We start from the raw sequence: 230,686 nt of genomic DNA, 5'->3' as shown, positions 1-230,686 counted from the left end.
TGTGTGGCGACCGTGGGCTGCCTGATCGCCTTCCACTCCGTCGCGCAAGCCCGGTCTGCATTCGACGGCTCCTGGGACCTCGTTTTCGTGACGCAAAGAGGACCTTGCGATGCGACCTATAATTTCACCGTCAACATCACCGACGGAATAGTTACACATCCGAATTTAGTCAGGTTCAGAGGCTATGTGACGCGTTCCGGCGCAGTCCGGGCGTCGGTGACAGTTCAGGACAAATTCGCCTCCGGCTCAGGCAGGCTCTCGGGCAATTTTGGCCGCGGGACGTGGAGCGGCCATTCAGGAAACGCGCGCTGTTCAGGCTACTGGACCGCACAGCGCAATTGAAGGCGCTGAGCCAAGGCCGGGGGTCGCCCGCAGGGAGCAGAACTCGTTGGATGGGTAGAAGCGAAACCCATCAATTCCCGCCTATGGCGCAGCGTGATGGGCTTCGCAAGGGCTCAACCCATCCTATGGGCTGGATTACTTTAGCGGGCTCATACCTCTAGGGAGAATTAGATCCATTCCCTGGCAGGCAAGCGGCGTGTCCGATTTGCCACTTCGATCTCTAATCTTCCAGGGCCCGCGGCCCACTTTTTCGACCTCGAACTTACTATACCGGTTGATCAAATCGTTCTTCCTCTCAGGCTCCAACTCTGCAAGCACCTCACCGAGTGGCACCACTTCCTCGACTTTGAGTTTGGAACTCGTCTCATAGGCCTGCCACGGTACGGACAAGAGAGCATTTTCAAGGTTTGCCTCGTTCAAATGAGCCTTCGCAAACACCGAAGAAGATATCTCCATCCTGAGTTCACTGTCGAACGACGCTCCCGAAAACCGCGCGCTGACCAAATTCGCGCGTTGTAGCGACCCGCCATAAAAGCGTGCGCAACTGAAGTTGGCACTTCGAAAATCTCCTTCAAAGCTTACCCGATCAAAAATTGTCCCCGTGAAGTTCGCGCCCTCGAACTTCGCGTTCCCGAACTCGAGAGGGCCCAACGTTCGTAAAGACAAGTCAGATTCACTAAAATCGCCTCCAGCCGCGAAGATGCCCGGCAGCCAAACGCGCTGAGCCATAAGAAAGGCCAGGAGTTGCGCGCGCTCTGGACTGGTCTTCTGTTCGCTTAGTCGGATCAACGATCCACGCGCCCCCCAGGACGGGTCCGCAAAGTAAGCAAGCAGGTAGCTCCAAATACCTGGAGCCACTTCACGTCGCGGACGTGTATCGAAATCAACGATTGGGGACGCCCGCGTCACCTGAGACAAGCCGGCAATTCGTAGACGCGTCGGCAGTTCGAGCTGAAAGAATTCGTCGTCGCTGTACCCAGCGGAAAAAGTTCGCCTCTTGATATCGTCCGGCAAATTATCGGAGTATTCGAGCCGTGCATTATGCAGTTGCCTACGGAAGGCGCTGATCCGCTTCTTCAATTCATCCGGAACATCGCGCGGCACTGATCGGAGGGCGTTTTCCAATACGTCAACACCGTTCCCCTGCGAGTACCACTCTGAAAAGTAAGACTCGGACTCCTCCAGACCTTGGAGAGCTATAAACAATCTGTACAAAAACACATCGACAGGACCGCGATCACTCTCGCTTTTGATAAAGATCAAGTCTTTAAGAGCACTTGCGAGCTCCTTCGATTGAGGGACGATACTCTCCTTCAATTTTTGACGCGCCTTTTCCTGTTTCTCCCGCAACGGCGCCAACTCGTTTTTTATCTCTCCCGATATCGCGGAAAACTCTGCTTGAAAGTTCTGAGTTCGCCGTTGCGCGTCCATAACGATCGTCTGTACGTCCATTCGGTCGGTTTGAAGCGACAACAGATAGTTTGCTTGCAGCGTGAGAGACGCTGTCACCACCAATGCAAGCAGTCCTCCACCTGCTGCCGCGGTCGCGGCGGAACGCCCCAAAAAGGCCGACAGCAGACCACCCGCGGCCGCCCATCGAAGATCAGGGTCTTTACGGAACTGATATAAGTTGCGAGCTGCAGAGACGAGCCTATGCTCCTGCCAAAGAAGTGCTTCCTGGCGATCGAGGACTTCCTTCTCGATTGCAGAGGACAGTCTGCTGCGATCTAGGCGCTCCGTCTCCAACGCGACTTCGAGGGCAGCCAATCGTTCGGCAAGTTGTTCATTCGCTGGTGGCATCGAAAAGGCTCAACTGAGGGTACAAAAATATGCTCTGATAGAAGTCGCTTAGGTTGCGTGCCGCATATTGGACGGTTGTTTTGTCGCCTGTCCATAGCCCGTGGCCATCGTCCGCACCGAACGTGTCCCATCCGATAGTGCTCGAAGTCCAACGCGCGGATTTGGACAGTGCGATCACCCAACTTACACTGAAGCTGCTAGCGCTCAGCGACGAATCGCTTTTAAATGAATCTCGTGTTGCGCTCCCGACAACTCATTGCTGAGCTTGCAGATGCCAAAGCCGAGCTCGACGAGCTGGTTAGCGCGCTAGAGCAAATTCGCCGGCAAGACGATGCTTCTTGAATCGCCCTTGCGGACCTCTTTATCCGCTGCGGACTTGCTTCCTAAAATGCACATCCACGTCAGGACCGCTTTCCCAAAGACGAACAGAGGGGCGGCAGCCGCGGGGTCGGCTGTCCGTGGTGGAGCGGACATTGGTCTGTCCTCGGCACGATGGTGCTGAGCCGCTGTTGCGGGCCCAATTCCTCGCGTTACCGTCGGGCAAAACACGCCACATGAAGGTCAAGCGACCCGGCGCGAATTATTCTGATTGACCGAATTCACGCTTTCGGTTAAACCGCAAGGCATCCCAGCCCGGTCAAAGGGACGTTTCGCGATCGTCACGATACGTAGGCCGGGATGCGATGGACGCGGCAGCGCCGGCGCGTGACGAGGTGGCAGGGCGGGCTACGCCTGTGAGCCATCGCGATCCGCGCGATCGACACGGCGCGGTCACAGCGTTTCCTTTCGGCTTCGGGGGCGAGCACGCGCGAGCTTCCGAATGTTTGGGAGGGACGTCCGCGGCGGCAAAAGCGTGTGGTCCTGACGCCCGGGGTCTGTGCGTCAAGGCTTGCGGTGGTGAAGCGGCCCGACCGGGTGCGCGCATCAGTCATCCGCAAGGCGACGGGGGCAATAGTGCATCGCTCCCCGGGGAGAGCGCGCCATAAGCCGTAAAACCATTGCGCAGGGAAGGCCGGGATGTCCCGGCGTCACCTGTGGTCACCCCGCGTGCGTTTCTCGCGTGCGGACCCTGGGTGCCAGCCGGCGCCCGGCCTTCCCTGCGCCCTTTCTTCTCGATGAGGGCGAAACCGACAGCAAAGCTCGGGCGCCTGCGCCGCGAGACCGAGGACGTGTGCACGGCGTTCTGCCGCGCCGCCACCAAGTTCATCTTGTACTGCGGTAGAAAAATATCGCACACTCCTCCGGACCGAGGAGCCAGGGAGCTCTTAAAGGGGAGCGAGCCATGTCCCTCCAGACCATATCATCCGACGCCACTGAGCATCGCCCCAACCGCCCGGAGGACGTCCAGGCGATGGAAGCGGATGCGCGCCTGCGCGATGACATCCGCCTGCTCGGGCGCATCCTGGGCGATACCGTGCGCGACCAGGAGGGCGCCGATGTGTTCGACCTGGTCGAGCGCATCCGCCAAACCTCGATCCGCTTCCATCGCGACGAGGACCGGCTCGCCCGCCGCGAGCTCGAGCAGATCCTCGACGGCATGTCGACCTCCGAGACGGTGCGGATCGTCCGCGCCTTCAGCTATTTCTCCCACCTCGCCAACATCGCCGAGGACCAGAACAACATCCGCCAGATGCGCGCCCGCGGCGCGGGCAAAAACGGCGGCTCCGGCGTGCTGGCGGAAACGCTCGCCCACGCCAAGGCGGCGGGCATCGGCCCCGACGCGCTGCGCACTTTCTTCAAGTCCGCGCTGGTCAGTCCGGTGCTGACCGCGCACCCGACCGAGGTCCGCCGCAAGAGCACCATGGACCGCGAGATGGAGATCGCAGCCCTGCTCGACCGCCGCGAGCGCGTCGCGCTGACCGCGGAGGAGACCGCCGCCAGTGACGAGCAGCTCCGCCGCGAGGTGCTGACGCTGTGGCAGACCAATCTCTTGCGCCGGACCAAGCTCACAGTGCTCGACGAGGTCTCCAACGGCCTGTCGTTCTACGACTACACCTTCCTGCGCGAGGTGCCGCGCCTGGTCAACGCGTTGGAAGACCGGCTGGAGGAGGGCGGCGAGCAGGCGGCAAGCGAGCTCGCCTCGTTCCTGCGCATGGGTAGCTGGATCGGCGGCGATCGCGACGGCAATCCATTCGTCACCGCCGACGTCATGCGCGGCACGCTGCGGCTGCAGTCGAGCCGCGTGATGCAGTTCTACCTCAACGAGCTGCACGTGCTCGGCTCGGAGCTGTCGATCGCCGCGCATCTCGCCGACGTCTCCGAGGAGCTACGCACGCTGGCGGAACGCTCGCCGGACACCTCGCCGCACCGAAGCGGCGAGCCTTATCGCCTCGCGGTCTCCGGCATCTATGCGCGCCTCACCGCGACGGCCGAAAAGCTCGAGGTCGAGATCACCCGCCGGCCGGTCGGCAAGGGCAAGCCTTACGAGAGCGTCAGGGAGCTGCAAGCCGATCTCGACGTGCTGCACCGCTCGCTGATTTCCAACAATGCCCGCGTCATCGCCCGCGGCCGGCTGCGGCGCTTGCGGCGCGCGGTGGACTGCTTCGGCTTCCATCTGGCGCGGCTCGACATCCGTCAGAACTCGGCCGTGCATGAGCGCACCATCGCCGAGCTGATGGACGCGGCAAACCCCGGCATGTCCTATCTCGCGCTCGGCGAGGATGCCCGCATTTCGCTGCTCACCAACGAATTGCGCTCAACGCGCGCGCTGGTCTCGCCCTTCGTCAAGTACAGCGACGAGACGATGGGCGAGCTCAACGTGTTCCATGCCGCCGCCGAAGCGCATGCGAAGTTCGGTTCGGACGCCATCCCCCAATGCATCATCTCGATGTGCAAGGGCATGTCCGACATGCTCGAAGTCGCGGTGCTCTTGAAGGAGGTCGGCCTCGTCCATCCCTCCGGGCGCAGCGCCATCAACATCGTGCCGCTGTTCGAGACCATCGAGGATTTGCAGGCTTCCGCCGGCATCATGGACCGCATGCTGTCGCTGCACGATTACCGCCGGCTCGTCGATAGCCGCGGCAGCGTGCAGGAGGTCATGCTCGGCTATTCCGACAGCAACAAGGATGGCGGCTTCGTCACCTCGGGCTGGGAGCTCTACAAGGCCGAGATCGGGCTCGTCGACGTGTTCGAGCGGCATCACGTACGCCTACGCCTATTCCACGGCCGTGGCGGCTCGGTCGGCCGCGGTGGCGGGCCGAGCTATGACGCGATCATCGCGCAGCCCGGCGGCGCGGTGAACGGCCAGATCCGCATCACCGAGCAGGGCGAGATCATCTCGTCGAAATATTCCAACGCCGAGGTCGGCCGCAACAATCTGGAGATCCTCGCCGCGGCGACGCTGGAGGCGAGTCTCCTGAATCCGCGCCAGAGCGCGCCGCGCCGCGAATATCTGACCGCGATGGACGAATTGTCGAACCTCGCCTTCAGGGCTTATCGCGGCCTCGTCTACGAGACCGACGGCTTCGTCGATTATTTCTGGGCCTCCACCGTCATCAACGAGATCGCAACGCTCAACATCGGCAGCCGCCCGGCCTCGCGCAAGAAGACCCGCGCGATCGAGGATCTGCGCGCAATCCCCTGGGTGTTCTCCTGGGCGCAATGCCGCCTGATGCTGCCGGGCTGGTACGGTTTTGGCAGCGCGGTCGAGCAGTGGATCGCTGATCATCCCGACCAGGGCATGCCGTTCCTGAAAGAGCTCTACAGGGAATGGCCGTTCTTCCGCATGCTGCTCTCGAACATGGACATGGTGCTGGCGAAAAGCTCGATCGCCATCGCCTCGCGCTATGCCGAGCTCGTGCCGGACGAAGCCCTGCGCGAAAAGATTTTTGGCCGCATCCGTCGCGAGTGGCATTCCTGTATCGAGACGTTGCTCGACATCATGGGCCAGGATCGATTGCTTCAGAGCAACCCGCTGCTGGAGCGCTCCGTGCGCCATCGCTTCCCCTATCTCGATCCGCTCAACCATGTGCAGGTCGAGCTGTTGAAGGAGCACCGCGCGCAGAATCCGGACGAGCAGGTGCTGCGTGGGATCCAGCTCACAATCAATGGCATCTCGGCGGGGCTGAGGAATACGGGATAGGGGCGACGCAGCCGCCACACCCTCGCTCGTCATGCCCGGGCTTGACCCGGGCATCCACGTCTTTCCTCACTTGCGGCACTGCGTGGATGGCCGGGACAAGCCCGGCCATGACGCGTGGTGAGAGTGCGGAGCGCATCAACAGAAATGCGCGCCCTGCGTCTCCACATACACCGCATAGAGCGACTGACTCGCGGTCATGAACAGGCGGTTGCGCTTCTTGCCGCCGAAGCAGACATTGGCGCAGGTCTCGGGCAGCAGGATCTGGCCGATGCGCGCACCATCGGTCGGCGCGAACACCTGCACGCCGTCATAGCCGGGTCCGACCCAGCCGGCGCCGACCCAGATGTTGCCTTCGGTGTCGACGCGCAAGCCGTCAGGGAAGCCTGACTTGCTGTCGAGCTTCATGTCGATCAGCTTCTTCGGGTTCGACAGCTTGGCGCCGTCGATGTCGTAGGACCACACCACGTTCTCAGCCTGCGGGTAATGCGTGATGCCGGTGTCGCAGACATAGAGTCTCTTGTAGTCGTGGCTGAAGGCGATGCCGTTCGGCTTGAACGGCTCGTCGGCAACCTTCGCGACCTGCCCAGTCTGCGTGTCCAAGCGATAGACGGCTTCCTTTTGATGAGGTTGCAGCGATCCGGTATTGGCAAGCTTGCCTTCGTAGATGCTGATCGCGCCATAACCGGGATCGGTGAACCAGATCGCCTTGTCGTTGGGATGCACCACCATGTCGTTCGGGCCGTTGAGCGGCTTGCCGCCTGCCTGCTCGGCCAGCGCCGTTACCGAACCGTCGTGTTCGTAGCGGACGAGGCGGGTCCGCTCGGCGCTGATCTGGCGTCCTTCGGTGTCGAACGAGTTGCCGTTGGCTTCGTTCGACGGCTTGTGGAACTGCTCGGAGATGTGACCGTCGTCGTCGAGATAGCGAAGCTGGCGGTTGGCTGGGATGTCGCTCCAGACGAGGTATTGCCCCTGCGCATTCCACGCCGGTCCCTCCGCCCACAGGCAGCCGGTGTAGAGCCGCTTGATCGCGGTGTTGCCGACCTTCGCCTTGAAGCGCTTGGGGTCGATGACGACGATGTCGGGGTCGGGATAGCGCTGCGGCTCGGCATTGGCGCCGAAGTCGCGCGCGTCGGCCCGCGAGGCGAGGACGGCGGAGGCGGCGAGAGCCGCCGTGCCTTTGAGGAGAGTGCGGCGCCCAAGGCCGCCGGTGGCAGAGATGTCGGGGTTGGTCAGTATTCTTGTCATGGTTTCCTCCCAAAGTTTGTTGGGAGGGCACCATCCGCCCGCATTCGGGCGTAAAACGGGGCGATCTCTGGCCGAGGCAGCCAGAGATCGCAGGGCAGGGATGTCGGAAATGCAGCTAGACGGGATCCCAGGTGAAGATGTCGGCGGAACGGTCGAGCTTGTAGAACGAGCCCTTCAGCGCCGGCATGCCGTGTTCCGCGATCGACTGCGGCGTCCAGCCTTCGCTCCGCTGCACCGAGCGGATCGGACGGTTCTGGCTGAACAGGAAGATCTCGTTCATGCGCACGCCAAAGATCTGCCCGGTGACGTCCTTGGCGGGATCTGAGAGCAGATAGCCGCAGAGCGGGGCGATCTTCTCCGGTCCCATCTGCTTGATCTTCTCGACGCGCGCCTTCTCGGCTTCGGTCTCGGTCGGGATGGTGCCGATCATGCGGGTCCAGGCGAACGGCGAGACGCAATTGGAGCGGACGTTGAAGCGGCCCATGTCGAGCGCGATCGATTTGGAAAGCCCGACGATGCCGAGCTTGGCGGCGGCGTAATTGGCTTGTCCAAAGTTGCCGATCAGGCCGGAGGTCGAGGTGAAATGGACGAAGGAGCCCGACTCCTGCTCGCGGAAGATCCGCGCCGCGGCATGCGAGACGTAGAACGAGCCCATCAAATGCACCTTGATGACGGCCTCGAACGCTTCCACGCTCATCTTGTGGAAGATCATGTCGCGCAAGATGCCGGCATTGTTGACGACGCCGTCGAGCCGGCCGAAATGATCGGTCGCGGTCTTCACGATCTTGCTGGCGGGGATCGCTTCGGCCACCGACTCGAAGTTCGCAACCGCAGCGCCGCCGCGCTTCTTGATCTCCTCGACCACTTCTTCCGCGGGCGCCGCGTTCGAGCCGGCGCCGTCGGCGGCACCGCCGGGATCGTTGACGACGACCTTGGCGCCTTCCGCGGCGCACAGCAGCGCGATCTCCCGCCCGATGCCGCGACCTGCGCCGGTGACGATGATGACCTTGTCTTGCAGTGATTTGCTCATGTGAACTACCTCTCGTTCGTAAACACGATCGTGCCGCTCGCCGCGAACATGCCGCCGACGCCATGGCACACCGAAATCTTCGCGTTGGGCACCTGCGCTGGCGCGATGCCGCGCATCTGGCGCACGCTCTCCTGAAGCGCGTACATGCCGTACATGCCGGAGTGCATGTAACTCAATCCGCCGCCATTGGTGTTGAGCGGCAGCTTGGCCCCCGGCCGCGTGTTGCCGTCCGCGATGAACTGTCCGGTCTCCTCATAGGGCATGAAGCCGAGATCGCCGAGGCCGAACAGCGGCAGATGCGCGAACGCATCGTAGATCATGAGATGGTCGACATCCCCGTGAGCGATGCCGGCTTCCTTGAATGCCAGCGGCCCCGCCGTCTTGAACGCGCGCGAGGAGTTGAAGGTCTCCATCTGGCTGACCATCGGTGTTTCCACGCTCTCGCCGGTGCCCATGATGTAGACGGGCTTGCGCGGAAAGTCCCTGGCGCGATCGGCCGAGGTCAGGATCAGCGCGCCGCCGCCATCGGTGACCAGGCAGCATTGGAGCAGGCGGAACGGATACGCGATCATGCGCGAGTTGAGGACATCGGCGACCGTGATCGGGTCCTTCATCATCGCGCGCGGATTCTTCGCCGCCCATTCCCGCTGCACCACTGCGACCGAAGCCAGCTGTTCATGCGTGATGCCGTAGGTCTTCATGAAGCGCAGCACGGGGATCGGGAACATGCTGGGCGGGCCGTAGACACCATAGGGCGCCTCGAACTGGCCGTTGAGGCTGTCTGCCGGTGTCGAGCGCGGCAATTTGCCGATCATCGACTTGCCGCTCTCGGCATGGGTGATCAGCACGGTCTTGCACAGGCCGGCCTCGATCGCCGCCGCGGCATGGCGGACGTGCAGCATGAAGGAGCAGCCACCAACCGAGGTGCCGTCCACCCAGGTCGGCTTGATGCCGAGATAATGGCAGACCTGCTGCGGTGTTTCGACCGCGGTGGCAAAGCCGTCGATGTCGGAGAGTTTCAGCCCGGCATCCGCGATGGCATTGAGCGCCGCGTCGGCGTGAAGCTGGAGCTGCGAGGCGTTGGGGATGATCCCGAGCTCGGTGGTCTCGGCCGCACCGACGACGGCAACCTGGTTCTTGCGCATGGCTTACCCCTTCGCCGGACGGAAGACGGGGAGGGTGATCTTGTCGTCGAGTTTCTCAAAGGCGACCTCGAGCTTCATGTCGAGCTCGAGTGCCTCCGGCGTCTGCGGGCAGTCGATGATGTTGCTCATCATCCGCGGCCCCTCGGCGAGTTCGACCACCGCGATCGCGTAGGGCGGCGTAAAGCCGGGCGCGGCAGGGCGGTGATTGATCACGTAGCTGTAAAGAAAGCCCTTGCCGCTCGCCTTGAACACCGAGACCTTGCGCGAGGCGCAGGAAGGGCAGAACGGGCGCGGCGGGAAGTAGACATGCGCGCAGGCGTCGCATCGCTGCAGGCGCAATTCGCCCGCCTTTGTACCGTCCCAGAAATGCTGGGTTTCCGGCGTTGGTTTCGGTCGCGCGCGCTGCGGTTCGGCCATATCGGCAGCTCCTCCCAAGAGACAGGCTTCGCGCCCGCCTGTTTCGATCTTGATGCGACAATCGACTATAGTGCGTCAACGGTCCAGCAATGCGCATGCATGCCATCATGCGCACAATGCTTGTGTCGAACTGAGCCAGCGCTATAGATTGCGCGCGCCAATATTCCGTGAGACAGACATGCCCGATTTTCCGACGCTGGCGAAGCTCGCCGAAGACCTCGAAAGCGGCCGCACCACCTCCCGCAAGCTGGTCGAGGCGTGCCTTGCCAGGATCGCCGATCCCACCGGTGAGGGCCAGCGCGCCTTCATCCATGTCGATAAGGACGCCGCGCTCGCGGCGGCGGACGCGATGGACGGCTTGCGCAAAGCCAAAGCCGCGCCATCGCGCTATGCCGGTATTCCGATCTCGATCAAGGATCTCTTCGACATCAAGGGGCAGACGACGCGCGCCGGCTCCCGTGCGCTCGACGATTCCGATCCGGCGGAGCACGACGCGGCGGCGGTTGCGCGGCTGCGCGGCGCCGGCTTCGTCGTGATCGGGCGAACCAACATGACCGAGTTCGCCTATTCCGGCATTGGCATCAATCCGCATTACGGCACGCCGAGGGGCGCTTGGAACCGGGCGGAGGGCCACGTGCCCGGCGGCTCGTCCTCGGGCGCGGCAGTGTCCGTGCTCGACGGCATGGCGCATGGCGCGCTCGGCACCGATACCGGCGGTTCCTGTCGGATTCCGGCCGCCTTCAACGGCATCGTCGGCTACAAGCCGACGCAGCGCCGTGTGCCGCTCGACGGCTCGGTGCCGCTGTCGTTCTCGCTCGACAGCATCGGGCCGCTGGCGCGATCGGTCAGCTGCTGTGCCATACTCGATGCGGTGCTCGCCAACGAGCCGATCGTCGCGGTGAAGCCGCGCCCCGTAAAGGGCATGCGGCTCGCCGTTCCGACCACGATCGCGCTCGACGACCTCGACGCAGCCGTCTCTGAAACCTTCGAGCGCGCGCTGAAGGCGCTCGCCGATCACGGCGCCATCATCGAGCGCATCGAGATGGCTGAATTCCACGACATCGGCCCGATGAACGCCAAGGGCGGCTTTGCCGCGGCCGAGAGCTATGCCTGGCACCGTTATCTCATCACGTCCAAGGGCGATGTCTACGATCCACGCGTCGCTGTCCGCATCATGCGCGGCGAGGCGCAGAGCGCGGCCGACTACATCGATCTGCTCAACGAGCGCCGCTCGCTGATCGCCCGCGTCAATGCGCGCATCGCGCCCTATGACGCCCTGGTGCTGCCGACCACCGCCAACACGCCGCCGAAGATTGCCGATCTCGCCGACGACAAGGCGTTCACCACCCAGAACCTGCGTGCCCTGCGCAATTGCACCTTGATCAACATGATCGACGGCTGCGCCATCTCGCTGCCTGCGCATCGTCAGGGCGCCGTTCCCGTCGGTCTGATGCTGGCCGGCGCGGGCGGATCCGACCGCCGTGTCTTCGAACTTGCTGCCGGCATGGAGGCCGTGATCCGTGTTTGACCTGACTTTCACCGTCGACGCCCAGGACACCACGACGCCGCTGACGCTGGCGATCGACCAGGTCGTCATCGCCGGCTGGACCGGCCGCGACCCCGTCGCGCGCGACAAGCACATCGCCGAGCTGCAAGAGATGGGCATCGCCCCGCCAGCCTCGACGCCGATCTACTACCGCGCCTCGGCGCGGCGGCTGACGATGGAAGACCGCATCGAATGTACCGGCGGCGAGTCGTCCGGCGAGGTCGAGTTCGTGCTGATCGGCTGGCAGGGCCGCATCTTCGTCGGCTGCGGCTCCGATCACACCGACCGCAAGGTCGAGGCCTATAGCGTCACGGTCTCAAAGCAGATGTGCGACAAGCCGATCGCCTCCACACTGTGGGAGCTCGAGGACGTCATCGGCCATTGGGATAGAATGATTTTGCGTTCCTACGCCTGGATCAAGGGCGAGCGCGTGCTCTACCAGGAGGGCACGCTCGATGCGATGCTCCCGGTCCCTGACCTCATCACGCGCGGCTTTCCGGGCGGGAAGCTGCCCGACGGCTGCGCCATGTTCGGCGGCACCTTCGCCGCCAAGGGCGGCATCCGCCCCGCCGGCCGGTTCGAATTCGAGCTGGAAGATCCAGTGCTGAAGCGCACGATCAAGCACGGCTATGACGTGGTGACGTTGCCGGTGAGGGGCTGATAGCTCTCCTCCATCGTCATTGCGAGCGAAGCGAAGCAATCCAGACTGGTTCCGCGGAGGGACTCTGGATTGCTTCGTCGCAAGGGCTCCTCGCAATGACGGGGAGATAGTCGGAAATCGGGTGGCGGCGGAGGGCGGCATATTGCGAGAGTCGTAGCCATGACAGCAACAGCACGCAAATCAGCCCCTAAGCTATCCGTCGACATTGCCTCCCACGTCGACATCCTCGGCTGGCCGCAGATCACCGCCGAACTCGACAGCCACGGCTGCGCCGTCCTGAAGAACCTGCTCACGCCGGACCAATGCCGCGGCATCGCCGCGCTCTATCCCGACGACACGCACTTCCGTAGCCGCATCGTCATGGGCCGCCACGGCTTTGGCCGTGGCGAGTACAAATATTTCTCCTATCCACTCCCCGACTTGATCGCGCAGATGCGTCCGGCGCTCTATGCGCATCTTCAGGGTGTCGCCAACCGCTGGAACGAGGCGATGGGGATCGACATCCGCTATCCCACCGCGCACACAGCGTTCCTGAAGCGCTGCCACGAGGCCGGCCAGAGCCGGCCGACGCCGCTGCTGCTGCAATATGAGGCTGGCGACTACAATTGCCTGCATCAGGACCTCTACGGCGAGCACGTGTTCCCGATCCAGGTCGCGATCCTGCTGTCAGAGCCTGGGCGCGATTTCACCGGCGGCGAGTTCGTGCTGACCGAGCAGCGGCCGCGCATGCAGTCCCGCGCCGAGGTGGTGCCGCTGGCGCAGGGCGACGCCGTCGCCTTCGCCGTGCATCACCGACCGGTGCAGGGGACACGCGGCACCTATCGCGTTAATCTCCGCCATGGCGTCAGCCGTATCAGGTCCGGCCAGCGCCACACGCTGGGTATGATCTTTCATGATGCCAAATGAGTGAGGCGATTGACCGCGGATTTGTTCGATAGCGTCGCCGACGCGCAGCCATCGCGCGAGGAGATCGCCGACGGCGCCGTGCTGCTGCGCGGCTTCGTCAAGCCGATCGAGAGCGAGCTGATCGAAGCCGTGCGCGCCATCGTGGCGCAATCGCCGTTCCGGCGCATGACGACGCCCGGCGGCTACCAGATGTCGGTGGCCATGACCAATTGCGGCGAGCGCGGCTGGATCACCGATCACACCGGCTATCGCTATGATCCGATCGATCCGCGAACCGGCGCACCCTGGCCGGCGATGCCGCCCGTGTTTCGGGCTCTCGCCCGCCGCGCGGCGGAGCAGGGCGGGTTCAAAGATTTCGCGCCCGATGCCTGCCTCGTCAACCGCTACGAGCCCGGCACGCGGCTGTCGCTGCATCAGGACAAGGACGAGCTCGACTATTCGGCCCCGATCGTCTCGGTCTCGCTCGGCCTGTCCGCGATCTTCCTGTTCGGCGGCCTGGCGCGTAGCGACAAGCCGCGCCGCTTCCGCCTGGTGCATGGCGACGTCGTGGTCTGGGGCGGCGCTAGCAGGCTCGCTTATCACGGCGTTGCGCCGCTCGCCGATGGCGAACATGCGCTGCTCGGCCGGAAGCGGATCAATCTGACGTTTCGCAGTACGCGCTGACGCTTAGGGCTTCGGCGGGTGAATGAACGCCCACGGACTGACTTCGGAGTCCCGCATCACCTCGACCGAGATCAGATAGGGCCCGCCATGGGCGAGCGCCTTCTCCATCGCCGCCTTGAACTGGTCCGGTGCGGTGACGCGCGCAGCTGCCACGCCAAAGGACTCCGCGAGCTTGACGAAATCCGGATTGACGAGATCAGAGGCCACCACGCGGCCGTCAAAGCGTTCGCGCTGGTCGCGGCGCACATTGCCGTAGGCGTTGTTGTTGAACACCAGCGTCACCACACCGATGTTGAACTGCACGGCGGTCGAGAGCTCCTGCACGCCGAACATGAAGCCGCCGTCGCCGGTGATCGCCACCACCGGCTTGTCGGGGTTGGCGACCTTGGCGCCGAGCGCAGTCGGGAAGCCCGAGCCGAGCGTGCCCTGATAGCCTGAGGTGATGAAGGTGCGCGGCTCATAGACCGGAAAGCCGTACCAGGAGGCGAAGCCGAACTGCGACAATTCATCTGTCACGATCGCGTTTGCCGGCAGCACCTCGCGCAGGATGTTGAGATAGGCCATCTGCGGCTGGATGCGCTGGATTTCCTGTTGCGCGGTTGCGGCGGCCTCGCGGATGTCTCCGCGCCGGCCGCGGCTTCGCGCATAGCCGGCCTTCTTCACAGCTGCGACGAGATCGGCCGTGCCGACCTTCGCGTCGGCGACAATAGCTGTATCGGAAGCGAGCCGGCGCATCTCGGCCGGATCGATGTCGATCCTGACAGATTTCAGTCCCTTCGGCTGATAGGGCCAGCGGAAGCCCGAGGCCGGCAGCTCCGCGCGGGTGCCGATTGCGATCATCAAATCAGTCGTGGGCCACAGCTTGTAGGCGGCAGCCATGGTGAGCCCGAGCTCGTGCGCGTTGGAGACGATGCCGCGGCCGCTGCGGAAGGCAACGACGGGCGCATCAATCATTTCGGCGAGTTCGAGGATCTCCTCGCGCGCCGCAATCGCGCCGCTGCCGACGAAGATCATCGGCGCCTTGCTGCTTTTGATGAGCGCGGCGGCCTGCTTGATCAGGTCTGGATCGGGCTGCGGCGCAGGCAGCGGTTCCAGCACCTGTGCGGCCGCGGTGTCGGCGCGCTGGGTGAAGACGTCCCAGGGCATCTCGACAGAAGCAGGCCCGCGCCGGCCGGAGGTCATCTCCTGAAAGGCGCGCGCGACGACCGTCGGGGCGTTGCCGGGATATTCGATGCGATCGGCCCATTTCACATAGGTGCGCAAGGTCGCGAGCTGGTCCGGCATCTCGTGCAGATGGCCGCGGCCCTTGCCCAAAAATGGCGTCGGCACCTGGCCGGTGACGCAGAGCACCGGTTCGTTGCAGCCGAAGGCGGTGAGCAACGCCGCGCTGGTGTTGAGCACGCCGGGGCCGGGCACCACGCTGAACACACCGGGCCTGCCGCTGGAGCGCGCATAGCCGAACGCCATGTAGCCGCAGGCCTGCTCGTGCCGCGCGCCGATTACCTTGAGCTGGGCCTGATGGAAAGCGTCGAAGAGGCCGTAGACCTGCGCGCCTGGCAGGCCGAATACGGTGTCGACGCCATGGGCGACCAGGCCGCTTACGATCGCTTCGCCGCCGGTGAGGGTGGTCATGGTGCTATTCCACTTCGAGTGTTGTCCAGGCTTCATCGACGACGCAGTTGCGTAAGCTTGCGATGCCCTCGACTTCGACGTCGATCACGTTCCCAAATGCGAGTGTGGCAAAGGTCGAGATGTCGCTGCCAGGGCAGGGAATGGGAACGTCAGCCGGGCTGCGCCTCCGCTTTCAGGGCGTCATGGATGTTGTTGCGCTTCCAGCTCGTGTCCTTGTCGTTGATCTGCATGTCGAACGATAGGGCAAACTTGCTGACCGCAAAGACGGGATCGAGATGTTTTGAGAGCGCCTGGAAGACGTGCTCGCCGGCCTTCTGACGCGTCTTGAGATCGCGGCCCTCGCCGATGCGCAGCACCATGTCGAGGAAACCGTACTCCTGCCGTGCGTCCGCGATCGCATAGTGCTCGCATCTGATCGCGCGAACGCGGATGCCGCCGAGCGGGAAGATGCCGGTTTCGACCGCCGCCTTGCGCACGACTTCGCATACCAAGCCCATGTCGAGGCGGCCATCGAGATTGGCCGAATATTCGATCGTGAAATGCGGCATCGCGGTTTCACTCCCTGTCTTGTTCGCCTAAGCGAAGTAGCAGCTCACCGAGCCGTGGCCGCCATAGTCGGCCTGAATTGTGTCGCCCTTGCGGGTCTCGATCGGGCGGATGAAGGAGCCGGCAAGCACGACCTGTCCGGGCTCCAGCGCTAGCCCAAGCGGCGCGATCTTGTTGGCGAGCCAGGCTACCGCAGTTGCGGGATGGTTGAGCACGCCGGCGGCAAGACCGGTTTCCTCGAGCTGGCCGTTCTTGAAGCAGAGCGCGCCGATCCAGCGCAAATCGGCCTCCAGCGACCGGATCGGCCGTCCACCAAGCACGATGCCGGCATTCGCCGCATTGTCGGCGATGGTGTCGAAAATCTTTCGCGTCGCCTTGGTCTTGGGATCGACGCGCTCGATCCGCGTGTCCAAAATCTCCAGCGCCGGCACCACGAAGTCGGTGGCGTTGAGCGCGTCGAACATCGTGCAGTCGGGTCCTGAAAGGCGCTTGCTCATGACGAAGGCGAGCTCGGCCTCGACGCGCGTCGCGATGAAGCGCTCGGTCGGAATGATCCCGCCGTCGGCAAAGAACATGTCGTCGAGCAGCACGCCGGAATCCGGCTCGTCGATATTGAGTGCGCTCTGCATCGCCTTCGAGGTCAGGCCGATCTTGTGGCCCTTGACGATGCGCCCCTCGGCGGTCTTGACGTCGACCCAGGCCTTCTGAATCGCGTAAGCGTCAGCGATGGTGATGTCAGGGAAATCCTGCGAGAGCTGCCGGATCTGCGTGCGGGTCTTCTCCGCCTGGTGCAGACGCCTCGCGCAAGCTTGGATATCGTCGTTGGAAAGCGCCATTTGTGATCTTACAAATCGTGGTGCCCGGAGATAGTTAACATGTTAAGTGAATGCGTCAAACACAAATTGGGCTTGCTGCACTGCAAACATTTTGCGGCTTGAAAGGGCGTCATGACGAAGAAATCCGCTGATCCCGCCAACGGAAGCGCGCCTGCCGCGCGACAGGTGCCGATGCGCGACTTCTCGCGCTCGCTGCCGATGTCATTGCTACGGGCGCGGGAGGCGGTGATGCGGCAATTCCGCCCTTCGCTGCGCGAGCACGGCTTGACCGAGCAGCAATGGCGCATCCTGCGCGCGCTCGCAGCTATCGAGACGGTCGAGGTCACGGAACTCGCGCGCACCGCGTTCCTGCTCGGGCCGAGCCTGTCACGCATCCTGCGCGATCTCGAGGCCCGCAATCTGATCGAGCGCAAGACCGCCAAAGCGGACCAGCGCCGCAGCATGGTCTCGATCTCGAAAGAGGGCGTGAAGCTGATGGCCTCCGTGGCGCCGACGTCGGAGGCGATCTATGCCGAGATCACGCGACGCTTTGGCGCCCGCAAGCTCGCCGAGTTGCAGGACATGCTCGGCGAGCTCGAGCAGAGTCTCGCAGGCCTCGGCGCCGGCGAGGAGGCAAGTGCCGAGGAGTGAAAGCTGATATGCGCGAGCGCGCGGCAACAGCCATGGACATGGCCGCGTTTTTTCGCTCAAAGTGCCGCCCAAGCCGATCGCTGGAAAGTCGGCGCCGGGACGGATGGCGCCCCTCTTGTCGGATGACATCTTGCGTTATCGCGAGCGTAGCGCGGCGATCGAGTTCGCGGTAATAACGGCATCGCCTTGTCGCGGCACTCGTCATGGTGACGACGGTCCAAACAACAAAGAAGGAAGGCAACGTGGCGAACAAAGTCAAAGAGATCTGGAAGTCGGGCAAGGCCGTGGTCAACGCGTGGCTCGCAATTCCCTCCGGCTTCTCGGCCGAGATGATCGCGCAATGCGGCTTCGACAGCGTCACCGTCGACATGCAACACGGCGTGCAGGACTATCTGTCGATGGTCCAGTGCTTCCAGGCCATGGACAAGCATCCGATCACGCCGATGGTCCGCGTGCCCTGGAACGAGCCCGGCATCATCGGCAAGGTGCTCGACGGCGGCGCCTATGGCGTGATCTGCCCGATGGTCAACACGCCGCAGGAAGCCAGGAACCTCGTCTCCTATTCGAAATATCCGCCGAAGGGCGTTCGCTCCAACGGTCCGATCCGCGCCGGCATGTACGGCACCGCAGGCTCCTACCAGAAGACGGCCAACGACGAGATCGTGCTGCTGCCGATGATGGAGACGAGGACCGCGGTCGAGAACATGGAAGCGATCCTCGACGTCGAAGGCATTGATGGCGTCTATATCGGCCCGTCCGACCTCGGCTTCTCCTACGGCCTCGAGCCGAAGCTCGACCGCAGCGAGCCGGAGATCCTCGCGATCTACGAGAAGATCATCAAGGAGTGCGGCAAGCGCGGCCTCAACCCGGGCATCCATTGCAGCGGCGCCGAAGGCGCGGCGCGCGCCATCAACATGGGCTTCAAGCTGGTGACGCTCTCGAACGAGGTCGGCCTGATGACGACCTACGCCAAGATGCAGGTGAATGCGACCCGCAAGGAGTCAGGCGGCAAGGCCTGATCTCTCTCCTTTCCCTCTCCCCGTTCTTTCGGGAAGAGGGTTAGGGTGAGGGGCCTCTCTCAACACGGACTAATCTAACGATCGAGCGCGCAGCTCGCCCCTCACCCGGATCGCATTGGACGATGCTTCGCATCGCCAAACGCGATCCGACCTCTCCCCGTAAGAGCGGGGAGAGGTGAAGTAAGACCGAAGGAGATACCCATGACCATCAGCCCCGTCATCCGCCTGCATCCCGATGATGGCGTGGTGATCGCGCGCGCGAGCCTGCCGCCCGGAACGGTGGTCGCTGAGGGCGTGACCACGATCGATCGCATTCCCTCCGGCCATAAGGTCGCGATCAAGCCGATCGCGTTGGGCGAACCGGTCAAGCGCTACGGCCAGATCATCGGCTTTGCCACCCAGGCCATCGCGCCGGGCCAGCACGTGCACACGCAGAACTGCGGCATGGGCGACTTCGCCAAGGACTATGCCTATTGCGCCGACGTCAAGCCGACGCCGAATTTCGATCTGCCGGCGACCTTCGAGGGCATCCGCCGCCCCGACGGCCGCGTCGCCACGCGCAACTATATCGGCATCCTGACCTCGGTGAATTGCAGCGCGCATGTCGCCAGCCTCGTCGCCGACGTCTTCAAGAAGAACCCCTTCACCGGCGACAATCCGCTCGCTGACTTCCCCAATGTCGATGGCGTGGTCGCGCTGACCCACAAGACCGGCTGCGGCATGACGCAGAACGAGCCCCTGGCGCTGCTCCGCCGCACGCTCGGCGGCTATGCGCGGCACGTCAATTTCTCTCACGTCATCGTGCTGGGCCTCGGCTGCGAGGTGAACCAGATCGGCGGCCTGATGGAAGAGCAGAAGCTCGCCGGCCGCTTGCGCGCGATGGACATCCAGGAGGTCGGCGGCACCCGCAAGACGGTGGAGGCGGGCATTGCCTTCGTGCGCGAGGCGCTCGGTGATGCCAACAAGGTCAAGCGCGAAACGGTACCGGCAAGCGAGCTCACCGTGGCCCTGCAATGCGGCGGCTCGGACGGTTATTCCGGCGTGTCTGCCAACCCGGCATTGGGTGCGGCGAGCGATCTCATCGTTCGTCACGGCGGCACCGTGATCCTCTCGGAGACGCCCGAGACCTACGGCGCCGAGCATCTGCTCACGCGCCGCGCCGTCAGCCGCGAGGTCGGCAAGAAGCTGGTCGATCTCATGCGCTGGTGGGACGCCTATACCGAGCGCGAAGGCGCCGAGATGAACGCCAATCCAAGCCCCGGCAACAAGGCCGGTGGCCTCACCACCATCCTGGAAAAGTCGCTCGGCGCGATGGCAAAGGCCGGCACCACCAATCTCGTCGAGGTGCTGCGCTACGCCGAGCCCGTCACCAAGAAGGGTTTCGTCTTCATGGACACGCCCGGCTACGATCCGGTCGCAGCGACCGGCCAAGTGGCAGGCGGCGCCAATCTCGTCTGCTTCACCACGGGCCGCGGCAGCGTGTTCGGCTGCAAGCCGGCGCCGTCGATAAAGCTCGCCACCAACACGCCGATGTACAAGCGCATGGAAGAGGACATGGACGTCAATTGCGGCACCATCCTCGAAGGCGAGGAGAGCGTCGAGAGTTGCGGCCAGCGCATCTTCGAACTCATCCTCAAGACCGCCTCGGGACAGCCGACCAAGAGCGAGAGTTTTGATTTCGGCGGCGCCGAGTTCGCGCCGTGGGTGCTCGGCGCGACGATGTAATCTCCTCATCGTGCGCCGGCGGTAGCTAAACACTGCACGGCGACGCACCTAGGTAATGATACGGAGGCGTCAAGTGATCGCGCGGGTTCCCGTGGTCACGCCTGATTAACATCTCTCGCCGTAGTTCTGGAGAGATGCGAGCTCCACTCACTCGGGGCATTCGCCCTTCGTGAGGATTCGTCAACGATGACGCGTGCGATACGGCCGACCGGCGTGGAAAATCTCCTCGGGGAGGAGGAGCTGATCGTATCGAAGACTGATCTCAAGGGCCGCATCACCTACGCCAACGACGTTTTCATCCGCATGGCGAAGTACAGCTATGCCGAGCTGATGGGCGCTCCCCATAGCCTGATCCGCCACCCCGACATGCCGCGCTGCGTCTTCAAGCTGTTGTGGGATACACTCGAGGCCAAGCAGGAAATCTTCGCCTACGTCGTCAATCTCGCCAAAGACGGCAGCCATTATTGGGTGTTTGCTCACGTCACCCCGACGCTGGACGATCGCGGCAATATCATCGGCTACCACTCCAACCGCCGCAAACCCGATCCTGCGCAGATCGAGCGCATCAAGCCGATCTACAAGGCGCTATGCGCCGAAGAGGCGCGCCACGCCAATGCCAAGAACGGCATGCGCGCGAGCTTCGAGATGATGGTCGGCCTGCTCAAGCAAAACGGTGTCGCCTACGATGAATTTGTGCTCTCTCTCTAAGGCGCAAGCCGCTGCTGGCCTTGCCTGCCTGCTCGCCGTCGTTGCCCTCACGTTGTCGATTGCGGGCGCATTGACCGCTGCTCCGGCCGCTGCGCTGCTCGGCGCGATCGTGCTGCTGCTCGGCTACACGCTCTGGAACCAGCGCGGCTCGCTGACTGCGATCGAAGAGGTCGCGGAGGTGTGCCGCAAGGCCGCCCACGGCGACCTCGAAGCGCGCGCGTTCGGCGATCGGCAATCCGGCCGCATCGCAATGATTCAGAAATCGGTCAACGACATGCTCGACGTCACCGATGCCTTCGTCCGCGAAGCTTCGGCGTCGATGGACTATGCGAGCCGCGGCAAGCATTTCCGCAAGATCCTGGCGCGCGGATTGCCCGGCTCGTTCCGCCGTTCGGCTTCCGTGATCAATTCCGGCACCGACAGCCTCGGCCGCCGCGTCGTAGAGATCTCAGAGCTCGCAAAGCAGTTCGGCACGCATCTCGACCAGGTCGCCGGCGGCCTGATGAGCGCCGCGACCGATCTCGAAGCCGACGCCGGCCAGATGGCCGCGGCGGCCGAGACGACCAGCCGCCAGACGTCCGGGATGCGCAGCGCGTCCGATCAAGCCTCGAACAACGTTGCGACGGTGGCGAGCGCGGCGGAACAACTCGCGTCCTCGATCGCCGAGATCAGCCGCCAGGTGGCCGGCTCGACCACGAGCACGGGGCGGGCAGTGAACGAAGCCAATCGCGCCGGCAGCGAGATCCGCACGCTCGCTGACGCGGCGCTGCGGATCGGCGACGTCGTCAAGCTGATCAGCGAGATCGCCGAGCAGACCAACCTCTTGGCGCTCAACGCCACGATCGAGGCGGCGCGGGCGGGCGAAGCCGGCCGCGGCTTCGCTGTGGTGGCGTCCGAGGTGAAAAGCCTCGCCAACCAGACTGCGAGGGCGACCGAGGAGATCAGCGCCAAGGTCGGCGAGATGCAGCAATCGACGACCAACTCGGTCGCGGCGGTCGAGGCGATTGCGCAAACCATCGCAGAGATCGACGGGATCACCGCCAGCATTGCGGCTTCGATCGAGCAGCAGGGGGCCGCGACGCGCGAGATCGCTCGCAACGTCCAGGAGGCCTCGTCCAGCACGACGCAAGTGTCCTCCAACGTGACCGGCATCAACGAAGCCGCCGCCGACACCGGCCGCGTCGCGAGCCGCGTCAACAGCGCCTCCGAACGCGTCCATGGCGAGGTCGAGACGCTCCGGCGCGAGGTGACGCAGTTCCTGCAGCGGCTGACGTCGGCGGCGTAGGGATTTTCGAAGAGGACGTGCTCTCTTTCCCTCTCCCCTTGTGGGAGAGGGTGGCTCGCCGCAAAGCGGCGAGACGGGTGAGGGGTTTCTATCCTCACGAACGGCCTTGCGAGCGGAGACATACCCCTCATCCGGCGCTTCGCGCCACCTTCTCCCACAAGGGGAGAAGGGAAGGCGCCGCCGGCGTACCGAATAGCGCCCCACAAACACTCGCTCCGCACCTTACCTAGGCACGGTCTGCCCGTTGTTAGTGCTTGATCGCATTGACATCAGGTGTTCTGCTCAAAAAAGCTGCTGGAGCACCGCACCCCGTGTCGATCTACCTCGCATTACACCACGTCACGCACTACAAATACGACCGCCCGATCGATCTCGGCCCGCAGACCATCCGCCTGCGCCCGGCGCCGCATACGCGCACGCCGATCCTGAGCTATTCGCTCAAGGTCACGCCATCCAATCATTTCGTGAACTGGCAGCAGGACCCGCAAGGCAATTGGCTCGCCCGCTATGTCTTTCCGGAGAAGACGACCGAGCTGAAATTCGAGGTCGATTTCACGACGCAGATGACCGTGGTCAATCCGTTCGACTTCTTCGTCGAGCCCTATGCCGACAGTTTTCCGTTCGACTATCCGAAGGACCTGAAGACGGAGCTTGCGCCGTATCTCGAGACCATCAAACCCGATCGCCTGTTTGCGAAATATCTCGATACGATCCCGCACGAAGCGCCGAACACCGTCAACTTCCTGGTCGAGCTCAATCGCGAGCTGCAGAAGAAGATCCGCTACATCATCCGCATGGAGCCCGGTGTGCAGACGCCGGAGGAGACGCTCGCCTCCGGCGCCGGCTCGTGCCGCGACTCCGCCTGGCTGTTGATCCAGACGCTCCGCCATCTCGGGCTCGCCGCGCGCTTCGTCTCCGGCTATCTCATTCAGATCCGTCCCGACATCGATCCGATCGAGGGACCGCCGGAGGTGGAGAACGACTTCACCGATCTGCACGCCTGGGCCGAGGTTTACCTGCCGGGCGCGGGCTGGATCGGTTTAGACGCGACCTCCGGCATGCTCGCAGGCGAGGGGCACATCCCGGTTGCGGCGACGCCGCACTATCGCTCGGCGGCGCCGATCTCCGGCGGCGCCGGCTTTGCCGAGGTCGAATTCGCCTTCGACATGAGCGTGAAGCGCATCCGCGAGGCGCCACGCATCACGAAGCCGTTCTCCGACGAAGCCTGGGCGCGGCTCAACGATCTCGGCGAGCAGGTCGACGGCGACCTCGCCGCGCAGGATGTGCGGCTCACCATGGGCGGCGAGCCGACCTTCGTCTCGGTAGACGATCTCGAGGCAGGCGAGTGGAATACGGAAGCCGTCGGCCCCACCAAGCGCGTGCTCGCCGACGATTTGATCCGCCGCCTGCGCACGCGCTTTGCGCCGCGCGGGCTGCTGCATTACGGCCAGGGCAAATGGTATCCGGGCGAGAGCCTGCCGCGCTGGGCCTTTGGTCTGTACTGGCGCAAGGACGGCGTGCCGATCTGGAAGAACGCCGATCTTATCGCGAAGATCGCGAACCCGCGGCGGCCGGAGATCAAGGACGCCGAAGCTTTCATGGAAGGAACGGCGGCGCGGCTCGGGCTCGATCTCGGCTACATCATGCCGGCCTATGAGGACCCCGCCTATTGGCTGCAGAAGGAAGCCGAGCTTCCAATCAACGTCGACCCCACCGATTCCAAATTGTCCGATCCCGAAGCGCGCGCGCGGATGGCGCGCGTGTTCGACCAAGGCCTTACCACGCCGCGCGGCTTCGTGCTGCCGATCCAGCGTTGGAATGCGCCGCCGCGCTGGCGCAGCGAGCGCTGGCCGCTCCGGCGCAATCACCTGTTCCTGTCACCGGGCGATTCACCTTTGGGCCTGCGCCTGCCGATGGGCTCGCTCGGTCACGTCCCGCCGAACCAATATCCTTACATCGTCGAGCAGGACCCGATGGAGCCGCGTGGCAGGCTTCCCGTGTTCACCCGCATGGCGCGACCGCCATCGCCGCCGCGGACCGCCCCCGAGCATCTCAACACGGCGATTCCCGTGCGTACCGCGATGGCCGTGGAAATCCGCGACGGTGTGCTCTGCGCCTTCATGCCGCCGGTCGAGCGCATCGAAGACTATCTCGAATTGATCTCGGCGCTGGAAGACACCGCCGAGGAGATGCAGCTCCAGGTCCATGTCGAAGGCTACCCGCCGCCATTCGATCCGCGCATCGAGGTGATCAAGGTGACGCCAGATCCCGGTGTCGTCGAGATCAACATCCAGCCGGCGAAGAGCTGGCGCGATGCGGTCGAGATCACCACCGGTCTCTACGACGATGCTGCGAAGGTGCGGCTGGGCGCCAACCGCTTCCTGGTCGACGGCCGCCACACCGGCACCGGCGGCGGCAATCACGTCGTGGTCGGCGGCTCCTCACCGCAGGATTCGCCGTTCCTGCGGCGGCCCGATCTCTTGAAGAGCCTCGTGCTGTATTGGCAACGCCATCCGGCGCTGTCCTATTTCTTCTCCGGCCTGTTCATCGGCCCGACCAGCCAGGCGCCGCGCATCGACGAAGCCAGGCACGACAGCATCTACGAGCTCGAGATCGCGCTCTCGCATGTACCGCCGCCGGGCACCCAGACGCCGCTGTGGCTGGTGGACCGGCTGTTCCGGCATCTGCTCGTCGACATCACCGGCAACACCCACCGCGCCGAGATCTGCATCGACAAGCTCTATTCGCCGGAAGGCCCCACCGGCCGCCTCGGCCTCGTCGAATTCCGCGCGCTCGAAATGCCGCCCGATCCGCGCATGTCGCTGGCGCAGCAGCTCCTGATCCGCGCGCTGATCGCAAAATTCTGGCGCGAGCCGCAGGCCGGCAAGTTCGTGCGCTGGGGCACCGCGCTGCATGACCGCTTCATGCTGCCGCATTTCATCTGGGAGGATTTTCAGGACGTGCTCACCGAGCTGAAGCAGTTCGGTTATCCCTTCGAGCCGGAATGGTATCTGGCCCAGCTCGAATTCCGCTTCCCCGCCTTCGGCCGCGTCCATCATGGCGGCGTCACGCTGGAGTTGCGGCAGGCGCTGGAGCCCTGGCACGTGCTCGGCGAGGAGGGCTCGGCCGGCGGCACGGTGCGCTATGTGGACTCGTCGGTCGAGCGGCTTCAGGTCAAGGCCGAGGGATTCATCGAGGGCCGCCACATCGTCACCTGCAACGGCCGCCGGCTGCCGATGACATCGACCGGCCGCTCGACTGAAGCCGTGGCCGGCGTCCGCTTCAAGGCCTGGCAGCCGGCCTCCGGCCTGCACCCGACCATTCCGGTCCACGCACCCCTGACCTTCGACCTGATCGACACCTGGAACGGCCGCTCGCTCGGCGGCTGCGTCTATCACGTCGCCCATCCCGGCGGGCGCAACTACGACACCAAGCCGGTCAACACCTATGAGGCCGAGGCGCGGCGGCTGGCGCGCTTCCAGGACCACGGCCATACGCCGGGCCCGGTCCAGCCGCCGCCGGAGGAACGCACAAATGAGTTTCCGCTGACCCTCGACTTGCGGACCCCGCTCCTGCAATGAGTATGATGGTGGGGCAGGGAGAGGCGCATGGGCGAGGGCGCAGCCGAACAGGACGACCAGGCGGGCAGGGCGCAAGGTCAGCGTGACGGCCAGCGCCGCCTGGCGCAATGGGTCCGCGACTATAGCCGCCTGCCCGGCATTCCCGACGAGTTCTTGGGACCGGACGGCGCCCCGCGCGCGGTCTGGAGCCGCTTCTTCGACGCCTTCGGCGCGCTCGCGCCGGACGAGGTCGAGCGTCGCTTCGGCATGGCCGACCGCCATCTCCGCGAGGCCGGCGTCACCTATCGTGCGCCCGGCGACAGCGCCGACCGGCCGTGGTCGATCAGCCATCTGCCGCTCTTGATCGACGAAGCCGACTGGCAGCAGCTGTCCGCCGGCATCATCCAGCGCGCCGAGCTGCTCGAGCTCGTGCTGCGCGACATCTATGGCGAGGGCCGTCTCGTCGCCGAGGGCGCGCTGCCGGCGGCCGCGATCGCCGGCAGTCCCGAATATCTTCGTCCGGTCTGCGGCGTGCCGCCGCCGGGCGGGCGTTATCTGTCGATCTACGCCGCCGATGTCGGCCGCGGGCCAGATGGACGCTGGTGGGTGCTCGGCGACCGCACCCAGGCGCCCTCGGGCGCGGGCTACGCGCTGGAGAACCGCCTGGTGCTCTCGCGCGCCTTCTCCGACCTCTACAAGTCGATGAACGTGCCGCGCGTCGCGCCGTTCTTCGAGGCGTTTCGCGACAGCTTGCGCGCGCGGGCCGACCGCGACGAGCCTCGCATCGGCGTGCTCACCCCGGGCAGTTTCAGCGAGACCTATTTCGAGCACGCGACGCTGGCGCGCTATCTCGGCTTCCTCCTGGTCGAAGGCGACGATCTCGCCGTCAGCGACGGCCGTATCCACATCCGCACCGTCGCAGGCCTGAAGCGGCTCGACGTGCTGCTCCGCCGCGTCGATTCCAACTCGCTCGATCCGCTCGAGCTTGATGCCTCCTCGCGGTTAGGAGTTCCCGGCCTGATCGACGTGCTGCGCAAGGACGGCGTCGTCGTCGCCAACATGCCGGGCTCGGGCGTGCCGGAAGCGCGGGCGCTGCTCGGCTTCCTGCCGGCGCTGAGCCGCCGCCTGCTCGGCGAGGAGCTGAAGATGCCGCACATCGCCACCTGGTGGTGCGGCCAGCGCGCGGCGCGCGATGAGGTGCTGGCGCGGCTCGACGAGGTTGCGATCGAGGGCGCCTACCGGCGCGGCGTTCCCGGCTTCGACAGCACGGGGCCGGTGCTCGCGAGCGAGTTGGATGCAAGCGACCGCCAACGCCTGGTCGATGCCATCATCGCGCGCGGCATGGACTATGTCGGCCAGGAGGTGGTGCGGCTTTCGACGATGCCGGTGTGGGAGCACGGGCAGCTCACGCCGCGGCCCTTCGTGCTGCGCGTGTTCGCCGCCGCCACGCCCGATGGCTGGGTGATCATGCCAGGCGGCTTCTGCCGGATCGCCGAGCAGCCCGATGCGCGCGCGGTGTCGATGGGCGACGGCGCCCGCGCCGCCGACGTCTGGGTCGTCTCGGACAAGCAGGTCCCGACAGCGACACTGCTGCCGGCGATCGACAAGGTGCGCATCCGCCGCATCGCCGGCGTGCTGCCGAGCCGCGCCGCCGACAATCTGTTCTGGCTCGGCCGTTATCTGGAACGCGCCGAGGCGACCCTGCGCCTGGTGCGCGCGCTGGGCTCGCCGAGCGGGCCCAACAAGGGCACCGCGGCCTCGCTGCAATCGTCCGAACGCATCCAGCGCCTGCTGGTGGCCTGGGGCGCGATCTCGCAGACCTCGCGCGCGGCGCCCGGACCTATCGTCGCCGAAGCGTTGCAGAGCCCGGAGGGTCTCGGCTCGGCACTGTCGCTGGTCCGCGCGGCGCAGCGCACCGCGACCTCCTTGCGCGAGCGCCTGTCGCCCGATGCCTGGCAGGTCATCACCGAGATGACCGAGCGTCTCGCCTACGAGGTCGAGGACGACGACAGCGTCTTGAGCGCCGCCGAGCTGACCTTGCAGGAGCTTGCGAGCTTTGCAGGCCTCGCGCAGGAGAACATGAACCGCGCCGCCGGCTGGCGCTTCCTCGACGTCGGCCGCCGCGTCGAGCGCGCCATCAACACCACGCGCTTCACGCGCCAATTCGCCTATGACGAGGCCGGCGACGAGGATCTCGATATCCTGCTGACGCTGGTGGATTGCCAGATCACCTATCGCTCGCGCTATCTGCTGGCGCCGATCCTGGCCCCGGTGCGCGACCTCGCCGTGCTCGATCCCTACAATCCGCGTTCGGTGGCGTTCCATGTGGCGGCGCTGAACGAGCACATCGCCGCGCTGCCAAGCCTGAAGGAGCACGGCCTGATCGAGCAGCCGCAGCGGCTTGCGGTCGCGATGCAGGCCATGCTTGCGACCGCGGAGGCCGAGAAGCTCGAGGTCAAGATGCTGTTTGCGCTGGAGCAGGATCTGCTCAGCCTCGCCGAGGCGTTCGGGCAGCATTACTTCCCGCATGGCCCCAATGCCAGCCGGCCGGAAAAGCTGACGGGGCTGGCGTGATCTACGACATCCGTCACGTCACGACTTACGAATATGAGAATCCGGTCAGCTTCGCCCGCTGCACGCTGCGGCTGGAGCCGAGAAGCGGCAATGGCCAGGAGCTGATCTCGCACAGCGTCGAGATCCGACCGCGTCCGGCCGAGCGCAATGTCCGCCGCGATTTCTTCGGCACGCTCACCGAGAGCGTGGTGATCGAAACTGCGCACCGCAACTTAAGGATCGATTCACGTTCGCGTGTGTCCGTCTCGCGACAGCCGCCGGCGCGCGATGCCGCTAGCCCTCCCTGGGAGACCATTCGCGACGTTGCCTTCGAGGCGACGAGCCTCGGGCCATCCTCGCCGGTCGGCTATGTCTTCGCGAGCCCGCTGGTGCCGGTGCTGCGTCCGGTCGGCGCCTATGCGGCGGTGAGCTTTGCGCCCGGCGCGGGCATCCTCAAAGGCGCAGTTGATCTCATGCATCGCATCCGCAGCGAATTTCGCTACGATCCCAAGGCGACGGTAATTTCGACGCCGCTCGGCGAGGTCTTCGATAAGCGTCACGGCGTTTGCCAGGATTTTGCCCATGTGATGATCGCGGGGCTGCGCGGGCTCGGTCTGCCCGCGGCTTATGTCAGCGGCTACTTACGTACCACTCCGCCGCCGGGCCAGCCGCGCCTGCAAGGGGCGGACGCCACCCACGCCTGGGTGTCGCTGTGGTGCGGGGCTGAGCTCGGCTGGGTCGATTTCGATCCGACCAACGATCTCCTGATCGCCAACGACCACATCGTGCTCGCGGTCGGACGCGACTTTTCCGACGTCTCGCCTGTCGATGGCGTCATCGTCGGCTCGCCGAAACAGAAGCTCGGCGTCGCCGTCGACGTGCTGCCGGTCGAATGACCTCAATCTTGTCTGGACGCTGGCCCCTTTAGGATGTGTCGCCCCATCGCTGCAACCGCGATATGGCGGAGCGCAACTGCAATATATTTTCGCGTTCTCGTTCCGGGATTTGGTCCCTCGGCCCAAGATGGGCTATGCTGACTGGTGCGCCGAGGACAAGAAACGTCGGGAGTTGGCGTGGAATACCATCGACAGACGGGGCTGCATCCATGATGACGTTACCGCGACTGGCGGCCGAGACCCTGGAGAAGTTGCTCGGTAGGTTCATGCGCCGCCGGTACGATGAGACGTCTGCCAGTATCGTCGAGAGCGCCACTCGCACCGCGATGGAATGCATCGGCAACAGCGATGCGCTCTACCACAATATCGAGCATACGATGCTGGTGACGCTGGCAGCCCAGGCGATCCTCAGCGGCCGAAGTCTTCATACCCACCTGTCGGCCGAAGATTACGTCCATGTCCTGGTCGCCTGCCTCGCCCACGACATCGGCTATGTGCGAGGCCTGTTCGAGGAGGATGACGGCGACGGATTCGTGATCGATGCGGCCGACACCAAGATCTCCCTGCCGCGCGGTGCATCTGACGCCAGCTTGATGATGTATCACGTCGATCGGTCGAAGCTTTATGTGACGCGCCGGCTGCGACATATTCCCGGAGTCGACCCTGACCGCATCGCCCGCGCCATCGAGGGCACGCGCTTTCCGGCCCGCGAGGGCCAGGAGTACGACGACGAAGCCTCGATCCTGCGCGCCGCCGATTTCATCGGCCAGCTCGGCGATCCCAACTATCTGCGCAAGGCCAACGCGCTCTATTACGAGTTCGAAGAGGTCGGCATCAACCGCCAGCTCGGCTACGACTCGCCCGCCGACATCGTCAACCGCTATCCGCAGTTCTACTGGAACAGCGTCGCACCGCATATCCAGACCGAGATCGGCTATCTCAACAAGACCGAGATCGGCCGGCAGTGGATCGCCAATCTCTATAGCAACGTGTTCCGCGCCGAACGCGACATCTCGCTGTCCGGTCCGCAGAGATAGATCGGCTCATCGTCTCTTGTAACCCGCATGGAGCGAAGCGGAATGCGGGATGCCTGCGTCCACGAATCCCGTATTCCGCTGCGCTCCATAGTGGCTACGACATCGCGTCAATCGGTGAGCAAATCATGCAACAAAAAACCATCACCACCGATGTCCTCGACATCGCCTATCTCGACTACGGCTCGCCCGATGGCTGGCCCTGCATCATGGGCCACGGCTTTCCCTACGATGTGAACGCCTACGCCGAGACCGCACCGATCATTGCACAAGCCGGCGCACGGGTGCTGGTGCCCTGGCTGCGCGGCTACGGACCGACGCGGTTTCGTGCGGCCGAGACGCTACGCTCCGGCGAGCAGGCGGCGCTTGGCGCCGATCTGCTGGCCTTCATGGACGCACTTGGCATCAAGCGCGCGGTCGTCGGCGGCTATGACTGGGGCGGACGCGCCGCCTGCGTGGTATCAGCGCTCTATCCGGAGCGCGTGATCGCCCTCGTCTCCGGCAATTCCTACAACATCCAGAACATCGCCCGTGCGATGGAGCCGGCCTCGCCGCCGGAGGAGGCTGCGCTCTGGTATCAATATCTGTTCCACAACGAGCGTGGCCGCCGCGCGCTGGAGCGCAACCGGCGCGGCTTTGCGCGTCAGCTCTGGTCGATGTGGTCACCGAAATGGACGTTCGACGACGCCACGTTCGAGAAGAGCGCCGCGGCGTTCGACAATCCCGATTTCGTCGACGTCGTGATCCACTCCTATCGCCACCGCTACGCGCTGGTGGAAGGCGATCCGGCCTATGCGGCAATCGAGGCGAAGCTTGCGGGCCAGCCGCAGATCCGCGTCCCGACCATTGCGATCGACGGCGATAGCGACGGCATCAATCCCGGCACTGCCCATCACGCCCGCAAGTTCGAGGGATTTTTCGAGCGCCGCGTCTTCACCGATGCCGGTCATAATCTGCCGCAGGAGCGGCCGGCCGAATGGGCGCAGGCCGTGCTCGACGTCCGGATAGCGGCCTCATAGAGCCCGTTTCTGGTCTCGCGGCTGGCTTGTCTGTCGTCCTTCCGATTTTTCCTGATCCTGGGAACCTTTTGCGATTGCAGCCGTCCAAGCTGTGGGGCCGCGTCCGTGCTGCGGCTCGTTGCAGGGAGGATCTAGATGAAGTCACAAGTGCGCAAGCTGGAACGTGTCGCGGTGGCGCAGAGGCCAAGCGAACGGCCTGATCGGGCGGAGGTCGAGCAGGCGGTCCGGACCATGATCCGCTGGGCGGGCGATGATCCCGCGCGCGATGGTCTGCGCGACACGCCGGATCGGGTTACGCGTGCCTTCGAAGAATATTTTTCCGGCTATGCGCTGGATCCGACCGAAATCCTGCAAAAGACCTTCGAGGAGATCGAAGGCTATGACGAGATGATCGTCCTGCGCGGGGTTCGCTTCGAAAGCCATTGCGAGCACCATATTGCGCCGATCGTCGGTCGCGCCTGGGTCGCCTATATCCCGCAAGGGCGCGTGGTCGGCATCTCCAAGCTGGCGCGGGTCGTGGACATCTATGCCAAGCGCCTCCAGATCCAGGAGAAGATGACTGCGCAGATCGCCAACACCATCAACGATGTGCTGGAGCCTCAAGGCGTCGGCGTCATCATCAAGGCGACGCATCACTGCATGACCACGCGCGGCGCGTACAAGCCCGGGACCGATCTCGTCACCAGTCGCATGCTGGGGGTGTTCCGTGACAATGCGCTGACACGACAGGAGTTGTTGGGGTTAGCCAATTCGGACACGTGAGCCACGCGGCGCGAGCCAAGGAGACGGTGCCATGACCGAGGACAACAAGCCGAGCGGACCCGATCTGACCAGGGGCGTGTCGCCTGCCGATTTCAAGGACGGCAAATTGCTCGGCCATGTCGGCGAGGAAGACGTCCTGCTGGTGCAGGCCGGCAGCGAGATCTTTGCGATCGAGCCGGCCTGCAGCCACTACCACGGCCCGCTCGCCGAGGGCCTGGTGGTCGGCGACACGATCCGCTGTCCCTGGCATCACGCCTGTTTCTCCCTGCGCACAGGCGAAGCCACCCGCCCGCCGGCGCTGAACGCGCTGGCGGTGTGGGAGGTCACGCGCGATCGGGACAACATCGTCGTTCGGCGCAAGCGCGAGGCACCGAAACCGTCGGCAGCACACCGCAGCGCGCCGACGCCGGAGAAATTCGTGATCGTCGGCGGCGGCGCCGCCGGCTTTGCTGCCGCCGAGACGCTCCGACGCGAGGGCTTTGCCGGCGCCATCACCATGCTGAGCAGTGACGGCGCGATGCCGGTCGACCGGCCGAACCTCTCCAAAGACTATCTTGCCGGCAACGCGCCGGAGGACTGGCTGCCGTTACGGCCCGAGGATTACTATCGGGACGCCGGTATCGATCTCAGGCTCAACACGAATGTTTCTGCGATCGATCCCAAATCTCGCAGCGTCACGCTGGGCAATGGCGACAGGCTGCCGTTCGACCGGCTTCTGCTTGCGACCGGGGCCGAGCCGGTGAAGCTCCAGATCCCCGGAGCCGACCAGCCGCATGTCCACACCTTGCGATCCGTCGCCGACAGCCGCGCCATCATCACGGCGGCGGGCAGCGCAAAACGCGCGCTCGTGATCGGCGCGAGCTTCATTGGTCTCGAGGTCGCGGCTTCCTTGCGCGCGCGCAAGCTGGAAGTCCATGTGGTCGCGCCGGAAGAGCGGCCGATGCAGAAGGTGCTCGGCGCCGAGATGGGCGATTTCGTCCGGTCACTGCATGAAGAGAACGGCGTGATCTTCCACTTGAAGGATACGGTGGAAAAGCTCGATGGCAAGCGCGCGACGCTGAAGAGCGGCGCGGTGATCGAGGCCGATCTCGTCGTGGTCGGCATCGGCGTCAAGCCGCGCCTCGCGCTCGCCGAGCAGGCGGGCCTTGCCGCCGATCGCGGTGTGAGCGTGAGCGAATATCTCGAAACCAGCGTGTCCGGGATTTTCGCCGCCGGCGACATCGCGCGCTGGCCCGATCCGCATTCCCGGCAAACCATCCGCGTCGAGCATTGGGTGGTGGCCGAGCGCCAGGGCCAGACCGCGGCGCGCAACATGCTCGGCAGGCGCGAACGCTTCGATGCCGTGCCGTTCTTCTGGTCCCAGCACTACGACGTGCCGATCAACTATGTCGGTCACGCCGAGAACTTCGACGACGTCGCGATCGACGGCAGCATACCCGGCAAGGACTGCCTGCTGAAATACCGCAGGGGCGGCCGGGTGCTCGCGGTCGCTTCGATCTACCGCGACCTCGACAACCTCAAGGCCGAGCTCGAGATGGAGCGGTCGCGCGCCTGACGCGCCGCATTCGATCTTGATTTGCGTCAATGTTGTTGCCGTCAGCGGCTGCTCTGCTGGCTGTCGTCCCGGATCGACCTGTGCTATCCTGGCGAGTGTCTCCGGGCTTCGCATGCAGGAGTGGCGTCATGACAAGTGCATCGGATACCTCCCATCGTCTTGGCCTTGGCTCGGGCATCGCGACGCTACATGCCAAATGGGGCTGGATCGTCGCCCTCGGTGTCATCTACCTCGTCGCCGGCTTCGTCGCGCTCGGCAGCGTGGTGATGGCGACGGTGGCGAGCGTGATCGTGGTCGGCGCTATGATGATCGTCGCCGGCGCGGCCGAGATCATCGGCGCATTTCAGATGAAGAGCTGGGGCAAGTTTTTGATCTGGGCCTTGCTCGGCGTGCTCTATGTCATCGCGGGCTTCCTGACCTTCGAGAACCCGCTGTTCGCGGCAGTCCTGCTGACGCTGTTCCTGGGCGCCTCGCTGGTCGCCTCGGGCGTCGTCCGGCTGTTTCTCGCCTTCAGCATGAAGCGCGAAAGCCCGTGGGTTTGGGTAGCGCTGTCGGGTGCCATCACGCTGCTGCTCGGCCTCTTGATCGTGGCGCGCTGGCCGGTGAACAGCGTCTACATCCTCGGCCTGTTCCTCGGCATCGACCTGATCATGGCGGGGGCCGGCTGGATCAGCCTCGGCTTCAGCTTGAAGCGGCGCCGCTAGGGGTGGAAGAGGCCATCAGCAACTCGACGCAAGACCATCTTGCGGAACTCCGCTGAGCTGGCGCGCTGACAAGAAGCAGCGCGCCGCGTGACCGCCTCGCGCGGACGAAAGATCACCGGGAGAAACCATGAAAGCCGCTTTGGTCTTGGCCGCAGCGCTGGCTGCCGCCTGTCTGTCCACGCCCGCTGCCGCGCAAAAATCCTACGGTCCCGGCGTCACTGACACCGAGATCAAGATCGGCAACACCATGCCCTATAGCGGGCCGGCTTCTCCGCTCAGCATCACCGGCAGGGTGATCGCGGCCTATTTCGATGAGGTCAACGAGAAGGGCGGTGTCAACGGACGTAAGCTCAATCTCGTCTCGCTCGATGATGCGTTCTCGCCGCCGAAGACCATGGAAGCGGCGCGGCGGCTGGTCGAGGGCGAGGGCGTCGCCTTCATCTTCGCGACCATGGGCACCGCGCCGAGCTCGGCGATCGCAAAATACCTGAACAGCAACAAGGTGCCGCAGCTGTTCTTGATCAGTTCGGCCTCGAAGTGGAACGATCCCGCCAACATGCCCTGGTCGATGGCGCTGCCCTGGGCGCCGAACTACACCAGCGAAGCCGCGATCGATGTCGCCTATGCCCGCGCCAAGAACCCGAATGCGCGCTTTGCGGTGCTCTATCAGAACGACGACGCCGGGAAGGAATATCTGCGCGGCGTCAAGGAAGCGCTCGGTGCCGATGCCGACAAGGCGATCGCGATGGCCTCGAGCTTCGAGGTCGCCGATCCCACCGTCGATTCCCAGGTGCTGACGCTCGCCAATACCAAGGCCGATGTCTTCATGATCTATTCGGTGACGCCGCGCGCCTGCGCGCAGGCAATCCGCAAGGCCCATGAGGTCGGCTGGCAGCCGACGCGCTTCCTCGCCTCCGGCTGCGCCAACAAGGCGACCGTGATGGTGCCGGCGGGCGTCGATGCCGGCAAGGGCGTGCTGTCGCTCGGCGCGCTCAAGCCTTTCGTCGAGCAGCCGAAGGACGATCCGGCGATGTCCGCCTATATCGATTTCATGAAGAAACGCCTGCCCAATGCCGACGTCAACAACGTCGCCGGCCTTTACGGCTACACCGTCGCCGAGGCGCTGGTGGTGCTGCTGAAGCAGTGCAAGGACAATCTGACGCGCGAGAACATCATGGCGCAGGCATCGCACATGAAGAACGTGCCGCTGTCGCTGCTGATGCCCGGCATCACCCTCAACACCACGCCGCAGGATTTCCGCCCGATCAAGGACGGCTACATGCTCCAGTTCGACGGCAACGACTGGGTCGTGGCAAGCGAGCTGCTGCGCGGCACGTGAGCGGTGGCGAACGCCACAGAGACGGTGCACCCTCTGAGAGGGTGGATCGCCGCGAAGCGGCGAGCCGGGTGAGGGGTATGTCTCCGCGGGTCCAACTCTTATTTGGACGCAAGGAGAGATACCCCTCATACGGCGCCATAGCCGATGCGGAGCATCGGCGTTCTCAAGGACGGCGGCCGAAGGCCGCCTATGCCACCTTCTCCCGCAAGGGGAGAAGGGAAGAGGAGGCCACCATGGACTTTCAATACTCTCCACGTTCGCTCGAGCTCCAAGACCGCGTCCGCCAATTCATGCGGACGCATGTCGAGCCCGTCGAGGAGCTCTATTACGAGCAGGTCAAGCCGGAGGCCGCGCGCTACAAGACGCCGCCTGTGCTTCAGGACCTGAAGCGGCTGGCGCGGGAGCAGGGGCTCTGGAACCTGTTTCTCTCGGGCGAGCACGGCCCAGATCTTCCCAACTCAAGCCTTACCAATCTCGAATATGCCCCCGTGAAGGAGATCATGGGCCGCATCCTCTGGGCGCCCGAGGTTTTCAACTGCTCGGCCCCTGATGTCGGCAACATGGAGGTGCTGGCGAACTACGGCACGCCGGCGCAGCAGGAGCGCTGGCTGAAGCCGCTCCTGGAGGGGCGCATCCGCTCCGGCTTCTCGATGACGGAGCCGCAGGTTGCCTCCAGCGATGCCACCAACATCCAGTGCGAGATCAGGCGCGACGGCGGCGACTACGTCATCAACGGACGGAAGTGGTTCACGTCAGGCGCGATGAACGAGGATTGCGAGATCCTGATCGTGATGGGCAAGACCGCGCCCGACCATCCCGATCGTCATCGCCAGCAATCCATGATCCTGGTGCCGAAGGCAACGCCCGGCGTGCGTATCGTCCGCGACATGCTGACCTACGGCTACGACGACGCGCCGGTCGGCCATCCCGAGATCGTCTACGACAACGTCCGTGTGCCCGCCGAGAACATCCTGCTCGGCGAGGGTCGCGGCTTCGAGATTGCGCAAGGTCGGCTCGGGCCCGGCCGCATCCACCATTGCATGCGGCTGATTGGCTGCGCCCAGCGTGCGCTGGAACTGATGTGCCAGCGCGCGGTTTCCCGCACAGCCTTCGGCAAGCCGCTGGCCGAGCAGGGCTCGGTGCGCGAGGACATCGCGCGCTCCTTCTGCGAGATCGCGCAGGCGCGGCTGCTCACGCTGCAAGCCGCCGACAAGATGGACCGTGACGGCAACAAGATAGCGCGCGACCTGATCGCGGCCGCCAAGATCGTGGTGCCCAGCATGGCCGCCCGCGTCATCGACCGCGCCATCCAGATCCACGGCGCGGCCGGCGTCTCGCAGGACACGTTCCTCGCCCGCGCTTACGTCTACGCCCGCTTCATCCGCATCGGCGACGGGCCGGACCAGGTGCATCTGGCGGCGGTTGGCAAGGAACTGATCCGGCGGGGCGGGGTGATGGCGGGGTAGGGCTGTTACCCTCTTTTAGGGCGCGTACGCTAAAGACGCAGATGCCCGATGGATACGGATGTCCGCTTAAGGCTCCACGGGCTGCTCTGAAAGAGAAGGTACGCCGTGGGTCTGTTAGATGACAAATTCAGCGCAAGACGACGTTGGATTGTCGTGGCTGCGATCCTCCTGGCGGCGCTGGTCATTCAAATCCCGCTCGTTCTCAACGCGGATTTGGGCTGGCTCCTGACTGCAAACGAAAAAATCCTGGATGGCCGGAAGCTTGGGATCGACCTCTTCGAGTCCAACCCGCCTTTGTCGGTCTACATGTACATGCCGGCGGTAATGCTGTCGCGAATGACCGGCGTTGCACCCGAATTCATCGTGATCGTCCTCGTGATTGTCGAGATCGCCGGTGCGCTTCTGATGATGGACCGAGCAGCCGCGGCCGCAAAGCTGGGAGCCCGGGAGCGAAGTATTTCAACGTGGTCGTTTGCGCTCCTGCTCGCAATTCTACCGGGTGCCATATTCGGACAACGTGAACACATCGCGGTCATCGCACTGACCCCGTTCGTCGCCATCACCGCACTGCGCTGGCGTGGGCTCGATCCCGGATGGGTCGCGATCGTCGCCGGAGCGGGGGCGGGGCTGGCCATGAGTATCAAGCCCTTCTTTGCTCTGGTGGCAGGCCTCCCGATCCTCCTGGGCGCGCTCCGCCAGCGTTCTTTAAGGCCCTTGTTCACCTCGGAGGCATGCACGGCCGGCGCTGTCGTCATCGGCTACGGGGCGGTGGTGGTAGCCCTCTTCCCCGCCTATCTCTCCACCTATGCCCCGATGGTCGCCGAGGCCTATCTGCCGATCAGAAGGGAATTTGGCAGCCTGCTCCCCATTCCAATTGCCGTGATAGGCGCTTCCATCGGCTTCCTGTGGCTGTTTGGCCGTGAAACGCTCGAAATGCGGAGCGGTGCAATCCCTTGGCTGGGCGCAGCGATCGGCGGAGCCGCGGGTTTCCTTGTTCAGGGCAAGGGTTGGCCATATACGGCTTTCGCACTTTGCCTGTTTGCGATTGCGGCGCCGTTGCTGCAGGTTTGCACGAAGACGGTGCGAATGCCCATCGTGATCGGTGGCCTCGCTACCATTGTGGCTCTCGGGCTCTATTTGTCCTCACCGGCTCCGGGGTTTCCGCCGCTGCAGGAGCGTGTCCAGGCCGTCGTGAAGCAGCCGCGGCTGCTTACGATCACCGACCACATTGGTCTGGGGCATCCACTCGTCCGTCAGATCGGCGGCACTTGGGTGGGCAGCTCGTGTGCACAGCTTTTGGCGGCCGGCGCAATACTGCGCGAGAACGGCTCGCACCCGACCGAAGAGGAGCGGGCAAAACTGGACAGCATCATCAATTTCGAACGACGGCATTTGCTGGCGGATCTGCGAAACGGCCGCCCAAATGTCATTCTCGTGGATACCTATTTGCTGAGCACGTTCGAGTTTGACTGGTTGGCCTGGGCCAATTCGGATCCCGAGCTGCAAAAGGAGCTCAGTCGCTACCGCGAGGTCGGGGACGTCGGCCGCGTTCGCATCTTCGTCGATCAATCAAGCCTGGAACGATAGGCCGCTCTCGTTTTCGACTATTTCGAGAATAGGCCTTGCCGTTCGTTCACCCGGCCCTGGCGATACGGCTGTCCGCTGCGCCCGAGCGCAGGTTCTGGAAGAATTTCTCCACCTCGCGCGACAGCGTGTCCGCCGTCTCCGTCAGGCTGCTCGCCGCCGTCAGCACGGAGGCTGCCGCCGTGTCGGTCTCGCCGATGGCGTCGCGTAGCGAGGTGATGTTGGCCACCAGGGTCTCGTTGCCCTGCGCGGCGCTTTGCGCGTTGGAGGAGATCTCGCGCGTGGCGGCGTCCTGCTGGCCGATGGCGCCGGCGATCGCCGAGGTGACCTCATTGATCTCGCGCACCGCCCCGCCGATTTCGCGGACGGCGTCGACCGCATTGCGCGTGGAGGCCTGGATCATCGAGACGTTCTCGCCGATCTCGGCGGTGGCCTTCGCGGTCTGGCCCGCGAGCGCCTTTACCTCATGGGCGACGACGGCAAAGCCGCGGCCGGCATCGCCGGCGCGAGCGGCCTCGATGGTGGCGTTGAGCGCGAGCAGATTGGTCTGCTCGGCGATCGCCTGGATCAGGTTGAGCACGCCGTCGATGCGTTGCGTGGCGGCGGCGAGGCTCTCGATCTCGGAGATCGACTTCTCGGTGCGCTGGCCGGTCTGCTCGACCGCGCCGGCGGATTGCCGCACCTGGCGGCCGATCTCTTCCACCGAGGCCGACAGCTCCTCGGCGGCACTCGCCACCGCCGAGACGTTGTGCGAAGCCTGCTCGGTGGCGTTCGCCGCCGTGCCGGCGCGACTATTCGCATCCGCAGTGACGCGCGTGATGGTCTGCGCGGTCTCGCGCATGGTGGAGGCATTGTCGCTGAGGCCGCGCATGATGGCGCCGATCGCTTCGCGAAATGCCTCGACGGATCTTTCGATATGGCGGGCGCGCTCCTCGCGCGCGGCGGAGTCGTGCGAGACCTGGGAGGCGAGATTGCGGTTGCGGCCCATCGCCTCCTGGAAGACCTCGATCGCGCGTGCCAGCGCGCCGATCTCGTCGGCGCGGCGGCTATAGGGCACCGCGACGTTCTCGGTCCCGTCTGCGACCTGCTTGATGGTCGCGGTGATGGCCGAGAGGGGCCGTGCGATCGAGCGGGCGATGATGACGATGCCGATCACGACCAGGGCCAGCGCCACGCCGCCGAGGCAGGTCAGGACGAAAGACAGCGTACGATTGGTCTCGGTCTGCTGGGCGATTTGCCTGGCGCGTTCGGCATAGACCTTGGAGAGCGCCTCGAGGTCCTTGTTCAGCGCCGAGCGGACACTGCGATTGGCGTCGTTGTCGCCCCATTCGCGGCCCGCGGCCGCATTGATCTCGATGCCGCGGCGCACCAGCTCCTTGCGGAATTCGACGAACTGCTCGATGCGCTTCTTGAAGGTGGAAAACTGCTCGGCATCGTCGGCCTTGACGATGGTCTCCCAGCGCTTCACGACGTCGAGGATCTGCGCGTTGAACTTGAGCAGGCCCTCGCCGTATTTCTTCACCACGGCGGGCTCGGTCGACATGTAGACGCCGCGCGATTCCATCACGACCGCATAGACCAGCGAGTTGACGCGCTCGACGTTCTGCGCGGCGGCGTTGGCCGTCTCGATCGCGCTCGTCAGCTCCGCGCTGCGGCGGCTGTTGTAGTCGGACAGCATCGCGATCGCCGCCGTGAGCAGCGCAAACAGCGCGAAGATCGCGTAGAGCTTGGTGGCAAGCGTGAAACGGCCGGCGAGCCCGGCGGCATTCCCAGATCGGTCTGATATCATGGTGTTCAAGAAGCCCGAGATGGCCTGGAGCGGCCGGTGAGCGCGGTCGTTTGAATTTGATGCAAAATTATGCAGAACGAAGATGGATGCGGCGTTAACGCCGCAGCCCCATGGAGAGCCGGCCGGTCGGCGGAAATACGAAATGTTTCAGCTGGTTGGGGATGCCTCATCGATCTCCGGCAGATCGCGCCCGGGGGTCCGGCGCGACGCCCCCAAAAACATCGGCGTGCACTGGGGCTGCCAAGAGCGTATTCCCTGACGTCGGATCGCGCTCGAGATTGAGTTTGGACTCGGCCACTGGCCGATGACCCCTGGAGAGGCCCTTGGTCTACCGCCACACCATCGACGCCACGACCTACACATTCCCGGACCTGCGCGACCTCCTCGCCAAGGCGACGCCGCCCCGCTCCGGCGACCGGCTGGCCGGGATCGCCGCCGCCAGTGCCGAGCAGATGATCGCGGCGCGGATGGCGCTCGCCGATGTCCCGCTCGGACAGTTCCTCCAGGAAGCCGTCATCCCCTATGAGGCCGACGAGGTCACCCGCCTCGTCATCGACGGCCACGACGCAAGGGCCTTTGCGCCGGTAGCCTCGCTCACGGTCGGAGCTTTCCGCGACTGGCTGCTGTCGGACGCCGCCACGCCCGAGGCATTGAAAATGCTCGCGCCCGGCATCACGCCGGAAATGGCGGCCGCGGTCTCGAAGCTGATGCGCAACCAGGACCTGATCCTGGCGGCGCGGAAATGCGAGGTCACCACCGCCTTCCGCAATACCATCGGGCTGAAGGGCCGGATGAGCACGCGGCTCCAGCCCAACCATCCGTTCGACGATGCCAGGGGCATCACCGCCTCGATCCTCGACGGCATCCTGTTAGGGGCCGGCGATGCCTGTATCGGCATCAACCCGGCGAGCGACGATCCCGCCGTCATCGCCCAATTGCTGCGCCTGCTCGACGAGATCATCGCGCGACTGAAGATCCCGACGCAGGGCTGCGTGCTCACCCATGTCACGACGACGCTGTCGCTGATCGGGCAGGGCGTGCCGGTCGATCTCGTCTTCCAGTCGGTTGCCGGCACCGAAGCTGCCAATCGCAGCTTTGGCGTCGACCTCGCGCTCCTGAAGGAGGCACAGGAGGCCGGGCTGTCGCTGAAGCGCGGCACGGTGGGGCAGAACGTGATGTATTTCGAGACCGGGCAGGGCTCGGCATTGTCGGCGGGCACCCATCACGGCGTCGACCAGCAGACCTGCGAGGCGCGCGCCTATGCGGTCGCCCGCGCCTTCGCCCCGCTGCTGGTCAACAGCGTGGTCGGCTTCATCGGCCCGGAATATCTCTACGACGGCAAGGAAATCATCCGGGCCGGGCTGGAGGATCATTTTTGCGGCAAGCTGCTCGGCCTGCCGCTCGGGGTCGACATCTGCTACACTAACCACGCGGAGGCGGACCAGGACGACATGGACAATCTCCTGACGCTGCTCGCCGCCGCCGGCGTCACCTTCATCATGGGCGTCCCCGGCGCCGATGACGTCATGCTGAACTATCAGTCGACGTCCTTTCATGACGCGCTCTATGTCCGTGACGTCTTCTCCCTGCGCCGCGCGCCGGAATTCGACGATTGGCTGGTGCAGGCCGGTATTGCGGGTGCCGACTTCCGCCTTGCCGGCGATGCAGGCCTATTGCCCGATTTTGCCTCACGGCTGATCGCGTGAGGCGGCGGAAACGCCAGCTCCCCAGGAAACTATTGGCGGCCCTCGCGAATTGAGTGGGTGCCACAATATTGAGAAATTCCGGCAGCCGCATTACGGTATGTGTCTGGCTGGCAATTTCCGCACCATCGGTCGAGCGTGGCGGGGGAGCATAGATGCGAGCTGAAAGTAACGGAACGTCCCGGCGGATTCTCTGTGTGTTTCCGCGTTACACCTCCTCATTCGGGACGTTCGAATATTCCTATCCCCTGACCGACGGCGTTCGCGCCTTCATGCCGCCGCAGGGGCTGCTGCTGATTTCCGCCTATCTTCCGAAAGAGTGGCAGGTCAAATTCGTCGACGAGAACCTTCGCAGCACGACCAGGGAAGAGTTCGAATGGGCGGAAGTGGTCTTCGTCAGCGGCATGCACATCCAGCGCCAGCAGATGAACGACATCTGCCGCCGCGCCCATGAATTCGATCTGCCTGTCGCGCTCGGCGGTCCCTCGGTCAGCGCCTGCCCGGACTATTACCCGACCTTCGATTATCTCCATGTCGGCGAGCTCGGCGACGCCACCAATCAGCTGATCGAGATTCTGTCGCGCGACACGTCGCGGCCCGAGCAGCAGGTGGTGCTCGCCACCAACGACCGCGTGCCGATGACGGAGTTTCCGATCCCGGCCTACGAGCTCGCCGACGTGAAGAAGTACTTCCTCGGCAGCATCCAATATTCCAGCGGTTGTCCCTATCAGTGCGAGTTCTGCGACATCCCCGGCCTCTACGGGCGCAATCCGCGCATCAAGACGCCGGAGCAGATCATCGCCGAGCTCGACCGCCTGCGCGAATGCGGCATGACCGACACGGTCTATTTCGTCGACGACAATTTCATCGGCAACCGCAAGGCCGCGATGGATCTCTTGCCGCATCTGATTGAATGGCAGAAGCGGACCGGCTACGTGGTGCGGCTCGCCTGCGAGGCGACGCTCAACATCGCCAAGCGCCCCGAGATCCTGGAGAAGATGCGCGAGGCCTTTTTCATCACCATCTTCTGCGGCATCGAGACGCCCGATCCGGATGCATTGCATGCGATGCACAAGGACCACAACATGATGGTCCCGATCCTGGAGGGCGTGCGCACCATCAATTCCTACGGCATGGAGGTCGTGTCCGGCATCATCATGGGGCTGGACACCGACAAGCCGAACACGTCGGACGCACTGCTCGCTTTCGTCGAGGAATCGCAGATTCCGCTGCTCACCATCAACCTGCTCCAGGCGCTGCCGAAGACGCCGCTGTGGGACCGGCTGGAGCGCGAGGGCCGTCTGGTCCACGATGAGGGCCGCGATTCCAACGTCGAATTCCTGCTGCCTTATGACGAGGTCGTCTCGTCCTGGAAGCATTGCATGGAGGTCGCCTACGCGCCCGAGAAGGTCTATGCGCGCTATCAGCATCAGTGCGATTACACCTATGCCAACCGCCTCAACGTGCCGGTGGCACCGGAGATGAAGACCTGGCCCAACATCAAGCGCGGCCTGATCATGCTGCGCAACATCTTCTGGCAGATCGGGGTACTCGGCGACTACAGGCGCGTGTTCTGGAAGTTCGCCTTGGGGCGAATCCGGCGCGGCGATCTCGAAGGCCTGATTGGCTGCGCCACGATCGCGCATCACCTCATCACCTTCGCGCGCGCGGCTTCGAGCGGCAAGCAGAACGCCTCGAACTACTCGATCCGCTTGCGCGAGGCCGCCGTTCCCGCCGAATGATGCGACATGTCTGATCCGGCCCCGCCGCGCCGTCCGACGCTCGATCTGCGGGCGTTCACCCCCGCGCGCGTTGCGCTGGGCCGCAGCGGCGCAAGCGTGCCGACAAGAGCGCTGCTCGACTTCACGCTGGACCATGCCCGCGCCCGCGATGCCGTGCATGCCGCCTTCGATGTGCCGGCTCTGGTCGCCGATCTCAGTGCGCTTGGCCCGGTCGTGACCGAGGTGAGGAGCCGGGCGGTCGAGCGCAGCGACTATCTGCGGCGGCCGGACCTCGGACGACAGCTTGATGCCGGATCAGCGGAGCTTCTAGCACGAGGTGCGTCGGCGTCGTGCCAGCTGGCGGTCGTGATCGGCGACGGCCTGTCGGCAGCAGCGGTCCGCGCCCATGCGGTGGCGCTGCTGACACGTCTGCTGCCGCTGCTCGCGGCCGACGGCGCCGTCGCGATCGGCCATGTCGTTGTCGCCTCAGGCGCGCGCGTCGCGCTCGGCGACGAGATCGGGGCGATTCTCGGCGCGCGTATGGTCGCGATGCTGATCGGCGAGCGGCCGGGCCTGTCGGCGCCCGACAGTCTCGGCGCCTATCTGACCTTCGCGCCGAAGCCCGGGCGCACCGATGCCGAGCGCAATTGCGTGTCCAACATCCACCACGCTGGGTTGAGCTATGACGAGGCCGCCTTTAAGATCGCCTGGCTGGTGCGCGAGGGGCTTGCACGAAAGGTTACCGGCGTGGCGCTGAAGGACGAGAGCGCGGACCGTGCGCCACGTCGAATTGGCACGGCTTGGCCCGAATGACGGGCGTTCCGGCAAAATCGCCGCATCTTGATCGATTTGGCCACATTTGGCCGGCTTGCGAGAGGGGTGATTGACCTGCTAAACCCTCGCGGCGATTTTCCGCGCATTTTCAACGGGCAAGCCTCCCATTGGTATGGCGTTTTCAAGCCGTTCGCGGCGCGCAATAAGCTCTCAAGACCGAGCCGATTTAGGACGATTTAGGAACTGGACAAGGCATGCTCGAAAAGCACAGCGAGAATGAGGTTCACGTCGACAAGGTCGAGCAGGGACCTGCGTCCTCGATCGCCTTCGGGCTGGAGCGGCTCGGGCTGATCGCCGTCCGGACCCCGATCGTTTCCTGTATCGTCCTGCTCGCGCTGATCGTCGGCGCCGTGTTCGGCATCCAGCGGATCAAGATCGACGATTCCCTGTCGCAGCTGTTCCGCTCCAACACCCGCGAATTCCGCCAATACGAAGAGGTGACCAAGAAGTTCCCGGCCGAGGAGTTCGACGTTCTCGTCGTGGTTGAGGGCAAGAATCTGCTGGCGCGGGACAACCTTGAGAAGCTGCGCGACTTCATCACCGACATGCAGCTCGTCGAAGGCACCCGCGGACTGGTTTCGCTGTTCTCGGCGCGCCAGGCGCCGGCGCCGGGCAAGCTGCCGGCGGCACTGTTCCCGCGCGAGCTGCCCGAGGGCGCGGCCTATGACAAGTTCATCGAGACCGTCAAGAACAACGAGATCATCCGCGGCAAGCTGTTGTCGGAGGACGGGACACTTGCGTTGGTTGTGCTGTCGCTGGATCCGGAAGTGGTCGCCTCCAGCAAGCTGAGCAAGACCGTCGCCGACATCCGTGCCCTGATGAAGGAGGATCTCGGCGACACCGGGCTCAATGTGCAGCTCTCCGGCGTGCCGGTGATGCAGCTCGAGATCCGCAACGCGGTCGAGCGCGACGGGCTCACCTACAACGTCCTCGGCATCCTCGCCGGCTGTATCATCGCCATCATCTTTTTCCGCAAGATCTCGTTCATGGTCGCGGCGGCATTCCCGCCGATGATCGCGATCCTGCTGGCGCTCGGTGTGCTCGGCTGGGCCAATTTCAATCTCAACATGTTCCTGAACGTGATGACGCCGCTCATCATGGTCATCAGCTTCTCGGACTCGATGCAGCTGACCTTCGCCGCGCGCGACCGGCTGATCGCGGGCCAGGACAAGTTCACCGCATTCAAGAACGCGGTGCTGGTGGTGGGCCCGGCCTGCGTGCTGACGCACGGCACCGCCGGGATTTCCTTCATCGCCCTGCAATTCTCCGACTCCGACCTGATCCGCAAGTTCGGCGAGGCCGGTCTTGCCGCCACTATCATCGCGCTGGTCGCGGTGCTGTCGCTGGTGCCGGTGTTCGGCGTGCTGTTCGTGCGCAATGAGAGGGTCTTTGCGGTCAAGTTCCAGGGCGCCGATGCCGGCGTCCAGGCGCTGCGCAATTTCTGCTACTGGATCGCGGTGCGCATGGTCGGCCGGCCCGGTCTGTTCAGCCTGATCGCGGTGCTGTTCGTCGGCGGCCTCGGCGTCGTCTACGCCAATCTGGAGCCGCGCTACCGCCTTGCCGACCAGGTGCCGGACAAGCGCCAGGCGGTCGCCGCCAGCGATCGGCTCGACGCCAAGCTGACCGGCGCCAATCCGGTCAACGTTCTGATCGCGTTCCCCAAGGGCGAATCGCTCTACTCGCCGGAGACGCTCCAGACCATCGCCGACGTGCATGCGACCGTGGAGAAGGCGGCCGGTGTCGGCAACGTCTGGTCGCTCGAGACCCTGCGCCGCTGGCTGGCGGAAAAGGCCGGCAGCGCCGACGTCGCGACGCTCAAGGAATATGTCAACGTCATCCCCGAGCATCTGGTGCGGCGCTTCATCGACGCCGAGCAGGACGCGGTCGTGGTGGCCGGCCGCGTGCCGGACAAGGATTCCAGCCAGCTCCTGCCAATCGTCGACAAGCTCGATACCGAGCTCGACACCATCCGCAAGAAGCATCCCGGCTACGAGATTGCGGTGACGGGCCTCGCTGCGATTGCCGCGCGTAACTCGGCCAGCATGATCGAGAAGCTGAACCGTGGTCTCACCGTCGAATTCGCGCTGGTCGCGATCTTCATCGGCCTCGCCTTCCGCTCCTGGGTGGTGATGTTCGCCTGCATCCTGCCGGGCATCTTCCCGGTGGTGATGTCGGGCACGGTGCTGTGGGCGATGGGCGAGGGCCTGCAATTCGCCAGCGTCGTCGCGCTCACCGTCTCGTTCGGTCTGGGCTTGAGCGCCACCATCCACTTCCTCAACCGCCTCAGGCTCGAGAGCAAGCCGGGCGTCGGCTCGGGGCTGGCGGTGGAGCGGGCGACCGTGCTGGTCGGTCCGGCGCTGATCCTGACCACGGTGGTGCTGGCCTGCGGCCTCGTCGTCACCGTGTTCTCCGACCTGCCGTCGCTGCGGCTGTTCGGCTGGCTCAGCGCCTTCTCGATGGTCATGGCCCTCGTCGCCGACCTCTTCATCCTGCGCCCGACCGCGATGTGGCTGATCAATCTGCACGCCAGGCTTCAGGGACCCGACAAGCCGGCGATCTGAGCGCGCAGGGAGCGCTACAGCAAAAAGCCCCCGGCTCGCGAGAGCCGGGGGCTTTGTTGTTCTTGAGCAGGAAGGGCGTCAGCCCTTCGTCATCGTGATGTTGACGCCGCGGATCTCGCCCTTGGAAGAGATCTGCACCGTCTGCTTGGTGCCGTTGGTGCGCAGCGACAAATTGGCGGCAAAGCCGTTGGCCTCGACGAACACCTCGATCTGGCCGCCGCCGGCGGTGCCCTGGAGGTTGCCGAAGATGTTGCGGCTGGCCTCGCTCCAGTTGCCGGAGATGCGGTCGCCCTGGCTCGTCACGTCGCTGGTGAGGTCGAACTTGTAGCTGTCGGACGCGCAGTGCAGCGCCTGCTTGAGGCTGAGGCCGCTGCCGGCGACCTTGTAATCGGCCTTGCAGCGGATGCGCTCGGTGGAGCCGTCGGACAGCGACACCGTCCCGGTGCCGGTCCACGCGCCGTCGAAACCGGCAAATGGTCCGGACGATTGAGCATGGCTTGCCGACACTGAGAAGAGCAGCGCAGCCCCGATGCCCGCCGCCTTGATTGCCAGTCCAGATCGCCCAAAGAATGTCATCTCAAATATCCCGTTTTGGAACGACGTCCGCTTACGATTGAGAACGTCTCGCCACATCGAAAGTTTAGTGTTCCCAGCCCCTGTCAGGTTCAACGCCTGACCGCCTGAGATAGCGGTCCCACCCGGTCCTCGCACCATGGTCCGACCCTGCAATTTCCTGTGTTTCGGTGTGTTTCTGGCTGAAACGGCGGGCAGAGAGATGCAGCTCTGCAACAGCCGTGCAGTAAAATGCGGCGTTCCTGAATTATGACGTAGTATCAAGCTCTTACATCTGCCAATGAAGGCGCGGGGAAGTCCTGATTTGGTGGGTGTGGCGCCAATTTGGCCGCATTTGCCAGTGCTTGTGCCTTCTCTGAGGCCGCACCTCCCGCGGCGACTTGCCATCAGAACAATCCGTTCCGGCCATCCGCCCTGTGCAGCCCGGGATCGGTGCGATTCTGTCGTCAGAATGAAGGAATACAATGCGTAAGCTTCTCGTCGCTCTCACCCTGCTGTCGGCCTCCCTTTCGACGGCTGCGCTCGCTCAGCAAGGGCGTGGCACGGACGCCGAGCAGAAGGCCTGCACGCGCGATGTGCAGAAGTTCTGCCGTCCGGTCATCGACCAGGGCGATTTCACCGTCCTGGCCTGCCTCAAGGAGAACCGGGCCAAGATCTCGCAGGCCTGCGACCAGGTCCTGAAGAACCACAATCAGTAAGCTCGGCCGCTGGCCCACAAAGGCGGCTCCCGGGCCGCCTTTTGGGTGCGATCCACGAAGGGCAGCCATCGAGAGACAGGATTGGTTTTGCGGCCGTATTCCCCTATATGGGGGCCGCGGCGGCACTGCCGGCATGAGCCCGCGCGAGTGAAAAAGCCCTTCCTGTCCAAACGATTGTAAACCAGCCCTCGATGACCTCTGCGAGCGAATTGCGATCCGGCAAAGGTGACCGCGACGAGAATTTTCCCGTCGCGTCCTGGATCATTCATCCGCGTCATCGCGCGCTGATCCTGGCGTACTACAATTTCGTCCGCACCGCCGACGACATCGCCGACCACGCGACGCTGCCGCCCGACCAGAAGCTCGCTTATCTCGACCTGCTCGAGGCGGAACTGCTCGGCAAGGGCGACACCCAGACTGAGGCCGTCACCCTGCGCCGTGCGCTGGCCGAGCGCGGCATGGCGCCGCGCCATGCGCTCGACGTGCTCATCGCCTTCCGCATGGACGTGACCAAGCTCCGCTACGAGAATTGGGACGAAGTCATCCACTATTGCCGCTACTCGGCGATGCCGGTGGGTCGTTTCATGCTCGATGTCCATGGCGAGAGCACATCGACCTGGGCTGCCTCGGATGCGCTTTGCGCGGCGCTCCAGATCAACAATCACCTCCAGGATTGCGGCAAGGATTTTCGCGAGCTCAACCGCGTCTATCTGCCGCGCGATGCACTGGCCGCAAGCGGCGCCTCGGTCGAGCAGCTCGGGCTGACGCAGTCGCCGCCGGCGATGCTGGCCTGCCTTCAGGCGCTCGCCGTGCGCAACGAAGCGCTACTGAACGAGAGCAAGTCGCTCAGCGCGGAGGTGAGGGACTTCCGTCTCGGCGTCGACATTTCGGTGATCCAGGCCTATGCCGATCGCATCGTGCGCCTGCTCAAGGTGCGCGATCCCCTGCGCGAGCGCGTGCATCTGAACAAGCTCGAGCTGCTCACCTTCAGCCTCGCCGGCATGATCGGCGAAGTCGGCCGCCGCGCGATCGGACGCAAGGCCATTTCCAGACCGGGGACTGCACATGACGCTTGAGGCGACCTCGCCCGGCGCCAATTATGGCTCGACCGCATCCGGCAGCTCGTTCTACGCCGCGATGCGCATCCTGCCGCATGACCAGCGCGAAGCCATGTTCCAGATCTACAGCTTCTGCCGCCAGGTCGACGACATCGCCGATTCCGACGGCCCGCGCGAGGAGCGGCTCGCCGCACTTCAGCAGTGGCGCAACGACATCGATGCGCTCTATCAGGGCAATCCCCCGCCGCGGCTGAAGGACTACGTCGCGTCGGTGAAGACCTTCGGGCTGAAGCGCGAGGATTTCCTTGCCATCGTCGACGGCATGGAGATGGACGTGCCGCAGGACATTCGCGCGCCCGACATGGCGACGCTCGATCTCTACTGCGATCGCGTCGCCAGTGCCGTGGGGCGCCTGTCGGTGCGGGTGTTCGGCCTGCCGGAAGAAGACGGCATCCTGCTCGCTCATCATCTCGGTCGCGCGCTCCAGCTCACCAACATCCTGCGCGACATCGACGAGGACGCCGGCCTCGGGCGGCTCTATCTGCCGCGCGAGGCGCTGCTGCATGCCGGCATCACCTCCAACGATCCCAGCCGCGTCATCACCGAGCGCGCGCTGCCGAAGGTCTGTCTGCCGCTGACGCAGCGTGCGAAATCGCATTTCGAGAAGTCGGACGAGATCATGAACCGCAACAAGCGCCGCACCGTGCGCGCGCCGCGGATCATGTCGAAATATTATCATTCCATTCTGGACCTCCTGATCGCGCGCGGCTTCAACGCGCCGCGCGAGCCGGTGCGTGTGTCGAAGATCACACGCATCCTGATCCTGCTCCGTTACGCTTTCATCTGATGCAAAAGACAGCTCACATCATCGGTGCTGGAATTTCCGGCCTTTCCGCCGCCGTGCGGCTCGCCAATGCCGGCTTCAAGGTTGCCGTGCACGAGGCGACACATCAGGCCGGCGGCCGCTGCCGGTCCTATTTCGACGGCGCCACCAATCTCACCATCGACAATGGCAATCATCTGCTGCTGTCGGGCAACAGCCATGCGCGCGCCTATGCGCGCGCGATTGGCACCGAGGCCGGCCTTGTCGGCCCCGAGCGCGCGCAGTTTCCCTTCGTCGACATCAAGACCGGGCAGCGCTGGCAGATCGACCTCGGCGATGGCCGGCTGCCGACCTGGGTTCTCGACGAAAGCCGCCGTGTGCCCGATACCGGGCTCACCGATTATCTCAAGCTGGCGCCGCTGGTCTGGGCGTCGGAGGAGACGCTGGTCGGCGAGTCGATTCCTTGCGAGGGCATCCTCTATCAGCGTTTGGTGCAGCCGCTGCTGCTCGCGGCGCTCAATGTCGATCCGCCTGAGGGCTCGGCCGGGCTCGCCGGCGCGATCGTGCGCGAGACGCTGCTCGCGGGCGGACAGGCCTGCCGTCCCCTGATCGCGCGCGACGGCCTCAGCGCCGTGCTGATCGAGCCTGCCGTGAAATTCTTGGCTGAGCGCGGCCACACGGTTCAGCTCGGCCATGAGCTGCGTTCGTTTGCGACCAGTGACGGCAAGGTCGGTGCGCTGAATTTCGGCGGCGAGGACGTGATCCAGCTCAGCGAGGGCGACGTCATCGTGATGGCGGTGCCGCCGCGCGCCGCCGCGAGCCTGCTGCCCGGTCTGAAGACGCCGACCGAATTCCGCGCCATCGTGAACGCGCATTTCCGCTTTGAGCCGCCGCCGGGCTCTGCGCCGATCCTCGGCGTGATCGGCGGCGTGGTGGAATGGCTGTTCGCGTTTCCGAACCGGCTTTCCGTCACCATCAGCAATGGCGACCGCCTGGTCGACATGCCGCGCGAGGAGCTCGCGCAGGCGATCTGGGACGACGTCTGCAAGGCCGGCGGCGTGTCCGGCGATCTGCCTCCGTGGCAGATCGTGCGTGAGCGCCGCGCCACTTTTGCCGCGACGCCGGCGCAGAATGCCTTGCGTCCGGCGCCGGTCACTGCGCTGAAAAACCTGTTCCTTGCCGGGGATTGGACTGCTACGGGATTGCCGGCAACCATCGAGGGATCGGTCCGATCGGGCGATCGCGCCGCCGATCTGATTCTCGCCGCACAGCGGCCCTGACGGGCAAATGTCCCGGTCAATTTCAATCGACTATCGGAGCAATCGAGCGACATGGATTCCGTGAACGCGACCAGCCGCGAAGCCCTGGATCCGAGCAGCTTGGAATCGAGCATTGCATCGGCAACGCAAGGTGTCCTCGGCTTCCAGCAATCGGACGGCCATTGGGTGTTCGAGCTCGAGGCCGACTGCACGATTCCGGCCGAGTACATCCTGCTGCGCCATTATCTCGCCGAGCCCGTCGACACGGTGCTCGAGGCCAAGATCGGCAACTATCTGCGCCGCGTCCAGGGCGCCCATGGCGGCTGGCCGCTGGTGCATGACGGCGAGTTCGACATGAGCGCCAGCGTGAAGGCCTATTTCGCGCTGAAGATGATCGGCGATTCCATCGATGCCCCGCACATGGCGCGTGCGCGCGAGGCCATTCATGCCCGCGGCGGTGCGATTCATAGCAACGTCTTCACCCGCTTCCTGCTCGCGACATTCGGCGTGGTGACTTGGAGCGCGGTGCCGGTGCTGCCGATCGAGATCGTGCTGCTGCCGTTCTGGTCGCCGTTCCACCTCAACAAGATCTCCTATTGGGCGCGCACCACCATGGTGCCGCTGATGGTGATCGCCGCGCTGAAGCCGCGCGCGAAGAATCCGAAAGGGATCGGCATCGACGAGCTATTCCTGCAGGATCCGCGTTCGATCGGCATGACCGCGAAGGCGCCGCACCAGAGCATGGCCTGGTTCCTGCTCTTTCGCTCGCTCGATGCGATTCTGCGCGTGATCGAGCCGATGTTTCCCAAGAGCCTGCGCAAGCGCGCGATCGATGCGGCGCTCGCCTTCATCGAGGAGCGGCTCAACGGCGAGGACGGCATGGGCGCGATCTATCCGCCCATGGCCAACATCGTGATGATGTATGACGCGCTCGGTAAGGACGAGAATTATCCGCCGCGCGCGATCACGCGCCGGGGCATCGACAAGCTGCTCGTGATCAGAGACGACGAAGCCTATTGCCAGCCCTGCGTCTCGCCGGTGTGGGATACGACGCTGACTGCGCATGCGCTGCTGGAAGCTGGCAACGCGCAAGCCGTGCCGGCCGCCAAGCGTGGCCTCGACTGGCTGATCCCGAAGCAGGAGCTCGAGGTAAAGGGCGACTGGGCGGAGAAGCGGCCCGACGTGCGTCCGGGCGGCTGGGCCTTCCAGTACAACAATGCCCATTATCCCGATCTCGACGACACCGCTGTCGTGGTGATGTCGATGGACCGCATGCGCCGGGAGCACGGGTTGACCGGCTATGACGCCGCGATCGACCGCGGCCGGGAGTGGATCGAGGGCATGCAGAGCGACGACGGCGGCTGGGCCGCCTTCGACGTCAACAACCTCGAATATTACCTGAACAACATTCCGTTCTCCGACCACGGCGCGCTGCTCGACCCGCCGACCGAGGACGTCACCGCGCGCTGCATCTCGATGCTGGCCCAGCTCGGCGAGACCGAGAAGACCAGCAGGCACGTGGCCGATGGCGTTGCCTATCTCCGCAAGACCCAGCACCCGGAAGGCTCCTGGTACGGCCGCTGGGGCATGAACTTCATCTATGGAACCTGGTCGGTGCTCTGTGCCCTCAACATGGCCGGCGTCGACCACAAGGACCCCATGATTCGCAAAGCCGCGGCCTGGCTGGCCTCGATCCAGAACGAGGACGGCGGCTGGGGCGAGGACGCCGTCAGCTACCGCCTGGATTACAAGGGCTGGGAGGCCGCGCCCTCGACCGCCTCGCAAACGGCATGGGCTTTGCTTGCCCTGATGGCGGCAGGCGAGGTTGATCACCCGGCCGTCGCCCGCGGGGTGGAGTACCTGATTGCAACACAAGACAAAAAAGGACTGTGGGACGAGCAGCGGTACACCGCCACAGGCTTCCCCCGCGTGTTCTATCTACGGTATCATGGTTACCCAAAGTTCTTCCCGCTGTGGGCGCTGGCGCGGTATCGGAACTTGCGGGACACCAACAGCAGGGTGGTAGGGGTCGGAATGTGACTTTGGGGACGGGGGACTATTTTACCGCGGGTAATGCCATCGACCCGCGGCCGATACTGATCGTGACTGGACTGGTTCAGGAGGCCCGCATTGCAGCCGGGCCGGGAATGGCGGTCATCTGTTCATCCAGCAGCCCGACCCAGTTGCGGGCGCTGCTGACGGTGGTGGATCCCGAGACGATTCGCGGCGTGATCTCCTTCGGTGTGGCCGGCGGGCTCGACCCGACGCTGCGCTCCGGCGACGTCGTGCTGGCGACCGAGGTGCTGTCCGGCGACACCCGCTGGGCCGCCGGGCTGTCGCTCGGCGACGACCTGATCGATCGCCTGACCTCGGGACGCCGCCGTGTGGTGCGCGGCAGCCTCGCCGGTGCCGAGGAAGTGGTCACCGGGCGCTCCTGCAAGGCGGCGCTGCATTCGGAGACGGGGGCAGCGGCCGTCGACATGGAAAGCCACATCGCGGCCGCCTATGCCGCCGAGGCCGGGCTGCCATTTGCCGCGGTCCGCGTCATCAGCGACCCCGCCCATCGCGCGCTGCCGGCACTCGCCCGCGCCGCGATCAAGCCGAACGGCCAGATCGACCTTGCGGCCGTGCTGCGCGGCATCGTGCGCAACCCGGCGACGCTGCATGCGCTGGTCTCGACCGGCCTCGACTTCAACCGCGCCCTGCGTAGCTTGCGCGGCTGCCGCGACTACCTGATCGGCACCGAGCTGGTCGGCAGCGAGGTGCTGGTGTCAGAGGCGGCCTGAGCGGTCTATTCGATCTGACAAAGAAAAAGGCCCGGTCGGATGACCGGGCCTTTTAGCCTTCCGATCGCCTAAGCAGCTAACCGCACTGCGCGACCAAGCTCAACGTGTCCGGAATTTCTTCCGCGCATCCCTTACCGATCCCCTGATCGGGTATTCTTCTCCTTCGAAAGCCTTGGTCTGAGATCCAACCCTCTCGCCATCAGCCTTACGGTGCCGCCGAGGCCATTTGCCAGCCGCTCAGCCTCGTCGTTAAGAACAGCGATCAACTGCTCGAAACTTAGGCGCTCGCCCGTCCTTGGATGTTCCCACTGACGATGTCTTGCGATGGTTACGAGTAGACAACCCGCACGGCACTCATCTGCTGCCATGTATTTGGTCAGGAGCTGATCGTGAACCGTGTTGAACAAGTCCATGCCGGAGCGCTCATCGCCCAGTTTGAGTTCAATAACCCCCTGCTGGCCCGAACCGGTCGACCGAAAACGGATATCGGTCTCCTTCTCGTCCGCGGTTACGCTTTCCTGATCGATAGTGTAGCTCTGTCGGGCGGCATCTCGCAGCACGAGTGCCAGTGCTCGCCGCATCACATGCTCGTCATTGATGCTGGCCCATAGTTCTCGCGGCGAAACGTCCTGGAGTAAGAGATCATCAATGTCTTCGAGACGATCCCGCATCAGCGCAAACATCGCGTCCCTTGTCTTGGGTGGAGTCTCACCGTGCCGTTCGAGAGCTGCGAACTCAGCCTCGGTGAGCGCGACGTCGTCCGCTTCTTCTGCAGCCTTCTCGTCTGCCACAGCAATAGCGCGATCCTTGAGATGAGCAAACAGCGGATCGTTGGCCATTTCGATCTTGATGGTCCAGGCTTCGGGGCCGGGCGCCGCAAATAGCGCACTCAAGATCGCATTCCGTCCGCGTTCGGCATAGTCCCGCGTGTCCGGTGTATATGAGCCCTCATGATGGTTGTCGTCATCGGGCCGGACCTGGCGGTAGGCGAGACGGAGAAGGCGCAGCAGGAGTGCAGGACCAAATCGGGAGCTGCCAAGGTCGAAACCCAGGCCTCCGTGGCCGTTGTTGAAGAGATTTGCGAAGATTTGTACGGCCGGGCTCGTCTTGCCGATCGTCATGCCGGCCATTCCCTTCTCGAGCGTGTCAACGCCAGCCTCAGGATCGCGATTCAGGAGTGCCGGCAGCCACACCTTTGCGATAGGGGCCGCAATATCGTCGCCAAGATGCTGCTTCGCTGTTTCGCGGATGAACCTGCGATCATCATCATTCCCGGTCTTCACAAGCAATTCGATCGCTTGCCGTAGATTTTGTTCATAGCGAAAATCGGTTGAACCGCTGTTCCCTACAATCTCAGTCACCCAGGCTCGAATGCGGGGAACGAAGAGGGCCGCGACGATGGCCGGAGCGTGACCGATGTGCTGGAGGAATATCGAGTAGGTGCCAGCGTTCGTTATCTCTTCCAAGGCCAAGCTCAACTCCTGGCCAAGGATGCGATCAACAGCTTGGGGGTATTCAACCGTCAAGCTTTCCAGCCACGACGGAAGCGCATTCATCTCAACCGGCGCGAAACGACAGGCAAGTTCGGCTTCCTGTTCCGTCAGTTTTTGGGCCCAATTTGGGTCTTCAGCCTCTGCCGCAATACAGGCAAGACCGAACTGCCATCGAACCAGAAACGTATCCTTGTTGTTTTCGGCGCGTTCGCTGCGGAGCGTCGGTCTTTCCTTTCGCCACGCTGCCATCATGGTCTCGCGGAGCCGGTCGGCGACGCTCATGCCAAACTGCGCCTCGATGAAACGGCGGTTCCAACCGGAGGCCCGGCTTTTCTCGCCGGAACGTTCGATCGCGCGCCATAGGTCCCAAGCCGTGCCTTCCGCGCGATTGCCTGAAAAGACGGCGCCCGGATTTTGCGCGACTTCGCGCCAAAACGTCACCCAACTTGCATGGTCCTTGGCCTCGCGTCGCTGGGCCTGTTTCGTCCGCTTTGCATTTTCCACTTCCATGCGACGAATTTCGGCCGAGATCTCCTGCGGTTTCATGCGATTATCGATGATCGCCGTGAGGTCCGGGGAGTCAACAACGAGCGGCTTAAGCCCCTCAAGAACTTCGCGGTAATTCGTTGCTCCGCGATTTAGCAAGTTTAATTCGGCGTAGAGCATCATCTCGCGGTGATCGATCGGAGCTTGCTGATCGACGAGACATTGGCGAATCCAGGCATCGTCTTTGTCGTTTAACTGGATGCCGCCATGATAGGAGAGGTCAAAAATGCGTTCCCATGCGCTCTTAACCTTGTGAAGACTCGCGACAAAACCACTTTCTGCCCAGAACGCCCGTTCGCGTGCATCGAGTGGAAGCCGATCGAGCGCACGGCGCAATGAGGCAAGAGCGTCTCTCTCCGTGCTGTACTCCTCTTTTGAAAGCCGGATCGCAAGTAGGCTCGACGCGATCCACGCATCACTTCTTACGCCTCCGATCTCTTGCCGCCGGCAGGCTGCATTGAGCGCGGGTACCAGATCGTATCGTTTCGTTCGAATATGTGGGAACTTATTCTGGTCCCATGTGATCCCATCAAGGATCAGAGTGGTGAGTGATTGCCGCAGTGCGTCGAGGTACTCCGACTTCAGATCGGCGGTCTCAATTTCGTGCGGCAGACGATGGGTAAGTTCGCCAATGCTGCGGGGATGCTCATGTATCCGTCCGAGTATGTTCGACAACTGGTCAACTGATACATGCCCGGGGAATAGTTCTATGAGAGCCCGGCGCGCCATGACATTGGGCCATCGGTCTGACTCCATCTCGAGTGAAGTCACCAGCCGCTCAAGTCGTTCGTCGCTAAGCTGTACCATGGCCTCGATGGCGAGGGTGCGTTCACGGATGTCTCTGGCCGCGTCCATTGCGACAGCGTGGACAATGTCCGCACACTCCTTCAGCTTGCCGATGGCAATGACCCGAAGCAGAAAGGTCCGCACTTCAGGATTCTCGATCTCACCTTCCCAGAAGCGCTTCACGCTGGCGGCAAGTTCGGGGCAAGTGAAACGGTGTGCCTGAATCTCAGGGATACTGAGGCCTCGCCAGCCGCCGCGGCCGTAACGGTCCACATACGCTTTGAGGGCCCTGATCCGCTTTACCGGGCTCAATGACTGCGGATCGCCATGGTTGAGAATGACAGCGGGATCGAGCAACAATATATCGTCAAAAATGGTGCTGTGCCAAAGAGCAAGCCACGCTGCTACCGGTCGCATTGTCGGTCGAACTGTTCGTGTCCCCTGCGCTGTCTCCACGAACAGGAGCCTCTTGATGGATTTGATGGGCACGCCGCAGGCCAAAAGCGCATCGAGCCGCCTTGCGGCAAGAAATTCGAGCACGGATCGGTGGTGAAAGCGAACGCGGCCGTAGCTCGCGAAGCCGAACAGAGCGCGCTCCAAAAGAACGGATTGGGCTTCCGCACCCCAGTCGAGCAAGACCTTGGAGACGTCCAACGCTGCTTCGCTGGCGTGGATGCTGTCAGCGTCGGCGGAGTGTCGCAAGGTGAGCTTCCGGGTCAACAGGCGCGGCGAGCGCAAGGCGGCTTGCTCCCTCGATTGCCACCTCATGCGAAAGTTCGACCCTCTCTTTGGGCTCGGTCCTCGGCTTCAGTTTGGTGGCGACATTCGACTCGACCTGTTCGCGGTGCGACCGGATACGATGGTGCTCTCGCCAGTCCGAGCACAGTTCGATCAGATCCTGAGGACGTTCCGCGAACTCCTGCGCGTCGCGTTCGCGGATATCCGCCAACAGCGCGTCAGGGTCGGTCAACCCTTGAAGAACGGCGAACTCCCGCATTTGCTCGGCCGACAGAGGCATCAAGCTGACATTGCGCCACGGTTTAGGTCCGTTCCCGTCGGAGGGCTTGTTTTGGTTCCGCTCCATCATCATGTCGGCGAACGCCTCGGCCGTCGGCGTTGCCTCCCGCGACAGCGGAATGGGCAGATGTTCCCTGAAAAGTTCACGATCGATCGGCACCGGCCGCGTTGTGACGATAATGCGCGAACGGCTCAACTGGCCGGCTAGCGCCTTGTTGAGCCGCTTGAGTGCCTGCTCGAAGCTACCAAGCGTAAGCTTCAGCTCATCGTAGGAATCGAGGAAGAACGTCGCTGTTTCGGATTGAGATCGTAGCCACGCGTCGAAGCGCAACTCCTCCTCATGGCTGAGCATGTCGCGGACCGAGCTTCCTGACAGGGTCGCAAGTTCCAGAAAGAACGCAGGCTCTCCGGCGCTCCAGAGCCTGGCCTGCTGTGTCTGGCACTCGTACGTCTTTCCCGCCCCAGCCTCCGAGACCATGATGACGCGCTGCGAGAGCAAGAGCTCGTCCCAGCCGAAACTGCTGCGCCAACCAATTCGAGCAAGTATCGAGGCTCTTTCGATATCGGCGACCTCGATGTCCGACAGGTCTCGAAAAGAACGCTGGATGGCTGGTGGAGTGACGGAAGAATCTGTTCTTTGGGGCATCGCGTTGCCACGCATAAGCTGATGAAAGTGGGAGCTTGATTCGCTATCAGCAGGTTAGCAGCACGTGGCGATCATGGAATTGCGGTGACAGTGCTGGACTGCACCCCTTAAGTGAGACACGATAATTACAGTGACAGGCATTTCGGGGATGACTTGTGGCACGACAAGGAAAGAACCGTCAGTTTCCGACAGCTCTTAATCGCGTCGCGTCTGAGGACCAGTTGGTGCCGCTTTCGAACGGGGCCAGCATGCCATAGTGCCACTGTTTTGCCCGACGGGTCAAACGATATTCGTAAAATTCGAAATCCGCGCTGGCCTTGAATTGTAATTCCTGAGCGATTTCTGCGCGTTGGTTCAATTGGCCATCGTCTGTCGTTGCTTTTGCGAAGATCGCTCCTCGTCGCAGACGCCGCGATCTTCGTTCCTTTGCTGCTGATTTCCTCGGCGCGGCAACAGTTTAACCGAATGCGCGATGTGCCGTTCGCCGGCCGCGTTTCTACTGTGCATGGGGTTGTTTTTCACTTTTTTGCAGGAGGGATCCCGGGCCGACCAAGTGACGAGGAGAGGGAGCGCAGCCTACGCACCGCGCTGCTCCTTCCCTGGCGCCCGAGCAAAAGAAAAGGCCCGGTCGCGATTCGCGCCGGGCCTTTTTCGTTCGTGCCGACCAGCGCGCTTACGCGGCGGTCGAAGCCTTCTGCGCGGCCTTTGCCTGCGCGGCAGCAGCCTCGTCCTTGCGGATCTCGGAGAGCTTCTTCTGGACCTGCTCCGAGAAGATGTACTGCGCCGGGCGCTGCTTGGACATGTCGATCTCCGGCGCCATGGGACCAGAGGTCTTGATGCCGCGCAGCGACACCCACATCGCCTTCAGCGGGTTGTGGAGGGCAGCGGTGGCCGCGGTCGGCTCGTAGCCGCAATGGGCCATACAGTCGGCGCACTTCTCGTATTTGCCGGTGCCGTAGCTGTCCCAGTCGGTGGTGTCCATCAGCTCCTTGAAGGTTTTCGCGTAGCCTTCACCGAGCAGGTAGCAGGGCTTCTGCCAGCCGAAGATGTTGCGCGCGGGCATGCCCCAGGGCGTGCACTCGTATTCCTGGTTGCCGGCGAGGAAGTCCAGGAACAGGCCGGAGTGCATGAAATTCCACTTCTTGCCCTTGCCCATCGCGAAGACGTCGCGGAACAGCTTCTTGGTCTTGGTGCGGTTGAGGAAGTGCTCCTGGTCCGGCGCGCGCTCATAGGCGTAGCCCGGCGACATCGAGACGCCGACGCCGAGCTCGACGGTGAGGTCGAGGAATTTCGCGATCTCCTCGGCCGGATGGCCGTCGAAGATGGTGGCGTTGACGTTGACGGTGAAGCCGCGCGCCTTGGCCGCCTTGATCGCGGAGACGGCGCGGTCGAACACGCCCTTCTGCGACACCGCCTTGTCGTGGTGATCGCGCAGGCCGTCGAGATGCACCGAGAAGAACAAATAGGGCGAGGGTTCGAACAGATCGAGCTTCTTCTCGAGCAGCAGCGCGTTGGTGCAGAGCGAGACGAACTTCTTGCGCGCGACGAGGCCGCGCACGATCTCGCCGATCTCCTTGTGGATCAGCGGCTCGCCGCCGGGAATCGCGACCATCGGCGCGCCGCATTCGTCGGCGGCGTCCCAGCACTCCTGCGCCGTCATGCGGCGGTTGAGGATCGCGTCGGGATAATCGATCTTGCCGCAGCCGACGCAGGCGAGGTTGCAGCGAAACAGCGGCTCCAGCATCAGCACGAGCGGATAGCGTTTGCGGCCAAGCAGTTTCTGCTTGAGCAAATAGCCGCCGATACGCATTTCCTTGAAGAACGGGATAGCCATTACAAGTTTCTTTCTGGGCTTTGAATTCGGGTGAGTCAGCTCGCAGCCAATTGGGCCGGAAGCCGGAATTCGATGTTTTCCTCGCGGCCCGGTAACACCGAGACCTTCACTGGTCCGATCCGCCGCATCGCTTCAATCACGTCATCCACGAGTACCTCGGGCGCCGAAGCGCCGGCCGTGACGCCGACGGTCCTGGCATCCTTCAACCACGCCGGATTGAGCTCGCTGCCGTCGGCAATCAAATAACTCGCGACGCCGGCTTCGGTGCCGATTTCGCGGAGCCGGTTCGAGTTCGAACTGTTGGCAGCGCCCACCACCAGGATCACGTCGACCAGCTTGCTCAAATCCCTTACCGCAGTTTGGCGGTTCTGTGTCGCATAGCAGATATCCCGGATATCCGGACCTTGAATATCTGTAAAGCGGGCCTGGAGGGCAGCGATGATGTCCTTGGTGTCGTCGACCGACAGGGTGGTCTGGGTGATGTAGGCCATTGGCGTATCCGCCGGCAGCGTCAGGGCGTTAACCTCTTCAACGCTTTGAACAAGCTGCACTGGCCCCGGGACCTGGCCCATCGTGCCCTCGACCTCGGGGTGGCCGGCATGGCCGATCAGAATCAGCGTGCGGCCCTTGGTGATGTAGCGCTTCCCCTGATTGTGAACTTTCGTGACCAGGGGGCAGGTGGCGTTCAGCACCGGAAGATCGCGCGCGGCGGCCTCTTCCTCGACGCTGCGGGCGACGCCATGGGCGCTGAAAACGGTCACCGCCTTCGGCGGCACTTCGGACAATTCCTCGACGAAGATCGCGCCCTTGTTCTTCAGGCTCTCGACCACGTATTTGTTGTGCACGATCTCATGGCGCACGTAGACGGGCGGGCCGTACTTCTCCAGCGCCCGTTCCACGATCTCGATCGCACGCACCACGCCCGCGCAGAAGCCGCGTGGCTGCGCCAGATAAACTTCCATTGGACGCCCATCACGCAAGTTGCACCAATCCGCTTCAAAGTTCCCGGCAGCACCTCGATACTGACCAATGAAGTGCAATATCCGCACCATTGGTCTCGCGCAGCGGTAGCTGCCCACCCCCGTTGGGCTCCGGCGCATGGAGGCGCAATACTTTGTGTCAAAAAATCGGCAGCAAGGGAAGTCGAACGCTCCTTGGGTTCCCAGACAAAGGCAGTTCGATGGTATTTGAGTAGGTCATTTCCGGTGAGCAACATGGCGACATTTGGCTCACTCTTTCGTCACTTTCCCGCCTCAACTCCCCGGCTATACCGACCGCCCCGCATGATTTTGCCATGGGTCCTCCGCCGTTTACCTCGAACCTTGTCGCGGCGAGAACCACTCAAACAGCAATAGGTTTCGCCCGGGAACTCCGATAAACAGCGGGCGTTTCCGGCAAGCTGTTAACCGCAGAAAGAAAAGAAGTGCTGCAAAGCGTCGTTGTTGCCATCGTCAGGGCCTGTACCCGGTTTGCCTCCCTCGTCGTCATTTTCGGGCTCCTGCTGTCGGTGGGAGCGGGCTATTACGCTGCGCGCCACTTCGCCATCAACACCGACATCAATTCGCTGATTGCCCAGAATTTGGACTGGCGCCAGCGCGACCAGCAGTTCGACCGCGCCTTCGACCGCGACGCGACCATCACGGCGGTCGTCGAGGCCAAAACGCCCGAGATGGCGAGCGCGGCAGCGGACGCGCTCTTTGCCAAGCTCAAGGACGACAAGACCAACTTCCAATCGATGCAGCAGCTCGGCAGCGGCGAGTTCTTCGAGAAGAACGGCCTGTTGTTCCTGCCGACCGAGGAGGTCGGCAAGATTACCGGTCAATTCGAATCGGCAGCGCCCCTGATCGAGATCATGGCGGGCGACCCCTCGATCCGCGGCCTGACCGGCGCGCTCGAGACCGGACTTGCCGGCGTCAAGCGCGGCCAGGTCAAGCTCGACAACACGGAGCGGCCTTTCAACCTGATCGCGCAGACGGTCGAGACCGTGCTCAACAAGGGCAATGCCAGCTTCTCCTGGCGCGAGCTCGTCAGCGACGAGCCGCTGAAGGATTCGGACAAGCGCGCCTTCATCGAGTTCAAGCCGGTCCTCGACTACAACGCGCTGGAGCCGGGCAAGGGCGCCACCGACGCGATCCGCAAGGCCGCAGCCGATCTGGATTTTCCGACCAAATACCAGGCGCGGGTGCGGCTGACCGGCCCAGTCCCGATCGCCAACGAGGAATACGCGACCGTCCAGGAAGGCGCGGTCGTCAACGGCATCGGCACGGTTCTCGTCGTGCTGCTGATCCTGTGGCTGGCGCTGCATTCGGCGAAGATCATCTTCGCGGTCTTCGTCAATCTCTTCGTGGGTCTTGCGATCACGACCGCGGCCGGTCTGATGATGGTCGGCTCGCTCAATTTGCTGTCGATCGCGTTTGCGGTGCTGTTCGTCGGCCTCGGCGTCGATTTCGGCATCCAGTACAGCGTCCGCTACCGCTCCGAGCGCTACAAGCACGACGATCTCTCGGGCGCGCTGGTGCTGGCGGCGAAGCGCTCGGCGGTGCCGCTGTCGCTCGCGGCGATGGCAACGGCCGCCGGCTTCCTCTGCTTCATGCCGACCGACTACAAGGGAATCTCCGAGCTCGGCCAGATCGCCGGCGTCGGCATGCTGGTCGCGTTCCTCTCGTCGATCACCGTGCTGCCGGCGCTATTGAAGCTGTTGAACCCGCCCGGCGAGCCGGAGCCCGTCGGTTACGCCTTCCTGGCGCCGCTCGATCACTTCCTTGAAAAGTACCGCGTGCTGATCGTCGGCGGCACGCTGCTGCTGGCGCTCGGCGGCCTGCCGCTGCTCTACTTCATGAAGTTCGACTTCAACCCGATGAACCTGCGCAATCCGCATGCCGAATCGATCGCGACCTTCCTCGACCTGCGCAAGGATCCCAACACCGGCGCCAATGCCATCAACGTGATGACGACGTCGGAAGAGCAGGCAAAGCAGGTCGAGGCGAAGCTGGAGAAGGTGCCCGAGGTATTGCGGGTGATGTCACTCGACAGCTTCGTGCCGCAGGACCAGCCGCCGAAGCTGAAGCTGCTCGCGCAGGGCGCTAAGGTCTTGAATCCCGCGCTCAATCCCGACCAGATCGACGCGGCGCCGTCGGACCAGGAAAACGTCGAAGCGCTGAAATCTTCGGTCGACAATCTGCGCCGGACCGCGGGCGATGCGAAGGGACCGGGTGCGCTCGCCTCGCGCCGGCTGGCCGACGCGCTCGAGAAGCTCGCTAATTCCGACGAGGCCACGCGCAACAAGGCGCAGGACGTGTTCGTCACACCGATGAAGATCGTGTTCGACCAGCTCAAAAACGCGCTGCAGGCCGAGCCGGTGACCTTGAAGTCACTGCCGCCGGATCTCGTCAGCGCCTGGAAGAGCAAGGACGGCGTCATCCGCGTCGAGGCGCTGCCCAAGGGCGATCCCAATGACAACGACACGCTGCGCAAGTTTGCCGCGGCCGTGCTCGCGGCTGAGCCGACCGCGATCGGCGGGCCGGTCTCGATCCTGAAATCCGGGGACACCGTAGTGAAGGCGTTCATCCATGCCGGCGTCTATGCACTGCTGGTGATCGGCCTGCTCCTGTGGATCACGTTGCGGCGGTTCGTCGACGTGCTGATGACGCTGGTGCCGCTCCTGGTTGCCGGCGCGGTGACGCTCGAGATCTGCGTGTTGGTCGGCCTGCCGCTCAACTTCGCCAACATCGTCGCGTTTCCGCTGCTGCTCGGCGTCGGCGTCGCCTTCAAGATCTATTATGTCGTGGCGTGGCGCTCGGGCAGGACGAATCTGCTCCAGACCAGCCTGACACGCGCGATCTTTTTCAGCGCGCTGACGACGGCGACTGCGTTCGGCAGCCTGTGGCTGTCCAGCCATCCCGGCACGTCCAGCATGGGCAAGTTGCTCGCACTCTCGCTGGTGACGACGCTTGCCGCCGTGCTGCTGTTCCAGCCGGCCCTAATGGGCAAACCCCGCAATCTCAGGGAGTAGGCAGATGTCGCCGACCGGGTCGGCGGCGCCCTTCTGACCGGGCTTGGCCGCGCCGGCGGCCTTCGGGGCTGCCGGGGCAGCTGCTGTGGCGCCCGTCGTGCCCTGGGCTTTCGGTGCCGCGCCGGTGGACTTCGGCGCGCTCTTGGCCATGGCGTTGGCGGAGCTCAAGGGGATCGGCGGACCCACCCGGGTCCAGGTCTCGCCCCCGCAGAGAAAGCCCATCACACAGCCCTTGATTTCGAGCTGGTCAGTCCCGGCCGGCGTGATGGTCGCGCTGTAGAGCTGGCCGTCCTTGGCGTTGTAGACCTGTCCTTCCCACTGATCGGCGCCGGGCTTCTTCTTCATGTCGATCAGGGTCGGCATGCCCAGCGTCGGCCTGTTCTTTTTTGACACATCCGGGTTATTCTCGTCGCGGCCTCCGGGCTGCTTTTCCCAGGAGACGGCACCCCACATGCTGCCACTGCATTGGGCGACACGGATGTTGGCGACGCCGTCGGCGACCCGCCAGTCGCCGGTCGGGTCTGTGGCGAGCGCGGGGGTCAGACAGGTGTAACCGCCAGCCAGTATTATTCCGGTGTAAAGGGCTAAACGCATGATAGTTCCTTGGCAGTGCAACATGGTTTAAAGCTGTGCTTGCGAAGATGGTCCGAAAAAGGGCAAAAGGCCGCACAGACCGTTTCGATAGCGGTCCGTTTTCAGTTGACTAGACGGCCCTCAACCGAAGTATGTAGCGGATGCACAGTCCAAATCCAGACATGTCTGAGCTCTTCGCGGACCGTCAGGCCCAGCGCAGCGCCCTGCATAATCGGTATCTGAACGAGCAGTTCGTTCGGGTTCTCAAGACCATCGGCTACGATGTCGGCTTCCAGAAGGGGCAGGGGCAATACCTCTACGACCGCGAGGGCGCGCGCTATCTCGACCTGTTGTCCGGATTCGGCGTGTTTGCGATCGGGCGAAATCATCCCGTTATGCGCGAGGCGCTCAAGAGCGTACTCGATGCCGACCTGCCGAACCTCGTCCAGTTCGATGTCTCGACGCTCGCCGGCGTGCTCGCCGAGCGCCTTCTGAAATACGTCCCCTATCTCGACAAGGCGTTCTTCGCCAATTCCGGCGCTGAATGCGTCGAGGCAGCGATCAAATTCGCGCGCGGCGCGACCGGCCGTCCCGGCATCGTCTATTGCGCCCACGGCTATCACGGTCTGACCTATGGTGCGCTGTCGCTCACGGGCGATTCGAACTTCCGCACCGGTTTCGAGCCGTTGCTGCCGGGCTGCACCCCGATCCCGTTCAACGATCTGGCCGCGTTGGAAAAGGCGCTGGCCTCACGCGAGGTCGCGGCCTTCGTCGTCGAGCCGATCCAGGGCAAGGGCGTCAACATGCCCACCGACGAGTTCCTGCCCGGCGCGGCAGCGCTCTGCAAGAAATACGGCACGCTGTTCGTCGCCGACGAGATCCAGACCGGTATGGGCCGCACCGGCCGCTTCCTTGCGGTCGAGCACTGGAACGTCGAGCCCGACATTGTGCTGCTGTCGAAGTCGCTGTCCGGCGGCCACGTGCCGGTTGGCGCGGTGCTGACGCGCAAGGCCATCTTCGACAAGATCTTCAACCAGATGGACCGTGCGGTGGTGCACGGCTCCACCTTCTCCAAGAATGACCTCGCGATGGCTGCGGGCATCGCCACGCTCGACGTCATGGAGTCCGAGAAGCTGATCGAGTCCGCCGCCAAGCGCGGCGCCGAGCTGCGCCTGGCGCTGACGCGCATGGTGCCCGGCTACGAACTGTTGAAGGAAGTCCGCGGCAAGGGTCTGATGATCGGCATCGAGTTCGGCCCGCCGAAGTCGCTGCGCCTGCGCGCCTCCTGGAACGTGCTGGAGACCGCCAACAAGGGCCTGTTCTGCCAGCTCATCACGGTGCCGCTGTTCAAAGATCACAAGATCCTGACCCAGGTCGCCGGCCACGGCAGTCACACCATCAAGCTGCTGCCGCCGCTCACCATCACCGAGGAAGACTGCAGCTGGATCGAGCGCGCCTTCGACGACGTCATCGCCGGCAGCCACAAGGTCCCCGGCGCGATCTGGTCGCTCGGCAAGACCCTGGTGGACAACGCGGTGAGACGGTCGGCGTAGTTCGCCGATCCGTCTCAACGCTCGTCATTGCGAGCGAAGCGAAGCAATCCAGGCTATCTCGGCGGAGGCAGTCTGGATTGCTTCGCCGCTTCGCTCCTCGCAATGACGGTGCGGGGTGAATCTACCCCTCCGCATTCGCCTTCATCGCCGCCTCGAACTTGTCGACGAACTCGGCGAGCTCGTCGGCGGCGATATCGCTGACGGCCCAGAAATTCAGGCCGCGATTGCCCCAGCGGCGGCAGTTGAAGCCTTGCATGGTCTCGGTCTTCGGCGCGCGATATTCCACGTTCGATGTCTGCGATACGAACAGGTTGATGACGTGCTGCCGGCGCCGGTAGACGACCGCGCCGATGGCGCGCGCGTCGATGTAGTCGAGCCGGCCGCCGACCAGCGTAAAACCCTGCGCGGTGAGATCGATCACGGGCGGGGCGACGTCGAGCTTGCCGTTGAACCACGGCTTGACCGTGTGCTGGTCGGTCGAAATCACGTCGGTGAGGTGGCCAGCCTGGAGCGAGCGCAGATGCGCGGAGACGACCTCCGACAGGATGCGCTGCTGGTCGTCCTGGCGCAGCACCACGGCGACGACGCCTGAGGCGGCGAGCGCGGAGACGGCTGAGCCCATCGCAAAGCCGCGCAGCAAGGAGCGGCGAGTCGGTTGGTGCTGTGCTTGCGGCAGTGACGCCTCGATCCGAGCGCGGAGGCTCGCGGGCGCGGTGTAGCGCAAATCGGTGTCGGCGAGCACGCGCTGCATCTCGCGCTGCGCGGCGAGCTCGGCGGCGCAGGCCGGGCAGCTGGCGATATGCGCTTCGACCTCGCGCGCATGGCCGGCATCGAGTTCATTGTCGAGCAGCGCGTGAAGCAGGATTCTTGCTTCGTCGCAGATCATCTTGCTTGCTCCTCTTCCGCCGTCCAGGCCGCCCGCAGCATGGCGCGCGCGCGGGCGAGGCGGGACATCACGGTGCCGATGGGCGCGCCGACCGTCTCGGCGATTTCACGATAGGACAGGTTGTTGATCTCCCGCAGCACGAAGGTCTCCTTGAACGGTTCGGCGAGCGTGTCGATCAGCTTGCGGATCGCGCCGGCATCGCGGCTGCGCAGCACTTCGGCTTCCGGGCTTGCCTCGCTCTCCTGCCAGATCGGTGTCTGCTCGGCGGCGCCGGGTGTATCCTCGATCGCGCTGGGCCTGTGCGCCCGCCGCGCATATTCGGCGTTGCAGACGTTGCGCAGGATCGCGAACAGCCAGGGTTTCATCGCCGGCCCGCGATAACTGTCAAAGTGCTTCAGCGCGCGCAGATAGCACTCCTGCACCGCATCCTCGGCGTCGGAAGCATCGCGTAGGAGGTAGCGCGCGAGCGTGTAGACGTCGTCGAGATGGGGCAGTGCCGCTTCGCGGAAGCGCTGCGCCTTCTGCAAATCGTCGGTGGCGGGCATCGCTCCTCGCTTTGCCTCTTGCTTTGCTTCGTCTCTTGCCTTGATCGAAGACGTCCGAGCCCGGCCGGCGTGGGACCACCGGCCGGGCAAGACGTTGATGTCTCGGCTCGAGATGTTACTCAACCTTGATCATCCCCGTCATGTGCGGATGCAACGAACAAAAATATTTGTAATCGCCCGCATTGGTGAAGGTGAACGAGAACTTGTCGTCGGTGTCCAGGGTCTTGGACCTGAACTTGCCGGCCGACACGATGGTGTGCGGAATGTCGTCCCGGTTGGTCCAGGTCACGGTGGTGCCGGCCTTGATCTTGAGCTCGGCCGGCTGGAAGACGAAATTGTCGATATGCACCTCCGTCTCGTCGGCGCGGGCAGCCGTTGCGGGCAACAGGATGGCCGCGACCAAAGCGAGACCGAAGTCGATACCGAAGTCGCGGCGATTAAGTGTCTTCATGATCAGCCCTTCTCTCAGCCCTGGAGCGGCGTGTCGATGATGGCGAGGCGCTGCTCGTTCTGCTTGAAGTTGATGCTGGCAACGCCGAGCATGGACCGGAGTCTAGCGTCCTCGACCCTCATCGGCCCGGGCGAGGGAGCGGCCCCCGGCGCCGGCTGCGGGAAGGCGGTCGAGCGCGCAGTGTGGAAGGTGACGTTGCCCTCGGCCTTCTGCATCACCTGATGGATGTGCCCGTTAAGCACGGTGACCGAGCCAAAACCCTTGACATATTCCAGTGCGCGGCCACCATCCTCGGTGCCCCAGCCCCATTGCGGGTAGACGGTCCAAAGCGGGATATGGGCGAACAGCACGATCGGCGTCGATTTCGACTTGCCGCGCAGATCGTCTTCGAGCCAGGCGAGCTGCTCGGCGCCGAGATTGCCAAGGCCGCCTGCTTTGAGGTCGACGACGTTGACGAGGCCGATGAAGTGCACGCCGCCGGCGTCGAAGGAATACCAGCCGTGCCCCTTGGTGCCGCGGCCGTAGCGTTCGCGATAGAGCTTTACCTCCTCGTCGATGAAGTCGTGCTCACCCGGCACGTAGTGCACGTCGAGCTTGGTCTGCGAGATGATGCGCTCTGCGTCATCGAACTCGGTGACCTTCGACAAATGGGTGATGTCGCCGGTGTGGATCATGAAGGACGGCTTGATCGGCATCGCGTTGATCTTGCCTACGGCTTCCTCCAGCGTGCCGAGCGCGTTGGGATTGGCCGGCTTGTCGAATCCGACATGGCTGTCGCTGATCTGGAGGAAGGTCATGCCGGGCGCAGCCGCGGCTTGCGCGGTATCGATGATGCCCAGCGAGCGCGGCACCCCGCCGGTGATGGTCCAGAGCACCCCGGTGCCGGCCCAGGTCATGCATTCCAGCACCTTGCGGCGGCTGACGCCGTCTTCGCCATGGTCGTGTCCGCTCATCACGCATCTCCTCTGGCCCGAAATTGGGCTTGCCGGGAGGTGATCGGGAGAGGGGCGGGTTTATTCCCGGACTCCAGATAAAATGGATCGGGACCGGCTAATCACGTTTCCGAGAACCGGTTTACCCCGAAACAGGTGGTCTCCGCACCGCGGGACGCCAATGGTGGCGCAGCCGAGCAACCATCTCGCGCTGTGGAAGCCGTTGCCGGGCCGTCGTTTCTTGGTGCTTACGCAACGATCAGGATGCAGCGTTCAGTCGCAGCAATCATCCGCGAATCGACGAGACTGACTTCGGTGTCAGAAACTAACTCGTTCGAAGGTGAGCTCGCATCGAGAGAATAGGAACAGCTGGAGATCAACTGCATTCAAGGTTCGCCAATGACGCAGGCTGCCGAGTTTGACGCCTTGGCGAACGCAACTGAAGAGGAGTTGATGATGATGAGAACACTTGCGATCCTTGCGGCAGGCGCATCACTGCTCGCAGTCTCTTGCCCGAGCTATGCAGCAGACCATCTGTTCACTGCCGTGGCTGCGGGCGGACTGTCGAACACCCCCGGCCAAGAAAGCCAACCATTCCTGAATGGACTCAACAATCCGGGTCGACCGGGTGACGAAGTCCCAGGTCAAGGCAGCGTATTTCAGGGCGAGGACCATACCGTCCCGGCAACGGATACGACGACCGGGGTGAAGATGCTTAAAACGCCTCCGCCAGCGCAGAGCGGGACGAAGACTGTGCCGACGGGCAGCCCTTCGGTGCCCTAATCCAGCCACTGCGATCGCTTCGGGGCGGGCCAGAAGCGGCGCGTTCAGTCTCAGCTCTTCTGGTCTGATCACGCCGCCTGCGGCATCGTCAACGAGGGGGCAACGTTCAGCGTGGAGCGCCGCAAGAGCTAATGCGGCGAAATTATCATTCGCACGGATAATCAATTGACATCGCCCCGAAGCCTTCTGATGCGCGCAGCATTGGGGGGCTGCGTGGTTGCCGCTGCCTATCCATTGTGGGCTCCGGACAGCTCGCTCACAGCTGCCGGCGGCGACCATGATGATCTGCGCTATGTTAGCATTGCCCGCGACAACGTCATTCAGAACATCACCGCTGCCGGAACGCTCGAAGCCGTTGATACCGTCGAGGTCAGCTCGCAGCTTTCGGGGCAGGTCGCCAAGCTGATGGCCGACCACAATTCCATCGTTCGGGCCGGCCAGCCCCTTGCTGCACTCGACAGCGCCACTTTCGAAGTCTTGGTCAAGGAAGCAGAAGCCGCGCTCACCATCGCGCTCGCACAACACGAGGAGGCCAAGGCAGCCGTCGATGGCGCGCAGGCGCACTACGATGACGCGTTGCGCGATCTTCAGGTCAAGAGCTCACTCAGCAAGAACGGCAGTGTTTCCCAACGCGACGCCGAGCGAGCGCAGATGACGGCTCGCTCGCTCGGCGCTGAATTGTCTGCGGCGCAGGCGCGCGTGCAGGTACGCGCGGCCGGTGTGATGGTTGCGCGTGCCTCCCTCGAACGGGCTCGACTTGATCTCGAACGAAGCATCGTCAAGTCGCCGATCGATGGAATAGTCATCCGGCGCAGCGTCGAGCTTGGCCAGACAGTGGCTGCAAGCCTCCAGGCGCCGACCCTCTTCACCATCGCGCGGGATCTGTCGGACATGCGCGTCAGTGCGTCCGTCAGCGAGGCCGACATCGGCGCGGTGCGAACCGGCCAGCGTGCGCTGTTCAGTGTCGATTCCTATCCGGGACGGACCTTCGAGGGCCGCGTACTCGAGATCCGGAAGGCAGCACGGATGGTACAAAACGTGGTGACCTACACCGTGATGATTTCGGCGCCCAATCCAGAAGATCTGCTGCTTCCCGGGATGACGGCCGATGTTCGCATCGTAGTTCAAGAGCAACACGATGTGATGGTTGTTCCCAATGCCGCACTCAGTTTTCGCCCGGTGCGGGACGGCGCAACCGATCGCGCCCCCGGACAGGGAGTGATCTGGATCCGCACGAAGTCCGGCCATCTGGACCCAGCCTCGGTCTCATTGGGCGCCACCAGCGACTCTCTGACCCAGATCCTGTCGGAGGACGTCCAAATCGGTCAGCGGGTCGCCATCGGTTATCGTAGCAAGCCATGACATCGCTCGTCGTCCTGGAGCATATCCACAAGCGGCACCGGCTCGGCAGCCAAAGCGTTCACGCGCTGTCGGACATAACCATGCAAATCGATCCGGGAGAGTTCGTTGCCGTCGTGGGCCCATCCGGATCAGGAAAATCCACCTTGCTTTCGATCATAGGCTGCCTCGATCGACCCTCCTCCGGAGGCTACTTTCTTCACGGTCAGGATGTACTTGCGCAGTCAAGGCGCCGATTGAGCGAACTGCGAAACCGGCGCTTCGGTTTTGTGTTTCAGAACTTCAATCTGTTGCCACGCCTGACCGCACTCGAGAATGTAGGGTTGCCCTTATTCTATCGGCGTGACGGGCTGCGCAATCCGATCGCAAGGGCACGCGTTGCGCTCGAGCGGGTCGGTCTCGGCAGTAGGATGCAGCATATGCCTGGCCAGCTCTCGGGCGGTGAGCAGCAGCGAGTCGCCGTCGCGCGTGCGATCGTCAACGAACCCGACCTTCTCTTGGCCGACGAGCCGACCGGGGCACTCGATACGAGCACACGCGATACCATCCTCTCGATACTTGCCGAACTCCGGCGTGGCGGCCTCACGGTCATGCTTGTAACCCACGACGCCGAAGTCGCGGGGCGCGCGCAGCGCACGATCAGGCTCCGGGACGGCGCAATCGTCGGCGACTCGATATCTCTCGGCACGTCCTCAACTTCGACCATCGCGGAGGTTTGATGCGATCGCTCGGCTACGTCCATCTGGCGCTTCAGTCGATACGTGCGCACATATTGCGCTCTGTTCTCGCGATAACGGGCATTGTCATCGGCATTGCCGCCGTGCTGATCGTGGTCGCCGTGGCGGAAGGGGCGCGTGCCGAGATTTCGAGACAGATCAATTCGCTTGGATCGAATCTATTGCTGGTGCAGCCCGGTGCGCAAAACGCGCAAGGCGTGCGACAGCAGGCGGGCACCGTCCTGTCGCTTACGACAACCGATGCGCTCGCTGTTGCTCGCGAAGTGCCCGACGTTGTCATTGCGGCGCCATTCGTGGGCGGGCAAAAGACGGTCATCGCGAGAGACTTGAACTGGTCAACCCTTGTTGCCGGGGTGACCCCGGAGTTTTTTGAAGCCCGTGGGTGGCGAATAGGGGACGGGCAGCTATTCAATCAGGATCAGGTTGCATCAGTCGCAAAGATCGCGGTGATCGGACGTACGATCGCGCGCGAACTGTTCCGCGACAGCGATCCGCTCGGCCGCTTCATCCGTATCGACCGCACTTCATATGTCGTGATCGGGGTGCTTGCCGAGAAGGGGCAGGACTTCACCGGCCGCGACCAGGACGACGTCATCTTCATTCCCCTGTCGTCCGCAAGAATCTTCGCCACCGGACGAAGTCAGGCCAATCCGGATGCCGTGCATACGATTCTGGTGAAGACCGATTCCACCCAGTCAATGACAGCGGTGGGAGGTGCGATTGCCCGCGTCCTGCGGCAGCGTCACAAGATCATGGGACATAAGGACGACGATTTCCGGATTCAGAACCTCATCCAGATCGCCCAGACGCGCGATCGGACCTATCGCCAGTTCACGTTGCTGGTGTCCGCGCTTGCGGGAATCTCGCTCCTGGTCGGCGGCATCGGCGTGATGAACATCATGCTCGTATCGGTGACCGAACGGTTCAATGAGATCGGCATTCGCCTTGCGTTTGGCGCCCGGCCACAAGATATTCGGAAACAATTTCTGATGGAAGCGGTGCTCCTCTGCACCATCGGCGGCCTGTCGGGTCTCGTTGTCGGCTATGCCTGCACGCGCGTTGTGCCCTCCGCGTTGGGCTGGCCCGTCGAGTTCAACGCAGGGATGGCGCTGGTCGCCGTCGCCTGCTCCAGTCTCATCGGCATTGTCTTCGGTCTTCTGCCGGCCGAGCGGGCTGCGCGCTTGGATCCGGCGGCGTTACTAAGGTCCGGTTAGAAGGACGAGTTTCCTCGTCCCTCTTGGCGGGCTGGTGCGATGGGGATCTCGTCCGGGTTATTCGGGTCGGCTGTCAAACTCCAGCCAATCTTCATGGCATAGAAAATCTAAGTCAACGCGTCAGAAGATCTGGTTTGATCCGGGGATGGCGGCGTGAAACAAGCTCCCACCGAACCATGAAACAGGTGAGCGACAATGGTTGATGCGAGCGAAGTTGCTATCAGTCACCTGCAGCGCCGGAAGATCGAAGGGCGCGTGCTGATCCCGTTCATTCAGGTATTGCGTGACCGGTTCGGTCAAAGCGCAATGCGCGAAGTCGTTGACGAAACGATACGCAGGCTCGCCGCCGAGGACGGCGCGAGATGGGCGGCAACCTACGGCAAGACGACTGCGTCGCTGCGAACCGTGGCGCAGGAGCTCTGGGCGGGCGGCGGCAGCATGGACGTCGAGGTGGTCTCGGAGTCCGACGATCACCTCGATTTCAATGTTACGCGCTGCCAATACGCCGCGTTCTACAAGGAGCTGGGTCTCGCTGATCTCGGCATTCGCGTCCACTGCAATCGTGATCATGCCATGCTGGCCGGCTTCAACGACAAACTCGAACTGTCCCGAAGCCAGACGATCATGGAGGGCGGAGCCTGCTGCGATTTCAGGTTTCGCAAGCGGTCGTAGGGCTACGCCGAAAACTCCCGCACGGCCTGCACCACGACGGCCGGCGCTTCCTGCGCAACGCAGTGGCCGATGCCGGCGAAGGCTTGCGTGCTGACGCGCGGAATGAGTGACGCGGCGCGCAAGGCCATCTCCTTGTAGATCGCGCCCGAGGTCGCGGCGGTCGTCACGCGCACTGGGCAATCGATCTCGATGAGCCACGCGAACGGATTTCCGCGGGCGTCGCCGGTGTAGATCTGGTCCATTGCCTCGAAGATCGGCCGCAGGATCGCTGACTCGATCTCTGGCGTGCAGCAGAGCCGCACCCGGCCATTCTCCAGAGGCGCGAAGCCGTGCTTCACATAGGCCCACAGCGAGGTCTCGGTCCAATCCGCGAACGCCGGCGCGGCGCGGTAGCGCTTGAAGACCGCCTCAAAACTGTCGAACTCGGCCTGGCGCCGCAGCACGCCTTGCACGCCGGCGGTGGCCCATTCGCTCAATCCCGACGACGCATCGCGTGCCTTGCGCGGATCCATCACGGTCGGCTCCATCACGAACAGGCGCGTGAAACGGCCGGGCCGAAGTTTCGCTGCGAGCAATAAATCCGTCGCACCCGCGCTGTGGCCGATGCCGTAGATGTCGCGCAGCTCCAGCGCATCGATCACCCGGCAGACGTCGTCGGCGTAATCGAGGAAGTGATATGCGCCGGGCTTGTGGCTGGCGCCGTGGCCGCGGCGGTCGAGCGCATAGACGGTGTAGGTCGATGCAAGCTCACGCGCGACCTCGTCCCAGACGTCGGCGACGAAACCGGTGCCGTGCAGGAGCAGGGCGGGCGGTTTGCCGCGCTCGCCCCACTGCAGCATGGCGATCTCGGAGCCGGCTGGGCCGATGGAAAAGCGGTGCGGATCGATCATTATGGCAAGATGCTACTTCGCATCCTCCAAGATCATCGTCGCGCCTTTCTCGGCGATCATCGCGGTCGGCGTGTTGGTGTTACCCGAGGTGATGGTCGGCATGATCGAGGCATCGACGATGCGAAGACCGCCGAGGCCGTAGAAGCGCAGGCGCTCGTCGACCACCGCCGTCGGATCGTTCGCCGCGCCCATCTTCGCGGTGCCGACGGGATGGAAGATGGTGGTGCCGATGTCACCGGCGGCCTTCGCGAGCGAGGCATCGTCGTTGCCGACCGAGGGACCTGGCAGATATTCGCGCGGGCGGTACTTTGCCAATGCCTTCTGCTGCATCAGGCGGCGGGTGGTGCGGATTGCGTCGGCGGCGACCTGGCGGTCGTCATCGGTCGACAGATAGTTCGGCGCGATGATCGGTTTCTCGTCCGGGCTCGCCGAACGGAGGCGCACGGTGCCGCGCGAGGTCGGCTGGAGATTGCACGCGCTCACCGTGATCGCGGGAAAGCGGTGCAGCGGATCGCCGAACTTGTCGAGCGATAGCGGCTGCACGTGGAACTGAATGTTGGCGCGTGCGCGCGTTGCATCCGAGCGCGTGAAGATGCCGAGCTGTGACGGCGCCATGGTCAGCGGACCGCGGCGGCGGAAGGCGTAGTCGAGCCCCATCAGGCCGCGGCGGAATAGGTTATAATAGGTCTCGTTCAGCGTGCGCACGCCCTCGACCTTGTAGATCGCGCGCTGCTGCAGATGGTCCTGTAAGTTGCGCCCCAGACCGGGCTTGTCCATGACGACGTCGATGCCGAGCGGCGACAGCCAGTCGGCGGGGCCGATGCCGGAGCGATGCAGCACTTGCACCGAGCCGATCGAGCCGGCCGAGAGGATCACCTCGCGCTTAGCCCGTGCCTCGATGATCTCGCCGTTCTGGATGAAGCGCACGCCCACCGCGCGGCCCTGCTCGATGATCAGGCGGTCGACCAGCACATGCTTCTCGAGCCGCAGATTGGGGCGGTTCAGCGCGGGCTTGAGGAAGCCGCGCGCCGACGACCAGCGCCGGCCACGCTTCTGGTTGACGTGGAAATAGCTGGTGCCTTCGTTGTCGCCGGTGTTGAAATCCGGGATGCGCTTGATGCCCATCTCCTCGGCGGCGTCGCCCACTGCATCGAGAACGTCCCACGACAGCCGCGGCGCCTCGATGCGCCAGCCGCCGCCGGCGCCGTGGTGCTCGCTCGCGCCCAGGAAGTGATCCTCCAGCCGCTTGAACAGCGGCAGCACGTCGTCATAGCCCCAGCCGGTCATGCCGAGCTGGCGCCAATGGTCGTAGTCGGCGGCCTGTCCGCGCATCGAGATCATGGCGTTGATCGACGAGCAGCCGCCGATCACCTTGCCGCGGGGATAGGCGAGCGCGCGGCCGTTCAGGCCCGGCTCAGCCTCGGTCTTGAACATCCAGTCCGAGCGCGGATTGCCGATGGCAAAGAGATAACCGACCGGGATGTGGAACCAGATCCAGTTGTCGTCGCCGCCGGCCTCGAGAATGAGGACACGGTTCTTCGGATCGGCCGAGAGCCGGTTCGCGAGGATACAGCCCGCCGTGCCGGCCCCGACGACAATGTAGTCAAACTCACCTTCGAGCCGTCTTGGCATTCTGCGTCCACCCAAACAGGCGTCATGCCCGGGGCTTGTCCCGGGGCTCCAGCGCTTTCTGTCCTAATAGTCGGACGTGGATGGCGAAGACAAGCTCGCTACAAGCCCGGCCATGACGAGAGGACAGGGCTACCCTCGATCCGCGGCAGTTAGGTGGACCGGCGCTTGCATGGTAGACAGCCCTGTATTCCCAACAAAGCTTGAGACCCTCCATGCCCATCGTGAACCGCGTCGCCGACCTCCAACCCGATATTCAGGCCTGGCGCCGGGACATCCATCAGCATCCGGAGCTGCTATATGACGTTCACCGCACCGCAGCATTCGTTGCGGAGCGTTTGCGCGAGTTCGGCTGCGATGAGGTCGTGACTGGCCTTGGCCAGACCGGCGTGGTCGGCGTAATCAAGGGCAGCAAGCCGGCCGGCGAGGGGCTCAAGGTGATCGGCCTGCGCGCCGACATGGACGCGCTGCCCGTCGAGGAGCAGACCAACCTGCCTTACGCCTCCAAGACCCCGGGCAAGATGCACGCCTGCGGCCATGACGGCCACACCGCGATGCTGCTGGGCGCGGCGCGCTACCTCGCCGAGACCCGCAATTTCGCCGGCGATGCCGTGGTGATCTTCCAGCCGGCCGAGGAGGGCGGCGCGGGCGGTGCGGCTATGGTCAAGGACGGGCTGATGGAGCGCTTCGGCATCGAGCAGGTCTACGGCATGCATAACGGCCCGGGCATCCCGATCGGCTCGTTTGCGATCCGGCCGGGGCCGATCATGGCGGCGACCGACGAGGTCGACATCATGATCGAGGGCGTCGGCGGCCATGCCGCGCGTCCGCACAAATGCGTGGACTCCGTGCTGGTCGGCGCGCAGGTGATCACCGCCTTGCAGTCGATCGTCGCGCGCAGCGTCGATCCCTTGGAATCGGCGGTGATCTCGATCTGCGAATTCCACGCCGGCAATGCCCGCAACGTCATTCCGCAAACGGCGACGCTGAGGGGCACCATCCGCACGCTGTCGCCGGAGGTGCGCAAGCTGGTCGAGAAGCGCGTGCACGAGGTTGTGGCAGGAGTGGCGCAGATCACGGGTGCCAAGATCGATCTGCGCTACAAGCGCAACTATCCGGTGGTGAACAACCACGCTGCGGAGACCGAGGTGGCAAGGCGCATCGCCAAGCAGGTCGCAGGGGACGCCAACGTGCACGAGATGCCGCCGCTGATGGGTGGCGAGGATTTCGCCTACATGCTGGAAGCGCGGCCCGGCGCCTTCATCTTCTGTGGCAATGGCGACAGCGCCGGCCTGCATCACCCCGCTTATAATTTCAACGACGAGGCGATTGTCTACGGCACGTCCTATTGGGTCAAGCTGGTCGAGGAATCGCTGGCTGCGTCGTAGTTCACCTCGCCCGCTCTTGTCCGCCGAAGCCTCGGCGAAGGCGGATGCGGGGAGAGGTCGGAATGCGCGCTTAGCGCGGATTCCGGGTGAGGGGGACTCTCCGCGAGTCCGTCTCTCACCGTGATCGCGGAAGCAGCCCCTCACCCCAACCCTCTCCCCGTAAGAACGGGGAGAGGGAGCGGACAGGTACTCAGAACATCCGCGAGAAGATCACGTAGAGCGTGGCCGACAGCATGATCGCGCAGGGCAGGGTCAGCACCCAGGCCATCAGCAGGTTGCGGATCGTCGACCATTGCAGGCCCGAACCGTTCGCCGCCATGGTACCGGCGACGCCGGACGACAGCACGTGGGTGGTCGAGACCGGCAGGCCGAACACGTCGGCGGCACCGATCGTGGCGGCAGCCACGAGCTCGGCCGAGGCGCCCTGCGCGTAGGTGAGATGGCTCTTGCCGATCTTCTCGCCCACGGTGATGACGATGCGCTTCCAGCCGATCATGGTGCCGAGGCCGAGCGCGATGGCGACCGCGATCTTCACCCAGTTCGGGATGAACTTCGTGGCGGCATCGAGCGAGCCCTTGTAGGTGTTGAGCACCGCGATCTCATCCTTGTTGAGATCGTTCGCCTTGTCCTTCATCAGGAAGCGGATCGCTTCCGAGGTCAGGTACATGTCATTGCGGGTGTTGCCGACGGCTTCGGCGGGTACCTTGCTCAGCGTGCCGTATCGGGCAACCTGATCGCCAACGTCCTTCACCAGCACGGCGAGCGAGGGATAGGTACCGTCGTTGAGCTCGTGCAGGGCGATGTACTGCGTCACCGCCGGACGAGGATCGCCGATAATGCTGTGGCCGGCGCCTTTGGCCGAGATCACCTTGGAGGCGGCCTCGGAGGTCTTCTGGAACTGGGCGACCTGGGATTCCGGCAGCGCGCGGTTGAGGGCGTAAGCCGTCGGCACGGTGCCGATCAGGATCAGCATGATCAGGCCCATGCCCTTTTGGCCGTCGTTCGAGCCGTGGGCGAAGCTGACGCCGGTGCAGGTTGCGATCAGCAGGCCGCGGATCCACAGCGGCGGCGCCTTGTTGCCTTCGGGCGCGGCATAAAGCGCCGGGTTGCGCACGACGAACTTGAGCAGCAGCAACAGCACGGCGGCGCAGATGAATCCGAACAGCGGCGACAACAGCAGCGCGTAGCCGATCTCGGTCGCCTTGCTCCAATCCACGCCCGAGGTGCCGTCGCGGCCGCGCATGACGGCGTTGGCGACGCCGACGCCGATGATCGAGCCGATCAGCGTGTGCGAGGAGGAGGCCGGCAGGCCGAAGAACCAGGTGCCGAGATTCCACAGGATCGCGGCGATCAGGAGCGCGAACACCATGGCGAAGCCGGCGCTGGAGCCGACCTGGAGGATCAGCTCGACCGGCAGCAGCGAGACGATGCCGAACGCGACCGCGCCGGAGGACAAGAGCACGCCGAGGAAGTTGAAGAAGCCCGACCACATCACCGCGACTTCGGCCGGCAGCGAATGGGTGTAGATCACGGTCGCCACCGCATTGGCGGTATCGTGGAAGCCGTTGACGAATTCGAAGCCGAGCGCGATCAGGAGCGCGACGAACAGGAGGATGTAGGGCAGGTAGGTCGTCACCCGCGTGCCGGTCGCGTTGATGTCGACATAGATGCTGTAGGCGACGAACAGCAGGCCGGCGGCGAGGATGCCGAAGAACAGGATCAACGTCAGCGGATTGAAGCCCTTGTCGAGATTTGGCCGCGAGGCCGGCTGGACGGGCGCGGGATCTGTTACCGCGCGGTCGAATGCAACATCGGTCATGTCTGGACGCCCCTTAACTTTCAAGTAAGGGTATTGTCCGCGATGGATTTGAAGGCCGGATGACAACTAAGGCGTGAAGGCCGCTTTTGCTGCCAGTATTAGGCAGCCCGTGCAGCCTTCTTCTGCAAGCCGGCCGCGATCTTCAAATCGTCGACAAAGCGCTGATATTCCAGCACCTTGGTTTCCGGATCGGGCAGCCGCAGCAGATAAGACGGATGCACCGTCACCAAAGCCTTGCGCCCGTCGGGTAGTTCGATCAGCCGGCCTCGGTTTTTGCCGATTGGGGTGATCTTGCCGAACACGCTTTGCGCGGCGGTGGCGCCCATCGCCACGATGAGATCGGGCTGGATTGCCGAAACTTCCCGCTCATACCATTGCCGGCACGCCCGGATCTCCGGCGTATTCGGCTTCTGGTGCAGGCGGACCTTTCCGCGTGGCACGAATTTGAAGTGTTTGACCGCGTTGGTGACATAGACCTTCTTGCGATCGACGCCGGCCTCCTCCAGCGCGCGGTCGAGCATCTGGCCGGCCGGGCCGACGAAGGGATGGCCGGCAAGGTCTTCCTTGTCGCCCGGCTGCTCGCCGACCAGCATGATGTTGGCGGACTTCGGGCCTTCGCCGAACACGGTCTGGGTTGCGTCCTTGTAGAGATGGCAGGCGCGGCAATGCGCGGCCTCCTTACGGAGCGCGTCGAGATCATCGGCAGCTAGCTTGCGTTTCATCGGAGCCTCCGGCCGCGGGGTGATCCACCCGCCGGTCCAGCGTTCGGCATCGGCGAGCAGCGGTTCAAGTATCGAGGCTTTCGACAGGTTCCTGTGACTCTTCTTCGGCGCTTCCGGCGTGATCGGGTGGTCTGGAAAGTGGCGGCGCCAGGTTTCCTCCAACCGGTTGGGGGCGGGCATCTCCGTCTGGCTGATGCCCGGGGTGAATGAGATCGCGTGGCCGTCCCAATGGGCGCAAATGTCGGGCGTGAGGATCGACCAGGGCATGTCGGCGTAGCGGCGCGCGAAGAAGGGGGCGGTGAATTCGACGATGTGATGCTCCGGCACGAACCAGGCCGCGTAATGTGCGTTGTGCTCGCGTCCGATTTCGCGGAAGCGAATGACATCGCGCATCCGCTGCATGTCGCGATGCACGCTGACGGCCATCGCTGTCGCCTGCGCGACGTCCGGATCGGCTCTGGTCTCGAGCAGATCGTGGTCGGTCCGCAACCGCCACAGCAGGCGATAGAGCAGTGCAAAGCGTTCACCGTCGCGGTGCAGGGCCGCGATGCGGGCGAGTTCGATGAAATTGGCCGGCACGCTGAAGGTGCCGTCGGTTTCGATCGGCGGAATGCCTGGCGCTTCGCATAGACCGGCCGGCGCCGCCTCTTTCGCGCGGCCCTGCACGCTCCAGGTCACGTCGGCCGGCGCGATCTGATGCAGTGCGAGCGCGCGGGCGGTTTTGCGCCAGCTCTCGAAATCGGTCTGGCTGTCGAGAGTGATGAGGTACATGGCACTTGAATCCTCTTGATTCTGCTCATGAATCCGACTGAGCGCCAATTCGATTGACTCGCGGGGCGCTGTTAGCTTTATATTAGAACATATCATGAACAAATGAGCCAGCCGTTGGTTCTTCTTTTGAGGACCACGGCATCAATCTCTGAAGGAGCGGCGAGCATGAGCGGCGCACGCATCAGCGCGCTTGCGACCTTGCGCAGCCAAATCGAGCGCATCGAGACAGCGGAGGTCGTGCATCATCGCGATCGCGTCGCGCTCGGCCACAGCGAGGCTGACAGCGCGCTGAAGGGCGGGCTCGCGCGCGCGGCGATCCACGAGGTGTTTTGTGAGGGCCGGCAGGGGACAGCCGCGACGGGCTTCGTCATGGGGCTTGCGGGCCGCGTGACGGCACGCAAACCGCTATTGTGGGTGCGGCAGGATTTTTCGGAGCTCGAAACCGGCGCGCTGTCGATGAGCGGGCTTGCCGAACTCGGCCTCGACCCGCGCCGCGTGGTGATGGTGCGCGCCGCCGATGTCGAGAGCGCACTGCGCACCTCGGCCGACGCGCTCGCTTGCGATGCGCTGGGGGCCGTGGTGCTCGAGCTCTGGGGCGAGATCAGGCAGTTCGATCTCGTGGCGAGCCGCAAGCTGACGCTGGCCGCGCAATCTTCCGGCGTCACCGGGCTCTTGCTGCGCATGGCCGCGCAACCGATGCCCTCGACCGCGGAAACACGATGGATGCTGCGCGCGGCGCATTCACCGCCGGGCCCGGTGTGGAGTGCCTGGGGGGCGCCGCGCTTCGATGCCGAGCTCTTGCGCAATCGTCATGGCCCATGTGGCCGGTGGATCATGGAATGGAAATGTGATGAGTGCCAGTTCAGTGAGCCGTCGACGTGTCCTCAGCCTGTGGCTGCCGCGCCTGCCAATCGACCGGATTCAGCGGTTCTTTGGCAACGTCGGACTGCATAAGAGCAATGATCCAAGCATCGTCGTCATCAAGGACAACAATGCGCTGGTGATCCATGCGCTGGACGAGGCAGCCGAGCGCCTCGGCCTGTATATCGGTCAGCCGCTGGCGAATGCGCGGGCGATGTGCCCGGACTTACGTGTGTTCGACGCCGATGTCGTGGCCGATGCGAAGACGCTCAGCGATGTCGCGGACTGGTGCGACCGCTTCACGCCGCTGGTGGCGCTCGATCCGCCGCACGGGCTGTTCCTCGACATCACCGGCTGCGCGCATCTGTTTGGCGGTGAAGCCGCGTTGTTGCGGACGTTGGTCCGCGCATTGGCCCGGCAGGGGTTTGCCGTCAGCGCGGCGATCGCCGGCACCTCGGTCTGCGCGCGCACGCTGACGCGGCAGGCCACGGGCACCATCGTGGCCGATGGCGAGGAGGCGGAGGCGATCAGCCGGTTGCCGATATCCGCGCTCGGCGCAGGCGAGATCATCACCAACGGCCTGCGCCGCGCGGGGCTGAAGACCATCGGCGATGTCGCCGCGCGCACGCCGAGCGAGATCACGGCGCGGTTCGGCGCACGGTTCTCCACGCTGCTGGCACATGCACTGGGGCAGGGCGATGCGCCGATCAACCCGCGCAAGCCGCTGCCCGACTACATCGTGGAAAAGCGCTTTGCCGAGCCGATCGCGACCGACACCATGATCGCGATGACGCTGTCGCGGCTCGCCGACACGTTGATCGCGTCCATGGAGAAGCAAGGCAAGGGCGCGCGGCGCCTGGAGGCTGCCTTCTTCCGCACCGACGGCGTGGTGCGCGCGATCACGGTCGAGACCGGACGTCCGGTGACGCGAAGCGCGGTCATTGACCGCCTGTTTCGCGAGCGCCTCGACGCACTCGCCGATCCGCTCGATCCCGGCTTCGGCTTCGACATGGTGCGGCTGTCGGCGAGCCGCACCGAGATCGTGGTGCAGGAGCAGCGCGATCTCGACGCTCATGTCCACGACAATGACGAGCTCGCCGCGCTGATCGACCGCATTGCCGCGCGCATCGGCGGCAAGCGGGTCGTCGTGCACCTGCCGCAGGATACCCATATCCCTGAATGCGCGGTGCTGGCCGCGCCGGCGCAGCATCATCTCGCCGCTGCCATGCAGGCCGAATGGCCGGCACGTGCCGAGAGCGAGCCGCCGCTGCGCCCCTTGCGGCTGTTCGACAAGCCGGAGCCGATCAAGGTGCCGTTCGCGACCGTGCCAGACGGTCCGCCACATCAGTTCACCTGGCGCCGTGCGCTACATGCGGTGGTGCGGGTGGAGGGACCCGAGCGCATCGCCATGGAATGGTGGCGGCAGGACGGCAAGCAGCTCACGCGGGATTATTTCCGTATCGAGGATGCCGAAGGCCTGCGCTTCTGGATCTTTCGCGACGGTCTTTATGAGGGGGAGTGCTTCGATCACGACGGCAAGCCCGTTCCTCCCAGCTGGTATGTGCACGGTCTCTTCGCATGAACACGCCTGCCTATGCCGAGATTGGCATCACCACCAATTTTTCCTTCCTGCGCGGCGGCTCGGATCCGCGCGCCTATGTGCATCAGGCCAGCATCCTCGGCATCCCCGCGATCGGCATCGCCGATCACAACACGCTGGCCGGCGTGGTGCGCGCCTACAAGGAGCTCGACAATGCCGAGGTGCTGCACAAGCCGAAACTCCTGATCGGCGCGCGCATCGTCTTCGTCGACGGCACGCCGGATATTCTGGTCTATCCGCGCGACCGCGCGGCCTATGGCCGGCTGTGCCAGCTTCTCACCAAAGGTAAGCGCGGCGACGACATCACGCGGATCGAGAAGGGGGAATGCCGTCTCACCTTCGCCGATCTCCTTGAGTTTTCGGAAGGTCAGCTCCTGGTCCTGACGCTGCCGCATCGTTTCGAACCCGCGCAGGCGCTGGATGTTCTTGCGAAACTTAGGGACAGCCGCGCCGAGGGCGTGTGGCTGGCGGCGAGCCTGATCTATCGTGGCGACGACCGGCGCCGGCTGGCGCGGCTCGATGATCTCGCGGCAGAAGCACGAGTGCCGCTGCTCGCGACCAACGAGGTGCTCTATCATCATCCGGCGCGCCGTCCCTTGCAGGACGTGCTGACCTGCATCCGGGAAAAGACCACGATCGAGTCGGTCGGACGGAAGCTGGAAGCCAATGCCGAGCGGTTCTTGAAGGCGCCCAGGGAGATGTCGCGGCTGTTCCGCGATTTCCCCGAGGCGATCACGGAGACCATGCGCTTTGCAGACGCAATCGACTTCTCGCTCGATCAGCTCAAATACCAATATCCGGACGAGCCGGTGCCACCGGGCAAGACCGCGCAAGGGCATCTGGAGGACCTGACCTGGGCGGGTGTCGACAAATATTTCGGCGGCAAGATCGACGACAAGTTGCGCGCGACCCTGAACAAGGAGCTCGCGCTGATCGCCGAGCTGAAATACGCGCATTATTTCCTCACCGTGCACGACATCGTGCGCTACGCGCGCAGCCAGAATATCCTGTGCCAGGGGCGGGGATCGGCGGCGAACTCGGCCGTGTGTTACGTGCTCGGCATCACCTCGGTCGATCCGACCAAGGTCGATCTGTTGTTCGAGCGCTTCATCTCCAAGGAGCGACTGGAGCCGCCTGACATCGACGTCGATTTCGAGCATTCGCGGCGCGAGGAGGTGATGCAATATGTCTATCGCCGCTACGGCCGCCACCGCGCCGCGATCATCGCTACCGTCATCCATTACCGCCCGCGCAGCGCCATCCGCGACGTCGGCAAGGCGCTGGGCCTGACCGAGGACGTCACTGCCGCGCTCGCCGATACCGTCTGGGGAAGCTGGGGCAAGGGCCTCAACGACATGCAGGTCAGGCAGGCCGGGCTCGATCCCAACAATCCCATGATCAACCTCGCGGTCGAGCTCGCAACCGAGCTGATCGAATTCCCGCGCCACCTCTCCCAGCATGTCGGCGGCTATGTGCTGACGCAGGACCGGCTCGACACCTATGTGCCGATCGGCAACGCCGCGATGGACGATCGTACTTTCATCGAATGGGACAAGGATGACGTCGATGCGCTCAGCATGATGAAGGTCGACGTGCTGGCGCTGGGCATGCTGACCTGCATCCGCAAATGTTTCGATTTGATCGCGGAGCACAAGGGCGAGCGCTGGGTGCTGGCGAGCGTTCCGCAGGACGATCCCAAAGTCTATGACATGCTTTGCGACGGGGAATCGCTCGGCGTGTTCCAGGTCGAGAGCCGCGCGCAGATGAACATGCTGCCGCGCCTGAAGCCGCGGACGTTCTACGATCTCGTCATCGAAGTCGCGATCGTACGTCCGGGGCCGATCCAGGGCGATATGGTGCATCCCTACTTACGGCGACGGAACGGTCAGGAGGAGGTGCGTTATCCCTCGCCGTCGCCCGAGCATGGTCCTGCGGACGAGCTCTACAAGGTGCTGCACAAGACCAAGGGCGTGCCTCTGTTCCAGGAGCAGGCGATGCGGATCGCGATCGAGGCGGCAAAATTCACCTCCGAGGAGGCCAATGGCCTGCGCCGCTCGATGGCGACCTTCCGCAATGTCGGCACCATCGGCAAATATGAGGACAAGCTGATCGGCAACATGGTCGCGCGCGGCTATGATGCCGACTTCGCCAGAAGCTGCTTCGACCAGATCAAGGGCTTTGGCTCCTACGGTTTCCCCGAGAGCCACGCCGCGAGCTTCGCGCAGCTCGTCTATATCTCTTCATGGCTAAAGCATTACCATCCCGACGCCTTCTGCTGCGGCCTCTTGAACTCGCAGCCGATGGGCTTTTATGCCCCGGCACAGATCGTCGGCGATGCCCGCAAGAACGGCGTCGAGGTGCGTAACATCGACGTGTCCTACAGCTTTGCGCAGAACACGCTGGAGCAGGGGAAAGACAAATATTGCGCCGTGCGCCTCGGTTTCCGCCAGATCGATGGCTTCCACTGGCTGGACGAGGATGAGGAACGCCTGAAGCGCTCCCAGCTGTCATTCCGGGGCGCACGGCTTGTCCGCCGAAGCTCTGAGAGCGAAGGCGGAAGCGCGAACCCGGAATCCATCGCGCCGCATATGCCTGGAGGAGGAATGGATTCCGGGCTCGCGCCAAGTGGCGCGCTCCGGAATGACGATGGGGAGGCAGCTCAGAACAATACGGAGAGAGCCCAGGACTGGGCCGACCGCATCGTCGCCGCCCGCAACCGCCGTCCCTTCACCTCGCTGGAAGATTTTGCGCGCGATACCGGCCTGCCCAAGCGCGCGCTGATCCTGCTGGCGGATGCCGACGCGTTCCGCTCGCTCGGGCTCGACCGCCGCGAGGCGCTATGGCAGGTGCGGCGGCTGCCTGACGACGTGCCGCTGCCACTGTTCGAGGCGGCCACCGCGCGCGAGCAGCCGGACGAGCACGCAAAGCCGTTGCCGGTGATGCCGCGCGCCGAGCAGGTGGTCGCCGACTATCAGACCATCCGCCTGTCGCTGAAGGGACATCCGATGGAGTTCCTCCGCGAGATGTTCTCGCGTGAGCGCGTCATCGCCTGCAAGGATGTCAGCCATGAGAACGAGCGGCGCCGCGTCCGCTGCGCCGGCGTGGTGCTGGTGCGGCAGCGGCCGGGCAGCGCCAGCGGCGTCGTGTTCATGACGCTGGAGGACGAAACCGGCATCGCCAATGTCGTGGTATGGCCCAAGATCATGGAGCAATACCGCAAGGAGGTGATGGGCGCGCGCCTCATCCTGGTCGAAGGCTATATCCAGAGCAGCCCCGAAAAGGTGACGCATCTCATCGCCCAGCGCATGATCGATCGCTCGCACGATCTGATCGGTCTCGCCAACGATGCCTTAAGCCGCAAGCATCCGGTGCCATCAGGCGCCGATCTGATCGAGCCGCTCAACGACGGCCCCCGCGCTCACGCCGATACCCCCGCGCAAAAAATCCGCCATCCCCGCAACGTCCGCATCCTGCCGCCGTCGCGGGATTTTCATTGAGGTTTTGTTCAGCTCGCGCAATCTCTCACCGTCACCCTGAGGCGGCCGCTTCTTCAGCGGCCCTCGAAGGGCGACGGCCCGGCTGCATCGTGGCCGTTCATCCTTCGAGGCTCAGCCTGCGATGCTTTGCATCGCAAGCTTCGCACCTCAGGATGACGGGGCGGTTACGAACCTTGTCGCCCCTAAAAATTCACCCGGTTCGAAATCGCGCCGTCCACGACGAGATTGGACCCGGTCGTGAACGATGACACCGGGCTCGCCAAGAACACCGCCGCGCTCGCGATTTCCTGCGGCGTGGCCATGCGGCCGGTCGGATTGCGGCTTATCGCATCCTTGTAGCGCTCGGGCATGTTCTGCTCGATCATGTTCCAGACGCCGCCCTTGAAATAGACGGTGCCGGGCGACACCACGTTGACGCGGATCTTCTTCTTCGCATATTGCCGCGCCAGTCCCTTGGCCATGTGGATCAGCGCCGCCTTGATCGGGCCGTAGGAGCTGGCGAGGTCAGCCTGTGCGGCCGAGATCGAGGAGATGATGACGAAGGCCGCATCGCCGCTTCTCTCGCCGCTGGCTTCGAGGAATGGCCGCGCGGCATCGAACGCATGCACGGCGCCGAGCACGTCGAGCCGAAAATTCTGCTCCCAGGACGCGGCATCCTGGCCCTGCGCCATCGCGCCGGCATTGGAGAACAGCAAATCGATGCCGCCGAGTTCTTCCACGACATTCTCAATCCAGGCTTTCAGCGCCGCGCCGTCGCTGACGTCGACGGGGCTGCCGATGGCGCTGACACCGCTTACCTTCAGTTCAGTGACGGTGGCCGCAACCTGATCGGCGTTGCGAGCGCATACCGCGACATTGGCGCCTTCACCGGCGAGTGTCGCCGCAATCGCCCGCCCGATGCCGCGCGTGCCGCCGAGCACGATGGCGTTCTTGCCTTTGAGACCGAGATCCATTGTTGGACTCCTTTTTGTTGGTCGTGCGGAGCTTAGTTGTTTGAGCGAGGATGTCGAATTCGTTCTCGGTGTCATACCCCGCGCAGGCGGGGTATCCAGTACGCCGCGACGTCTCCGTTCTATCACCAGCGTCTCTGGAATACTGGATCATCCGCCTTCGCGGATGATGACACCGTGCGAGATGGCCAAGAGCGCCTCTCACTCCGGCGCCGCCCCCACCGGCGGGCCGCCGGGTGGGCGATGCAGGAAGGTCAGCGAGACGTAGGCGCCGGCCCAGGAGCCGATCGCGGCGAAGGCGACATAGAAGGCGTTCTCGGTGTAGCTGATCACGGCGTAGGAGGAGAGCAGGTACCAGATCGCGCTCCACGTCGCGGCCGGTACGCGCTTGCGCGCGACCACGGCCGAGGTGAACATCACATAGACCGCGTCGGTGGCCGCCGTTGCGACGAACACGGCGCCCGCGGTGAGGGGATCGATGGCGGCCATTGCAATCCTTTCTCTGAACGTGGGATGGTCGCGAAAACTAAAGGGAGAGAAGCGGCCATGCAAAGCTCCGCCGACATTCTCAAGTGCATCTGGACCTCCGCCGGCGGCGATTCGGCTGCCCTCGGCCGCGTGCAACTGACGGGCGAGGAGCCGCAGATCCCATCCTCGTTCCGCGTCGCCGTCGCCGGCCAGACAACGATCGCGGCAGCCGGCCTCGCCGCCGCCGAAATCTGGCGACTGCGCAGCGGCGAGGTGCAGGACGTCTCCGTCGACATGCGTCATGCGGTCGTCGAATGCCGATCCGAGCGCTATTTGCGCGTCGACGACAAGCCGCCGCCCCCGGCCTGGGACGCCATCGCCGGCGTCTACAGAACCGGCGATGGCCGCTTCGTCCGCTGCCACACCAATTTCCCGCATCACCGCGACGCTGTCTGCAAGGTGCTCGGCTGCGTGCCCGAGCGCGAGAAGGTGCAGGCGGCGCTGATGCAATGGAAAGGCGAGGATTTCGAGACTGCGGCTTACGCTGCGGCCGGCGTCGTCGCCCTGATGCGCAGCTACGACGAATGGTCGGCGCTGCCGCAGGCGCGTGCGCTCGCCGAACTGCCGCTGATCTCGATCGAGAAGATCGGCGAGGCCCCGGCGAAACCGTGGCCCCAAGGATTGTCGAACAGCGATCGTCCGCTCGCGGGTCTCCGCGTGCTCGATCTCTCCCGCGTGATCGCAGGCCCTGTCGCGGGCCGCACGCTCGCCGCGCACGGTGCGGACGTGCTGCTCGTCTCGGGGCCTGAATTACCCGCCATCCCCTGGCTCACCATCGACACCGGCCGCGGCAAGCTCACCACCTTCATCGAACTGAAGAGCGAAGCGGGCAGGGCGCAATTGCGCGCGCTGTTGAAAGACGCCGATGTCTTCTCGCAAGGCTATCGTCCGCGCGCGCTCGCCGCCCTCGGCTTCGCACCGGAGGACGCGGCGCAAATTAGTCCCGGCATCGTCTATGTCACGCTGTCGGCCTATGGCCATGCCGGCCCCTGGGCGGCGCGGCGCGGCTTCGATTCACTGGTGCAGACCACGACCGGCTTCAACCAGGCGGAGGGGCAGGCCGCCGGCATCGACGGTCCCAAGGAATTGCCGGCGCAGATGCTCGACCACGCCACCGGTTATCTGATGGCGTTCGGCGCCATGATGGCCAAGGCGCGCCAGGCCCGCGAAGGCGGCAGCTGGCACGTGCGCGTGTCGCTGGCGCAGACCGGACGCTGGCTGTGGAATCTCGGCCGGCTTGACGGCGGACTGGACACCCCGGATCTTACGGGGGACGCTGTACATGCAGCGTTCATCGAAAGCATGCCATCTGGCTTCGGCACGTTGAAGGCGGTGCGTCATTCGGCGGTGCTATCGACAACGCCGGCACAATGGAGCCGTCCGGCGATGCCGCTGGGCAGTCATCCGGCACAGTGGCCGGCGCGAAGCTGACATGAAGCTGACACGTCGCAACATTTTAACGCCAACCGAGAGGCGCCCAGCGTTTTTTAGGTTGTCTGAAATCTGAATTCAGCACTATTAGCGCGACCGATGAGGCAGTCATTTGCCGAGATCGTCGCAGACACGACCGGGCTCAATGGTAGTTGAAAATACCAAGCGATTGCAGGTGCTTACAAAACCACGGGTGATCACCTCCGTAGTTTTACTAGCTCTCGTCGGTGCCGGGGCCTACGGCTTCCTGCAGGCGGGGCCCAAGGAAAAGAAGCACTCCGACATCTCCAGCCAATCGCGCAGGAATGCGCAGACCTTCACGCCGACGCCGTCCGAATGGGCAACGCTGACGATCGAGCCGGTCAAGGCCAAGAGCTTCCGGGCCGAGTATGTCACCGAGGGCAAGGTCGCGGTCGACGAGGATCGCTCGACGCCAGTGTTCTCGCCCTATGCAGGCCGGGTCACCAAGCTGCTCGCCAAGCCGGGCGAGACCCTGAAGCAAGGCCAACCGCTGTTCACGATCGAAGCCGCCGACACCGTGCAGGCTCAGAACGATTTCGTCGCGGCGATGACGTCGCAGAACAAGGCGAGGTCGGCGCTCGAGCTCTCGGACATCCAATTCAAGCGCGCCAAGGACCTCTATGAAGGCCATGCCATTCCGCTGAAGGACTATCAGCAGGCGGAAGCGACCCAGGTCCAGGCGCAGAACGACATGCGCTCCTCGGGGACGGCGCTGGAAGCCGCGCGCAACAAGCTGCGCATCCTCGGTTTCACCGACGAGACCATCAAGGCGTTCCAGGAGAAGGGCGCGATCAATCCGGAAATCACGATCTATTCGCCGATCGCGGGCACTGTCGTGCAGCGCAAGATCGGCCCTGGCCAGTATGTCAGTTCCGGTGCCAGCGATCCGGTCTTCGTGATCGGGGACCTCTCCACGGTCTGGCTCACCGCGTTCGTGCGCGAGAGCGATGCGGCCGCGGTGTGCATCGGTCAGGACATCACCGTCAACGTGATGGCCCTGCCGGGTCGGCCGCTGACCGCCAGGATCAACTACGTCGCCGCCGCGATCGACCCCAACACCCGCCGCCTCCTGGTCCGCGCCACCATCGACAACAAGGACGGCCTGCTCAAGCCGGAGATGTTTGCCAACGTCACGATCTACTCGGCCGGCGACCGTGCCGCGCCGGCGGTGCCGAAACAGGCTTTGATCTATGAAGCCGACAAGGTCCGCATCTGGGTCGCGCGCGAAGACAAATCGGTCGAGCTGCGCCAGATCAAGATCGGCCTCATCAACGGCAACCTCGTCGAGGTCACCAGCAATCTGAAACCCGGCGAGCAGATCGTCACCAAGGGCAGCCTGTTCATCGACCGCGCGGCGTCCGGCAGCTGATCGACGACCCAAGAAAACTGAAGACCTGATGGATCGTCTCGTTGCTCTTGCCGTCAACCGGCGCTTCCTAATGGTCGGCATGTTCGTCGCCGTCCTGATCGGCGGCCTGATCGCGTTCAATCAGCTCAACATCGAAGCCTATCCCGATCCGACCCCGCCGATGGTCGACATCGTGACGCAGAGTCCGGGCCTGTCGGCCGAGGAGATCGAGCGCTACATCACGATCCCGATCGAGACCCAGGTCGCGGGCCTGAAGAACCTCACGACCATCCGCACCATCTCGCTCTACGGCCTCTCCGACATCAAACTCCAGTTCTCCTTCGCCTACACCTATGACGAGGCGCTGCAGCAGGTGCTGAACCGCCTGGCGCAGCTCGCGCCGCTGCCCGGCAACGTGCAGCCGCAGATCTCGCCGCTCAGCCCGATCGGCGAAATCTTCAGGTATCGTCTGGTGGGTCCGCCGAACTACAGCGTGCTCGACCTCAAGACCATCCAGGACTGGATCCTGCAGCGCCGCTTCCGCGCCGTACCCGGCGTCATCGACGTCACCGGCTGGGGCGGCAGGAGCAAGACCTACGAGCTCCAGGTCGATTTCAACAAGCTAGTCGCCAACGGCCTGACGCTGCCGCAATTGCTCCAGGCGGTCGGTAATTCCAACGTCAATGTCGGCGGCAATACCGTCAATATCGGCCAGCAATCGGCCGTGGTGCGCGGCGTCGGCCTGATCCGGTCGATCGACGACCTCGCCAACACCATGGTGGCGCAGTCCGGCGGCAATCCGGTACTGGTCAAGGACGTCGCCACCGTAACCGTCGGTCAGAAGCCCCGTCTCGGCATTGCCGGCCTCGACGAGTCCGACGATATCGTGCAGGGCATCGTCCTGATGCGGCGTGGCGAGCAGAGTTCGCCGACCATCAAGCGCGTCCACCAACTCGTTCAAACCATCAACAACTCCAGCATCCTGCCGCCCGGCGTGCGCATCGAGCGCATCTACGACCGCGGGGACCTGATTGAGCTCACCACCCACACCGTGCTGCACAACATGGTGGTCGGCATTATGCTCATCGTGCTGTTGCAGTGGATCTTCCTCGGTGATTTGCGCAGCGCGCTGATCGTCGGCGCCACCATTCCGTTCGCGCTGTTCTTCGCCGTCATCATCCTGGTGCTCCGCGGAGAATCGGCGAACCTGCTGTCGGTCGGCGCCATCGATTTTGGCTTGATCGTCGATGCCACCGTCATCATGGTGGAGGCGATCTTCCGCCGCCTGACCCAGACGACGCCGATGTCGGAAACCGAGCAAATGTCGAATGAGACGCTGTTCGGCATGAAGAGCCATGCCATCCTCAGCGCCGCGGCGGACGTTTCGCGCTCAATCTTCTTTGCAGCGGCAATCATCATCGCGGCCTTCCTGCCGCTGTTCACGTTATCCGGCGTCGAGGGCAACATCTTCGGGCCGATGGCGCGCACCTACGCCTATGCGCTGGCCGGCGGGCTGCTTGCGACCTTCACCGTCACCCCGGCGCTATCCGCGATCATCCTGCCCGCCCATGTCGAGGAGACCGAGACGAAGGTGATGCTGATCCTGCATCGGCTGTATTCGCCGCTGCTGCATTGGGCGGTCGCCAATCGAAACATCGTGCTCGGCGGCGCCGTCGGGCTCGTGCTGATGACGGTGGCGCTCGGCCGGCTGCTCGGTCTCGAATTTCTGCCAAAGCTGGAAGAGGGCAATCTCTGGATCCGCGCCACGCTGCCGCCGACCATCTCGCTCCAGGAAGGCAATACCTACGTCAACGAGATGCGCAAGGTCATCCGCGCCCGGCCGGAGGTCGAGTCCGTGGTGTCGCAGCACGGCCGTCCCGACGACGGCACCGACGCGGCCGGCTTCTTCAACGCCGAGTTCTTCGCGCCGCTCAAGCCTGCGAGCCAATGGCCCGGCACGCACGACAAGGAGGAGCTGACCGCCGAGCTGCTCAAGCAGCTCGACGACCGCTTCCCCGGCGTCGAGTTCAACTTCTCGCAATATCTCCAGGACAACGTCTCCGAAGCCGTCTCCGGCGTGAAGGGCGAGAACTCGATCAAGCTGTTCGGCAGCGACCTCCAGGCGCTGACCGACACCGCCAACAAGATCAAATCGGTGCTGGCCACCGTACAGGGCGTCACCGACCTTGCGGTGTTCACTTCGCTCGGCCAGCCGACCATCCAGATCGACATCGACCGTGCCAAGGCCGCACGCTATGGCCTCGCCCCCGGCGACATCAACGCCACGATCAAGGTCGCCATCGGCGGCGACACTGCGGGCGATCTCTATGAGCCGGGAAGCGACCGCCACTTCCCGATCATCGTCCGCCTCGCGCCGGAATACCGCAGAAGCGCGGAGGCGATCCAGAATTTGCGGATCGGCGCGCCGGGGCCGAACGGCACCGTCACGCAAATCCCCCTGAGCGAGGTCGCGAACATCAGCCTCGTCTCCGGCGCCGCCTACATCTATCGCGAGCAGCAGGAGCGTTATCTGCCGATCAAGTTCTCGGTGCGCGAGCGCGATCTCGGCAGCGCCATCCGCGAGGCGCAGCAGAAGATCGCCGAGCAGGTGCAGCTGCCGCCGGGTTCGCACATGGACTGGGTCGGCGAGTTCGGCAATCTCCAGGACGCGATCCGGCGGCTGTCGATCGTGGTGCCGATCTCGCTGGCGCTGATCGGCGTCCTGCTCTGGTTCAATTTCGGCTCGATGACCGACACGCTGCTCGCGATGAGCGTGATCCCGATGGCGATCTTCGGCGGGGTACTGGGCCTCTTGATTTCCGGCACGGCATTCAGCGTCTCCGCGGCGATCGGATTCATCGCGCTGTTCGGCATCGCCGTGATGGACGGCATCATCATCCTGTCGCAGTTCAACCAGCTCATCGAAGAGGGCATGGACCGCATGAGCGCGGTGGTGCGCACCGGCGAATTGCAGCTTCGTCCGGTGCTGATGACCTGCGTCGTCGCGGGCGTCGGCCTGCTGCCGGCGGCACTGTCGGAGGGCATCGGCTCGCAGGTGCAGAAGCCGCTCGCGGTCGTGGTCGTGACCGGCATGATGCTGGCGCCCGTGGTGATCCTCGTGACCTTGCCGGTCCTGATCTCCTTCTTCTCGCGCCGCGCGCGTTGACCGTCAGAACCCGTAGAGCCGCGCCGGATTGTCGACCAGGATCTTCTTGCGCACATCGGCATCGGGCGCCCACACCGGAAGCTGATTGAGCAGCCGGCCGTCGTCGATCTGATAGAGCGGCGCGATGTCGGTGGGCTTGCGCCCCTCGACGCGGCTGGAATCCGGATGCGGCCAGTCCGTGCCCCAGACGATGCGGTCCGGGTTCGCCGCGATCAGCGCCTTCGCGAACGGCACCATGTCCTGATAGTCGGGAGCGAGCTTTGATGAGCGGTAGGCACCCGAAATCTTGACATAGGCCTTGCCGGATTTCACCAGCGCGACGAGATCGGAGAAGCCCGGCTGCTCCAGGCCCTGCGAGGCTTCAAGGCCGCCAAAATGGTCGAACACGACGGGCACCGGCGCCGTCTCGACGAGGTCCTTGATCGCCGAGATCATGGCAAGCGTGGTGTAGAGTTGCACGTGCCAGCTGCGCGCCTTCATGCGCTCGACTGCGGCAGTGAAGCGCGGTCGGCCGACATTGGGATCGTTGACGCCGCCGGTCGCCAGATTGAGGCGGATGCCGCGGAAACCGTCCTGATGCATCGTGTCGAGCGCGCTCTCCGGTGTCTTGTCGTCGATCACGGCCACCCCGCGCGCGGTCGCGCCGCGCGCCTTCATGCCGAACAAAGTGGAGGAATTGTCGGTGCCGTAGACGCTCGGCGTGACGATCACTACGCGCTCGATATGCAGCGCCTTGTGCAGCGCGGCCATTTCTTCGGGACTCGCCGGCTCCGGCGTGTAGACGCGTCCCGCGAAGAACGGAAACTTTTCGACGTCGCCATGGATGTGGGTGTGGCAATCACAGGCGTGCGCCGGGACATCGAAATTGATCGGCGTCGCGGGCTGCGCCGCACGGGCGTGGGCTTTGCTGGTCATGGCTACTCCGGCGGCAAGGGAGGCCAAGAGGACGCCGCGTCGGCTGAGCATGGTTTCTCTCCTGCTTCGTTGTCGGCGAGTCTATAACATATCTCGGCGGTCGGGTCGCCGATATACGTCTTACGCGACCCGGCGGCGCTTTGACGGCCGTCCGCTTGTCGCGGGCTGTGCCGACAGGGTCAGGCCCAGTGCGCCGACGATGCGCATGACAGTGCCGAACTCGGGATTTCCGGTTTCTCCGAGAGCCTTGTACAGGCTTTCACGGTTCAAGCCGGCCTTCTTCGCGATCTCGCTCATGCCGCGCGCCCGCGCGACGAGGCCAAGCGCATCGCGTACGAAATCTGCATCGCCGGTCTCCAGCGCGGCCGCGATATAAGCGGCCTGCCGCTCTTCAGTGTTGAGGTAGTCGGCCGCATCAAATCGGGTTGTCTTCGTAGCCGTTTTGGCTACGGCTTTGGACGTTGCCTTGGGCATCACACTGTCTCCGCCAGCCTTTGGGCTTGTTCGATGTCCTGACGTTGTGTGCGCTTGTCGCCGCCACATAGCAGGATCCACGATCTGCGCTCCGCGCTGCACATAGTAGATCCGATAGCCCGGGCCGTAATCGATGCGCATTTCCCGGACATTGCGGCCGACGCTCTTGCTGTCGCCGGGATTGCCCATTTCCATGCGGCGAACGCGGACGGCGATCCGGGCGACCGCGTTGGCGTCTTTGAGCCGGTTCAGCCACTCCGAAAAATGCTCGGTTTGCCTGACCTCGATCATGAGGATCAATCGTAGTCTATGGGCTACAAAGTGTCAAACAAGTTGGTTGAGCCGCGTCGAGTTGGCCAGTGTAGCTTTGACGCGGATATGTCCCGAACCTCTACTGCCCCGATGGCGTGCGCAGGCCGTGCCAGGCGTCGCGGACCTGCTGGTAATGCACCTCGGGCAGGTAGTCCGGCGTGTTCAGGCTCAAGGTCTTGACGTCGAGATGGCCGACGGCGCTGAGCAGCGTGTAGGAGGCGATGACGCGATCACGCAATGCGCCGATCAGACGGGCCTTGGCCTGAATCAGGTCGGCCTGCGAGTTCAGCACGTCGACCGTCGTGCGCTGTCCGCCGGCGGCCTCGCGCTGCACACCCTGGAGCGCGACGGTCGCCGCCTTCACCTCGGACTCCGAGGCCGAAACCGTGATCTTGGCGCCTTCATTGGCAACCCAGGCGCTGACCGCGGCCGTGCGCGCCTGGTTGCGCACCTGGTCGAGCACGAGCCGGCTCTGCGCCGTGATCTCCTTGGCCTGCCGGGTCTGCGCCGCGGCCTGGCCGCCGTCGTAAATCGGGGCTGTGACGTTGGCGACGATCGAGGCCTGGTCCTCGGCGAAGGTGCCGAGCGTCGGGTCGTTGTTGCGGCTCTTGCTGGCGCTGCCCTGGATGCTGGCGCTCGGCAAAAGCGTGCCTTCGGCGATGCGGATATTGGTGGAGGCGACGTCGACGTCGAAGCTTGCGGCCATCACCGCCGGATGCTGGCGGATCGCCATCGTCATCGCGTCCTCGCGGCTCTTCGGCAGATAGCGGTCGACGACCTCGGCGGGCCGAAGCTGCGACGGCGCATTGCCGATCACCTGCGCATAGGTGGCCTGGCTGACGGCGAGCGCGACTTCGGCGGCGTTGAGATCGGCAAGACCGCGGTTGAGGCGCGCCTCGGCCTGGGCGGTATCGGTCGGCGTGACATCGCCGGCGTTGAGCCGGCGCTGGGTGACGGCGAGTGTTTCGCGCAGGAAGGCGACGTTGGAGCGCTGCGCTTCGACCAGCGACTGGTTGGCGAGCACGTTGGTGTAGGCGGTGACCGCATCGAGCAGCACACCCTGACCGACATTGCGCAGCGCCTCGCGGCCCGACTGCACCTGGAGTTCGGCGGCCCGCACGCTGTTGGCGGTGCGGAAGCCGTTGAACAGGGTCTGCGTCACGGTGACGCCGATGATCCAGGGTTTCAGATTGGCGGTCTGGATGGTGTTGTCGGGCAGCAGATTGCGCACCGATTGCAGGCCGGCGCTGAGGCTGGCCACGATCTGCGGCCGGTAGCCGGCAAGCGCCTGCGGCACGTTCTCGTCGGTCGCGCGCTGCCGTGCGCGCTCGGCATTGAGCTGGGGGTTGGTCTGGTAGGCCTTGGCGAGCGCCTCGGGCAGGGCTTCCGCCGATACGGCCGAGGGCAGGGCGCAACAAAGCGCCAGCGTGGTCCATGTCGCAAGCACAGGAGCCACGCCCGATCGATGCCGCGTCATCACGCGACCAGCTCTGGCGGCACGCCCAATCATGTAATCCCGCAAAACCCTGGCTGTCCGCCCCCGCCGACGGCGGCCCTCTTAACTGTTTAACCAGCGCAGGTCCCGCAGGCAAACTGCCGCGGGGAAAACCCCCATGAAATGCGTGCTTGTTGCAGCTTCGTCACAGGGGGGGCCTCAGGGGAGCGAGAGAGCCTTACACCAGCCTTGCACCAGCCTTGCCGCGGCTTGGCTTTACCGGTTCTTGTTCACCGGCTTGCGCTTCTCGATGAACGCCGCCATGCCCTCGGAGCGGTCTTCCAGCGCGAAGGTCGAGTGGAATAGGTTGCGCTCGACGCTCATGCCTTCGGCGAGCGTGGTCTCGAAGGCGCGGTTCACCGCTTCCTTGGCCATCGCGGCGGCAGGGCGCGACATCGCGGCGATCTTCTCGGCCGCCGCCATCACCTCGTCCATGAGCTTGTCGGCGGGCACGATGCGGCTGACGAGGCCGCTGCGCTCGGCTTCCGCCGCATCCATCATGCGGCCGGTGAGGCAGAGGTCCATCGCCTTCGATTTGCCGATCGCGCGCGTCAGGCGCTGGGTGCCGCCGATGCCCGGAATGGTGCCGAGCGTGATCTCGGGCTGGCCGAACTTTGCGGTGTCGGCTGCGATGATGACGTCGCACATCATGGCGAGTTCGCAGCCGCCGCCGAGGGCGTAACCCGCGACTGCCGCAATGGTCGGCTTGCGGCAGCGTGCGACGCGGTCGCCGCCGATCGCGGCAAAATCCTCGGAGAACATGTCGATGAAGCCTTTCGGCTGCATCTCCTTGATGTCGGCGCCGGCGGCAAAGGCTTTCTCGCTGCCGGTCACGACAATGCAGCCAATGGCCTCATCGGCCTCGAGATCGTCGACGGCGGCCGCAATCTCGCGGAAGACGCCGAAGGAGAGCGCGTTGAGCATCTTCGGCCGATTCAGCTTGATGATGCCGACCGCGCCTTTGCTCTCGACGATGATGTGTTCGAACGTGCTCATGTTCCACCCACGCTTTTGATTGGGCGGGCAATGTGCCCGCTGGCGCGGTGGGCTTCAAGAGGGCCGGACGCAGGACGCGCGGGCCGCGCGTCCTGGCGGAACTGACGGTCAGGCCATGAACATGCGCGCGGCGGAGGCCAGCGTCAGCAGCGTGCCGACGCCGATGAAGATCTTGCCGATCAGGGAGCTCTGGTCCCAGGCCGAGCTCTGCTGGGTGCTTGCCATCACCGGCGAGGGGCGCGGCTGTGCTTCGGTTGCGGCGATCACAGCCTTCTGCGCCGGCGAGCTGTCCTGTTGCAGGGCGCGGTCGATGTCGTTGAGCTGATCGGGGGCCACCACTTGGGTGTCGGCGTTCGCTGCGGTGTTATTGGCGGTATCATCGGCCGCCGCCTGGACGTTGTCATTGGCACGGCCCGTCATCGCGGAGGCCGCAGCCGCGGTCGGCGTATCGGCGGCGACCTGTGCATTGGCGTTGGCGACTTCCGGCGGCATCTGGCTCGAGGCCGGCACGCCGTTGTCGGCCTTGGCCTCGGCGGTATTTGCCGCAGCATCGTTCTTGTCGGCCTTGTCGTCGGGTTTCTGCGCCGTCTTGCTGCTGCTGGTACGGCGCGACTCGTGGCGCCGGTGCTTGCTCTGCTTGGCCGCGTCGGCCTGCTTGCCTGCGCTGTCGGAGTTGCTGCTTGCGGCTGAGCTCGGCGCCGCCTGCGCAACGCCCCCAAACAGCAAGAAAAGCCCAGCCACGAGGATCAGGGCCGTGCGCCCGCTGGCTTTGATCATCTTGACGATCTCCCCAATTCCGCCCGTCCCGGGAACGAACAGAGACCCTGGGGCGTGACCACAGCGGGGCAGAAAATGGGAATCTTCTGGCTACACCGGGCAAAAGCGGGGCAAACCGCCCCTCGCGGCCGGCCGCACGGATGCGGGCCGGACTGATCGGTGTTATGAGCCGTCGCGGGCTCTTACGGTCGCACCGGACACGGAGGCTCGGCAGCGATCACGAATTCGTGATCTCTGGGGGTGCAGGGGTAACAAATTGAAAGAGCGGCCGAATTGCATGGTGAGGGGCGCGCGTGCGCGGACGTGAGGATGAATGGACCGGCCTGATGCGGTCGGCCATGGCTGGCGACGACGCGGCGTATCATCGCCTGCTGAAGGCGGTCGCGCCGGTGCTGCGCGCTGCTGCGAGGCGTGGGTTGGCGCGGGCCGGCCAGTCTCCCGACCAGGCTGAGGATATCGTGCAGGAGATCTTGTTGGCGGTGCATCTGAAGCGACACACCTGGGACAGCGAAGCTCCCTTCGCGCCCTGGCTGTTCGCGATCGCCCGCAACAAGCTGATCGATACGCTGCGGCGGCGCGGCAGGCGCGTCTTCGTCAACATCGATGATTTCGCCGAGACGCTGCCGGGCGAGGCACCGCAGGAGACGGCTTCGGCGGGCGAGGTCGCCGCGCAGCTGAGCACTCTGCCGCAGCGCCAGCGCGACGTGTTGCAGTCGATCGCGGTCGAGGCCGCCTCGATCAAGGATACGGCGGCAAAGTTTGCGATGAGCGAAGGTGCGGTGCGGGTCGCGCTGCATCGCGGACTTGCTGCGCTGACTGCCAAACTGCGGGACCACTAGGCATGGATACCGATCAACTGATTCGCTCGCTCGCGGCCGACAACGTCCATCGCGCGCCGCGCGTCGGCGCCGTGCTGACCATGGCGCTGCTGGTGGCCGCGCCGCTCTCGATCCTGATCTTCGCGACTTTCCTCGGCGTGCGCCCGGACGTGATGAGCGCGATGCGCAACCCGTTTTTCGACATGAAGTTCGCGGTGACGCTGTCGCTCGCGATCCCCGCGATCATCGTCAGCCTGCATTTGTCGCGCCCCGAAGCCCTGCTGCGCGGCTGGGGCTGGCTCTTGCTGCTTCCCGTCGGACTGCTTGCCGTGGCGATCGGCAGTGAGGCGATGATGGCGCCGGCCATGCCGATGACAATGCGCTTGATGGGCAAGAACTCCAGGGTGTGCCTGCTTGCGATCCCCGCGATGTCGCTGCCGCTGCTTGCGGGGGCGCTGTTCGGTCTGCGCCACGGCGCGCCGTCGCGTCCCGCGCTTGCCGGCGCGCTCGCCGGCCTGGTCGCGGCGGGATTGGCCGCGACGCTCTACGCCTCGCACTGCACCGACGATTCCCCCCTGTTCGTCGCGACCTGGTACACGATCGCGACCGCGGTCGTGACCGCGATCGGCGCGGCGGTGGGCTCGAAAATCTTGCGGTATTAAGGAGCCAGCTTCACGCCGCCGGCGTAGTGCCCTGCTGCATGCGGTGGAAACGCAGCACCTGCTGCGCGGTCGAAGAGCGCAGGGCTTCGTAGGTGTCTCGCAGCGCCAGCATGTCGGTCTGCGAGCCGCCGGAGAGCTTCTCGCGCATGGCGATGATCGCGCGCACGCTCGACCACGACATCCCCGCGACCTTGGCGAGGATCATCACACCCTCGGTCCGGCTGTCGATCATCATGGTCTCGGCGGTCTCGACCGCGACGCCTGCGAGCGCGGCCAGCCCCGCATTGGTCTCGTCGAACTTGCCCTGCTCGGCGAAAGTGCTGACCTGGAATTCGTTGAGGCGGCCGTCCGCGTGCAGCGACTTCACCAGCGCACGCGCCATCTCGGTTTGCCGGGTCGTCGCGGCGGCACGGACCCGCTGAGCCGCTTCCTGGACCACGCTGGACACTTCGTCCGCGAGCTCGGGATGTGCGGCCTCTAACTTCCTGCGCACGCTCAAGGAGGCCTTCGCGACCAGTTTCAAATAATGATGACGCGGCAGGTCGGGCCGCAGGCCGATGCAGGTGGCGAGGTCGTCGTCGCGTTCGGCGCGGGTGACGAGGTCGGTGAGACTTCCCTCGGAGAGGCGCGCGCCCGGATTGCTGACGGTCGACTGCACCACGTCCTCGTTGCCGCGCGTCACCAGCAAATCGGTCAACGCCTCCGACAGCACTCGCCGCAGCGAGATCGCCTTAAGATGCGCCTGGCCTCTGGTGCGCGCGATCTCGATAAGGGTCGCCTCGTCCAGCCGTTCCGATTTCGACAGCACCGGGCCGGAGACCTCGATCACCTCGTCGAGCGCGAGCGTGCGGATGATCTTCGGCGGCGCGGACGCGATCGGTGCAAGGCGCTCGGCGAGCAGTGCCCTGGCCGAAATCTCGATCTGCTCGACCAGGCACTGGAACACGTCGTCGAACACGCGGACGTGGTCGTCGGAATAATCCACCGCGTTGCCCACGAAGAGATCGGTGACGCGGCGCAGCGTCTCGACCCGGCGCGCAACGGTGCCGTGGGAGAGCGCGGCCTGCAATTCCTCGAGCAGGTTCTCGGATGGTGTTGCGGATTTCGATCTCATTGCCCTGTCCTGGAGCGTTCGGCCGGCGGCGTCTTCTCGCGCGCCTGAAAAATGAATTGGTCAACCCGTTGCAATGCGATTGCGCCCTTGCGCCTTGGCGGAATAGAGCGCGTGGTCGGCGCGTGCTAGAAACGTGTCGGCAGTATCGTTGTCGCGCAGCGTCACGACGCCCGCGGAAATGGTCACGCGCAGGCCGGGGGCAAATGCGCTCCAGTCGAGATCGGCGATGATCTGGCGCAAGCGCTCGAGCATGCGCGATGCCGCCTCGCCATCGGTTCCGGGCAGCAGCAGCAGAAATTCCTCGCCGCCGTAGCGGCCGAAGCAGTCGGCTTGGCGGATGTTGGCGAAAATGGTGATCGCGAAGGTGCGCAGCACCTCGTCGCCGATGGGATGGCCGTGGGCGTCGTTGACGCGCTTGAACCAGTCGAGATCGATCAGCGCGATTGCGCAAGGCGTTGACGCCTGCCACGACTTGTCGATCGCGGTGTCGAGAAGCCGCATGATGCAGCGGCGATTGTAGGAGCCGGTGAGCTCGTCGAGCTCGGCCAGTTCCTCGATGCGCTGATAGGCGGCCTTCAGCTCGATGCTGCGCCGGTACAGGATCTTGCGCAGCGTGGCGCCGAACAGGCCGAGGAAAGCGCACTGGCCGATCACCAGCACGAAGCACAGCATGGAGGCGGTCCGCTGCAACCGGGTCGTAACCGGCAGGCCGATCGGCAGATCCGAGCCAAGGAAGACAAAGGCGAGCCCGCAGGTGGCAAGACCCCAGGTGAGCATCGCCTGGCTCGACGTCATCCGCAGCGTACCAAATGCGAAGATTAGAAATAGCACGGCGAGGAACGCGACCCCGACCGTCGGCACCGCCAGCAGGAACACCAGTTGCAGCGCCATATGCGCAGAGATCTGGAAGACGGTCAGGTAATGATCTTCGAACCGATCGCCGAAGCCGGCTTCCGACAGCACGGTGAACGTCCCGATGATCAGGAGGCCGCCGAGCCAGAACAGCGATGGGACACCCATGGAGATCGCACCGTCATAGGCGTACAGCAGCAGGACGGAGGCGCCGAGCGAGTAGCTCGCGACCTGGCCGATATACATCTGGCGGCGCTGCCGGGCCCGACGCGCCAGGACTTCCGGAGCCGCGGGCGCGAGAACGAGATCCGCGACTTCAGCGGCATTCCTCTCGGGAAGCGACGTCGCGGCCGTGTTCATTGTCCCGCCAATGGTGGATGTCAGCTCAAAAATCTACGTGGCAAGCCTTTAGGTTTGGTATCCTTCGAAATCGAATCCGAACCGTGCAGCGCGGAACAGGGGAATGTCGGCCCGGCAGCGAAATTTGCTGGCGGTTAAGCATCGGTTTGCGATGCGGTCGAGCCAAAGCAGGGGTTCGTGAGACATACACCGTGCAGGGCTGCTATGGATCCAGGCTTGACCGGGCTGCCTGTGCCGGACAGTCCTTCCGCAGGGAAATATTTCAGTATTATGTTACCGATCTGGATCGAGGCGGGTCGCCGCCGATGGAACAAGAAAAATGCGCTTATGTGGGGGAGATCACATAAGCCCCCATATGCGTGCGGTAACCTGAAGAATTTCGCCCCTTCGGTCGAACCCTCCGCCGCACCGACCCGACCAACTTTGCGAGACGGCCTTTGAGCGTGACACAGGCGGCTTCGGACGAGGTCCTGATCGCCAGGATCGCTCAAGGCGACCGGCTCGCCATGCAGGTGTTGTACGGGCGGCACCATGTCAGGGTTTACAGGTTCGGACTCAGGGTCGTGCGGGACGAGCAGGCGGCGGAAGACCTCATCAGCGAGGTGTTTCTCGACGTCTGGCGTCAAGCCGGCAAATTCGAGGGCCGATCCGCCGTTTCCACCTGGCTGCTGGCTATCACCCGATTCAAGGCCCTGTCTGCGCTTCGGCGCAGGAAGGATTTCGAGTTGGACGAAGAGGCCGCCAACGCGATCGAGGATACGTCCGACGATCCGGAAACGGTGGTGCAGAAGAAGGATACCAGTGAGGCGTTGCGGGAGTGTCTGACGGGCCTTTCGCCGGAACACCGGGAGATCGTCGATCTCGTCTACTACCACGAGAAGTCCGTGGAAGAGGTGGCTGAAATCGTCGGGATACCGGAGAACACTGTGAAGACGCGCTTGTTCTATGCGCGCAAGAAACTGGCCGAACTGCTGAAGGCAGCCGGCGTTGAGCGAGGCTGGCCATGATGGCTTTGAGCAAGAAGATGCTGGAGCAAGAGCCCAGTGAAATTGAACTGCTGCTGCCGTGGCACGCCGCCGGCACGCTGAACGCGCGCGATGCCCGCCGCGTCGAGGAAGCGCTGGCGCGCGATCCGGAGCTTGCGAAGCAATATGCCGCGATCCGCGGCGAGTACGAAGAGACCATTCATCTGAACGAGAGCCTGGGCGCTCCGTCGGCGCGCGCGATGCAGAAGCTGTTTGCCGCGATCGATGCCGAGCCAGCGCGGGCGACCGGTTCGCTGCCGCTGTCGGCACGCATCGCGACCTTCTTCGCGAGCCTGTCGCCGCGGACGCTGGCCTGGTCGGCGAGCCTCGGCGCCGTCGCGCTCGTGCTGCAAGCCGGAATTATCGGCGCCGTGCTGATGAAGAACCAGCCGGCGACCTTCCAGACGGCTTCGCTCTCGACCAGTGCGCCGATCACACGCGAACTTGGTGGCACGGTCGCGCCGGCGCGTGCGCTGGTGCGCTTCACCCCCGAGGCGCGCATCGCCGACATCACCGCGCTGCTCGACAGCTACCAGGCGTCGATCATCGACGGAGCCAAGGGCGGCATGTTCCGCCTCCAATTCAACAAGGCGATGAGCCAGGACGAGCTCGCCTCGCTGCTCGGCAAGATGCAGCGCGAGAAGTTCGTCAATCTGGCCGTCGCGACGCCCTGAACGCGCCGCTGAACCGATGACGCGCAAGTCCGAGAGCAGGGTACGCGCCGGGGCCTACGTTTCGTCGGTTGGAGCCGTGCTGCTGCTCACGGCCTGTCTCGGCGCCGAGGTTGCGCAGGCGCAGGCGATCATGCGTACGCCAACGATCAGCGTTCCCTCGCGCACGCCGACCATCTCTCCGAGCATTACCCCGCGTGTCAGCCCCGGTGTTGCCGCGCGCGCGGTCAGCGTCGGCCGCGGCCCGCGGACGATCGCGGCCATCCCCCGCACCACGCCGTTGCGCATGCGGACAACGCCGGTGCTGCCCTATGCGCGCTATTCGCCGAACCTCTATCCGGCCTGCACCGCACCCTATCGCGATGCCGGTGGCGAATGCTTGGCGCAGCCGAACGCGGGCGGCGAGGGTACCGGAACATCAGGCAAGAAGAGCGCCGGCAAGGGGCGTGGCAACAGCACGCCGGCCGCGGTGAACCTGCGCAGCTTCGCCAACGAATTCGTCGCCGAGATCGACGGCGCGCTGTCGTCGGCCGAGGCCGACGAGCTCGCGCGTCGCCACGGCCTGACGCGCGTCGCCTCCGAGAATTTTCCGCTGATCGGCGCAACTTTCGGCCTGTTCCGCATCACCGACGGCCGGCCGTACGAGACGGTGCGGCGCGAATTCGTGGCCGACGGCAGTGTGCGCTCGCTTCAGCCGAACTTCCGCTATGTGCTCCAGGACCAGACATCGTCGGGGCCGACCGAGGGCGATCCTGCGCAATATGCACTGACAAAGCTCCGCCTGCCGCAGGCGCATACGCTGGCGCACGGCGCCAACGTCACGATTGCCGTGATCGACTCCGGCATCGACGCCAGCCATCCCGAACTCGCCAATTCCATCGCCGACAATTTCGATGCGCTCGGCAGCGCCGAGGGGCCGCACGTTCACGGCACCGGCATCGCCGGCGCCATCGTGGCGCATGCGCGGTTGATGGGCAGCGCGCCCGAGGCGCGCATCATCGCGATCCGCGCCTTCGGCGGCACCGCCGGTGGCGCCGAGAGCTCGTCCTACATCATCCTGCGCTCGCTGAACCATGCCGCCGAGCACGGCGCGCAGATCGTCAACATGAGCTTCGCCGGTCCGAAGGACGCGGTGATCGAGCGGGCCATCGCGGCGACCGCTGTGCGCGGGCTGGTGCTGATTGCGGCCGCCGGCAATGCCGGCGCGAAATCGCCGCCGCTCTATCCCGCCGCCAATCCCAACGTGATCGCGGTCAGCGCCACCGATCAGCAGGACCGGCTGTTCACCGCCTCCAACCGTGGCAACTACATCGCGGTCGCAGCCCCCGGCGTCGACATCTTCCTGCCGGCGCCCGACGGCAAATATCAGATGACATCGGGCACTTCGTTCTCGGCGGCCTATGTTTCCGGCATCGCGGCGCTGCTGTTCGAGCGCAACCATGCCTTGAAGCCGGAAGAGCTGCGCATGGCGCTCGCGAAGACCGCGCGCGACCTCGGTTCACCCGGCCGTGATGATCTGTTCGGCGACGGCGAGGCCGATGCGTTTGCCGCGGTCATGGCCGTTCCCGCCGACAGCGCGACGCCGGTTGCGGCGGCATCCGGTACAACAAAACGTGAAGACGCCGGCAAGCGTCGCGACGAGCCGGGCAGCCGCGCGATCGAGCAACCCTCGCTGTCAAGCGCAGAAGAGAAATCCGCGATTTCTCAGGCGGATAGGCCGGCAACGCGATAGCCGCTGCGACAAAGATGCGCGTACGGCGAAGCTCAAAAAAGCAAACGCCGCGTTGAACGTTCAGCCAGCTGCCACGACCAAATTATGTGGGAGCGGTCATCCCTCCCCATCAGTCATATCAGGCGCGAGCGCCCATCCACCCCAAGCGCCCATATGGCTCGACCCGTCCGGTTGTCCCCCCGGACGGGTCTTTTCTTTTGGGCATCTGATCTTTCGAAGCCTGGCGCTCGTTCAGCTTCCGGTTGAAGGATCGCGCCCGCGTTCGTGCCGATCGTCGACTCGGCACGCCGCAAGCCCGTCATGCTTGTGCGAAGCTTGACTCGAAAACACAGGAAATCTCCGCACGACTACGGTGTTTGATGACGGGCGCGGCGTCGTTGCTGGACAAGTCAAAACTTTTCCACAAAATATTCATGTCGCGTCTAAATTGATTCGTGTGCGTTGCGTCCCCGCGTCCGTGTTTTCTCCTGACGGGCTGGTTCATGACACATCGCCAAGAAGTCGTTCGCGACGTGGCTGTTAGCCGCGACATCGCGGCACGCTGGTGCGCTCTCGCCGAGCAGCGGCTGCAACATCTCTCCGAAATGTTCGAGACCGGACGCTGGCGCCGCTACCACTCCGAGATCGCATTCCTCGAAAACATCCAGGAGGCCAAGCGTGCGGTCCAGACCTGGCGCGCGCTTGCAACGGGTGCGGACGTCGCTGCGGCAGCCGCGAGCGTGACGCCCGCCTTCGGCTGGTCGCCGGCGACGATGCCGCGCGTGTTTCCGCGCGAGCAACCGGCGCAGACCGTGCAGCCGAAGGCCGTCCACATCGCACCCGAGACCGCCGTGCCGGTCAGGCTCGATCCCAAGCCGGACGCTCTCGCCGACATCACCGACGCCCCGATCGCACCGCTCTCCGCGCCGCCCGCGATGGCACCCCCGACGGCGCCGGCCACGATGGCAACGCTTCTGCCGCAGTTCTCCCCGCCCGCCGCCGAAATCGTCGCAGCCCCCGAGCGCGTCGTCGAATTCACCTTCAGCCTCGACGGCCTGCAGGCAAAATACCCGCTGCTGCGGAACGCGTTCTAAGGGATGTTCAAGAGGGCAGCCGAACTTCTCCAACCCCGTCATCCTGAGGCGTGAGCCTTGCGGTGCAGAGCACCGCAAGGGCGAGCCTCGAAGGATGTGCGGCCCGTCTGCCAGCCGCGTCGCCGCTCACTTCTTGGACCTCGGCGCTCCCGCACGTCGGCGCGCAAGCAGGCTTACTGCCTTCCAATCCGAGCGAACAAGCGCTTCCTTCTTGGCGCGCCTCCATCCCTTGAGCTGCCGTTCGGCCGCAATGCCGTCGGTGATCCGTTCGAAATGCTCGGACCACACCAAGACGACCGGACGCCTCGAATAGGTATATCCGGGATAAGCGCCGGCATTGTGCTCATCGACGCGCTTGGACACGTCCTCTCCAGTGGCGCTCCCGATATAGAACGAGCCATCCGCGCACCGCAGCATGTAGACAAAGATGCCCACAAATCATCCTTCGAGGCTCCCCGCGCGGTGCTCCGCACCGCACGGCTCGCACCTCAGGATGACGGCAGCGTGCTTGTTGTCAATATCAGACTTAACAGCCTTTGAGTGTGGTGCCGAATAGCTCTTCGCGAAGTCGAGTTCGCTCGCTCGTCCCGTCATCCTGAGGTGCGAGACACGTGGCGCAACGCGCCGCGTGGGGAGCCTCGAAGGATGCTCGGCCCGTCTGCCAGCCGCACAGTTAACGCCGCACTGCATTCCCGCCGACCACCACTTGCGCGAACCGCTGCGCACCGTCGGCCGACAGGTCCGACGTCACTGCACGCGCATGATCCAGCCCGACCACGGCGCCGCGCGGGGTCTCGGAGATCATGTTGTTGTTGACGAGCGCGGTGCCGGCGCCCGGCACCACGGAGACGCCGACGCCGGCCAGCGCCTTGCGGATTACGTTCCCCGTGATCGCGACGTCGCGCAGATATTTGCCCCAGCCGGCGACGATGCCATAGGACGGCGCGTTCTCGATCACGTTGCCGGTCACCGAGGAATCCGCTTCGATGTAGATGCCGACGCCGGCATCGTCGTCGGGTACGGTGCCGATCGGACGCTTCGGGAGCAGATTGCGGATGATGTTGCCCTGGACAACGGCGATGCGGCCGCCCTCGTTGAAATTGCAGACGGAGACGCCAACGGCGGCGCCGTCGACGGTGTTGTTGGCGATCACCGCGGCTTCGAACGCGAACTCGGAATAGAGCGCGACTTCGCGCACGTCGCTGACACTGTTGCCGGTGATGTGGATGTTGGAGGCGGAGTTGCCGCGCACCGCGGAGTAGTCGCAATTCCTGATGCGGTTGCCGCGCACGATCACATTGCCGGCGCGAAAGGCGTTGATGGCGTTGCCGTACTGGCCGGAGCCGCCGGGGCCGGCCTTGATGTCCTCGATGCGGTTGTCAGCGACCAGCGTGCCGTCATCGCCGATCGCGGTGCGCAGGATCTCGATGCCGTTGTCATTGGTGCCGGTGATTGTGTTGCGGGAAACGCTGAGGCCTTTGGCATCGAACGAGACCACCGCCGTCACCGCGATATTGGTGAAGATATTGCCGGAAATGTCGCCTGACACCTGCTCGAGCCAGACCCCGCTGCCGCCGGAGCCGGTGATCGCGCAATCGGTGATGCGGACGTCGCGGCCGCCGAGGACGTGGATCAGGCCGCGCCGCGTCGGCAGCGGAATGTTGCCGCCGTCGAAGATGATGCCGGTGATGCCGATCGCATCGGAACCATCGCTCTGGATTACCGAGGCTCCGCCGGTGAAGACGAGTTTCGTCGCACCGCGCACGCCGATCAGTTGCGCGCCGTTCGGGAGCCGCAACAGACCGGTCCGGTAGATGCCGGGCGGCAAGGCGAGCGGCACCTGTGCCCGCGCGCTCTCGTCGATCGCACGCTGAAGCGCTCGCGTTTGGTCTTCGCTGCTGCCGGGCCGCACGCCGTATTGCGTGGCATCGCGGCCGAGCAGGGATGTCAGCGGCGCCGCGCGCGCAGCGTCAGCCGGCATGGCGAGCGCGCCAGCGATGCCGGCAGTCGAGGCTCCGATGAGATGACGGCGATTGAGGTCCATGACGCGTCCTTCGGCGGACGCGGGAAATGTCCGCGCCCACTAGGTAGCGCAGGGCGGCCGGTGACGTGAGGATTGTTCACGGTAGGGTTAAATGTTTACGCAAGCGAGGTGCGGTAGGGTGGGCAAACGACTTGTCCGCCGTAGCTCGGAGAGCGAAGGCGGAAGCGTGCCCACCATAGTCAGCACGGATCCCGATGTATGGTGGGCACGGCGCAAGTGCGCCTTTGCCCACCCTACGAAATCGGTGTGTTCCGCTCCTTCCTTGCCAACTGCACCATCTCCATCAGCATGGCTTCGCCAGCATCGACCAATTCCTCCAGCGTGATCCGCGGCGCGCCCTTGCGGCGCACGGCGCCGCTACGCGCGAGCAACGGGATGTGGATAAACGCCGCCAGCATCGGCCCGCCCGCTCTCACATTCTCGATCGCGCGCCAGCTCAGATAGTTGCAGAGATAGGCGCCGGCATCGCGCGAAGAGCGCGCATCGATGCCGGTGAGGCGTGCGGCGCGCAGCAGCCGTGCGGTGTGCGGACCGAACATCATCGCGTCTGCATGGCCGGCGATGCCGCGCTTGCTGGAACGGGTGTTGGCGGCATCCGGCCAGAGCATGGTGACGGCATTGCGGGCGCGGGTCTCGATGCGCAAGTAAGGCGTGCGTGCGGCGAGGCCGAACATCAGAAGCGCATCCGGCTTCACCTTCGTGAGCACGTCAGGCAATTGCCGGTCGACCGCAGCATAGGTGACCGGGAAGATGTGACTGGCAATCGTGACATCGTCGAGTGCCGGGCGGCGCAGCTGCGCCAGTCGCGCCACCAGTGGCTGGGTCGGATTATAGGGCGCGCCGGGAAACGGCCCGAAGCCGGTCAGGAGAACGCGGAGCTTTTCGCTCATTGCAGCAACTCCAAGATCTGCTCGGCAGCGAGCGCCGGCGTGAGATGGCCGTCGGCCACCTCCGCTTCGATCTTCCGGACCTTGGTCCGCACCGATGCCTCGCTGCGCAGCCGCGCCAGCATCCGCTGCTCCAGCATCGACCACATCCACTTCACCTGCTGATCGCGCCGGCGCGCGGCAAACTCGCCGGATGCGCTCATCGCCTTGCGGTGATCCAGAACCTTCTGCCAGAGCTCGGCGATGCCGGTGCCGGTGAGCGCCGAATAGGTCTCGACCGGTGGGTGCCAATGCTCGGACCTGGGGCTGAGAATGTGCAGCGCGCCGCGATAGTCGGCCGCGGTGATCTTGGCGCGCTTGAGGTTGTCGCCGTCGGCCTTGTTGATGGCGATCATGTCGGCGAGTTCGACCAGGCCTTTCTTGATGCCTTGTAGCTCGTCGCCGCCGCCCGGCAGCATAAGCGCGAGGAAGAAGTCGGTCATGTCGCAGACCGCGGTCTCGGACTGGCCGATGCCGACGGTCTCGACCAGCACGACGTCGAAGCCGGCGGCTTCGCAGAGCAGCATCGCCTCGCGCGTCTTGGCCGCGACGCCGCCGAGCGTGCCCGAAGACGGCGAGGGGCGGATGAAGGCATCAGTGGAGGCCGCCAGCCGCGCCATCCGCGTCTTGTCGCCGAGGATCGAGCCGCCGCTGCGCGCCGAGGACGGGTCGACCGCGAGCACGGCGACCTTGTGGCCCTGTTCAATCAGATACGTCCCGAGCACGTCGATCGTGGTTGATTTGCCGACGCCTGGCGATCCGGTGATGCCGACGCGAAATGCCTTGCCGGTGTCGGGCAGCAGCGTCTGCACCAGCTCGCGCGCCAGCGTCTGATGGTCACCGCGCCGGCTCTCCACCAGCGTGATGGCCCGCGCCAGCGCCGCGCGGCTGCCGGCGCGGAGGTCGCGGGCGAGGGATTTGATGTCGAGCGTCTTGGGGCTGGTCATCGTTGCAGGCGAGCGGGTGGATGCATCATCAGCTGGATGCCCGAATGCACCGTTCAACGAAAGATTTCAACGGCGGAAGATGATCTTGAACGATGTCCCACACAATCCCTACGTCTGTTGCATGGTACGCGTGGCGCAAGTGGTTGCCGAAATCGACCATTCTCTGCCAGTCGATCTCTGGCGCGTCTTTCTTGATATCGTCAGTCAAGCGCCGGGCAGCTTCACATATGACTTCGAGATAGCGTTCTGTCGCCATGCGGCGCGTCTTGTCTGCAGTGAAGAGGTCGAGGTTGTAGCCTGCCAGCAATGCCTCGATCTCGACGATGGCTTCGAGAGTGTCTCGCAACCGGTCTTCCGCGGTCGGCGGCATCTAGAATACCTCGACCAGGTCATCCGCGATCCGCTCGGCGATGCGGGGCTTCAGCAGGTTTCGCAATGAAATTTGCGTCGTGAGGCCCACCTCATCTTCTATCAGATGCAGGACTTTGAAGAAATCGAACCGTGGTGGTTCCTCGCGCGAGGTCGTTTCGACGAGAACATCCAGGTCGCTGTCGGGCCGCGCATCACCGCGGGCACGTGATCCGAAGATGTATAGCCGTTTCACGCCCGCAGCCCTCAAGGCGGGAGCGATCTCCTTGAGCTTCAGAATAATTGTCTGAAGCGGAATGTCGGCGACCTCGGTCATGGCTGGATACTAGCACAAAGCCGCCAAGCGGCCCAGCGCCGGACTTAGGGGCGTCTCGATGGGCAGACGAGGGCGCCGCTCGCCTGGAATCACCGGGATGTTGCCGCGGCCGTCTGGAGCGGTTTCATCTTGCGCCAGATCCACACCATCACGGGCCACAGCAGGGCGCCGATCGCCATCGCGGCAAGGATCGCCGCGACCGGGCGCTCGAAGAACGGCAGGATGCTTCCGTCCGACTTGATCAACGACGTGACGAAAGCCTGCTCGACCATGGTGCCCATGACGATGCCGAGCACCATGGCCGCGACGGGGTAGCCGTTGGCCTCCATCACATAGCCGATCACGCCGAAGGCGGCGACGGTGACGACGCCGAACATGTTGTTGCCGATCGCAAACGAGCCGACCGCGCAGCACAGCATGATGATCGGCATCACTGTGGAGCGCGGCGCCAGCAGGATGTAGGCGGCAACGCGGATCATGGCGATGCCGAGCGGGATCATCAAAATGTTCGCGATGATGAACATCAGATAGATCGCATACATGCTGGACGCCTTCTCGGTGAACAGCGTCGGGCCCGGATTGAGGCCCTTCATGTAGAGCACGCCGATCGCGATCGCGGCGATGGTGTCGCCGGGGATGCCGAACAGCAGCGAAGGCACCCAGCCGGAGGCGATGCTGGCATTGTTGCTGGCGCCGGCCTCGACCAGGCCTTCGACATGACCGGTGCCGAACTTTTCCGGCTCCTTGGAGAACCGCTTCGACATCGCGTAGGAGACCCAGGCGGCCATGTCGGCGCCGGCGCCGGGCAGCACGCCGATGATGATGCCGACGATGTTCCCGCGCGTCATCTGCCAGTGATAAAGCTTCGTCAGCTTCCACTGGCCGGCCATGATGCTCCCGAATTTACGCCGCGGCAGCGGTGGCGGCTCGGGCGTCAGCATCGCGCGCATCACCTGCGCCACTGCGAACACGCCGACCAGCGCCGGGATCGGCTCGATGCCGCCGAACAGGTCGGTGATGCCGAAGGTGAAGCGCGGCACGCCGCCGGGGTTCTCGATGCCGATACAGGAGACCAAGAGGCCGATGAACATGCCCGCGATCGCCTTCACCGGCGAGGAGCGCGCGACCAAGGTGGCGCACATCAGGCCGAGCAGCGCCAGCCAGAAATATTCGAAGGTCGAGAACGACAGCGCGATCTCGGCCAGCGGCGGCGCCAGGATCATCAACGACAGCACCCCGGCAATGCCGCCGACCGCGGAGAACCAGACGCCGGCTCCGAGCGCAAGCTCGGCCTGGCCCTTGCGGGTCATGGCATAGGCTTCGTCGGCATAGGCGGCGGAAGCCGGCGTGCCGGGAATGCGCAGCAGCGCGCCCGGAATGTCACCGGAGAAGATCGCCATCGAGGAGGCCGCGACGATGGTCGCGATCGCCGCGATCGGCGACAGGTAGAAGGTGACGGGGACGAGCAGGGCGGTCGCCATCGTCGCCGACAAGCCCGGCAGCGAGCCGATCACGAGCCCGTACACGGAGGCCGCGAACATCGCGATGATGACCTCCCAGGTGGAGATCAGTGCGAACGCATCAATCAGGGTTTTCAGCATGGGATTACCAGGGCGTCGGCAGCAGGCCGGCAGGCAGCGGCACGCGGAGCAGCTTGCCGAAGATGAGGTGAATGGCGAACGGCGAGAGCGCCGCGAGCGGCAGCGCCAGCTTCCACTTCGCCCCTAACGCGGTCGACGTCACGTAGACCATGATCGCCGCGGTGATGATGAAGCCGAGCCGGTCGGCGGCAAAGACGTAGAACAGCAGCAGCGCCGGCGGCAGCAGCGCGCGCAGGCCGTAGAGCTTGCCCTGCGGCGGCGGGCTAGCCGCCTGGCCGTCCTCGAACGGGATGAGCTCTTCCTCCTCCTCGAAGGAATGGCCGATGCCGAACACGATCGCGAGCCCGCATAGCGCGAGCCCCGTCCCGATCACCAGCGGAAACACGTTGGGGCCGACCGGCTGCCCCGGCACCGGCGGCAAGATCCAACCGCCATAGGCGGCGGCTGCGCCGAGTGCGACGAGAAACGATCCCGTGACGGAGTCGGGAAGACGCATGGGGGAGTCCTACAAAGAGTGTTCTCCCGCTCCCCGCGCGCGGGGAGAGGGTTGGGGTGAGGGGGGTTCTCCGCGAGGACGGTGAGAGTTGGATTCGTGGAGAGTCCCCCTCACCCGGAATCCGCGCCTTGCGCGAATTCCGGCCTCTCCCCGCAGGCGGGGAGAGGCGATCAGAGCGTCGCAGTACCAGGTCACGCCTTGCTCAGGCCGGCCGCCTTCATCGCCTCGCCCATCTGGGCATCGCCCTTGTCCATGAAGCCGGCGAAATGGGCGCCATCGCCCCACACAGTGCCAAAGCCGCGATTGCTCATGAAGTCCTTGAACTCGGCGGAGTCGTAGACCTTCTTCAGGGCCGCGGTGAGCTTCGTTGCGATCTCCGGCGGCAGGTTCTTGGGTGCGCCGATGCCGCGCCAGGCGCCGGTCGCGTAATCGATGCCCATCGCCTCCTTCAGCGTCGGCACGTCCTTGAAGATCGGATTGCGCGCCGGTGCCATGATGGCGAGGCTCCTGGCCTTGCCGGCCTCGATAATGGCGCGCGCTTCCGGCACCGAGCAGGTGGTGAGGTCGAGGCCGCCGGCGGCGAGATCCTGCATGGCTGGCGCCGCGCCGTTCGAGGGCACCCAGGCGACCTGGTTGGCGGGTAGGCCCATCGCCTGCATCCAGCCGACCAGCGCCAGATGCCAGATGCCGCCCTGGCCGGTGCCCGAAGCCTTGAACTTGCCCGGGGGCGCCGCCTTGATCGCCTCGGCGAGCTCCTTGACCGTCTTGTACGGCGAGGAGGAGGAGACCTGAATGCCGGGCGGATCCTCGTTCATCAGCGCCAGCGGCGTGTAGCTCTTCGGCGTCAGGTCGGTGAGGCCCTGCCAGTGCATCATCGAGATTTCGACCGTGAGCATGCCGATGGTGTAGCCGTCGGGCTGCGCGGTTGCGATCGCACTGTGGCCGACGACGCCGGAGCCACCGGTGCGGTTGACCACGTTGAAGGGCTGGCCGAGATCTTTCTCCAGCAGCGCCGCGACGATGCGCGCAGTCGCGTCGGTGCCACCGCCGGCGCCCCAGGGCACGATCACGGTGACCGGCCGCGCCGGATAGGTTTGCGCGCGTGCGGGCTTGAACCCGAAAGCGGCGGATGCCGCAACGGCGGCGGATGAAGCCGCAAAGGTGCGGCGCGAAATCTTGGACATTGAATGCCTCCCAGCGGCGCCCGTGACGTCGGGCGCTCTTGTCAACGGCGGCATTCTAGTCGGCTTTGCGGCGCCGCTGCAAGGTAGCGCTACCAATGGGATCGTACTGTTGTGTGAAAGCTGGAGGCCCACCGGAAAGGCCAGTCGGAAATCGGGTGGGTTTTGCCCGCGCAAGTCGCCAACCTCAGCGCGTAACGAAAGAAGGCAAGCCATGACCCAAGCCTATTACAGCGCCGTGCTGGACCACCCGCTGGACGAAGTCTGGTCGCTCATCCGCGATTTCAACAACTATCCCGCTTACATCGACGGGGTGAGCGAGAGCGTGATCGAAGACGACAAGCGCGGCGACGAAGTCGGCGCCATCAGGCGCTTCTGCTATCTCGGAAACTGGATCCGCCAGCGCCTGGTCGATCACTCGGACCGGCAGCACAGCCTGACCTATGCCGGTCTCGAAGCGCTGCCGTATCCGCAAGATGACGGGAGCCAAGCGGGGAGCCAAGCGCCAGCGCCGACGCGCTACCAGGGCACCATGCATCTGCGCCCGATCATCGAAGGTGACCGCACCCTCATCGAATGGTCGGTCGCCCTCGATACGGAACCTGCGGACGCCGATCGCTGGCAAGCGCTGTTTGGCTCCTGGATTCCCGATTGGACGGACTCACTTGCGCGGACATTGGCTCGCGTCAGTCCGCGATCGCGTTAGCGAGCGCTCACTGCGCGTCCGCGTCGCCCTTCGGCCGTGCGCCGCCGAAGATGCGGGTGCCTTCCGCGGTCAGGTAGGGCTTCAGCGCCTCCCACGGCACGAACGCGACATATTCGCCCTCGGCGTAGGGGCCGACGGCGTAGGGCGGGTAATGGAAGGTGAGGCCGGAGCTCTTGCCCGCTTCGGCTGAGGGCGCGAGCGTCACTGCGCCGATCCTGAGCAGGTTCGGCGCGACGCCATTGAACCACTCGTCGGTCGCGGTCTCGCTGGCGTCGCGCTTCTTCTTTTCGGCTTTCAGCGAGACGAGCACGGCCTTCACCATCGCCTTCATGGTCGCCCCATTGTCGGCAGTCTCGGCGAAGAACGGGCGGATCGAGATGCGCGTGTTCTCGGTCTTGTCCCACAGGATCGTGTTTACGTTTGAGTTCGGATGGGCACCGTGCGTGTCCATGTAGTCGTCGCGCAGGATGCTGACGTAGCGATCGGCAACCACCGAGCGGATCGTGTATCTGCGCTCGAAATCCCAGCCGCCGTCCTTGAAGAACTGCGGATCCGCCTTGCGCGAGGCGGCGGCCTCGGCCGCGTTCTTGTCGAGCCATTTCTTGCCTTCAGCAAGGCAATCGGCCGCCAGCGCCGCATCGGCCTTGACCTTATCGTCGAGGAAGATTCGCGCCTCGATGCTCTTGGTCTTGATAACGGCGTCGGGCTTGGGGTCGGCTGCGTGTGCCAGACCGACCAGCGCGCCGCAAACCGCGGCCGCAGCGAGCGCGCGCATGAACGTTGGCGCGGGAAACATCACGCAAAACCCTTCTTGTCGGAAGATCGGCGGCGTCGGTTACTCCGCCGCCTCGCTATGCCCGAGCCGGGCGTTCAGCTTGCGGATCAGCTCTTCGGCTGCGTCCGCAATCACGGTGCCGGGCGGGAAGATGGCTTCGGCGCCGGCGGCATAGAGCGCATCGTAATCCTGCGGCGGCACCACGCCGCCGACGATGATCATGATGTCGTCGCGGCCCTGCTTCTTCAGCGCCGCCTTCAGCTCGGGCACGGCGGTAAGATGGGCGGCGGCAAGTGAGGAGACGCCGAGGATATGCACGTCGTTCTCGACCGCCTGCCGCGCGGCTTCGTCGGCAGTCGCGAACAGCGGCCCGATGTCGACGTCGAAGCCGATATCGGCGAAGGCAGACGCAATCACCTTCTGGCCGCGATCGTGGCCGTCCTGGCCGATCTTGGCGACCAGGATGCGCGGCCGGCGGCCCTCCGCCTCTTCGAAGGCGTCGATCAGCGCCTGAACCTTCTCGACCTGGTTACCCATGCTGGACGCCTCCCGCTTGTAGACGCCGGTGATGGATTTGATCTCGGCGCGGTGCCGGCCGAACACCTTCTCCATCGCCTCCGAAATCTCGCCGACGGTTGCCTTGGCCCGTGCAGCGTCGATGGCGAGTGCGAGCAGATTGCCGTTGCCTTCGCCGGCCGAGCGCGTCAGCGCGGCGAGGGCGTCATCGACGTCCTTCTGATTGCGCTCGGATTTCAGCCGCGTCAGCTTGTCGATCTGCAAGCGGCGGACATTGGTGTTGTCGACCTTGAGGATGTCGATGGGAGCTTCGTCGGTCGGTTTGTACTTGTTGACGCCGATCACCGCCTGCTTGCCGGCATCGATCCGAGCCTGAGTTTTCGCCGAGGCTTCCTCGATACGCAGCTTGGGCACGCCGGCCTCGATGGCCTTGGCCATGCCGCCGAGCTCCTCGACCTCCTGGATATGGCTCCAGGCCTTCGCCGCGAGGTCGCGCGTCAGCCGCTCGACATAATACGAGCCGCCCCAGGGATCGATGATGCGGGTGGTGCCGCTCTCTTGCTGGAGGAAAAGCTGGGTGTTGCGGGCGATACGCGCCGAGAAATCGGTCGGCAGCGCCAAGGCCTCGTCGAGCGCATTGGTGTGCAGCGACTGGGTGTGGCCTTGGGTGGCCGCCATCGCCTCGACGGTGGTGCGCATCACGTTGTTGAAGACGTCCTGCGCCGTCAGCGACCAGCCCGAGGTCTGGCTGTGCGTGCGCAGCGACAGCGAGCGCGGGTCTTTCGGGTTGAACGGCTTCAGCAGCTTCGCCCAGAGCAGGCGCGCGGCGCGCAGCTTGGCGACTTCCATGAAGAAGTTCATGCCAATCGCCCAGAAGAACGACAGGCGCGGCGCGAAACGGTCGACGTCGAGGCCGGCGGCAAGGCCGGCGCGCAGATATTCGACGCCGTCGGCGAGCGTATAGGCGAGCTCGAGATCCTGCGTCGCACCGGCCTCCTGCATGTGATAGCCGGAGATCGAGATCGAATTGTACTTCGGCATCCTCGTGGAGGTGTAGGCGAAGATGTCCGAGATGATCCGCATCGAAGGCGCAGGCGGATAGATGTAGGTGTTGCGCACCATGAACTCTTTCAGAATGTCGTTCTGAATCGTCCCTGAGAGTTTTTCCGGCGGCACGCCCTGTTCCTCGGCAGCCGCGACATAGAGCGCGAGGATCGGCAGCACCGCGCCGTTCATGGTCATGGACACGCTCATCTGGTCGAGCGGAATCCCTGCGAACAGCGTGCGCATGTCGTAGATGGAATCGATGGCAACGCCCGCCATGCCGACATCGCCGCCAACGCGCGGATGGTCGCTGTCATAGCCGCGATGGGTGGCGAGGTCGAAGGCGACCGAGAGGCCTTTCTGTCCCGCCGCGAGGTTGCGGCGGTAGAACGCGTTGGAATCCTCCGCCGTGGAGAAGCCGGCATATTGCCTGACGGTCCAGGGCTGGTTGACATACATGGTGGGGTAGGGACCACGCAGATAGGGCGCGATGCCGGGATAAGTCTCGAGGAAATCGAGCCCGGCGACATCTGCCTCGCCATAAGCGGGCTGCACCAGAATGCCCTCGGGCGTCAGCCACGGCTCGGCGCTGCCGGTCGGCGCGGCGGTGGTTGTGCGCGCGAAGGCGACGTCTGCGAAATTGGGAATGCGGCTCATGGTCTCAACCATATGATAGACGCTCAATCATGATCCGGATGCTGATGGCTGACGATGGTCGCCATCTTCTCCGGTCCGTAATTCTGTTGCGTGGTCTGGCTCGGCAGGTTGGCGATGCCGACCACCCAGCCGAGGCGGGACTCGGTGCCGAACTGCCGCGTCGGTATCACCCGGTCGGGATGGTCGAAAGCGCCGGTCATGATCTCGATACGGTCGCCGTCGATGCGGCCAAAGCTCAGCGGGGTGCCGCAGGCGGCGCAAAAGCCGCGCTCGGCGATCGAAGAGGAGCGGAAGAATGAGGGTTGCCCCTTGGTCCAGGCAAAGTCCGTCTTGTTGATGTCGGCGAAGGAGGCGAATGGCGCGCCGGCCGCCTTCTGGCACATCCGGCAGTGGCAGATCGAGATCCTGGTCGGCGCCGTCATGACCCCAAAGCGCACGGCGCCGCATTGGCAGCCGCCGGTGAGAACGGGTTTGCTGGTTTCGGTCATGCCTGTTCCATCCGTCGATAGGCGTCTTGCAGCGTCGCAAGCGCATCGCCGCCGGCGAAGACGAAACCGGTGACGCCGGCCGCGCGCAGCACCGCCTCGGCATCGGTCGGGCGGCCTGCCAGATAGATATGGCGCGCGCCTGCCGTTTGCAGGGCCCGTGCCGCGGCTTCGGCGTGTTCCGCATAGACCTTGTCGCTGGAACAAAGGCAGGCGAGTTCGGCGCCGGAAGCCTTGAAAGCGGCTGCGAGCCTGGCCGGATCGGCAAAGCCCTCGCTGTCGACTGCCTGGATGCCGCCGGCTTCGAAGAAGCTCTTGGCAAAGGTCGCCCGTGCCGTGAAATCGGCGGGCGTGCCGAGATTGGCCAGGAACACTTTTGGCCGCGCGCCACGTGCCTTCAACGCGGCATCCGACTTGTCGCGCAACGCTTCGAACGGTTCCGCAAGCCGGATCGGCGGTAGCGCCTCGAACTTGTATTTTTGCTCACCGTAAGGCGGAAGCGCGATCGGCGTCGCCTTCAGCACGACCGTCTCGCTCTCGTGCAGGTTTGGAAACTCGCTGGCGCCGGTCAGCACGTCGCGGCGCTTTGCGATGTTGGCGTCGCGCGCTTTTCGTGTCGCCGCGACCTTGCCCTGGAACAGACCCTGCTGAAGCGCTGCGAAGGCGCCGCCGGCTTTCTCGCTCTCCTGGAACAGCGCCCAGGCGGCGTCGCAGAGCTGCGCCGTCAGCGTCTCGATGCCGCCGGCGCCGGCGGCGGGATCGCTGACCTTGGCGAGGTTGCTCTCTTCCAACAGCAAGAGCTGCGTGTTGCGCGCCACGCGCCGCGCGAACGGATCGGGTAGCCCGAGCGCCAGCGTGTGCGGCAGCACGGTGATCGCATTGGCGCCGGCAAGCCCCGCCGCAAAGGTCGCGATGGTCGCGCGCAGCATGTTCACGTAAGGGTCGCGCTGCGTCAGCATGCGCCAGGCCGTATCGGCGGCGATGAACAGCGGTTTTGGCGTGAGCCCGGACGCCGTCTCGATGCGCGCCCAGAGCAGCCGCAGCGCGCGGAATTTGGCCATGGTCAGGAACTGGTCGGCATCGGCGGAAAGCCGCGCATAGACCATGCCCTGCGCCTGCTCCAGCGCAATGCCGGCGCCTTCGATCGCGCGCAGATAGGCAACGCCGCAGGCGAGCACGAAGGCGAGCTCCTGCACCTCCGAGCCGCCGGCATCATGGATCACGCGCCCGTCGGCGGAAGCAAACGGCCCCTTGAAGCCGAGCGCCGCCAGGCCCTTGATGGCGCTGGTGACGGCGGGAACAATTTCCTCCCACGTATAAGGGCTGTGCCCCCACACAGCGCCAGCCGCGAGCGGATCGAGCCCGAAGCGGATGTTGCAGGCGGCGGGATCGAGGCCAGCACTCTTCACATATTCCGCGACATGGATCGCGGCCGTCCGCGATTGCGGCCCGATCTGGAGCTCGAGGCCGATGCCGGCATCGAGATGGATGTCCTTCAAGACTTTTGCGACTGCATCGGCCGAAGGTTCCAGGCCGAAACCGTGGGCGCCGCTGCCGCCGGCGAACACCAGCGCGAGCCCCGTCGCGCCATTCTCGAGATCGGTCAGCGCTTGCGCGTTCGCGGCGGCCGCATCGGGATGATCGATCCGCTGCATGATCTGCCAAGGCGCAGCCAGCGGCCGGCCCGCCACGGGCGCAACGCCCTTGGCGCGCGGGTAGAGCGGTTCGATCTTCAGGCCATCATAGGTCTTGCCGACCAGCTTCTCGAACGGCGCGCCCTTCAGCACGCCGTCGACCAGCTTGCGCCAGTCTTCGATCGTGGCCTTGGGGAAATCCGCCGCCAGCGGCAGGTCGTCAGTCACGGAGGTCATACGGCCCAGGGCTCCCGACAATCTTGTTATTCGCAGGCGAAATTGCCACGGCGGACCGTCCCTGCAAACGGTTGTTTTTGGTTAGCCGGTATCCGGAAGCCGCTCAATGCCTTGCGTCGAGACGCTGGCGAGCCCGTCACGCACACGGATGCCTGATATCACGCGGTCGGGCGCGATTTCGGCCAGCGGCACCAGCACGAAGGCGCGCTCGAACAGGCGCGGATGCGGCAGGGTCAGATCGGGCTTCTGCAAGCTCACATCGTCATAGGCGATCATGTCGAGATCGAGCGTGCGCGGGCCCCAGCGCCGCTCCTTGTCCCGCGTGCGGCCGAATTTCTGCTCGACCTTCTGGAGCACGAACAGCAGTGCATGCGGATCGAGGCTGGTCTCGATCTCGATGCAGGCATTGATGAAGGGGTCCTGGTCCTCGTCGCCCCAGGCCGGCGTCGTGTAGTCCGAGGACCGCGCAATCAGCGCGGCTTGCGCCATGCCGCAAATATGCGCGATCGCCTTACCGAATGTCGCGCGGACATCGCCGACATTGCCGCCGAGTGCGATCAGCACGCTTGCCATATTAGGGATGCCGCGAGCGCGTCAGCATGATGCCGACATCGTCGAAGATCGCGGCGATCGGCGCATGCGGCTTGTGCACAGTGATCTTCACGGCGCGGATGCGCGGGAAATGCGACAGGATGGCATCGGCGACCGCGCCGGCCGCGCGCTCCAGGAGCTTGTAGTTGGTGTTCTTGAACGCTGCCGTCGTGGTCGCCACGACCTCGGCGTACGACACGGTGTCGGCGAGCCGGTCGCTACGCGAAGGCTCCGACAGATCGGTATAGAGTTCGAGATCGATGACGAAGCGCTGGCCGACTTCGGTTTCGTGATCCATGACGCCGTGGCGGGCATGGATCGACAGGCCGGTCACGAAGATCGTATCGGTCATGGCTTGCTCTCGATTGCGTGCGCCACCCGCAGGGCCTGCAAGGTTTCGGCGACGTCATGGGTCCGGATGATCTTGGCGCCGCGCTGCGCGGCGATGAGGTGCGCGGCGATCGAGCCGGCGAGCCGCTCTTTCGGCTCCGACGGCGACACCGAAGCGATGAAGCGCTTGCGCGAGGCGCCGACCAGGATCGGCAGGCCGAACATGTCAAGTTCACGCAGCCGCGCCAGCGCGATCATGCTCTGCTCGGCCGTCTTGCCGAAACCGATGCCGGGATCGAGCACGATTTTTTCCCGCGCGATGCCGGCCTTGGCCGCAATATCCAGCGAGCGCAGGAAGAAGGTCTTCATGTCCGTGACGATGTCGATGGTGGGGTCGGCATTGTCGCGGTTATGCATGACGATGACCGGAACGCCTTTCGCAGCGACCAGCGGTGCCATGGCGGCGTCGCGTTGCAGACCCCAGACATCGTTGACGATGGCCGCGCCTTGGTCGAGCGCGAAGGCCACCACCTCCGCCTTCATGCTGTCGATCGAGACGGGCACCCCAAGCGCCACGACACCAGCCAGCACCGGCTTCAGCCGGGCGAGCTCGTATTCCGCCGTGACCGGTTGGGCGCCCTTGTAGGGCCGAGTGGACTCGGCGCCAATATCGATAATGTCGACGCCATCAGCGATCATCGCCCGGGCTCGCGCGAAGGCCTGGTCGGGCGCGATGAACTCGCCGCCGTCGGAGAAGGAATCCGGGGTGACGTTCAGCACCCCCATCACCGCCGGAATCGATCGTTCCAGCAGCGTCCGCAGCACGTCGGCCCCGGCCGAGCCGGCCGGCGGGACGGATGGAGAGGGCGAGGCACTCATGCGCGTGGCTTTAGCGGTCGGGGAGGGGGAGTCAAGACGGAAGGGGGGCCGACATGCCCGCGGGTGCCAACACCCTCGCTGTCATTGCCCGCGAAGGCGGGCAATTCAGTATTCCAGAGGCGAGTCCGTGATACGGAGCAGCCGCGGCGTACTGGATACCCCGCCTTCGCGGGGTATGACGACGGAGTTGGGGGATGCAGTGATGCCCGTCAGCAAACGGCGCCGAGAGCTAACGCGGCTAGCCGTATGCTAAGAGAGACGCCGCCCTAATACGTAATCTTCGGCGGCAGCTTCTTCGCTTTGGCGATGATGTCGCCGACCGACTTCTCGGAAGGCAAGATGCGGAGGAGCTTCTTCTTCTCGTTGGCGTCCCGCATGCTCTGGGCGAGCCTTGCCGGATTACGATAAGCAAGCTCGCGTACGGTGGTGACGCCGGCGGCGCGAACGAGGCCGACCTTGGCCCGGCCCATGCCGGGGATGCGCATGTAGTCCGAGACGTTGGCCCATTCCAGCAGCAGCTGCTCGCTGATGCCGGTCTTGGCGGACAGCGCCTTGCGGCCCTTCACGGTGGAGGCAGCCTCGAGCAGCGCGTCGGTGGTGCGGATTCCTTGCGCCTTCAATTTGTTGGCGGCAAAGGCCGACAGGCCGTCAATCTCGGAGATCGGATATGTCATGATACTCGAATATGAAATGCGTGGCTTCAGGCGAACTGGCTGAGGCCCGGCGTCCCCGCGATGATCTTGCCCATCTGATCCGCTCCGATTTTGTCTCGGCCGAAGCGGAAAAGTTCACGGGCGACGTTTTGAATCTCCGACATGCCCAGTCCAAGGCCCATCAGGCGCGAGCCGACGGCCATCAGGCCGCCGCCCATCAGCCGCGACAGTCCGCCGCCGCTCTTGCACGCCTCGATCGCGGCTTCTGCTCCGGGGATTTGATCAATCAGAGCCTGAACGCTATCGGAAGGACCCTCGCTGCGGAGGAAGCCCAGGATAATGCCGACGGTCTTTTCCGCGACAGCACTATCTATGCTGGCGTTTGTCGCCAGCCGTCCGATCAGCTCGTCCATATGGCCTGCCCCTCAGCCGGTTCACATGCCGGAGTATTGCTTTCGAAAATGATCTTGAGCCGGTGCGATGTGAAATTCAAGCGATGAACGCATGCCTCGCCGCGATTCATCTTCGAACGCGTAAGCAGTGTTGCAGCGGTGCAAGAGCGGAGATGGAATCAGCAAAAAAATACCGCGGTGCGAACGCTCCATTCCGACTTTCGGCTGATATTTCCGCCAATGTCGCATGTTTGGGACGCGTTGAATGGTTTTAATCGACGCACAACATGCGTTAAACTACGGAACTAATGCATTCGAGTTTCGATACGCGAAACTTGCAGAGATCAGTGAGAATTATGACCGCACAGGACAGCAAGCTCGGTGACACCGACGCCAAGATTTTCGTCGGCAAGGGAGACGAGCAGGCCTGGCTGACGCTGGCGCTCGCCAATCGCCACGGCCTCGTCACCGGTGCAACCGGAACCGGCAAGACGGTCTCGCTGCAAGTGATGGCGGAAGGATTTGCGCGCGCCGGTGTTCCGGTCTTCGCCGCAGACATCAAGGGAGACCTCTCCGGCATCTCCGAGGTCGGCGAAGCCAAAGATTTCATCGTCAAGCGCGCTACCGAGATGGGGCTGACCTTCCAGCCCGACCAGTTCTCGACGGTGTTCTGGGACGTGTTCGGCGAGCAGGGCCACCCGGTGCGGGCGACCGTCACGGAAATGGGGCCGCTTCTGCTCGCGCGCATGCTCGATCTGAACGACGTGCAGGAAGGCGTGCTCAACGTCGCCTTCCGCGTCGCCGACGACAACGGTCTTGCCTTGATCGACATGAAGGACCTTCGCGCGCTGCTCGACGCCATCGTGCCCGATAGCGGGAAGAAGGCAGCGGACGCGGAGGAGGATCCGTTCGCCGTCATCCGCAAGGCCGCTCAGGGCTTCGGCAATGTCACCAAGGCGACCGTCGGCACCATCCAGCGCCAGCTCCTGGTGCTGGAGAACCAGGGCGGCACCAAATTCTTCGGCGAGCCGGCGCTGACGCTGAAGGACTTCATGAAGACCGACCGCGACGGCCGCGGCATGGTCAACATCCTGGTCGCCGACAAGCTGCTCCAGAACCCCAGGCTTTATGCGACATTCCTGTTGTGGATGCTGTCGGAGCTGTTCGAGGAGCTGCCCGAGGCCGGCGACTTGCCCAAGCCGAAGCTCGTGTTCTTCTTCGACGAGGCGCATCTGTTGTTCAACGACGCGCCCAAAGCGCTGATGGACAAGATCGAGCAGGTGGTGCGTCTGATCCGCTCCAAGGGCGTTGGCGTCTACTTCGTGACGCAGAACCCGGTCGACGTGCCCGACCGCGTGCTCGGGCAACTGGGCAACCGGGTCCAGCATGCGCTGCGCGCCTTCACGCCGCGCGACCAGAAGGCGGTCGCCGCCGCAGCCCAGACCTTCCGGCCCAACCCGAAGCTCGACACCGCCAAGGTGATCACGGAGCTCGGCAAGGGCGAGGCGCTGGTATCCTTCCTCGAAGGCAACGGCACCCCTTCGATTGTGGAGCGGGTGATGATCCGGCCGCCATCGGCCCGGATCGGACCGATCACGCCGGAGGAGCGCAAGGCGATCATGGCGGCAAGCCCGGTCAAGGGTAAATACGACACCGCCGTCGATTCCGAGTCCGCCTATGAGATCCTTCAGAAGCGCCTCGCCGGCACGGCGGCAACGGCCGACGGTTCGGCAGGCGGAAGCGGTGGCGGCGTCCTCGGCCAGATCGGCTCGATCGTCGGCACCATCTTCGGCACCAACGTCAAGCGTGGCCGGCTGTCGACCGGCCAGGTCATTGCGCGCGACGTGACGCGATCGGTGACTAACCAGGTGATCGGGGGGATGGCCGCAAATATCGGCAAGTCGGTCGCCGGCCAGCTCGGCGGCTCGATCGGCCGCACCCTGGTTCGCGGCGCGCTCGGCGGATTGCTGCGGCGGTAGGCAGCAGGTCCGGCCATGACGCTGCGGAAGGTTTAGCGGCCATCGGGGAGGCCATCACCACCGGCACAAATTCCGGTGAGGGACTCTCCAAACATGCGTCCGTCTGCTACGTGGTAGTCCGCCGCCGACTGGACCCCACCGTGATCTCCACCGCCCCGTTAGCCAAACCCGAAGCGCCGAGACGCCTGTCGTTGCGTGCGCCGCTCGACCTGCTTTTCCTGTTCTGCTGCCTCCTCCTGACTGCCGACGTGCTCATTCCCGAGATCTTCGGCCACGGCAAGACCAAGGATTACGGGCTGTGGTACTGGGCCGGGCAGCAGGTCTTGCAGGGGCGGCCGCTCTATCCCGGTGACATCAGCGACTATTTCGAGTTCATCTATCCACCGCTGCCGGCGGTCCTGCTGGCGCTCCCGAGCTGGTTCGGCAAGATCCTGCTCTATGTCGTCCTGTCGATCCTGAATGCGGTGGCGTGGTGGTGCACCGGGACGTTCTCCCAGGTGTTGGCCGGATCGGACCGCAGGGCCGGTCCGTGGCTGGAAGCGCTGCCCGCCTTCGTCACCGTCACCTTCGTGTTCGACATGTTCGACCTCGGCCAGCCGAACCTCGTCCTGCTCGCGATGATGCTCTACGGCTTCTGGAGCTTGCGGCATCAGCACCACTGGCTTGCCGGCTTCATGTTCGCGCTCGCGACCGCCATCAAGGTGTTTCCGATCGCGGTGCTGCCTTATCTCGTCTGGCGGCGGAAGTGGGAGGCCGTGGTCGCGACCGTCGCCTTCATCGGCATTCTTCTCTACGTCGTGCCGGCGCCGATCCGCGGCTTCGAGCGCAACGCGGCCGAACTTGCGACCTGGTACCAGGCCATGGTCGGGAGCAGCTCGGAAAAAGGCTTTGGCCAGCGCGGCGAGCAGAACTGGTCGTGGGTCAACCAGTCCCTCATTGTCGTCACGCATCGCCTGGTCCGGCCGATCAATTACAATCTGGAAGATCCCAACAAGCCGCCGCGTACGATGAACGTCATCGACGTCGACTACCGGACGGCGAACTGGATCGTGCTCGCGCTGTCGGCACTGCTCGGGCTCGGCTTCGTCGCGATCATGCCTCGGCAAGCGCAGCGCACGGCGCGCTCCGATGCCGAGGAGCTCGGCATCCTGTTCTGCCTGATGACGATTGCCTCGCCTCTGGCGCGACAATACTATTTCATGTGGTTGTTCTTCCCGATGACGGTGCTGATGCATCGGGCTGCCTTCGACGCGCGGGCGAATGTGCGGCTGGGAACCTGGCTCGCTTTGGCCGCAGCCGGCATCCTCATGCTGCTGTCGCTACCGTGGTTTCCCAATGTCATCCAGGCCTGGGGCAATAATCTCGTTGCGACCGCCATCCTTGCCGGCAGCCTCGCATGGCACATCCGGCACCCGCCGGTTGCGACTGGCCCCGAGGCCGCGCCGGCGCTAAAAGCGCAGACACCTTGAGCCCCCGATTTCTTGAGACTCGAAAGTCAGGATCACGACCATGGCCAATGCGCAGCTTCAATCCGTGCTCGACCACATCGACAAGGATTTCGACAACAGCCTGGAGCGCCTGTTCTCGTTGTTGCGGATCAAGTCGATCTCCGCGGATCCGGCCTTCGCCGCCGATTGCAAGGCGGCGGCCGAGCATCTCGCCAAGGACATCGCGAGCCTCGGTGTTGCCACTGAAGTGAGGCCGACCGCCGGCCATCCCGCCATCGTCGGCAAGACCGGGGCAGGCGGACGACCGCACGTGCTGTTCTACGGCCATTACGACGTACAGCCGGTCGATCCGCTCGATCTCTGGCACCGTCCGCCGTTCGAGCCTGTCGTCACCGACCATGCCGATGGCCGCAAGATCATCGTCGCGCGCGGTGCCGAGGACGACAAGGGCCAGGTCATGACCTTCGTCGAGGCCTGCCGCGCCTGGAAGAAGGTGACGGGCTCGCTGCCGATCGACATCACCTTTCTGATCGAAGGCGAGGAGGAGGTTGGCTCGAAGAATTTCGTGCCCTTCATCGAGGCCAACAAGGACGAGTTTAGGGCGGATTACGTGCTGGTCTGCGACACCGGCATGTGGGACCGCAACACGCCTGCGATCACGACGTCGTTGCGCGGCCTGCTCTATGAGGAGCTGAAGATCACCGCCGCCAATCGCGATCTGCATTCCGGCGTGTTCGGCGGCAGCGCGATGAACCCGATCCGGGTGCTGACGAAAATTCTCGGTGGCCTGTTCGATGACGACAACCGCATCACCATCCCCGGCTTCTATGACGGGGTGAAGGACCTGCCGCCCGATATCCTCGAGCAGTGGAAGAAGCTCAATCTCACGCCGGAGATGTTTTTGAAGCCGATCGGCCTGTCGATCCCGGCGGGCGAGAAGGGCCGGTTGCTGATCGAGCAGGCCTCCTCGCGTCCGACCTGCGACGTCAACGGCATCTGGGGCGGCTATATCGGCGAGGGCTCCAAGACGGTGATCCCGTCGCATGCGTCGGCCAAAGTCTCGTTCCGTCTGGTCGAGGGGCAGGATCCCGCAAAGATCCGCAAGGCTTTCCGCGACTATGTGACGGCGCGCATTCCCGGCGACTGCAAGGTCGAGTTCGGTGACCATTCCGCCGCGCCTGCGGTCGCGCTCGACTGGAACATGAAGCCGCTTGCCGCCGCCAGCAAGGCGCTGACCGAGGAATGGGGCAAGGAGACCGTGCTGATGGGCTCGGGCGCCTCGATCCCGATCGTCGCAGACTTCAAGCGCACGCTCGGCCTCGACTCGCTGCTGGTCGGCTTCGGCCTCGACGACGACAACATCCATTCGCCGAACGAGAAGTACGACTTGCGCAGCTTCCAGAAGGGCATCCGCTCCTGGGCCCGCATCCTCGCCGCGCTGGCCGAGGTGAAATAAAGGCGGTGTCGTACGGTGGGCAAAGCGCAGCGTGCCCACCACTTCCGAGGCGAGCTGCGAGATGGTGGGCACGGCGCTATGCGCCTTTGCCCACCCTACGAGACCTATCCTCGTCATTGCGAGCGAAGCGACTTGTCGGCCGAAGCTTTAGCGAAGGCGGAAGCAATCCAGAATCCCTCCGCGGAAATAGCCTGGATTGCTTCGTCGCATCAGCGCAAAATTGCTACGCAATTTTGTCGCGAGCTCCTCGCAATGACGGCGGAGGCCGCCGCCCCCAAATAAAAACGCCGCCCGGAATTGAGCGGCGTTTCATTCCAAAAGGCGTAGAGGTTCGTTGATCGCTACCCTACACGAAACCTCGAAAATCTCAAGAGCGGTAGCCGGGAAGCTCGCGGTCGAGCTTGCGCAGCAGTGGCGGCCACACAAGGTTGGTGGCGCGCAGCTCGGCGCGGTCGCGGTTCGACAGCAACTCGGTGTTCTTGTCGATCGCGACGTGGTCGACCGGATAGACCGGCGTGCCCAGCGCGCGCGTGCGCACCTGCATCGAGCAGGCGCGCTCGAGGTGATACATGCGCTCGAAGGCGGAGGCGACCGAGCGGCCGACCGTCAGCGTGCCATGGTTGCGCAGGAGCATGTGGTTGTGGTCGCCGAGGTCCTTCTGGAGCCGCGGCCGCTCGTCGTGGTCGAGCGCGATGCCTTCATAGTCGTGATAGGCAAGGTCATGGGTGACGAGCTGGGCGGTCTGGTTCAGCGGTAACAGGCCTTCGGCGCTGCTCGACACAGCGGTGCCGTCGAGCGTGTGGAGATGCAGCACGCAGATCGCGTCCTCGCGCACCTCGTGGATCGCCGAATGGATGGTGAAGCCGGCCGGGTTGATGCTGTATTCGCTCTCGGAGAGCTGATTGCCGTGCAAATCGACCTTGACGAGGCTCGACGCCGTGATCTCGTCGAACATCAGCCCGTAGGGATTGATGAGGAAGTGATGGTCGGGGCCGGGCACGCGCGCGGAGATGTGGGTGTCGACCAGATCGTCCCAGCCGTACAGCGCGACCAGGCGATAGCAGGCGGCGAGATTGACCCGTTGCTGCCACTCGGCCTCCGTCATGTTCGACGGCACTTCCTTCAGGCGCGCTTCCGCTGGCGACATGGCTGATCTCTCCGAACATCGTTGTTGCGGGGAGGGAGCGTAGTCTTGGGCCGGGTTGACGGCAAGGCGCAAGGAGCGTGGCTGTCGCGCGTAGCCTGCATGGAGCTTCCGCCGTAGCTCGAAGGCGGAAGCGCAATGCGGGACGCCTGATCCCGGATTTCGCTTGCGCTCCATCCGGGCTACGGTCGAGAGAAAATGATTACGGCGCCGGGATCGACAGCAGGCTGGAAATGCTGCGGCCGCGGATGTCGTAGACGCGGGCGAACACCACGTCGTCGCGCTTGATCTCGACCATGACGGGCGCGCTGAGGCCCTTGCAGTAGAACTCGCCCAGCGTCATCGCGAAATCGGCCGCATTGGAATCCCAGCCGATGGTGAAGTCCGGTCCGAGCGCGACCTGGGCCGGACGCTGCGGACCGCACACCGCGACCTTCCATTTGCGATTGACCGGCGGCACTTCCTGGCGCTCGATCAACTGCTCGCGGAGCTCATCAGAAGCCTGCTTCAGCGCGAGGCCCCAATAGTCCAGCATGAAGCGGTCGTCGGCGCCGCGCACAGTGCCGGCGATGTGGTTGAAATGGGTGTATTGATAGGGATGCAGCCGGATCATCTCGGCGAGCGACAGCGCAAGGCCGAAGCAGAAGGTGGCGAGCACGACCGGCTGCCAGGTGCGGTGATTGGCGCGCAGGCGCTCCATGGCCCAGGCAAACGCGACGCCGCCGAGCACCGCCATCGGCGGGATCACGAAGACGAAATGGCGGATGCCATTGTACAGCGCCGGCCGCTTCACCATTGCGATCGCGAGCGGCAGGGTCGCGGCCAGCGTCAGCATCAAGAGGATGGTCTTGCGACGCGCGGGAACCTCGCGGCGCGGCAGCAATGCGAAGGTGCCGATCACGGCGCCGGCCATCAACACCAGCATCACCTCGGGCAGCTGCAGCGCGAACAGCGTCGGCAGATAGGACCAGGGCATGTCGGGCACGGACACGATCGCGCCGTCGAACATCTCCTTCCAGGGCTTCTCGAAGAAGTGCGAGAAGTAGGTCAGCGCCTCAAAGGGATTGCCGGGCTGCATGATCGACCACGGCCAGATCAGCCCCATCACGAGGTAGCCGAGCACGAGGCCGGGCAGCAGCACGTAGACGACATGGACGAAGCGGCGGATCGACTCGCGCGGGCCCTCGCTGCGCAGCTCCTCCAGGAACAGCGGCAGGAAGCCGAGCACGGCGTAGACCAGTGCGAGACCGCCGAGAACGCGGCAGCCCAGCGAAAGTCCGGCACCTAATCCGACGATCAGAACCGTGCGTGGCGACGGCTGCGGATATTCCTCCGCGAGGCGGACGAGGCCCAGCATCAGGATGATCATAGCCACCGCGAAGGGCGCATCCTTCGGGTTCATGAACATGTGGCCGTAGAAGATCGGGCACAGCGCGAGCAGCAAGAGTGCCGCAAGACCGGCAAGGGGGCCGCCGATGCGGCGGCCGAGCCGCCACGTCACCGCAAGCCCGATCACACCGACGATGGCGCCGACCAGACGTCGCGTCTCGAACAGTTCGAGCGGAATGATCTTGTGCAGGAGAGCGGCGACCATGTCGAAGCCGCCGCCATACATGTAGAGATTGGCGAAGGAGAGCGCCGCCGTGTCCCTGAAGCCGGAACCGAACATGCGCAGCAACAGGTCGGCATATTCAGCGTGGGTGTAATCGTCCCAGCCGAGCCCGTAGTCGCGGAAGGTCAATCCTGCAATGACGGCGACCGCAGCCAGCACCAGCATGGCGAGATCGTCGCAAGTCCGTTCGACCGAGCGCCGCAGAGGCGTGTCGATCGCCGAAGTCGTGATGGATGTCATGGCTATTGGTGACCCGGAATCCCCTCTCGGCCCTGCTGGTGCGCGCGGGCCTGCTCCCCGGAATCCCTATAGCGCAGTTCCATTACCAAGTAATTGGGCATTATGGCTAAATTCCTGATGCGACGCAGCAAAACCAGAAACTTGGAGCACTGTAGCAGTAGCGAGCCGCAGCTGAAGGGAATGTGAATAAGTCCCTGATTTCTTTCCCTTTAGGAACAGTTGCCCACAATTGGCCGTTGGCGTGGAACACCGTATGACGGTATCGTGGTTTGACGAGTGTCGCGTGTGGGTGCGCGGCCGGGGGTGAGTTCGATGACCTTGGCAATGTTGATCGTGGGGATTTTCGCCGTTCTGGCGGGCTTCCTTGCGATCCTGTTTGGTTACACAGTCAGGGAATTCAGTGTCGGCAGCACCCTCATAATCTCGGGAACTATCGGCGTCTGCACCGGAATGTTACTGGTCGGCCTGCATCTCCTGCTGCTCGAGCTGAAGGGCATCGCCCGCCGGCTGGCCACCGGAGCAGCCGCATCGGAGGTTCGGGTCAGGCCCGTGCTGCCGGGTCTGACGATGCCTGGCGCGCCTGCGCCCGAGCCGGCGCTTGCCCAGCCTGCGAAGATCGAACCGGCGCCACCACCAGCCGCGGCCCCTCCGCCGTGGCAGAGCGAAGCCGCCGCGCGCGAACGTCCGCGCGTCGAGGCGCCGGAAGCACCAACGCCTCCTGCGGCTCCGGAGGCGCCGCGCCGCCGCAACCTGTTGTTCGCCTCGACCTCGCGCAAGGAGCGTGAGCGCGCGGAGGCGAAGGCCACCGAGGGCCCGTCGCCGCCTCATGAGGAACCAGCAGCGCCCGCCGCCCCGGATGTTCCGCCTGCCAGTTTCGAGGACGCCTGGCCGAAGCCGGAGCGCATGCGCCCGCCGGAGCCGCCGGTCACCTCGCGCCGGCCTCCGCCGCGCTCGCCCTCGACCTTTGCGGACGCCGCTCCGCCGCCGCCTGCAGCTGAACCACCGCCTGCACCTGAGCCGGCGGCTGCGGCCGATCAGGCGCCCGTCACCGTGCTCAAGTCCGGCGTCGTCGATGGCATGGCCTATTCGCTCTATTCCGACGGTTCGATCGAAGCACAGATGCCGGAGGGCATGATGCGCTTTGCCTCGATCGACGAGCTCCGCGCACATCTCGACCAGCGGGGCTGAGGCCGCCGCGCAGAAAGTAAAGCGCTGCCGTTCGCCAGTAATCAGCTCTTCCTCGACAGTTGTCGTGGTTCCGCCGAACGTATTGTTGACAGGGAATACTCTGGCGTCGTCAATCCCGTGAGAAGGATGGCGGAGAAAGGGCGGGCGCATGTCGGATGCGGGGAACAAGAATTTCATCGAGCTGACGGCGAGCATCGTGTCGGCCTATCTCAGCAACAATCCGACGCCGTCGGCGGAGATTCCGAACCTGATCAGCCAGGTGCATGGCGCGCTGCTGCGGGTCTCGTCGGGTCGTACCGAGACCGCGCCGCTCGAGCCGGCCAAGCCGGCGGTCTCGCTGAAGAAGTCGATCGCGCCGGACTATCTGGTGTGCCTGGAAGACGGCAAGCGCTTCAAGTCGCTGAAGCGCCACCTGCGCACCCAGTACAACATGACGCCGGAGCAATATCGCGAGAAATGGGGCTTGCCGGCCGACTATCCCATGGTCGCGCCGAACTACGCGGTGGCGCGCTCGCAGCTGGCGAAGCAGATGGGCCTCGGACAGCAGCAGCGGAAGCGGAAGTAGCTCTCAGGACGCTTCCGCGAGCGCCTCTTTGGCGTCGGTCTTGATGCGCTCGACCATCGAGCGCAGGCCATTGGAACGCTGCGGCGTCAGATGATCGCGAAAGCCGAACTCGTTGAACACGGCGATCGCGTCGGTGTCGAGGATCTCCTGCGGCGTGCGGCCGGAATAGAGCGCGAACACGATCGCAACCAGCCCGCGCACGATATGCGCATCACTGTCGCCGCGATACTTCAGGATCGGCGCGCCATTGCCGCGCTCGACCAGCTTCTGGAGCCAGACCTGGCTGACGCAGCCTTGCACCTTGTTCGCGGCAGAATGCTCTGCCTGCGGCATGGGTTCCAGGGTGCGGCCGAGCTCAATGACGTACCGGTAGCGGTCGTCCCACTCGTCGAGAAGTTCGAAATTGTCCCTGATTTCGTCGATCGTCGTCATGCTGGCCCATGTTCCCTTTCAGGCCAATATAGGGACGCGAAGCCGTGAAATCGATAGGGTTTGGGGCTAATTTGCGACCGCAGGTCCGCGCCATTCCAGCGCGAGGTCGTCCTGGGTCAGGGTGTCGCGCGGCGCCTCGCTCGCAACGGCATCGCCTTCGCCGGCCAGCGCGATCGAGCCGGTATGATCGGGCGCCTTCTTGTCCGTCTTGTCGTTCTTGTCGTTCTTCTCGTTGGTGATCTGCTCCTTCTTGTCGTTGATGATCTGGTAGATCTTGCGCGCGCCGTCCTGGGCGCGCTGGCCGATGATGGTCGCGGCCTGTCCGCCGACCTCGCAGGCCGTCGGCTGGCGCTTGCAGAACTGGGTCACGTCGGAGACGGCTGCGGTCGCAGCCTGCACCGCATCGGCGGCGCCGATCTGCGGCAGCTTCTCCGATTCGGGCGTCTTGTCCCGCGGCAGCAGCACCAGCACCAGCCCGAGCCAGAATGTGATGCGGATCAGAAAGCGCATCTTGCGACCTGTACGTTCGATCCCGCCGCGGCGATCTCCGCGGATGTCGGACCTAGCAACCCTCGATAAATCGCAAGTGATTGCCTTGAGCTTAATTCGCGGAAAATTTACGCAAAAATCTTCGGGATCGATGGTCTCGTAAATTTTCGATTGACGCCCGCGCCCGTGATTCTGCTGGCCCCCTGCATCCACCAATTCGAAACCATGCCGAGGAGTGTGAAACTCCGTATTCACCATCCGCAGCGAAGACGTCGCCAAATCGTCTAAAAAGCTCCGCGATGACGCGGTGTCCGGCCGCACGCCGCGCCGCCTTAGCACTCGTTTAAGGTCGCTCTGACACGGTGGCTCAACGATAAGGAGGCGTTCCGGCGCGTCTTCTAAAGACGATTGAGCCGAAGCGCGAGACCCGTGACCGTTTTGAGTATCATCCGCGATTGTCTCGATGCGCTGCTGCATCCCTCCGCGCGTTACGATGCGCTGACGCGAGCGCGCCATCGTGCCTTCATGGCGCCGCGGCTGCTTGGCAGCCTGGCCGCCTTCGCCGCATTCCCGATCTATCTCGTCCTGCGCGGCGCGCCGAGCGCGATCGAGGTGGCCGCGTTCGCCTGGCTGATCGCGCCGATCCTGTTGTCCTGGTTCCTGTCGCGCACCGGCCGCTATGAAGGCGCGCATGTGCTGTCGTCGCTGGCGCTTGCCGGCCTGATCATGGCGGTGGCGGCCACCACCGGCGGCATCGAATCCTTCGCCGCGATCTGGCTGGTCGTAGTTCCGCTCGAAGCCGCGCTGTCGGCCTCGCGCCGCGTCGCGGCCTTCGCCTCGCTGCTCGCGCTGTCCTGTGCCGGGATCCTGATCCTCGTCAGCCAGCTCGGCTGGCTGCCGATCGACCTGCCGAGCGCCACAGAACGCGGCGTGCTGATGGCGCTCGGCGTCGCCTCGGCGACGCTCTACGCCGCGGGCCTCGCCTTCGGCGCGGAATCGCTGGCGCGCACCAGCGTTGCGCTGCTGTCGCGCGAGGAAGAGCGCTACCGCCTGCTCGCGCGCAACATGAGCGACGTCATCTCGCGGCATCAGCGCAACGGCGCGGTGCAGTTCATCTCGCCGGCGGCGGAGACCATGCTCGGCATGCCCGTCACGCAACTGCTTGGCCACGGCCTGTTCGACCGCGTGCACGTCGCCGATCGCCCGGCCTATCTCACGGCTTTATCGGATGCGGCGCGCGGCGACGTGTGCAGCGTCGAGTTCCGGCTGCGGCGGGAACCTGCCGGCTCCGAGCGCGGCCAGATCGACTTCATCTGGGTCGAGATGCGTTGCCGCCCGCTCGACCAGGACAGGGCTCGTGACGTCACGGGCGAGGCCGAAGTCGTCGCCGTGATGCGCGACGTCACCGACCGCAAGCTTGCCGAGCAGGCGCTCGATCAGGCCCGCAGCGCCGCCGAAGCGGCCGACGCCGCCAAGACGCGCTTCCTCGCCACCATGAGCCACGAACTGCGCACGCCGCTCAATGCCATCATCGGCTTCTCCGAGATGATCGCGCAGGAGCAGACCTTGATGCTGGGAGCGGCCCAGCGCAAGGAATATGCCCAGCTCATCAACGATTCCGGCCAGCATCTGCTGTCGGTCGTCAACGGCATCCTGGACATGTCCAAGATGGAATCGGGCAATTTCGAGATTGCCTCGGAGCCGTTCGCGCCGCGCGCCTCGCTGATGCATTGCTGCAATTTGCTGGCGCTGAAGGCGCGGGAGAACGGCATCGACCTCATCACCGATGCGCCGCAGGATCTGCCTGTCATGACCGGCGATCCCAGAGCCTTCAAGCAGATCGTGCTCAACCTCGTCGCCAATGCGATCAAGTTCACCGAGCGCGGCGGTCAGGTCATCGTGACGGCGGCGGTGTCGGGTTCGCAGCTTGCGCTGCGCATCAGCGACACTGGCGTCGGCATCGCGCCCGACGATCTCAAGCGCATCGGCGCGCCGTTCTTCCAGGCCGGCAAGACCTATCAGCGCCGTCACGAAGGCACCGGCCTCGGACTTTCGATCGTGAAGAGCCTCATAGCGTTGCATCTCGGCGAATTGACGGTACAAAGCAGGTTAGGCGAGGGCACCGCCGTCACCGTCAAGCTGCCGCTCGTCTACACGCCGCCGCAGGCCAAGCCGGCGGAGAGCAAGATCGCGACGCTGACGCCGGTGCTGCGCCAGGAATCTCACAATCAATCTCACGACCAACTTCACGAAGAATCTCACGACCAACCTGCGCTGGTGAAGAAAAGTGCCTAAGAAGTCTGCAAAGGGCGAAGCCGCTCCGCGCCGTCGTGGTGCCAAGGCCGCGGTCATCGACGTCGAGACCGAGCGCAACCTCGTCATGCGCGTGCTGCTGCACAGCCCCAAGGATACGCTGGCCGGCCTCGTCGCCGTCGCTGCGATCGGTGCGATCGTTGCCAATGCGCTGTTCCTGCAGACCGGCCGGCATCCCGCGCCGATGTTCGGCACGGTGATCAATCTACCCGCGCCGTCGTCCATGCCGCTGGCGAACCCCTTGCCGCGTCCGCGTCCCGTCGGCGCCGAGACGTCGCCGCTCGAGCCGCGCGCGACGGAGTTTCGCACCGAGCCCAAACCTGCCGAGCGCGCCGCCGAGAAGCCACCCGAAAGGCCCGTCGAGGCGACCGCCTCGACGCGTTCGAACGATCCGATGACCAATCTGGTCAAGGCGACGACCTCGACGCCGCCCTCGGCCCTGCGTCCGCCGGCGCCGATCCCGGTGCAGAGCCCGGCCGCGCGACGTATCGCTGGCGTGCAGCGCGCGCTGTCCGAATATGGCTACGGGAATTTGAAGATCACGGGCACGATGAGCGGCGAGACCCAGTCCGCGATCCAGAAATTCGAGCGCGAGCACAAGATGCAGGTCACCGGCCAGGTCTCAGACCGCCTGCTGCGCGAGCTCGCGGCCGCGATCGGCCATCCCGTCGAATAGTTTGGGCGCTTGCACGGAGGCTGGTGCTGATTGCAGCACTGGCCTATCGTTCGACTCATGCGTTTGAAATCCAACATATGGGTGGCGGCCTATTTGCGCCGCTGTCAGACCGAGGGCGTGTTCGGCGCGGTGCGCCGCCGCGGCGCCGAGGAGGCGGGCGCGGTGTTCGTGAAGGTCTCGCTGCTCGACGGCAATGCGATGCTGTATACGCCGGCGCCGCAGACGGTCTATGACGACGGCCGCCCCGTCGATCGCTTCTTCGTGCCGGTCGCGCCGCAGCCTCTGCCGGAGCACACCATCGAGGAACGGCTGACCAAGGAAATCCGCTTCGATCCGGACGCCTGGATCGTCGAGACCGAGGACCGCGCGGGCCGGCATTTTCTCGAGCTGGCGCGGGCGTGATGCGGGCGCGATAGCCGTTGTTTGCCACGATCAGGCCGCAGGCTCTTAACCTCTCCCGCTTGCGGGGGAGGTCGGCGCGAAGCGCCGGGTGGGGGCTCTCTCCATCACCCCGACCCTCTCCCGCAAGCGGGAGAGGGAGCGCACCGCCTTCTCAGCGACAAACCAATCTAAATCTTCTAGCGATCCGACGATCCGCCGGTGCCCCTGCGCAATGTCGGGCTCGTGCCCGGGTGCACGCCCGGCCGGGTCTGGCTCGCACCGGCACGTGCGCGCTGGCGTTCGCCGTCATGTAGCGCGGACTGGTACTTTGCGCGGGTGACCGCGAGCGTCGAGCCGCGCCAGGCCGCCAGCATCACCAGCGCGGAGTGCTCGCCGAGGCGGTCATAGAGCCGCGACAGCCGGTACACGTCGTTCACGGAGGTCCCGATCTCCGGCTTGAAGAACAAGAGGATGCGCTGGAACACCGGACTCGGCATGTCGAGCGCGCGCGCGGCGACCGCGAGCGCCTCGCCGCCGGCATCGTCGACGATCTGGGCGGCGACGCGCGAGGGCAGGATCAGGCTGTCGCCGAGCTCGAAGGTGAAGTTCTCGATGTCGCCCGCGATCGCCGCCATCTCCAGGATCTGGATCGCGCGCTTGGCGCGCACGGTCGGAATCCGCGGTGCGGCCTTGAGCGGCGTCTGCGCCAGATTGTGCAGGATCAGCGCGCGCTCGGAGGCGCCGGCGCGGAAGAACATGTCGTGGATCTCGGCGGCATCCTTCGGCTGCATCGCCATGTTCGAGGCCAGCCGCTGCTCGGCCTCGGTGGGCGTGCGGGCCGGGGCGTGTGCCGGCGGCGAGGTGGGAATCTCTCGCGCCAGCGGAACCCTGCGGCCTTCCTGGGCGGCGACCAGTCCGAGCTTCTGGAGGATCGGGACGGGCGTCGTCGGATAGATCGCAAGCCGCGCCTTGACGGCCGCGCGCGTCGCATCGTCGACCTGGTCGATCAATCGTGTGGCGAGCTCGACGAACTGCCGCTGTTCGTCGTCGCTGTGGACGCGCGTCTGGACATAGAGATCGGTCAGCACGCGCAGCAGCGTCGGGCGGATGTCGACGCCTTCGCGACGGGAGAGGGTCATCAGCCCGTCGAATCCGGGAAACAGCGACTTGGTCATGGAGGCGTACGCAACTCGGGAGAGATTCTTGTCGCGAGCCTATCGCAGGTTCTTTTAAAGCCTCGTTAAGGAAAATGAGGCGTGAAGCCGGCCCGGCAATTTAAGGCGTTGTCGTGCCGCAACGGGACGGCGCGGCACGCTCCGTGCGGTTACGGTCCGGAAATGACGTTTACATCCCGTTAACCATAACTGATCTTAATGAATGCATGTTGCATGAAGCGTTTGGTCGCACGGCAATTGATAGAGAGCTGGATATGGGGACGATCATCGAATTTCCGGCCGCTCGCCGGGCAGGCTCGTCGGGAGATGCCACACCGCGCACGGAAACGGGAACGGTTCTGATCCTCCCGGTGATCCGTATCGAGCGCGAGGCGGACGAAACCAGCGGCGATCGCGGGCCGGAGCAGGGCACAGCGCCGGGGCGCCGTCGTCGCCGCCGCTAACGTCCGGCTTTTGCAATGCCGGACACCATCCGCCAGATCCGGCCTTTCGCATCGGCCGTCATGCTCACGCTGCTTGGCGCTGCGCTCGGCGCCTGTAGCGGCGGTGATTTCGGCCGCACCCGCGCCGACATGCGCAGTGACGACATGCATCGCTGGCTAGGGGCGGAGGTCACCTCCAGCGTTGGCCTGAAGCCCTCGCAATTCCAGCTCACCGACGAGGAGCGCCAGCTTCGCGATCTCGCCTATCCCATGATCGAGCCGCCGTTGTCGCGCCCGGCCTGGAAGAGCGTGTTCGGCGACTACAAGCCGCTGCCCTCGCCCTGGCGGCAGAAGATCGTGTTCGACCGCACCATGTACGGACGCACGCTGATCGACGAGCCGCACCGCTCGCATTCCTCGCGCTATGCGCAGCTGATCGAGGACGTGCGCAACGACATCACCCGGTTCGAGCCGTTCTTCGCCAGCGCAATCCGCGTCATCGATCTCGACAGGAAGCGCGATGCCAGCATTGCGCGCGTCTCCGCGCTCTCGCCAAGAGAGAGGGACGACGCGGTCGCGCGGATGCAGGAGAACTCGCTGATCGTGCAGTGGGTGCAGCAGTGCCTGGAGCAGCGCGTCTCGTCCTACCGCTGGGCGCTGGAGCGGCTGGTGATCCAGGCCCCCGACGGCATGGCCGCCGACGCCGACCGCCTGATCGGCGAACTCGCCGCCCAGACCGCCAACCCGCCGGTCGCAGCGCAGCCTCCTTACGGTCGCGCGGTCGTCTCGAAGGGCTGAGCGCGCAAGCCCGCTCGAATGACACGCCTCAACGCGGGCAATGTATGTGAGATCCTCCGGTCGTTTCGATCTGGTGGTTGGCGGTTCCGTTCGACGTTGAACTCTTCGTGACGCGCGGTGGCGATTTGAGGGTAAAGCTCGGATTGACAGCTCTGCCATCACGGTTTCTATTTGCGGTGACGGGGGTGTGCGATCCCCCCGCGAGGCGACATGCCGAAGAATCGCGTCCTGATCTTCACCAGGGACGCAGCATGTCATTTTCAACCTCCGAACCATCTTCAACCTCCAGGCCATCCCACAAATTGTCCCGACTGATCGGCGCGCCGCGCCGACGCGCGATAGGCGAGGGCATCGCGTGCTGGTACCCTGTTGCGCGTCGTGGCCTTTGTCCGGAGACGATGTCACTGAGCGGGCTTCACCTGGGGCGGGGAATACCACCGGGAGAACGATCATGCGTACACCAGCGATCTTTCACGCAGTCCTGCTTCTGGCGACTGCAGGCGGGCTCTCGAGCGCACATGCGCTGACACAGGAGGAGTTCGTCGCCAAACTCCAGGCCGCTGGCTATTCGCAGGTCAGCGACATCAAGTCGACTGCAGAAGGCACGACCGCAAAGGCCGTGAAGAATGGCAAGGACGTGCGGCTCGTCGTGGACAGTAGCGGACAGATCAAGGAACAGAAGTGAACCCTTGGGGGTGCGAGAGCCTGAAACCAAGCTCAAGGAGTAGATCAATGCGAAAGACGATTTCGGCGCTGATCGGCGTCGGTGCCTGCTTCATCGCGAGCGCTCATGCGCAGGATGTTGACTGGAAGAAGGTCGACGAGACGCTGGGCCGCAAGCCCAGTGTTGCGGACGATGTCCATCGTTACGGCTTCCCTCGTACCGATCTCACCGTGACTTTGGACGGAGTCACGATCAAGCCGGCGCTCGCGCTTGGCGGCTGGCTCGCGTTCAAGCCTGCGCATGGCGGCGCCATGGTCATGGGTGACCTTGTGCTCCTCGAGACCGAGATCAATCCTGTGATGGCGAAGATGATCGCGAGCGGTATCGAGATCACCGCCGTGCACAATCATCTCCTGCGCGCGAGCCCGGCGACGTTCTACATGCACGTCGCCGGACATGGCGATCCCGTCAAGCTGGCCTCGGCAATCCACGATGCCCTCGCCGAAAGCAAAACTCCTCTGACGGTCGCGGCGGCGGGCAACCCGCCTGCCATCGACCTCGACACGGCGAAGCTCGACCAGATCATCGGCGTCAAAGGGCAGGGCAATGGCGGCGTCTACCAGTTCAACGTCAAGCGGCGCGACCCCGTCACGGAAGACGGCATGCTGCTGACCCCCGTCGGCCCGATGGGCGTCGCGATAGCCATCAACTTCCAGCCGACCGGCGGCGGCAAGGCGGCCATCACCGGTGACTTCGTCCTCACCAGCGACGAGGTGAACCCGGTCATCGTGGCGCTGCGGACGCACGGCATCGAGGTGACGGCGCTGCATAGTCACATGCTGGACGAGCAGCCACGGCTCTTCTTCATGCATTTCTGGGCAAACGACGATGCCGTCAAGCTTGCTGAGGGCTTGCGGGCGGCGCTGGACAAGACCGCCAGCACGAAAAGCTGACGCGGAGCCGAGCTGGTGATTATCGCTCGCCGGCGTGACGACTGCCGCCATCGCGACCGCGCCTACGCGCTCAAGCCGAGCGGCCGGCCGTAAGCTCGCGTGTGATCCACTCGGTAAAGGCGCGGATCGCCCGACGCTGCTGGCCTGCGCGGGGGAAGACCAGATGATGGCCGACATAGCGAATGTCGGTGGAACGTCTGGCAAGTGGCGCCACCAACAGCTTGGTCGCAATCTCGCGTTCGGCGAGCCGCGTTGATTCCAGCGTCACGCCAAGTCCGCTTGACGCCATCGCGATCGCCAGGAAGCTGCGATCGAAGCGCATGCCGTGGATGGCCGGCGCTTCGAGGCCGTTGGCCGTGAACCATTGATGCCACTGCACCTGCTTGACGTCCGAGCGGATCAACACCTGGTCGAGCAGGTCCTTCGGCTTGCGGATTTTCTTCGCGAGCTCGGGCGTGCAGAGCGGCGTCACGGTCTCTTCGCCCAGCGGAATGATCTCGACTCCTTCGGCCCTGGGCTGGCCGTAGACGATGTCGATGTCGAAATCGTCGCTGCTGAACCTCGCATATTCCGTGTTGGCGGCGAGCCGGACCTCGAGCTTGGGCTCGGCGGCCATGAAGCGGGCGAGCCGCGGGGCGAGCCACTGGGCGGCGAAGCTCGGTGCGCAATGCACCCGCAGCAATTGCGGGCCGCGGCCTGCGACCTCCTCGATACCCCGGCGCAGATTGTCGAAAGCGGCGCCGGCATGACGCATCAGGTTCTCGCCCGCCGGCGTCAGCCGCACCGCCCGGGCGCTGCGCTCGAACAGGACGGTGCTCATTGCGCTTTCGAGCTTGCGAATGGCGTGGCTGACCGCGCTCGGAGTGAGATGCAGCTCGTTCGCCGCGTCCCGGAACGAGCCGGTGCGGGCGGCCGCCTCGAAGGCGCGGATGGACGATATCGGGATACTGGACAGCAGCATCCGACAAGTGAACCAAATTCACCCATGCAAGACAACAGCGCGTTTGTCCGAAGACGCGCTGCCGCATAGTCAAACGGGTCAAGAACGGCGGCACCGTCGGGTGCCCGCAACAGCCATTCAGGGAGGACCACAATGCTGCTACGCGGCAAGACAGCCATCATCACCGGAGCGGCCTCTCCGCGAGGCATTGGCCTTGCAACCGCCCGCCGCTTTGCGGCCGAGGGAGCCCGGGTCGCCATTCTCGACATCGACGGCGCTGCCGCGGAAGACGCAGCGCGCGGCCTCGAACCGGTCGCTGGCGAGGCGCACCTCGGCTTTGCCTGCAACGTCGCCGACAAGCAGGCCTGCATCAAGGCGGTCGAAGCGGTGATCGCGAAATTCGGCCGGATCGACATCCTCATCAACAATGCCGGCGTGACGCAGCCCGTAAAACTTCTCGACATCAAGCCGGAAGATTGGGACCGCATCCAGGACGTCAACCTCAAGGGCATGCTGTTCCTGTCGCAGGCCGTGATCCCGCACATGCAAAAGCGCAGGAGCGGTTCGATCGCGTGCATGTCGTCGGTCTCGGCTCAACGCGGCGGCGGCATCTTCGGCGGACCGCATTATTCGGCGGCAAAGGCCGGCGTGCTCGGGCTCGCCAAGGCAATGGCGCGCGAGTTCGGGCCCGACGGCATCCGCGTCAATTGCGTGACGCCCGGCCTGATCGGCACCGACATCACCGCAGGCAAGCTCACGGACGAGATGCGGGGGAAGATCCTCGAGGGCATTCCGCTTGGCCGGCTCGGCGAGGCCGCCGATGTCGCCGGCATCTACACCTTCCTCGCTTCCGACCTCTCGGCCTACGTGACCGGCGCCGTCATCGACGTCAACGGCGGTATGCTGATCCACTGAGCGGAGGAGGGGAGAGACGATCATGGCAACACCAACGCGCGCAAACGCGCCGACGCTTGCACAGCGCGCCCGCAACATCCGCCGCAACGCCCTGCTGATGGGCGAGGTCCAGGGCCAGGGCTATATCGCGCAGGCGCTCGACATCGCCGATGTGTTGGCGGTGGCCTATTTTCACGCCATGCAGTTTCGTGCCGAAGATCCCGCCTGGGAAGGCCGCGACCGTTTCCTGCTGTCGAACGGGCACTATGCGATCGCTCTCTATTCAGCCCTGATCGAGGCCGGGATCATTCCCGAGGCTGAACTCGAAACCTACGGTTTCGACGAGAGCCGACTGCCGATGTCCGGCATGGCGTCCTATACGCCGGGCATGGAGATGTCCGGCGGCTCGCTCGGACTTGGTCTTGGCATCGCCGTCGGCATGGCGCTCGGGCTGAAGCGCAAGCGGTCGGCGTCGCGCATCTTCACGCTGTTCTCCGACGGCGAGCTGGACGAGGGCTCCAAATGGGAAGCCATCATGTCGGCGGCCCATCACCAGCTCGACAATCTGATCGCGATCGTCGACGTCAACAATCAGCAGGCCGATGGTCCATCCAAGCAGATGCTGGGCTTCGAGCCTCTGGTCGACAAGCTCGAGGCGTTCGGCTGGTTTGTGCAGCGTGTCGACGGCAACGATCTCGACGCGGTGGTGGGCGCCTTCGATGCCGCGATGGCGCATCCCGAGCCAAAGCCCCGCATGATCGTCGCCGACACGTTGATGGGCAAGGGCGTTCCTTTCCTGGAGCAGCGCGAGAAGAACCACTTCATTCGCGTCGAGCCGCATGAATGGCAGCTGGCGCTGTCGGTGCTGAACGCGGGAGAGCAGCCATGAAGTCCGTGGGATCGACACCGTCCGGGAAGCCGCGGCTGACGACGTCGGCCATGATCGCCTCGATTGCGGCGGAAGGGCAGCGCACCAGGCCGGCGCCGTTCGGGCATGCGCTGGTCGAGCTTGCCCGCAGCCGCGAAGACGTCTTGGGCATGACAGCCGATCTCGGCAAATACACCGACCTGCACATCTTCGCGCAGGCCTTTCCCGATCGCTACTATCAGATGGGCATGGCCGAGCAGCTTCTGTTCGGCGCAGCCTCGGGTCTCGCCGCCGAAGGTTTCATGCCGTTCGCCACCACCTATGCGGTGTTCGCCTCACGCCGCGCCTACGACTTCATCCATCAGACCATCGCGGAAGAAGACCGCAACGTGAAGATCGCCTGCGCGCTGCCTGGCCTGACCTCGGGCTACGGGCCGAGCCATCAGGCCGCCGAGGACCTCGCGCTGTTCCGCGCGATGCCCAACATGACGGTGATCGATCCCTGCGATGCGCATGAGTTCGAGCAGATCGTTCCGGCCATCGCCGCGCATCGAGGGCCCGTTTATATGCGCCTGTTGCGCGGCCAGGTGCCGCTGGTGCTCGACGAGTACAATTACCGTTTCGAGCTCGGCAAGGCGGCGCTGCTGCGCGATGGCGCCGACGTTCTGATCATCTCCTCGGGCATCATGACCATGCGTGCACTGGAGGCGGCCCAGTCCCTCCAGGACGATCGTGTCAATGCTGCCGTCCTGCATGTGCCGACGATCAAGCCGCTCGACACCGCGACCATTCTGCGCGAAGCGGGCAAGCCGGGCCGCCTGGTTGTCGTCGCCGAGAACCACACCGTTATCGGCGGTCTCGGCGAAGCGGTCGCGGCGCTGCTGATGCGCGCGGGCGTGCATCCGACGTTCCGGCAGATTGGGCTCCCCGACGAATTTCTCGCCGCCGGCGCGCTTCCGACCCTGCACGATCGCTACGGCATCTCGACCGCGGAAGTGACGCGGCAGATCAAGGAGTGGCTGCGCTAACGCAGCCACCTTTCGTAACTGACCAGATCGACATGCTTCGCGGCAATGCTGTGGAGAACGAGAGCTGCTGTCCAATGCCGGCGCATCGAGAGCCGGCCGGCAGCAACAGCTGGTGGCGAAAGCCGTCGCTGCACATCAATCCATGCTCAACAGGAGGAAACGATGACCTTGCGCAAGCCGACCACCCTCAGCCGTCGCAGATTGCTGATGGCAGGCGCCGCCGTGCCGCTATGTGCCGTTCTCACACGCCCGGCGTCGGCGGCGGAGTTCACCTACAAGCTCGCGACGGGACAGGACCCGACCCATCCGGTCAACGTTCGCGCAAAAGAAGCGATCGACCGCATCCGCGAGGCCACCGGCGGCCGGCTCGAGATCAACCTGTTTCCGGCCAACCAGCTCGGTTCAGACACCGATCTCCTGACGCAGGTGCGCAACGGCGGCGTCGAGTTCTTCAACCTGTCGTCCCTGATCCTCGCGACGCTGGTCCCGGCCGCAGGCATCGTCAATCTCGGCTTTCTCTTCACGAGCTATGACGCGGTCTGGAAGGCGATGGATGGCGAGCTCGGCGCCTATATCCGCGCACAAATCGCCAAGACGCCGATCATGGCGGTGTCGAGCCCCTGGGACAACGGCTTCCGCCACGTCACCTCGTCCGGCCGCGAGATCAGGACACCGGAGGACCTGAAGAATTTCAAGCTGCGCGTGCCGGCGGCTCCCAATCTGACCTCTCTGTTCCAGGCCCTCGGTGCGGGGCCTGCGCCGATCAATTTCAACGAAGTGTACTCCGCGCTCCAGACCAAGGTGGTCGACGGACAGGAAAACCCGCTGCCGATCATCGCGACCGCCCGTCTCTACGAGGTGCAGAAGACCTGCTCCCTGACCGGCCATGTCTGGGACAATTATTGGATCCTCGGCAACAAACGCGCCTTCGCGAAATTGCCGAAGGACGTGCAGGCGATCGTGACGCGCGAGTTCGATCGCTCGGCCAAGGACGAGCGCGCCGATATCGCGAAGCTGAGCGACTCGCTGCGCGCGGATCTGATCGCCAAGGGCATGCAGTTCATCGAGGTCGACCGCGGCGCGTTCCGGCAGGCGCTCGCCAAGACGAGCTTCTTTGCCGACTGGAAGGGCAAGTTCGGCGAAGAGGCCTGGGCGCAGCTCGAGAAAGCGGCGGGCAAGCTGTCATGACGGCCGTCAACCATACGTCCGACATCGACGAAGGTGCCGCTGTCGCGGCACCTCAATCTGGTGTGCGCCTGTGGGCCGTCAAGGCCAACAAGCTGCTTGGTCATGTGGTTGCGATCCCGGCCGCACTCCTGGTGCTGGCCGAGATTGTCGTGCTGTCGGCCGGCATTGTCGGGCGATACGTGTTTCACGCCCCGATCATCTGGGCCGACGAACTGGCCGGCATCCTATTCCTGTGGCTCGCCATGCTGGGATCCGTGATCGCCTTCCAGCGCGGCGAGCACATGCGGATGACGGCCATCATCGGCATGCTCCGCACCGATGCGCGCACGTTCCTGGATGTCGTTGCCGCCGCAGCATCACTGGCGTTCCTGCTGCTGGTGATCCATCCGGCTTACGAATTCGCGGCCGACGAGGTGTTCGTCACGACGCCGGCGCTCGAGATCGTCAACAGCTGGCGGGCCGCGGCATTGCCCGTTGGTATCGGATTGATGCTGGTCGCGGCGGTTCTGCGGTTCGTTCGCATCGCCGGCTTGCGCAGCCTGCTGGCGGCCGTGGCGCTCGTCGCCGGCATCATCGCTGCGCTTGTCCTGGCGGCGCCGATGCTGAAGCCGCTCGGCAATCTGAACCTGCTCATCTTCTTCGTGGTCATCGTTGGCGCCATGGTGCTGGCGGCGGTGCCGATCGCGTTCGCCTTTGGTCTTGCCACCGTCGGCTATCTGACGTTGACGACGAGTACGCCTGATGTGGTCATCATCGGACGGATGGACGAAGGCATGAGCCATCTGATCCTGCTGGCCGTGCCTCTGTTCGTGTTCCTCGGCCTGCTGATCGAAATGACCGGCATGGCGCGTGCCATGGTCGGCTTCCTCGCCAGCCTGCTCGGCCACGTGCGCGGCGGATTGCACTATGTGCTGGTTGGCGCGATGTACCTGGTGTCGGGCATCTCGGGGTCCAAGGCGGCCGACATGGCGGCCGTGGCGCCGGTCTTGTTTCCCGAGATGACCAAGCGCGGCGCCAAGCCTGGCGATCTCGTCGCGCTTCTTGCGGCAACCGGAGCGCAGACCGAGACCATTCCGCCGTCGCTGGTGCTGATCACGATCGGCTCGGTCACCGGCGTGTCGATCGCGGCGCTGTTCACCGGCGGCCTGCTGCCTGGCATCGTGCTGGCGATCGGTCTCTGCTCCGTCGTCTGGTGGCGATACCGCGGAGAAGACCTGTCGCATGTGAAGCGCGCGACGGGGAGGGAGATCGGCCGCGCCTTCGTCATCGCAATTCCGGCCATGGCGCTGCCCTTCGTCATCCGCGCCGCGGTGGTCGAGGGCGTCGCGACCGCGACCGAAGTGTCGACCATCGGCATCGTCTATTCGGTTCTCGCCGGGCTCCTGATCTATCGCCAGTTCTCCTGGCGCCGGCTTTATCCGATGCTGGTGGAGACCGCGTCGCTGTCCGGTGCGATCCTGCTGATCATCGGCGCCGCGACCGGCATGGCGTGGGCCCTGACGCAATCGGGCTTCTCCGCATCGCTCGCCAAGTTCATGACCACGCTGCCGGGCGGAACGCCGGTCTTCCTGGGCGTGACGATCGTGGCCTTCGTCATTCTCGGCAGCGTGCTCGAAGGCATCCCGGCGATCGTGCTGTTCGGGCCGCTGCTGTTTCCGATCGCCCGCCAGGTCGGCGTGCACGAGGTGCACTATGCGATGGTCGTCGTTCTCGCCATGGGCATCGGCCTGTTCGCCCCGCCATTCGGGGTCGGCTATTATGCCGCATGCGCGATCAGCCGCATCAGTCCCGACGAAGGCATCAAGCCGATCGTCGGCTATATCGTGGCCTTGCTGATCGGCACGCTGGTGGTCGCCGCGATCCCGTGGATTTCGACCGGATTCCTGTGATGCGGGAGATCTTATCGGCGCGTGTCGCGGCTTGCCGCTATGGTTGCGGGGGAAAGCGGTCGAACGTCGGCAGTTCGTGCGCATGCTCCATCCAGCGAAGCCGCTCGGCGACCTGGATCTGCATCGTCGGCGGGACGGAATCGGGATCGTCATAGGTCGCGCTCTGGACGTCGATGACCCCGGGCTGCATGCTGGGCAGTCTGAAAAGACCTGCCGAGTATGGCTAAGCGGTGTCCGGTCCGGCTCGTTCAACCTCTGCTCCCACATGAAAACACCCGCGACGGACTGCTCCGCGCGGGTGTGACGAACTCTCGATGATCCAGTATGCCGGTGTTTTGCCCGACGTGTCAAATTTCCGAATTCTTGATGCGAGTCCGCAGCGTCGGTTTTTGGGTGGTCGGATAGCCCAACGATTTCAATGCCCCGCTACTGTGCATGGGGTTGTTTTCGCACTTTTTTGTTGCACCGCCGAAGCGGAGCGCATCAACGCCGGCCGCGCGGCGCTTCGGCCTTGGCGGGTGGCTCGGTCTGCGGGGCGCAGGTCGCAGCCTGAAGCGTCGCCTGCGCCTGTTGCATCAGGCCGGGCTCGGGGGCGAGCGCCTTCATCACGATCAGGCCGGTGGTCGCGGGGGAATCGATGATCAGCCGGTCGGCCGCGGTGACCTCCTCGTCCTCGGGCAGCTCGTTGTGCTGCGCTTCCGTCATCAGGTCGAGCTCGATCACCTTGCGGCCCGCCGAGCGGTCGTTGATGGCGTAATAGGCGATCTCGTTGCGGGTGTAGAACGACACCGAGGTGTAGGCCTGGCTCACCGGCACGGCCAGCTTGATAGGACCGCCCGACAGATCGTAGCGGCAGATCGCGAGCGCAAAGGCCGGGTCCATGAACGGCATCGGTGAGGTCTGCGGGTCGGCGAGGGGAAGCTGGGTGACGGCGTTCACCGTCGTCATCGGCGTCAGGCGCGAATAAGCATCCTGGGTCGCAATCCGCGGCAGCGCCAGCACGCTGACGAGATGGACCACGAGGCCCAGAACGATGCCGGCAACGATGGTGAACAGCAGCCGGATCATGAGCAGCCCACCGTCGTGATCGTAGGCATCGGCGCATCGCGCTGAGTGCGTGTGGCAACGCCGACCGGGGTATCGTAGAGGCGCAGCATCAAGGCGTAGCGCTCGATGCCGCCGGTCGGCAGCCAGTTGCCGGCGCGCGAGCGCGAGGCGATGCGGATCTCGAACGTGCCGTCGGACTGGCGCACGATCTCCTGGCTGGTGAAGCCGTAGCGGGCAAGCGAATTGGCGACGAGATGGCCCTTACGGTCGTACAGCGTCAGCGTCCAGAACCGCGCCGGCGGTGTCACGCCGGAGACAACGACGTCACAGCGGCCGTCGAGCGCCTTCTTCTTGTCATCGGCGGTCGCGGTGAAGGCGACGCCATCGCCGGTGCCGATCGGCAGCTCGCCGTTGCGCACGATGGTGGCGCGTGAATAGGGATCGACGTCGGCCGTGCCGGTGCGCGGACGGGCGGTCCAGGGGCCGATGGTCAGCGCGCCGATCTCGGTGCCGCGCGTCGTCGTCATCCAGGTCGCGCCGACGCCGACGACGGTGGCGAGCAGAAGGGCCGTCAATGTGATCAGGATCAGCCGCACGGGTTTCGATCAGTTCTTGCGCGGGGCGGAGGTGTTGGCGTTCTCTTCCGCATAATTCTGCGGGAAGGCGAGCGCATTCGTCGACGAGGCCGGCTTGGTATCGGCGGCCGCCGATTTGTTCGCAGTCTTGGCCGCATCATCAAGCAGCTTCTCGACCCGCACCAGAATGTCGGCGCCACGCTTGGTCAGCACTGGCGGCGGACCGGGCTTGGTCTCCAGCACCTTCGGCGCCGCATTGGCCTGCGCGTTGGCGATCTGTTGCGGCGGCAGCTTCTGGCCCATGCCGATGCCGGGGATCTCCCGGACCTCGACGCCCTGATGCGCCGCGACCATGATGTCGTGCCAGGTCTGCGCCGGCAGCGAGCCGCCGGTCATGCGGTTGGTCGGCGAGTAGTCGTCGTTACCGTACCACACCGCGCAGGTGAAATTGCCGGTGTAACCGACGAACCAGGCGTCACGATACGCATTGGTCGTGCCGGTCTTACCCGCGGTCGGAATGCCGTCCAGCGCGGCGCGGCGTGCGGTGCCTTCGCTGACGACGTGGCTCATCATGCCCGCCATGTCGGCGGCGATGTTCGGCGGAATGGCCTGCTTCGGCTTCGGCCCGTCGCGATCCCAGCGCCAGACGAGGTCACCGGCGCCGGTGCGCACCTCCAGCACCGAGTGCGGCGTCACCGCTTTGCCGCGGTTCGGGAAGGTCGCGTAGGCGACGGCGTGCTCCAGCACGGTGACTTCGTCCGAGCCGATCGGCAGCGACGGCGTGTCGGGCAGCGGCGCCTTGAGGCCGAAGCGGCGAGCGACTTCGACGATCTTGGCACGGCCGATCTTGGCCGGGTTCGGCGCCTTCGGCTGCTCCTTCTGGCCGATCGCGATCGACAGTTTTACGGGCACCACGTTGATCGAGCGCGTGATCGCCTGCGTCAGCGTCACCGAGCCGGAATAGGAGTGGCCATAGTTCTGCGGACACCAATTGCCGATGCAGACCGGGCCGTCGACCACGATCGAGTTCGGCGTGAAGCCGTTCAGGAGCGCAGTGGTGTAGACGTAAGGCTTGAACGAGGAGCCGGGCTGGCGATAGGCGTCGGTGGCGCGGTTGAACTGGCTGGCGCCGTAGTCGCGACCGCCGACCATGGCGCGGATGCCGCCGTCGAGATCGGCGACCACGGTCGCCGCTTGCGTCGCGTGATAATCGCGGCCGAACTGGCGCAGCTGGTTCTCGATCGCGTCTTCGGCGGCCTTCTGCACATTGGTATCGATCGCGAGCCGCACCACGAAGACTCGCTCGGTGTACGACTTCGGGAAGGTGTCGACGAGCTTGCGCATCTCGTCGAAGGCGTAGTCGAGATAATAGTTCGGCGAAGCCTCGTCGCGGCGGTCGACCGCGAAGGCCGGGTTGCGGCGGGCGCCGAACACCTGGCCCTCGGTCATGAAGCCGGCATCGACGAGGTTGTCGAGCACGACGTTGGCGCGCGCGCGCGCGGCCGGCAGGTTGATGTGCGGAGCGTATTTCGTCGGCGCCTTGAACAGGCCGGCGAGCATCGCCGCTTCCGCCAGCGTCACGTCGCGCGCCGATTTATTGAAGTAGAAATGCGCAGCGCCATCGACGCCGAAGGTGCCGCCGCCCATATAGGCGCGGTCGAGATAGAGCTTGAGGATCTCGTTCTTGGTCAGGCGCCATTCCAGCCAGACCGCGAGGAACGCTTCGTTGACCTTGCGTTCGATGGTGCGCTCGTTGCTCAAGAACAGATTCTTGGCGAGCTGCTGGGTGATCGAGGAGCCGCCCTGGCGGACGCCGCCGGCCTGGGCGTTGGTGACGAGCGCGCGCGCCGTGCCGGCGATGTCGATGCCGAAATGGTCGTAGAAGCGGCGGTCCTCGGTCGCCAGCGTCGCCTTGATCAGCACGTCCGGGAAATCTTCCAGCGGGATCGAGTCGTTGTGCTTGATACCGCGGCTGCCGATCGGGTTGCCGTAGCGGTCGAGGAAGGTCACCGCGAGGTCGGACTTCTTGAGCCAGTCCTCGTCCGCGGTCTCGCGGAAGGCGGGGATGGCGAGCGTCAGCATCACCACCAGGCCGCCGAGGCCGAGGGTCGCAGCTTCCGACAGCGGCTCGATGAACACCCAGCGCTTCCACCGCCCGACATAGAACCGGTCCATGAAGGTGGAGTAGCGCTCGTAGAGCTCGCGGATGCCCTTGGCCGAGGAGAACAGCGAGGAATCGATGCGCGCATCGAGATCCAGGAAGAAATTCCGGACCTTCTGCTTCCAATGCGGTGGTATGATCTGGCGCACCTAGAACCCTTGCGGCTTGCTTCGAAAGCGTTCAAGCACCCGGCCGGGGGCGGCATCGGAACGTCTTGCGGGAATGTTGCGGCAAACCCAAGGCGCCCGGTTCGCGTCCTTCGGGGACTTGCTGTTCCTTCTAGCCGAGCAGGGCCCATAAACCAATGGCCACGCTCGCGATTTTGAACAACAGGCCTAATTGACCCCGGGACATTACGGGCCTTCCGAGGGCGTTGCTTGCACCGTCACGGCCGCTCGCTCTAGATGACTTCGCCGTAGCTCTTTCGAACCTTTGTTGAGGCGCATGACCGCAGCTCCCAAACGACCTTCAGGCCAGGAAGGATTCTTCTGGAAAACCAAGACGTTGGAGCAGCTGTCGGCGGCCGAATGGGAAAGCCTGTGCGACGGCTGCGGCCGCTGCTGCCTGAACAAGCTCGAGGATGAGGATACCGGCCAGATCTATTTCACCCATATCGGTTGCAGGCTGCTGGATGGGGCGAGCTGCGCCTGCAAGGACTACCCGAATCGCTCCGACAAGGTTCCGGACTGTGTCCGCCTGACCCCGGCCAATGTCCGCACCCTGAACTGGCTGCCGCCGAGCTGCGGCTACAAGCTCGTCGCCGAGGGACGCGACCTCTATTGGTGGCACCCGCTGGTGTCAGGCGATCCCAACACCGTGCATGAAGCCGGCGTCTCCGTGCGCGGCCGGGTCGAGGGCAGCGAGGAGGAGATCCCCGACGAGGATCTCGAGGATCACATCGTGCAATGGCCGGCCGTGCTGCCGAAACGAGCCCGTCTGAAGCGACGTCCGAAGGACTGATCCGCCGCGCGCCTCGGATCACGTGTTCGGGATGACCCTGCGGTGGGATGCACCCATGCGCCGCGGTGTCTGCCCGGGAAGGATTTTGCTGTCTACATTGGACTGCATAGAACGAATCCTTCGCGGCGTTGTGCCGCCCCACGACGTCCGATCGAGATGAACAAGTTCGACCGGCAGAGCAGTTCTGCCGACATCCAGCCGTTGCCTGACGACATTGCCGAAGAGCTGTCTCGCCTTCCGAGCGAGGTCATCAGCGTCGATGACGCGCCGTCCATCGCGCCGCCGGTGCCGCTGTCCCAGGACGAGGTCCGCACCATCGTCATCAGCCTGATGCTGACGATGTTCCTGGCAGCGCTCGACCAGACCATCGTGGCGACCGCGCTGCCGACCATCGGGCGCCAGTTCCAGGACGTCTCCAGCCTGTCCTGGGTGATCACGGCCTATCTGCTCGCCTCGACTGCGGTCGCGCCGGTGTTCGGCACGCTCAGCGACATCTATGGCCGCAAGGCCATGATCATCACCTCGCTCAGCCTGTTCGTCGCGGGCTCGGTGCTGTGCGCGATTGCGCCGAACATGCCGATGCTGATTCTCGCGCGCGGCCTTCAGGGCCTCGGTGGCGGCGGCATCATGCCGGTGGTGCAGACGGTGATCTCGGACGTCGTGAGCCCACGCGAGCGCGGCCAGTACCAGGCCTATTTCTCCAGTGTCTGGATGGTCGGCGGCATCCTCGGCCCGGTCATCGGCGGCGTGTTTGCCGAGCATCTGCACTGGTCGATGATTTTCTGGATCAACCTGCCGCTGGCGGCCGCCGCGATTGCGCTGCTGCTGCCGAGGATGAAGAAAATCCCGGTGTTCCACCGCAAGCGCAAGGTCGACTGGCTCGGCGGCGTGTTGCTGATGGCCTCCGCCGTCGTCTTCATGCTGGTGCTGACCTGGGGCGGCACGCGCTATCCCTGGCTGTCGCCGACCGTGCTTGCGATGGTGGGCGGCGCGGTCGCACTCGTCGTCAGCTTCGTCTGGCACGCGCGGCGGGCGGACGAGCCGTTCCTGCCGCTGCCGCTGCTCGGCGGAAGTGTCGTACCGTTTGGGCTGATGGCCGGCGGCTGTGCGCTCGGCGCGATCACGGGCCTCACGGTCCAGCTCCCGCTTTATTACGAATCCGTCTATCACCTCAGCGCCAGCGAGGCGGGCCTTGCGCTGATTCCGCTCGCAGCCGTTTCGACCTGCGGTGCGGCCATCGCCGGGAGGACGATGGCGCGGGCCAAGCACTACAAGCGCGTCGCCATCATCGGCACCTCCTGGGCCGCGCTGTGCGGCCTCGGGCTCACGTTGACGACGCTGCCGCTATGGGGCCTGCTGACGCTGATGGCCGCGTTTGCGCTCGGCCTCGGCACCACCTTTCCGGTCTGCGTGGTCTCGGTGCAGAATTCGGTCGCGCGGCCGCAGATCGGTACTATCACCGGTGCGTTGAACTTCTTCCGCTCGCTGATGTCGTCCTTCACGGTCGCGGCGTTCGCGGCCATCCTGCTGATCGCGCTCGGTGCCGACATTCCGCTCGGCGAGCATCACGCCGCCGTCAGCACGATTCCCGCCGACGACATGCGGCATGCGTTCCGCTACGTCTTCGGCGCCGCCACAGCGCTGATGACCGGCGCTGCCCTCTGCCTGATTGCAATGGAGGAGCGGCCGCTGGCTGGTCCCGCCACGTCGCAGCCGGTGGAGATGGCGGAGTAGGGGCTAGCCGCTTGGATCAGGGAAGCTGCTCTTCCGCGGCAGCCGGATCGTGAACTCCGTGAACGCGCCGGGTTCGGTCGCGACGTCGATCGTGCCGCCGTGCTGTTTCACCACAATATCGTGACTCATCGATAGCCCGAGGCCGGTGCCTTCGCCGGCCGGCTTGGTGGTGAAGAACGGATTGAACATCTTCTCCCTGACCTCGTCCGCAATGCCGGTGCCGTTGTCGCGGATGCGGATCTCGATGCTGTCGCCGCGGTCGCGCGTCGCGGCGACCACCACCGGCTCGTAATCGGCGGCGCCCTCCGCCTTGCGCTTGGTGACCGCGTGGAAGCCGTTCGAGATCAGGTTCAATAGCACCCGAGTGATCTCCTGCGGAAACACTTCGGCTTGCCCGGCCGCGGGATCGAGCTCGCGCTTCAGCGTCACGTCGAACCCCGGCTTCTCGGCGCGCGCGCCGTGATAGGCGAGGTTGAGGCTCTCTTCCACCAGCGCGTTGATGTCGCTCAGTCCATGCTCGCCGCCGCCTTCGCGCGAATGCAGCAGCATGTTCTTGACGATGGAATCGGCGCGCCGTCCGTGCTGCACGACCTTCTGCAGATTGTCCTTCAGAAGCCCCGTCAGCTCGTTGACCTCAGCGCGGACGTCGTCTGCGAGCCTAACCGGGGCGAGCACCTCGTTCAGCTCGTCGGTGAGCTCAGCGGAGAGCGAGGCAAAATTATTCACGAAGTTGAGCGGGTTCTTGATCTCATGCGCGATGCCGGCGGTGAGCTGGCCGAGCGAGGCCAGCTTCTCGGTCTGGATCAGCCGGTCCTGCGCGGCGCGCAGATCATCGAGCGATTTGGCGAGCTCGCTGGTGCGGTCCTGCACCTCGTTGAACAGGCGCGTGTTCTCGACCGCGATCACGGCCTGGTCGGCAAAGGTCTTGAGCAGGTTGATCGCCTTGTCGGGGAAATGACCGGGCTCCGGCCGCGTGACGGCAATGGTGCCGATCGCAACGCCGTCGCGCAGCATCGGCACGACGAGGATGCTGCGATAGCCTCGCGTCCGCGCCAGCTCCTTCATGGCCTCGGTGAGATCCGGTTCGCTCTGCATGTCGCTGCGGAAGGCATATTGTCCGCTTCTTGCCACCCGGCTGTGAATGCCTGACGCCGACAGCGGCGTCGGGAACGAGCTGAGCAGGTCTGCGTTGCCGGCCTCGTTGTCGGTGGTGAAGGCCGCCAGATGCAGCATGCCGTCGATGACGCGGGTGACGGTGGAGGAGTGCCCGCCGATCAGCGCCTTGGCGCTGTCGGAGATGGCTTGGAACACCGGCGTGACGTCGGCAGGCGAAGCTGCGATCACCTTGAGAATGTCGGCGGTCGCGGTCTGACGTTCCAGCGCTTCCCTGGTGGCGTTGAACAGGCTGACATTCTTGATCGCGATCACTGCTTGGTCGGCGAAGGTCTGCAGCAGCCGCACGTGATGCTCGGCGAAGCGGCCCGTCGCGCGGCGCGTGGCGATGATGATGCCGATGACTTCGCCCTCGCTCATCAGCGGCGTGAACAACATGCTGCGATAGCCGCGGGCGCGGGCGATGTCGCGCGCGGCCGGCTCGAGCTCGGTGTCGGGCAATTGCGCCGCGGCGCCGTTGGCTACGAGTCGGTAAGGCGGGAATTGTGCAAACGGCACTGGAAACGAGGCCTGGAGCACGCGATCGCCCGCGGGATCGGTCGGCGTGAATGCCGCAAGATGCGCGGCGCCGTCGACATAGCGCAGCACCGCCGTGGAGAAGCCGCCGATCAGGCGATTGGCGTTGCCAGCGATGGCCTCGAACACCGGCTGCACGTCCGAAGGCGAGGCGGCCATTACCTTGAGGATGTCGGCGGTTGCGGTCTGGCGCTCCAGCGCCTCGCGCGTCTCGTTGAACAGGTTCGCATTCTCGATCGCGATCACGGCCTGGTCGGCAAAGGTCTGGAGCAGCTGCACGAGGTCGGGCGCGAACGCGCCGGGCTCGGCGCGCGTAACGCTGATCATGCCGACCGGCGCGCCCCGGTTCATCAGCGGCATGAACAGCACGCTGCGGAAGCCGCGCAACCGCGCTAGCTCCCGGTTCAGCTCCGGGACGTCGGCGGCCTCGCTGTCGGGAAACTGGATCGTCTCGCCGTCGCGCACGAGCGCAAAAGTCGGGAAGTCCGCGATCTTGCGCGGGAACGACGCCTTGAGTCCTTCGTCCGCCTCCGGGCTGGTCGGTGTGAACGCCACGAGGTGCAGCTCATCGCCAATGAACAGAAGCACGGTGGCGGAAAAGCCGCCGAGCAGGCGCTTCGAGCTGGACGCGATCGCCGCGAAGACCGGCCGGGCGTCGGAGGGCGAGGCCGCGATGGTGCGCAAGATCTCGGCGCTGGCGCTCTGGCGATCACGCGCAACCGCAAGCTCGCCGCGCAGCCGTGCATTCTCCGCTGCGGCCGACTGCAATCGGCGCTCGAGTTCTTCGGTCTCGTTGGAAGGGGTGGTCATTCCTAATCCGGCTTGATGCCGCGGCTTGCGTGGCACCGGGCCGGATTATCACATCTTGTGCGGCCGGAGCCAGCGCCTACGGCCTTGCCGCTGAAGCCCGTCCCGGCTCACGAGCCGGGCCGCGACACCTCGGTCTCCTTGCTGGTGATGAACTCCAGCAGCACCGTCACGCCTTCCTGCGTTTTCTGGATGCCGCGCTTGATCGCGGGCACGATGTCTTCCGGCCTCGTCACCCGCTCGCCATGACCGCCGAAGGCGCGCGCCATCGCGGCATAGTCGCCGGAGATGTCGGTCGAGCGATATTTCTCGGTCGAGACCGGCATCACCTTCAATTCGATCGCCATCGAGAAATTGTTGAGCAGGATCGACATGATCGGAATGCGCTCGCGTACTGCGGTCTCGAAGTCCATGCCCGTAAAACCAATGGCCGCATCGCCCCAGACATTGATGCAGAGCTTGTCAGGCTTCGCGAGCTTGGCGCCCATCGCGAGCCCAAGGCCGTAGCCGAGCTGCGTCGTCTTGCCCCAGCCGAGATAGGTGAGGGGCTCGATCGATTTCCAGAACGGCGAGAGCTGGTCGCGCGGGCTGCCGGCGTCATGCGTGATGATGGTGTTGTGGATGTCGACGGTGTGCTGAAGATCCCACAGCACGCGATAGGGGCTGAGCGGCGCGTCATTGCTGGTGAGTTTCGGCATCCATTTTGCCAGCCACTCTTTGTGCGAGGCCGCAATCTCGGCCGCGACCGCTGAGGCGTCGCGATTGGATGTCACCGACTTGCCAACCTCCTCCAGCAGTGCATCGAGCACGAGACCGGCATCGCCGACGAGGCCGATCTTGGCTTCCACGTCCTTGTTGAGATGGTTCGGGTCGAGCGTCGAATGGATGATGGTCTTGCCCTTCGGCATCGCGATGCCGAAATTGGTCTCGGTGAAGGAGCAGCCGATGCCGAAGATGACGTCGGCCTCGGCCAGAAACTTCGGCACCGCGCGCGGCACCGCGAGCCCGCCGGAGCCGAGCGATAGCGGATGTGTTTCCGGGAACGACGACTTGCCGCCGAGGCTGGTGGTGACGGGAATCGCCAGCCGTTCGGCGAGCCGTTTCAGTTGCGGCCACGCCTGCGCGTAATGCACGCCCTGGCCGGCATAGATCACCGGCCGTTTTGCATTCACGAGCAGGTTGGCTGCTTCCTTTACGTGAACAGGGTCGGCGCCGTAGCGCGTGCGCAGCACCGGCGTGTAGTTCAGCGGCTCCGGCACCTCCTCGTTCCACATATCGGAGGGGATCTCGACGATCACAGGCCCGCCGCGGCCGTTCTTCAGCTTGGTGAAGGCGCGGCGAAAGATGTTGGCGACTTCAGCCGCAAGAATGATTGGCTCGGAGGATTTCGCGAACGGCTTCATCGCCTCGCTGGAATTGAAGTTCGGCTCGATATGCGACAGCCGGCGCTGATAACCCATCGGCAGCACCAGCACGGGAACGGATTCGCCGAAGCACTGCGCGACGCCGCCCATCGCGTTCTCCGCGCCCGGCCCATGCTGCATGCAGAACGCGCCGATGCTGCGGCCCGACGTCACCCGCGAGATCGCATCCGCCATATGGATGCCGACACGCTCCTGCCGCACCATCACCGGCCGGATCTCGGCTTTCGCCGCATGTTCGATCAGATGGTTGACCGGATAGCCGCAGAGGATCTCGATCCCCTCACGCCGCATGATTTCCGCAATGGCGGTGCCGAGCTTCATGGCGTCTCTCTCCCTGGGCAGGCCGGTTGGTCCGGCGATTGAGGAGAGAGGATCAGGAAATTGGAGAGGCGTAAAGCGCAGTTGATCGCGCCTGCAGGTAGGTCAGCTATGCAGGAGGTGTACGCAGGACGCACCGTCATCGCTGCTCTGCGGTTCGCAGTGTGCTCGCAAAATCGATCAAGCTATCGCGCGACGAGAAGGCGCACTCACGCGATGCGCTGCTGTCGAATTGGGCAGCTCACCGCATCCAGCTTGCCGCCGAATTCAAACTCGCCCGCAGTTGTCGTGCGAATTTGAAAGTAAGCGCAGATGCGGTGGGGATTCGGTTTGACAGTGTTGAAGCTTCGTAGGCACGCTTAGTTCCAACGTTGCGAAGGGACACGTCGACATGATCGAGCTCACCGTCAATGGGATCAAGCACAGGGTCGACGTCGTTCCCGAGATGCCTCTGCTCTGGGTGCTGCGCGACGAGCTCGGCATCACCAGTCCCAAATATGGCTGCGGGGTCGCGCAATGTGGCGCCTGCACCGTCCAGATCGACGGAATGGCGGTCCGATCCTGTCAGTCGCATATCGGCGAGGTCGCGGGTAAGTCCGTCGTCACGATCGAAGGCTTGGACAAAAGAGAGCAGCACCCGGTCCTTCAGGCCTGGATCGCGCATCAGGTCCCGCAGTGCGGCTACTGCCAGACCGGCCAGATCATGCAGGCCATCTCGCTTCTTGAGCTAATCTCCCAGCCGACGGACGAGCAGATCGATCAGGTGATGTCCGGCAATCTCTGCCGCTGCGGCACCTATCCCCGCATTCGCACGGCGATCCATGCGGCGGCCAAGAAGATGGCGGAGAAGTGAGATGGGCCACATGCAGAGCCTTTCGCGTCGGGCCTTCGTTTTCGGCTCCGCCGCCGTCGCCGGCGGCATCGCCTTCGGCGCCTACGGCAATGCCGAGGCCGCAACGCCGAGCGGGAACGGCAATCCGTTGGCTGCCGGCCTCGGGCCGGACTCCGTGACCTTCAATCCCTGGGTCGAGATCAGCCCGGAAAAAATCACGCTCATCGCGCAACACGCCGATATCGGCCAGGGCGTCGGCTCGGTGCAGCCGACCATGATCGCCGAAGAGATGGATCTCGATCCCGGTCAGTTCGAAATCCGGTTTGCAGGGCCTAGCCCCGCCTACTTCAACACGGGCTTCGCGGACGAGTTCGCGCCGTTCCTGGCCGCCGACCAAAGTCCGGCCGCCGAGGAGGCACGTGCGGCGGTGCTCGAAAATCTCCGAAAGTCCGGCCTGCAAATGACGGGCGGGTCGAGCACGATCCCGGACACCTATGAAAAGCTGCGCGTTGCCGGCGCTGTCGCGCGCGAGACGCTGAAGGCGGCTGCGGCCAAACGTTCGGGCATGGCTGTGGCTGACCTCCGCACCCAATCCGGCCATGTGATCCTGCCGGGCGGAACCAAGATCGCCTATGTCGAGCTCGCGGCGGAGGCCGCAAAGATTCCGCCGGTGCTCGATGCCAAGCCGCGCGATCCGTCCAAATGGCGCATGCTGGGCAAGCCGATGACGCGCCTCGACGTTCGCGCGAAGGTCATGGGCGAGTTGAAGTTCGGCATCGACCAGAAGATGGACGGCATGCTGCACGCCTCCGTCAAGCTGAACCCAAACAAGGGACAACCGCTGAAATCGTACGACGCCAGCAAGGCGCGGTCGATGCCGGGGGTCAGGAAGATCCTCGAAATCAAGAATGGCGTTGCGGTGATCGCCACGAACAGCTGGTACGCGATCAAGGCGGCCGACGCGATCGCCTGCGAGTGGGCGCCGTCAGTATATCCCGCCGAGCAGGCCGACCATTGGAAAGTTCTGGAATCCTCGTTCAAGCCGGAATTCCTGGGCAAGGAGTGGCGGAAGATCGGCGATGTCGAAGCCGGCCTGAACACGGGCACGCGCGTCGAGGCCGAGTATCGCGCGCCCTATGTGGCGCATCAGCCGCTCGAGCCGCTCAACGGGATCGGCCTCGTCACCGACAAGGGGATGGAGATCTGGGTCGGCCACCAGAGCCCCCAATTCGTGCAGCATGTCGCCGCGACGGCGATCGGCCTGAAGCCGGAACAGGTCACCTTCCACAATCAGTGGAGTGGCGGAAGTTTTGGCCACCGTCTCGAATACGAGAACGTGCGGGTGCTCGCCGAGATCGCAAACCAGATGCGCGGGACGCCGATCAAGCTGGTGTTCTCGCGCGAGGAAGATTTTCTCCAGGACATTCCGCGACAGATTGCGATCGCCCGGCATAGGGGAAGCGTCGACAAGGGCAAGATCGTCGCGGCCGATTTGCAACTGGCCTCGACGGCTCCGCTCAAGGGGCTGCTTGAGCGTTCGGGCATCCCTTCGAAGGATCCCGATGGTCAATTGGCCGCCGGCCTGTGGAATGTCTATTACGACATCCCCAATTTCCGGGCTACGACCTATGAGGCGCAGGGCCTGTCGCCGAGCACCACGTGGCGGTCAGTCGGCGCCTCGACGGCCGGCTTCTTCACCGAGAGCTTCATTGACGAACTGATCCATGCGGCCGGCCTCGATCCGATGAAGGCGCGCATCGAGATGTGCGCCGTTCCGACCTACCGCAAGCTGCTTGAGACGCTCGCTGAAATGTCGGATTGGAAGGGACCGCTCGGGAACGGCCGGGGACGAGGCGTCGCATTCGTCGAAGCCTTTGGGACACCGACAGCCGAAGTCGTCGAGGTCACGAAGACCGACAGCGGCATCAGGATCGATAAGGTCTGGGTCGCGGTCGATGTCGGCAAGGTCGTCGATCCCGTCAACTTCGAGAACCAGGTGCAGGGCGGCGTCATCTGGGGACTCGGCCACGCCATCAACTGCGAGCTCACTTACGCAAACGGCGCGGTGCAGCAGACCAATTACAACCACCACGAGGCCATGCGGATCTACCAGTGCCCGGTGATCGAAGTTCGTGGGCTCGAGAATGATCCCAAAGTGAGAGGCGTCGGAGAGCCACCTGTTCCGCCGGCCGCGCCTGCGCTTGCCAACGCGATCTTCGCGGCGACAGGACTGCGCATCCGTGAAATGCCCTTCAACAAGTTCATCGATTTCGTGTGAGGCAGGCCATGAAGGGATCTCTGATTGCGCTCGTCCTCGCCGGCGCGGCAATGGCCGCTCTCACGGGGATTGTCGCGGCCAAGGACGAGGCCGCCAAGAACGTGCTGGCACCGGGCAGCGTCAGCCGCGCCGAGGGGCTGGAGGCCTGGAAGCGGATTGAAGCGGTGGTGACACATCCACGTTGTGCCAATTGCCATGTCGATGCCAAGGCAATTCCGATCTGGACGCCGGCCGGCGAAACCAAACCGCGCGCACATGGCATGAACATCCACGGCGGCGAGAGCCGCATCGGCGCGGAGGCGATCCCGTGCTCGACCTGCCACATGACCTCCAGCCAGGCCAACGAGCCGGCACCATCGCCGCCGCGCGCCGGCATCGACTGGCAGCTCGCTCCGGTCGATTTCATCTGGTTCGGCAAGAGCGGCGCCGAGATTTGCGCGCAGATGAAGGATCCCAAGCGCAATGGCGGTCGTGACGCTGCCGGTCTCGTCGAGCACTTGCGGCACGATGCGTCGCTGAGCGGCTTCATTCCGCGGGGCTGGGCCCCCGGAGCCGGCCGCGCGACGCCGCCGGGCACCTTCGAAGATCACGTCAAGGACATGGCCCTGTGGGGCGCCGCCGGACAACCCTGTCCGAACTGACGCGTTCGCCAGCTCCGGCAAGGCCCCGTGGGAGCGCAGACGCTTGACCCAGGTCAAGCCGGCAGCCGGTCGCGGCATGCCATGATGGCGTTGAGGGCGAGATGACGGCCCTCATCGTTCAATTGCTCCTAGGGACCCATGGACTTGAGCCTCGCGAGCTATCCTGACAGCACCGTTGCCAACGAGAAACACAATGATAGGCCGCCGTGCCCTTCTCACACCGATGGCCGGCGATGCAGGGGCTGACCGCGCCCGAAGCGCAGGCACGGCTGAAGGCCGAAGGCTTCAATGAGCTGCCTCGCACGGAGCGGCGAACGATCGTGCAACTCATCCTCGAGGTGATGCGCGAGCCCATGCTGCTGTTGCTGCTGGCGGGTGGGCTGATCTACTTCGTCCTGGGCGATCTCGGCGAAGCGCTGTTGCTCCTCGTGTTTGCATCAATCTCGATCGTCATCACCATCGTGCAGGAGGCGCGCACCGAGCGCGTGCTCGAGTCGTTGCGCGATCTGACCAGCCCCCGCGCACTCGTGATCCGCGGCGGCGAACACATCCGCATTCCGGGCCGCGAGGTCGTTCGCGGCGACCTGATCATGCTCTCCGAGGGAGATCGCGTGGCAGCCGACGCTACGGTCCTTCAGTGCGACGATCTCCTGCTGGATGAATCGCTGCTGACGGGGGAATCCGTCCCGGTCCGCAAGCTGGCGCATTGCGCGCTCGATCAGCCGGTGGCGCCGCATGCTGGTGGCGATGACCATCCATTCGTCTTCTCCGGGACGCTGGTGGTGCGCGGAAGCGGCGTGGCTGAAGTCACGTCGACCGGAGTCCGAAGCGAGATCGGCAAGATCGGACAATCGCTGCATTCACTGTCGACGGAGGCGCCCCGCCTGAAACAGCAAACGACGCGCCTGGTGGCAATGTTTGCGATCGCCAGTGCCTTCGTGATCGCGTTGACCGTGCTCCTGTATGGACTCTATCGCGGCGGCTGGCTCGAGGGCGTGCTTGCCGGCATTGCGCTCGGCATGTCGATGCTTCCCGAGGAGTTTCCGGTCGTTCTGACGGTGTTTCTCGCCATGGGCGCTTGGCGCATCTCGCAGGCTCGCGTGCTGACGCGGCGGGCCTCGGCCATCGAATCGCTCGGAGCGGCAACCGTGCTCTGCACGGACAAGACGGGCACGCTGACCGAAAACCGCATGACTGTTGCGCGTCTGGTGCTGCCAGATGGTTCACAATGCACGCCTGACATCGCGGCGCGCGCGGAGCATGCATTCCATTCATTGATTGAGACTGGCGTCCTGGCCTGCGTCCCGGAGCCGTTCGATCCCATGGAGAAGGCGTTGCATGCGCTCGGCCCGGGGACCGGCACCGGCCGGCGGCTTGTGCAGAGCTACGGCTTGCGTCCCGACCTGCTTGCCATGTCAAACGTGTGGCGTGGAAGCGGTGACGAATGCGTCGTCGCGACAAAGGGCGCGCCCGAGACGATCGGCATGCTTTGCGGTATGAGCGCGGAAGAGCTGGCTGAATTGCGGGCACGTGTGGACGTCCTCGCGCGAGACGGGCTTCGCGTGCTCGGCGTTGCGCGGGCGACTTGTGCGGCGACGGATCTTCCCGAGACGCAACGCGGCTTCTCCTTCCGATTCTGCGGCCTGACCGGCTTTGCCGATCCGCTGCGGCCCCAAGTGAAGGGCGCCGTCGCCGAATGCCGGTCCGCTGGCATCCGCGTGGTCATGATCACTGGCGACTATCCCGCGACCGCATCTGCGATCGCGACGCGAGCGGGCCTCGATCCCGAACGCATTCTGACGGGGGCGGACGCCGAAGGCATGGCCGAGGCCGAACTGGCCCAGGCGGCGCGGGGACAAGCCGTCTTCGCGCGAATTGCGCCGGCCCAGAAGCTACGCATCGTCAATGCGCTCAAGGGCGCCGGCGAAATCGTTACCATGACCGGCGACGGCGTCAACGACGCGCCGTCGCTGAAGGCCGCCCATATTGGCATCGCCATGGGCGGGCGCGGCACCGACGTGGCGCGCGAGGCGTCCTCGATCGTTCTGCTTGACGACGATTTCGGCTCCATCGTGAAGGCGATCCGCCTCGGCCGCCGGATCTATGACAATCTTCGCAAGGCGATGAGCTTCATCCTTGCGGTCCACGTTCCGATTGCCGGCCTTGCGCTGCTGCCGTTGGTGACCGGGCTGCCGCTCCTGTTCGGGCCAGTCCACATCGCATTCCTCGAAATGATCATCGATCCCGTCTGCTCCCTGGTGTTCGAGGCAGAGACCGAAGAGCGCGACGTGATGCAGAGGCCGCCGCGCTCGCCGGACGAGCCGCTGCTGTCAAGGTCCTTGCTGGTCTGGTCGGCGCTGCAAGGTGCGCTCGCGCTGGCCCTGACCGGAGGCGTGATGGTGACGGCGAATGCCTACGGCATGCCGGCGAACGAAGTGCGTGCCCTGACGTTCTTCTCGCTGGTGTTGGTGATCGTGAGCCTGATCTTCGTCAACCGCTCGTTCTCGACGTCGCTTATCGAAGCCTTTACCCGACCGAACCGGACACTGGTCATCATTGTCGTGTTCGTGACCACCATGCTCTCCCTAAGCCTTGCGTGGCCGGCCGCCGCCGACCTGTTCCGCTTTGGCCCGCTGCATTCCGACGATCTCGCCGTTACGGTGGTGGCAGCGCTTGTGTCCCTGGTGTTGCTGGAGCTATCGAAATACCCGTTGCGTCATTGCTGGCTTGCCTCAGCCCCGTAGCCCGGATTTCGCTGCGCTCCATTCGGGCCACGAGCTTGCCAGCCGCATGCCGCAGGTCGGTTTCACCCGCGGCTGACAAACCTGCTATTTGCAGTTCTTGCAAATCGTCAGCTTTCGTTGCAACGCCTCGTCTTCCTGATCGATCGACGATTGTCCGGCGAGGCCGTTCGCATCCGGATTGGACCTGGAGCCCTTTGCTGCGCGTGACCTCACGGGCGGCGTCACCTGACTTGGGGTGTCATTGTCGTCAGTGCCGACGCTGAAGCCATCGTAGTCGGCGGCCGGATTCGGCGCCTGCGGAAGCCCGCCGACCACAGGTGGCGAAGCCTCTCTGCCGGACGTCGCCGGCGGAATTCTTGAATTTGTGGCGCTCCCGCGTGGTGGCGGCGCATTGGGGGGAGCAAGCGAAACCGGCGGCGCGGCCGAGGTCTGTCCTCTCGCGCCGTCGCCCGACCAGACGCCGACAAACATGAGGCTGAGCGCCAACAGCGTCACGCTTCTCATCTGCATCCTTCAAGCAGCTCTGGTTCATCGATAGACAGCATGGCTCGTCGAGCCGCGCCGCGGTTGCAGAGCGAGAATCCCGTAAGCAGACATTCGAGTCAATGGAACCGCGGCGTCGCTCCACACTCTGTCATTGCGAGCCGCCGGGCCCGCGCTTTGCGTGGACCCGGTGGCTCTCAATGACGAGATTGAGGAGGCTGCATGCTCCGGCAAGGCCGCCGCGAGCCATGCTGAAGTCAACGCATAGAGACGTCGCCTCGGGCCAGGGCGGCCGTTACTTCAGCGACGAACTGATCGAGTTGAATTTGTTGTTGAGGAGCTGGCTGCCCGTGTTGTTCACGACGGTTACGATGGCCAGTGCAATGCCGGCGGCGATCAGGCCGTATTCGATGGCGGTGGCGCCAGTCTCATCGGCAAGGAAAGACCTAAGCAAACTCATTGCCAACTCCTCTTCATCCGAACCAATGTATGGCCGCGTCGTTTTCGAACCGGTAAATCGATCGAATAGATTTTCTGCGCGCCAAAAGAATTAAATCCAGGCGAACGCGCCTCTGTTTCATACGGTGACATTCATTAAATTAAGGTTCCCTCATCCCATCCAAATGGATGCAAATCGGCGCGCTCTCTGCGACAGCCGCAGGGTCCGCTAGGACGGGATCGCGGCGCCGGGGAGGCGGCGTTTCAATATGGCGGTGAGGCGGCCAACGAAGTCCTTTACCGCGCCCCGCTGCGAGCGCGCCCCCGTGCCCGCGGTCCGCTCGCTCTCGCGTGCGTCGTTCACGATGCTGATGTAGCTCTTTCTGACGTCCTGCTGCTGCACGGCACGCGTACTCTTGGCTCGATCGGGGCTGGCACCATGCTGTGCGCAAGGACAACCAGTGCTTAATTTTGTCTCCCGTAGGAATACCCTGGTTCATGCGCAGAGCTCCGCCGTATCGGTAAACGACGGTCGCGCTTAACGGATTATTGAGCCTGTTCGTCAACGGCTCGGCAAGCATGCTGCTTGAAGGGGCCGACTATCGCCCTCATTCGCGCCGTCCGTCCGCATTGAGCGCTCGCAACATGGCGATGCGGGCGAACATCATCCAGCCCCCGCCGGTCTCGGCCGCATTGATCAAGGTCTCGATCGCGGTCTGCCAGTGCGCCTCGTGCTGGGCGTCCTCAGGCAGCTGCATGACGTAGTCCGCCGCCTCTTGAAGCGTGAGCAGCTTGCGTTTGTTGCTCACGCGAACCGGATCGTCGAACTCCGCCGACCAGGGCATGTCAGTCCGGCCGACCGGCGAGGGGGGACATCACGGTGCGATTGTTAGGTGCGATGCGTCTAGCTGGCCTTCTTCGCCCGCGCCGGCGCGCGCACCGGCTTGTCGGCCTTCTTCGAAGCCTCCTTGGGCGCAGTCTTCGCCGCGGCGTCCTTGCCGCCCTTGCCGGCGATCGGCAGCAGCATTTCGCGTTGGCCCTCGACGCGCTTCTTCGGCTTCTTGCCCTTGACGGGCTCCTTGACGACCTTTGCCGCGGGCACCGCCTCCTTCTCGCTCGCGAGACTCTTCTTCAGCGCATCCATCAGGTTGATGACATTGCCGCCGGTCTTCGGCGCTGCCTTGGCGGTGATCGGCATGCCGCTGCGCTTCTTGTTGATGAGATCGATCAGCGCGGTTTCGTAATGGTCCTCGAACAGCCCGGGCTCGAATGCACCGGACTTCTTCTCGACGATGTGTTTTGCAAGGTCGAGCATGTCCTTGGTCAGCTTTACGTCCTGGATGTCGTCGAAATACTCCGTTTCGCTCCGCACTTCGTAGGGATAGCGCAGCAGCGTGCCCATCAACCCGCTCTCGAGCGGCTCCAGCGCGATGATGTGCTCGCGGTTGGTCAGCACCACGCGGCCGATTGCGACCTTGTCCATGCTGCGGATGGTCTCGCGGATCACCGCATAGGCGTCGTGGCCGACCTTGCCGTCGGGCACGAGGTAATAGGGACGGATCAGATAGCGGTTGTCGATGTCGGCCTTCGGCACGAACTCGTCGATCTCGATCGTGTGCGTGGAGTCGAGCGCGATGTCGTCGAGCTCGTCCTTGGTGACCTCGACATAGGTGTCGGTGTCGACCTTGTAGCCCTTGACGATGTCCTCGGACGTGACCTCGTCACCGGTCTCGGCGTCGACCTTGAGGTACTTGATCCTGTGGCCGGTCTTGCGGTTGATCTGGTTGAAGGAGACCTTCTCGGTATCCGAAGTGGCCGGATAGAGCGCGACCGGACAGGTCACGAGCGACAGACGCAAAAAACCCTTCCAATTGGCGCGGGGGGCCATGGGCTACTCCAAACGCAACGGGGACGGATGACAAGGATACCATCGGGGAACAACGAATCATAGCAAGACGGGTTGCTCAATCTTGCAACTACGTTAACCAGCCACTGGGTCCGCGGTTGCTGCCCGATCTGGGGGCAAAGGCCGGAACATCATATCCAATCACGCGTTGGCTTCGAATATCGGCTGCGAGGAGGTCGTGGCTATCTGAAGCGACATCCAAAGATTGAGGGCATCATGGCAACCACGCGAGAGCGGCATCAGATCGTGGAAACTCCGACCGAGGCCCGTCAGGGCGAGCCCGGGCCGTCGGTGGCGGCGCTGCTTGCCATCTCGACCGGCCTTGCGATCCTGATCCTCGCCGTCATCTGGTTCGTGTTCTTCCGGACCTGACCGGCAGATCCGAACGCCTCGGACCTTCCTATTCGCCGCGTGACGCGGCACATTGCGCCCGCCATGCCGTCGGCTCGTCCGGTTGCCTGGCGGGCGCAGTCGCGTCGGCGCGTGGGAGGTCGTATATGACCAAAAAGTAACGTGCCGGTTCCCCGCGTTCATATTCAGTTCACGCCGGAATTGCTCATCTCTGGCCGTGGTCATGCAGCCTGTTCTTGCAGCCAATCTTTGGAGAGAAGCGTGCGCCTGCTCGTTGTTGAGGACGACCCCGATCTCAATCGCCAGCTCACCAAGGCGCTGACCGACGCTGGCTACGTCGTCGACCGCGCTTTCGACGGGGAGGAAGGGCACTATCTCGGCGACAACGAGCCCTATGACGCCGTGGTGCTCGACATCGGTCTGCCGAAGAAGGACGGCATCTCGGTGCTGGAGGCTTGGCGCCGCAACGGCCGCACCATGCCGGTCCTGATCCTCACCGCGCGTGATCGCTGGAGCGACAAGGTGCAGGGGTTCGACGCCGGCGCCGACGACTATGTCGCAAAACCGTTCCACCTGGAGGAGGTGCTGGCGCGCATCCGCGCGCTGCTGCGCCGCTCGACCGGCCATGCCCAGAGCGAACTCAGCTGCGGCCCGGTCACGCTCGATACCAGGACCGGCCGGGTCAGCGTGTCAGGCAATCCCGTGAAGATGACCTCGCACGAATATCGGCTTCTGGCCTATCTGATGCACCATTCCGGGCGCGTGGTCTCCCGCACCGAGCTGGTCGAGCATCTCTACGACCAGGATTTTGACCGCGACTCCAACACCATCGAGGTCTTCGTCGGCCGCATCCGCAAGAAGCTCGACGTCGACATCATCCAGACCGTCCGTGGCCTCGGCTATCTCCTGACCCCGCCATCCCCCGGCGCTTGAAGCGTCTTGACGGGCGGCTCGACAGGGGCCTTGGTCCGGTCATGACCGACGCCCTGCCATCCTGCGCCTCCCGGGTTCATTCCGATGCCCGCTAGCTCGCTTGCGAACCGCCTGTTCCTGTCGGCGACCGCCTGGCTCGTGGTGATCCTGGCCATCACTGGCGTGGTGCTGTCGTCGGTCTACAAGAACGCCACCGAGCGCGCCTTCGACCGTCGGCTCAATCTCTATCTCCGCACGCTGATCGCCGAGGTCGCGACCCCCGACGAGCCGCCCGACCGCCAGTTCCAGTCGCTCGGCGAGCCCTTGTTCGAGCTGCCGCTGTCGGGCTGGTACTGGCAGATCACGCGGACCGACACCGAGAAGCCGGAGGTGCGCTCCTCGCGCTCGCTCTGGGACAAGAAACTGCCGAAGCTGGAAGAGCAGGGTGCCGAGCTCACCGCCGCCGGCATCCGGCTCGCTTATGTCGACGGTCCCGAAGGGCAGAACCTGCGCATGGTGGAGCGGCCGGTCGATCTCGGTGCCGACGGCAAATTTCTCGTCAGCGTCGCCGGCGACGACACCGAGATTTTCGACGAGACGCGGAGCTTCGACTACTATCTCGGCGGCACGTTTACGGCGCTCGGCATCGTGCTGCTGCTAACCACCGTGTTCCAGGTCCGCTTTGGCCTGGCGCCGCTCAAGCGCATCTCGGAATCCATCGCCGACATCCGCTCTGGGCGGGCAGAGCGGCTCGAGGGCGAATTTCCCGTCGAGATCGCGCCTTTGGCGCGCGAGACCAATGCGCTGATCGACGCCAATCGCGAGATCGTCGAACGGGCGCGCACCCATGTCGGCAATCTCGCCCATGCCATCAAGACGCCGCTGTCGGTCATCGTCAACGAGGCCGGCGCCCACGCGGCCGATCCGTTCGCGTCCAAGGTGATGGAGCAGGCGGACGTGATGCGCGACCAGGTCGCCCATCATCTGGAGCGCGCCCGCATTGCGGCGCGGGTCTCGGTGGTCGCGACCGTGACGGAGGTGGCGCCCGCCATCGAGGCGCTGCGGCGGACCATGGAGAAGATCCATCGCGACCGCGGCATCGTGGTCGAGGCCAAGGCCGATCCGTCTGTGAAGTTCCGGGGCGAGCGGCAGGATTTGGAGGAGATGGTCGGCAATCTCGTCGACAATGCCTGCAAATGGGCGGCCTCGCGCGTCTTCATCGAGGTTCTGGCCGAGACGCCGCACCAGACTGGCGCCGGCCCGCGTCTGCGGATCATCGTCGATGACGACGGCCGCGGCCTGTCGGAGACCGAGCGCGCCCAGGTCTCCCGGCGCGGCCAGCGGCTCGACGAATCCAAGCCCGGCTCGGGTCTGGGGCTGTCGATCGTGACCGACCTCGCCGCGCTCTATGGCGGCAGCCTCTCGCTCGGCGGGGCGCCGATCGGGGGGCTGCGAGCCGAACTGGTCCTTCCCGGGCTATAATCCCTTGTTCTCACTGGATTTTTCGTTGCGGCCGATGCACCTCCAGGGAAAAACCGGGGGCATTCGAGGCGACTTCCTAAACGGCTTCTTAAGTGGGGACCTCTTAAGATCGCGCCCGGACGCATCCCATGTCCGCCATTTTACCGTGCATGACCCGGGCGCATGAGCCAGACATCGATCGAGCGGCTGAGGGAATATCTCGCGCAGCTCCCGCCGCAGTCGCAGGCGCTGCTGATGCGAGAGTTCGAGCGCGCGCTGGAGCGTGGCCAGGACACGGCTGTCGCGACCCTCGTGCTCGAGCAGTTGCGCAAGATCGTCCGCAAGAGCGAAGCCGACGAGGCCCCGCCGCCGCGCACGGACGATCTGTCGCGCCTGCTGTTCCAAGTGTTGGAACCATTCCTGGTCGAGGCGGGCGCCCCGATCCGGGTCGGACAAATCCGCCGCTCCTCGCTGCATCCGATTTGGCAATGGCTCGGCCGTGACGGCGCCCCGGACAAGGTGAACGAATTCGAGGCGGCGCTGGCCCGCATGCCGGCAGACAGTGCCGGACAGGTCGAGGCGCTGGCCTCAAAGCTCCGGGCGGTGGCTGCGGACGCCATCTTCGCGCTGACGGGGCCTGGCGGCGGCGACAAATCGCGCGCGCTCGCCCGTGTCGGCCCGCCCAACGTGATCGATGATCTCTATTCGATCGGTGCGGTGCTCCAGGTCCGGGAAGCCATCGCCGCCCTGAACGAGAAGTTGCCGCGCTTCCTGCGCGCCTTCGGCGATTCCCAGATCGCCTCGGTGACGTCAGCGCTCAACATTCCCGTTCTCCAGACCCCGCAGATGCTGCCCTTCGCGCTGTCGATGGTGGTGCAGCGCATGACCGCGCCGTGGCAGATCATCCGCCTCGCCATCAAGATTGCCGCGTCGGACGACGAGATCCGCGTCGCGGCAACGCCCTACGGTGTGGCCGTCACGATCGCACTGCATGATTTGTTCTGTGTTGCCGCGATCCTGCGCATGGACATCAAGCGCGGCCATTTCGACAATGTCGCCGGCAACCTCAAGGCGCTGCACGATGGCGTGCGCGGCCTGCGCACCGAGCTCGACCTGCGCAATGATTCCGCCTGGGGCAAGCAGTTGGTCTCGATCCGGGCCGACATCTCCAATGCGCTGCAATCCGAGATCGACAGCGTTCCCGGCCGCGTTCGCCGCATCCTGCGCCAGCGTGCGGAGAAGGACATTCCGCCGGGGGCGCGAATCGACAGCACCGAGGTCGAGGAAACCGTGGCGCTGATCGATTTCGTCGCGACCTGCCGCAACTATGCGAGCGAGCTTGCGATCAACGAGGTGACGCTGCGCACCTATTCCGACCTCCAGCAATATGTCGAACGCTCGACCGAGCAGCTGGTGCAGTCGCTGCGCGCCGCCGATCACAAGGTCCGCACCTATCGACAGCAGCAGGTGCAGGCCGCGATCCGCTTCTGCCAGGTGCTGTTCGGCGACGATTACGCCTCGCTGATGAGTCGTGCGGCAGAAAACGCGCTCACGGGCGAGCGCAAATCGTCGCGCGCAAGCTGATATAAGCGCATATTTTTGTGATCACAATTTGAGGTTGACGCTACCGGTGGCGAGCCCTACGGTCCCGTGCAAGTCCGGGGAATTTCTATTTGTGGGCGCATGAAACCCATTATCAGCTCCATCGAAATCGAGAACCGCGTCATCACTGCCAAATATCAACGACTGATGGTCGGCGCGAAGGTGGTGCTGGTCGAGAAGGCAAGCGGTCGGCAACTGCCGGAGACAGTCACCAGGGTCGCCTCGCCGGTTCCGGTGGGGGCGTTGCGCATCAGAATGCCCGCTGCAATCCGGCCCGGAACATACTTCCTGAAGGCCTTCAACGGGCACGGCGAGGATGCCGCACAAAGTGCGGACTTCGAGATCGGCTAAGCCGTTGGAGTTTCATCGTTTCGGGCCGCGCGCGGTCTCGCCGAATTGACAATTGTCAATTGCCGCCTCGTCCGGCCGTGGTGTAAAGCCACCTGTGGGCGCGGATCGTGCGCCGCCGGAAGCTTGCCAGATGACGCTGTGGTTCGTGTTCGCGCTGATGACGGTCGCGGCGATTTTCGCCGTGCTTCTGCCGCTCGGGCGCAGCGGACGCGTGCAAAATCAAGGCAGCGAGGTCGCGGTCTACAAGGACCAGTTGGCCGAGATCGAGCGTGATCTCGGCGCGGAACTGATCGCCGCTCCTGAAGCCGAGGCTGCCCGCGTCGAGATCAGCCGCAGGCTGCTCGCCGCGGCCGCCAGCGAACCCGCAACGGCGCCGAAATCGAGCCTCAAATGGCGCCGCGCCGCCGCCGTGCTGGCGCTTGGCGGTCTGCCGCTGGTTGCGATCGGCGTCTACGTGCCGCTCGGCTCGCCCAGGCTGCAGGACTTTCCCTTGGCGCAGCGCGAGCGCGGATCCGGGTCCGGCATGGCGCAATCGCTCGAGAACCTCGTCGTGCAGGTCGAGCAACATCTGGAAAAGAATCCGACCGACGGTCGCGGCTGGAACGTGCTCGCGCCGGTGCTGGAGCGGCTCGGCCGCTTCGACGATGCGGTGCGCGCCTATCGCAACTCGCTCACCTACAATGGCGAGAGCGCCGAGCGCCGGTCCGATCTCGGCGAGGCGCTCTCGGCCGCTGCCGGCGGCGTCGTGACCGCCGAGGCCAAGGCGGAATTCGAGCATGCGCGCGCGCTCAACGCCGACGATCCCAAGGCGAACTACTTCCTGGGGCTCGCCGCCGAGCAGGACGGCCGCAAGGACGATGCCGCCAATATCTGGCGCACGCTGCTTGCGAAGGCGCCGGCGGATGCGCCGTGGCGTCCTTTGGTGCAGTCTTCGCTGGCGCGGGTCGGCGGCGGCACGATGCCGGCGCTGTCGGATGAGACGATCGCAGCGTCCAAGGATATGGCCGAAGGCGATCGCAACGCGATGGTGCGCGGCATGGTCGAACGCCTCGCCACGCGCCTCAAGCAGAACGGCGATGACGTCGAGGGGTGGCTGCGCCTGGTGCGCGCCTATCTCGTGATGGGCGACCGTGGCAAGGCGGTGGGGGCATCGGCCGATGCCCGGCAGGCGGTCGCGAGCGATGCCGAGCGACTGCGCCAGCTCAATGAAGGCCTGAAGACACTCGGGCTCGGCGGATGACGATGTCGGGACGAGACGAGCGGAGAACGGATACGCCATGACGCGCAAGCAGCGACGTATGACCATCATCGGCGGCTCGCTCGCCGTGCTCGCGCTCGCGGCCGCGCTGGTGCTCAACGCGTTGCGCGACTCCATCGTGTTCTTCTCGACCCCGACCATGGTCGCCGAGAAGCACGTCGGGCCCGGCAAGCGGTTTCGCCTCGGCGGGCTGGTACAGCCCGGCTCGCTCCAGCGTGGCGACAATCTCGCGGTGACCTTCGAGGTCGCCGACGGCAACGCCAAGCTGCCGGTCGCCTACAAGGGCATCCTGCCCGACCTGTTCCGTGAAGGGCAGGGCGTCGTCGCCGAAGGTGCGCTCGACGCCAACGGCGTATTCAAGGCCGACACCGTGCTTGCCAAGCACGACGAAACCTACATGCCCAAGGACGTTGCCGATGCCCTGAAGAAGCAGGGGCACTGGAAGGACGATTACGACAGCAAGGCTTCGGGCGGCAGCAAACCTGCGGCCACGACCGCGCAGGGCAATCCGCAGGGAGCGGTGCGGTGATCGCAGAATCCGGACATTACGCGCTGGTGCTGGCGCTCGGGCTCGCACTGATCCAGTCCGTCGTGCCGTTGATCGGCGCCCGCCTGCGCGACGTTGCATTGATGAACGTAGCGCGCTCCACCGCGCTGGCGCAGCTGCTGTTCGTCGGCGCCTCGTTCACGGCGCTGGTGATGCTGCACGTGAACTCGGATTTCTCCGTCGCCAACGTCTACGAGAATTCCCACTCGATGAAGCCGCTGCTCTACAAGATCACCGGCGTGTGGGGAAACCATGAAGGCTCGATGCTGCTGTGGGTGTCGATCCTCGCCCTGTTCGGCGGGCTGGTCGCGGCTTTCGGCAACAATCTGCCGCTGTCGCTGCGTGCGCATGTGCTGGCCGTGCAGGCCTGGATCGCCAGCGCCTTCTATCTCTTCATCCTGGTGACTTCGAACCCGTTCCTGCGCATCGCCAATCCGCCGATCGAGGGGCGTGATCTCAATCCGGTGCTCCAGGATATCGGTCTCGCCGTGCATCCGCCGATGCTCTATCTCGGCTATGTCGGCTTCTCGATCTCGTTCTCCTTCGCCATCGCGGCGCTGATGGAGGGGCGGATCGACGCGGCCTGGGCGCGTTGGGTGCGGCCGTGGACGTTGGTCGCCTGGATCTTCCTGACCCTCGGCATCGCCATGGGCTCGTACTGGGCTTATTACGAGCTCGGCTGGGGCGGCTGGTGGTTTTGGGATCCCGTCGAGAACGCCTCGCTGATGCCGTGGCTTGCCGGCACGGCGCTGCTGCATTCGGCGCTGGTGATGGAGAAGCGCAACGCGCTGAAGGTCTGGACCATCTTGTTGTCGATCCTGACCTTCTCGCTATCGCTGCTCGGCACCTTCCTGGTGCGCTCGGGCGTCATCACCTCGGTGCACGCCTTCGCGACCGATCCGACCCGCGGCGTATTCATCCTGCTGATCCTCTGCCTGTTCATCGGCGGCAGCCTGTCGTTGTTCGCGGGCCGCGCCACTTCGTTGAAGCAGGGCGGCCTGTTCGCGCCGATCTCGCGCGAGGGCGCCTTGGTGCTGAACAATCTGCTGCTCACGGTCGCCTGCGCAGTCGTGCTGTTCGGCACGCTCTATCCGTTGGCGATGGAGATGCTGGCCGACTTCAAGATGTCGGTCGGCGCGCCCTTCTACGATCTCACCTTCGCTCCGCTGTTTGCCCTGTTGCTGCTCGCCGTTCCGTTCGGGCCGATGCTGGCGTGGAAGCGCGGCGATCTGCTCGGCGTGACACAGCGCCTGCTCGCGGCGGGCGTTGCCAGCCTCGTCGTCGTCGCCATCACCTGGGCCTGGGCGCGGGGCGGCAGCGCGCTGGCGCCGCTCGCGATCGGGCTCGGTGTCTTCGTCGTCGCCGGCGCGGTCACCGACATCGTCGAGCGCACGGGCCTGGTTCGCCTGCCGTTCGCAACGGTGCTGCACCGCTCGCGCGGACTGCCGCGCTCGGCCTGGGGCACCGCGCTCGCGCATGCCGGCCTCGGTGTCGCGCTGATCGGGATCGTCTGCGAGACCACCTGGAACAGTGAATATATCGCGACGATGAAGCAGAACGAGGTCGCTCACGTCGCCGGCTACGACGTGAAGCTCGACGGGCTGTTTCAGCGCCAGGGCCCGAACTACCGCGAGATGATCGCCGAGTTCAACGTCAGCCGCGACGGCGAGACGCTCAGCATCATGACGCCGTCCAAGCGCAGCTTCACCACCCGCGGCTCGTCGACCACCGAGGCGGCGCTGCTGACCCGCGGCGCGAGCCAGCTCTACATCTCGCTCGGTGACGCCACTGCCGGGGGCGCCATCGCGGTGCGCATCTATCACAAGCCGCTGGTGCTGCTGATCTGGTGGGGGCCGGTGCTGATGGCATTCGGCGGCGTGCTGTCGCTGTCCGACCGCCGCTTGCGGGTCGGTGCGCCGAAGCCGGCGCGGGCCAAGCAGCGCCTCCAGCCGGCGGAGTGATCCGATGCGCCGGATGTGGTTCGTGATCGTCGCGCTGATGTTGCTGGCCTGGCCGGCGGCGCACGCCGTGCAGCCTGACGAGATCATGTCGGATCCCGCCAAGGAGGCGCGCGCGCGCGACTTGTCGCGCGAGCTGCGCTGCATGGTCTGCCAGAACCAGTCGATCGATGATTCCGACGCGCCGCTCGCGCGCGATTTGCGACTGCTGGTGCGTGAGCGCATCGCCGCCGGAGACAGCAATTCGCAGGTGCTCGACTTCCTGGTCGCGCGCTATGGCGAGTTCGTGCTGCTGAAGCCGCGCTTCGAGCGGCAGACCATGCTGCTATGGCTGCTCGCGCCGCTTCTGCTGGTTGGCGGCGGCCTGGCGCTCTGGCTGCAAATCCGGCGCCGCGCGCGAAGCGGTGCAGATCTACCGGCGCCGCCGCTTTCGCCCGACGAGAAGGCGCGGCTCGCCGCATTGATGTCGGATGATGCCAAATCGTCCTAGCGTCCTGGCTGCGTCATGATGCGCAGGCCGCCGGTCGTCCCTGCGTGTTTCATGCTCTGTTGACCTTTGTCTGGAAACTTGTCGCGAGATTCGATTCCAGACTCTGAGTCCCCCAATGTTCGCGAATAGCAATCTGACGATCCGCTTCCTGGTCGGCGCCGTCGTCGCTGCATTATTGTTCCTGCTGGGCATCGGCGGCGGCACCGGATTCATCGCGGTGCTCTACCTCAACAACGAGATCACTAGCCTATCGTCGGACTTCGCCGCGCTGAGCGGTCCGGCGCGCGACCATGCGATGCAGATCTACCAGCAGGCGCAGACCGCCTTCTCCTATTTCCTGGTCGCCTGCGGCGTGATCGCGGTCGTCGCCGTCGCGATCTGCCTCACCACCTGGTTTGCCGTGCGCAACGGCATCCTCAATCCCTTGGCAGCGATCGTGCATGCCATGCGCGAGGTCGCCGATCAGAAATTCGAGACGCCGGTTCCGGGGCTCGGCGGCACCAACGAGATCGGCCTGCTCGCCAGTGCGCTGGAGGTTTTCAAGACCAATGGCCTCGAGCGGCGCCGCCTCACCGAGCGGCAGTTGCATGAGGCGCAGCACCAGGCCGAGCGGTCGACATTTTTGGACGCACGGATCAAGCGCTTCAACGATCTCGTCGCCAGCGTCGTCGACAGCGTGGCGTCCTCGGCCGTGCACCTGAAGAGCAACGCCGAGACGCTGTCGCGGACCGCCAACGACACCAGCACCAAGGCCAATGCGGTGGCAAGCGCCGCGAGCCAGGCCAGCGCCAGCGTCCAGACCGTTGCGGGCTCGGCCGAGGAGATGACCAATTCGATCGGCACGATCAGCCGCCGCGTCACCGATGCGACCCAGCGCGCCGAGGGCGCAGCGTCCCAGGCCGAGAAGAGCCGCGACACCATCCACACGCTGTCCGATGCGGCCGACAAGATCGGCGAGGTCGTGCAGCTCGTGCAGGCGATCGCCTCGCAGACCAACCTGCTGGCGCTCAATGCCACCATCGAGGCGGCGCGGGCGGGGGAGGCCGGCAAGGGATTTGCGGTGGTCGCGTCCGAGGTGAAGAGTTTGGCGCACCAGACCAGCAAGGCGACGGAGGAGATCACCTCGCATGTCGCCAGCATCCAGGGCATCACCGCACAGACGCGCGGCGCGATCGACGGCATTTCCAAGACGCTGTCGGAGATCTCGTCGATCATGTCCGGTATCGAGGTCGACACCGCCCAGCAGCGCAATGCCACGCAGGAAATCACGCGCAGCGCCCAGGATGCCGCGCACGGCACACTCGACGTCTCCAATCACATCGTCCAGATCACCTCGACCTCGGCCGAGACCGGGCGCATGGCCGCCGAGGCGCGTGATTCTGCGGTCGATCTGTCGCGGCAGGCCGAGACCTTGAAACGCGAGGTCGACGAGTTCATCGTCAGTGTCAGGGCAAGCTAAAATCGTCCGAGCAGGGTTCCACGGTCATCGCGGGAACTCGATTAAGTTCCTGTAGAACCGCGATTTTCGGGCTGCGCTAAACTGCCGCATCCGCGCCGCCGCTTCATTACGAAAGTTTAACCCCGCCGCCAGCGCACGGTAAGGCGGGAGCCCCCATGTTCAGGACCGTAAGGTGCCGCTATCCGGCGCCAAATGAATTTCAAGGCCCTGGAGATCTCTGCATGACCGACCGTCCCGACCTCTCGAATCTTCCGTCCTACCGGCAGCCGCGCCGGTCGGTGTTCTCCGCGCGCAAGATCGCGCTGATGGCCTCGGTCGTCGCCGGTCTCGGCGCGGCCGTCTATGGCTTCAGCCCGTCGACCTCGCCGGCGGACCTGTTCTCTAGCCCGGCGCATGCGCAGGTCAACCAAGAGGTTCGGAAGGTCGAGCGTCCGATCGGCTTCGCCGACATCGTCGAGCGCGTGAAGCCGTCGGTGATCTCGGTGAAGGTCAACATCAAGGAGAAGACCGCGAGCAACGATGACGGCGATGATTCCTCCTCGCCGTTCCAGCCGGGCTCGCCGATGGAGCGCTTCTTCCGCCGCTTCGGCGGTCCGGATGGTTTCCCGGGCCTGAAGGGCGGCCGTGGCCGCGTCGTGCAGGGCCAGGGCTCCGGCTTCTTCATCTCGCCCGACGGCTATGCTGTGACCAACAACCACGTGGTCGACGGAGCCGACAAGGTCGAGGTCACCACCGACGAGGGCAAGACCTACACTGCCAAGGTGATCGGCACCGACCAGCGCACCGACCTCGCCCTGATCAAGGTCGAGGGCAGCTCGAACTTCCCGTTCGCCAAGCTTGCGGATAGCAAGCCGCGGATCGGCGACTGGGTGCTCGCGGTCGGCAACCCCTTCGGTCTCGGTGGCACCGTGACCGCAGGTATCGTCTCGGCCAGCGGCCGCGATATCGGCAACGGTCCCTATGATGATTTCATCCAGATCGATGCTCCCGTGAACAAGGGCAATTCGGGCGGTCCGGCCTTCGACACCAACGGCGAGGTGATGGGCGTCAACACCGCGATCTATTCGCCCTCGGGCGGCAGCGTCGGCATCGCGTTCTCGATTCCCGCCAACACCGTCAAGAGCGTGGTGGCCCAGCTCAAGGACAAGGGCTCGGTCAGCCGCGGTTGGATCGGCGTGCAGATCCAGCCGGTGACGTCTGACATCGCCGACAGCCTCGGCATGAAGAAGGCCGAAGGCGCGCTGGTGGCGGAGCCGCAGGCGAACGGTCCGGCGGCGAAGGCCGGCATCGAGTCCGGTGACGTGATCACCTCGGTCAACGGCGAATCCGTCAAGGACGCCCGCGAGCTCGCCCGCACCATCGGCGGCATGGCACCCGGCGCGACCGTGAAGCTCAACGTGCTGCACAAGGGCCAGGACAAGGTCGTGAACCTCACCCTCGGCCAGCTGCCGAACACGGTCGAGGCCAAGGCCGACAACGACAATGACAAAGGCAAGGGTGCGAGCCGCGGCACCGACGTTCCCAAGCTCGGCATGACCGTTGCGCCCGCCAATTCCGTGGCCGGTGCCGGCAAGGAAGGCGTCGTGGTCACCGAAGTCGATCCGAAGAGCGCCGCGGCCGAACGCGGCTTCAAGGAAGGCGACGTGATTCTCGAAGTTGGCGGCAAGAGCGTGAGCACCGCCGGCGAAGTCCGCGACGCCATCAACACGGCGCGGACCGACAACAAGAACAGCGTCCTGATGCGCGTCAAGAGCGGCGGCCAGTCGCGCTTCGTCGCCGTGCCCATCGCCAAGGGCTAACAAGGGCTGAAGCCTCAGGAGGCCTACCAGATGAAGGGTGTCGCCGGCATCAGTCGCCCCCGCCGCCGGCGCCCTTCGGGGGAGCAGCGCAACGTTTGCTTCCCTCATCTACCTTCCGGTGGAATTACGCCCCCCTCCGTCGGAAGGCCTAGGGCGGTGAAGTCCCCCCAGCTTCACCGCCCGCCTTTTCCCGATCCGAGATCGTTCCGCTTCGGCTTGCATGCGATTGCCGCTCGCGCCATGTTTAGAGAAGGTTCACTCCCTTGACCGCCGCCGAACGCACGATGCGCCTCCTCATCATCGAAGACGACCGCGAATCCGCCGACTATCTCGTGAAGGCGTTTCGCGAAGTCGGACACATTGCCGATCACGCCGCCGACGGCGAGGAAGGCCTCGCCATGGCCGAGAACGGCGATTACGACGTGCTGGTGGTCGACCGCATGCTGCCCAAGCGCGACGGCCTGTCGCTGATCGGTGGGCTGCGCGAGAAGGGCACCACCACGCCGGTGCTGATTCTCTCCGCGCTGGGGCAGGTCGACGACCGCATCAAGGGCCTGCGCGCCGGCGGCGACGATTATCTGCCAAAGCCCTATTCCTTCGCCGAACTGCTGGCCCGCGTGGAGGTGCTGTCGCGCCGCCGCGGCGGCCCGGCCGAGGACACGCTCTACCGCGTCGGCGATCTCGAGCTCGATCGGTTGTCCCACCGCGTCGCCCGTGGCAAGGACGAGCTGACGCTCCAGCCGCGCGAATTCCGCCTGCTCGAATACCTCATGAAGCACGCCGGCCAGGTGGTGACGCGCACCATGCTGCTCGAGAACGTCTGGGACTATCATTTCGATCCGCAGACCAACGTGATCGACGTGCACATTTCGCGGCTCCGCTCCAAGATCGACAAGGGTTTCGAGCGCCCGCTGCTGCACACGATCCGGGGCGCGGGGTACATGATCCGTGACGGCATTCGGTAAACTCGTCCGCACCACGGCGTTCCGGCTGACGCTGGTCTATCTGCTGCTGTTCGCGATGTTCGCGGCCTCGCTGCTCGGCTATTTCGCCTGGAATACGCGGCGACTGATCACCGAGGAGATCACGCAGACGGTGAATGCCGAGACCTCGGAGATGAACGAGATCTACGGCCGTGGCGGCATGTTTCGCCTGGTGCGGACGATCGAATATCGGGCGCTGCGCCCGGGCGCGAACCTCTACCTCGTGACTACGCCGACCGGGCAGGCGATCGCCGGCAATGTCGGCTCGCTCGCGCCCGGCGTGATGGCGACGCGCGGCTGGTCGGAGACCGCCTATCGGCGGATCGAGGATGCCGATGAGCGCGACCATCGCGCGCTCGTTCGCGTCACCGAATTGGAGAACGGCTTCCGCCTCCTGATCGGCCGCGACCTCGACGAGAGGCGTCGCCTGTTCGGCATCGTCGCCAAGGCCGCACAATGGTCGATCCTGATCGTCGTGGTGCTCGGCCTCGGCGGCGGCATCTTCGTGGCGCGACGTGTCTTGACGCGCATCGACGCGATGAGCGGTACGGCGCATCGCATCATGATCGGCGATCTCAGTGAACGCCTGCCGGTAGGGCGCAGCGGCGACGAGCTCGACCGCCTCGCCGAAAACCTCAACGCCATGCTGGAGCGGATCGAGGCGCTGATGGCGGGGCTGAAGGAAGTCTCGGACAACATCGCGCACGACCTCAAGACGCCGCTGACGCGCTTGCGCAACCGCGCCGAGGAGGCCCTGGCGAAATCGGGCTGCGAGGCGGACTACCGCGCTGCGCTGGAGCGCACCATCGAGGAATCCGACGGGTTGATCCGCACCTTCAACGCGCTCTTGATGATCGCGCGTGCCGAGTCCGGGCAGGCGCGCGGCAACATGGACGATTTCGACGCGGCCGAGGTCGCGGGTGGCATCCATGAGCTCTACGAACCACTTGCCGAAGATGACGGCATGACCCTGAAGGTCAAGGCCGAGCCGACGCCGGTTCACGCCAATCGCGAACTGATCAGCCAGGCGCTCGCCAATCTCGTCGAGAACGCGATCAAATACGGCAAGCCGGCGGCTCAGGCCGCGGGAACTGTGGTCAGCATGGACGCCAGGCAAATCACGATCGAGGCGAGGCGCGAAGGCGACCAGGTGCTGCTCAGCGTCACCGACCGTGGTCCGGGGATCCCCGAAGCGGATCGCAAGCACGTCGTCGAGCGATTCGTGCGGCTGGAGGCCAGCCGCACGCTGCCAGGCTCCGGCCTCGGCCTCAGCCTTGCCTCGGCGGTTGCGACATTGCATGGCGGCGAATTGCGCTTGGGCGATGCCCATCCCGGTCTCGTCGCCACGCTGGTGCTGCCGGCGCGCGCGGGCGCCGGCAGCAGGGTTGCTCCGCCAATACAGGATGTGCCACAGAAGGTGGCATGAACCACTCCGCGCCGGGAAACGCGGACCAGCATGGTGAGAGTCTCGCGGCACGCTTCGCCGAGGCTCCCTATGTTGCCGCTTCCACAACCGACGAAAGACGTTTTGGGAATTGGCTGGCCGAGCTCGAGCCGGCGCAATCGGCCCGTCTCGAATCCCTGCTGGTTCACCCCTTCGCCCGGGATATTTTGACCGGCATCGCGGAATTCTCGCCCTATCTGTTCGATCTGGTGCGCGCCGATCCCGTGCGCCTGATCCGGCTGCTCGAATGCGATCCGGATGTGCATCTGGCCGCGCTGATGGCGGAAGCGAGGGGGGCGGTGCTCGCGGCGCCGGATGAGCCCGAGGTGATGCGCCTGCTTCGCCGCATGAAGGCGGAGGCAGCGCTGCTGACCGCGCTGTGCGATATCGGCGGCGTCTGGCCGGTGATGCGGGTGACGGCGGCGCTGACTGATGTCGCGGTGTTCTCGGTCCAGGCGGCGCTCCAATACCTGCTGCGACAGGAAGCCGCACGCGGCAAGCTCTCACCGCCCGATCCCGAGACGCCCGAACAAGGCTGCGGACTGATCGTGCTCGCGATGGGCAAGATGGGTGCGGGCGAGCTGAACTATTCCAGCGACATCGATCTCATCGTGTTCTTCGATCCCGATGCGACGACGCTCGCGCCCGATATCGAGCCGCAGCCGTTCTTCGTCCGCGTCACGCAAGGCATGGCGCGCATCCTCCAGCAGCGCACCTATGATGGTTATGTGTTTCGCGTCGATCTGCGCCTGCGGCCCGATCCGTCCTCGACGCAGGTAGCAATCTCCCGTGACGCCGCGCTGAACTATTACGAGCGGGAAGGGCGCACCTGGGAGCGCGCCGCGATGATCAAGGCGCGCGCCTGCGCCGGCGATGCCAACGCGGGTGAAGCGCTTCTGGCGGAGATCGCGCCCTTTGTCTGGCGCAAGCATCTCGACTTCGCCGCGCTCGCCGACGTGCATGACATGAAGCGGCAGATGCAGACCTATCGCGGCCAGAGCGAGGTCGCCGTCGAAGGCCACAACGTCAAGGTCGGGCGCGGCGGTATCCGCGAGATCGAGTTCTTCGCGCAGACGCAGCAGTTGATTGCGGGCGGCCGCCATCCGGAATTGCGGGTGCGGCCGACGCTCAAAGCGCTCGATGTGCTCGCCTCCAGCAACTGGATCACCTTTGCGGCGCGCGACGAGCTCACCACGGCCTACGAATTCCTGCGCCGGGTCGAGCACCGTCTGCAGATGATCGCCGACGAGCAGACCCATACGCTGCCCGAGGACAAGGAAGCCGTCGAGCGCTTCGCCTGGTTCTTCGGCTATCCGGATCGAGAGGCCTTTGCACGCGACCTGTTGCGGCAGCTCGAAATCGTTCAGGGACACTACGAAAAACTGTTCGAGGGCGACGATCCGACCGGGACAGACAAACTGCTGCCGACGCTCGACTACAGTGCCGGTCCCGACGATCCGCGCTTGCTTCAGCACCTGGTGACGCTCGGCTTCAAGAAGCCGGCTGCCGTCGCGCAGACGGTACGCGACTGGATCACCGGCGATTATCGCGTGTTCCGCAATGAAGCAACGCGCAGCGCCTTCATCGAGTTCGTGCCGGCCCTGATCGACGGTCTTGCCCATGCCGAGGAATCGGATCGCGCGGTGGTGGCGTTCGATCAGTTCCTGGGGGCGCTCCAGCGCGGCGGCCGGCTGATCACGCTGCTCGGCCAGAACCGTGAGCTCGTCGCGCTGGTGGCGCTGGTGCTGGGCGCGGCGCCCCGGCTCGGCGAGATGCTGGCGCGGCAGCCGCAGCTCATGGACGGTCTGATCGATCCGCGCTTCTTCGGCGCCATGCCCGACAGGCAGGAATTGTCGGGACGGCTTGCGACGACCGTGCAGGACGCGGGCTCCTACGAAGAGTTTCTCGATCGCCTGCGCCTGTTCGGGCAGGAGAGCCTGTTCCTGATCGGCACGCGCATCCTGTCCGGCACGGTCTCGGCGCAGCAGGCGAGCACCGCTTTTGCCGACGTCGCCGAAGGTGTCGTCCACACCGTGCATGGTCTCGTCGCCGATCGCTTTGCCGCCCAGCATGGCCGCATCAGGGATCAGCAGACCGCGATCATCGCGATGGGCCGGCTCGGCAGCCGCGAGATGACCGCCTCGTCCGATCTTGACCTGATCCTGCTCTACGATTTCGACAGCGACAATCCGGACTCCGACGGGGCGAAATCGCTGCAGGGTGCTCACTATTTCGCCCGCTTCACCCAGCGCCTGATCAGCGCCTTCACGACCCGCACCAATTACGGCGTGCTCTATGAGATCGACATGCGGCTGCGTCCGTCGGGACGCGCCGGTCCCGTGGCCTCGAGCCTCACTTCGTTCGCGGACTACCAGGCCAACGAGGCCTGGACCTGGGAGCACATGGCGCTGACGCGCGCCCGCGTGGTGTCGGCGTCGCCTGAATTCCGGATGCGGATCGAGCGCGTCATCCGCGACGTCCTGACCCGCCGCCGCGATCCCGCAATCACCACCCACGACGTTGCCGACATGCGGCGCGCGATCGCTCAGGAGAAGGGCGAGGCCGATTGCTGGGATCTCAAACATGCCGCCGGCGGCATGGTCGATATCGATTTCATTGCACAATACCTCCAGCTCGTGCATGCCCACGGCAAGCCGGAGATTCTCGACGTCAGCACCCTGCAGGTGCTGGAAAATGCATGCAGGCTCGGCGTGCTCGCGCAATCGGAGACCGAGATATTGCGTGCGGCGGCGCGGCTCTATCACGACCTGACGCAGATCTTGCGGCTTTGCGTCAGCGAGCGCTTCAAGCCGGAAACCGCCGGCACAGACCTCCTGCGCGTGATGGCGCGCGCTGGCGACGCGCCGGACTTCTCGTCGCTGGAGGCGCGTGTGAAGGAAACGCAGAGCGAGGTGCGGCGCGTGTTCAGAGCGCTGCTGGAAGGGACGTCGCCTGCTTCAGCGAGGTGAGGGCCTCGCGCACGTTTGGCTCGAGCCCCACTCCACCCGCATCGAGATGGACGAAGATCGCGCGCTTCATGCGGGGATCCCAGAACTTCTTGATGTGTTCGGCAATGCCAGGCACGGCCTTGTCATGGCCCTGGCTCTGGAAGAACTTGCCGATCTGGTTGGCCATGTAGATCAGGCGGTCAGGCGACATCGGCAACCTCCGTGGCATGGCGGGCGACGACCCGGTCACCATGCGAAAACACTTCGAACCCGTCCTGGCGGGTAATGGCAATCAGTGTGATGCCGGCGGCTTCTGCCGTGCGTACCGCGAGCGCGGTCGGCGCGGATACGGCGACCATCACGGGGGCGCCGATCGCGGCCGTCTTCTGCACCATCTCCACCGAGACGCGGCTCGTCAGCAGCACCATGCCGCCGCACGCATCCGTGCGGCTGCGCGCTAGCGCCCCGGCGAGCTTGTCCAGCGCGTTGTGGCGGCCGACATCCTCGCGCAGCGCGACGATGCCCCCGGCGGCGGACCAGAACGCGGCGGCGTGAACGGCGCGGGTTTGCAGATTGATCGATTGCAACGGCGCGATGGCCTGCATCGCCGCCATGATTTCATCCGGCGCAAAGCTCTGCCCCTGCGGCACCACGGCCGCCGGCCGTACCGCCTCGGCAATGGACTCGATGCCGCAGATGCCGCAACCGGTCGGGCCCGCGATGTGGCGACGACGCTCGCTGATGCGCGCGGCGTCTTCCGATGCCAGCCACATGCGCAGCTCGATGCCGTCGTCGAGGCGGACCACTTCGAGCGAGCGAATGTCGTCGACCGATCCGACGATGCCTTCGCTTACGCTGAAGCCGACCGCAAAATCTTCCAGATTCTGCGGCGTCCCCATCATGACGGCGTAGGTGCCGCCGTTATAGGTCAGCGCCAGCGGCGTCTCCTCCGGGATCAGCCGCGCCCCTTCGGACGCGGCACCGTCGCGCCAGCTGTTGCGATCGATGGCCTGGACGGGCACGTGCATGCGGTTACTCCGCAGCCTCGGCCGGCACGATGCGGCGGGACTGCCGCGCCTGCGCGTCATAAGCCTTCTGCCAGTCCGACGGGCCGTTCGAGGGCGAGACCTGCACCGCCGTGACCTTGTATTCAGGGCAGTTGGTGGCCCAGTCCGAATAGTCGGTGGTGATGACGTTGGCCTGCGTGTCCGGGTGGTGGAACGTGGTGTAGACGACACCGGGCGCGACGCGGTCGGTGATCTCCGCGCGCAGCGTGGTCTCGCCGGCGCGGCTCTTTAGGCGTACCCAGTCGCCGTCACGCACGCCGCGCTGCTCGGCATCGTGCGGATGGATCTCGAGGCGATCCTCGGCATGCCAGACCACGTTGTCGGTGCGCCGGGTCTGCGCGCCGACATTGTACTGGCTGAGGATGCGGCCCGTGGTGAGCAGCAGCGGATAGCGCGGGCCGGTGCGCTCGTCGGTCGCGACATATTCGGTGACGACGAACTTGCCCTTGCCGCGGACGAAGCCGTCGATATGCATCACCGGCGTGCCCTCCGGCGCCTTCTCGTTGCACGGCCACTGCACTGAGCCGAGCTCGTCGAGCTTGGCGTAGGAGACGCCGGCGAAGGTCGGGGTCAGCGCCGCGATCTCGTCCATGATCTCGGAGGGATGGCTGTAGTTCATCTCGAAGCCCATGGCCTTTGCAAGGCCGATGGTGACTTCCCAATCGGCCATTCCGTTCTTCGGCGTCATCACCTTGCGCACACGCTGGATGCGGCGTTCGGCGTTGGTGAAGGTGCCGTCCTTCTCGAGGAAGCTCGAGCCGGGCAGGAAGACGTGAGCGTAGTTCGCGGTCTCATTCAGGAAGAGGTCGTGAACGATGACGCATTCCATCGCCGACAGCGCCGCCACCACGTGCGAGGTGTTGGGATCGGACTGGAGGATGTCCTCGCCCTGCACATAGATTCCCATGAACGTGCCTTCGACCGCGGCATCGAACATGTTGGGGATGCGCAGGCCCGGCTCCGGGTTGAGCTTGACGTTCCACAGCGCCTCGAACTGGCCGCGCACGGCATCGCCCGAGATGTGGCGGTAGCCGGGCAGCTCGTGCGGGAACGAGCCCATGTCGCAGGAACCCTGCACATTGTTCTGGCCGCGCAGCGGGTTCACGCCGACGCCAGGACGGCCAATATTGCCTGTTGCCATCGCGAGGTTGGCGATCGCGATCACGGTGGTCGAGCCCTGGCTGTGCTCGGTGACCCCGAGCCCGTAATAGATCGCGCCGTTGCCGCCGGTGGCGTAGATGCGGGCAGCCTCGCGCAGCGCCTTGGGATCGACACCGGTGAGGATCGCGGTCGCTTCCGGGCTGTTCTTGGGCTGCGCGACGAAGGCGGCCCATTCCTCGAACTCGCTCCAGTCGCAGCGCTCGCGCACGAAGGCTTCATTGACGAGGCCTTCGGTGACGATGACATGCGCCAGCGCGGTCATGACCGCGACGTTGGTGCCGGGCATCAAGGGCAGGTGCAGCGCCTTCACGTGCGGCGATTCCACCATCTCGGTGCGGCGCGGATCGATCACGATCAGCTTGGCGCCCTGGCGCAGCCGCTTCTTCAGCCGCGAGGCGAACACCGGGTGCGCCGAGGCGGGGTTGGCGCCGATGATGAGCACGACATCGGTGTCTTCCACGGAGTCGAAATCTTGCGTGCCGGCGGAGGTGCCGAAGGTGGTGGCGAGGCCGTAGCCGGTCGGGGAGTGACAGACGCGGGCGCAGGTATCGACATTGTTGTTGCCGAAGCCGGCGCGGATCAGCTTCTGCACCAGGTAGGTTTCCTCGTTGGTGCAGCGCGACGAGGTGATGCCGCCGATGGCGTCGCGGCCGTATTTCTTCTGGATGCCGCGCATCTTCGTGGCGGCGAACGAGAACGCCTCGTCCCAGGACACTTCGCGCCAGGGGTCTTCGATCCGCTCGCGGATCATTGGCTTGAGAATGCGCTCCTTGTGGTTGGTGTAGCCCCAGGCGAAGCGGCCCTTGACGCAGGAATGGCCGCGATTGGCCTTGCCGTCCTTGTACGGCACCATGCGCACGACCTCTTCGCCGCGCATCTCGGCCTTGAAGGCGCAGCCGACGCCGCAATAGGCGCAGGTGGTAACGACGGAGTGCTCGGGTTGGCCGATCTCGATCACCGACTTCTCGGTCAGCGTCGCGGTCGGGCAGGCCTGCACGCAGGCGCCGCAGGAGACGCATTCGGAACCGAGGAAGCTCTCGCTCATGCCCGGCGAGACGCGGCTGTCGAAGCCGCGACCCGAGATCGTCAGCGCGAAGGTGCCTTGCACCTCTTCGCAGGCGCGGACGCAGCGCGAGCAGACGATGCACTTGGAGGGATCGTAGGTGAAATAGGGGTTGGACTCGTCCTTCGGCATCCAATTGTCGTTGGTGCAGCCATCCGTCTTGGCGAAGACGTGGTTCTCGCCCTCATAGCCGTAGCGCACGTCGCGCAGGCCGACGGCGCCGGCCATGTCCTGCAACTCGCAATCACCGTTGGCGCCGCAGGTGAGGCAGTCGAGCGGATGGTCGGAGATGTAGAGCTCCATCACGCCCTTGCGCAGCTGCTTCAGCCGCTCGGTCTGGGTGTGCACGACGAGGCCGTTCATCACGGGGGTGGTGCAGGAGGCCGGCGTGCCGGCCCGCCCCTCGATCTCGACCAGGCAGAGACGGCAGGAGCCGAACGCGTCGACCATGTCGGTCGCGCACAGTTTTGGGATCTGGTGGCCCGCGTCCATCGCGGCGCGCATGATCGAGGTTCCCTCCGGCACCGAGATCTGCTTGCCGTCGATGGTCAGTGTCACCATCGTTTCCGATTTCGAACGCGGCGTGCCGAAGTCGATTTCTTCGATCAGAGACATTGTCGTTCTCCTATTCCGCGGCCTGAAGCGTGGTCGGCGCCGGGACGAAATCCTCCCGGAAGTGCTTCAATGCGCTGAGCACGGGGTAGGGCGTGAAGCCGCCGAGTGCGCAGAGCGAGCCGAATTTCATGGTGTTGCAGAGGTCTTCGACGAGGGCGAGGTTCTCGCTCAGGCGCTCGCCGTTGATGATCTTCTCGATGGTCTCGACGCCGCGGGTCGAGCCGATCCGGCAGGGCGTGCACTTGCCGCAGGATTCGATGGCGCAGAACTCCATGGCGAAGCGCGCCTGCCTGCGCATGTCGACGCTGTCGTCGAACACGACGATGCCGCCATGGCCGATCAGGCCGTCGCGCGCGGCGAAGGCCTCGTAGTCGAATGGCGTGTCGAATAGCGCGCGGGGAAAATAGGCGCCGAGCGGGCCGCCGACCTGGACCGCGCGCACCGGCCGTCCGGTGAACGTGCCGCCGCCGATATCGTCGACGAGCTCGCCGAGCGTCACGCCGAAGGCGGTCTCGAACAGCCCGCCGTAGCGGATGTTGCCGGCGAGCTGGATCGGCATCGTGCCGCGGGAGCGGCCCATGCCGAAATCCGCATAGGCCTTGGCGCCTTCGGCGAGGATGAAGGGGATGGCGGCGAACGACAGCACGTTGTTGATGACGGTCGGTTTGCCGAACAGGCCGTGATGCGCCGGCAGCGGCGGCTTGGCGCGCACGATGCCGCGGCGGCCTTCGAGGCTTTCCAGCAGCGAGGTCTCCTCGCCGCAAACGTAAGCGCCAGCGCCGACACGCACCTCGAGATCGAAGGCTTGCTTCGAGCCGCCGATGTTCGCGCCGAGATAGCCGCCGCGCTTCGCCGCCGCGATGGCGGCATTCATCGCCTCGACCGCGTGCGGATACTCGCTGCGGATGTAGATGTAGCCCTTGGTTGCGCCGACGGTGATGCCGGCGATCGTCATGCCCTCGATCACCAGGAACGGATCGCCTTCCATGATCATGCGGTCGGCGAAGGTGCCGCTGTCGCCTTCGTCGGCGTTGCAGACGATGAATTTGCGGTCGGCTTTCGCTTGCGCCACCGTCTTCCATTTGATGCCGGTCGGAAAGCCCGCGCCGCCGCGGCCGCGCAGGCCGGACGCGGTCACTTCATTCAGGATCGCATCCGCGCCGAGCGACAGCGCGTGCGCCAGGCCCTTGTAGCCGCCATGGGCGCGGTAGTCGTCGAGCGAGCGCGGATCGATCACGCCGCAGCGGGCGAAGGTGAGGCGGGTCTGGCGCTTCAGCCAGGGGATCTCGTCGGTGGCCCCCAGCCGCAGCAGATGCGGCGTGTTGCTGGCGAGCGCATCGAGCAGGGAGGGCACATCGGTCTCGCTGACCGGGCCGAAGGCGATGCGGCCCTGTGGCGTTGCGACCTCGACCAGCGGCTCCAGCCAGTACAGGCCGCGCGAGCCGGTCCTGATAATCTCGATCGCAATGCCACGCTTGGCTGCAGCCTGCTCCAGCGCCAGCGCGACTTCGTCAGCGCCGACAGCAACCGCACCGGCATCACGTGAAACGTAGAGACGCATGCTCATCGCTGTGCCTCCGCAACCAGCGCATCAAGGCGCTTCTGGTCGAGCCGGCCAATGAGGCGGCCGTCGAGCATCGCAGACGGGGCGGTCGCGCACAGGCCGAGACAGTAGATCGGCTCCAGCGTGACGCGATCGTCGGCCGTGGTGTTGCCGAGCGCCACGCCGAGCTTCGCCTCGGCGCGCGCCGCCAGCGCATCGCCGCCGGCGGCCTGGCAGGCTTCAGCGCGGCAGAGCTTCAGCACATGGCGACCGGCCGGCTTGTGCCGGAAATCATGATAGAACGTGAACACGCCGTGCACTTCGGCGCGTGACAGGTTCAGCGCCTGCGCCACCATGGGGATGGCGGCCTCCGGCACGTAGCCGAACGCCTCTTGAAGAGCGTGCAGGATGACGAGCGTCGCGCCTTCCTGCTGAGCATGTTCGGCGATGATCTCGGCGCCGCGCGTCTCGTCCCAATCATAAACCGCTGTCATTCTTCGTTCTCAACCTGAGCGTTTCTTCCGCCCAAACTATTTGGAATCATTCGAAGATCAATAAAGCTGTCCCGTGCTGCGATTGCGAACTCCGATCGATTGGCAAGTACGATCGGTCGATCTGAAAATGAAATTATGGGTGTTCTGCCCGGTGTTTTTGCGTGTTGGGAGGGGGCGAGCGTGCTAGCTTGCATGCCACGACAGAACTCGAGGGGACGACCGGTTGATCGACAAGCTTGAACTATTGCTGGCGCTGGCGAAGGAGCGGCATTTCGGACGCGCGGCGGAGGTCTGCGGCGTGACGCAACCGACGATGTCGACCGGGCTCAAGCAGCTCGAGGAGATCCTCGGCGTGATGCTGGTCCAGCGCGGGTCGCGCTTCCAGGGCTTTACGCCGGAAGGCGAGCGGGCGTTGGACTGGGCGCGGCGGATCGTGGGCGATGCCCGCGCCATGCGCGACGAGATCAACGGGCTGAAACATCAGCTCTCCGGCGAGATCCGCATCGCGGCGATCCCGACCGTGCTCGGCATGGTCGCCGCGCTGACGACGCCGTTCCGCGCCAAGCATCCCGAGGTGCGCTTCCGCATCCAGTCCACCACGTCATCCGAGGTGCTGGGACTGCTCGAAAATCTCGAGGTCGATGCGGGGCTGACCTATATCGAGAATGAGCCGATCGGCAAGGTGCGCACCATCCCGCTCTACAACGAGAGCTATCGCCTGTTGACCGCGCCCGATGCGATGTTCGGTGACCGCGAGACGGTGACCTGGACCGAGGTCGGGCAGGTGCCGCTGTGCCTGCTCACGCCCGACATGCAGAACCGCCGCATCATCGACCGCGCGCTGCGCTCGGTCGGTGCCGAGGCGACGCCGACGCTGACCTCGAACTCGCTGCTGGTGCTGTTCACGCACGTCAAGACGGGACGCTGGGCGAGCGTCATGCCGGCCAAGCTCGCCGAGACGCTCGGCCTGTCCGACACGGTGCGCTCGATCCCGATCGTCGATCCCGACGTCAATTACAGCATCGGCATGGTGATCCCGCAGCGCGATCCGATGACGCCGCTGATCGCGGCTCTGGTCAATGTCGCGCGCGAAGTCGCGCCGACGCTGCAATTGTAGAGACCTAGAGCGTGATGTGATCCGATTTGATTGCTACAACGGAGGTGCACTCCCTCTCCCGCTTGCGGGAGAGGGTTGGGGAGAGGGTGTTTCCGCAATGGGACAATCCCCTAGAGGAGACAGCCCTCACCCGGCGCTTCGCGCCGACCTCTCCCGCAAGCGGGAGAGGTGAACGAGCCGCGGCAATCGATTCAACCGAAAGCCATTCCGCTCTAGAGCAAGCTTTACGCCGCCGCCGATATCCCGGAGGCCTTGATCGCGTCGCGCGGCAGCGTCACGCGCACCACCGTGCCGACATCGATTTTCGAGCGCAGCCGCATCGAGCCGCCGTGGAGCTGCGCCAGCGAGCGGGCGATGGCGAGGCCCAGTCCCGAGCCGTGATAGGTCTTGGTGAGCTGGCTCTCGACCTGCTCGAACGGGCGGCCGAGTCGCGCCAGCGAATGCGGCGCGATCCCGATGCCGGTGTCGGCGATCATCAGCACGATCCGGTCGTCGAGCTGCCGGCTGCGCACCACGACACGTCCGCCGTCGGGTGTGAACTTCACCGCGTTGGACAGCAGGTTGACGATGATCTGCTTGGTGGCGCGGCGATCGGCGACGACGGAGATGGATTTGGCGATGTCGGCGTCGAGCGTCAGGTGCTTGTCCTGCGCCCGGCCGGTGACGACCCGCAGGGATTCCGCCAGCGTCCGCGACAGGTCCAGCTCTTCCATGTCGAGCTTCATGCGGCCGGCCTCGATCTTGGACATGTCGAGAATGTCGTTGATGACCTCGAGCAGATAGTGGCCGCTGGTCAGGATGTCCTCGCAGTATTCCTGGTACTTCTCCGAACCGAGCTCACCGAACATGCCGGAGCCCATGATCTCGGAGAAGCCGATGATGGCATTGAGCGGCGTGCGCAGCTCGTGGCTCATATTGGCGAGGAATTTCGACTTGGTCTGGTTGGCTTCCTCGGCGCGGGTCTTCTCGCGCTGGTACTTTTCGGCGAGATCGGCGAGCTCGACCGCCTGGCGTTCGAGCGCGGCCTGCGAGCGCTTGAGGTCGATGACGGTGGCGCGCAGGCGCAAATCGTTGTCGACGAGCTTCTGCTCGTGCTCCTTGATGCGGGTGATGTCGGTGCCGACCGAGACGTAGCCGCCGTCCTTGGTGCGGCGCTCGCTGATGTGCAGCCAGCTGCCGTCGTCGAGCTGCGCCTCGAAAGTACGCGCGCCCGGGCTCTGGCTCGCGGTCTCGTTGTGGCGGGTGCGCACCTCCGGCATGCGACCGACCTCGAGCACGGTCTCGTAGGAGGTGCCGGGGATCACGGCGGTGTCGGGCAGCTTGTGCAGGCGCTGGAAGTGCGAATTGCAGAGCACGAGGCGGTCGCTCGCGTCCCACAGCACGAAGGCTTCCGGAATGGTCTCGATCGCGTCGCGCAGCCGAAGGTCGGCTTCCACCGTCTTCTCGGCGAGGCTCTTCTGCTCGGTGATGTCGACCGCGATCCCGATCAGGTGGACGCTGGAATCGGTCGCCCCGCGCGTTTTCTCGCAGCGGACGCGAAGCCAGATCCAGTGGCCGTCGACATGCTGCATGCGGAAGGTCTGGTCGATGTGGTCGATCTTCTCGGAGATGAGCCGATCGGCGATCTCGAACAGATCGATGTCGTCGGACTTCACCAGCGCGTTGACCTCGCCGAAGGTGAGGAGCTCGTTGCGGCCGTCGAGGCCGAGCATCGAGAACATCGACTGCGACCAGAAGATCCGGCCGCGCGACAGGTCCCAGTCCCACAGGCCGCAGCGGCCGCGGTTGAGCGCGGTGTCGATGCGGCCGCGCACGGCGTCGTTGATGAGGTCGCCTTCGCGGGCGCGGGTCGACTGCCAGTGGAATGCGAAGCCGAGGATCAGGACCACGAAGCCGGTGGTCGCCGACAGCGTCACCGAAAGCGCGGCGTCCGAGCCCCAGATCGGCTCGTTGCGTTCCTGGATCACGGTGACGAAGCCGGGCAGCGACTTGATCTGCCGCGAGGTCGCCATCGCGGCGTTGCCGTTCGGCAGCGTCATGTCGGCGATGTTGCCGTCGCGCGGCGGCGCCGCGATAAGTTGCGCCGTCGTGATCGCATCGAGCAGGCGGTCGTTGCCGGAGGGATCGCTCTCGACCGGGATGCGGGCGAGGATACGGCGGTCGATGCCGGCCGAGGTGACGATGACGTGGCGGCCCGAGGCCGTGCCCCAGGACGGAATGAGGTCAGGCAGCAGCGTCGGCAGGCTCTCGATGTTCTTGAGCCGCTCCTGCCGCACGGAGGTGAGGCGGTCGATGCGTTCGGCGAGCAAATCGGCGAGCGCCGAGATGTCGTGACGGATCACCAGCCGCTTCTGGCGCGTCTGGTCGACGACCTGCACGAACGCGCCGAGGCAGATCGTGATCAGGAAGGCGATGATGAGCGTCGGCACGGCGCGGCGCAGCGCTGGCTCCGCGATCAGTAGCCGGTGATAGGCAGGTTTCGCGATCGATTGCGCCAATCCCTTGATCGAATCGGATTGGACGCACGCGTTCGCGGCGTCTGCACGCGACATGCCTTCGGCCCCCTGAAAACCTGCTTGCAACTAGGCTCGAAAGCAGCCCCACGTCGCTTTCGAATCACACCGATTTGAATCCAGTTTTCGCGGGCTGTCGAGAGTCAACGAATCGTTAACGCGAAATTATTCTTATCCAACGCGCAGTTTGCGCATCGAGAGTCCGCAAACTCACGTGCGTGAGGAGTCCGAAACGAGAACGTGTGACTCCTTGCGCACTAAGTCACGCACGCGGCGGCTCGGCGTGGCTGATCACGCGCTTCACGCTCGGGAACGCGCGCCGCAATGCGCGCTCGATCGCGTCGACATGCTCGTGCACCCTGATCACGCTCATCGACGGCGCGGCGCGGCAGTGGAAGTTGACGATCTCGCCGGCGTCGGTGTTGCGGACGCGCACATTGTGGATGTCGTGGATCTCGCCCTCGCCGGCAAACTCGGCCAGCGCGGCGGCAATTGTCTGCACCCGTTCCGGCGAGGCGTCGACGCCGAACGGCAACTCCGGTTCCAGCGGCTCGATATGGACGTCGACCTCGACGTCCTCGCCGAATTCCTCCTGGATGTTGCGTTCCAGCGTGTTGGCGACCTCATGGGCGGCCTCGAGCTGCATCTCGCCGTCGACCTCGAGGTCGATGCCGACGATCAGCTTGGTGCCGAGGTCGTGCACCGTGACGTGGTGGACGGCGAGGCCGGAATTGCGCGCGATCACCATGATGCGGTCGCGCACGGTCTCGTTGTTGCGTGCGACGGGGACGGCGGTGAAGGTGAGGTCGGCGTCGCCGAACGCTCTTGTGACGGCGGCCTGCGCGTTGTGCTTGATGTCCTCGACGCGGTCGATCGGATAGGTCCGCGGCACCTTTGCGATGGTGTCGATGAACATGGTCGCCCCGACCATGCGCAGGCGCAGCCGCTCGACATCGATCACGCCGGGCACGCTGCGGATCGCGGCCGTGGCCTTCTCCTGGGCGCCCTCCGGCGCGCGGTCGACCAGCGTCTGCACCGTCGAGCCCGCCATGCGCAGGCCGAGAGCCGCGATCAGCACGGCGACGGCGGCGGCCGCGGCCGCGTCGCCCCACCAGAAGCCGAGCCCGGCGAGGACCAGGCCCACGATCACGGCAGACGAGCCCATGACATCGGAGGCGAAATGCAGCGCGTCGGCGGCCAGCGCCTGGCTCCTGGTCTCCTGCGCGGCGCGGTGCAGCGCGCGGGCGCGCCAGAGATTGACGGCGATGTCGATCACCAGCACGACAAAGGGCACGGCCGAAATGGTCGGCGGCGGGGTTCCCTCGCGCAGCCGGCTATAGGCCTCGACCAGGATGCCGCCGGCGAGCACGTAGAGCAGGGCGGTGACGCCGAGCGCGGAGATGCTCTCCAGCTTGCCATGGCCATAATGGTGCTCCTCGTCCGCCGGCTTGTCGGACACCCGCACGACCGCCCAGGTGATGATGGTCGCGACCAGGTCGATCGAGGAATGCAGGGCTTCGGAGATCAGCGCCAGCGAGCCGATCGCGATCCCGACCACGAATTTGGCCGCCGCCATGCCGCCGCTGGCGAAGATCGAGATCGCGGCGACCGTGGTCTTGTTGGGCTGGGAGATCATGGCGGGGATTTAGCAGGGCGTGGGTGAACATCAAGCCACGATCCACAGCTGTAGTCGCAAGTGACTTGCAGGAGCGATGGCAACCTCTCTCCGTCATGCCCGGGCTTGTCCCGGGCATCCACGTTCTTCGTGCCGAGTGGCAAAGACGTGGATGGCCGGGTCAAGCCCGGCCATGACGAGCGGAGAGTGCGGGGCGGTCGCTCTACTTCGGTCAGCACACCCTCACACCGTCACGACGATCTTCCCCAAATGCTTGTTCGCCTCCATGTGCTCGAACGCCTTGTCGATGTCGTCGAACGCGAACACCTTGTCGATCGGCAGTTGCAGTTTTCGCGCTTCCACCGCACTCCAGATATCCTTCCGAACCTCCTCAAAAATCTCGCGGACTTCCTCGATGGTGCGGGAGCGGAAGGTGACGCCGACATAGTCGATGCGGCGGGCGGCGTGCAGGTCGAAATTGAAGTCGGCATGGGTGCCGCCGAGCCGGCCGACATTGACGATGCGGCCCTTGATCTTCGTCGCGGCGAGGTTCTGGTTGGCGACCTTGCCCGAGACCTGGTCGACGATGAGATCGACGCCTTCGCCGTCCGTCGCCTTCAGGACGTCGTCGACCCATTTCGGATCGGAGCTATCGACGGCGAGATCGGCGCCGTACTCCTTCAGCCGGCCGCGGCGGGTGGCGTCGGTCGACGAGCCGATCACGAGCTTTGCGCCCTTGAGCCTGGCGATCTGCATCGCCATCAACCCGACGCCGGAGCTCGCGCCCTGGATCAGCACGGTCTGGCCCGCCTGCACGCCGCCGACGGTGACGACGGCGTTGTGCATGGTCGCGAGCGCGACGGGCAGGGTGGCCGCCTCCTCGAAATTCATGTTCGCGGGCGCGTGGAACAGGCGGCCGTGATCGGCCAGCGTATATTCGGCAAACGCGGCGCCGCCCGATCCCATGATGCGGTCACCGACCCTCACGCCCTTCGCGTCCGGCCCGAGCTCGGCGACTTCGCCGGCCCATTCCATGCCGAGCACCGTGCCGACGCCGCCGGCCGCGCCGTGGGCGTGACCCTTGCGTATGCCGGTGTCGGCGCGGTTGAGGGCACAGGCGCGGACGCGGACCAGCACCTGCGTGCCTTTAGGTTTTGGTTGAACGACGTCGGAAATCGTAGCGCCATCAGGGCCGTAGACGTAAGCCTTCATAAGTTGCTTTCTGGCATTTGACGAACTGGTTTAACCGGAGGCGGTGCTCTTCGCCTCTCCCCGCAGCGGGGCGAGGGAGCATACCTTCGCGGTGGCGGGCGCCGTGTTCAAATCACATCGGCGATCACTCCGCAGCCTGCGCCGCTGCGCCTGCAATCATTCCCTCCAGCCGGCCGCGGATGATCGCCTCTGCCTCGCGCACGATGCGGGAGACCAGCTCGGCGCAGCTCGGGATGTCCTGGATCAGGCCCTGCACTTGGCCGGCCGACCAGATCCCTTCGTCCGAATTCCCCGTCGCGTAGACCATCTTGCCGCGGGCACCGGCGACGAGCTCGCGGATGTCCTCGAACTTGGCGCCTTCCTTCTCCATCGCGACGACCTTGGTCGAGATCTCATTTTTCGCGACGCGCGAGGTGTTGCGCATGGTGCGGAAGATCAGCTCGGTCTCGCGCTCGTCATTGGCGACGATCTTCTCCTTGATGAGCTGGTGGATCGGGCTTTCCTTGGTGGCCATGAAGCGCGTGCCCATGTTGATGCCGTCGGCACCGAGCGCCAGCGCGGCGACGAGGCCGCGGGCATCGGCAAAGCCGCCGGAGGCGATCATGGGGATCTTGACCTTGTTGGCGGCGGCCGGGATCAGGATCAGGCCGGGCGTGTCGTCCTCGCCGGGGTGGCCGGCGCATTCGAAGCCGTCGATCGAGATGGCGTCGACGCCCATGCGTTCGGCCGAGAGCGCGTGCCGCACGCTGGTGCATTTGTGCACGACCTTGACGCCGTGCCTTTTGAACTCGTCGACATGCTCCTGCGGCTTGTTGCCGGCGGTCTCGACCACCTTGATCCCGCTCTCGATGATGGCGGCGCGGTATTCGGCATAAGGCGGCGGCTTGATCGCGGGCAGGATGGTGAGATTGACGCCAAAGGGCTTGTCGGTGAGGTTGCGGCAGCGCGCGATCTCCTTGGTCAGATCCTCCGGCGTCGGCTGGGTCAGCGCGGTGATGAAGCCGAGCGCCCCTGCGTTCGCGACCGCGGCGACCAGCTCGGCCCGCCCAACCCATTGCATGCCGCCCTGGACGATCGGATGCTCGACGCCGACGAGTTTGGTGAACCGTGTCTGCAACATGCTCTGTTTCCCCCGCCGGTGTGGCGATCTGTTATCGCGTGTTGGCGTCAGGATGCCGCCCGGGCCGGCAAAAGTCTATCAGCGGGGCGTGCGATTGGGGTGGGGCGATCATGCGGGGACGAGGGGGATTCCGCGGGGCGGATAATTGGATTGCGTCGCTACCTGACGGCGCAAGCTCTTTCCTCATACGCCGTCGTCATGCCCCGGCTTGACCGGGGCATCCAGTACGCCGCGGCGTTTCGGCTCTAGCTTCGCAGCCTCTCGAATACTGGATTGCCCGCTTTCGCGGGCAATGACACCGAGTATGGACCGAAGAACTACTCCGCCGACAGCCGCACCATCTGGCGGCCGCCGTTCATTTCCTTGAGGCGGTTGACGAAGTTTTCCGGGCGCTGCCAGCGGTTGGGGACCTGCAATCCCATGAACTCGGCGATGTCGCCGATGAAGCCGGTGCAGTTGGCGGTCTCGGCGTTCCACACCGGCGAGTTCGCCTGCAATTTCTTGATATAGGCGAATACGCGCTTGGCGTCGGCCTCGTTGAGGTACACGCGATAGCTCGCGGTCAGATATTCCGGATCGAGATCGCCGTAGCTCGCGCCGGTCTCGGAGGGCACAAAGGTGATGTGGCCGAGCACGTAAGCAAGCGTGTCGCCCGCGGGCGTGAGGCCCGCGACCTCGACGGCACGCTCGCTGGTCTTGCCGTACCAGACGAAGGCGTGGCCCCAGCTCGCGGCGGTTCGTGCCCGGAAGTCGACGTAGTACGGACCTTTCTCCGCACGCGCGACGGGACGCCGCGTCGCTTGCGGCGCCGGTCGTGATGCGGTGTCGTTCGTAGCAAGCGCGTTCGCATCGGCAACGCGCTTGTTCGCTTCATGGGCCGAGGCCGAGGGCATCGTGCATGCGATCATGGCCGCGAGCGCGAAGCCCGCGAGGATGCAGGATCCGGATCGATCAGGTTTGTACGTCACGCTGTTGCCCCTCGACTCTCAGCCGCTTTACGCGAGATGCGTATCGTATTGCGCGTCAGTAACGCGCTGCGACCGGGCCGGGCGCCTTGCCGATCGGGGCCTTTCCAACCGGGCTCTTGCCAATCGGCATCTTGCCGATCGGAGCCTGCTCAGCCGGATAGACCGGCACGGGCTGGCGGCGCGGCAGATCCGCGGCGTTCGCAGCCGTCACCAGAGCAAGCGTAGCACCCAGAGCAATTGCAATCTTCTTCACAGTCATACCCCTAGCAGGTTTGGTCCAAACACGGCGATGCCGTGCCCCCAGACACGCCTCACAGAAGGGCGGCCGAATGCGTCCAAGTTGCGGCGAGCGCGGGACATGTTGGCGGCATATGTCGGGCGCGCGGAGATGTGATGTGTACGGATGTTTCGGAGCTGCGTGATGGCTGTCCGTAGCCCGTAGTAGAGCGAAGCGAAACCCATCAGCCGCTTCGCTGAGGAGAGATGATGGGTTTCGCTATGCTCTACCCATCTTACGCCCGCCCCTGTATTTGTAGCCCGCATGAGCGAAGCGATATGCGGGAAACGTTCGCGGAGAGCGTGATCCCGGATGTCGCTTCGCTCATCCTGGCTACGGGACCGTGCCTGCCGCTACAGCCGAAACTCGTTGGTCAGCTCGCCGATGCCGTCGATCGCGACGGTCACGGTGTTCACCGGCTCCTTCATCACGCCGACGCCAACCGAGGTGCCGACGGCGATGAGGTCGCCGGGGAGCAGGGTCATGTCGTAGGAGATTCTGCTGACCAGCTCCTGCGCGCTGAAGATCATGTCCGAGATCGGATAGTTCTGCCGCTCCGCGCCATTGAGGATGGTGCGGACCACGAGCTTGGCCGGATCGAGGCCCGTGGCGATGACGGGGCCGAACGGGCCGTAATCGTCGATGCCCTTGGCGCGGGCCCATTGCGGGAAGGTGGGGTCGCTGGTCAGGATGTCGTTGGCGGTGATGTCGTTGACGCAGGTGTAGCCGAAGATGAAGCTGTCCGCTTCACCAGAGGAGACGCGGGCGCAGGTCCTGCCGATGACGATACCGAGCTCGCCCTCATAGGTGGTCTTGCCGTCGTAATAAGAGGGGCGGCGGATCACCGCGCCGGGCGTCGTGATGCTGGTGGTGGCTTTCAGCAGATAGAGCGGCTCCGGCGGCTCGGGCTGGTTCAGCTTGGCGGCGAGCGCGTGGAAATTATTCCAGAGCGCGACGATCTTGCTGGGCACGCAGGGCGCGAGCAGCTCGACGTCCGACAGCGCCAGAACCTTGCCGGTGGCCGCATGGCGGCCGAACATCTCGCCCTCATGTACGCTGATGCCTGACGGCGTCAGGGTGCCGAAACCGGTCGCACCGGCGTGGCGGAAGCGGAGCCACTGTTTCATCTCGCCCGCCATCACGCCACCGCCAGTGCGCGAGGATCTGAAGGTGTCGAGACGCCGTCATAGAGGCCGGCGATGCGGGCGCGCTGGGTCACCATCGCGAGCACCGAGTCGAGCGCGGGCGTGGCGATGCCGGTGAGACGGCCCATCTCCTGCACCACGGTGACGAGCGGGTCGATCTCCATCGGGCGGCCGCGCTCGAGATCCTGCAGCATCGAGGTCTTGTGTGCGCCGACCTTGCGGGCGCCCTCGATGCGGCGCTCGACATCGACGCGGAATTTGACGCCAAACGTTTCGGCGATGGCTTGCGTCTCCACCATGATCGCGCGCGACAGCGCGCGCGTCGCCGGATCGGTGCAGATCACGTCGAGCGTTGCATGGGTCAGCGCGCTGATCGGATTGAAGCAGACATTGCCCCAAAGCTTCAGCCAAATCTCGTCGCGGATGCGGTCGAGCACCGGGGCTTTCAGCCCGGCCGCGACGAAGAGATCGGCGAGGCGCTGCACGTCCGGCGTGATCTCGCCCGAGGGCTCGCCGAGCGGGAAATTGTTGCCGTAGACGTGGCGGATCACGCCGGGCGCCTCGATCTCGGTGGCGGGATAGACGATGCAGCCGATGGCGCGCTCGGCGCCGATTTCGCGCCACTGGCGGCCGCCGGGATCGATGCTCTCCAGCGTCGAATTCTCGTATTGGCCGCCGTGCTTGTAGAAGTACCAATAGGGGATGCCGTTGACCGCGGTGACGATGCGGGTGTGCGGGCCCAAGAGCGGCTGCATCTTCTCGATCACGCCGGTGATCGAATGCGCCTTCAGCGTGATGATGATGTAATCCTGCACGCCGAGCTCGGCGGGATCGTCGGTGCAGCGCGGATGCACGGTGTGCTTCTCCTCGCCTGCGAGCAGCGAGAGGCCGCGCTCGCGCATCGCGGCAAGGTGCGCGCCGCGTGCGACCAGGCTGACATCGGCGCCCGCGCGCGCGAGCTGAACCCCGAGATAACCGCCGATCGCGCCGGCGCCATAGATGCAGATCTTCATGAAGTCCTCGCGAAGGAGCAGAAGCCGGAATTTGGGACGAAAGATCCGGTCCGGCTCGGAAGGATCCGAGCCGGGGCCGGTAGTCGCAGGGGAAGGCTTGCCGCTTTAGGCTGCTTGCGGCGTCGAGTTGGTGGCCTCGTCAACGGCAGCGGCGATGTCGCGCATGCTGATGACCGAGACGAGGCTGTAATCGTCGATCACGGGCAAATGGCGGATGTGATGACGGTTCATCAGGTGCCGGACATGCTCGATCGTGTCCGAGGAGGTGCAGGAGACGAGCTGCTGTACCGAGACCAGCTGCGAGACCTTGACGTTGACGGCAGCCGCACCGTGCTCGGCGACGGCGCGCACCACGTCACGCTCGGTGAACATGCCGACCGCGGTATTGCCTTCCGAGCGGACCACGTCCTTCACCACCAGCGCGCTGATGTTGTTGGCGCGCATCAGCTTGGCGGCGATACCCACCGTTTCGTTCATTCGCACCGTGACAACGCGCGGCGTCTTCTTGCGCAGAATGTCTCCGACCAGCATTGCAACCTCCCTGGGTGAATGACAGGCCAAGTGTGGTATACATAATGCCAACCGTCAAGCGCTGGATTTGTCTGATCCGAAAAATCTTGCGGCAGCAATGCTGACGTTTGCCGCGCGCCAAAAAAAGAAGGGGCGCATCGCTGCGCCCCTTCTCAAGCCCTGCAAAGCGTGTTGGTGGCTTACGCCGTCTCGGTCTTGGCATTGCCTGTTGCGGTGTCAGCGCTCTCGGCTTCCTTGCCGAGGATGAAGGAGCGGCGCAGCGGCTTGATCACGAACAGCGCCATCAGCGCCGCCGTCGCGTTCAGCGCCACCGCGACCACGAACACGGCCTTCCAGCCATAGGCGGTCGAGATCACGCTAGCAAGCGGGACGAGCAGGGATGCTGTGCCCTTGGCGGTGTAGAGCATGCCGTTGTTGGTGGTCGCGAACTTCGAGCCGAAGGTGTCGCCGCAGGTCGCGGGGAATAGCGAGTAGATCTCGCCGAACACGCCGAAATAGATCGCGGTGGCGAGTACGAAGACGACGGGTACGTGACCATAGGCCGACAGCGCCAGCAGCATCACCGCCGCCGTGCCGAAGGCGATGAACATGGTGGGCTCGCGGCCGATCGTGTCGGAGACCCAGCCGAAGAAGGGACGTCCGAAACCGTCGAAGATGCGGTCGAGCGAGATCGCGAAGGTCAAAGCCGCCATCTGGAAGCCGGCGAGGGTGACCGGCGTGTCGGCGATCTTGAAGTCGTGCGCGATCGGGGCGATCTGCGCCGCGGTCATCAGGCCGCCGGAAGCGACCATGACGAAAACGAGATACATCACCCAGAAAATAGGGGTCCGCAGCACTTGCGGCGGCGTGAAGTCGATCTTGGTCTGCGGCAAATTGAGCTGCTTCTTCTTCGGCGGAATCGAGATCCGCGGCGGCTGGATGAAGAAGGCAAGCACGAACACGATCAGGCCCTGGCCGATACCGAAGGTGAGGAACGCGTGCTGATAGCCGCTCGATACGATCATACTTGCGATCGGCACGATGGTGAGCGCGGCGCCGGCGCCGAAGCCGGCGGCGGTCGCACCCGCTGCGAGGCCGCGGCGGTCGGGAAACCATTTCAGCGCGTTGCCGACGCAGGTGCCGTACACCGCGCCCGCGCCCATGCCGCCGATGATCGCGGCGGCGTAGAGCAGGGTGAGGCTATCGGCGTAGGAGTTGAGAATCCACGAGAGCGCGATCATCGCGCCGCCGAACATGACCACGATGCGCGGGCCGTATTTGTCGACGAACCAGGCTTCGACCGGCACCAGCCAGGTCTCGGTGACCACGAAGATGGTGAAAGCGAGCTGGATCGCGGCGCGTCCCCAATGATGGGCCGCATCGATCGGATCGACGAAGAGCGTCCAGCCGTATTGCAGATTGGCGATCATCGCCATGCAGACGATGCCCATCACGAGCTGGAGCCAGCGGAAACCGGTGCGAAGAGGCGCGGCCGTGACGGCGCCGTCCAAGCTGGAAATCATCAAGAACCTCCCAACGCGCTGATTAACTGCGACGTGGGATTGCAAGATGACCCAGTGTCGCAAATGTTGTGGCTTATCGTCGCAAGCGCGGCGCGGAGCTTGGTATACCATATTCCAGATTGCAAGCCTTATCTTGGCTCCCCGTCCAACAAAATGCGCGGGTTCCAGCCGCTCTCCACGGCATCGCAGTGTCTTCGCATCAAACGAAAACGCCCGGCCGTGAGGCCGGGCGTCATGCTCAGTGAACTGTGGTGGAGCGGGTCAGACGGTCGATTTCGCGACCACGACCTTGCGCCAGGGCTTGAGCAGCACGATCGCCAGCAGCGAAGCCAGGATGTTGGCGCCTGCCGCGATGATGAACACGCTGTCCCAGGTGCCCGACGACTGCTGCATGTAGTTGGCGATCGGCACCAGCAGCGCGGCGGTGCCCTTCGCGGTGTAGAGCAGGCCGGCATTGGTGGTCGCGAACTTGGCGCCGAACGTGTCGGTGCAGGTCGAGGGGAACAGCGAGTAGATCTCACCCCAGGCGAAGAACACGAAGCCCGAGAGCAGCACGAACCAGATCGGATCGTGGCCCCAGAGGTAGAGAAACCAGATGCCGATCCCTTCCATGCCGAAGGCGATGAACATCGTGTTCTCGCGGCCGATCATGTCGGAGATCCAGCCGAAGAACGGACGCGTCAGGCCGTTGAGCACGCGGTCGATCGTCGCCGCGAAGGTCACCGCCGTCATCGTCACCGCCATCAGCGTGACCGGCACGTTGTCGACCTTCCAGTCGGCCGCGATCGGCTTCAGGTTCGCCGTCACCATAAGGCCGCCGGCGCCGACGATCACGAACATGAAGTACATCAGCCAGAAGATCGGCTGACGCAGCACCTCGGTCGGCTGGTAGTTGCGCCGGGACTGGAGCAGCGCGGCATTGACCACGACGTTCGGCACCTGGCCCGATTTCGGCGCCAGCAGGAAGAAGGCGAGGATGCAGATGATGATGCCTTGCCCGAGGCCGAAATAGAGGAAGGTGGTCTGGAAGCCACTGTCCTTGATCATGGCCTGGATCGGCGCGACGGTCAGCGCAGAGCCTGCACCGAAGCCTGCGGCCGTGATGCCCGCGGCAAGACCGCGCTTGTCCGGAAACCACTTCAGCGCGTTGCCGACGCAGGTGCCGTAGACGCCGCCGGCGCCGATGCCTGCGATGATCATGCCGAGATAATAGCCGTTGAGCGTTGTCGCCTGCGCGTTGATCGCCCAGCCGATGGCACAGAGCACGCCGCCGACCAGCACCACGATACGCGGGCCGTATTTATCGACGAACCAACCTTCGACCGGCACGAGCCAGGTCTCGAACAAAACGAACAGGGTGAAGGCCCATTGGATCGAGGCGCGATCCCAGCCGAACTTCTTCTGGATGTCGGGGACGAAGAACGTCCAGCCGTATTGATAGTTGGCGATCATCACCATCGCGCCTACGCCGATGGCCAATTGCGCCCAGCGATAAGCATCGCTGACGCGCGCGGCACTTGGAGCCGCTGTTGACTGCACCATGTCCGTCATTAAAACCCTCCCGAACGCGCTGATCATTTTTATGCATGCGCTGCCCGCATCCTGGTATTCATTATGCCAAGATTCAAGCAGAGGACTGGAGGTGCGGCGAAATATCGCGGGAGTCGTTCACATGCGCGATGGCCGAGGAATTGTAAAGCCCAAAACGCTGCGGCGTAACCGCGACGGCGGCGACCGGGTCAATTCAACAGATTGATTCCGTGACAGATTTTCGTATTTGCGCAAGCCGCAAAGAACTGCCTGCAAACCCGCTCCGCTCGGACTTTTAGGCTGCCGATGGGGGCGTGTGCCGCTCGCGCGGCCCGAGGCGCGGACGTTCGGTGACCGCCCATTTCCTGGAATTCTTTATTCCAGAAGCCTAGTGCGGAGAGATTCGGCCTTCGCTTTTCGGCGCGGATTGCGCCGGCGGCGCGCCTCGCGCCATCGACGTGCGCAGGCGGCTGTAGCCTTCCTGGATCGCGGACCAGAACAGGGCGACCAGACCGAGCGCCATGATCGTGCTGACGAGGCCGTTGGAGAAAAACACCCCGAGCGACCCCTGTGAGCCCAGCAGCGACTGGCGGAAGGCTTCCTCCGCCTTGTCGCCGAGCACGATGGCGAGCACCAGCGGTGCGAGCGGGTAGTTGCACTTCTTCAGGAGATAGCCGAGCACGCCGAACACCAGCATCAGCATCACATCGAAGGTGCTGTTGTGCACGGAATAGGCGCCGATCGCGCAGAGCACCATGATGAGCGGCGCGATGATGCCGAAGGGCACGCGGAGGATCGCGGCGAAGATCGGCACGCAGGTGAGCACGACGACGAGGCCGGCGAGATTGCCGAGATACATCGACGCGATCAGGCCCCAGACAAATTCCTTCTGCTCGACGAACAGCATGGGGCCCGGCTGCAGGCCCCAGATCAACAAGCCGCCTAGCAGGACGGCGGCAGTCGGGGAGCCCGGCACTCCGAGCGACAGCATCGGCAGCAGCGCCGAGGTGCCCGCGGCATGTGCGGCCGTCTCCGGCGCGATCACGCCCTCGATCTCGCCCCTGCCGAAATTGTTGCCGCGCCGCGCCAGACGCTTGGCGATGCCGTAGCTCATGAAGGATGCCGGCGTAGCACCAGCGGGCGTGATGCCCATCCAGCACCCGATCAGGCAGGAGCGCAGCGAGGTCATCCAGTAGGAGGGTAATTCCCGCCAGGTCTGAAGCACGACCCGAAGGTTGATGGTGGCACTGCCGCCGCGGAAAGCCAGCCCTTCCTCCATGGTCAGCAGGATCTCGCCAATGCCGAACAGGCCGATCACGGCGATCAGGAAGTCGAATCCGTTGAGCAGTTCGGTGACGCCGAAGGTCAGCCGCAACTGTCCCGTGATCGAGTCGAGGCCGACCGCCGCGAGCGCAAAGCCCACCATCATCGCCGCGATGGTCTTGAACGGCGGCTCCTTGCTGAGGCCGACGAAGCTGCAGAAGGCGAGGAAGTACACCGCGAACTTCTCCGCCGGACCAAATCGCAGCGCAAAGCCCGCGACGAGCGGCGCAACCAGCGTGATCATGATGACGGCAAACAATGCGCCCACGAAGGAGGAGGTGAAGGCGGCGGTCAGGGCTTCGCCGGGCTTGCCCTGTTGCGCCATCGGATAGCCGTCGAAGGTGGTCGCCACGGACCAGGGCTCGCCGGGTATGTTGAACAGGATCGAGGTGATGGCGCCGCCGAACAATGCGCCCCAATAGATGCAGGACAGCATGATGATCGCCGATGTCGGCGGCATGCTGAAGGTCAGGGGAAGGAGGATCGCCACGCCGTTGGCGCCGCCGAGTCCCGGAAGCACGCCGATGATGACACCGAGCGTGATGCCGATGATCATCAGCATGATGTTGTAGGGCTGCAGGGCGACCGCGAAGCCGTGAAACAGATTGGCCAACTCTTCCATATCGATACGTCCTGCAGCAGTAACGGATGGCGGCGCAGCTCTTACAGACCGAGCCATTCCTCGAACGGACCCTTGGGCAGCGGGACCAGGAACCAGCGCTCGAAAACAAGATAGGTCAGCACCGGCATGCCGATCGCCACTGCGATGGTCGTCAGCCAGCGATAGCCGCCGAGCCAGCGCATGAACCAGGCGATGAAGACCATCGAGGCGACGTAGAGGCCGATGAACGGCATCGAGCCGACATAGATCGCGGTGGGCACGACGACGCTCATGACCTGGCGAAGCTGTCCCCATGTTGCGAACAGCCGGCCGTCACCGTCGCGTCGGGCGCTCCAGAGGTTGATGGCGCTTGCGCCGACGATGGTGGCGCCAACATAGAAGGGGAAGAAGCCGGCACGCGGGCCTTCCGCGCCCCAGTTGATGCCGGCCTTCAGGCTGCCGAAGATCACGACCAGGCCGAAGGCGCCGATCAATAGCGCGATGCCGATTTCCAGCGTCTTGTGTGCGGGGCCGGATTCGGATCCGGATTGTTCAGTCATGTGACCTCCAGGCGGACGCAGTCTTTCGCGGTCGCGGCAGACGGGAGGACGCGTAGCGTCCTCAGCCGTCGTCGATGTCGCGGGTCAGTTTCCCGACCCGAGGAAGCCGGCTTCCTTCATCAAGCCTTGGTGGCGCTTCTCCTCGGCCTCGACCCACTTCGCGTATTCTGCTCCGGTCAGGAATGTCGTGTTGAAGGCGCCGTTCTTCATGAAATCCTGCCATTCCGGCGTGGCGCGGACCTTCTTGAACAGCTCGACGTAGTATTCGATCTGATCCTTCGTGGCCTTGGGCGACATGAAGATGCCGCGCAGCATGAGATATTCCATCGCCAGGCCCTGCGACTTGCAGGTCGGAATATCCTTCCAGGCCTTGCCCTCGGCGATCGGCTCGTCATAGGCCATCGGCTGGGCGTCGAAGACGCAGAGCGGACGGAGCTTGCCGCCGCGCCATTGCGCGACCGCCTCGATCGGATTGTTGACGGTCGAATCGACGTGGTTGCCGACGAGCTGAACGGCAACTTCGCCGCCGCCCTTGTACGGGATGTAGGTGAACTTCGAGTCGATCGCCTTCTCGATGCCGACCGTGATGATCTGGTCTTCCTGCTTGGAGCCGGTGCCGCCCATCTTGAATGAGCCGGGCGGCGCCTTCTTCACGGCGTCGACGTAGTCCTTGACGGTGTTGTACGGCTTCTCTGCATTCACCCAGAGCACGAATTCATCGAGCGCCAGCATCGCCACCGGGCTCAAATCCTTCCAGTTGAACGGAATCCCCGTTGCCAGCGGTGTCGTGAACAGGTTCGACAGCGTGATGATGATCTTGTGAGGATTGCCCGACGACGTCTTCACATCCAGGAAGCCTTCGCCGCCTGCGCCGCCGGCCTTGTTGATGACGACCAGCGGCTGCTTCATCAGATTGTGCTTGGTAACGATGCCCTGGATGGTGCGCGCCATCTGATCGGCGCCGCCGCCGGTGCCCGCGGGCACGATGAACTCGACTGGACGGACCGGCTCCCAGGCAGCACGGCTTGCAGTGCTGTTGGCGCACGACATCGCGATTGCCGCCAAAGCGACATTCAGAACGAATGGCTTCATGTTTCTCTCCCTGTCGAACCTCGAACGCAGCCGCTCTTTGTCGACTTGCGTCAGCCCATCTCGATTCACCTGCCCTGGGGTCACCCTTGCGGTCGATCTCCCACGGCAGTCCCGATAGAAACTCTATGAGCAGGGACAACGCGCGGCATCCGCTCCTTTCGGCTAAGGCTCCGCCGGGGTTCGCGGCACGCGTCTCCCCTCGGCCGTTCCCGTCCCGCGCTGTGTTTCCCCGCCTTACACCTTTGATTGTGAAACCGTTCTTGGTTCCCGAATGGTATGCGAGATGCCAGCGGCCAAACAATCGGATCGGCGGGTCACGTCGGCGGACCAATCGTCGCAGATGCGGTCGCGAGCGGGGCGAGGACGAAAAAACAAAATGGCCCCGACATGCGGGGCCATTTGATCAAACGCAGCGTATGCGGGGTTTGCCAGCCCGCCGTTCGGCGGGGGCGGGCAAGGCCTTTTTTACAGGCCGAAACGCGGCAGGTCGCCGTTGTGATTCGAAATCTCGGCGCTCGCCATCAGGAGGCTGTCGATCGCGGCCATCAGGCGGGCGAACAGCGAGGAGGAGGGGGCGAGAGCAACGGAAGCGGTCTTGGACATCGGAAATCCCTTTCTTGAGAACAGTCAATCTTGCTGTCTCATTTCGAAGGGCAATTTATGTATACCAGATGCCAGTGTCCATGCTCTTGTTTGCATAGCAGCACGCAACCTCTCGCATTGCAGCATAATGCCGGGTTAACGGGGGGCATTTCGGACATAAAGTTGCCGGCGCGGCGGGAAGGCGGGTCTTTTCATCGCCTAAAGACGGGAAAAGCGGGCTGAAACGTCCGGCTGGAAGCGGAAATCTCGCAACAATCGACGCCAGGTTCTAGCCGCACTGCAACGGGCAAGCCCTTGGCACGGCCATGCAAAGCGGCTAGTGGTCCGCCCCCTTATCCAATCAACTTCAGAGTGGTTCATGTCGAGCGCCTCGCCCGCCGTCTCGATCGGCATCGATTTTGGGACCAGCAATACGGTCGTCGCGCTCGCGGCGGACGATCGCCGGGTCGAGGCCATTCGCTTCGATCACGGCGGTCAGCGCCACAGCGTCTATGTGTCGGCGTTGTGCTTCTGGGAGGACCGGCCGGGAGCCGGCGCCCAGGCCGAGGGCGGGCCTTGGGCGATCGAACAATTTCTCGAAGGACGCCACGTCTACCGCTTCCTCCAATCGTTCAAGACCTTTGCGGCGAGCAGCAGCTTCAACACCACCCAGGTGTTCCGGCAGCGCTACAAGTTCGAGGATATCTTGGCGGCGTTCCTGCGGACGCTGGCGCGCCGTGGCGGGGACCGGTTCGGCTTCGAGGCCGCAAACATCACGGTCGGCCGCCCCGTCCGCTTTGCCGGCGGCAATCCCGACGAGGCGTTGGCGATGCAGCGCTACCGGGCCGCGTTCGACCGTCTCGGCGCCGGCCACGCCCGCTACGTCTACGAGCCCGTGGGCGCGGCGTTCTCCTTCGCCCGCCGGCTGGAGCGCGATGCCACCGTGCTGGTCGCGGATTTCGGCGGCGGCACCAGCGATTTCTCCGTGATGCGTTTCTCGCGTGCAGGCGGCAGCCTGCGCGCCGAGCCGCTGGGACACGCCGGCATCGGCATCGCCGGCGACACGTTCGATTACCGTATCGTCGATCATGTCGTCTCGCCGCGCCTCGGCAAGGGCTCCAGCTTCCGCTCATTCGACAAGGTGCTGCCGGTCCCCAGCGGCCACTACACCAACCTCGCGCGCTGGCATCAGCTCGCGATGATGAAGAGCAACGGCGATCTGCGCGAGCTCCGCGAGCTTGCGCGCACCGCGCTGAAGCCGGCTCTGCTCGAGGACTTCATCACCATCGTCGATCTCGACCTCGGCTTTGCGCTGTACCGCGCGGTGTCCGACGCCAAGGTGGCGCTGTCGGCTCAGGACCAGGTGGACTTCCGCTTCAAAGGCGGCGGCGTCGACATCGGCGCGGCCATCACACGGAAGAATTTCGAATCCTGGATCGCCGACGACATCGCCCGGTTGGGAGCCACCGTCGACAAGGTGCTGGGCGAGGCCCGCATCACCGCGCGCGAGGTGGAGAAGGTGTTCTTGACCGGCGGCACGTCCTTCGTGCCCGCCGTCCGAAAGCTGTTCGCCGAGCGGTTCGGCAACGAACGGCTGATGTCGGGCGACCAGTTCGAGTCGATCGCGTACGGGCTGGCGCTGATCGGACATAGTCCTGATCCGGGCCGATGGACGGCGAGTGGCGGGATCGAGCCGAGGACAGGCGCGTAACAATCGTTCGCAATCAGTCGGATCTGCTTCACTGGCAACCGCAGTTGGGCTGTGTAGATATCTGCAGACTCGATGTGAGTTGTTCTCTCGGAAACTTCCTCATTCTCCGTCATTGCGAGCGCAGCGAAGCAATCCAGAGTCCCTCCGCAGAACGATTCTGGATTGCTTCGCTGCGCTCGCAATGACGACGTGGGTAGATCCGCGCGTCCCATCGAACAGTGCCGTAGGGTGGGCAAAGTCGCGGAGCGCCGTGCCCACCATCTTTCCGGGTTGAGAGAGCATTGGTGGGTACGCTGCGCTTTGCCCACCCTACAATACTCATGTCGTCGCTATTGGTTGATCTCCGGCTCGACGAGCCGGGCCAGGTTGCGTAGCGATTCCTGCCAGCCGAGATAACAGGCCTCCGGCGGGATCACGTCGGGGATGCCGGCCTGCGTGATGTCGAGTTCGGTGCCGACCGAGACCTTCTTCAAGACCACGGTCACCTCGATCAGGCCCGGCAAATTGGGATCGTCGAACTTGTCGGTGTAGCGGATGCGTTCGCCGGGCACGAGCTCGACATATTCACCGCCGAACGAATGGCCGTTGCCTGTGGTGAAATTCCGGAACGACATCTTGAACGTGCCGCCGACCTTGGGCTCGAAATGATGCACGGTGCAGGTGAAGCCGTTCGGCGGAAGCCATTTCGCCATCGCATCGGCCTCTAGGAAGGCGCGATAGACTTTCTCCGGGCTGGTGGCCAGGACGCGGTGCAGGCGGATCGTGCTGGGCATGGTTGTTATCCTCAGTGATTGATGGGCCCGAGTTTGGCGTCTATGGCCCATTCATGTCACGAGGACGACGGGGAAGCTGCCGATCCGACAAGCGTCTCGGATTTTTTTGGTCGAGTCTTGTTCGGCCGGTTGCTAAGCATGATGGGATGAGGCTTGATCGCCGCCGCGACGGAGGTGCTTCGCCTCTCCCGCTTGCGGGAGAGGCCGACGCGCTCGCAGAGCGCGGCGGGTGAGGGCTCTTGCCACCCAGGGACAGCCTCCACATTTCTCGACAATCCCGCCGCGGAGATATCCCCACGCCAGCCCTCCCCAGCAGGCGGGAGAGGGAGCCGAGTCCCGACGCCGAAGCATCATTCGCACCATATGCGATTGCCCTCCCTTTTTGCGGGCAGTTTGCCTCAACGCCAATAGCGGCGAAGGTGTGCCCACGTACAAGCTGAGCCACAATTCCGCTATCGTTCCTCGTTCAACTCCTGCGCGAAATCAGGGGGCTTCCGTTGCGCAGCACGCTCTGGGCTTTCGTCATCACGCTCTGTTGTCTTGGATCGCCCGCGGACGCCGCAGGCATTCAGCTCCTGGAGTCCGATCCAACGTTGTCGGGCGCGATCTGGTATCCCTGCGCGGCGGAGCCGACGCATGTGGCGCTTGGCAGGCTTTCGGTGCCCACAGTCGATTGGCTGGAGGGAGCGAAGGACTGTCCCGTCACGGGGACCAAACTGCCGCTGGTTATCATCTCCCATGGAAATAGCGGCTACTTCGCCCTTCACCTCGACATCATAGAAGCGCTGGCAAACGCCGGCTTCATCGTCGCAGCGATCAACCATCCCGGCAACAACACCAACGACATGTCGGCCCGTGGGATGTCCGTCTGGGCATCGCGTCCAGCACATTTGGTTCGACTGCTGGATTTCATGCTGCAAGAGTGGAAGGACAAGGCTGCCATCGATCCCGCCAGGGTAGGCCTCTTTGGCTTCTCTTTAGGGGGCTTCACCGGATTGGTTCTGGTCGGCGGTCAGCCCGATTTTCGCAGGTTTGCCCCCAATTGTAAGCAAGAGAACAAATCGACGGTCTGCGAGCAACTGCGCGCTGGCGAGATTCCTCCCGTCCCGCCACACGATGCCCGGATCAAGGCCGCAGTGATCGTCGATCCTGCTGTGAGTTTTTCATTCACACCCGAAAATCTGGCGGGCATCGGAATCCCGCTGCAGGTCTGGCGATCCGAACTAGGGGGAGGGGGCGTCAATGCGACCGGCGTCGCATACGTAACCCGTAGTCTGCCGGGCAAGCCTGATATTCACGTCGTTGGGGCCGGTCACTACGCATTTCTGCCACCCTGCACGACGGAGCTCGCAGCATTGAGGCCGCAGGTGTGCTCGGATCCTGAAGGCTTTGATCGGGTGGCCTTTCACCGCGAGTTCGACGCGGCTGTAGTGAAGTTCTTCCGTGAGCAGTTCGCTGGCGGCGATCACTGAGCATTGAGTTCAGGGAGGCGAGGGTGAGACGACTTGGCTGTGTGATGGGTGTGCTTGGGCTTCTGCTGTCTCCGGCCGCGGCCGATCCCGCGCTGTCGGGCCTCGTTCGCGAAGATCGGCTGATCCCGGTCACGCGCGCCGATGGCAGTCAGGTCAAGCTTGAAACCATGATCATTCGCCCGGACCGGCCCGGGCGCTTTCCGCTGGTTCTGCTGATTCACGGTACAAATCCTGCCACCGGGCAAGCGTTTCGCGCAGCCGCAGCGCGACAATCGCCGGTCGATCTTCTCAATGCTGCCGTCGCGTTTGCACAGCATGGTTATGCCGCCGCATCGATCATGCGTCGGGGTTTCGGTCGTTCAGAGGGACCGTTTGCCGAGGCACTTTCCGGACCATGCGATGATCGGGACTATCTAGCCGTTGGGCGGATCGCGGCTGAAGACGTCACCGGCGCTGTTGCCACGCTTCGTGGTGAGCCCTGGGTCGAGCCCGATCGGGTCCTGCTAATGGGACATTCGACGGGAGGCTTTGCGGTGACGGCCGCGGCGGCAAGCAATCCTGCCGGCGTCATCGGCGTCCTCAATTTCGAGGGGGCTCACGGCTCGGTCCCGGGTCGTACGTGCAGCCCGGACCATCTCGTGGCGGACGCCGGCATCTTTGGCCGCGCGGCGCGAATTCCGGCGCTGTGGGTCTATTCGGAGAACGATCAGAATGCTCCGCCGGCGTTGGGCCGTCGCATGTTCGATGCTTACGTCTCCTCCGGCGCACCGGCGCAGTTTCAGATCTTGCCGCCCTTCGGTGTCGATGGGCATGCCATGGTGCCGATGGGTCCCGCCGACATCTGGTGGCCTGCGGTGGAGAACTTCCTGAACCGGTTGCGGCTGCCGACCTCGCTGGTTGTCGAATTGCCTCCACCCGCCGCCATTCCGGCGCCGACGCCCCTCAACGCTGCGTGCACGATCTATTTCGATGCTTATGTGAAGGCGTGGACCGACATCAAGGCATATGCCTGGAATCGGGAAGGTCATTGTTCGTCAATTACCTCCAACCAGCGAACGGTCGACGACGCGAAGACCGAGGCGATGCGCCAATGCGTGGCCGCATGGAAAGAATGCTCGCTCTATGCGGTCGGACAGACGCTGGCGCCCGGTTAGCATTCGAAAAGAAAGTGCCGCCGAAACGGCGGCCCTTGATCGATGTGAACCGCCTACTCCGCGGCCTGCTTCTGCGGCAGGCCGTCCTGACGGGAACACCTCGCCGTCGTCAACGCGCCTTTCCAGTTCTGGCGATCGCAGTTCGGCGCCTCCCGGCTGTCGGGAACGGTTCGGGCACGTCGCGCGTCGCGGAGGGGCTGCCCGGCAAGCCTGACATTCACGTCGTGCCGGCCGGGCACTTTGCATTTCTCGCGCTTTGCTCGCCCCAGCTTGCAGCGGCAGTCCCACGCATCTGCACCGACGTGCCCGCGGGATTTGACCGCGCAACATTTCATCGCGAGTTCAACGCGACCTTAGTGAAGTTCTTTCGCGAGCAGTTCGGAGAACGTTGAGCGTTATGATAGGGAGGATGGGCATCGTCGAGCAAGCAGCGCCTGACAAGCCAATCGGGCCGCTCATCATGAAATTGCTTGAAGGCTCCATGCCTCGAAAGGAGCCGATCGAGCGCTCGTCGTATTCGACGCTGGAACCGTTAGACAAATTTCCCAGGTGGCTAGCGTTCTTTTTGGCTGGCGGCGCCGAGCCCGGGCGGCCGAGGCGATAGTGTTTCAAGAACAATGCCGTGCGGCAAGAACGACTTGAGTAAGAAATCCTGATCATTGCAGCGACAATTGCTGTCGTTCTCCGATCATTCAGGGGCCGGATTGCGGCTTCCGTTGCGCAGCACGCTTTTGGCTCTTGGTCGTTGCGCTCACGGTGCGGCGGCCGAAAGCTTGTACCCGCGGTTCCCTATTGGTGCTGCACCAGCGCGAGTCCTCGAACGCGTGAAACTTTTGCCAGAGTCGGAGCTTGCAACTATATCTGGCCAAAGCCTTGTAAGTGACCATGACGGGGTATACGTTGTGTCTGTTCGTTCAGCCGCTGTGCCTTGTTGAATGCGCCCGCGGGCTCCTTTTTCCAGAGACATCGACGAATTGAATTTTTCTGCGTGACGATCACGCGGAACGTGCGCGTGTGCGCTTTGGAGAAGAACATGACAACAGGTACAGTGAAGTGGTTCAACGGCCAAAAGGGCTTTGGATTCATTCAACCCGACGACGGCGGCAATGATGTGTTCGTTCACGTCAGCGCGGTCGAGCGGGCTGGTCTTGCGGGTCTCGCCGAGGGCCAAAAGGTCAACTTCGAGCTCAAGACCGACAAGATGCGGGGCAAGGTCAGCGCAGAGAATCTCTCGCTGGCCTAAGGGCCCTGGCGCCGTTTCACGGATGTACTGAAACGGCCACGCTACCCGCTCGATCCCCGGATTGAGCGGGTTTTGTCCGTTGTCGGGTAGGTGAACAATGAGGGCCAAGAGGTCGGCTGAACCGTCGCCCGAAGCTATTGCGCGGTCCAATCGTCAACGTTTGGCCGCTGAAGAAGGCGCGCGAGCCATGGCGGATGCCGAAAAGCAGGCCGTCGACGTTCGCAAGAATATGGCGCGGCTTCGAGAACTGCGCGAAGCCAAGGAGGCGGCTGAGGCCGCCCTACAAGCATCGTTGCCGGCGCCTGCAAAGGCCAAGCGCAACAAGAAGCTGCCGCGATAGTCGACTCCATTGTGCCGACGACATCTGGAGAGGACCGGTCACATGCAAAGGATGCGGGTCATGCCTCAAGTTAAATCGGACAGCGGTGGAACCATCACCTTCTTTCTCGCGCTTGGTGCGGGCCGGCAGATGTGCCGACTGGCCACCACGTTTCAGACGCAGAAGCAGGCCTTCAGCTATCTTCAGAAATATCGGACGGAGTTCGAGCGCATCGCGCGGACGCGGCTCGCTTCGGGAGAGCTCGAAGACGGGGTCGTCGTGCTCTCGATGCTCTAAAGCATGATGAGACGGGAATCGTCGTCGCGCTTCAGGTTATTGTTCAAGCATCATCTCTTTGGAGAACCGCTTCACGCTGGTTCACAACGCTACTATTCGGAGTGGCTCTTGCGCTTGGCCTCGCGGGCTAATCGCTCCGCTTTCAGTCGTTCGCGATTCTCGTGGAAGGATTGCTGGTCCTTCGCATAGTCACTCATCGGTTTTTGGGTTTTGACGGGCTTGAACGCCTTGTTGGCTTCGCGCTTTGCGCGATCAGAGGATTGATCTCTCAACATTTCGACCTCGATTTGATCAACAAGCGTGGTCCGGACGGCAGCTGAATGCCACGTCTCCGGCGCCTACGCTGACGGGGATAGACACCCTCCGGGCGAGACGGCGGCCAAGTCTTCAGCGTTGGACAGATCTCGTGCGAGGCGCGCAGTCACTCGCTGGAAGGAGGCGCGCCCGCACTTCCGAGAGCGCACCGGTCAGGGGAATAACCGTGGGTCATCGTATCGGTTCCTCCAGACCAATCTTAATTCAACGTCGGCTGGTCGAACATTCCCCGGGGTTCAACGCCAGACGGTGCAGCTGCTCGGCGAAGCGTTCTGGACATTCGCAGTGTCGTTTCAGACGATGGCAAACGGCTGGTGAAGGGCGCAAGCTCTTTGCCGAGCCTGACATCCGTATCTGTGGACGATGGCATAATACCCCTGTTTTGCCCGACGCGTCAAAGGGAATTTCGTAAAATCAGCAATCCCTTTTAGCCCAAGGAGTTAGCTACTGTGCATGGGGTTGTTTTTCGACTTTTTAGTTGGGGGCCGGTGATGGCAGGTGTTCTCATGCAAAAAGGGCCGCCTCGACAGGCGGCCCCTTTGTCTCGCGTCAGAGTGCTTCCACTTACTCAGCGGCCTGCTTCTGCGGCGGATCGAGGGCGCCGGACTTGTGGATATCGGCGACCTGGTGGTCGCTGAAGCCGAGCACCGAGCGCAGGATCTCGTCGGTGTGCTCGCCGAGCAGCGGGGAACGCTGCACGTCGCTCGGGCTATCCGACAGCTTGATCGGGTTGCCGACCGAGATGTACTTGCCGCGGGTCGGGTGATCGACCTCGACGACGGTGCCGGTCGCGCGCAGCGACTGATCCTCGGCGATCTCCTTCATCGACAGGATCGGGCCGCAGGGGATGTCGTCCTTGTTGAGGATCTCCATCGCCTCGAACTTGGTCTTGGTCATCGTCCACTGTTCGATGCGCGCGAAGATCTCGTTCAGGCGCGGCAGGCGGGCCGGGGGCTTGGCGTAGTTCGGATCGGTCTTCCAGGTGGGTTCGCCGATCACGTCGCAGATCTTCTCCCAGACCGGGGCCTGGGTGATGAAGTAGATGTAGGCGTTGGGATCGGTCTCCCAGCCCTTGCACTTCAGGATGCGGCCGGGCTGGCCACCGCCGGAATCGTTGCCGGCGCGCGGCACGGCATCCCCGAACGGAATGCCTTCGCCGAACTGGCTGTATTCCTTGAGCGGGCCGTGGGCGAGGCGCTGCTGGTCGCGCAGCTTGACGCGGGCGAGGTTGAGCACGCCGTCCTGCATCGCGGCGGTGACCTTCTGGCCCTTGCCCGAATGCGTGCGCTGATAGAGCGCCGTGACGATGCCGAGCGCCAGATGCAGGCCGGTGCCGGAATCTCCGATCTGCGCGCCGGTGACGAGCGGCAGGCCATCGCGGAAGCCGGTAGTGGAGGCGGCGCCGCCGGTGCACTGCGCGACGTTCTCATAGACCTTGCAGTCTTCGTAGGGGCCGGGACCGAAGCCCTTGATCGAGGCGACGATCATCTTGGGGTTGATCGCCTGGATCTTCTCCCAGGGGAAGCCCATGCGGTCGAGCACGCCGGGGCCGAAGTTTTCCACCAGCACGTCGCACTTCTTGATCAACTCGGTGAGGACTTCCTTGCCCTTGGGGTTCTTGGTGTCGAGCGTGATCGAGCGCTTGTTGTGGTTGAGCATGGTGAAATACAGGCTGTCCACGTTCGGGATGTCCTGCAGCTGACCGCGGGTGATGTCACCCACGCCCGGACGTTCCACCTTGATCACGTCGGCGCCGAACCAGGCCAGCAACTGCGTGCAGGTCGGTCCGGACTGGACGTGGGTGAAATCGAGAATGCGAACGCCCTTGAGCGCTTTAGTCATCGTATTGCTCCTGTTACCACTCTGTTTCCGTCATGCCCGCGAAGGCGGGCATCCAGTATTCGCTGTCGTTTCGGTTGGGCTCAGTGCTCGCCACAATGGATGGTCCGGCGAATACTGGATTCCCCGCCTGGGCGGGGAATGACCCGGAGTTACTTCTTCTTCTGCAGAACGCTCTGCGGATTGAGGTTGCCGATGCGGCCGCTCTCCGAGCCCGCGGCCGGATCGATCACCGCGTTGATGAGCGTCGGCTTGCCGGAGGTCATGGCGTCGTTGACCGCGCGCTTCAGTTCATCCGGCGAGGTCGCGTTTACGCCGACGCCGCCAAAAGCTTCCATCATCTTGTCGTAGCGCGCGCCCTTGACGAACACCGTCGTCGCCGGATCCGAGTTGGCGCCGTTGACGTCGGTGCCGCGATAGATGCCGTCATTGTTGAAGATGACGACGCAGATCGGAAGGTTGTAGCGGCAGATGGTCTCGACCTCCATGCCGGAGAAGCCGAACGCGCTGTCGCCTTCCACTGCGAGCACGGGATGGCCGGTCTCGAGGGCTGCCGCGATCGCTTGGCCCATGCCGATGCCCATCACGCCCCAGGTGCCGACGTCGAGACGCTTGCGCGGGCGGTACATGTCGATGACGCCGCGGGCGAGGTCGAGCGTGTTGGCCCCCTCGTTGACGAGGATCGCCTCGGGGTGATCTTTGATGACATTCTTCAGCACGCCGAGCGCGCCGTGATAGTCCATCGGCGACTTGTTGTTCATGAGCTTCGGCGCCATCTTGGCGATGTTCTCTTCGCGCTTGGATGTAATCGCCTTGGTCCATTCGGCCGGCGGGGCGGTCCAGCCTGCGCCCATCGCCTGGTTGAAGGCGGAGACGACCGAGCCGATGTCGCCGACGACGGGCGCGACGATCTCGACGTTGGAGTCCATTTCCTTCGGCTCGATGTCGACCTGGATGAACTTCTTCGGCGCTTCGCCCCAGCTCTTGCCCTTGCCGTGCGAGAGCAGCCAGTTCAGCCGCGCGCCGATCAGCATGACGACGTCGGACTCTTTCAGCACCGTCGAGCGGGCCGCGCCGGCACATTGCGGATGCGTGTCGGGGAGCAGGCCCTTGGCCATGCTCATGGGCAGGAAGGGCACGCCGCTCTTCTCGACGAAGTTTTTGATTTCTTCATCGGCCTGCGCGTAGGCCGCGCCCTTGCCGAGGATGATGAGCGGACGCTTTGCGCTCTTCAGCACGTCGAGCGCACGCTTGACCGAAGCGGGCGAGGGGATCTGCGCGGGCGCCGCGTCGATCACCTTGACCAGCGACTTCTGGCCGGCATCGGCGTTCATCACCTGGCCGAACAGTTTTGCCGGCAGGTCGAGATAGACGCCGCCCGGACGGCCCGAGACTGCGGCGCGGATGGCGCGGGCAAAGCCGATGCCGATATCCTGAGCGTGCAGCACGCGATAGGCCGCCTTGCACAGCGGCTTCGCGATCGCGAGCTGATCCATTTCCTCGTAGTCGCCCTGCTGGAGGTCGACGATCTCGCGCTCCGACGAGCCCGAGACCAGGATCATCGGGTAGCAGTTGGTGGTGGCGTGCGCGAGCGCGGTGAGACCGTTGAGGAAGCCCGGCGCGGAGACGGTAAGGCAGACGCCGGGCTTCTTGGTGAGGTAGCCGGCAATGCCTGCGGCGTAACCGGCGTTCTGCTCGTGACGGAAGGAGATCACGCGAATACCGGCGGCCTGCGCCATGCGGCCCAAATCCGTGATCGGGATGCCCGGCACATTATAGATGGTGTTGATGCCGTTCAGCTTGAGCGCGTCGATGACGAGATGGAAGCCATCCGTCAGTTCCTGCTCGGTGCCCGGTGCTTCGGACTTGGTCGCGGTATTCAGCATGGGCCTTGTCTCCCTGGTCTCAAGGTAGTGGGGCGAGTTGTTCGCCCTTCTGGTGAACGTTGCTAAGTGAACAGTTCCTGGCCATGCGCCTCGACGTAAGCGGCAAGGCCAAGGGTGTGATCGCGGGCGCGCTTCTCGGCGAGCTCGGTGTCGCGCGCTTCCAGCGCTTCGATGATGCCGAGATGCTCGGGCAGGGAGGTCGCGGTGCGGTCCTTGCGGCCGATGGTCAGCTGCCGGTAGCCGCGCACGTGCAACAACAGGTCGTTGGTGAGATCGACCAGCACGGGGGATTCCGACAGCGAGATCAGCGCCTGGTGGAAGGCGATGTTGGCGCGCGAATATTCCTCGACGTGATCCTCGGGCAGACGGTCCTTGCCGAAGTCCTTGAAGAAGTCGCGCAGCGCCGTGATGTCCTTCTTGCGTGCGGTGGTGGTGATGAGGCGCGCGGCCATGCTCTCCAGCGCCGCCCAGGCGCGGATCATGTCGACGATCTCGCTCTTGGTCCTGCGCACCACCATGATGCCGCGGCGTGGCACCGTCTTCACGAATCCGTCCTGCTCGAGCATCGCGATCGCTTCGCGGATCGGGGTGCGGCTGACGCCCAGCCGTTCGGACAGCGCGCGCTCGTCGAGCATCACCGGCTCGGGCGTCGAGTAGATGTCCATCTTGAGGATGGCTTCCTTCAAGGCGTCATACGCCTTGTTCTTGAAGCTGCTCTCCGGGGCAATACGAACGATTGCGATGTCTGCCTCGGCCATGTTCGGCAACGCCTTGGTTGGTTTCCGTTGTGACACGACGAATCTCCTCCAGTGGGAGTCGTCTTTTACAGGAATATTTATGGGAAAGTTTTTGGCATACCACATGCCAGAATGTCAAGCTGGCTATTTTTTGCGGCGTTCTAAGCTGTGCACTGGCTTGACAAGTTGGCTTCTGGCATACCAAATGCCATCGCCAGCCATTTTTGATCCAAGCCGGCGGAGTAGTCTTGGGGCTTATGCCACTCCGTTCCGCCGCATGGAACAGAGCGCGGCGAATGGCAAGCATCACGGGCAGCCGCTAACCACGCGCGCGCTTTGCAAAGAACGAACTAAGGTCAAGGGAGAACCCACATGTCCAATTCCAAAGATGCCGTCCGCAAGGTGCTTGACCAGGTCAAGGCGGACAACCGCACCAGCCTGACGGCCCCGGAAGGCAAGCTGGTCTGCGACGCCTACGGCATTCCGGTGCCGAAGGAGGGCGTGGCCAAGTCGGCGGGCGAAGCCGGCAAGATGGCCGCCGCGATGGGCTTCCCGGTCGTGATGAAGATCGTCTCGCCGGACATTCTCCACAAGACCGAAGCCGGCGGCGTCATCGTCGGCCTCAAGACGGCCGAGGAGGCCGAGAAGGCCTACGAGACCATTCTCGGTAACGCCAAGAAGTATAAGTCCGATGCCAAGATCGAAGGCGTCCAGGTGCAGCAGATGCTGGCCGGCGGGACCGAAGTCATCGTTGGCTCGATCACCGACGGCTCGTTCGGCAAGCTGGTCGCCTTCGGCCTCGGCGGCGTGCTGGTCGAGGTCCTCAAGGACATTACCTTCCGCCTCGCGCCCGCGACCAAGGAAGACGCGCTGTCGATGCTCGATGGCATCCAGGCGCATGAGATCCTGAAGGGCGTGCGTGGCAGCGAGCCGGTGAACCGCACGGCGCTCGCCGACGTCATCGTCAAGGTCTCGCAGCTCGTCACCGATTTCCCTGAAATCGTCGAGCTCGACCTCAACCCTGTGTTCGCGACCCCGAAGGGCGCAACCGCCGCCGACGTCCGTATCGTCGTCGACTTCGCTTATGTGCCCAAGCCGAAGCCGCGCCCGACCGAAGAGATCGTCGCGGCGATGAACCGCATCATGCAGCCGAAGGCGGTCGCCGTGATCGGCGCCTCCGCGGAGGACGGCAAGATCGGCAATTCCGTGATGAAGAACCTCATCAACGGCGGTTACAAGGGCGAGATCATTCCGATCCATCCCAAGGCCGCCGAGATCCTTGGCTACAAGGCCTACAAGAGCGTCAAGGACGTGCCCGGCGTGATCGACGTCGCGGTGTTCGCGATCCCTGCAAAGTTCGTCGCCGCCGCGCTGACGGAATGCGGCGAGAAGAAAATCCCGGGTGCGGTGCTGATCCCGTCAGGCTTTGCGGAAGCTGGCGCGCCCGAGCTCCAGGCCGAGATCGTCGAAGTCGGCAAGAAGTACGACATCCGCCTGATGGGGCCGAACATCTACGGCTTCTACTACACCCCGGCCAATCTCTGCGCGACCTTCTGCACGGCCTATGACGTCAAGGGCCACGCGGCGCTGTCGTCGCAGTCGGGCGGCATCGGCATGGCCATCATCGGCTTCTCGCGCTCGGCCAAGATGGGCGTCTCGGCGATCGTCGGCCTCGGCAACAAGTCCGATATCGACGAGGACGATCTGCTCGCCTTCTTCGAGCAGGACCCGAACACCAATTTGATCGCGCAGCACTGCGAAGACCTCAAGGACGGCCGTGCCTTCGCGGAAGCCGCAAAACGCGTCTCCAAGAAGAAGCCGGTCGTCGTGCTCAAGGCCGGCCGCACCTCGGCCGGCGCGAAGGCGGCGTCCTCGCACACCGGCGCGCTCGCCGGTAACGACCGGATCTACGAGGACGTGTTCAAGCAGTCCGGCGTGATCCGCGCCCGCTCGCTGCGCCAGCTGCTCGAATTCGCCCGCGGCGTGCCGGTGCTGCCGACGCCGAAGGGCGAGAACGTGCTCATTATCACCGGCGCGGGCGGCTCCGGCGTGCTGCTGTCGGACTCCTGCGTCGACAACGGCCTGTCGCTGATGTCGATGCCGCCGGACCTCGATGCGGCCTTCCGCAAGTTCATCCCGCCGTTCGGCGCGGCCGGAAATCCTGTGGATATCACCGGCGGCGAGCCGCCGATCACCTATGTCAACACGGTCAAGCTCGGCCTGTCGGATGAGCGCATCCACGCGCTGATCCTCGGCTACTGGCACACCATCGTCACCCCGCCGATGGTGTTCGCCCGCAACATGGTCGAGGTGAAGAAGGAGATGGAGGCCAAGGGTTTTGTGAAGCCCATGGTCGCCTCGCTGGCCGGCGACGTCGAAGTCGAGGAAGCCGCCGAATATCTCTACCAGCACGGCATCCCGGCCTATGCCTATTCGACTGAGCTGCCGGTCGAGGTGTTGGGCGCCAAGTACAAGTGGGCGCGCGGGGCAGGGCTGCTCTGAGCTTGCGTTCGCCTCTCCCCGCTTGCGGGGAGAGGCCGAATTCGAGCAAGGCTCGAATTCGGGTGAGGGGGACTCTCCGCGAGTCTAACTCTCACCGTGTTTGCGGAGATAGCCCCTCACCCCGACCCTCTCAGCGCGAGCGAAGCTCGTCGCAGCCCCGTAAGAACGGGGAGAGGGAGAAGAGGCGGCTCGCGTCTTGTCTGATTGGCAAATGCAGGTTGCGATGAGCAAGAACGTGATCCGGCGCAAATCGCTCGAAACACGATCGGCATCGGAGGCCGACCGCGACGGTGGCGTGCAGTCCGTTGACCGCGCGCTGTCGATCCTCGAAACGCTGGCCGAGGACGACGAAGGCTATCGCCTCAGCGATCTCGCGATCCGTACCGGTCTGTCGGCCTCCACCGTGCACCGCCTGCTGGCGACGCTGGAAAGCCGACGCTTCGTGCAGTTCGACCGCGCCGAATCCAAATGGCATGTCGGCGTGCGCAGTTTCACGGTCGGCGCGAGCTTCGCGCGGCGGCGTAATTTCTCCACGCAAGCGATCCCTTACTTGCGCAAGCTGCGCGATCTCACCCGCGAGACCGCCAATCTCGCCGTCGTCGACGACGAATTCATCATCGTGCTGACTCGGATGGAAAGCCGCGAGATCATGCGCTCGCTGACCCAGGTCGGCGGCCGCGTCCCCATGGTAACCTCCGGCGTCGGCAAGGCGGTGCTTGCGACCTATTCCGACGAGGACGTCGGCGCCGTCATCCGCCACCACGGCATGCCCCGCCTGACCGAGAAGTCGATCGTGCGGCCGAGCGACCTGTTTCGAGAGCTCGAAAAGATCCGCAAGCAGGGCTACGCGCTCGACGATGAAGAGGCCTGCATGGGCCTGCGCTGTGTTGCCGCAGTCGTCTACAATGACTGCGCCGAGCCGCTCGCAGCGATTTCGGTCTCCGGCATGACCAGCCGGTTGACTGACCAGAGGTTGCCGGAAATCGGGCAAATCGTGCGGGAGGTCGCCGCCGAACTAACGGTTGCGCTCGGCGGGGTGGTCCCGACGCCCCACTAACGGGGACCACCGGGGGATGTCACTGGACAGCATCGGCCGTTTTGGCTGATATGCGACCAAACGACACAATGCGGCAAACGTCCGCACGAGCCTGGAGATGCCCCCATGTTTCAATTCCCCGCGCGCCTTGTCGGCGCAGCCGTCGCGCTGACCCTCGCGGCAGCCAATCCGGCTTTTGCCCAGCAGCTCGAGCTCAAGCTGATGGCGCCGGCGGCACCGGGCGGGGGCTGGGACCAGACCGCGCGCTCGATGCAGCAGGCGCTGGTCGCCTCGGGCGTCGCGCGCAGCGTGCAGGTCACCAACGTTCCCGGCGCGGGTGGCAGCGTCGGCATCGCCCAGTTCGTCAACGGCGCCAAGGGCGACGGCAACCAGATGATGGTCAACGGCTTCGTCATGGTGGGCGCGCTCGCCATGAACAAGTCGCCGGTCACACTGGACCAGGTGACGCCGATCGCGCGCCTCACCGAGGAGATCCAGGTGATCGTGGTGCCCGCGAATTCGCCGATCAAGACTGGGCAGGATCTGGCTGCTGCGGTGAAGGCCGATATCGCCAAGGTGACCTTTGCCGGCGGCTCGGCCGGCGGCGTCGACCATGTCATGGCGGCGATGTTCGCCGGCGCCGTCGGCGCCGACGCGAAGAAGATCAACTACATCCCGTTCTCCGGCGGCGGCGAGTCGCTCGCCGCCATTCTCGGCGGCAAGGTCACCGCTGGCATTTCCGGGCTGAGCGAATATGAAGGGCAGATCAAGTCCGGCAAGCTGCGCGCGATCGGCGTGACTTCGGAGAAGCGCATCGCCGGCAGCGACATCCCGACTTTCAAGGAGCAGGGCATCGACCTCGTGATCGCCAATTGGCGTTCGGTGGTCGCGCCTCCCGGCATCACGCCGGAGCAGCGCAAGACTTTGAGCGATGCGGTCGAGAAGATGGTGAAGTCGGACGCCTGGAAGGAGATCCTCAAGCAGAAGGGCTGGGAGGACGCCTATCTCGGCGGCGATGCCTTTGCCGACTTCCTGAAAAAGGAAACGGTGCGCGTCACCGACGTGCTGAAATCGGTCGGCCTCGTCAAGTCATGACCTCAGGCGATCCCGTCAAGCCGGCGCGGCGCGTCGATCGCGCCGGCCTCGTCATCGCTGCATTGCTGGCGGCGCTCGCCGCGGTCCTGGTCTGGGACGCGCGCGGCCTGCCATCCGCCGCGATGTACGGGATGGGGCCCGAAGCGATGCCGGTCGTGGTCGCCTCCGGCCTCGCGCTGCTTGCGATCGGCAATTTCATCGACGCGTTGCGCGGTAATTTGCCGGCGCGCGAGAGCTCCGATCCCGTGCCGGTGGTCTTAATCCTCATTGGTCTTGCGCTTCTGATCGCCATCATCGGCTTCGGCGGCGGCTTCATCCTGGCGACGTCGGCGCTGTTCGTGACGACCTCGGCGGCCTTCGGGCGCCGTGCCATCCTCGTCGATTCCATCATCGCTCTCGTGATGTCGACCCTCATTTATCTCGCGTTCGACCGGCTGCTGACGCTGAGCCTTCCGGCCGGCCCCCTGGAGCGACTGCTGTGATGGACACTTTTGCCGCGCTGGCGCATGGCATGGCGGTCGCCGTCCAGCCGATGAATTTGCTTTATGCGCTGATCGGCGTCTTCCTCGGCACGGCCGTGGGCGTGCTGCCCGGCATCGGCCCGGCGTTGACGGTCGCACTGCTGCTGCCGGTGACCTACAAGCTCGATCCCGGCGGCTCGTTGATCATGTTCGCCGGCATCTACTATGGCGGCATGTATGGCGGCTCGACCACCGCGATCCTCATCAACACGCCCGGCGAGAGCGCCTCGATGGCGACGGCGCTCGAAGGCAACAAGATGGCCAAGACCGGTCGCGGCGGGCCGGCGCTTGCGACCTCCGCGATCGGCTCCTTCGTCGCCGGCACCATTGCCACCATCGGGCTGGCGTTCCTCGCGCCTTGGCTGGTCGATTTCGCCGTGCGCTTCGGCCCGGAGGATTACTTCGCGCTGATGTGCGTCGCCTTTGTCACGGTGTCGGCGACCTTCGGCGATTCCCCGATCCGCGGCCTGACCAGCCTGTTCATCGGCCTCACGCTCGGTCTCGTCGGCATCGACAAGCTGACCGGTCAGGCGCGGCTTGCGTTCGGCGTCCCCGAGCTGCTCGACGGCGTCGAGGTGACGACGCTTGCGGTCGGCCTGTTCGCGGTGGGCGAGGCGCTCTACGTTGCATCGCGCCGCCACCACACCGAGGAGAAGCTCGAGGCGGTGCGCGGCTCGCTGTGGATGACGAAGCAGGATTGGAAGCGCTCGTGGAAAGCGTGGCTGCGCGGCACCATGTTCGGCTTCCCGATCGGCGCATTGCCCGCGGGCGGTGCGGAGATTCCGACCTTCCTGTCCTATTCCACCGAGAAGCGGCTCACGAAACATCCGGAAGAGTTCGGCAAGGGCGCGATCGAAGGCGTCGCGGGACCGGAAGCCGCGAACAATGCCTCCGCCGCCGGCACGCTGGTGCCGCTGCTCACGCTCGGGCTGCCGACGTCGGCGACGGCCGCGATGATGCTGGCGGGTTTCCAGCAATACGGCCTCAACCCGGGGCCGCTGCTGTTCGCGGAGCGGCCGGACCTGGTGTGGGGCCTGATTGCCAGCCTGTTCATCGCCAACGCGATGCTGCTTGTGCTCAATCTGCCTCTGGTCGGCCTGTGGGTGCGGCTGCTCGCGATCCCGCAGCCGTGGCTCTATGCCGGCATCCTCGTGTTCGCGACCATGGGCACCATCGCGGCAAAGCCGTCGGTGGTCGAATTGTCGATGCTGGCCGGCTTCGGCGTGCTCGGCTTCCTGATGCGCCGGTTCGATTTTCCGATCGCGCCCGTCGTCGTCGGCCTGATCCTCGGCCCGATCGCCGAGAGCCAATTGCGCAGGGCGCTCGCGATCAGCCTCGGCGATCCCATGGCGCTGGTTCAGAGCCCGATCTCGGCGACCCTGCTTGGCGTCGCGCTGATCGCGCTGCTGGCGCCCTTCGTGCTGAAGGGACTCGGGCGGTTCAAGGCGAACGAGGACTAGGGCGTGTACTGATAAAGTAATGTCGGCTCCGAGGGCCGAGCGGGAATTTTCTGATCGACCAGAGCATTACCGCTGGTGACCCTGGCTGTGTGAAAAGCCACGAGTCGGCTACGATTCCGCCGTTTCCTGGT

197 protein-coding genes and 1 pseudogene (1 of these 198 cut by a window edge) are annotated in these 230,686 nt (G+C 64.5%); 105 read left to right on the top strand and 93 right to left on the bottom strand.

All coding sequences use genetic code 11. From position 1 onward, the window contains the following. A protein-coding gene (locus AAE027_RS00990) for a hypothetical protein (protein ID WP_370985181.1) crosses the window boundary here: on the top strand, window positions 1-342 show its 3' portion. 18 nt of this gene lie to the left of the window's left edge; the window shows 342 of its 360 coding nt (coding positions 19-360); the start codon falls outside the window, past its left edge; the stop codon is at window positions 340-342. A gap of 135 nt (window positions 343-477) precedes the next feature. On the opposite strand, the gene AAE027_RS00985 is transcribed toward AAE027_RS00990, so the two are convergent. Continuing rightward, window positions 478-2,142 carry a pentapeptide repeat-containing protein gene (locus AAE027_RS00985; protein ID WP_370985183.1) on the bottom strand — a complete coding sequence of 555 codons (1,665 nt, stop codon included), beginning with the start codon at window positions 2,140-2,142 and terminating at the stop codon, window positions 478-480. A 1,282-nt stretch (window positions 2,143-3,424) separates the two neighbouring features. On the opposite strand from AAE027_RS00985, the gene ppc reads away from it, so the two are divergent. Further along, window positions 3,425-6,223, top strand: coding sequence for a phosphoenolpyruvate carboxylase (ppc, locus tag AAE027_RS00980; RefSeq protein WP_370985184.1), 2,799 nt, complete (start codon window positions 3,425-3,427; stop codon window positions 6,221-6,223). A gap of 135 nt (window positions 6,224-6,358) precedes the next feature. Here the strand turns inward: ppc and AAE027_RS00975 are convergent, their stop codons facing one another. The 4 genes from AAE027_RS00975 to AAE027_RS00960 all read right to left on the bottom strand — a co-directional run bounded on the left by AAE027_RS00975 (window position 6,359) and on the right by AAE027_RS00960 (window position 10,060). Continuing rightward, complete coding sequence (locus AAE027_RS00975; protein ID WP_370985185.1) at window positions 6,359-7,468, bottom strand: SMP-30/gluconolactonase/LRE family protein; 1,110 nt, start codon at window positions 7,466-7,468, stop codon at window positions 6,359-6,361. Between the two features lie 115 nt (window positions 7,469-7,583). Next, window positions 7,584-8,498, bottom strand: a complete 915-nt coding sequence (locus tag AAE027_RS00970; RefSeq protein WP_091897391.1) for an SDR family oxidoreductase — start codon at window positions 8,496-8,498, stop codon at window positions 7,584-7,586. Between the two features lie 5 nt (window positions 8,499-8,503). Further along, on the bottom strand, window positions 8,504-9,643 hold the full coding sequence (locus tag AAE027_RS00965; protein ID WP_370985186.1) for a thiolase C-terminal domain-containing protein: 1,140 nt from the start codon (window positions 9,641-9,643) through the stop codon (window positions 8,504-8,506). A gap of 3 nt (window positions 9,644-9,646) precedes the next feature. Beyond that, window positions 9,647-10,060 carry a Zn-ribbon domain-containing OB-fold protein gene (locus tag AAE027_RS00960; protein ID WP_027550368.1) on the bottom strand — a complete coding sequence of 138 codons (414 nt, stop codon included), beginning with the start codon at window positions 10,058-10,060 and terminating at the stop codon, window positions 9,647-9,649. 178 nt (window positions 10,061-10,238) lie between these two features. Here AAE027_RS00960 and AAE027_RS00955 point away from each other — a divergent pair, with 178 nt between their 5' ends. From AAE027_RS00955 to alkB, 4 genes are all read left to right on the top strand, one after another. After that, window positions 10,239-11,588, top strand: coding sequence for an amidase (locus AAE027_RS00955; RefSeq protein WP_091897399.1), 1,350 nt, complete (start codon window positions 10,239-10,241; stop codon window positions 11,586-11,588). Then, a complete protein-coding gene (locus AAE027_RS00950) occupies window positions 11,581-12,267 on the top strand; it encodes a DUF2848 domain-containing protein (protein ID WP_370985187.1) in 687 nt (228 codons plus the stop codon). The genes AAE027_RS00955 and AAE027_RS00950 overlap by 8 nt, the downstream gene beginning before the upstream one ends. Window positions 12,268-12,426: 159 nt before the next feature. Then, window positions 12,427-13,173, top strand: coding sequence for a 2OG-Fe(II) oxygenase (locus tag AAE027_RS00945; protein WP_370985188.1), 747 nt, complete (start codon window positions 12,427-12,429; stop codon window positions 13,171-13,173). A 9-nt stretch (window positions 13,174-13,182) separates the two neighbouring features. Beyond that, on the top strand, window positions 13,183-13,836 hold the full coding sequence (gene alkB, locus AAE027_RS00940) for a DNA oxidative demethylase AlkB (RefSeq protein WP_370985189.1): 654 nt from the start codon (window positions 13,183-13,185) through the stop codon (window positions 13,834-13,836). A 3-nt stretch (window positions 13,837-13,839) separates the two neighbouring features. Here the strand turns inward: alkB and AAE027_RS00935 are convergent, their stop codons facing one another. From AAE027_RS00935 to hpaH, 3 genes are all read right to left on the bottom strand, one after another. Next, window positions 13,840-15,468 carry a thiamine pyrophosphate-dependent enzyme gene (locus AAE027_RS00935; RefSeq protein WP_370985190.1) on the bottom strand — a complete coding sequence of 543 codons (1,629 nt, stop codon included), beginning with the start codon at window positions 15,466-15,468 and terminating at the stop codon, window positions 13,840-13,842. A 149-nt stretch (window positions 15,469-15,617) separates the two neighbouring features. Then, window positions 15,618-16,016, bottom strand: a complete 399-nt coding sequence (locus tag AAE027_RS00930) for a 5-carboxymethyl-2-hydroxymuconate Delta-isomerase (protein ID WP_370985191.1) — start codon at window positions 16,014-16,016, stop codon at window positions 15,618-15,620. Between the two features lie 27 nt (window positions 16,017-16,043). After that, on the bottom strand, window positions 16,044-16,850 hold the full coding sequence (gene hpaH, locus AAE027_RS00925; protein ID WP_370985192.1) for a 2-oxo-hept-4-ene-1,7-dioate hydratase: 807 nt from the start codon (window positions 16,848-16,850) through the stop codon (window positions 16,044-16,046). Window positions 16,851-16,961: 111 nt separating this feature from the next. Between hpaH and hpaR the strand changes: the two genes are divergently transcribed. The 16 genes from hpaR (at window position 16,962) to AAE027_RS00845 (ending at window position 38,692) form a co-directional block, all read left to right on the top strand. Beyond that, entirely contained in the window at window positions 16,962-17,480 is a 519-nt protein-coding gene (hpaR, locus tag AAE027_RS00920; protein WP_370985193.1) for a homoprotocatechuate degradation operon regulator HpaR, read from the top strand. Window positions 17,481-17,722: 242 nt separating this feature from the next. Continuing rightward, window positions 17,723-18,499, top strand: coding sequence for an HpcH/HpaI aldolase family protein (locus tag AAE027_RS00915; RefSeq protein ID WP_028179613.1), 777 nt, complete (start codon window positions 17,723-17,725; stop codon window positions 18,497-18,499). A gap of 201 nt (window positions 18,500-18,700) precedes the next feature. Beyond that, complete coding sequence (locus AAE027_RS00910) at window positions 18,701-20,224, top strand: UxaA family hydrolase (protein WP_370985194.1); 1,524 nt, start codon at window positions 18,701-18,703, stop codon at window positions 20,222-20,224. Window positions 20,225-20,410: 186 nt separating this feature from the next. Further along, window positions 20,411-20,932 (top strand): PAS domain-containing protein, encoded by a 522-nt coding sequence (locus AAE027_RS00905; RefSeq protein WP_370985195.1) that lies wholly within the window; start codon window positions 20,411-20,413, stop codon window positions 20,930-20,932. Then, a complete protein-coding gene (locus AAE027_RS00900) occupies window positions 20,910-22,217 on the top strand; it encodes a methyl-accepting chemotaxis protein (RefSeq protein WP_370985196.1) in 1,308 nt (435 codons plus the stop codon). The genes AAE027_RS00905 and AAE027_RS00900 overlap by 23 nt, the downstream gene beginning before the upstream one ends. Window positions 22,218-22,528: 311 nt before the next feature. Continuing rightward, a complete protein-coding gene (locus AAE027_RS00895; protein WP_370985197.1) occupies window positions 22,529-25,798 on the top strand; it encodes a transglutaminase family protein in 3,270 nt (1,089 codons plus the stop codon). A gap of 27 nt (window positions 25,799-25,825) precedes the next feature. Further along, window positions 25,826-28,351 carry a circularly permuted type 2 ATP-grasp protein gene (locus AAE027_RS00890; RefSeq protein WP_370985198.1) on the top strand — a complete coding sequence of 842 codons (2,526 nt, stop codon included), beginning with the start codon at window positions 25,826-25,828 and terminating at the stop codon, window positions 28,349-28,351. Then, on the top strand, window positions 28,348-29,226 hold the full coding sequence (locus AAE027_RS00885; RefSeq protein ID WP_370985199.1) for a transglutaminase family protein: 879 nt from the start codon (window positions 28,348-28,350) through the stop codon (window positions 29,224-29,226). The genes AAE027_RS00890 and AAE027_RS00885 overlap by 4 nt, the downstream gene beginning before the upstream one ends. A gap of 209 nt (window positions 29,227-29,435) precedes the next feature. Further along, the gene (locus tag AAE027_RS00880) at window positions 29,436-30,263 is read left to right on the top strand and encodes an HD domain-containing protein (protein WP_130211834.1); all 828 of its coding nucleotides are present in this window, start codon (window positions 29,436-29,438) and stop codon (window positions 30,261-30,263) included. A 125-nt stretch (window positions 30,264-30,388) separates the two neighbouring features. Further along, window positions 30,389-31,279, top strand: a complete 891-nt coding sequence (locus tag AAE027_RS00875; protein WP_370985201.1) for an alpha/beta fold hydrolase — start codon at window positions 30,389-30,391, stop codon at window positions 31,277-31,279. A 135-nt stretch (window positions 31,280-31,414) separates the two neighbouring features. Further along, window positions 31,415-32,041: a GTP cyclohydrolase I FolE gene (folE, locus tag AAE027_RS00870; RefSeq protein ID WP_370985202.1), complete on the top strand. Its 627-nt coding sequence runs from the start codon at window positions 31,415-31,417 to the stop codon at window positions 32,039-32,041. Between the two features lie 31 nt (window positions 32,042-32,072). After that, a complete protein-coding gene (locus AAE027_RS00865; RefSeq protein ID WP_370985203.1) occupies window positions 32,073-33,596 on the top strand; it encodes an FAD-dependent oxidoreductase in 1,524 nt (507 codons plus the stop codon). Window positions 33,597-33,724: 128 nt separating this feature from the next. Then, complete coding sequence (locus AAE027_RS00860; RefSeq protein WP_370985204.1) at window positions 33,725-34,300, top strand: HdeD family acid-resistance protein; 576 nt, start codon at window positions 33,725-33,727, stop codon at window positions 34,298-34,300. A 127-nt stretch (window positions 34,301-34,427) separates the two neighbouring features. Further along, a complete protein-coding gene (locus tag AAE027_RS00855) occupies window positions 34,428-35,639 on the top strand; it encodes an ABC transporter substrate-binding protein (RefSeq protein ID WP_370985205.1) in 1,212 nt (403 codons plus the stop codon). A gap of 233 nt (window positions 35,640-35,872) precedes the next feature. After that, window positions 35,873-37,105, top strand: a complete 1,233-nt coding sequence (locus AAE027_RS00850; RefSeq protein ID WP_091897458.1) for an acyl-CoA dehydrogenase family protein — start codon at window positions 35,873-35,875, stop codon at window positions 37,103-37,105. Window positions 37,106-37,258: 153 nt separating this feature from the next. Further along, entirely contained in the window at window positions 37,259-38,692 is a 1,434-nt protein-coding gene (locus AAE027_RS00845; RefSeq protein WP_370985206.1) for a hypothetical protein, read from the top strand. A 46-nt stretch (window positions 38,693-38,738) separates the two neighbouring features. Here the strand turns inward: AAE027_RS00845 and AAE027_RS00840 are convergent, their stop codons facing one another. Further along, complete coding sequence (locus AAE027_RS00840; RefSeq protein ID WP_370985207.1) at window positions 38,739-40,478, bottom strand: methyl-accepting chemotaxis protein; 1,740 nt, start codon at window positions 40,476-40,478, stop codon at window positions 38,739-38,741. A 323-nt stretch (window positions 40,479-40,801) separates the two neighbouring features. On the opposite strand from AAE027_RS00840, the gene AAE027_RS00835 reads away from it, so the two are divergent. The 4 genes from AAE027_RS00835 (at window position 40,802) to AAE027_RS00820 (ending at window position 47,297) form a co-directional block, all read left to right on the top strand. Beyond that, window positions 40,802-42,184: an ethanolamine ammonia-lyase subunit EutB gene (locus AAE027_RS00835; RefSeq protein WP_370985208.1), complete on the top strand. Its 1,383-nt coding sequence runs from the start codon at window positions 40,802-40,804 to the stop codon at window positions 42,182-42,184. Between the two features lie 152 nt (window positions 42,185-42,336). Further along, a complete protein-coding gene (locus AAE027_RS00830) occupies window positions 42,337-43,923 on the top strand; it encodes a B12-binding domain-containing radical SAM protein (RefSeq protein WP_091897464.1) in 1,587 nt (528 codons plus the stop codon). A gap of 6 nt (window positions 43,924-43,929) precedes the next feature. Beyond that, complete coding sequence (gene eutC / locus AAE027_RS00825; protein ID WP_370985209.1) at window positions 43,930-44,715, top strand: ethanolamine ammonia-lyase subunit EutC; 786 nt, start codon at window positions 43,930-43,932, stop codon at window positions 44,713-44,715. A gap of 215 nt (window positions 44,716-44,930) precedes the next feature. Continuing rightward, window positions 44,931-47,297 (top strand): efflux RND transporter permease subunit, encoded by a 2,367-nt coding sequence (locus AAE027_RS00820; RefSeq protein WP_370985210.1) that lies wholly within the window; start codon window positions 44,931-44,933, stop codon window positions 47,295-47,297. Between the two features lie 78 nt (window positions 47,298-47,375). Here AAE027_RS00820 and AAE027_RS00815 read toward each other — a convergent pair whose 3' ends face one another. After that, window positions 47,376-47,873 carry a hypothetical protein gene (locus AAE027_RS00815; protein ID WP_091897473.1) on the bottom strand — a complete coding sequence of 166 codons (498 nt, stop codon included), beginning with the start codon at window positions 47,871-47,873 and terminating at the stop codon, window positions 47,376-47,378. A gap of 461 nt (window positions 47,874-48,334) precedes the next feature. Between AAE027_RS00815 and AAE027_RS00810 the strand changes: the two genes are divergently transcribed. The 6 genes from AAE027_RS00810 to AAE027_RS00785 all read left to right on the top strand — a co-directional run bounded on the left by AAE027_RS00810 (window position 48,335) and on the right by AAE027_RS00785 (window position 54,494). Then, a complete protein-coding gene (locus AAE027_RS00810; protein WP_128935013.1) occupies window positions 48,335-48,568 on the top strand; it encodes a hypothetical protein in 234 nt (77 codons plus the stop codon). A gap of 191 nt (window positions 48,569-48,759) precedes the next feature. Then, a complete protein-coding gene (gene hpnC / locus AAE027_RS00805) occupies window positions 48,760-49,644 on the top strand; it encodes a squalene synthase HpnC (protein WP_370985211.1) in 885 nt (294 codons plus the stop codon). After that, entirely contained in the window at window positions 49,634-50,473 is an 840-nt protein-coding gene (gene hpnD / locus AAE027_RS00800; protein WP_370985212.1) for a presqualene diphosphate synthase HpnD, read from the top strand. Before hpnC ends, hpnD begins: the two co-directional genes overlap by 11 nt. Then, complete coding sequence (gene hpnE, locus AAE027_RS00795; RefSeq protein WP_370985213.1) at window positions 50,473-51,729, top strand: hydroxysqualene dehydroxylase HpnE; 1,257 nt, start codon at window positions 50,473-50,475, stop codon at window positions 51,727-51,729. Before hpnD ends, hpnE begins: the two co-directional genes overlap by 1 nt. 51 nt (window positions 51,730-51,780) lie before the next feature. Further along, entirely contained in the window at window positions 51,781-53,748 is a 1,968-nt protein-coding gene (shc, locus tag AAE027_RS00790; RefSeq protein ID WP_370985214.1) for a squalene--hopene cyclase, read from the top strand. Next, window positions 53,745-54,494, top strand: a complete 750-nt coding sequence (locus AAE027_RS00785) for a phosphorylase (RefSeq protein ID WP_176946075.1) — start codon at window positions 53,745-53,747, stop codon at window positions 54,492-54,494. Before shc ends, AAE027_RS00785 begins: the two co-directional genes overlap by 4 nt. 131 nt (window positions 54,495-54,625) lie before the next feature. On the opposite strand, the gene AAE027_RS00780 is transcribed toward AAE027_RS00785, so the two are convergent. The 4 genes from AAE027_RS00780 to ispH form a co-directional block, all read right to left on the bottom strand. Beyond that, window positions 54,626-58,057 (bottom strand): hypothetical protein, encoded by a 3,432-nt coding sequence (locus tag AAE027_RS00780; protein ID WP_370985215.1) that lies wholly within the window; start codon window positions 58,055-58,057, stop codon window positions 54,626-54,628. Further along, on the bottom strand, window positions 57,999-58,982 hold the full coding sequence (locus tag AAE027_RS00775; RefSeq protein ID WP_370985217.1) for an NACHT domain-containing protein: 984 nt from the start codon (window positions 58,980-58,982) through the stop codon (window positions 57,999-58,001). Before AAE027_RS00775 ends, AAE027_RS00780 begins: the two co-directional genes overlap by 59 nt. A 673-nt stretch (window positions 58,983-59,655) precedes the next feature. Beyond that, window positions 59,656-60,816, bottom strand: coding sequence for an adenosyl-hopene transferase HpnH (hpnH, locus tag AAE027_RS00770; RefSeq protein ID WP_091890723.1), 1,161 nt, complete (start codon window positions 60,814-60,816; stop codon window positions 59,656-59,658). 35 nt (window positions 60,817-60,851) lie between these two features. Beyond that, the gene (gene ispH / locus AAE027_RS00765; RefSeq protein WP_091890726.1) at window positions 60,852-61,778 is read right to left on the bottom strand and encodes a 4-hydroxy-3-methylbut-2-enyl diphosphate reductase; all 927 of its coding nucleotides are present in this window, start codon (window positions 61,776-61,778) and stop codon (window positions 60,852-60,854) included. 461 nt (window positions 61,779-62,239) lie between these two features. On the opposite strand from ispH, the gene hpnN reads away from it, so the two are divergent. Continuing rightward, window positions 62,240-64,828 carry a hopanoid transporter HpnN gene (gene hpnN / locus AAE027_RS00760; protein WP_370985218.1) on the top strand — a complete coding sequence of 863 codons (2,589 nt, stop codon included), beginning with the start codon at window positions 62,240-62,242 and terminating at the stop codon, window positions 64,826-64,828. Here hpnN and AAE027_RS00755 read toward each other — a convergent pair. Beyond that, on the bottom strand, window positions 64,796-65,422 hold the full coding sequence (locus AAE027_RS00755) for a DUF2147 domain-containing protein (protein ID WP_370985219.1): 627 nt from the start codon (window positions 65,420-65,422) through the stop codon (window positions 64,796-64,798). The two genes, hpnN and AAE027_RS00755, sit on opposite strands and share 33 nt — an antisense overlap. Window positions 65,423-65,562: 140 nt before the next feature. Between AAE027_RS00755 and hpnO the strand changes: the two genes are divergently transcribed. Continuing rightward, window positions 65,563-66,954, top strand: a complete 1,392-nt coding sequence (gene hpnO / locus AAE027_RS00750; protein WP_091890735.1) for an aminobacteriohopanetriol synthase HpnO — start codon at window positions 65,563-65,565, stop codon at window positions 66,952-66,954. A 121-nt stretch (window positions 66,955-67,075) separates the two neighbouring features. Here hpnO and AAE027_RS00745 read toward each other — a convergent pair whose 3' ends face one another. The 4 genes from AAE027_RS00745 to AAE027_RS00730 all read right to left on the bottom strand — a co-directional run bounded on the left by AAE027_RS00745 (window position 67,076) and on the right by AAE027_RS00730 (window position 69,789). After that, on the bottom strand, window positions 67,076-67,840 hold the full coding sequence (locus AAE027_RS00745; RefSeq protein WP_370985220.1) for an anti-sigma factor family protein: 765 nt from the start codon (window positions 67,838-67,840) through the stop codon (window positions 67,076-67,078). Continuing rightward, window positions 67,837-68,385, bottom strand: coding sequence for a sigma-70 family RNA polymerase sigma factor (locus tag AAE027_RS00740; RefSeq protein WP_370985221.1), 549 nt, complete (start codon window positions 68,383-68,385; stop codon window positions 67,837-67,839). The genes AAE027_RS00745 and AAE027_RS00740 overlap by 4 nt, the downstream gene beginning before the upstream one ends. 115 nt (window positions 68,386-68,500) lie before the next feature. Next, a complete protein-coding gene (locus tag AAE027_RS00735; RefSeq protein WP_091890741.1) occupies window positions 68,501-68,836 on the bottom strand; it encodes a cupredoxin domain-containing protein in 336 nt (111 codons plus the stop codon). Window positions 68,837-68,850: 14 nt separating this feature from the next. After that, window positions 68,851-69,789 (bottom strand): metallophosphoesterase family protein, encoded by a 939-nt coding sequence (locus AAE027_RS00730; RefSeq protein WP_370985222.1) that lies wholly within the window; start codon window positions 69,787-69,789, stop codon window positions 68,851-68,853. A gap of 378 nt (window positions 69,790-70,167) precedes the next feature. Between AAE027_RS00730 and AAE027_RS00725 the strand changes: the two genes are divergently transcribed. From AAE027_RS00725 to AAE027_RS00705, 5 genes are all read left to right on the top strand, one after another. Further along, a complete protein-coding gene (locus AAE027_RS00725; RefSeq protein WP_128935000.1) occupies window positions 70,168-70,551 on the top strand; it encodes a hypothetical protein in 384 nt (127 codons plus the stop codon). Window positions 70,552-70,740: 189 nt separating this feature from the next. Further along, entirely contained in the window at window positions 70,741-71,913 is a 1,173-nt protein-coding gene (locus tag AAE027_RS00720; RefSeq protein WP_370985223.1) for an efflux RND transporter periplasmic adaptor subunit, read from the top strand. Further along, a complete protein-coding gene (locus tag AAE027_RS00715) occupies window positions 71,910-72,629 on the top strand; it encodes an ABC transporter ATP-binding protein (protein ID WP_370985224.1) in 720 nt (239 codons plus the stop codon). Before AAE027_RS00720 ends, AAE027_RS00715 begins: the two co-directional genes overlap by 4 nt. Continuing rightward, a complete protein-coding gene (locus tag AAE027_RS00710) occupies window positions 72,629-73,861 on the top strand; it encodes an ABC transporter permease (RefSeq protein ID WP_370985225.1) in 1,233 nt (410 codons plus the stop codon). The genes AAE027_RS00715 and AAE027_RS00710 overlap by 1 nt, the downstream gene beginning before the upstream one ends. A gap of 195 nt (window positions 73,862-74,056) precedes the next feature. Then, window positions 74,057-74,533, top strand: a complete 477-nt coding sequence (locus tag AAE027_RS00705; RefSeq protein WP_370985226.1) for an L-2-amino-thiazoline-4-carboxylic acid hydrolase — start codon at window positions 74,057-74,059, stop codon at window positions 74,531-74,533. 2 nt (window positions 74,534-74,535) lie between these two features. Here AAE027_RS00705 and AAE027_RS00700 read toward each other — a convergent pair whose 3' ends face one another. Then, a complete protein-coding gene (locus AAE027_RS00700) occupies window positions 74,536-75,423 on the bottom strand; it encodes an alpha/beta fold hydrolase (protein WP_370985227.1) in 888 nt (295 codons plus the stop codon). A gap of 12 nt (window positions 75,424-75,435) precedes the next feature. After that, the gene (locus AAE027_RS00695; protein ID WP_370985228.1) at window positions 75,436-77,055 is read right to left on the bottom strand and encodes a GMC family oxidoreductase; all 1,620 of its coding nucleotides are present in this window, start codon (window positions 77,053-77,055) and stop codon (window positions 75,436-75,438) included. A gap of 212 nt (window positions 77,056-77,267) precedes the next feature. Between AAE027_RS00695 and AAE027_RS00690 the strand changes: the two genes are divergently transcribed. Further along, the gene (locus AAE027_RS00690; protein ID WP_370985229.1) at window positions 77,268-78,440 is read left to right on the top strand and encodes a M20 aminoacylase family protein; all 1,173 of its coding nucleotides are present in this window, start codon (window positions 77,268-77,270) and stop codon (window positions 78,438-78,440) included. 190 nt (window positions 78,441-78,630) lie between these two features. Here the strand turns inward: AAE027_RS00690 and AAE027_RS00685 are convergent, their stop codons facing one another. Together AAE027_RS00685 and AAE027_RS00680 are read right to left on the bottom strand one after the other, a co-directional pair. Further along, a complete protein-coding gene (locus AAE027_RS00685) occupies window positions 78,631-80,259 on the bottom strand; it encodes an inorganic phosphate transporter (protein WP_370985230.1) in 1,629 nt (542 codons plus the stop codon). Window positions 80,260-80,357: 98 nt separating this feature from the next. After that, entirely contained in the window at window positions 80,358-81,752 is a 1,395-nt protein-coding gene (locus AAE027_RS00680) for a UdgX family uracil-DNA binding protein (RefSeq protein ID WP_370985231.1), read from the bottom strand. A 165-nt stretch (window positions 81,753-81,917) separates the two neighbouring features. Here AAE027_RS00680 and AAE027_RS00675 point away from each other — a divergent pair, with 165 nt between their 5' ends. Genes AAE027_RS00675 through AAE027_RS00665 form a run of 3 tightly spaced genes read left to right on the top strand, consistent with a single transcriptional unit; the run spans window position 81,918 to window position 87,710 of the window. Beyond that, window positions 81,918-82,706 (top strand): ImuA family protein, encoded by a 789-nt coding sequence (locus AAE027_RS00675; RefSeq protein ID WP_370985232.1) that lies wholly within the window; start codon window positions 81,918-81,920, stop codon window positions 82,704-82,706. Beyond that, window positions 82,603-84,195, top strand: a complete 1,593-nt coding sequence (locus AAE027_RS00670; RefSeq protein ID WP_370985234.1) for a Y-family DNA polymerase — start codon at window positions 82,603-82,605, stop codon at window positions 84,193-84,195. The genes AAE027_RS00675 and AAE027_RS00670 overlap by 104 nt, the downstream gene beginning before the upstream one ends. Further along, window positions 84,192-87,710 carry an error-prone DNA polymerase gene (locus AAE027_RS00665; RefSeq protein WP_370985235.1) on the top strand — a complete coding sequence of 1,173 codons (3,519 nt, stop codon included), beginning with the start codon at window positions 84,192-84,194 and terminating at the stop codon, window positions 87,708-87,710. Before AAE027_RS00670 ends, AAE027_RS00665 begins: the two co-directional genes overlap by 4 nt. Window positions 87,711-87,892: 182 nt before the next feature. Here AAE027_RS00665 and AAE027_RS00660 read toward each other — a convergent pair whose 3' ends face one another. Both AAE027_RS00660 and AAE027_RS00655 read right to left on the bottom strand, forming a co-directional pair. Further along, window positions 87,893-88,663, bottom strand: coding sequence for an SDR family NAD(P)-dependent oxidoreductase (locus tag AAE027_RS00660; protein WP_370985236.1), 771 nt, complete (start codon window positions 88,661-88,663; stop codon window positions 87,893-87,895). Window positions 88,664-88,861: 198 nt separating this feature from the next. After that, window positions 88,862-89,149, bottom strand: a complete 288-nt coding sequence (locus tag AAE027_RS00655) for a hypothetical protein (protein ID WP_091890782.1) — start codon at window positions 89,147-89,149, stop codon at window positions 88,862-88,864. A 57-nt stretch (window positions 89,150-89,206) separates the two neighbouring features. Here AAE027_RS00655 and AAE027_RS00650 point away from each other — a divergent pair, with 57 nt between their 5' ends. The 3 genes from AAE027_RS00650 (at window position 89,207) to AAE027_RS00640 (ending at window position 95,154) form a co-directional block, all read left to right on the top strand. Beyond that, a complete protein-coding gene (locus AAE027_RS00650) occupies window positions 89,207-90,619 on the top strand; it encodes a CoA transferase (protein WP_370985237.1) in 1,413 nt (470 codons plus the stop codon). Window positions 90,620-90,764: 145 nt separating this feature from the next. Next, complete coding sequence (locus AAE027_RS00645) at window positions 90,765-92,009, top strand: efflux RND transporter periplasmic adaptor subunit (RefSeq protein WP_370985238.1); 1,245 nt, start codon at window positions 90,765-90,767, stop codon at window positions 92,007-92,009. Between the two features lie 28 nt (window positions 92,010-92,037). After that, window positions 92,038-95,154 (top strand): efflux RND transporter permease subunit, encoded by a 3,117-nt coding sequence (locus AAE027_RS00640; protein ID WP_091890792.1) that lies wholly within the window; start codon window positions 92,038-92,040, stop codon window positions 95,152-95,154. Window positions 95,155-95,157: 3 nt separating this feature from the next. On the opposite strand, the gene AAE027_RS00635 is transcribed toward AAE027_RS00640, so the two are convergent. The 6 genes and pseudogenes from AAE027_RS00635 to AAE027_RS00610 form a co-directional block, all read right to left on the bottom strand. Then, window positions 95,158-96,120, bottom strand: coding sequence for an amidohydrolase family protein (locus AAE027_RS00635; RefSeq protein WP_370985239.1), 963 nt, complete (start codon window positions 96,118-96,120; stop codon window positions 95,158-95,160). A gap of 69 nt (window positions 96,121-96,189) precedes the next feature. After that, on the bottom strand, window positions 96,190-96,543 hold the full coding sequence (locus tag AAE027_RS00630) for an addiction module antidote protein (RefSeq protein ID WP_370985472.1): 354 nt from the start codon (window positions 96,541-96,543) through the stop codon (window positions 96,190-96,192). Window positions 96,544-96,681: 138 nt separating this feature from the next. Continuing rightward, window positions 96,682-96,834: pseudogene (locus AAE027_RS00625) on the bottom strand (type II toxin-antitoxin system RelE/ParE family toxin); the annotation flags it as partial. 100 nt (window positions 96,835-96,934) lie between these two features. After that, window positions 96,935-98,365 (bottom strand): TolC family outer membrane protein, encoded by a 1,431-nt coding sequence (locus AAE027_RS00620; protein ID WP_370985240.1) that lies wholly within the window; start codon window positions 98,363-98,365, stop codon window positions 96,935-96,937. Between the two features lie 201 nt (window positions 98,366-98,566). After that, complete coding sequence (locus AAE027_RS00615; protein ID WP_128934981.1) at window positions 98,567-99,346, bottom strand: enoyl-CoA hydratase; 780 nt, start codon at window positions 99,344-99,346, stop codon at window positions 98,567-98,569. A gap of 108 nt (window positions 99,347-99,454) precedes the next feature. Next, window positions 99,455-100,123, bottom strand: coding sequence for a hypothetical protein (locus AAE027_RS00610; RefSeq protein WP_370985241.1), 669 nt, complete (start codon window positions 100,121-100,123; stop codon window positions 99,455-99,457). A 293-nt stretch (window positions 100,124-100,416) separates the two neighbouring features. On the opposite strand from AAE027_RS00610, the gene AAE027_RS00605 reads away from it, so the two are divergent. Then, window positions 100,417-100,962 (top strand): sigma-70 family RNA polymerase sigma factor, encoded by a 546-nt coding sequence (locus AAE027_RS00605; protein WP_370985242.1) that lies wholly within the window; start codon window positions 100,417-100,419, stop codon window positions 100,960-100,962. Between the two features lie 2 nt (window positions 100,963-100,964). Beyond that, window positions 100,965-101,603 carry an NrsF family protein gene (locus AAE027_RS00600; protein ID WP_370985243.1) on the top strand — a complete coding sequence of 213 codons (639 nt, stop codon included), beginning with the start codon at window positions 100,965-100,967 and terminating at the stop codon, window positions 101,601-101,603. 10 nt (window positions 101,604-101,613) lie between these two features. Here the strand turns inward: AAE027_RS00600 and AAE027_RS00595 are convergent, their stop codons facing one another. Both AAE027_RS00595 and AAE027_RS00590 read right to left on the bottom strand, forming a co-directional pair. Further along, the gene (locus tag AAE027_RS00595; RefSeq protein WP_370985244.1) at window positions 101,614-102,717 is read right to left on the bottom strand and encodes a DUF2336 domain-containing protein; all 1,104 of its coding nucleotides are present in this window, start codon (window positions 102,715-102,717) and stop codon (window positions 101,614-101,616) included. Window positions 102,718-102,777: 60 nt separating this feature from the next. Further along, the gene (locus AAE027_RS00590) at window positions 102,778-103,929 is read right to left on the bottom strand and encodes a GGDEF domain-containing protein (RefSeq protein WP_370985245.1); all 1,152 of its coding nucleotides are present in this window, start codon (window positions 103,927-103,929) and stop codon (window positions 102,778-102,780) included. 437 nt (window positions 103,930-104,366) lie between these two features. On the opposite strand from AAE027_RS00590, the gene AAE027_RS00585 reads away from it, so the two are divergent. From AAE027_RS00585 to AAE027_RS00570, 4 genes are all read left to right on the top strand, one after another. Beyond that, the gene (locus AAE027_RS00585) at window positions 104,367-104,936 is read left to right on the top strand and encodes a sigma-70 family RNA polymerase sigma factor (RefSeq protein ID WP_370985246.1); all 570 of its coding nucleotides are present in this window, start codon (window positions 104,367-104,369) and stop codon (window positions 104,934-104,936) included. Continuing rightward, window positions 104,933-105,628 (top strand): hypothetical protein, encoded by a 696-nt coding sequence (locus AAE027_RS00580; protein WP_091890819.1) that lies wholly within the window; start codon window positions 104,933-104,935, stop codon window positions 105,626-105,628. The genes AAE027_RS00585 and AAE027_RS00580 overlap by 4 nt, the downstream gene beginning before the upstream one ends. A 16-nt stretch (window positions 105,629-105,644) precedes the next feature. Beyond that, window positions 105,645-107,357 carry a S8 family serine peptidase gene (locus AAE027_RS00575; protein WP_370985247.1) on the top strand — a complete coding sequence of 571 codons (1,713 nt, stop codon included), beginning with the start codon at window positions 105,645-105,647 and terminating at the stop codon, window positions 107,355-107,357. Window positions 107,358-107,869: 512 nt separating this feature from the next. Beyond that, window positions 107,870-108,430 carry a TIGR03809 family protein gene (locus AAE027_RS00570; protein WP_370985473.1) on the top strand — a complete coding sequence of 187 codons (561 nt, stop codon included), beginning with the start codon at window positions 107,870-107,872 and terminating at the stop codon, window positions 108,428-108,430. Between the two features lie 126 nt (window positions 108,431-108,556). On the opposite strand, the gene AAE027_RS00565 is transcribed toward AAE027_RS00570, so the two are convergent. From AAE027_RS00565 to AAE027_RS00525, 9 genes are all read right to left on the bottom strand, one after another. Further along, window positions 108,557-108,865, bottom strand: a complete 309-nt coding sequence (locus tag AAE027_RS00565; RefSeq protein ID WP_370985249.1) for a GIY-YIG nuclease family protein — start codon at window positions 108,863-108,865, stop codon at window positions 108,557-108,559. 238 nt (window positions 108,866-109,103) lie between these two features. Beyond that, entirely contained in the window at window positions 109,104-110,474 is a 1,371-nt protein-coding gene (locus AAE027_RS00560) for a TIGR03808 family TAT-translocated repetitive protein (protein WP_370985250.1), read from the bottom strand. Window positions 110,475-110,707: 233 nt separating this feature from the next. Next, on the bottom strand, window positions 110,708-111,364 hold the full coding sequence (locus AAE027_RS00555; RefSeq protein ID WP_091890834.1) for a pyroglutamyl-peptidase I: 657 nt from the start codon (window positions 111,362-111,364) through the stop codon (window positions 110,708-110,710). Next, entirely contained in the window at window positions 111,361-112,347 is a 987-nt protein-coding gene (gene meaB / locus AAE027_RS00550) for a methylmalonyl Co-A mutase-associated GTPase MeaB (RefSeq protein ID WP_091890837.1), read from the bottom strand. The genes AAE027_RS00555 and meaB overlap by 4 nt, the downstream gene beginning before the upstream one ends. A 28-nt stretch (window positions 112,348-112,375) precedes the next feature. Then, window positions 112,376-112,717: a HepT-like ribonuclease domain-containing protein gene (locus AAE027_RS00545; RefSeq protein ID WP_370985251.1), complete on the bottom strand. Its 342-nt coding sequence runs from the start codon at window positions 112,715-112,717 to the stop codon at window positions 112,376-112,378. Then, window positions 112,718-113,032: a nucleotidyltransferase family protein gene (locus AAE027_RS00540; RefSeq protein WP_091890843.1), complete on the bottom strand. Its 315-nt coding sequence runs from the start codon at window positions 113,030-113,032 to the stop codon at window positions 112,718-112,720. Between the two features lie 89 nt (window positions 113,033-113,121). Then, window positions 113,122-114,633, bottom strand: coding sequence for a tripartite tricarboxylate transporter permease (locus AAE027_RS00535; RefSeq protein WP_370985253.1), 1,512 nt, complete (start codon window positions 114,631-114,633; stop codon window positions 113,122-113,124). A 4-nt stretch (window positions 114,634-114,637) separates the two neighbouring features. Further along, a complete protein-coding gene (locus tag AAE027_RS00530) occupies window positions 114,638-115,129 on the bottom strand; it encodes a tripartite tricarboxylate transporter TctB family protein (RefSeq protein WP_128939050.1) in 492 nt (163 codons plus the stop codon). Between the two features lie 191 nt (window positions 115,130-115,320). Further along, a complete protein-coding gene (locus AAE027_RS00525; RefSeq protein ID WP_091890852.1) occupies window positions 115,321-116,313 on the bottom strand; it encodes a tripartite tricarboxylate transporter substrate binding protein in 993 nt (330 codons plus the stop codon). 211 nt (window positions 116,314-116,524) lie between these two features. Here AAE027_RS00525 and AAE027_RS00520 point away from each other — a divergent pair, with 211 nt between their 5' ends. Further along, the gene (locus AAE027_RS00520) at window positions 116,525-117,016 is read left to right on the top strand and encodes an SRPBCC family protein (RefSeq protein ID WP_370985254.1); all 492 of its coding nucleotides are present in this window, start codon (window positions 116,525-116,527) and stop codon (window positions 117,014-117,016) included. Window positions 117,017-117,023: 7 nt separating this feature from the next. Here the strand turns inward: AAE027_RS00520 and AAE027_RS00515 are convergent, their stop codons facing one another. The 9 genes from AAE027_RS00515 to AAE027_RS00475 form a co-directional block, all read right to left on the bottom strand. Next, entirely contained in the window at window positions 117,024-117,812 is a 789-nt protein-coding gene (locus tag AAE027_RS00515) for an RsiV family protein (RefSeq protein WP_370985475.1), read from the bottom strand. A gap of 39 nt (window positions 117,813-117,851) precedes the next feature. Then, window positions 117,852-120,008, bottom strand: coding sequence for a methylmalonyl-CoA mutase (scpA, locus tag AAE027_RS00510; protein ID WP_370985476.1), 2,157 nt, complete (start codon window positions 120,006-120,008; stop codon window positions 117,852-117,854). A 23-nt stretch (window positions 120,009-120,031) separates the two neighbouring features. Further along, window positions 120,032-120,496: a GFA family protein gene (locus AAE027_RS00505; protein ID WP_091890856.1), complete on the bottom strand. Its 465-nt coding sequence runs from the start codon at window positions 120,494-120,496 to the stop codon at window positions 120,032-120,034. After that, window positions 120,493-122,364 carry a methylmalonyl-CoA mutase family protein gene (locus AAE027_RS00500; RefSeq protein ID WP_091890858.1) on the bottom strand — a complete coding sequence of 624 codons (1,872 nt, stop codon included), beginning with the start codon at window positions 122,362-122,364 and terminating at the stop codon, window positions 120,493-120,495. Before AAE027_RS00500 ends, AAE027_RS00505 begins: the two co-directional genes overlap by 4 nt. 81 nt (window positions 122,365-122,445) lie before the next feature. Next, window positions 122,446-122,937 (bottom strand): 2-amino-4-hydroxy-6-hydroxymethyldihydropteridine diphosphokinase, encoded by a 492-nt coding sequence (folK, locus tag AAE027_RS00495; RefSeq protein WP_091890860.1) that lies wholly within the window; start codon window positions 122,935-122,937, stop codon window positions 122,446-122,448. A gap of 1 nt (window position 122,938) precedes the next feature. Next, on the bottom strand, window positions 122,939-123,307 hold the full coding sequence (gene folB / locus AAE027_RS00490; protein WP_008553485.1) for a dihydroneopterin aldolase: 369 nt from the start codon (window positions 123,305-123,307) through the stop codon (window positions 122,939-122,941). Continuing rightward, window positions 123,304-124,164, bottom strand: a complete 861-nt coding sequence (folP, locus tag AAE027_RS00485) for a dihydropteroate synthase (protein WP_091890862.1) — start codon at window positions 124,162-124,164, stop codon at window positions 123,304-123,306. The genes folB and folP overlap by 4 nt, the downstream gene beginning before the upstream one ends. Window positions 124,165-124,430: 266 nt before the next feature. Further along, window positions 124,431-124,838: a DUF4332 domain-containing protein gene (locus AAE027_RS00480; RefSeq protein ID WP_128934964.1), complete on the bottom strand. Its 408-nt coding sequence runs from the start codon at window positions 124,836-124,838 to the stop codon at window positions 124,431-124,433. Between the two features lie 26 nt (window positions 124,839-124,864). After that, window positions 124,865-125,230, bottom strand: coding sequence for a hypothetical protein (locus AAE027_RS00475; protein ID WP_091890866.1), 366 nt, complete (start codon window positions 125,228-125,230; stop codon window positions 124,865-124,867). A gap of 335 nt (window positions 125,231-125,565) precedes the next feature. Between AAE027_RS00475 and AAE027_RS00470 the strand changes: the two genes are divergently transcribed. From AAE027_RS00470 to AAE027_RS00460, 3 genes are all read left to right on the top strand, one after another. After that, entirely contained in the window at window positions 125,566-127,188 is a 1,623-nt protein-coding gene (locus AAE027_RS00470; RefSeq protein WP_370985256.1) for a helicase HerA-like domain-containing protein, read from the top strand. 140 nt (window positions 127,189-127,328) lie between these two features. Next, a complete protein-coding gene (locus tag AAE027_RS00465) occupies window positions 127,329-128,657 on the top strand; it encodes a glycosyltransferase family 87 protein (protein WP_370985257.1) in 1,329 nt (442 codons plus the stop codon). Between the two features lie 40 nt (window positions 128,658-128,697). Further along, window positions 128,698-130,092, top strand: a complete 1,395-nt coding sequence (locus AAE027_RS00460; protein WP_370985258.1) for a M20/M25/M40 family metallo-hydrolase — start codon at window positions 128,698-128,700, stop codon at window positions 130,090-130,092. A gap of 367 nt (window positions 130,093-130,459) precedes the next feature. Here AAE027_RS00460 and AAE027_RS00455 read toward each other — a convergent pair whose 3' ends face one another. Together AAE027_RS00455 and AAE027_RS00450 are read right to left on the bottom strand one after the other, a co-directional pair. Continuing rightward, window positions 130,460-131,239 (bottom strand): class II aldolase/adducin family protein, encoded by a 780-nt coding sequence (locus tag AAE027_RS00455; RefSeq protein ID WP_128934961.1) that lies wholly within the window; start codon window positions 131,237-131,239, stop codon window positions 130,460-130,462. Between the two features lie 199 nt (window positions 131,240-131,438). Further along, window positions 131,439-133,088 carry a glycosyltransferase family 39 protein gene (locus tag AAE027_RS00450; protein WP_370985259.1) on the bottom strand — a complete coding sequence of 550 codons (1,650 nt, stop codon included), beginning with the start codon at window positions 133,086-133,088 and terminating at the stop codon, window positions 131,439-131,441. Window positions 133,089-133,400: 312 nt separating this feature from the next. On the opposite strand from AAE027_RS00450, the gene AAE027_RS00445 reads away from it, so the two are divergent. Continuing rightward, window positions 133,401-134,276: a DUF308 domain-containing protein gene (locus tag AAE027_RS00445; RefSeq protein ID WP_370985260.1), complete on the top strand. Its 876-nt coding sequence runs from the start codon at window positions 133,401-133,403 to the stop codon at window positions 134,274-134,276. Between the two features lie 148 nt (window positions 134,277-134,424). Next, window positions 134,425-134,841 (top strand): Ros/MucR family transcriptional regulator, encoded by a 417-nt coding sequence (locus AAE027_RS00440; RefSeq protein WP_091890880.1) that lies wholly within the window; start codon window positions 134,425-134,427, stop codon window positions 134,839-134,841. Between the two features lie 3 nt (window positions 134,842-134,844). Here AAE027_RS00440 and AAE027_RS00435 read toward each other — a convergent pair whose 3' ends face one another. Next, window positions 134,845-135,273 carry a SufE family protein gene (locus AAE027_RS00435; RefSeq protein WP_091890882.1) on the bottom strand — a complete coding sequence of 143 codons (429 nt, stop codon included), beginning with the start codon at window positions 135,271-135,273 and terminating at the stop codon, window positions 134,845-134,847. Between the two features lie 66 nt (window positions 135,274-135,339). Continuing rightward, entirely contained in the window at window positions 135,340-135,783 is a 444-nt protein-coding gene (locus AAE027_RS00430) for a DUF5330 domain-containing protein (RefSeq protein WP_370985261.1), read from the bottom strand. A 408-nt stretch (window positions 135,784-136,191) separates the two neighbouring features. Between AAE027_RS00430 and AAE027_RS00425 the strand changes: the two genes are divergently transcribed. Genes AAE027_RS00425 through AAE027_RS00415 form a run of 3 tightly spaced genes read left to right on the top strand, consistent with a single transcriptional unit; the run spans window position 136,192 to window position 139,153 of the window. Further along, entirely contained in the window at window positions 136,192-138,057 is a 1,866-nt protein-coding gene (locus tag AAE027_RS00425; protein WP_370985262.1) for a PAS domain-containing sensor histidine kinase, read from the top strand. Beyond that, window positions 138,050-138,751 carry a peptidoglycan-binding domain-containing protein gene (locus AAE027_RS00420; RefSeq protein WP_370985263.1) on the top strand — a complete coding sequence of 234 codons (702 nt, stop codon included), beginning with the start codon at window positions 138,050-138,052 and terminating at the stop codon, window positions 138,749-138,751. Before AAE027_RS00425 ends, AAE027_RS00420 begins: the two co-directional genes overlap by 8 nt. 57 nt (window positions 138,752-138,808) lie before the next feature. Next, window positions 138,809-139,153 carry a DUF1491 family protein gene (locus AAE027_RS00415; protein WP_091890887.1) on the top strand — a complete coding sequence of 115 codons (345 nt, stop codon included), beginning with the start codon at window positions 138,809-138,811 and terminating at the stop codon, window positions 139,151-139,153. Between the two features lie 176 nt (window positions 139,154-139,329). Here AAE027_RS00415 and AAE027_RS00410 read toward each other — a convergent pair whose 3' ends face one another. Continuing rightward, window positions 139,330-140,307, bottom strand: a complete 978-nt coding sequence (locus tag AAE027_RS00410; RefSeq protein ID WP_370985264.1) for a DUF2336 domain-containing protein — start codon at window positions 140,305-140,307, stop codon at window positions 139,330-139,332. A gap of 254 nt (window positions 140,308-140,561) precedes the next feature. On the opposite strand from AAE027_RS00410, the gene AAE027_RS00405 reads away from it, so the two are divergent. The 4 genes from AAE027_RS00405 (at window position 140,562) to AAE027_RS00390 (ending at window position 143,144) form a co-directional block, all read left to right on the top strand. Then, window positions 140,562-140,750, top strand: a complete 189-nt coding sequence (locus tag AAE027_RS00405) for a hypothetical protein (RefSeq protein ID WP_370985266.1) — start codon at window positions 140,562-140,564, stop codon at window positions 140,748-140,750. A 15-nt stretch (window positions 140,751-140,765) separates the two neighbouring features. Then, complete coding sequence (locus tag AAE027_RS00400; protein WP_370985267.1) at window positions 140,766-141,527, top strand: hypothetical protein; 762 nt, start codon at window positions 140,766-140,768, stop codon at window positions 141,525-141,527. A 451-nt stretch (window positions 141,528-141,978) separates the two neighbouring features. After that, window positions 141,979-142,212: a hypothetical protein gene (locus tag AAE027_RS00395; protein WP_370985269.1), complete on the top strand. Its 234-nt coding sequence runs from the start codon at window positions 141,979-141,981 to the stop codon at window positions 142,210-142,212. A gap of 47 nt (window positions 142,213-142,259) precedes the next feature. Then, window positions 142,260-143,144 carry a DUF1259 domain-containing protein gene (locus AAE027_RS00390; protein WP_370985270.1) on the top strand — a complete coding sequence of 295 codons (885 nt, stop codon included), beginning with the start codon at window positions 142,260-142,262 and terminating at the stop codon, window positions 143,142-143,144. A 70-nt stretch (window positions 143,145-143,214) separates the two neighbouring features. Here AAE027_RS00390 and AAE027_RS00385 read toward each other — a convergent pair whose 3' ends face one another. After that, complete coding sequence (locus tag AAE027_RS00385; RefSeq protein WP_370985477.1) at window positions 143,215-144,102, bottom strand: LysR substrate-binding domain-containing protein; 888 nt, start codon at window positions 144,100-144,102, stop codon at window positions 143,215-143,217. Between the two features lie 135 nt (window positions 144,103-144,237). Here AAE027_RS00385 and AAE027_RS00380 point away from each other — a divergent pair, with 135 nt between their 5' ends. The 5 genes from AAE027_RS00380 (at window position 144,238) to AAE027_RS00360 (ending at window position 149,951) form a co-directional block, all read left to right on the top strand. Further along, on the top strand, window positions 144,238-144,999 hold the full coding sequence (locus tag AAE027_RS00380) for an SDR family NAD(P)-dependent oxidoreductase (RefSeq protein ID WP_370985271.1): 762 nt from the start codon (window positions 144,238-144,240) through the stop codon (window positions 144,997-144,999). A gap of 22 nt (window positions 145,000-145,021) precedes the next feature. Then, window positions 145,022-145,867 (top strand): transketolase, encoded by an 846-nt coding sequence (locus AAE027_RS00375; protein WP_370985272.1) that lies wholly within the window; start codon window positions 145,022-145,024, stop codon window positions 145,865-145,867. After that, the gene (locus AAE027_RS00370) at window positions 145,864-146,874 is read left to right on the top strand and encodes a transketolase family protein (RefSeq protein WP_370985273.1); all 1,011 of its coding nucleotides are present in this window, start codon (window positions 145,864-145,866) and stop codon (window positions 146,872-146,874) included. The genes AAE027_RS00375 and AAE027_RS00370 overlap by 4 nt, the downstream gene beginning before the upstream one ends. 162 nt (window positions 146,875-147,036) lie before the next feature. After that, a complete protein-coding gene (locus AAE027_RS00365; protein WP_370985274.1) occupies window positions 147,037-148,062 on the top strand; it encodes a TRAP transporter substrate-binding protein in 1,026 nt (341 codons plus the stop codon). After that, window positions 148,059-149,951 carry a TRAP transporter large permease gene (locus AAE027_RS00360; protein ID WP_370985275.1) on the top strand — a complete coding sequence of 631 codons (1,893 nt, stop codon included), beginning with the start codon at window positions 148,059-148,061 and terminating at the stop codon, window positions 149,949-149,951. The genes AAE027_RS00365 and AAE027_RS00360 overlap by 4 nt, the downstream gene beginning before the upstream one ends. Window positions 149,952-149,988: 37 nt before the next feature. Here the strand turns inward: AAE027_RS00360 and AAE027_RS00355 are convergent, their stop codons facing one another. The 4 genes from AAE027_RS00355 to AAE027_RS00340 form a co-directional block, all read right to left on the bottom strand. Then, complete coding sequence (locus AAE027_RS00355) at window positions 149,989-150,141, bottom strand: GFA family protein (RefSeq protein ID WP_370985276.1); 153 nt, start codon at window positions 150,139-150,141, stop codon at window positions 149,989-149,991. Window positions 150,142-150,434: 293 nt separating this feature from the next. Continuing rightward, window positions 150,435-151,019, bottom strand: a complete 585-nt coding sequence (locus AAE027_RS00350; RefSeq protein ID WP_091890927.1) for a DUF1254 domain-containing protein — start codon at window positions 151,017-151,019, stop codon at window positions 150,435-150,437. After that, complete coding sequence (locus AAE027_RS00345) at window positions 151,016-151,594, bottom strand: DUF1214 domain-containing protein (protein WP_091890931.1); 579 nt, start codon at window positions 151,592-151,594, stop codon at window positions 151,016-151,018. Before AAE027_RS00345 ends, AAE027_RS00350 begins: the two co-directional genes overlap by 4 nt. A gap of 9 nt (window positions 151,595-151,603) precedes the next feature. Next, window positions 151,604-153,883 carry a transglycosylase domain-containing protein gene (locus AAE027_RS00340; RefSeq protein ID WP_128934942.1) on the bottom strand — a complete coding sequence of 760 codons (2,280 nt, stop codon included), beginning with the start codon at window positions 153,881-153,883 and terminating at the stop codon, window positions 151,604-151,606. 295 nt (window positions 153,884-154,178) lie between these two features. On the opposite strand from AAE027_RS00340, the gene AAE027_RS00335 reads away from it, so the two are divergent. Both AAE027_RS00335 and AAE027_RS00330 read left to right on the top strand, forming a co-directional pair. Further along, window positions 154,179-154,694 (top strand): YcgN family cysteine cluster protein, encoded by a 516-nt coding sequence (locus tag AAE027_RS00335; protein WP_370985277.1) that lies wholly within the window; start codon window positions 154,179-154,181, stop codon window positions 154,692-154,694. 156 nt (window positions 154,695-154,850) lie between these two features. Continuing rightward, window positions 154,851-156,428: an MDR family MFS transporter gene (locus AAE027_RS00330; protein ID WP_370985278.1), complete on the top strand. Its 1,578-nt coding sequence runs from the start codon at window positions 154,851-154,853 to the stop codon at window positions 156,426-156,428. 3 nt (window positions 156,429-156,431) lie between these two features. Here the strand turns inward: AAE027_RS00330 and AAE027_RS00325 are convergent, their stop codons facing one another. Further along, complete coding sequence (locus AAE027_RS00325; RefSeq protein WP_370985279.1) at window positions 156,432-158,927, bottom strand: GAF domain-containing sensor histidine kinase; 2,496 nt, start codon at window positions 158,925-158,927, stop codon at window positions 156,432-156,434. A gap of 107 nt (window positions 158,928-159,034) precedes the next feature. Further along, window positions 159,035-160,690 carry a thiamine pyrophosphate-requiring protein gene (locus AAE027_RS00320; protein ID WP_370985478.1) on the bottom strand — a complete coding sequence of 552 codons (1,656 nt, stop codon included), beginning with the start codon at window positions 160,688-160,690 and terminating at the stop codon, window positions 159,035-159,037. 367 nt (window positions 160,691-161,057) lie between these two features. Between AAE027_RS00320 and AAE027_RS00315 the strand changes: the two genes are divergently transcribed. The 4 genes from AAE027_RS00315 to AAE027_RS00300 all read left to right on the top strand — a co-directional run bounded on the left by AAE027_RS00315 (window position 161,058) and on the right by AAE027_RS00300 (window position 167,161). Continuing rightward, window positions 161,058-161,519, top strand: coding sequence for a (2Fe-2S)-binding protein (locus tag AAE027_RS00315; protein WP_370985280.1), 462 nt, complete (start codon window positions 161,058-161,060; stop codon window positions 161,517-161,519). 1 nt (window position 161,520) lies between these two features. Beyond that, complete coding sequence (locus AAE027_RS00310) at window positions 161,521-163,776, top strand: xanthine dehydrogenase family protein molybdopterin-binding subunit (protein WP_370985281.1); 2,256 nt, start codon at window positions 161,521-161,523, stop codon at window positions 163,774-163,776. An 8-nt stretch (window positions 163,777-163,784) separates the two neighbouring features. Further along, entirely contained in the window at window positions 163,785-164,417 is a 633-nt protein-coding gene (locus AAE027_RS00305) for a hypothetical protein (protein ID WP_370985282.1), read from the top strand. A gap of 233 nt (window positions 164,418-164,650) precedes the next feature. After that, the gene (locus AAE027_RS00300; RefSeq protein ID WP_370985479.1) at window positions 164,651-167,161 is read left to right on the top strand and encodes a cation-translocating P-type ATPase; all 2,511 of its coding nucleotides are present in this window, start codon (window positions 164,651-164,653) and stop codon (window positions 167,159-167,161) included. An 84-nt stretch (window positions 167,162-167,245) separates the two neighbouring features. Here the strand turns inward: AAE027_RS00300 and AAE027_RS00295 are convergent, their stop codons facing one another. The 5 genes from AAE027_RS00295 to ku all read right to left on the bottom strand — a co-directional run bounded on the left by AAE027_RS00295 (window position 167,246) and on the right by ku (window position 169,970). Further along, a complete protein-coding gene (locus AAE027_RS00295) occupies window positions 167,246-167,665 on the bottom strand; it encodes a hypothetical protein (RefSeq protein ID WP_370985283.1) in 420 nt (139 codons plus the stop codon). 274 nt (window positions 167,666-167,939) lie between these two features. Continuing rightward, window positions 167,940-168,104, bottom strand: a complete 165-nt coding sequence (locus tag AAE027_RS00290) for a Flp family type IVb pilin (RefSeq protein WP_091890949.1) — start codon at window positions 168,102-168,104, stop codon at window positions 167,940-167,942. A gap of 207 nt (window positions 168,105-168,311) precedes the next feature. After that, window positions 168,312-168,485 carry a hypothetical protein gene (locus AAE027_RS00285; protein WP_370985284.1) on the bottom strand — a complete coding sequence of 58 codons (174 nt, stop codon included), beginning with the start codon at window positions 168,483-168,485 and terminating at the stop codon, window positions 168,312-168,314. Between the two features lie 205 nt (window positions 168,486-168,690). Further along, entirely contained in the window at window positions 168,691-168,927 is a 237-nt protein-coding gene (locus AAE027_RS00280) for a hypothetical protein (RefSeq protein WP_091890952.1), read from the bottom strand. A 59-nt stretch (window positions 168,928-168,986) separates the two neighbouring features. Further along, the gene (gene ku / locus AAE027_RS00275; protein ID WP_370985285.1) at window positions 168,987-169,970 is read right to left on the bottom strand and encodes a non-homologous end joining protein Ku; all 984 of its coding nucleotides are present in this window, start codon (window positions 169,968-169,970) and stop codon (window positions 168,987-168,989) included. A gap of 234 nt (window positions 169,971-170,204) precedes the next feature. Between ku and AAE027_RS00270 the strand changes: the two genes are divergently transcribed. The 14 genes from AAE027_RS00270 (at window position 170,205) to AAE027_RS00205 (ending at window position 187,572) form a co-directional block, all read left to right on the top strand. Further along, entirely contained in the window at window positions 170,205-170,360 is a 156-nt protein-coding gene (locus tag AAE027_RS00270; RefSeq protein WP_164934544.1) for a hypothetical protein, read from the top strand. A 240-nt stretch (window positions 170,361-170,600) separates the two neighbouring features. Beyond that, on the top strand, window positions 170,601-171,272 hold the full coding sequence (locus AAE027_RS00265; protein WP_128934932.1) for a response regulator transcription factor: 672 nt from the start codon (window positions 170,601-170,603) through the stop codon (window positions 171,270-171,272). Window positions 171,273-171,356: 84 nt separating this feature from the next. Continuing rightward, window positions 171,357-172,733, top strand: a complete 1,377-nt coding sequence (locus tag AAE027_RS00260; RefSeq protein WP_370985286.1) for an ATP-binding protein — start codon at window positions 171,357-171,359, stop codon at window positions 172,731-172,733. Window positions 172,734-172,895: 162 nt separating this feature from the next. Beyond that, window positions 172,896-174,296, top strand: coding sequence for a hypothetical protein (locus AAE027_RS00255; protein ID WP_370985287.1), 1,401 nt, complete (start codon window positions 172,896-172,898; stop codon window positions 174,294-174,296). Window positions 174,297-174,395: 99 nt separating this feature from the next. Further along, window positions 174,396-174,665, top strand: a complete 270-nt coding sequence (locus AAE027_RS00250) for a hypothetical protein (RefSeq protein ID WP_091890965.1) — start codon at window positions 174,396-174,398, stop codon at window positions 174,663-174,665. 130 nt (window positions 174,666-174,795) lie between these two features. Further along, window positions 174,796-175,905: a c-type cytochrome biogenesis protein CcmI gene (ccmI, locus tag AAE027_RS00245; protein ID WP_370985288.1), complete on the top strand. Its 1,110-nt coding sequence runs from the start codon at window positions 174,796-174,798 to the stop codon at window positions 175,903-175,905. Between the two features lie 37 nt (window positions 175,906-175,942). Then, window positions 175,943-176,452 carry a cytochrome c maturation protein CcmE gene (gene ccmE, locus AAE027_RS00240; RefSeq protein WP_370985289.1) on the top strand — a complete coding sequence of 170 codons (510 nt, stop codon included), beginning with the start codon at window positions 175,943-175,945 and terminating at the stop codon, window positions 176,450-176,452. After that, window positions 176,449-178,431 carry a heme lyase CcmF/NrfE family subunit gene (locus AAE027_RS00235; RefSeq protein WP_370985290.1) on the top strand — a complete coding sequence of 661 codons (1,983 nt, stop codon included), beginning with the start codon at window positions 176,449-176,451 and terminating at the stop codon, window positions 178,429-178,431. Before ccmE ends, AAE027_RS00235 begins: the two co-directional genes overlap by 4 nt. A gap of 4 nt (window positions 178,432-178,435) precedes the next feature. Next, complete coding sequence (locus AAE027_RS00230; protein WP_128946278.1) at window positions 178,436-178,918, top strand: cytochrome c-type biogenesis protein; 483 nt, start codon at window positions 178,436-178,438, stop codon at window positions 178,916-178,918. Between the two features lie 115 nt (window positions 178,919-179,033). Continuing rightward, window positions 179,034-180,377: a methyl-accepting chemotaxis protein gene (locus tag AAE027_RS00225; protein WP_370985292.1), complete on the top strand. Its 1,344-nt coding sequence runs from the start codon at window positions 179,034-179,036 to the stop codon at window positions 180,375-180,377. 221 nt (window positions 180,378-180,598) lie between these two features. Continuing rightward, window positions 180,599-182,176, top strand: coding sequence for a Do family serine endopeptidase (locus AAE027_RS00220; protein ID WP_370985293.1), 1,578 nt, complete (start codon window positions 180,599-180,601; stop codon window positions 182,174-182,176). Window positions 182,177-182,460: 284 nt separating this feature from the next. Next, window positions 182,461-183,141: a response regulator transcription factor gene (locus AAE027_RS00215; RefSeq protein ID WP_091891039.1), complete on the top strand. Its 681-nt coding sequence runs from the start codon at window positions 182,461-182,463 to the stop codon at window positions 183,139-183,141. After that, the gene (locus AAE027_RS00210) at window positions 183,125-184,585 is read left to right on the top strand and encodes a sensor histidine kinase (protein WP_091890985.1); all 1,461 of its coding nucleotides are present in this window, start codon (window positions 183,125-183,127) and stop codon (window positions 184,583-184,585) included. Before AAE027_RS00215 ends, AAE027_RS00210 begins: the two co-directional genes overlap by 17 nt. After that, window positions 184,582-187,572, top strand: a complete 2,991-nt coding sequence (locus AAE027_RS00205; RefSeq protein WP_370985294.1) for a bifunctional [glutamine synthetase] adenylyltransferase/[glutamine synthetase]-adenylyl-L-tyrosine phosphorylase — start codon at window positions 184,582-184,584, stop codon at window positions 187,570-187,572. The genes AAE027_RS00210 and AAE027_RS00205 overlap by 4 nt, the downstream gene beginning before the upstream one ends. Here the strand turns inward: AAE027_RS00205 and AAE027_RS00200 are convergent. Genes AAE027_RS00200 through AAE027_RS00180 form a run of 5 tightly spaced genes read right to left on the bottom strand, consistent with a single transcriptional unit; the run spans window position 187,529 to window position 193,494 of the window. Next, window positions 187,529-187,762: a formate dehydrogenase subunit delta gene (locus AAE027_RS00200; RefSeq protein WP_370985295.1), complete on the bottom strand. Its 234-nt coding sequence runs from the start codon at window positions 187,760-187,762 to the stop codon at window positions 187,529-187,531. The genes AAE027_RS00205 and AAE027_RS00200 overlap by 44 nt on opposite strands. Then, window positions 187,752-188,579 carry a formate dehydrogenase accessory sulfurtransferase FdhD gene (gene fdhD, locus AAE027_RS00195; RefSeq protein ID WP_370985480.1) on the bottom strand — a complete coding sequence of 276 codons (828 nt, stop codon included), beginning with the start codon at window positions 188,577-188,579 and terminating at the stop codon, window positions 187,752-187,754. Before fdhD ends, AAE027_RS00200 begins: the two co-directional genes overlap by 11 nt. A 4-nt stretch (window positions 188,580-188,583) precedes the next feature. After that, on the bottom strand, window positions 188,584-191,457 hold the full coding sequence (fdhF, locus tag AAE027_RS00190) for a formate dehydrogenase subunit alpha (RefSeq protein WP_370985296.1): 2,874 nt from the start codon (window positions 191,455-191,457) through the stop codon (window positions 188,584-188,586). Window positions 191,458-191,467: 10 nt separating this feature from the next. Next, complete coding sequence (locus tag AAE027_RS00185) at window positions 191,468-193,024, bottom strand: formate dehydrogenase beta subunit (RefSeq protein ID WP_370985297.1); 1,557 nt, start codon at window positions 193,022-193,024, stop codon at window positions 191,468-191,470. Continuing rightward, window positions 193,021-193,494: a formate dehydrogenase subunit gamma gene (locus AAE027_RS00180; RefSeq protein WP_128934919.1), complete on the bottom strand. Its 474-nt coding sequence runs from the start codon at window positions 193,492-193,494 to the stop codon at window positions 193,021-193,023. Before AAE027_RS00180 ends, AAE027_RS00185 begins: the two co-directional genes overlap by 4 nt. Before the next feature lie 223 nt (window positions 193,495-193,717). Between AAE027_RS00180 and AAE027_RS00175 the strand changes: the two genes are divergently transcribed. After that, window positions 193,718-194,611, top strand: a complete 894-nt coding sequence (locus AAE027_RS00175; RefSeq protein ID WP_128934918.1) for a LysR family transcriptional regulator — start codon at window positions 193,718-193,720, stop codon at window positions 194,609-194,611. Between the two features lie 224 nt (window positions 194,612-194,835). Here the strand turns inward: AAE027_RS00175 and AAE027_RS00170 are convergent, their stop codons facing one another. From AAE027_RS00170 to oxlT (AAE027_RS00120), 11 genes are all read right to left on the bottom strand, one after another. Next, the gene (locus AAE027_RS00170; RefSeq protein ID WP_370990836.1) at window positions 194,836-197,163 is read right to left on the bottom strand and encodes a PAS domain-containing sensor histidine kinase; all 2,328 of its coding nucleotides are present in this window, start codon (window positions 197,161-197,163) and stop codon (window positions 194,836-194,838) included. A gap of 223 nt (window positions 197,164-197,386) precedes the next feature. Beyond that, window positions 197,387-198,760, bottom strand: coding sequence for a cation-efflux pump (locus tag AAE027_RS00165; RefSeq protein WP_370990837.1), 1,374 nt, complete (start codon window positions 198,758-198,760; stop codon window positions 197,387-197,389). Between the two features lie 222 nt (window positions 198,761-198,982). Next, window positions 198,983-199,951 carry a zinc-binding dehydrogenase gene (locus tag AAE027_RS00160; protein ID WP_370990838.1) on the bottom strand — a complete coding sequence of 323 codons (969 nt, stop codon included), beginning with the start codon at window positions 199,949-199,951 and terminating at the stop codon, window positions 198,983-198,985. 124 nt (window positions 199,952-200,075) lie between these two features. Continuing rightward, entirely contained in the window at window positions 200,076-201,071 is a 996-nt protein-coding gene (locus tag AAE027_RS00155) for an NAD(P)H-dependent flavin oxidoreductase (RefSeq protein WP_370990839.1), read from the bottom strand. Between the two features lie 317 nt (window positions 201,072-201,388). Further along, window positions 201,389-202,039: a hypothetical protein gene (locus AAE027_RS00150; protein ID WP_370990840.1), complete on the bottom strand. Its 651-nt coding sequence runs from the start codon at window positions 202,037-202,039 to the stop codon at window positions 201,389-201,391. Between the two features lie 55 nt (window positions 202,040-202,094). After that, window positions 202,095-202,298: a hypothetical protein gene (locus AAE027_RS00145; RefSeq protein WP_370990841.1), complete on the bottom strand. Its 204-nt coding sequence runs from the start codon at window positions 202,296-202,298 to the stop codon at window positions 202,095-202,097. A gap of 371 nt (window positions 202,299-202,669) precedes the next feature. Then, entirely contained in the window at window positions 202,670-203,443 is a 774-nt protein-coding gene (locus AAE027_RS00140; protein ID WP_370990842.1) for a fumarylacetoacetate hydrolase family protein, read from the bottom strand. Window positions 203,444-203,454: 11 nt separating this feature from the next. Then, a complete protein-coding gene (locus AAE027_RS00135) occupies window positions 203,455-204,474 on the bottom strand; it encodes a 2-dehydropantoate 2-reductase (protein WP_370990843.1) in 1,020 nt (339 codons plus the stop codon). 105 nt (window positions 204,475-204,579) lie between these two features. Continuing rightward, entirely contained in the window at window positions 204,580-205,005 is a 426-nt protein-coding gene (locus tag AAE027_RS00130) for a CBS domain-containing protein (RefSeq protein WP_091892232.1), read from the bottom strand. Between the two features lie 179 nt (window positions 205,006-205,184). After that, entirely contained in the window at window positions 205,185-206,507 is a 1,323-nt protein-coding gene (gene oxlT / locus AAE027_RS00125) for an oxalate/formate MFS antiporter (RefSeq protein ID WP_370990844.1), read from the bottom strand. A gap of 261 nt (window positions 206,508-206,768) precedes the next feature. Then, on the bottom strand, window positions 206,769-208,058 hold the full coding sequence (gene oxlT, locus AAE027_RS00120; protein ID WP_091892236.1) for an oxalate/formate MFS antiporter: 1,290 nt from the start codon (window positions 208,056-208,058) through the stop codon (window positions 206,769-206,771). Between oxlT (AAE027_RS00120) and AAE027_RS00115 the strand changes: the two genes are divergently transcribed. Next, window positions 208,048-208,263, top strand: a complete 216-nt coding sequence (locus AAE027_RS00115) for a hypothetical protein (protein ID WP_370990845.1) — start codon at window positions 208,048-208,050, stop codon at window positions 208,261-208,263. The genes oxlT (AAE027_RS00120) and AAE027_RS00115 overlap by 11 nt on opposite strands. Window positions 208,264-208,425: 162 nt before the next feature. Here the strand turns inward: AAE027_RS00115 and AAE027_RS00110 are convergent, their stop codons facing one another. The 4 genes from AAE027_RS00110 to AAE027_RS00095 form a co-directional block, all read right to left on the bottom strand. Continuing rightward, window positions 208,426-209,982: a tripartite tricarboxylate transporter permease gene (locus AAE027_RS00110; protein WP_370990846.1), complete on the bottom strand. Its 1,557-nt coding sequence runs from the start codon at window positions 209,980-209,982 to the stop codon at window positions 208,426-208,428. A gap of 41 nt (window positions 209,983-210,023) precedes the next feature. Continuing rightward, on the bottom strand, window positions 210,024-210,521 hold the full coding sequence (locus tag AAE027_RS00105) for a tripartite tricarboxylate transporter TctB family protein (RefSeq protein WP_091892240.1): 498 nt from the start codon (window positions 210,519-210,521) through the stop codon (window positions 210,024-210,026). A gap of 84 nt (window positions 210,522-210,605) precedes the next feature. Continuing rightward, on the bottom strand, window positions 210,606-211,613 hold the full coding sequence (locus AAE027_RS00100) for a Bug family tripartite tricarboxylate transporter substrate binding protein (RefSeq protein WP_091892242.1): 1,008 nt from the start codon (window positions 211,611-211,613) through the stop codon (window positions 210,606-210,608). A gap of 465 nt (window positions 211,614-212,078) precedes the next feature. Further along, window positions 212,079-212,216 (bottom strand): hypothetical protein, encoded by a 138-nt coding sequence (locus AAE027_RS00095; RefSeq protein ID WP_164934547.1) that lies wholly within the window; start codon window positions 212,214-212,216, stop codon window positions 212,079-212,081. A 358-nt stretch (window positions 212,217-212,574) separates the two neighbouring features. Here AAE027_RS00095 and AAE027_RS00090 point away from each other — a divergent pair, with 358 nt between their 5' ends. Then, on the top strand, window positions 212,575-213,906 hold the full coding sequence (locus AAE027_RS00090) for an Hsp70 family protein (RefSeq protein WP_370990847.1): 1,332 nt from the start codon (window positions 212,575-212,577) through the stop codon (window positions 213,904-213,906). Window positions 213,907-214,235: 329 nt separating this feature from the next. On the opposite strand, the gene AAE027_RS00085 is transcribed toward AAE027_RS00090, so the two are convergent. Beyond that, the gene (locus AAE027_RS00085) at window positions 214,236-214,679 is read right to left on the bottom strand and encodes an SRPBCC family protein (protein ID WP_091892246.1); all 444 of its coding nucleotides are present in this window, start codon (window positions 214,677-214,679) and stop codon (window positions 214,236-214,238) included. A gap of 497 nt (window positions 214,680-215,176) precedes the next feature. Here AAE027_RS00085 and AAE027_RS00080 point away from each other — a divergent pair, with 497 nt between their 5' ends. From AAE027_RS00080 to AAE027_RS00050, 7 genes are all read left to right on the top strand, one after another. Then, window positions 215,177-216,151, top strand: a complete 975-nt coding sequence (locus tag AAE027_RS00080) for an alpha/beta hydrolase family protein (protein ID WP_370990848.1) — start codon at window positions 215,177-215,179, stop codon at window positions 216,149-216,151. A 23-nt stretch (window positions 216,152-216,174) separates the two neighbouring features. Further along, the gene (locus AAE027_RS00075; protein WP_370990849.1) at window positions 216,175-217,305 is read left to right on the top strand and encodes an alpha/beta hydrolase family protein; all 1,131 of its coding nucleotides are present in this window, start codon (window positions 216,175-216,177) and stop codon (window positions 217,303-217,305) included. A gap of 35 nt (window positions 217,306-217,340) precedes the next feature. After that, window positions 217,341-217,697, top strand: a complete 357-nt coding sequence (locus AAE027_RS00070; protein WP_370990850.1) for an alpha/beta hydrolase — start codon at window positions 217,341-217,343, stop codon at window positions 217,695-217,697. A gap of 17 nt (window positions 217,698-217,714) precedes the next feature. Continuing rightward, window positions 217,715-217,909 carry a hypothetical protein gene (locus AAE027_RS00065; RefSeq protein WP_370990851.1) on the top strand — a complete coding sequence of 65 codons (195 nt, stop codon included), beginning with the start codon at window positions 217,715-217,717 and terminating at the stop codon, window positions 217,907-217,909. A gap of 429 nt (window positions 217,910-218,338) precedes the next feature. Continuing rightward, entirely contained in the window at window positions 218,339-218,548 is a 210-nt protein-coding gene (locus AAE027_RS00060; RefSeq protein ID WP_091892417.1) for a cold-shock protein, read from the top strand. A gap of 97 nt (window positions 218,549-218,645) precedes the next feature. Next, window positions 218,646-218,888: a transcriptional regulator gene (locus AAE027_RS00055; RefSeq protein ID WP_370990852.1), complete on the top strand. Its 243-nt coding sequence runs from the start codon at window positions 218,646-218,648 to the stop codon at window positions 218,886-218,888. A gap of 51 nt (window positions 218,889-218,939) precedes the next feature. Then, window positions 218,940-219,164 carry a hypothetical protein gene (locus tag AAE027_RS00050; RefSeq protein ID WP_370990861.1) on the top strand — a complete coding sequence of 75 codons (225 nt, stop codon included), beginning with the start codon at window positions 218,940-218,942 and terminating at the stop codon, window positions 219,162-219,164. Window positions 219,165-219,256: 92 nt separating this feature from the next. On the opposite strand, the gene AAE027_RS00045 is transcribed toward AAE027_RS00050, so the two are convergent. The 4 genes from AAE027_RS00045 to AAE027_RS00030 all read right to left on the bottom strand — a co-directional run bounded on the left by AAE027_RS00045 (window position 219,257) and on the right by AAE027_RS00030 (window position 223,962). Next, window positions 219,257-219,439: a hypothetical protein gene (locus tag AAE027_RS00045; protein ID WP_370990853.1), complete on the bottom strand. Its 183-nt coding sequence runs from the start codon at window positions 219,437-219,439 to the stop codon at window positions 219,257-219,259. 604 nt (window positions 219,440-220,043) lie between these two features. Next, a complete protein-coding gene (gene frc, locus AAE027_RS00040) occupies window positions 220,044-221,321 on the bottom strand; it encodes a formyl-CoA transferase (protein ID WP_370990854.1) in 1,278 nt (425 codons plus the stop codon). A 149-nt stretch (window positions 221,322-221,470) separates the two neighbouring features. Continuing rightward, window positions 221,471-223,204, bottom strand: coding sequence for an oxalyl-CoA decarboxylase (oxc, locus tag AAE027_RS00035; RefSeq protein WP_370990855.1), 1,734 nt, complete (start codon window positions 223,202-223,204; stop codon window positions 221,471-221,473). Window positions 223,205-223,266: 62 nt separating this feature from the next. After that, a complete protein-coding gene (locus tag AAE027_RS00030) occupies window positions 223,267-223,962 on the bottom strand; it encodes a GntR family transcriptional regulator (RefSeq protein WP_162250091.1) in 696 nt (231 codons plus the stop codon). Between the two features lie 351 nt (window positions 223,963-224,313). Here AAE027_RS00030 and AAE027_RS00025 point away from each other — a divergent pair, with 351 nt between their 5' ends. The 5 genes from AAE027_RS00025 to AAE027_RS00005 all read left to right on the top strand — a co-directional run bounded on the left by AAE027_RS00025 (window position 224,314) and on the right by AAE027_RS00005 (window position 230,555). Beyond that, complete coding sequence (locus AAE027_RS00025; RefSeq protein WP_128934898.1) at window positions 224,314-226,443, top strand: acetate--CoA ligase family protein; 2,130 nt, start codon at window positions 224,314-224,316, stop codon at window positions 226,441-226,443. Between the two features lie 223 nt (window positions 226,444-226,666). Continuing rightward, window positions 226,667-227,500 (top strand): IclR family transcriptional regulator, encoded by an 834-nt coding sequence (locus AAE027_RS00020; protein ID WP_370990857.1) that lies wholly within the window; start codon window positions 226,667-226,669, stop codon window positions 227,498-227,500. Window positions 227,501-227,605: 105 nt separating this feature from the next. Further along, on the top strand, window positions 227,606-228,574 hold the full coding sequence (locus AAE027_RS00015) for a Bug family tripartite tricarboxylate transporter substrate binding protein (protein ID WP_370990858.1): 969 nt from the start codon (window positions 227,606-227,608) through the stop codon (window positions 228,572-228,574). Next, window positions 228,571-229,056 (top strand): tripartite tricarboxylate transporter TctB family protein, encoded by a 486-nt coding sequence (locus AAE027_RS00010; protein ID WP_370990859.1) that lies wholly within the window; start codon window positions 228,571-228,573, stop codon window positions 229,054-229,056. The genes AAE027_RS00015 and AAE027_RS00010 overlap by 4 nt, the downstream gene beginning before the upstream one ends. Beyond that, window positions 229,056-230,555: a tripartite tricarboxylate transporter permease gene (locus tag AAE027_RS00005; RefSeq protein WP_370990860.1), complete on the top strand. Its 1,500-nt coding sequence runs from the start codon at window positions 229,056-229,058 to the stop codon at window positions 230,553-230,555. The genes AAE027_RS00010 and AAE027_RS00005 overlap by 1 nt, the downstream gene beginning before the upstream one ends. The last annotated feature ends 131 nt before the right edge of the window (window positions 230,556-230,686 follow it).

Origin of the sequence: Bradyrhizobium sp. DN3 (assembly GCF_041357655.1) — a bacterium.
In the GTDB taxonomy this organism is placed as follows: domain Bacteria; phylum Pseudomonadota; class Alphaproteobacteria; order Rhizobiales; family Xanthobacteraceae; genus Bradyrhizobium.
Note: the sequence above shows the minus strand (reverse complement) of the source record. Positions and strands in the feature narration are given on the sequence as shown.

Excerpts from the sequence above, each read along its gene's own strand:
- AAE027_RS00985 (WP_370985183.1), bottom strand. The coding sequence starts at position 2,142 with ATGCCACCAGCGAATGAACAACTTGCCGAACGATTGGCTGCCCTCGAA.
- ppc (WP_370985184.1), top strand. The coding sequence starts at position 3,425 with ATGTCCCTCCAGACCATATCATCCGACGCCACTGAGCATCGCCCCAAC.
- AAE027_RS00975 (WP_370985185.1), bottom strand. The coding sequence starts at position 7,468 with ATGACAAGAATACTGACCAACCCCGACATCTCTGCCACCGGCGGCCTT.
- AAE027_RS00970 (WP_091897391.1), bottom strand. The coding sequence starts at position 8,498 with ATGAGCAAATCACTGCAAGACAAGGTCATCATCGTCACCGGCGCAGGT.
- AAE027_RS00965 (WP_370985186.1), bottom strand. The coding sequence starts at position 9,643 with ATGCGCAAGAACCAGGTTGCCGTCGTCGGTGCGGCCGAGACCACCGAG.
- AAE027_RS00960 (WP_027550368.1), bottom strand. The coding sequence starts at position 10,060 with ATGGCCGAACCGCAGCGCGCGCGACCGAAACCAACGCCGGAAACCCAG.
- AAE027_RS00955 (WP_091897399.1), top strand. The coding sequence starts at position 10,239 with ATGCCCGATTTTCCGACGCTGGCGAAGCTCGCCGAAGACCTCGAAAGC.
- AAE027_RS00945 (WP_370985188.1), top strand. The coding sequence starts at position 12,427 with ATGACAGCAACAGCACGCAAATCAGCCCCTAAGCTATCCGTCGACATT.
- AAE027_RS00935 (WP_370985190.1), bottom strand. The coding sequence starts at position 15,468 with ATGACCACCCTCACCGGCGGCGAAGCGATCGTAAGCGGCCTGGTCGCC.
- AAE027_RS00930 (WP_370985191.1), bottom strand. The coding sequence starts at position 16,016 with ATGCCGCATTTCACGATCGAATATTCGGCCAATCTCGATGGCCGCCTC.
- hpaH (WP_370985192.1), bottom strand. The coding sequence starts at position 16,850 with ATGGCGCTTTCCAACGACGATATCCAAGCTTGCGCGAGGCGTCTGCAC.
- hpaR (WP_370985193.1), top strand. The coding sequence starts at position 16,962 with ATGACGAAGAAATCCGCTGATCCCGCCAACGGAAGCGCGCCTGCCGCG.
- AAE027_RS00910 (WP_370985194.1), top strand. The coding sequence starts at position 18,701 with ATGACCATCAGCCCCGTCATCCGCCTGCATCCCGATGATGGCGTGGTG.
- AAE027_RS00905 (WP_370985195.1), top strand. The coding sequence starts at position 20,411 with ATGACGCGTGCGATACGGCCGACCGGCGTGGAAAATCTCCTCGGGGAG.
- AAE027_RS00900 (WP_370985196.1), top strand. The coding sequence starts at position 20,910 with ATGAATTTGTGCTCTCTCTCTAAGGCGCAAGCCGCTGCTGGCCTTGCC.
- AAE027_RS00890 (WP_370985198.1), top strand. The coding sequence starts at position 25,826 with ATGGGCGAGGGCGCAGCCGAACAGGACGACCAGGCGGGCAGGGCGCAA.
- AAE027_RS00880 (WP_130211834.1), top strand. The coding sequence starts at position 29,436 with ATGATGACGTTACCGCGACTGGCGGCCGAGACCCTGGAGAAGTTGCTC.
- AAE027_RS00875 (WP_370985201.1), top strand. The coding sequence starts at position 30,389 with ATGCAACAAAAAACCATCACCACCGATGTCCTCGACATCGCCTATCTC.
- folE (WP_370985202.1), top strand. The coding sequence starts at position 31,415 with ATGAAGTCACAAGTGCGCAAGCTGGAACGTGTCGCGGTGGCGCAGAGG.
- AAE027_RS00865 (WP_370985203.1), top strand. The coding sequence starts at position 32,073 with ATGACCGAGGACAACAAGCCGAGCGGACCCGATCTGACCAGGGGCGTG.
- AAE027_RS00860 (WP_370985204.1), top strand. The coding sequence starts at position 33,725 with ATGACAAGTGCATCGGATACCTCCCATCGTCTTGGCCTTGGCTCGGGC.
- AAE027_RS00855 (WP_370985205.1), top strand. The coding sequence starts at position 34,428 with ATGAAAGCCGCTTTGGTCTTGGCCGCAGCGCTGGCTGCCGCCTGTCTG.
- AAE027_RS00850 (WP_091897458.1), top strand. The coding sequence starts at position 35,873 with ATGGACTTTCAATACTCTCCACGTTCGCTCGAGCTCCAAGACCGCGTC.
- AAE027_RS00840 (WP_370985207.1), bottom strand. The coding sequence starts at position 40,478 with ATGATATCAGACCGATCTGGGAATGCCGCCGGGCTCGCCGGCCGTTTC.
- AAE027_RS00830 (WP_091897464.1), top strand. The coding sequence starts at position 42,337 with ATGCGAGCTGAAAGTAACGGAACGTCCCGGCGGATTCTCTGTGTGTTT.
- eutC (WP_370985209.1), top strand. The coding sequence starts at position 43,930 with ATGTCTGATCCGGCCCCGCCGCGCCGTCCGACGCTCGATCTGCGGGCG.
- AAE027_RS00820 (WP_370985210.1), top strand. The coding sequence starts at position 44,931 with ATGCTCGAAAAGCACAGCGAGAATGAGGTTCACGTCGACAAGGTCGAG.
- AAE027_RS00815 (WP_091897473.1), bottom strand. The coding sequence starts at position 47,873 with ATGACATTCTTTGGGCGATCTGGACTGGCAATCAAGGCGGCGGGCATC.
- AAE027_RS00810 (WP_128935013.1), top strand. The coding sequence starts at position 48,335 with ATGCGTAAGCTTCTCGTCGCTCTCACCCTGCTGTCGGCCTCCCTTTCG.
- hpnC (WP_370985211.1), top strand. The coding sequence starts at position 48,760 with ATGACCTCTGCGAGCGAATTGCGATCCGGCAAAGGTGACCGCGACGAG.
- hpnD (WP_370985212.1), top strand. The coding sequence starts at position 49,634 with ATGACGCTTGAGGCGACCTCGCCCGGCGCCAATTATGGCTCGACCGCA.
- hpnE (WP_370985213.1), top strand. The coding sequence starts at position 50,473 with ATGCAAAAGACAGCTCACATCATCGGTGCTGGAATTTCCGGCCTTTCC.
- shc (WP_370985214.1), top strand. The coding sequence starts at position 51,781 with ATGGATTCCGTGAACGCGACCAGCCGCGAAGCCCTGGATCCGAGCAGC.
- AAE027_RS00775 (WP_370985217.1), bottom strand. The coding sequence starts at position 58,982 with ATGCCCCAAAGAACAGATTCTTCCGTCACTCCACCAGCCATCCAGCGT.
- hpnH (WP_091890723.1), bottom strand. The coding sequence starts at position 60,816 with ATGGCTATCCCGTTCTTCAAGGAAATGCGTATCGGCGGCTATTTGCTC.
- ispH (WP_091890726.1), bottom strand. The coding sequence starts at position 61,778 with ATGGAAGTTTATCTGGCGCAGCCACGCGGCTTCTGCGCGGGCGTGGTG.
- AAE027_RS00755 (WP_370985219.1), bottom strand. The coding sequence starts at position 65,422 with ATGCGTTTAGCCCTTTACACCGGAATAATACTGGCTGGCGGTTACACC.
- hpnO (WP_091890735.1), top strand. The coding sequence starts at position 65,563 with ATGCACAGTCCAAATCCAGACATGTCTGAGCTCTTCGCGGACCGTCAG.
- AAE027_RS00745 (WP_370985220.1), bottom strand. The coding sequence starts at position 67,840 with ATGATCTGCGACGAAGCAAGAATCCTGCTTCACGCGCTGCTCGACAAT.
- AAE027_RS00740 (WP_370985221.1), bottom strand. The coding sequence starts at position 68,385 with ATGCCCGCCACCGACGATTTGCAGAAGGCGCAGCGCTTCCGCGAAGCG.
- AAE027_RS00735 (WP_091890741.1), bottom strand. The coding sequence starts at position 68,836 with ATGAAGACACTTAATCGCCGCGACTTCGGTATCGACTTCGGTCTCGCT.
- AAE027_RS00730 (WP_370985222.1), bottom strand. The coding sequence starts at position 69,789 with ATGAGCGGACACGACCATGGCGAAGACGGCGTCAGCCGCCGCAAGGTG.
- AAE027_RS00725 (WP_128935000.1), top strand. The coding sequence starts at position 70,168 with ATGACGCAGGCTGCCGAGTTTGACGCCTTGGCGAACGCAACTGAAGAG.
- AAE027_RS00720 (WP_370985223.1), top strand. The coding sequence starts at position 70,741 with ATGCGCGCAGCATTGGGGGGCTGCGTGGTTGCCGCTGCCTATCCATTG.
- AAE027_RS00715 (WP_370985224.1), top strand. The coding sequence starts at position 71,910 with ATGACATCGCTCGTCGTCCTGGAGCATATCCACAAGCGGCACCGGCTC.
- AAE027_RS00710 (WP_370985225.1), top strand. The coding sequence starts at position 72,629 with ATGCGATCGCTCGGCTACGTCCATCTGGCGCTTCAGTCGATACGTGCG.
- AAE027_RS00705 (WP_370985226.1), top strand. The coding sequence starts at position 74,057 with ATGGTTGATGCGAGCGAAGTTGCTATCAGTCACCTGCAGCGCCGGAAG.
- AAE027_RS00700 (WP_370985227.1), bottom strand. The coding sequence starts at position 75,423 with ATGATCGATCCGCACCGCTTTTCCATCGGCCCAGCCGGCTCCGAGATC.
- AAE027_RS00695 (WP_370985228.1), bottom strand. The coding sequence starts at position 77,055 with ATGCCAAGACGGCTCGAAGGTGAGTTTGACTACATTGTCGTCGGGGCC.
- AAE027_RS00690 (WP_370985229.1), top strand. The coding sequence starts at position 77,268 with ATGCCCATCGTGAACCGCGTCGCCGACCTCCAACCCGATATTCAGGCC.
- AAE027_RS00685 (WP_370985230.1), bottom strand. The coding sequence starts at position 80,259 with ATGACCGATGTTGCATTCGACCGCGCGGTAACAGATCCCGCGCCCGTC.
- AAE027_RS00680 (WP_370985231.1), bottom strand. The coding sequence starts at position 81,752 with ATGTACCTCATCACTCTCGACAGCCAGACCGATTTCGAGAGCTGGCGC.
- AAE027_RS00675 (WP_370985232.1), top strand. The coding sequence starts at position 81,918 with ATGAGCGGCGCACGCATCAGCGCGCTTGCGACCTTGCGCAGCCAAATC.
- AAE027_RS00670 (WP_370985234.1), top strand. The coding sequence starts at position 82,603 with ATGAGTGCCAGTTCAGTGAGCCGTCGACGTGTCCTCAGCCTGTGGCTG.
- AAE027_RS00665 (WP_370985235.1), top strand. The coding sequence starts at position 84,192 with ATGAACACGCCTGCCTATGCCGAGATTGGCATCACCACCAATTTTTCC.
- AAE027_RS00660 (WP_370985236.1), bottom strand. The coding sequence starts at position 88,663 with ATGGATCTCGGTCTCAAAGGCAAGAACGCCATCGTGCTCGGCGGCACG.
- AAE027_RS00655 (WP_091890782.1), bottom strand. The coding sequence starts at position 89,149 with ATGGCCGCCATCGATCCCCTCACCGCGGGCGCCGTGTTCGTCGCAACG.
- AAE027_RS00650 (WP_370985237.1), top strand. The coding sequence starts at position 89,207 with ATGCAAAGCTCCGCCGACATTCTCAAGTGCATCTGGACCTCCGCCGGC.
- AAE027_RS00645 (WP_370985238.1), top strand. The coding sequence starts at position 90,765 with ATGGTAGTTGAAAATACCAAGCGATTGCAGGTGCTTACAAAACCACGG.
- AAE027_RS00640 (WP_091890792.1), top strand. The coding sequence starts at position 92,038 with ATGGATCGTCTCGTTGCTCTTGCCGTCAACCGGCGCTTCCTAATGGTC.
- AAE027_RS00635 (WP_370985239.1), bottom strand. The coding sequence starts at position 96,120 with ATGCTCAGCCGACGCGGCGTCCTCTTGGCCTCCCTTGCCGCCGGAGTA.
- AAE027_RS00630 (WP_370985472.1), bottom strand. The coding sequence starts at position 96,543 with ATGCCCAAGGCAACGTCCAAAGCCGTAGCCAAAACGGCTACGAAGACA.
- AAE027_RS00620 (WP_370985240.1), bottom strand. The coding sequence starts at position 98,365 with ATGATTGGGCGTGCCGCCAGAGCTGGTCGCGTGATGACGCGGCATCGA.
- AAE027_RS00615 (WP_128934981.1), bottom strand. The coding sequence starts at position 99,346 with ATGAGCACGTTCGAACACATCATCGTCGAGAGCAAAGGCGCGGTCGGC.
- AAE027_RS00610 (WP_370985241.1), bottom strand. The coding sequence starts at position 100,123 with ATGATCAAAGCCAGCGGGCGCACGGCCCTGATCCTCGTGGCTGGGCTT.
- AAE027_RS00600 (WP_370985243.1), top strand. The coding sequence starts at position 100,965 with ATGGATACCGATCAACTGATTCGCTCGCTCGCGGCCGACAACGTCCAT.
- AAE027_RS00595 (WP_370985244.1), bottom strand. The coding sequence starts at position 102,717 with ATGAGATCGAAATCCGCAACACCATCCGAGAACCTGCTCGAGGAATTG.
- AAE027_RS00590 (WP_370985245.1), bottom strand. The coding sequence starts at position 103,929 with ATGAACACGGCCGCGACGTCGCTTCCCGAGAGGAATGCCGCTGAAGTC.
- AAE027_RS00580 (WP_091890819.1), top strand. The coding sequence starts at position 104,933 with ATGATGGCTTTGAGCAAGAAGATGCTGGAGCAAGAGCCCAGTGAAATT.
- AAE027_RS00575 (WP_370985247.1), top strand. The coding sequence starts at position 105,645 with ATGACGCGCAAGTCCGAGAGCAGGGTACGCGCCGGGGCCTACGTTTCG.
- AAE027_RS00560 (WP_370985250.1), bottom strand. The coding sequence starts at position 110,474 with ATGGACCTCAATCGCCGTCATCTCATCGGAGCCTCGACTGCCGGCATC.
- AAE027_RS00555 (WP_091890834.1), bottom strand. The coding sequence starts at position 111,364 with ATGAGCGAAAAGCTCCGCGTTCTCCTGACCGGCTTCGGGCCGTTTCCC.
- meaB (WP_091890837.1), bottom strand. The coding sequence starts at position 112,347 with ATGACCAGCCCCAAGACGCTCGACATCAAATCCCTCGCCCGCGACCTC.
- AAE027_RS00545 (WP_370985251.1), bottom strand. The coding sequence starts at position 112,717 with ATGCCGCCGACCGCGGAAGACCGGTTGCGAGACACTCTCGAAGCCATC.
- AAE027_RS00540 (WP_091890843.1), bottom strand. The coding sequence starts at position 113,032 with ATGACCGAGGTCGCCGACATTCCGCTTCAGACAATTATTCTGAAGCTC.
- AAE027_RS00535 (WP_370985253.1), bottom strand. The coding sequence starts at position 114,633 with ATGCTGAAAACCCTGATTGATGCGTTCGCACTGATCTCCACCTGGGAG.
- AAE027_RS00530 (WP_128939050.1), bottom strand. The coding sequence starts at position 115,129 with ATGCGTCTTCCCGACTCCGTCACGGGATCGTTTCTCGTCGCACTCGGC.
- AAE027_RS00525 (WP_091890852.1), bottom strand. The coding sequence starts at position 116,313 with ATGTCCAAGATTTCGCGCCGCACCTTTGCGGCTTCATCCGCCGCCGTT.
- AAE027_RS00520 (WP_370985254.1), top strand. The coding sequence starts at position 116,525 with ATGACCCAAGCCTATTACAGCGCCGTGCTGGACCACCCGCTGGACGAA.
- AAE027_RS00515 (WP_370985475.1), bottom strand. The coding sequence starts at position 117,812 with ATGTTTCCCGCGCCAACGTTCATGCGCGCGCTCGCTGCGGCCGCGGTT.
- scpA (WP_370985476.1), bottom strand. The coding sequence starts at position 120,008 with ATGAGCCGCATTCCCAATTTCGCAGACGTCGCCTTCGCGCGCACAACC.
- AAE027_RS00505 (WP_091890856.1), bottom strand. The coding sequence starts at position 120,496 with ATGACCGAAACCAGCAAACCCGTTCTCACCGGCGGCTGCCAATGCGGC.
- AAE027_RS00500 (WP_091890858.1), bottom strand. The coding sequence starts at position 122,364 with ATGACCTCCGTGACTGACGACCTGCCGCTGGCGGCGGATTTCCCCAAG.
- folK (WP_091890860.1), bottom strand. The coding sequence starts at position 122,937 with ATGGCAAGCGTGCTGATCGCACTCGGCGGCAATGTCGGCGATGTCCGC.
- folB (WP_008553485.1), bottom strand. The coding sequence starts at position 123,307 with ATGACCGATACGATCTTCGTGACCGGCCTGTCGATCCATGCCCGCCAC.
- folP (WP_091890862.1), bottom strand. The coding sequence starts at position 124,164 with ATGAGTGCCTCGCCCTCTCCATCCGTCCCGCCGGCCGGCTCGGCCGGG.
- AAE027_RS00480 (WP_128934964.1), bottom strand. The coding sequence starts at position 124,838 with ATGACATATCCGATCTCCGAGATTGACGGCCTGTCGGCCTTTGCCGCC.
- AAE027_RS00475 (WP_091890866.1), bottom strand. The coding sequence starts at position 125,230 with ATGGACGAGCTGATCGGACGGCTGGCGACAAACGCCAGCATAGATAGT.
- AAE027_RS00470 (WP_370985256.1), top strand. The coding sequence starts at position 125,566 with ATGACCGCACAGGACAGCAAGCTCGGTGACACCGACGCCAAGATTTTC.
- AAE027_RS00460 (WP_370985258.1), top strand. The coding sequence starts at position 128,698 with ATGGCCAATGCGCAGCTTCAATCCGTGCTCGACCACATCGACAAGGAT.
- AAE027_RS00455 (WP_128934961.1), bottom strand. The coding sequence starts at position 131,239 with ATGTCGCCAGCGGAAGCGCGCCTGAAGGAAGTGCCGTCGAACATGACG.
- AAE027_RS00450 (WP_370985259.1), bottom strand. The coding sequence starts at position 133,088 with ATGACATCCATCACGACTTCGGCGATCGACACGCCTCTGCGGCGCTCG.
- AAE027_RS00445 (WP_370985260.1), top strand. The coding sequence starts at position 133,401 with ATGACCTTGGCAATGTTGATCGTGGGGATTTTCGCCGTTCTGGCGGGC.
- AAE027_RS00440 (WP_091890880.1), top strand. The coding sequence starts at position 134,425 with ATGTCGGATGCGGGGAACAAGAATTTCATCGAGCTGACGGCGAGCATC.
- AAE027_RS00435 (WP_091890882.1), bottom strand. The coding sequence starts at position 135,273 with ATGACGACGATCGACGAAATCAGGGACAATTTCGAACTTCTCGACGAG.
- AAE027_RS00430 (WP_370985261.1), bottom strand. The coding sequence starts at position 135,783 with ATGCGCTTTCTGATCCGCATCACATTCTGGCTCGGGCTGGTGCTGGTG.
- AAE027_RS00415 (WP_091890887.1), top strand. The coding sequence starts at position 138,809 with ATGCGTTTGAAATCCAACATATGGGTGGCGGCCTATTTGCGCCGCTGT.
- AAE027_RS00410 (WP_370985264.1), bottom strand. The coding sequence starts at position 140,307 with ATGACCAAGTCGCTGTTTCCCGGATTCGACGGGCTGATGACCCTCTCC.
- AAE027_RS00405 (WP_370985266.1), top strand. The coding sequence starts at position 140,562 with ATGGGGACGATCATCGAATTTCCGGCCGCTCGCCGGGCAGGCTCGTCG.
- AAE027_RS00400 (WP_370985267.1), top strand. The coding sequence starts at position 140,766 with ATGCCGGACACCATCCGCCAGATCCGGCCTTTCGCATCGGCCGTCATG.
- AAE027_RS00395 (WP_370985269.1), top strand. The coding sequence starts at position 141,979 with ATGCGTACACCAGCGATCTTTCACGCAGTCCTGCTTCTGGCGACTGCA.
- AAE027_RS00390 (WP_370985270.1), top strand. The coding sequence starts at position 142,260 with ATGCGAAAGACGATTTCGGCGCTGATCGGCGTCGGTGCCTGCTTCATC.
- AAE027_RS00380 (WP_370985271.1), top strand. The coding sequence starts at position 144,238 with ATGCTGCTACGCGGCAAGACAGCCATCATCACCGGAGCGGCCTCTCCG.
- AAE027_RS00375 (WP_370985272.1), top strand. The coding sequence starts at position 145,022 with ATGGCAACACCAACGCGCGCAAACGCGCCGACGCTTGCACAGCGCGCC.
- AAE027_RS00370 (WP_370985273.1), top strand. The coding sequence starts at position 145,864 with ATGAAGTCCGTGGGATCGACACCGTCCGGGAAGCCGCGGCTGACGACG.
- AAE027_RS00365 (WP_370985274.1), top strand. The coding sequence starts at position 147,037 with ATGACCTTGCGCAAGCCGACCACCCTCAGCCGTCGCAGATTGCTGATG.
- AAE027_RS00360 (WP_370985275.1), top strand. The coding sequence starts at position 148,059 with ATGACGGCCGTCAACCATACGTCCGACATCGACGAAGGTGCCGCTGTC.
- AAE027_RS00355 (WP_370985276.1), bottom strand. The coding sequence starts at position 150,141 with ATGCAGCCCGGGGTCATCGACGTCCAGAGCGCGACCTATGACGATCCC.
- AAE027_RS00350 (WP_091890927.1), bottom strand. The coding sequence starts at position 151,019 with ATGATCCGGCTGCTGTTCACCATCGTTGCCGGCATCGTTCTGGGCCTC.
- AAE027_RS00335 (WP_370985277.1), top strand. The coding sequence starts at position 154,179 with ATGACCGCAGCTCCCAAACGACCTTCAGGCCAGGAAGGATTCTTCTGG.
- AAE027_RS00330 (WP_370985278.1), top strand. The coding sequence starts at position 154,851 with ATGAACAAGTTCGACCGGCAGAGCAGTTCTGCCGACATCCAGCCGTTG.
- AAE027_RS00325 (WP_370985279.1), bottom strand. The coding sequence starts at position 158,927 with ATGACCACCCCTTCCAACGAGACCGAAGAACTCGAGCGCCGATTGCAG.
- AAE027_RS00315 (WP_370985280.1), top strand. The coding sequence starts at position 161,058 with ATGATCGAGCTCACCGTCAATGGGATCAAGCACAGGGTCGACGTCGTT.
- AAE027_RS00310 (WP_370985281.1), top strand. The coding sequence starts at position 161,521 with ATGGGCCACATGCAGAGCCTTTCGCGTCGGGCCTTCGTTTTCGGCTCC.
- AAE027_RS00305 (WP_370985282.1), top strand. The coding sequence starts at position 163,785 with ATGAAGGGATCTCTGATTGCGCTCGTCCTCGCCGGCGCGGCAATGGCC.
- AAE027_RS00300 (WP_370985479.1), top strand. The coding sequence starts at position 164,651 with ATGCAGGGGCTGACCGCGCCCGAAGCGCAGGCACGGCTGAAGGCCGAA.
- AAE027_RS00295 (WP_370985283.1), bottom strand. The coding sequence starts at position 167,665 with ATGAGAAGCGTGACGCTGTTGGCGCTCAGCCTCATGTTTGTCGGCGTC.
- AAE027_RS00290 (WP_091890949.1), bottom strand. The coding sequence starts at position 168,104 with ATGAGTTTGCTTAGGTCTTTCCTTGCCGATGAGACTGGCGCCACCGCC.
- AAE027_RS00280 (WP_091890952.1), bottom strand. The coding sequence starts at position 168,927 with ATGCCCTGGTCGGCGGAGTTCGACGATCCGGTTCGCGTGAGCAACAAA.
- ku (WP_370985285.1), bottom strand. The coding sequence starts at position 169,970 with ATGGCCCCCCGCGCCAATTGGAAGGGTTTTTTGCGTCTGTCGCTCGTG.
- AAE027_RS00270 (WP_164934544.1), top strand. The coding sequence starts at position 170,205 with ATGGCAACCACGCGAGAGCGGCATCAGATCGTGGAAACTCCGACCGAG.
- AAE027_RS00260 (WP_370985286.1), top strand. The coding sequence starts at position 171,357 with ATGCCCGCTAGCTCGCTTGCGAACCGCCTGTTCCTGTCGGCGACCGCC.
- AAE027_RS00255 (WP_370985287.1), top strand. The coding sequence starts at position 172,896 with ATGAGCCAGACATCGATCGAGCGGCTGAGGGAATATCTCGCGCAGCTC.
- AAE027_RS00250 (WP_091890965.1), top strand. The coding sequence starts at position 174,396 with ATGAAACCCATTATCAGCTCCATCGAAATCGAGAACCGCGTCATCACT.
- ccmI (WP_370985288.1), top strand. The coding sequence starts at position 174,796 with ATGACGCTGTGGTTCGTGTTCGCGCTGATGACGGTCGCGGCGATTTTC.
- ccmE (WP_370985289.1), top strand. The coding sequence starts at position 175,943 with ATGACGCGCAAGCAGCGACGTATGACCATCATCGGCGGCTCGCTCGCC.
- AAE027_RS00230 (WP_128946278.1), top strand. The coding sequence starts at position 178,436 with ATGCGCCGGATGTGGTTCGTGATCGTCGCGCTGATGTTGCTGGCCTGG.
- AAE027_RS00225 (WP_370985292.1), top strand. The coding sequence starts at position 179,034 with ATGTTCGCGAATAGCAATCTGACGATCCGCTTCCTGGTCGGCGCCGTC.
- AAE027_RS00220 (WP_370985293.1), top strand. The coding sequence starts at position 180,599 with ATGACCGACCGTCCCGACCTCTCGAATCTTCCGTCCTACCGGCAGCCG.
- AAE027_RS00215 (WP_091891039.1), top strand. The coding sequence starts at position 182,461 with ATGCGCCTCCTCATCATCGAAGACGACCGCGAATCCGCCGACTATCTC.
- AAE027_RS00205 (WP_370985294.1), top strand. The coding sequence starts at position 184,582 with ATGAACCACTCCGCGCCGGGAAACGCGGACCAGCATGGTGAGAGTCTC.
- AAE027_RS00200 (WP_370985295.1), bottom strand. The coding sequence starts at position 187,762 with ATGTCGCCTGACCGCCTGATCTACATGGCCAACCAGATCGGCAAGTTC.
- fdhD (WP_370985480.1), bottom strand. The coding sequence starts at position 188,579 with ATGCACGTGCCCGTCCAGGCCATCGATCGCAACAGCTGGCGCGACGGT.
- fdhF (WP_370985296.1), bottom strand. The coding sequence starts at position 191,457 with ATGTCTCTGATCGAAGAAATCGACTTCGGCACGCCGCGTTCGAAATCG.
- AAE027_RS00185 (WP_370985297.1), bottom strand. The coding sequence starts at position 193,024 with ATGAGCATGCGTCTCTACGTTTCACGTGATGCCGGTGCGGTTGCTGTC.
- AAE027_RS00180 (WP_128934919.1), bottom strand. The coding sequence starts at position 193,494 with ATGACAGCGGTTTATGATTGGGACGAGACGCGCGGCGCCGAGATCATC.
- AAE027_RS00170 (WP_370990836.1), bottom strand. The coding sequence starts at position 197,163 with ATGTCGCGTGCAGACGCCGCGAACGCGTGCGTCCAATCCGATTCGATC.
- AAE027_RS00165 (WP_370990837.1), bottom strand. The coding sequence starts at position 198,760 with ATGATCTCCCAGCCCAACAAGACCACGGTCGCCGCGATCTCGATCTTC.
- AAE027_RS00160 (WP_370990838.1), bottom strand. The coding sequence starts at position 199,951 with ATGAAGGCTTACGTCTACGGCCCTGATGGCGCTACGATTTCCGACGTC.
- AAE027_RS00155 (WP_370990839.1), bottom strand. The coding sequence starts at position 201,071 with ATGTTGCAGACACGGTTCACCAAACTCGTCGGCGTCGAGCATCCGATC.
- AAE027_RS00145 (WP_370990841.1), bottom strand. The coding sequence starts at position 202,298 with ATGACTGTGAAGAAGATTGCAATTGCTCTGGGTGCTACGCTTGCTCTG.
- AAE027_RS00140 (WP_370990842.1), bottom strand. The coding sequence starts at position 203,443 with ATGAAACAGTGGCTCCGCTTCCGCCACGCCGGTGCGACCGGTTTCGGC.
- AAE027_RS00135 (WP_370990843.1), bottom strand. The coding sequence starts at position 204,474 with ATGAAGATCTGCATCTATGGCGCCGGCGCGATCGGCGGTTATCTCGGG.
- AAE027_RS00130 (WP_091892232.1), bottom strand. The coding sequence starts at position 205,005 with ATGCTGGTCGGAGACATTCTGCGCAAGAAGACGCCGCGCGTTGTCACG.
- oxlT (WP_370990844.1), bottom strand. The coding sequence starts at position 206,507 with ATGATTTCCAGCTTGGACGGCGCCGTCACGGCCGCGCCTCTTCGCACC.
- AAE027_RS00115 (WP_370990845.1), top strand. The coding sequence starts at position 208,048 with ATGTCCGTCATTAAAACCCTCCCGAACGCGCTGATCATTTTTATGCAT.
- oxlT (WP_091892236.1), bottom strand. The coding sequence starts at position 208,058 with ATGACGGACATGGTGCAGTCAACAGCGGCTCCAAGTGCCGCGCGCGTC.
- AAE027_RS00110 (WP_370990846.1), bottom strand. The coding sequence starts at position 209,982 with ATGGAAGAGTTGGCCAATCTGTTTCACGGCTTCGCGGTCGCCCTGCAG.
- AAE027_RS00105 (WP_091892240.1), bottom strand. The coding sequence starts at position 210,521 with ATGACTGAACAATCCGGATCCGAATCCGGCCCCGCACACAAGACGCTG.
- AAE027_RS00100 (WP_091892242.1), bottom strand. The coding sequence starts at position 211,613 with ATGAAGCCATTCGTTCTGAATGTCGCTTTGGCGGCAATCGCGATGTCG.
- AAE027_RS00095 (WP_164934547.1), bottom strand. The coding sequence starts at position 212,216 with ATGTCCAAGACCGCTTCCGTTGCTCTCGCCCCCTCCTCCTCGCTGTTC.
- AAE027_RS00090 (WP_370990847.1), top strand. The coding sequence starts at position 212,575 with ATGTCGAGCGCCTCGCCCGCCGTCTCGATCGGCATCGATTTTGGGACC.
- AAE027_RS00085 (WP_091892246.1), bottom strand. The coding sequence starts at position 214,679 with ATGCCCAGCACGATCCGCCTGCACCGCGTCCTGGCCACCAGCCCGGAG.
- AAE027_RS00065 (WP_370990851.1), top strand. The coding sequence starts at position 217,715 with ATGGGCATCGTCGAGCAAGCAGCGCCTGACAAGCCAATCGGGCCGCTC.
- AAE027_RS00060 (WP_091892417.1), top strand. The coding sequence starts at position 218,339 with ATGACAACAGGTACAGTGAAGTGGTTCAACGGCCAAAAGGGCTTTGGA.
- AAE027_RS00055 (WP_370990852.1), top strand. The coding sequence starts at position 218,646 with ATGAGGGCCAAGAGGTCGGCTGAACCGTCGCCCGAAGCTATTGCGCGG.
- AAE027_RS00050 (WP_370990861.1), top strand. The coding sequence starts at position 218,940 with ATGCGGGTCATGCCTCAAGTTAAATCGGACAGCGGTGGAACCATCACC.
- AAE027_RS00045 (WP_370990853.1), bottom strand. The coding sequence starts at position 219,439 with ATGTTGAGAGATCAATCCTCTGATCGCGCAAAGCGCGAAGCCAACAAG.
- frc (WP_370990854.1), bottom strand. The coding sequence starts at position 221,321 with ATGACTAAAGCGCTCAAGGGCGTTCGCATTCTCGATTTCACCCACGTC.
- oxc (WP_370990855.1), bottom strand. The coding sequence starts at position 223,204 with ATGCTGAATACCGCGACCAAGTCCGAAGCACCGGGCACCGAGCAGGAA.
- AAE027_RS00030 (WP_162250091.1), bottom strand. The coding sequence starts at position 223,962 with ATGGCCGAGGCAGACATCGCAATCGTTCGTATTGCCCCGGAGAGCAGC.
- AAE027_RS00025 (WP_128934898.1), top strand. The coding sequence starts at position 224,314 with ATGTCCAATTCCAAAGATGCCGTCCGCAAGGTGCTTGACCAGGTCAAG.
- AAE027_RS00020 (WP_370990857.1), top strand. The coding sequence starts at position 226,667 with ATGAGCAAGAACGTGATCCGGCGCAAATCGCTCGAAACACGATCGGCA.
- AAE027_RS00015 (WP_370990858.1), top strand. The coding sequence starts at position 227,606 with ATGTTTCAATTCCCCGCGCGCCTTGTCGGCGCAGCCGTCGCGCTGACC.
- AAE027_RS00010 (WP_370990859.1), top strand. The coding sequence starts at position 228,571 with ATGACCTCAGGCGATCCCGTCAAGCCGGCGCGGCGCGTCGATCGCGCC.
- AAE027_RS00005 (WP_370990860.1), top strand. The coding sequence starts at position 229,056 with ATGGACACTTTTGCCGCGCTGGCGCATGGCATGGCGGTCGCCGTCCAG.